This window comes from Sphingomonas albertensis, from assembly GCF_014358075.1.
GTDB classification, from domain to species: domain Bacteria; phylum Pseudomonadota; class Alphaproteobacteria; order Sphingomonadales; family Sphingomonadaceae; genus Sphingomonas; species Sphingomonas albertensis.
In genome coordinates, this window is record NZ_JACONT010000002.1 from 1 (window position 1) to 230,686 (window position 230,686).

General features: G+C 66.3%; 180 protein-coding genes and 1 riboswitch (1 of these 181 cut by a window edge). Of the genes, 90 read left to right on the plus strand and 90 right to left on the minus strand.

Annotation, left to right across the window (positions count from 1 at the left end; all coding sequences use genetic code 11):
* Positions 1-8: 8 nt before the first annotated feature.
* The 4 genes from H8S47_RS01245 to H8S47_RS01260 all read right to left on the minus strand — a co-directional run bounded on the left by H8S47_RS01245 (position 9) and on the right by H8S47_RS01260 (position 5,626).
* Positions 9-1,091 (minus strand): acyl-CoA dehydrogenase family protein, encoded by a 1,083-nt coding sequence (locus H8S47_RS01245; RefSeq protein WP_187502134.1) that lies wholly within the window; start codon positions 1,089-1,091, stop codon positions 9-11.
* A 4-nt stretch (positions 1,092-1,095) separates the two neighbouring features.
* Positions 1,096-2,292, minus strand: coding sequence for an acyl-CoA dehydrogenase family protein (locus H8S47_RS01250; RefSeq protein ID WP_187502287.1), 1,197 nt, complete (start codon positions 2,290-2,292; stop codon positions 1,096-1,098).
* A 258-nt stretch (positions 2,293-2,550) separates the two neighbouring features.
* Positions 2,551-4,188 (minus strand): alginate export family protein, encoded by a 1,638-nt coding sequence (locus H8S47_RS01255; RefSeq protein ID WP_235982540.1) that lies wholly within the window; start codon positions 4,186-4,188, stop codon positions 2,551-2,553.
* Between the two features lie 58 nt (positions 4,189-4,246).
* Positions 4,247-5,626 carry a dicarboxylate/amino acid:cation symporter gene (locus H8S47_RS01260; protein ID WP_268932953.1) on the minus strand — a complete coding sequence of 460 codons (1,380 nt, stop codon included), beginning with the start codon at positions 5,624-5,626 and terminating at the stop codon, positions 4,247-4,249.
* 206 nt (positions 5,627-5,832) lie between these two features.
* On the opposite strand from H8S47_RS01260, the gene H8S47_RS01265 reads away from it, so the two are divergent.
* Positions 5,833-7,617, plus strand: a complete 1,785-nt coding sequence (locus H8S47_RS01265; RefSeq protein ID WP_214654879.1) for a sensor histidine kinase — start codon at positions 5,833-5,835, stop codon at positions 7,615-7,617.
* Positions 7,614-8,939, plus strand: coding sequence for a sigma-54-dependent transcriptional regulator (locus H8S47_RS01270; protein WP_187502136.1), 1,326 nt, complete (start codon positions 7,614-7,616; stop codon positions 8,937-8,939). Before H8S47_RS01265 ends, H8S47_RS01270 begins: the two co-directional genes overlap by 4 nt.
* 133 nt (positions 8,940-9,072) lie before the next feature.
* Here the strand turns inward: H8S47_RS01270 and H8S47_RS01275 are convergent, their stop codons facing one another.
* The 14 genes from H8S47_RS01275 to rpiA all read right to left on the minus strand — a co-directional run bounded on the left by H8S47_RS01275 (position 9,073) and on the right by rpiA (position 23,810).
* The gene (locus H8S47_RS01275) at positions 9,073-10,131 is read right to left on the minus strand and encodes an AbrB family transcriptional regulator (RefSeq protein WP_187502137.1); all 1,059 of its coding nucleotides are present in this window, start codon (positions 10,129-10,131) and stop codon (positions 9,073-9,075) included.
* On the minus strand, positions 10,128-10,790 hold the full coding sequence (locus H8S47_RS01280; protein WP_187502138.1) for a spermidine synthase: 663 nt from the start codon (positions 10,788-10,790) through the stop codon (positions 10,128-10,130). The genes H8S47_RS01275 and H8S47_RS01280 overlap by 4 nt, the downstream gene beginning before the upstream one ends.
* Positions 10,787-12,085, minus strand: a complete 1,299-nt coding sequence (locus H8S47_RS01285) for an Hsp70 family protein (protein WP_187502139.1) — start codon at positions 12,083-12,085, stop codon at positions 10,787-10,789. The genes H8S47_RS01280 and H8S47_RS01285 overlap by 4 nt, the downstream gene beginning before the upstream one ends.
* A gap of 298 nt (positions 12,086-12,383) precedes the next feature.
* A complete protein-coding gene (locus H8S47_RS01290; protein WP_187502140.1) occupies positions 12,384-12,854 on the minus strand; it encodes a YaiI/YqxD family protein in 471 nt (156 codons plus the stop codon).
* 161 nt (positions 12,855-13,015) lie between these two features.
* Entirely contained in the window at positions 13,016-14,782 is a 1,767-nt protein-coding gene (locus H8S47_RS01295; protein WP_187502141.1) for a DEAD/DEAH box helicase, read from the minus strand.
* Positions 14,783-14,839: 57 nt separating this feature from the next.
* Complete coding sequence (locus H8S47_RS01300; protein WP_268932954.1) at positions 14,840-16,012, minus strand: BaiN/RdsA family NAD(P)/FAD-dependent oxidoreductase; 1,173 nt, start codon at positions 16,010-16,012, stop codon at positions 14,840-14,842.
* Positions 16,013-16,534: 522 nt separating this feature from the next.
* A complete protein-coding gene (locus H8S47_RS01305) occupies positions 16,535-16,717 on the minus strand; it encodes a hypothetical protein (RefSeq protein ID WP_055881387.1) in 183 nt (60 codons plus the stop codon).
* Positions 16,717-17,184 (minus strand): GreA/GreB family elongation factor, encoded by a 468-nt coding sequence (locus H8S47_RS01310; RefSeq protein ID WP_187502142.1) that lies wholly within the window; start codon positions 17,182-17,184, stop codon positions 16,717-16,719. The genes H8S47_RS01305 and H8S47_RS01310 overlap by 1 nt, the downstream gene beginning before the upstream one ends.
* 4 nt (positions 17,185-17,188) lie before the next feature.
* Complete coding sequence (locus H8S47_RS01315) at positions 17,189-17,932, minus strand: HAD-IIB family hydrolase (protein WP_187502143.1); 744 nt, start codon at positions 17,930-17,932, stop codon at positions 17,189-17,191.
* Positions 17,929-18,744, minus strand: coding sequence for an HAD family hydrolase (locus tag H8S47_RS01320; protein WP_187502144.1), 816 nt, complete (start codon positions 18,742-18,744; stop codon positions 17,929-17,931). Before H8S47_RS01320 ends, H8S47_RS01315 begins: the two co-directional genes overlap by 4 nt.
* The gene (gene gnd, locus H8S47_RS01325) at positions 18,741-19,724 is read right to left on the minus strand and encodes a phosphogluconate dehydrogenase (NAD(+)-dependent, decarboxylating) (protein ID WP_187502145.1); all 984 of its coding nucleotides are present in this window, start codon (positions 19,722-19,724) and stop codon (positions 18,741-18,743) included. The genes H8S47_RS01320 and gnd overlap by 4 nt, the downstream gene beginning before the upstream one ends.
* Positions 19,725-19,852: 128 nt before the next feature.
* Positions 19,853-20,977, minus strand: coding sequence for a transaldolase (gene tal / locus H8S47_RS01330; RefSeq protein WP_187502146.1), 1,125 nt, complete (start codon positions 20,975-20,977; stop codon positions 19,853-19,855).
* Positions 20,977-23,067, minus strand: a complete 2,091-nt coding sequence (tkt, locus tag H8S47_RS01335; RefSeq protein WP_187502147.1) for a transketolase — start codon at positions 23,065-23,067, stop codon at positions 20,977-20,979. Before tkt ends, tal begins: the two co-directional genes overlap by 1 nt.
* A gap of 68 nt (positions 23,068-23,135) precedes the next feature.
* Positions 23,136-23,810 (minus strand): ribose-5-phosphate isomerase RpiA, encoded by a 675-nt coding sequence (rpiA, locus tag H8S47_RS01340; protein WP_187502148.1) that lies wholly within the window; start codon positions 23,808-23,810, stop codon positions 23,136-23,138.
* 518 nt (positions 23,811-24,328) lie between these two features.
* Between rpiA and H8S47_RS01345 the strand changes: the two genes are divergently transcribed.
* From H8S47_RS01345 to H8S47_RS01355, 3 genes are read left to right on the plus strand one after another with little or no spacing between them, the layout of a single operon-like run.
* Positions 24,329-25,549, plus strand: coding sequence for an efflux RND transporter periplasmic adaptor subunit (locus H8S47_RS01345; RefSeq protein WP_187502291.1), 1,221 nt, complete (start codon positions 24,329-24,331; stop codon positions 25,547-25,549).
* 6 nt (positions 25,550-25,555) lie between these two features.
* The gene (locus tag H8S47_RS01350) at positions 25,556-28,834 is read left to right on the plus strand and encodes an efflux RND transporter permease subunit (protein ID WP_187502149.1); all 3,279 of its coding nucleotides are present in this window, start codon (positions 25,556-25,558) and stop codon (positions 28,832-28,834) included.
* Positions 28,831-30,420, plus strand: a complete 1,590-nt coding sequence (locus H8S47_RS01355; protein ID WP_187502150.1) for an efflux transporter outer membrane subunit — start codon at positions 28,831-28,833, stop codon at positions 30,418-30,420. The genes H8S47_RS01350 and H8S47_RS01355 overlap by 4 nt, the downstream gene beginning before the upstream one ends.
* A 245-nt stretch (positions 30,421-30,665) precedes the next feature.
* Here the strand turns inward: H8S47_RS01355 and H8S47_RS01360 are convergent, their stop codons facing one another.
* Together H8S47_RS01360 and H8S47_RS01365 are read right to left on the minus strand one after the other, a co-directional pair.
* Positions 30,666-31,247: a transcriptional regulator gene (locus H8S47_RS01360; protein ID WP_187502151.1), complete on the minus strand. Its 582-nt coding sequence runs from the start codon at positions 31,245-31,247 to the stop codon at positions 30,666-30,668.
* Positions 31,248-31,252: 5 nt separating this feature from the next.
* A complete protein-coding gene (locus tag H8S47_RS01365) occupies positions 31,253-32,392 on the minus strand; it encodes a Gfo/Idh/MocA family protein (RefSeq protein WP_187502152.1) in 1,140 nt (379 codons plus the stop codon).
* Between the two features lie 203 nt (positions 32,393-32,595).
* Between H8S47_RS01365 and H8S47_RS01370 the strand changes: the two genes are divergently transcribed.
* From H8S47_RS01370 to H8S47_RS01385, 4 genes are all read left to right on the plus strand, one after another.
* Entirely contained in the window at positions 32,596-35,262 is a 2,667-nt protein-coding gene (locus tag H8S47_RS01370; RefSeq protein WP_187502153.1) for an EAL domain-containing protein, read from the plus strand.
* Between the two features lie 484 nt (positions 35,263-35,746).
* The gene (locus H8S47_RS01375) at positions 35,747-36,472 is read left to right on the plus strand and encodes a haloacid dehalogenase type II (protein ID WP_187502154.1); all 726 of its coding nucleotides are present in this window, start codon (positions 35,747-35,749) and stop codon (positions 36,470-36,472) included.
* A gap of 117 nt (positions 36,473-36,589) precedes the next feature.
* Positions 36,590-38,719 (plus strand): hybrid sensor histidine kinase/response regulator, encoded by a 2,130-nt coding sequence (locus H8S47_RS01380; protein ID WP_214654881.1) that lies wholly within the window; start codon positions 36,590-36,592, stop codon positions 38,717-38,719.
* A 684-nt stretch (positions 38,720-39,403) separates the two neighbouring features.
* Positions 39,404-41,290, plus strand: a complete 1,887-nt coding sequence (locus tag H8S47_RS01385) for a ribonucleoside-diphosphate reductase subunit alpha (protein WP_398457256.1) — start codon at positions 39,404-39,406, stop codon at positions 41,288-41,290.
* A 139-nt stretch (positions 41,291-41,429) separates the two neighbouring features.
* Here the strand turns inward: H8S47_RS01385 and H8S47_RS01390 are convergent, their stop codons facing one another.
* A complete protein-coding gene (locus H8S47_RS01390; protein ID WP_187502156.1) occupies positions 41,430-41,690 on the minus strand; it encodes a DUF2171 domain-containing protein in 261 nt (86 codons plus the stop codon).
* Between the two features lie 71 nt (positions 41,691-41,761).
* On the opposite strand from H8S47_RS01390, the gene H8S47_RS01395 reads away from it, so the two are divergent.
* The 3 genes from H8S47_RS01395 to H8S47_RS01405 all read left to right on the plus strand — a co-directional run bounded on the left by H8S47_RS01395 (position 41,762) and on the right by H8S47_RS01405 (position 44,552).
* Positions 41,762-41,965 (plus strand): hypothetical protein, encoded by a 204-nt coding sequence (locus H8S47_RS01395; protein WP_187502157.1) that lies wholly within the window; start codon positions 41,762-41,764, stop codon positions 41,963-41,965.
* A gap of 62 nt (positions 41,966-42,027) precedes the next feature.
* Positions 42,028-43,080 carry a ribonucleotide-diphosphate reductase subunit beta gene (locus tag H8S47_RS01400; protein ID WP_187502158.1) on the plus strand — a complete coding sequence of 351 codons (1,053 nt, stop codon included), beginning with the start codon at positions 42,028-42,030 and terminating at the stop codon, positions 43,078-43,080.
* Between the two features lie 5 nt (positions 43,081-43,085).
* A complete protein-coding gene (locus H8S47_RS01405) occupies positions 43,086-44,552 on the plus strand; it encodes a P-loop ATPase, Sll1717 family (protein ID WP_187502159.1) in 1,467 nt (488 codons plus the stop codon).
* Between the two features lie 61 nt (positions 44,553-44,613).
* Here H8S47_RS01405 and H8S47_RS18710 read toward each other — a convergent pair whose 3' ends face one another.
* Positions 44,614-45,390: a thermonuclease family protein gene (locus tag H8S47_RS18710; protein WP_328805386.1), complete on the minus strand. Its 777-nt coding sequence runs from the start codon at positions 45,388-45,390 to the stop codon at positions 44,614-44,616.
* Positions 45,391-46,081: 691 nt separating this feature from the next.
* Complete coding sequence (locus H8S47_RS01415; RefSeq protein WP_187502160.1) at positions 46,082-46,747, minus strand: outer membrane protein; 666 nt, start codon at positions 46,745-46,747, stop codon at positions 46,082-46,084.
* Between the two features lie 299 nt (positions 46,748-47,046).
* Here H8S47_RS01415 and H8S47_RS01420 point away from each other — a divergent pair, with 299 nt between their 5' ends.
* Positions 47,047-47,253 (plus strand): hypothetical protein, encoded by a 207-nt coding sequence (locus H8S47_RS01420; protein ID WP_187502161.1) that lies wholly within the window; start codon positions 47,047-47,049, stop codon positions 47,251-47,253.
* Positions 47,254-47,286: 33 nt separating this feature from the next.
* Here the strand turns inward: H8S47_RS01420 and H8S47_RS01425 are convergent, their stop codons facing one another.
* Both H8S47_RS01425 and H8S47_RS01430 read right to left on the minus strand, forming a co-directional pair.
* On the minus strand, positions 47,287-47,631 hold the full coding sequence (locus H8S47_RS01425; RefSeq protein ID WP_128455202.1) for a DNA primase: 345 nt from the start codon (positions 47,629-47,631) through the stop codon (positions 47,287-47,289).
* Between the two features lie 79 nt (positions 47,632-47,710).
* Positions 47,711-48,970: a multidrug effflux MFS transporter gene (locus tag H8S47_RS01430; protein ID WP_187502162.1), complete on the minus strand. Its 1,260-nt coding sequence runs from the start codon at positions 48,968-48,970 to the stop codon at positions 47,711-47,713.
* Positions 48,971-49,126: 156 nt separating this feature from the next.
* Between H8S47_RS01430 and H8S47_RS01435 the strand changes: the two genes are divergently transcribed.
* The 4 genes from H8S47_RS01435 (at position 49,127) to H8S47_RS01450 (ending at position 55,760) form a co-directional block, all read left to right on the plus strand.
* Positions 49,127-49,615, plus strand: coding sequence for a hypothetical protein (locus H8S47_RS01435; protein ID WP_187502163.1), 489 nt, complete (start codon positions 49,127-49,129; stop codon positions 49,613-49,615).
* A 229-nt stretch (positions 49,616-49,844) separates the two neighbouring features.
* Entirely contained in the window at positions 49,845-50,801 is a 957-nt protein-coding gene (locus tag H8S47_RS01440; protein ID WP_056055084.1) for an isopenicillin N synthase family dioxygenase, read from the plus strand.
* 405 nt (positions 50,802-51,206) lie between these two features.
* Positions 51,207-53,981 carry a DNA polymerase I gene (polA, locus tag H8S47_RS01445; protein ID WP_187502164.1) on the plus strand — a complete coding sequence of 925 codons (2,775 nt, stop codon included), beginning with the start codon at positions 51,207-51,209 and terminating at the stop codon, positions 53,979-53,981.
* Positions 53,982-54,242: 261 nt separating this feature from the next.
* Complete coding sequence (locus H8S47_RS01450; RefSeq protein WP_187502165.1) at positions 54,243-55,760, plus strand: lipopolysaccharide biosynthesis protein; 1,518 nt, start codon at positions 54,243-54,245, stop codon at positions 55,758-55,760.
* 4 nt (positions 55,761-55,764) lie between these two features.
* On the opposite strand, the gene H8S47_RS01455 is transcribed toward H8S47_RS01450, so the two are convergent.
* Positions 55,765-56,793, minus strand: a complete 1,029-nt coding sequence (locus H8S47_RS01455; RefSeq protein ID WP_187502166.1) for a polyprenyl synthetase family protein — start codon at positions 56,791-56,793, stop codon at positions 55,765-55,767.
* 149 nt (positions 56,794-56,942) lie between these two features.
* On the opposite strand from H8S47_RS01455, the gene H8S47_RS01460 reads away from it, so the two are divergent.
* The 11 genes from H8S47_RS01460 (at position 56,943) to H8S47_RS01510 (ending at position 68,828) form a co-directional block, all read left to right on the plus strand.
* The gene (locus H8S47_RS01460; RefSeq protein ID WP_187502167.1) at positions 56,943-57,230 is read left to right on the plus strand and encodes a chorismate mutase; all 288 of its coding nucleotides are present in this window, start codon (positions 56,943-56,945) and stop codon (positions 57,228-57,230) included.
* A gap of 345 nt (positions 57,231-57,575) precedes the next feature.
* Positions 57,576-58,289, plus strand: coding sequence for an AcvB/VirJ family lysyl-phosphatidylglycerol hydrolase (locus H8S47_RS01465; RefSeq protein WP_187502168.1), 714 nt, complete (start codon positions 57,576-57,578; stop codon positions 58,287-58,289).
* A 10-nt stretch (positions 58,290-58,299) separates the two neighbouring features.
* Entirely contained in the window at positions 58,300-58,716 is a 417-nt protein-coding gene (locus H8S47_RS01470; RefSeq protein WP_187502169.1) for a DUF2147 domain-containing protein, read from the plus strand.
* A complete protein-coding gene (gene mprF / locus H8S47_RS01475; RefSeq protein WP_328805389.1) occupies positions 58,686-61,295 on the plus strand; it encodes a bifunctional lysylphosphatidylglycerol flippase/synthetase MprF in 2,610 nt (869 codons plus the stop codon). The genes H8S47_RS01470 and mprF overlap by 31 nt, the downstream gene beginning before the upstream one ends.
* Before the next feature lie 19 nt (positions 61,296-61,314).
* A complete protein-coding gene (locus tag H8S47_RS01480) occupies positions 61,315-61,974 on the plus strand; it encodes a nucleoside/nucleotide kinase family protein (protein WP_187502170.1) in 660 nt (219 codons plus the stop codon).
* A gap of 203 nt (positions 61,975-62,177) precedes the next feature.
* Positions 62,178-62,630 carry a MarR family winged helix-turn-helix transcriptional regulator gene (locus H8S47_RS01485; RefSeq protein WP_187502171.1) on the plus strand — a complete coding sequence of 151 codons (453 nt, stop codon included), beginning with the start codon at positions 62,178-62,180 and terminating at the stop codon, positions 62,628-62,630.
* A gap of 10 nt (positions 62,631-62,640) precedes the next feature.
* Entirely contained in the window at positions 62,641-64,695 is a 2,055-nt protein-coding gene (locus tag H8S47_RS01490; RefSeq protein ID WP_187502172.1) for an FUSC family protein, read from the plus strand.
* On the plus strand, positions 64,692-64,898 hold the full coding sequence (locus tag H8S47_RS01495; protein WP_107963792.1) for a DUF1656 domain-containing protein: 207 nt from the start codon (positions 64,692-64,694) through the stop codon (positions 64,896-64,898). The genes H8S47_RS01490 and H8S47_RS01495 overlap by 4 nt, the downstream gene beginning before the upstream one ends.
* Positions 64,895-65,794 carry an efflux RND transporter periplasmic adaptor subunit gene (locus H8S47_RS01500; RefSeq protein ID WP_107963793.1) on the plus strand — a complete coding sequence of 300 codons (900 nt, stop codon included), beginning with the start codon at positions 64,895-64,897 and terminating at the stop codon, positions 65,792-65,794. Before H8S47_RS01495 ends, H8S47_RS01500 begins: the two co-directional genes overlap by 4 nt.
* Before the next feature lie 146 nt (positions 65,795-65,940).
* A complete protein-coding gene (locus H8S47_RS01505) occupies positions 65,941-67,332 on the plus strand; it encodes a TolC family protein (protein ID WP_328805401.1) in 1,392 nt (463 codons plus the stop codon).
* Positions 67,329-68,828, plus strand: coding sequence for a DHA2 family efflux MFS transporter permease subunit (locus tag H8S47_RS01510; RefSeq protein ID WP_187502174.1), 1,500 nt, complete (start codon positions 67,329-67,331; stop codon positions 68,826-68,828). Before H8S47_RS01505 ends, H8S47_RS01510 begins: the two co-directional genes overlap by 4 nt.
* 139 nt (positions 68,829-68,967) lie before the next feature.
* On the opposite strand, the gene mdoH is transcribed toward H8S47_RS01510, so the two are convergent.
* The 21 genes from mdoH to H8S47_RS01615 all read right to left on the minus strand — a co-directional run bounded on the left by mdoH (position 68,968) and on the right by H8S47_RS01615 (position 105,790).
* On the minus strand, positions 68,968-70,776 hold the full coding sequence (gene mdoH, locus H8S47_RS01515; RefSeq protein ID WP_235982541.1) for a glucans biosynthesis glucosyltransferase MdoH: 1,809 nt from the start codon (positions 70,774-70,776) through the stop codon (positions 68,968-68,970).
* Positions 70,776-72,269: an OpgD/OpgG family glucan biosynthesis protein gene (locus H8S47_RS01520; protein ID WP_187502175.1), complete on the minus strand. Its 1,494-nt coding sequence runs from the start codon at positions 72,267-72,269 to the stop codon at positions 70,776-70,778. Before H8S47_RS01520 ends, mdoH begins: the two co-directional genes overlap by 1 nt.
* A gap of 87 nt (positions 72,270-72,356) precedes the next feature.
* Positions 72,357-72,602, minus strand: coding sequence for a hypothetical protein (locus tag H8S47_RS01525; RefSeq protein ID WP_187502176.1), 246 nt, complete (start codon positions 72,600-72,602; stop codon positions 72,357-72,359).
* 301 nt (positions 72,603-72,903) lie between these two features.
* The gene (locus H8S47_RS01530; protein ID WP_187502177.1) at positions 72,904-73,593 is read right to left on the minus strand and encodes a response regulator transcription factor; all 690 of its coding nucleotides are present in this window, start codon (positions 73,591-73,593) and stop codon (positions 72,904-72,906) included.
* Complete coding sequence (locus H8S47_RS01535) at positions 73,590-76,250, minus strand: sensor histidine kinase (protein ID WP_187502178.1); 2,661 nt, start codon at positions 76,248-76,250, stop codon at positions 73,590-73,592. The genes H8S47_RS01530 and H8S47_RS01535 overlap by 4 nt, the downstream gene beginning before the upstream one ends.
* The gene (kdpC, locus tag H8S47_RS01540) at positions 76,247-76,828 is read right to left on the minus strand and encodes a potassium-transporting ATPase subunit KdpC (RefSeq protein WP_187502179.1); all 582 of its coding nucleotides are present in this window, start codon (positions 76,826-76,828) and stop codon (positions 76,247-76,249) included. The genes H8S47_RS01535 and kdpC overlap by 4 nt, the downstream gene beginning before the upstream one ends.
* Before the next feature lie 70 nt (positions 76,829-76,898).
* Positions 76,899-78,929, minus strand: coding sequence for a potassium-transporting ATPase subunit KdpB (gene kdpB / locus H8S47_RS01545; RefSeq protein WP_187502180.1), 2,031 nt, complete (start codon positions 78,927-78,929; stop codon positions 76,899-76,901).
* A 10-nt stretch (positions 78,930-78,939) separates the two neighbouring features.
* A complete protein-coding gene (kdpA, locus tag H8S47_RS01550; protein WP_187502181.1) occupies positions 78,940-80,643 on the minus strand; it encodes a potassium-transporting ATPase subunit KdpA in 1,704 nt (567 codons plus the stop codon).
* Between the two features lie 12 nt (positions 80,644-80,655).
* Positions 80,656-80,745 (minus strand): K(+)-transporting ATPase subunit F, encoded by a 90-nt coding sequence (gene kdpF, locus H8S47_RS01555; RefSeq protein WP_055875324.1) that lies wholly within the window; start codon positions 80,743-80,745, stop codon positions 80,656-80,658.
* Positions 80,746-80,852: 107 nt separating this feature from the next.
* Positions 80,853-81,713, minus strand: a complete 861-nt coding sequence (locus tag H8S47_RS01560) for a TorF family putative porin (protein ID WP_187502182.1) — start codon at positions 81,711-81,713, stop codon at positions 80,853-80,855.
* Positions 81,714-81,843: 130 nt separating this feature from the next.
* Positions 81,844-82,965 carry a Na+/H+ antiporter NhaA gene (nhaA, locus tag H8S47_RS01565; protein ID WP_328805390.1) on the minus strand — a complete coding sequence of 374 codons (1,122 nt, stop codon included), beginning with the start codon at positions 82,963-82,965 and terminating at the stop codon, positions 81,844-81,846.
* Complete coding sequence (locus tag H8S47_RS01570) at positions 82,962-84,356, minus strand: FAD/NAD(P)-binding protein (protein ID WP_187502184.1); 1,395 nt, start codon at positions 84,354-84,356, stop codon at positions 82,962-82,964. Before H8S47_RS01570 ends, nhaA begins: the two co-directional genes overlap by 4 nt.
* A gap of 466 nt (positions 84,357-84,822) precedes the next feature.
* Positions 84,823-86,817, minus strand: coding sequence for an alpha-L-fucosidase (locus H8S47_RS01575; protein ID WP_187502185.1), 1,995 nt, complete (start codon positions 86,815-86,817; stop codon positions 84,823-84,825).
* Positions 86,814-89,123 (minus strand): GH92 family glycosyl hydrolase, encoded by a 2,310-nt coding sequence (locus H8S47_RS01580; protein ID WP_187502186.1) that lies wholly within the window; start codon positions 89,121-89,123, stop codon positions 86,814-86,816. The genes H8S47_RS01575 and H8S47_RS01580 overlap by 4 nt, the downstream gene beginning before the upstream one ends.
* On the minus strand, positions 89,120-90,553 hold the full coding sequence (locus H8S47_RS01585) for a glycoside hydrolase family 125 protein (RefSeq protein WP_187502187.1): 1,434 nt from the start codon (positions 90,551-90,553) through the stop codon (positions 89,120-89,122). Before H8S47_RS01585 ends, H8S47_RS01580 begins: the two co-directional genes overlap by 4 nt.
* Positions 90,550-93,108: a glycoside hydrolase family 3 protein gene (locus H8S47_RS01590; RefSeq protein WP_187502188.1), complete on the minus strand. Its 2,559-nt coding sequence runs from the start codon at positions 93,106-93,108 to the stop codon at positions 90,550-90,552. Before H8S47_RS01590 ends, H8S47_RS01585 begins: the two co-directional genes overlap by 4 nt.
* Positions 93,105-95,798, minus strand: coding sequence for a beta-mannosidase (locus H8S47_RS01595; RefSeq protein WP_214654882.1), 2,694 nt, complete (start codon positions 95,796-95,798; stop codon positions 93,105-93,107). Before H8S47_RS01595 ends, H8S47_RS01590 begins: the two co-directional genes overlap by 4 nt.
* Positions 95,795-98,401, minus strand: coding sequence for a beta-mannosidase (locus H8S47_RS01600; protein ID WP_187502189.1), 2,607 nt, complete (start codon positions 98,399-98,401; stop codon positions 95,795-95,797). Before H8S47_RS01600 ends, H8S47_RS01595 begins: the two co-directional genes overlap by 4 nt.
* The gene (locus tag H8S47_RS01605; RefSeq protein WP_187502190.1) at positions 98,401-100,701 is read right to left on the minus strand and encodes a beta-N-acetylhexosaminidase; all 2,301 of its coding nucleotides are present in this window, start codon (positions 100,699-100,701) and stop codon (positions 98,401-98,403) included. Before H8S47_RS01605 ends, H8S47_RS01600 begins: the two co-directional genes overlap by 1 nt.
* Complete coding sequence (locus tag H8S47_RS01610) at positions 100,698-102,899, minus strand: glycoside hydrolase family 2 protein (RefSeq protein WP_187502191.1); 2,202 nt, start codon at positions 102,897-102,899, stop codon at positions 100,698-100,700. The genes H8S47_RS01605 and H8S47_RS01610 overlap by 4 nt, the downstream gene beginning before the upstream one ends.
* Positions 102,900-102,982: 83 nt before the next feature.
* On the minus strand, positions 102,983-105,790 hold the full coding sequence (locus H8S47_RS01615; protein ID WP_187502192.1) for a TonB-dependent receptor: 2,808 nt from the start codon (positions 105,788-105,790) through the stop codon (positions 102,983-102,985).
* A gap of 371 nt (positions 105,791-106,161) precedes the next feature.
* On the opposite strand from H8S47_RS01615, the gene H8S47_RS01620 reads away from it, so the two are divergent.
* The 6 genes from H8S47_RS01620 (at position 106,162) to nagE (ending at position 114,327) form a co-directional block, all read left to right on the plus strand.
* Entirely contained in the window at positions 106,162-106,938 is a 777-nt protein-coding gene (locus H8S47_RS01620) for a copper homeostasis protein CutC (protein WP_187502193.1), read from the plus strand.
* Positions 106,939-107,025: 87 nt separating this feature from the next.
* The gene (locus H8S47_RS01625) at positions 107,026-107,763 is read left to right on the plus strand and encodes a GntR family transcriptional regulator (RefSeq protein WP_132737137.1); all 738 of its coding nucleotides are present in this window, start codon (positions 107,026-107,028) and stop codon (positions 107,761-107,763) included.
* Between the two features lie 79 nt (positions 107,764-107,842).
* Complete coding sequence (locus H8S47_RS01630) at positions 107,843-108,850, plus strand: SIS domain-containing protein (protein WP_187502297.1); 1,008 nt, start codon at positions 107,843-107,845, stop codon at positions 108,848-108,850.
* Positions 108,847-109,998 carry an N-acetylglucosamine-6-phosphate deacetylase gene (gene nagA / locus H8S47_RS01635; RefSeq protein ID WP_187502194.1) on the plus strand — a complete coding sequence of 384 codons (1,152 nt, stop codon included), beginning with the start codon at positions 108,847-108,849 and terminating at the stop codon, positions 109,996-109,998. The genes H8S47_RS01630 and nagA overlap by 4 nt, the downstream gene beginning before the upstream one ends.
* A 4-nt stretch (positions 109,999-110,002) precedes the next feature.
* Entirely contained in the window at positions 110,003-112,609 is a 2,607-nt protein-coding gene (ptsP, locus tag H8S47_RS01640) for a phosphoenolpyruvate--protein phosphotransferase (RefSeq protein WP_187502195.1), read from the plus strand.
* Positions 112,606-114,327 (plus strand): N-acetylglucosamine-specific PTS transporter subunit IIBC, encoded by a 1,722-nt coding sequence (gene nagE, locus H8S47_RS01645; protein ID WP_187502196.1) that lies wholly within the window; start codon positions 112,606-112,608, stop codon positions 114,325-114,327. Before ptsP ends, nagE begins: the two co-directional genes overlap by 4 nt.
* A gap of 60 nt (positions 114,328-114,387) precedes the next feature.
* On the opposite strand, the gene H8S47_RS01650 is transcribed toward nagE, so the two are convergent.
* Positions 114,388-115,068 (minus strand): type 1 glutamine amidotransferase domain-containing protein, encoded by a 681-nt coding sequence (locus H8S47_RS01650; protein WP_187502197.1) that lies wholly within the window; start codon positions 115,066-115,068, stop codon positions 114,388-114,390.
* Between the two features lie 274 nt (positions 115,069-115,342).
* Here H8S47_RS01650 and H8S47_RS01655 point away from each other — a divergent pair, with 274 nt between their 5' ends.
* Both H8S47_RS01655 and H8S47_RS01660 read left to right on the plus strand, forming a co-directional pair.
* A complete protein-coding gene (locus H8S47_RS01655; RefSeq protein ID WP_187502198.1) occupies positions 115,343-115,951 on the plus strand; it encodes a TetR/AcrR family transcriptional regulator in 609 nt (202 codons plus the stop codon).
* 151 nt (positions 115,952-116,102) lie between these two features.
* Positions 116,103-117,350 carry a multidrug effflux MFS transporter gene (locus tag H8S47_RS01660; protein ID WP_398457228.1) on the plus strand — a complete coding sequence of 416 codons (1,248 nt, stop codon included), beginning with the start codon at positions 116,103-116,105 and terminating at the stop codon, positions 117,348-117,350.
* Positions 117,351-117,356: 6 nt separating this feature from the next.
* Here the strand turns inward: H8S47_RS01660 and H8S47_RS01665 are convergent, their stop codons facing one another.
* The 4 genes from H8S47_RS01665 to H8S47_RS01680 all read right to left on the minus strand — a co-directional run bounded on the left by H8S47_RS01665 (position 117,357) and on the right by H8S47_RS01680 (position 121,405).
* Positions 117,357-118,763 carry an amino acid permease gene (locus H8S47_RS01665; RefSeq protein ID WP_187502199.1) on the minus strand — a complete coding sequence of 469 codons (1,407 nt, stop codon included), beginning with the start codon at positions 118,761-118,763 and terminating at the stop codon, positions 117,357-117,359.
* A gap of 24 nt (positions 118,764-118,787) precedes the next feature.
* Positions 118,788-119,441, minus strand: coding sequence for a GntR family transcriptional regulator (locus tag H8S47_RS01670; protein ID WP_187502200.1), 654 nt, complete (start codon positions 119,439-119,441; stop codon positions 118,788-118,790).
* Between the two features lie 63 nt (positions 119,442-119,504).
* Entirely contained in the window at positions 119,505-120,503 is a 999-nt protein-coding gene (locus tag H8S47_RS01675; RefSeq protein ID WP_187502201.1) for a 4-hydroxyproline epimerase, read from the minus strand.
* Complete coding sequence (locus H8S47_RS01680) at positions 120,503-121,405, minus strand: dihydrodipicolinate synthase family protein (protein WP_187502202.1); 903 nt, start codon at positions 121,403-121,405, stop codon at positions 120,503-120,505. Before H8S47_RS01680 ends, H8S47_RS01675 begins: the two co-directional genes overlap by 1 nt.
* 77 nt (positions 121,406-121,482) lie before the next feature.
* Here H8S47_RS01680 and H8S47_RS01685 point away from each other — a divergent pair, with 77 nt between their 5' ends.
* Entirely contained in the window at positions 121,483-122,730 is a 1,248-nt protein-coding gene (locus H8S47_RS01685; RefSeq protein ID WP_235982542.1) for an NAD(P)/FAD-dependent oxidoreductase, read from the plus strand.
* Positions 122,727-123,899: a M24 family metallopeptidase gene (locus tag H8S47_RS01690; protein ID WP_187502204.1), complete on the plus strand. Its 1,173-nt coding sequence runs from the start codon at positions 122,727-122,729 to the stop codon at positions 123,897-123,899. The genes H8S47_RS01685 and H8S47_RS01690 overlap by 4 nt, the downstream gene beginning before the upstream one ends.
* Positions 123,900-123,952: 53 nt before the next feature.
* Here H8S47_RS01690 and H8S47_RS01695 read toward each other — a convergent pair whose 3' ends face one another.
* The 3 genes from H8S47_RS01695 to H8S47_RS01705 form a co-directional block, all read right to left on the minus strand.
* Positions 123,953-125,716 carry a DUF885 domain-containing protein gene (locus H8S47_RS01695; RefSeq protein ID WP_187502205.1) on the minus strand — a complete coding sequence of 588 codons (1,764 nt, stop codon included), beginning with the start codon at positions 125,714-125,716 and terminating at the stop codon, positions 123,953-123,955.
* Positions 125,717-125,718: 2 nt separating this feature from the next.
* On the minus strand, positions 125,719-126,750 hold the full coding sequence (locus H8S47_RS01700) for an Ldh family oxidoreductase (protein ID WP_187502206.1): 1,032 nt from the start codon (positions 126,748-126,750) through the stop codon (positions 125,719-125,721).
* Between the two features lie 145 nt (positions 126,751-126,895).
* Positions 126,896-129,262: a glycoside hydrolase family 127 protein gene (locus H8S47_RS01705; protein ID WP_187502207.1), complete on the minus strand. Its 2,367-nt coding sequence runs from the start codon at positions 129,260-129,262 to the stop codon at positions 126,896-126,898.
* Positions 129,263-129,355: 93 nt separating this feature from the next.
* Here H8S47_RS01705 and H8S47_RS01710 point away from each other — a divergent pair, with 93 nt between their 5' ends.
* A complete protein-coding gene (locus tag H8S47_RS01710; protein ID WP_187502208.1) occupies positions 129,356-132,082 on the plus strand; it encodes a DUF5695 domain-containing protein in 2,727 nt (908 codons plus the stop codon).
* 144 nt (positions 132,083-132,226) lie between these two features.
* On the opposite strand, the gene H8S47_RS01715 is transcribed toward H8S47_RS01710, so the two are convergent.
* The 5 genes from H8S47_RS01715 to H8S47_RS01735 all read right to left on the minus strand — a co-directional run bounded on the left by H8S47_RS01715 (position 132,227) and on the right by H8S47_RS01735 (position 141,996).
* Positions 132,227-134,518 carry a DPP IV N-terminal domain-containing protein gene (locus H8S47_RS01715; protein WP_187502209.1) on the minus strand — a complete coding sequence of 764 codons (2,292 nt, stop codon included), beginning with the start codon at positions 134,516-134,518 and terminating at the stop codon, positions 132,227-132,229.
* A complete protein-coding gene (gene galA / locus H8S47_RS01720) occupies positions 134,515-136,986 on the minus strand; it encodes a beta-galactosidase GalA (RefSeq protein ID WP_187502210.1) in 2,472 nt (823 codons plus the stop codon). The genes H8S47_RS01715 and galA overlap by 4 nt, the downstream gene beginning before the upstream one ends.
* Positions 136,987-137,008: 22 nt before the next feature.
* Positions 137,009-139,912 (minus strand): TonB-dependent receptor domain-containing protein, encoded by a 2,904-nt coding sequence (locus tag H8S47_RS01725; RefSeq protein ID WP_187502211.1) that lies wholly within the window; start codon positions 139,910-139,912, stop codon positions 137,009-137,011.
* A 228-nt stretch (positions 139,913-140,140) separates the two neighbouring features.
* A complete protein-coding gene (locus H8S47_RS01730; protein WP_187502212.1) occupies positions 140,141-141,316 on the minus strand; it encodes an MFS transporter in 1,176 nt (391 codons plus the stop codon).
* Between the two features lie 62 nt (positions 141,317-141,378).
* Positions 141,379-141,996: a flavin reductase family protein gene (locus tag H8S47_RS01735; protein ID WP_187502213.1), complete on the minus strand. Its 618-nt coding sequence runs from the start codon at positions 141,994-141,996 to the stop codon at positions 141,379-141,381.
* A gap of 51 nt (positions 141,997-142,047) precedes the next feature.
* Between H8S47_RS01735 and H8S47_RS01740 the strand changes: the two genes are divergently transcribed.
* Genes H8S47_RS01740 through H8S47_RS01750 form a run of 3 tightly spaced genes read left to right on the plus strand, consistent with a single transcriptional unit; the run spans position 142,048 to position 144,852 of the window.
* The gene (locus H8S47_RS01740) at positions 142,048-142,818 is read left to right on the plus strand and encodes a cytochrome b/b6 domain-containing protein (protein WP_187502214.1); all 771 of its coding nucleotides are present in this window, start codon (positions 142,048-142,050) and stop codon (positions 142,816-142,818) included.
* Entirely contained in the window at positions 142,815-143,576 is a 762-nt protein-coding gene (locus H8S47_RS01745; RefSeq protein WP_187502215.1) for a molybdopterin-dependent oxidoreductase, read from the plus strand. Before H8S47_RS01740 ends, H8S47_RS01745 begins: the two co-directional genes overlap by 4 nt.
* A 49-nt stretch (positions 143,577-143,625) precedes the next feature.
* Complete coding sequence (locus H8S47_RS01750; protein ID WP_187502216.1) at positions 143,626-144,852, plus strand: SAM-dependent methyltransferase; 1,227 nt, start codon at positions 143,626-143,628, stop codon at positions 144,850-144,852.
* Between the two features lie 122 nt (positions 144,853-144,974).
* Here H8S47_RS01750 and H8S47_RS19085 read toward each other — a convergent pair whose 3' ends face one another.
* Positions 144,975-145,364, minus strand: a complete 390-nt coding sequence (locus tag H8S47_RS19085; RefSeq protein ID WP_214654883.1) for an EF-hand domain-containing protein — start codon at positions 145,362-145,364, stop codon at positions 144,975-144,977.
* 146 nt (positions 145,365-145,510) lie between these two features.
* On the opposite strand from H8S47_RS19085, the gene H8S47_RS01760 reads away from it, so the two are divergent.
* From H8S47_RS01760 to H8S47_RS01775, 4 genes are read left to right on the plus strand one after another with little or no spacing between them, the layout of a single operon-like run.
* Positions 145,511-146,728, plus strand: a complete 1,218-nt coding sequence (locus H8S47_RS01760; protein WP_187502217.1) for an argininosuccinate synthase — start codon at positions 145,511-145,513, stop codon at positions 146,726-146,728.
* Positions 146,729-146,766: 38 nt separating this feature from the next.
* Positions 146,767-148,461 carry a hypothetical protein gene (locus H8S47_RS01765; protein WP_187502218.1) on the plus strand — a complete coding sequence of 565 codons (1,695 nt, stop codon included), beginning with the start codon at positions 146,767-146,769 and terminating at the stop codon, positions 148,459-148,461.
* Positions 148,458-150,065, plus strand: a complete 1,608-nt coding sequence (locus tag H8S47_RS01770) for a hypothetical protein (protein WP_187502219.1) — start codon at positions 148,458-148,460, stop codon at positions 150,063-150,065. Before H8S47_RS01765 ends, H8S47_RS01770 begins: the two co-directional genes overlap by 4 nt.
* 9 nt (positions 150,066-150,074) lie before the next feature.
* Positions 150,075-151,679, plus strand: coding sequence for a hypothetical protein (locus tag H8S47_RS01775; RefSeq protein WP_235982543.1), 1,605 nt, complete (start codon positions 150,075-150,077; stop codon positions 151,677-151,679).
* On the opposite strand, the gene H8S47_RS01780 is transcribed toward H8S47_RS01775, so the two are convergent.
* From H8S47_RS01780 to H8S47_RS01795, 4 genes are all read right to left on the minus strand, one after another.
* Positions 151,627-152,787 carry a GNAT family N-acetyltransferase gene (locus H8S47_RS01780; protein ID WP_187502220.1) on the minus strand — a complete coding sequence of 387 codons (1,161 nt, stop codon included), beginning with the start codon at positions 152,785-152,787 and terminating at the stop codon, positions 151,627-151,629. The genes H8S47_RS01775 and H8S47_RS01780 overlap by 53 nt on opposite strands.
* A gap of 77 nt (positions 152,788-152,864) precedes the next feature.
* Complete coding sequence (locus H8S47_RS01785; protein WP_187502221.1) at positions 152,865-153,329, minus strand: RidA family protein; 465 nt, start codon at positions 153,327-153,329, stop codon at positions 152,865-152,867.
* A 203-nt stretch (positions 153,330-153,532) separates the two neighbouring features.
* Positions 153,533-154,159 carry an HAD family hydrolase gene (locus H8S47_RS01790; RefSeq protein WP_187502222.1) on the minus strand — a complete coding sequence of 209 codons (627 nt, stop codon included), beginning with the start codon at positions 154,157-154,159 and terminating at the stop codon, positions 153,533-153,535.
* Positions 154,156-154,425 carry a DUF3572 domain-containing protein gene (locus H8S47_RS01795; RefSeq protein ID WP_056490061.1) on the minus strand — a complete coding sequence of 90 codons (270 nt, stop codon included), beginning with the start codon at positions 154,423-154,425 and terminating at the stop codon, positions 154,156-154,158. Before H8S47_RS01795 ends, H8S47_RS01790 begins: the two co-directional genes overlap by 4 nt.
* Before the next feature lie 36 nt (positions 154,426-154,461).
* On the opposite strand from H8S47_RS01795, the gene H8S47_RS01800 reads away from it, so the two are divergent.
* Positions 154,462-154,824 (plus strand): response regulator, encoded by a 363-nt coding sequence (locus tag H8S47_RS01800; protein WP_187502223.1) that lies wholly within the window; start codon positions 154,462-154,464, stop codon positions 154,822-154,824.
* A gap of 346 nt (positions 154,825-155,170) precedes the next feature.
* On the opposite strand, the gene rpmG is transcribed toward H8S47_RS01800, so the two are convergent.
* On the minus strand, positions 155,171-155,338 hold the full coding sequence (rpmG, locus tag H8S47_RS01805) for a 50S ribosomal protein L33 (RefSeq protein ID WP_055881863.1): 168 nt from the start codon (positions 155,336-155,338) through the stop codon (positions 155,171-155,173).
* Positions 155,339-155,528: 190 nt separating this feature from the next.
* Between rpmG and H8S47_RS01810 the strand changes: the two genes are divergently transcribed.
* From H8S47_RS01810 to H8S47_RS01830, 5 genes are all read left to right on the plus strand, one after another.
* Positions 155,529-155,876 carry a hypothetical protein gene (locus H8S47_RS01810; RefSeq protein ID WP_187502224.1) on the plus strand — a complete coding sequence of 116 codons (348 nt, stop codon included), beginning with the start codon at positions 155,529-155,531 and terminating at the stop codon, positions 155,874-155,876.
* Between the two features lie 3 nt (positions 155,877-155,879).
* Complete coding sequence (locus tag H8S47_RS01815; RefSeq protein WP_187502225.1) at positions 155,880-156,446, plus strand: TMEM165/GDT1 family protein; 567 nt, start codon at positions 155,880-155,882, stop codon at positions 156,444-156,446.
* A gap of 61 nt (positions 156,447-156,507) precedes the next feature.
* Positions 156,508-157,005 carry a Dps family protein gene (locus H8S47_RS01820; RefSeq protein WP_187502226.1) on the plus strand — a complete coding sequence of 166 codons (498 nt, stop codon included), beginning with the start codon at positions 156,508-156,510 and terminating at the stop codon, positions 157,003-157,005.
* 69 nt (positions 157,006-157,074) lie between these two features.
* A complete protein-coding gene (locus H8S47_RS01825; protein WP_187502227.1) occupies positions 157,075-157,260 on the plus strand; it encodes a DUF1328 family protein in 186 nt (61 codons plus the stop codon).
* A 70-nt stretch (positions 157,261-157,330) separates the two neighbouring features.
* The gene (locus tag H8S47_RS01830; RefSeq protein WP_187502228.1) at positions 157,331-157,837 is read left to right on the plus strand and encodes a DUF6265 family protein; all 507 of its coding nucleotides are present in this window, start codon (positions 157,331-157,333) and stop codon (positions 157,835-157,837) included.
* On the opposite strand, the gene H8S47_RS19175 is transcribed toward H8S47_RS01830, so the two are convergent.
* Positions 157,819-157,992, minus strand: coding sequence for a pentapeptide repeat-containing protein (locus H8S47_RS19175; RefSeq protein WP_214654885.1), 174 nt, complete (start codon positions 157,990-157,992; stop codon positions 157,819-157,821). The two genes, H8S47_RS01830 and H8S47_RS19175, sit on opposite strands and share 19 nt — an antisense overlap.
* On the opposite strand from H8S47_RS19175, the gene H8S47_RS01840 reads away from it, so the two are divergent.
* Together H8S47_RS01840 and H8S47_RS01845 are read left to right on the plus strand one after the other, a co-directional pair.
* A complete protein-coding gene (locus tag H8S47_RS01840; RefSeq protein ID WP_187502229.1) occupies positions 157,987-159,579 on the plus strand; it encodes a cisplatin damage response ATP-dependent DNA ligase in 1,593 nt (530 codons plus the stop codon). The two genes, H8S47_RS19175 and H8S47_RS01840, sit on opposite strands and share 6 nt — an antisense overlap.
* Before the next feature lie 71 nt (positions 159,580-159,650).
* Positions 159,651-160,424, plus strand: coding sequence for an AcvB/VirJ family lysyl-phosphatidylglycerol hydrolase (locus H8S47_RS01845; RefSeq protein WP_187502230.1), 774 nt, complete (start codon positions 159,651-159,653; stop codon positions 160,422-160,424).
* A 251-nt stretch (positions 160,425-160,675) separates the two neighbouring features.
* On the opposite strand, the gene H8S47_RS01850 is transcribed toward H8S47_RS01845, so the two are convergent.
* A complete protein-coding gene (locus tag H8S47_RS01850) occupies positions 160,676-161,491 on the minus strand; it encodes a glutaminyl-peptide cyclotransferase (protein WP_187502231.1) in 816 nt (271 codons plus the stop codon).
* A gap of 48 nt (positions 161,492-161,539) precedes the next feature.
* Complete coding sequence (locus H8S47_RS19090) at positions 161,540-162,391, minus strand: cold-shock protein (RefSeq protein WP_187502232.1); 852 nt, start codon at positions 162,389-162,391, stop codon at positions 161,540-161,542.
* 304 nt (positions 162,392-162,695) lie between these two features.
* On the opposite strand from H8S47_RS19090, the gene H8S47_RS01860 reads away from it, so the two are divergent.
* The 5 genes from H8S47_RS01860 to rpoN all read left to right on the plus strand — a co-directional run bounded on the left by H8S47_RS01860 (position 162,696) and on the right by rpoN (position 167,102).
* Positions 162,696-163,316, plus strand: coding sequence for a ribonuclease D (locus tag H8S47_RS01860; protein WP_055881883.1), 621 nt, complete (start codon positions 162,696-162,698; stop codon positions 163,314-163,316).
* The gene (gene lptC, locus H8S47_RS01865; RefSeq protein WP_187502233.1) at positions 163,313-163,969 is read left to right on the plus strand and encodes an LPS export ABC transporter periplasmic protein LptC; all 657 of its coding nucleotides are present in this window, start codon (positions 163,313-163,315) and stop codon (positions 163,967-163,969) included. The genes H8S47_RS01860 and lptC overlap by 4 nt, the downstream gene beginning before the upstream one ends.
* Positions 163,970-163,974: 5 nt before the next feature.
* Positions 163,975-164,538, plus strand: a complete 564-nt coding sequence (locus tag H8S47_RS01870) for an LptA/OstA family protein (protein ID WP_187502234.1) — start codon at positions 163,975-163,977, stop codon at positions 164,536-164,538.
* Between the two features lie 128 nt (positions 164,539-164,666).
* The gene (lptB, locus tag H8S47_RS01875) at positions 164,667-165,449 is read left to right on the plus strand and encodes an LPS export ABC transporter ATP-binding protein (protein WP_187502235.1); all 783 of its coding nucleotides are present in this window, start codon (positions 164,667-164,669) and stop codon (positions 165,447-165,449) included.
* A gap of 153 nt (positions 165,450-165,602) precedes the next feature.
* Positions 165,603-167,102, plus strand: coding sequence for an RNA polymerase factor sigma-54 (gene rpoN / locus H8S47_RS01880; protein WP_187502236.1), 1,500 nt, complete (start codon positions 165,603-165,605; stop codon positions 167,100-167,102).
* A gap of 120 nt (positions 167,103-167,222) precedes the next feature.
* Here the strand turns inward: rpoN and H8S47_RS01885 are convergent, their stop codons facing one another.
* From H8S47_RS01885 to H8S47_RS01895, 3 genes are all read right to left on the minus strand, one after another.
* On the minus strand, positions 167,223-168,905 hold the full coding sequence (locus H8S47_RS01885) for a S10 family peptidase (RefSeq protein WP_187502237.1): 1,683 nt from the start codon (positions 168,903-168,905) through the stop codon (positions 167,223-167,225).
* 20 nt (positions 168,906-168,925) lie between these two features.
* A complete protein-coding gene (locus tag H8S47_RS01890; RefSeq protein ID WP_187502238.1) occupies positions 168,926-169,924 on the minus strand; it encodes a ligase-associated DNA damage response exonuclease in 999 nt (332 codons plus the stop codon).
* A gap of 90 nt (positions 169,925-170,014) precedes the next feature.
* Positions 170,015-170,620 carry a hypothetical protein gene (locus H8S47_RS01895; RefSeq protein WP_187502239.1) on the minus strand — a complete coding sequence of 202 codons (606 nt, stop codon included), beginning with the start codon at positions 170,618-170,620 and terminating at the stop codon, positions 170,015-170,017.
* An 83-nt stretch (positions 170,621-170,703) separates the two neighbouring features.
* Between H8S47_RS01895 and H8S47_RS01900 the strand changes: the two genes are divergently transcribed.
* The 3 genes from H8S47_RS01900 (at position 170,704) to H8S47_RS01910 (ending at position 175,779) form a co-directional block, all read left to right on the plus strand.
* A complete protein-coding gene (locus H8S47_RS01900) occupies positions 170,704-173,136 on the plus strand; it encodes a ligase-associated DNA damage response DEXH box helicase (RefSeq protein ID WP_235982545.1) in 2,433 nt (810 codons plus the stop codon).
* A gap of 365 nt (positions 173,137-173,501) precedes the next feature.
* Positions 173,502-174,308: a retroviral-like aspartic protease family protein gene (locus H8S47_RS01905; RefSeq protein WP_235982546.1), complete on the plus strand. Its 807-nt coding sequence runs from the start codon at positions 173,502-173,504 to the stop codon at positions 174,306-174,308.
* Between the two features lie 73 nt (positions 174,309-174,381).
* Positions 174,382-175,779, plus strand: coding sequence for a M20/M25/M40 family metallo-hydrolase (locus H8S47_RS01910; RefSeq protein ID WP_187502241.1), 1,398 nt, complete (start codon positions 174,382-174,384; stop codon positions 175,777-175,779).
* 160 nt (positions 175,780-175,939) lie between these two features.
* Here the strand turns inward: H8S47_RS01910 and H8S47_RS01915 are convergent, their stop codons facing one another.
* Complete coding sequence (locus tag H8S47_RS01915; RefSeq protein ID WP_187502302.1) at positions 175,940-177,856, minus strand: potassium transporter Kup; 1,917 nt, start codon at positions 177,854-177,856, stop codon at positions 175,940-175,942.
* A 214-nt stretch (positions 177,857-178,070) separates the two neighbouring features.
* Here H8S47_RS01915 and pdeM point away from each other — a divergent pair, with 214 nt between their 5' ends.
* Positions 178,071-178,733 carry a ligase-associated DNA damage response endonuclease PdeM gene (gene pdeM / locus H8S47_RS01920; RefSeq protein WP_187502242.1) on the plus strand — a complete coding sequence of 221 codons (663 nt, stop codon included), beginning with the start codon at positions 178,071-178,073 and terminating at the stop codon, positions 178,731-178,733.
* Between the two features lie 162 nt (positions 178,734-178,895).
* On the opposite strand, the gene msrA is transcribed toward pdeM, so the two are convergent.
* The 4 genes from msrA to pabB form a co-directional block, all read right to left on the minus strand.
* Positions 178,896-179,555, minus strand: a complete 660-nt coding sequence (msrA, locus tag H8S47_RS01925) for a peptide-methionine (S)-S-oxide reductase MsrA (protein WP_187502243.1) — start codon at positions 179,553-179,555, stop codon at positions 178,896-178,898.
* Between the two features lie 79 nt (positions 179,556-179,634).
* Positions 179,635-179,781 (minus strand): hypothetical protein, encoded by a 147-nt coding sequence (locus H8S47_RS01930; RefSeq protein WP_187502244.1) that lies wholly within the window; start codon positions 179,779-179,781, stop codon positions 179,635-179,637.
* 347 nt (positions 179,782-180,128) lie between these two features.
* Complete coding sequence (locus H8S47_RS01935) at positions 180,129-181,328, minus strand: pyridoxal phosphate-dependent aminotransferase (RefSeq protein ID WP_187502245.1); 1,200 nt, start codon at positions 181,326-181,328, stop codon at positions 180,129-180,131.
* A gap of 50 nt (positions 181,329-181,378) precedes the next feature.
* Entirely contained in the window at positions 181,379-183,139 is a 1,761-nt protein-coding gene (gene pabB / locus H8S47_RS01940) for an aminodeoxychorismate synthase component I (RefSeq protein ID WP_187502246.1), read from the minus strand.
* 80 nt (positions 183,140-183,219) lie between these two features.
* On the opposite strand from pabB, the gene H8S47_RS01945 reads away from it, so the two are divergent.
* On the plus strand, positions 183,220-183,888 hold the full coding sequence (locus H8S47_RS01945; RefSeq protein ID WP_187502247.1) for an MBL fold metallo-hydrolase: 669 nt from the start codon (positions 183,220-183,222) through the stop codon (positions 183,886-183,888).
* 249 nt (positions 183,889-184,137) lie between these two features.
* Here the strand turns inward: H8S47_RS01945 and H8S47_RS01950 are convergent, their stop codons facing one another.
* A complete protein-coding gene (locus tag H8S47_RS01950) occupies positions 184,138-185,763 on the minus strand; it encodes a M28 family metallopeptidase (protein WP_187502248.1) in 1,626 nt (541 codons plus the stop codon).
* On the minus strand, positions 185,760-186,203 hold the full coding sequence (locus H8S47_RS01955) for an MAPEG family protein (protein WP_187502249.1): 444 nt from the start codon (positions 186,201-186,203) through the stop codon (positions 185,760-185,762). The genes H8S47_RS01950 and H8S47_RS01955 overlap by 4 nt, the downstream gene beginning before the upstream one ends.
* A 225-nt stretch (positions 186,204-186,428) precedes the next feature.
* Between H8S47_RS01955 and rpmF the strand changes: the two genes are divergently transcribed.
* From rpmF to H8S47_RS01980, 5 genes are all read left to right on the plus strand, one after another.
* Positions 186,429-186,608: a 50S ribosomal protein L32 gene (gene rpmF, locus H8S47_RS01960; RefSeq protein WP_128455117.1), complete on the plus strand. Its 180-nt coding sequence runs from the start codon at positions 186,429-186,431 to the stop codon at positions 186,606-186,608.
* A gap of 35 nt (positions 186,609-186,643) precedes the next feature.
* Complete coding sequence (gene plsX, locus H8S47_RS01965; RefSeq protein ID WP_131587388.1) at positions 186,644-187,672, plus strand: phosphate acyltransferase PlsX; 1,029 nt, start codon at positions 186,644-186,646, stop codon at positions 187,670-187,672.
* On the plus strand, positions 187,669-188,637 hold the full coding sequence (locus tag H8S47_RS01970; RefSeq protein ID WP_187502250.1) for a beta-ketoacyl-ACP synthase III: 969 nt from the start codon (positions 187,669-187,671) through the stop codon (positions 188,635-188,637). Before plsX ends, H8S47_RS01970 begins: the two co-directional genes overlap by 4 nt.
* 94 nt (positions 188,638-188,731) lie before the next feature.
* Positions 188,732-189,031, plus strand: a complete 300-nt coding sequence (locus H8S47_RS01975; RefSeq protein WP_128455114.1) for an integration host factor subunit alpha — start codon at positions 188,732-188,734, stop codon at positions 189,029-189,031.
* 4 nt (positions 189,032-189,035) lie between these two features.
* The gene (locus H8S47_RS01980) at positions 189,036-189,464 is read left to right on the plus strand and encodes a MerR family transcriptional regulator (RefSeq protein WP_187502251.1); all 429 of its coding nucleotides are present in this window, start codon (positions 189,036-189,038) and stop codon (positions 189,462-189,464) included.
* Positions 189,465-189,538: 74 nt separating this feature from the next.
* On the opposite strand, the gene H8S47_RS01985 is transcribed toward H8S47_RS01980, so the two are convergent.
* On the minus strand, positions 189,539-190,054 hold the full coding sequence (locus H8S47_RS01985; protein ID WP_328805398.1) for a Ros/MucR family transcriptional regulator: 516 nt from the start codon (positions 190,052-190,054) through the stop codon (positions 189,539-189,541).
* A gap of 781 nt (positions 190,055-190,835) precedes the next feature.
* Complete coding sequence (locus H8S47_RS01990; protein ID WP_187502252.1) at positions 190,836-191,261, minus strand: organic hydroperoxide resistance protein; 426 nt, start codon at positions 191,259-191,261, stop codon at positions 190,836-190,838.
* A 119-nt stretch (positions 191,262-191,380) separates the two neighbouring features.
* On the opposite strand from H8S47_RS01990, the gene H8S47_RS01995 reads away from it, so the two are divergent.
* From H8S47_RS01995 to H8S47_RS02020, 6 genes are all read left to right on the plus strand, one after another.
* Entirely contained in the window at positions 191,381-191,830 is a 450-nt protein-coding gene (locus tag H8S47_RS01995; RefSeq protein ID WP_328805399.1) for a MarR family winged helix-turn-helix transcriptional regulator, read from the plus strand.
* Positions 191,831-191,937: 107 nt separating this feature from the next.
* Positions 191,938-193,518: a sensor histidine kinase gene (locus H8S47_RS02000; protein WP_235982547.1), complete on the plus strand. Its 1,581-nt coding sequence runs from the start codon at positions 191,938-191,940 to the stop codon at positions 193,516-193,518.
* Positions 193,515-194,099, plus strand: a complete 585-nt coding sequence (locus H8S47_RS02005; protein WP_187502254.1) for a response regulator transcription factor — start codon at positions 193,515-193,517, stop codon at positions 194,097-194,099. Before H8S47_RS02000 ends, H8S47_RS02005 begins: the two co-directional genes overlap by 4 nt.
* A gap of 116 nt (positions 194,100-194,215) precedes the next feature.
* The gene (locus H8S47_RS02010; RefSeq protein ID WP_328805402.1) at positions 194,216-194,677 is read left to right on the plus strand and encodes a hypothetical protein; all 462 of its coding nucleotides are present in this window, start codon (positions 194,216-194,218) and stop codon (positions 194,675-194,677) included.
* Positions 194,678-194,758: 81 nt separating this feature from the next.
* Positions 194,759-194,985: riboswitch (cobalamin riboswitch) on the plus strand.
* Positions 194,986-195,087: 102 nt separating this feature from the next.
* On the plus strand, positions 195,088-197,268 hold the full coding sequence (locus H8S47_RS02015; protein ID WP_235982548.1) for a TonB-dependent receptor: 2,181 nt from the start codon (positions 195,088-195,090) through the stop codon (positions 197,266-197,268).
* Positions 197,255-198,718 (plus strand): hypothetical protein, encoded by a 1,464-nt coding sequence (locus H8S47_RS02020; RefSeq protein ID WP_187502256.1) that lies wholly within the window; start codon positions 197,255-197,257, stop codon positions 198,716-198,718. Before H8S47_RS02015 ends, H8S47_RS02020 begins: the two co-directional genes overlap by 14 nt.
* Before the next feature lie 18 nt (positions 198,719-198,736).
* On the opposite strand, the gene H8S47_RS02025 is transcribed toward H8S47_RS02020, so the two are convergent.
* Positions 198,737-199,714, minus strand: a complete 978-nt coding sequence (locus tag H8S47_RS02025; protein ID WP_187502257.1) for an NAD-dependent epimerase/dehydratase family protein — start codon at positions 199,712-199,714, stop codon at positions 198,737-198,739.
* Positions 199,715-199,716: 2 nt separating this feature from the next.
* Positions 199,717-201,018 (minus strand): UDP-glucose dehydrogenase family protein, encoded by a 1,302-nt coding sequence (locus H8S47_RS02030; protein ID WP_187502258.1) that lies wholly within the window; start codon positions 201,016-201,018, stop codon positions 199,717-199,719.
* A 253-nt stretch (positions 201,019-201,271) separates the two neighbouring features.
* Between H8S47_RS02030 and H8S47_RS02035 the strand changes: the two genes are divergently transcribed.
* The 3 genes from H8S47_RS02035 to H8S47_RS02045 all read left to right on the plus strand — a co-directional run bounded on the left by H8S47_RS02035 (position 201,272) and on the right by H8S47_RS02045 (position 210,135).
* On the plus strand, positions 201,272-206,398 hold the full coding sequence (locus H8S47_RS02035) for a hypothetical protein (RefSeq protein ID WP_187502259.1): 5,127 nt from the start codon (positions 201,272-201,274) through the stop codon (positions 206,396-206,398).
* Positions 206,399-206,611: 213 nt separating this feature from the next.
* Entirely contained in the window at positions 206,612-208,747 is a 2,136-nt protein-coding gene (locus H8S47_RS02040) for a type I secretion system permease/ATPase (protein ID WP_187502260.1), read from the plus strand.
* The gene (locus tag H8S47_RS02045; protein WP_187502261.1) at positions 208,744-210,135 is read left to right on the plus strand and encodes an HlyD family type I secretion periplasmic adaptor subunit; all 1,392 of its coding nucleotides are present in this window, start codon (positions 208,744-208,746) and stop codon (positions 210,133-210,135) included. The genes H8S47_RS02040 and H8S47_RS02045 overlap by 4 nt, the downstream gene beginning before the upstream one ends.
* Before the next feature lie 11 nt (positions 210,136-210,146).
* Here H8S47_RS02045 and H8S47_RS02050 read toward each other — a convergent pair whose 3' ends face one another.
* Positions 210,147-210,701 (minus strand): lysozyme inhibitor LprI family protein, encoded by a 555-nt coding sequence (locus H8S47_RS02050; protein WP_187502262.1) that lies wholly within the window; start codon positions 210,699-210,701, stop codon positions 210,147-210,149.
* Positions 210,702-210,950: 249 nt separating this feature from the next.
* Between H8S47_RS02050 and H8S47_RS02055 the strand changes: the two genes are divergently transcribed.
* On the plus strand, positions 210,951-211,121 hold the full coding sequence (locus H8S47_RS02055; protein WP_187502263.1) for a hypothetical protein: 171 nt from the start codon (positions 210,951-210,953) through the stop codon (positions 211,119-211,121).
* Positions 211,122-211,274: 153 nt separating this feature from the next.
* Positions 211,275-211,490 (plus strand): hypothetical protein, encoded by a 216-nt coding sequence (locus tag H8S47_RS02060; RefSeq protein WP_187502264.1) that lies wholly within the window; start codon positions 211,275-211,277, stop codon positions 211,488-211,490.
* A 21-nt stretch (positions 211,491-211,511) separates the two neighbouring features.
* Here H8S47_RS02060 and H8S47_RS02065 read toward each other — a convergent pair whose 3' ends face one another.
* On the minus strand, positions 211,512-212,837 hold the full coding sequence (locus tag H8S47_RS02065) for a hypothetical protein (protein WP_187502265.1): 1,326 nt from the start codon (positions 212,835-212,837) through the stop codon (positions 211,512-211,514).
* Positions 212,837-214,018, minus strand: coding sequence for an acyltransferase family protein (locus tag H8S47_RS02070; protein ID WP_187502266.1), 1,182 nt, complete (start codon positions 214,016-214,018; stop codon positions 212,837-212,839). Before H8S47_RS02070 ends, H8S47_RS02065 begins: the two co-directional genes overlap by 1 nt.
* A gap of 274 nt (positions 214,019-214,292) precedes the next feature.
* Here H8S47_RS02070 and H8S47_RS02075 point away from each other — a divergent pair, with 274 nt between their 5' ends.
* The 5 genes from H8S47_RS02075 (at position 214,293) to H8S47_RS02095 (ending at position 219,242) form a co-directional block, all read left to right on the plus strand.
* Positions 214,293-215,621 carry a lipopolysaccharide biosynthesis protein gene (locus H8S47_RS02075; RefSeq protein WP_187502267.1) on the plus strand — a complete coding sequence of 443 codons (1,329 nt, stop codon included), beginning with the start codon at positions 214,293-214,295 and terminating at the stop codon, positions 215,619-215,621.
* Positions 215,618-216,202 (plus strand): serine O-acetyltransferase, encoded by a 585-nt coding sequence (locus tag H8S47_RS02080; RefSeq protein WP_187502268.1) that lies wholly within the window; start codon positions 215,618-215,620, stop codon positions 216,200-216,202. Before H8S47_RS02075 ends, H8S47_RS02080 begins: the two co-directional genes overlap by 4 nt.
* A complete protein-coding gene (locus H8S47_RS02085; RefSeq protein ID WP_187502269.1) occupies positions 216,199-217,437 on the plus strand; it encodes a glycosyltransferase in 1,239 nt (412 codons plus the stop codon). The genes H8S47_RS02080 and H8S47_RS02085 overlap by 4 nt, the downstream gene beginning before the upstream one ends.
* Positions 217,434-218,660 carry an acyltransferase family protein gene (locus H8S47_RS02090; RefSeq protein WP_187502270.1) on the plus strand — a complete coding sequence of 409 codons (1,227 nt, stop codon included), beginning with the start codon at positions 217,434-217,436 and terminating at the stop codon, positions 218,658-218,660. The genes H8S47_RS02085 and H8S47_RS02090 overlap by 4 nt, the downstream gene beginning before the upstream one ends.
* Positions 218,661-218,774: 114 nt before the next feature.
* Entirely contained in the window at positions 218,775-219,242 is a 468-nt protein-coding gene (locus H8S47_RS02095) for a hypothetical protein (protein ID WP_187502271.1), read from the plus strand.
* Positions 219,243-219,302: 60 nt separating this feature from the next.
* Here H8S47_RS02095 and H8S47_RS02100 read toward each other — a convergent pair whose 3' ends face one another.
* Together H8S47_RS02100 and H8S47_RS02105 are read right to left on the minus strand one after the other, a co-directional pair.
* Positions 219,303-220,595, minus strand: a complete 1,293-nt coding sequence (locus H8S47_RS02100) for a glycosyl hydrolase family 17 protein (protein WP_187502272.1) — start codon at positions 220,593-220,595, stop codon at positions 219,303-219,305.
* Between the two features lie 160 nt (positions 220,596-220,755).
* Positions 220,756-222,144 (minus strand): exopolysaccharide biosynthesis polyprenyl glycosylphosphotransferase, encoded by a 1,389-nt coding sequence (locus H8S47_RS02105; protein WP_187502273.1) that lies wholly within the window; start codon positions 222,142-222,144, stop codon positions 220,756-220,758.
* 243 nt (positions 222,145-222,387) lie between these two features.
* Between H8S47_RS02105 and H8S47_RS02110 the strand changes: the two genes are divergently transcribed.
* Complete coding sequence (locus H8S47_RS02110; RefSeq protein ID WP_187502274.1) at positions 222,388-223,452, plus strand: glycosyltransferase family 4 protein; 1,065 nt, start codon at positions 222,388-222,390, stop codon at positions 223,450-223,452.
* 37 nt (positions 223,453-223,489) lie between these two features.
* Here H8S47_RS02110 and H8S47_RS02115 read toward each other — a convergent pair whose 3' ends face one another.
* The gene (locus H8S47_RS02115; protein ID WP_187502275.1) at positions 223,490-224,698 is read right to left on the minus strand and encodes a glycosyltransferase family 4 protein; all 1,209 of its coding nucleotides are present in this window, start codon (positions 224,696-224,698) and stop codon (positions 223,490-223,492) included.
* Positions 224,699-224,842: 144 nt separating this feature from the next.
* Here H8S47_RS02115 and H8S47_RS19095 point away from each other — a divergent pair, with 144 nt between their 5' ends.
* Together H8S47_RS19095 and H8S47_RS02125 are read left to right on the plus strand one after the other, a co-directional pair.
* Entirely contained in the window at positions 224,843-225,613 is a 771-nt protein-coding gene (locus H8S47_RS19095; protein WP_328805400.1) for a serine O-acetyltransferase, read from the plus strand.
* Between the two features lie 43 nt (positions 225,614-225,656).
* Positions 225,657-226,868 carry a glycosyltransferase family 4 protein gene (locus tag H8S47_RS02125; protein ID WP_187502276.1) on the plus strand — a complete coding sequence of 404 codons (1,212 nt, stop codon included), beginning with the start codon at positions 225,657-225,659 and terminating at the stop codon, positions 226,866-226,868.
* 42 nt (positions 226,869-226,910) lie between these two features.
* Here the strand turns inward: H8S47_RS02125 and H8S47_RS02130 are convergent, their stop codons facing one another.
* On the minus strand, positions 226,911-228,365 hold the full coding sequence (locus H8S47_RS02130; RefSeq protein WP_187502277.1) for a glycoside hydrolase family protein: 1,455 nt from the start codon (positions 228,363-228,365) through the stop codon (positions 226,911-226,913).
* A 171-nt stretch (positions 228,366-228,536) separates the two neighbouring features.
* Between H8S47_RS02130 and H8S47_RS02135 the strand changes: the two genes are divergently transcribed.
* Positions 228,537-229,823, plus strand: coding sequence for a porin family protein (locus H8S47_RS02135; protein ID WP_187502278.1), 1,287 nt, complete (start codon positions 228,537-228,539; stop codon positions 229,821-229,823).
* A 19-nt stretch (positions 229,824-229,842) separates the two neighbouring features.
* A protein-coding gene (locus H8S47_RS02140; protein ID WP_187502279.1) for a polysaccharide biosynthesis/export family protein crosses the window boundary here: on the plus strand, positions 229,843-230,686 show its 5' portion. Its footprint extends 14 nt past the window's final position; only the first 844 of its 858 coding nucleotides appear in the window; its start codon is at positions 229,843-229,845; its stop codon lies off the right edge, out of view.

A 230,686-nucleotide genomic window follows, 5' to 3' on the forward strand; every position in this document is an offset into this window, starting at 1 on the left:
GGCGGCGCTCAGCCCAGCGCGATGTAGCGTTGCAGGTGATAGTCCTCGTCGCCCAGCTGGTGGTCGATCATCACCAAGCGCTTGGCGTAATGCGAGACGGCGTATTCCCACGTCATGCCAATGCCGCCGTGGAGCTGGATCGACTCCTCGGCGACGAGCGCGCCCGTCCGCCCGATCGTGTATTTGGCCGCAGCCAGCGCCCGTTCGCGGGCCTTCGCGTCGTCGCCGTCGAAGGCCGACGCAGCGTTGATCACCGCCGACTGCGCCTGTTCGATCTCGAGCAGAACGGTCGCCATGCGGTGCTGGAGCGCCTGGAACTTGCCGATCGGCACACCGAACTGCTTCCGGTCGCGGAGATAGCCGAGCGTGGCTTCCTTGACGAACTCCATCGCGCCCACTGCTTCGGCCGACAGCGCAAGCAGCCCCGCCCCTACCGCCGCGTCCACGATCGCCTGCCCCTGCCCGTCGCCGCCAAGCAGCGCCTCAGCCTCCAGCGTCACGCCATCGAACGTCACATCGCCGGCCGCGCCGCCCTCGACGGTGTTGTAGCTTCGCACCGACACGCCCGCCGTGTCCGCGGGCACGACCAGCACCAGCGGATCGCCGTCCTGCTCGACCACCACGACGAACACCGACGCCGCACCGGCCTGCGGCACGACCGCCTTCGTCCCGCTGAGCGTCCAGCCATCACCGCTCTTCGTCGCGGTCACCGGCGTGGCGCCGTCATCGAGTGCGAAAGCGGCGATCGTCTCGCCTGACACGATCCCGGACAGCATTTCGTCCTGTCCGCCGGCCTTCGCCAACGCCCGCCCGGCCATCAGCGCACCGAGGAACGGCTCGACCACCAGCGCACGACCGAGCGCCTCGAACACCACCATGATGTCGAACCCGCTGCCGCCGAAACCACCCGCCGCCTCGTCGAACAAGGCCGAGACGATCCCCAACTCGTTCAACTGCGTCCAGACCGCCGGGTCGTACCCTGCCTCGCCATACGCCCCCGCATTGCGCGTATCGATCGCATAGCCATCGCGGAGCGCCCGAACGAGCGTGTCGGCGAGCATGCGGCGGTCGTCGGTGTGTTCGAAGTTCATGTGATCAGAGACCCAGAATGGCTTTGGAGATGATGTTCTTCTGGATCTCGTTCGACCCGCCGAAGATCGACAGTTTCCGATTGTTGAAATAGCTCGGCGCCGCCATCGCCGCGTCCTCGGGCCCGACATCCTCGCCGTTCCACCCGGCTTCCAGAGCCTCGGGTATGTACGGCGCCGCGTACGATCCGTACGCGCGGCGGGTCAGCGAGGTAATCTCCTGGCGGATCTCGGTGCCCTTGATCTTGAGCATCGAACTCTCCGCGCCCGGCGCACCGCCGCCCGCGACCGCCGCCAGTACGCGAAGGTTGGTCGTCTGCATGTTGGCCAGATCGATCTCGACCCGCGCCATCCGCGCCGCGAACAACGGATCGTCAGCGAGTGCACGCCCGCCCTTCTTCTGCATCTGCGCGACTTCCTTCAGCCGCTCGAACGACGCGATCGAGAAGCCGACGCCGGCGATATTGGTGCGCTCATAGGTCAGCAGGTACTTGGCGTAGGTCCAGCCCTGGTTTTCCTCGCCGACGAGGTTGGCGACCGGCACCTCGACATCAGTGAAGAACACCTCGTTCACCTCCTGCTCGCCGTCGATCAGCGTGATCGGGCGGACTTCGATGCCGGGCGACTTCATATCGATCAGCAGGAATGAGATGCCCTCCTGCTTCTTCGCCGCCGGATCGGTGCGGACGAGGCAGAAGATCATGTCGGCATGCTGGCCGAGCGTCGTCCAGGTCTTCTGGCCGTTGACGACATAGACGTCGCCCTTCCGGACAGCCGTCGTCTTCAGCCCGGCGAGATCGGACCCCGCGCCCGGCTCCGAATAGCCCTGGCACCACCAGTCGGAGCCATCGAGGATGCGTGGCAACCAGTGCTTCTTCTGCTCCTCGGAGCCGTATTTGATCAGCACCGGACCGAGCATGTTGACGCCGAACGGCACCACGCGGGGCGCATGCGCGAGCGCGGACTCGTTATCGAAGATGAAGCGCTGGATCACGCTCCAGCCCGGACCGCCCCACTCCTCGGGCCAGTGGTTCGCCAGCCAGCCGCGCTCGTTCAGGATCGCGTGCCATTCCTCCATGTCCGATTTGCGCAGGCGCTTGCCTTCGCGGACCAGCGTCGAAAGCCGCGCGGGGAGTTTGTCGCGAAAGAACGCGCGAACTTCGTCGCGGAACGATTCTTCGTCGGGCGTGAAGCTGAGATCCATGGCCATGTGCTCCTGATGTTGGAGTCCATGTGCCACAGTCGATCGTAGAATTGAAGGACCGGTATGGTCGAAAGCGGAGAAAACGCTGGATGGAACGACGCAGGTTAATCCAGCCGGTATCGTCTGCCTTGATCCTCCCCTGGCAGGGGAGGTGGCTGGCTCTTGCCAGACGGAGGGGTGTCACGCTCTCGATAACGCGCTACCCCTCCGTCAGCCCTGCGGGCTGCCACCTCCCCTCAAAGGGGAGGATCAGAATGATCAGAACCGGTAGCTGATCCACCCAGCCAGGAAGTCGGAGTTCTTATACCCCGCGTTCGTCAGCGCCGGCCCCGCAATCAGATGCTCGTAGCGCCCGGTGAACGACAGCCGCGAGCTGATCGGATACACCGCCTGGAACCGGATCGTGTCGGCGATCTTCTTGCCCCCGAAATTCTGCGTGCCGGCGAACGCGGACCCGTTCGCACGGTACACCGCGTCGCTCGTCGTATCGCGCCACGATAGCTGGTATTCCGCCGTCAACCGCAGCTTGCCGAGCGTGGTGAAACTGAAGTTCGGCGCGACCGCGATCAGATTGGTCGGCGTCGCGAACAGCTGGTAGCTGTAGTAGATGTTGTTGCCGAACGGCGCGAGCGAGTTGCGCAGCGTGCCGGTGCCATAGGCGCCGCCGCCGCTCGCATAATCCGCATGGAAGCCGACGCGCGGCGCATTCTTGCCCTTGCCGAGCCGATAGGTCTGCCCCGCCAGCAACAGCCACGCCTTGATCGAGCGGTTGTCGTAACTGCCGCCCTGATAGTTGATCGTCCAGTCGAGGTTGACCGGCCCCGCATCGCCCCAGATGTGCAGGCCATAGAAGTTGCGCACCTCGCGCGCCGTGCCGGTGCCCCACGTCGCCGAGCGATCGCGCAGCCGCCAGAGGAAGGGATCGACGTACAGCTTCGATCCGCCGAACAGCGATTCGGGCACGACGACGCCGGTCGAGATGCCCGTGAACCGCCGATCGCTCTCGGCATTGTCGTCCTGTGTTCCGCCATTGCCATACGCGGTCGGCTTGAAATCGAACACGTCGGCGCGGACTCCGGCCGTTCGCGCCCAGGCGCGGAAGCCGTTGAACCCGAAATACAGCGTGTTGTTGTCGCGCGGCACGACCAGCAGGTTCGGCCCGTCGGCGAACGTCTGGCGACCATAGCGCACGCCCAGATCGACATCGGCGACCGTCCCGGTCACGTCAACGAACGCCTGCTGCACTGCCAGCTTGTTGCGCAGATTGGGCAACGCGGTGCCGAGATTCTGCCCCTCCAGCGTGCCGTGCGCCAATTCCCCGTAGAACCGGAAATGCTCGCCGACATGCAGATCGGCACCGCCGAACAGACGCAGAATATCCTGCCGCTGCGCTTCGGCATCGCGCAGATTGGGGTTGGTGGTCTGGTTGACGCGCAACCGCGCCTCACCCGACAGCGTCAGATACACCTCGCCGTCCGCGGCGATCGGGATGAACTTCAGCTGGTCGACGATGTCCTTGCGCTTGGCCGGATCGCGCAGCTTCGACCAATCCTCCGCCCAGCGCGACTGGTTGTAGCCACCCGCGGTCGTCCCGTCGCCGATCGCGGCGTTGGGATAGCTCTCGGCGATCGGCGACGACGCAGCGCTGGCCGACTGGTCCTTCGAAACGGGATTGCGCCGCGCCCTCAGCTGGCGCGGGGCCGTTGCGGGCGCGCCTGCGGAGACGCCATCGGAGAGAGGGACGGGATCGGCCGCGGGCTCTGCCGCCACGGGATCGGTTGCCGGCGCGGTCTGTACTCCCGCCGCCTGGGCTATAGCCGTCTGGGCCATAGCGGTGGACGCGAGCAAGGAGGAGGCGAGCGCACACAGCGCTCCACCGATGGACGGACGGATCATAAAAGCACCTCGAACTGCTGGGGTGGCTGCCCGCTGCCGGGCGACTGCCACCCTCATTTTAGACGATTGCGGGCCCGGCCATCGTGGGGGCCGTCGTGGGGGCAGTCATCGGCGCGGACGTCTGCGCCGGCGCCGGCTCGGGCAGCTTGCCCGACAAGGCGGCGTCGAGCTTGTCGCGGTCGAGGGCACCTTCCCAGCGCGCCACGACGATCGTTGCGACCGCGTTGCCGATGAAGTTGGTCAGGCTGCGGCACTCGCTCATGAAGCGATCGACACCGAGGATCAGCGCCATGCCGGCGATCGGCACGGTCGGCACGATCGACAGCGTGGCCGCCAGCGTGATGAAGCCCGCGCCGGTAACGCCCGCCGCACCCTTCGACGAGATCATCGCCACGACCAGCAGCAACAATTCCTGACCGAGCGTCAGGTGCGTGTTGGTCGCCTGCGCGATGAACAGCGCCGCCAGCGTCATGTAGATGTTGGTGCCGTCGAGGTTGAACGAGTAGCCGGTCGGCACGACCAGCCCGACGACCGACTTCTCGCAGCCTGCCGCTTCCATCTTCTGGATCAGGTTCGGCAATGCCGCTTCCGACGACGAGGTGCCGAGCACCAGCAGCAGTTCGGCCTTCAGATACTTGATCAGCTTGAAGATCGAGAAGCCGGTGAGCCGTGCGACCGTGCCGAGGATGACGACCACGAACAGCGCCGCAGTCAGGTAGAAGGTCGCGACCAGCGCGCCGAGATTGGCGAGGCTGCCGATCCCGTATTTGCCGATCGTGAAGGCGATCGCACCGAACGCGCCGAGCGGGGCTGCGCGCATCAGGATGCCGACCAGCTTGAAGACGATCAGGCTGAGGCGCTCGAGGAAGTTCAGGACCGGCTTGGCAGGCTCGCCGACGAGGCTCAGCGAGATGCCGAACAGGATCGCGATCAGCAGGATCTGGAGGATGTTACCATCGGTGAACGCGCTGACCATCGTGTCCGGAATGATGCTCATCAGGAACCCGGTGATCGTCGTCTCGTGCGCCTTCACGGTGTAATCCGCGATGCCCTTCGTATCGAGCGTGGCGGCGTCGATGTTCATCCCCGCGCCCGGCTGGACCACGTTGGCGACGATCAGCCCGACGATCAGCGCCAGCGTCGAGAAGAACAGGAAGTAGGCGAACGCCTTGCCCGCGACGCGACCGACCGAACCCAGTTCCTTCATGCCCGCGATGCCGGTGACGAGCGTCAGGAAGATCACCGGTGCGATGATCATCTTCACCAGCTTGATGAACGCATCGCCGAGCGGCTTCAGCGCCGCGCCGTAGGTCGGATAGAAATGCCCGAGCGCCGCGCCGAGCGCGATCGCGATCAGCACCTGGATATACAGCTGGCCGCTCCAGCGCTTGCGCGCGGGCGTTTCCGCGACACCATATGTCTGGGATGGTAGGGTCAACATCGCCTCCTGAAAACCTCGTCCACTGCCTCGGGACGTTTATGGCCACGGTAATGCCGGGCCGAACCTGGGACTACAAGACCACTGCTCATTCGGCATAAAACTTTGTTTTTGCGTACTTTGTCGGCATACCGGGTTTTCAGATGTGCGAAAAATGTCGTGTTTCGGTGATGGCGAACCCGGTTCGTGTGTGATAATCCGCACAAATGGCGCGGCTTAGATCCCCCCTGTTCATCACCGCGCTGACGGTGTTGCTGGCATTCGCCGCGCTCGGCGTGATCGTCGCCGGAGTCGCCTCGATCTATGGTCCGCGCGCCGTCGCCGACGTCACCGCCAGCGTCCGGATGCGCGCGGTGCAGCAGACGCGGAGCAACCTCCGCCTGCTCGAAGCCGAGTTGCAGACCTATCGCCTGCTCCCGGTCATGCTCGGCGAATATCCCGCGGTGCGCGCGGCGCTCGCTTCTGGACGAGTCGACCCGGCGCTCAACGAAAAGCTGGCGATGCTAGCGGAGCGGACCGGCGCGCCGGTGATCTACGCGCTCGACACGCAGGGGATGACGATCGCCGCGTCGAACGCCGCGCAGCCTGACAGCTTCCTCGGCCACGACTATCGGTTCCGCGAGTATTTCACCAAGGCGATGGCATCGGGCGCGACCGAGTTCTTCGCGCTCGGGAGCGTCAGCGGGCGCCCCGGCCTGTATCTCTCGCGACGCATCGACCGTGACGGACGACCGCTCGGCGTGGTCGTGGTCAAGGTCGAGTTCGGCAAGATCGCCCGTGCGTGGATTCAGGACCACATGGCGACCTTCGTCACCGACGCCGACGGCATCATCCTGATTTCCAGCGACCCGGCGCTGCAATTCCGCACCACGCGGCCGCTTGCGCCCGCGCGCCGCGCCGCGCTGATCGCCACCCGCCAGTTCGGAAACTCGCCACTCGCGCATGCACCGCTCCTGCTCGACGAGGATCGCGCGCGTCTTTCGGACGGAACGCCGGCGGTGACGGTGTCGCTGCCGGTGCCGATCTCGGGCTGGCGGCTGGTGCACATGGAGCCGCTCGACGCCGCGCTGCGCACCGCCGCCGCCCGAACGCGCTGGGCGACCGCGATCGCGGCGCTGGTGACGATCGCGGCGATGCTGGCTGCGTGGTGGCTCTACGAACGCCGCAAGCGCAACGCGGGCGCGCGGGCGGAACTCGAGGCGGAGGTCGCACGCCGCACCGCCGAGCTTCGGGCTACCGCCGATCGCCTCCAGATCGAGGTGGAACAGCGCGAGGCGTCCGACCAGCGTTTCCGCCAGGCGCGCGAGGAGCTCGCGCATGCCAACCGCGTCGGTTCGATCGGCACGATCACCGCCAGCGTCGCGCACGAGATCAACCAGCCGGTCGCCGCGATCCGCACCTTCGCCGACAACGCCGCCGCCTTCCTCGCCCGCGGCGCGCCCGATCGGGCGGCGGCCAACCTCGAAGCGATCGTCGACCTCACCGGCCGGATCGGCACCATAACCGCGGGGCTCAGGCGCTATGCGCGGCGCGGCGCAGGCTCGATCGGCCCGGTCGCGCTCGACGAGGCGATCGACGGCGTCCGCCTGCTGATCGGCGACCGCTTCCGCGCGAAGGGCGTGACGCTCGACCTCCCCACCGGCCCCGAGGCGCGGCTGACGGTCATCGCCGGCCGCGTCCGCCTGGAGCAGGTCCTCGTCAACCTCCTCCAGAACGCGCTCGACGCGGTCGCCGACTGGCGCGATGCGCGCGTCAGCGTCACCGTCGGTCGGAAAGGCCGCGACGTCGTGCTGACCGTCGCCGACAACGGCCCCGGCATCGACGCGGCGATCGCCGACCACCTCTTCACCCCGTTCGCGACCAGCAAGAAGGACGGCCTCGGGCTAGGCCTCGGCATCGCGCGCGACATCATGACCGAGTTCGGCGGCACGCTCGACCTCGTCCCAGCACCCGAAGGCGCCATTTTCCGTATGATCCTGGTGAAGGCATGAGTGAGCAAGCGGTATTGCTCGTCGACGACGACGACGTGTTGCGTGGCGCGCTGGAGCAATCGTTCGAACTCGCGGGGATCGCGGTGATCGCCGAGCGTGACCCAACCGTCGCGCTGGCCCGCGTGACCGCCGGGTTCGATGGCGCGGTGGTGTCCGATATCCGCATGCCGAAGATGGACGGTCTCGAGCTCTTCCGCCGGATCGCCGCGATCGACCACGAGATCCCGGTGCTGCTGATGACCGGCCACGGCGATGTCGCGATGGCGGTCGCCGCGCTCAAGAACGGCGCGTTCGACTTCATCCCGAAACCGTTTGCGACCGATCACCTGATCGCGGGCGCCCGGCGTGCGCTCGAAATGCGCCGCCTGGTCCTCGACAACCGCCGTCTTCGCGCCGCCGCCGAGGAAACGATCGGCGCCGAACCGCTGATCGGCGAGACCCCGGTGATGGTCCGCCTCCGCGAGACGATCCGCCAGATCGCGCAAGCCGACATCGACGTGCTGGTCGAAGGCGAGACCGGCACCGGCAAGGAACTCGTCGCGGTCCTCCTCCACCGGTGGAGCAACCGCAGGTCGCGCCCGTTCGTCGCGGTCAACTGCGCCGCACTCCCCGAGGCGGTCGCGGAGATCGAACTGTTCGGCCACGACGGCGACTCCCGCCTCCCCCGCACCGGCCGGATCGAAGCCTCGAACCGCGGCACGCTGTTCCTCGACGAGATCGAGAGCACGCTCCCCGCATTCCAGGCGAAACTCCTCCGCGTGCTCGAGGAACGCGAGGTGATGCCGGTCGGCGGCGACCTGCCGCGCGCGCTCGACCTCCGCGTGATCGCCGCCGCCAAACCCGGCCTCGAACAGGCAGTCGACGAAGGCCGCTTCCGCGCCGACCTCCTCTTCCGCCTCGACGCGGTACGCCTCCGTATCCCGCCGCTGCGGGAACGCCGCGACGACGTACCGCTGTTGTTCGGCCACTTGCTCCACCAGGCGGCAGAACGATTCGGCCGCGAGGTCCCGACGATCGACACCGCGACGCTAGCCTATCTCGGCCAGCACGACTGGCCCGGCAACGTCCGCGAACTCGACAACCTCGCCAAACGCCTCGTCCTCCGCGTCGAGGCCGACGAGCCGGTCGAAGAGGACAGCGAAATTCCCCTCCCCGCCCGCGTCGACAAGTTCGAGGAAGCCACGATCCGCGCGACCCTCCAACAGGTCAACGGCGATGTGCGCTCGGCGCTGGCCGCACTCGGCATCCCACGAAAGACGTTCTACGATAAGCTGAAGCGCCACGAGATCGATGTGGAAGCCTACCGCCCGACCAAGGGCTGATCCTCAATCCTCCCCCGCCAGGGGGAGGTGGCGCGGAGCGACGGAGGGGGAGGACGCGGAACAGTGGTTTCCCTTTCCTCCCCCTCCGTCTGGCAAGTGCCAGCCACCTCCCCCTTGCAGGGGAGGATCAGATTCAGGTCGGGATTACCGGCGGCGGCACCCCGCCCTGCCGCGTGGCCACGAACTTCGCGAGCGGCGGCCCGATCAGCAACACCCCCAGGAACCGCAGCACCTGAAGTGCCATCACGAACGGCACATCCACCGGACTCGACGCAGCGATGATCGCGACCGAATCCATCCCTCCCGGGCTGGTCGCCAGATACGCGGTAACCGGATCAATCCCCCACCACCGCGTCAACACCGCCGCGATTCCCCCGCAGAACGCAATCAGTAACGCCACCGAAAGCAAAATCCGCGGCATCGCCTTGCCCGCGACCCGCAACGTATCACGCGTGAACGACAGCCCGATCCGCCACCCCACCACCGCATAGCTGATAGCGAGCAGCCACTGCGGCAAGACCGGTTGCGCAACGCCGGTAACATTGAGCGCCGCCCCCGCGATCAGCGACCCGAGCAGGGCGCCGGCAGGAAGCTTCAACGCGACACCCACGCCAGCCCCGACACCGGCAATCGCGATCGTCCGCAGCACGGCGACCGGGTCTACGGGTGCGAACCACGCCCCCGCGACATGATGCCCACTCCCACCACCGACCATTACCGCCGCCAGCACCGACGCGACCACCGCCACGCTCCCGACCCGCGTGTACGTCATCACCGCGACCAGCCGCGAGTCCGCGCCGTACGCCTGCGCCATCAACACCATCGCGCTCGCAGCACCAGGCGTCGACCCCCACACCGCGACGGTGCCCGGCAACACCTGCCACCGGCTCAGCAAATACCCGAGCACGCTGCTCGCCGCGAGCGTGACGAAATTGACCATCAGGAACACCGGCCAGTGATCCGCCACCGTCGCGACGATCCCGGTCGTGATCGACCCCGCGATCAGCGTCCCGACCGCCGCCTGTGCGCCGCGAAACGCAGACGTCGGCACGCTCAGCGACCATCCCCGCACCGCCAGTACGACCGCAGCTACCATCGGCCCGAGCAGCAACCCCGCAGGCAGCCCGACGACCTCCAGCAGACCCGCAATCACCGCCGACAGCGCGATCAAGACGGCCCAGCGCCAAATCATGCCCTGGTAGCGAACCAGATCGTGTGCCGCGCGCCGCCCTTCCGCGTCGCCCGCGCGATCACTTCGTCGACTGCGAACCCCGCTTCGGCAAGTCGGGTAACGAACGGCTTGCTCGGCGCCGACGACCATACGGCAAGCACCCCGCCCGGCCGCAATGCTGCCCGCGCCTGGGAAAGCCCCCGCGCGCCATAAAGCCGGTCGTTGCCCGGCCGCGAAATCCCGTCCGGGCCGTTATCGACGTCGAGCAGGATCGCGTCCCAATCGCCCTCCGCAATCGCCGCAGCGACGTCGCCCTCGAAGATCCGGGTCCGCGGATCGGTCAGGCTGTCCCCGTGCAGCGCCGCCATCGGCCCTCGCGCCCACTCGATCACCGCCGGCACGATCTCCGCGACCGCCACCTCCGCGTCAGGGCCAAGCCGGGCGAGCGCCGCACGGAGCGTGAATCCCATCCCGAGCCCGCCGATCAGCATCCGCACGCCGGGCCGGTCGCCGATCCGATCACACGCCTGCTCCGCCAGCGCCTCTTCCGATCCGCTAAGCCGACTGTTCATCAACTCGTTAGCGCCGAGCATGATCGAGAACTCGGCACCACGCTGGAGCAACCTAAGCTCACCCCCGCCCGGCACCTGCGCCGTACCGAGAAGCACGCGCGGGATCATGCGGACCACGCCGCGATATCGTCCTGCTCGCCGATCAAGGCCAGCCCGTGCGCGATCGACGTCAGCTCGCCCCCGCTCATGATCGCCGCCTCGCCGAATCGCTCGACGAAGATACGGCGGATGCGCGGGATCAGTGACGATCCGCCGGTCAGGAACACCCGGTCGATCTCGCCACCGCCGACATTGGCGACCTGCAACGCACGGTCGACCGCCGCCTCAATCCGCACGACGTCATCGGCGATCCAGCCCTCGAACTGCGCCCGCGTCACGTCCGCCTCGATCTCCAGCCCCGCGCCCGCAAAGTGGAAATGCGCGTCCTCGCCACTCGACAGCGCACGCTTGAGCGACCCGACCGCATCATACAGCGGATAGCCAAGTTCGTTCTCGATCACCGCGATCATCCGCCCGATCGCATCCGGGTCCAGTGCCGTCTTCTGCAGCCGCTCCAGCTCGTTCATCGTCTTGCGGTTGCGCATCAGCGCGAGGCGCGACCAATCGGCGAAGTCGGCGAAATACGCGCGCGGAATCTCCAGTTCCTTGCCGAACGACTTGTACGCGCCGCCCTTGCCCAGCATCGGCAGCACCAGCCGGTCGAGGATCCGGTAATCGAACCGATCCCCGGCGATCCCGACACCCGCGTGACCAAGCGGCGTACACCGACGCGCAGCCCCCGGCTCGGCGACGCGCACCACCGAAAAGTCGCTCGTACCCCCGCCGAAATCCGCCACCAGGATCGTCGCCGGCTCGGTCAGCCGCGTCGCGTAACTGTACGCCGCGCCAAGCGGTTCGTAGACGTAGTGGATCTCCGCGCCGAAGCCCTTGAACATCGCGTCGTAACGGGTGCGGGCGAGCGCCTCGTCGGGCCGCGCACCGGCATATTCCACCGGCCGCCCGACGACGATCCGGTGCGGCCGCGTATCGAGCTTGCCGCCCGCGTGGGAAATCAGCTTTTGGAGGAACAGCTGGCCCATCTCCTCGAAGCGATAGCGCTTGTCGAACACAGACGCCTGCTCGAACGTCTTCATCGCCGCAACCGACTTGAACGACTGGATGAACCGGCTGTCGAGCGGATATTCCATATATTCCGCGATCGCCCACGGCCCCGCATCCGACGCGAGCCCCTTGCCGCTGTCGTCCTGCCAGAAACACAGCGCCGAGCGGAACACCGGGCTCGTCTCGGCTGGCGCCGCGAAGGTCACCAGTTCGGGCGTGCCGTCTTTGGTCCCGAGCGCCACGACGCTGTTGGTCGTGCCGAAATCCAGCCCCAGCGCGGGGCCGCCAGCGTTCGTGTGCATCGCATGTTCTCCGTGAACGCGCGCCTATGGCGATACGGGGTGCGCCATGGCAACCCCGCGCGGGCAAAGTGCGACAACGGACGCGACCATAATCAGCAGCCCCAGCCGCCTGGTCTGAGGGATCAGGACGGATCGACATTAATCCCACTGCGTCCGTACGACCCTTCTCTCCCCTTCCTGAAAGGGAGGGGTCGGGGGTGGGTCGGGTTCCGGATCATGGAACGGTTGCGGCCAGAGCTGGCCTACCCACCCCCAGCCCCTCCCTTTCAGGGAGGGGAGAGAGTAATGGCGAGCCACCCTAAAGGCGCTTCAACCGCACCAGCGCCGCATCGAGCGCGGAAAGAAAGCTCGACCGGTCGCTCTTCGAAAACGGCGCGGGGCCCCCAACGATGTCGCCGCCCGCACGCAGGTCAGCCATGATCGCGCGGGTGGCGATCGCGCCGCCGATCGAGCTGGTGGTGAACGGCTTGCCGGTGTTGGCGAGCACGGTCGCGCCGGCTTTCACGCAGCGATCGGCTAGGAGGATGTCGGCGGTGATCACCACCGACTTCGCATCGGCCTGTTCGGCGATCCAGTCATCGGCCGCGTCGAACCCGTCGCTGACGACGACGCGCGAGATCAGCGGGTGGACGGGGATGCGGAAATGGCTGTTGGCGACGATCGTCACGGGCACTTCGTGACGCCACGCGACCTTGTAGATCTCGTCCTTCACCGGGCACGCGTCGGCGTCGACGAGGATCCGGATCGTGCTGGAAGATACGTTCGTCATCGTGCACGTCCCAAACCGCCCCACCCGCTCCCGTCATCCTGACGAAAGTCAGGATCCAGGATCAAGCAGGGCGGCGTTCGTTACTCTGGATCCTGACTTTCGTCAGGATGACGGAGTCCTGGGGCATGCGCCATTCCCTCGCGAGAATGGCGCGAGGGCCCTCAGCTCCGCTCGCGATTCCCACGATAGGGCGGCTTCCGCGCAGGAGCCGGGCCGCCACGCGGGGCCGCGCGGTGCAGCGTCGAGCGCGGGCCGCTCGCGTTGCTGCGACCGCCACCGCCATCATGCCGCGCACCGCTCTCAGGCGCACCCTGCATCGCTTCGATCGCGACGCCGCTCTCCTCTTCGCCGGCCTGCGCCGTACGCTGGATCGCAGCCGAGAACCGCGACGCGACCGCGCGCGGGATCTCGAAGGCCGTCTCGTTCGGCCCGATGCGGATCGCGCCGATCTCGGACTTGGTGATATGCCCACGACGGCAGATCAACGGCAGGATCCAGCGCGGATCGGCGTTCTGGCGACGACCGATGTCCATCCGGAACCAGACGGTGTCCTCGAAGCCCGCGCGCGGACCCTGCGAACGCTCGTCCTGCGTCGGCTGCTTGCTCTGGTCGATCAGATCCTCGGCCTGCGGCATCGTTGCGCGGTGCATGTGCACCAGCGCCGCGGCGATATCCTCCGGGGTCTTCTCGGCCATCAGGCGGACGGCGAGTGCGCGATCCTCCTCCTCGACCTCGACCGGCTGCAACAACATGCCGATCAGCCGCTCGTGGTCGTTCTTGCGGATGTCCTCGGCGGTCGGGGCGTTGACCCACTCCGCGTTGATCTTCGCACCACGGAGCATCATCTCGACGCGACGGCGACGCGGGAACGGCACGATCAGGACGGCGGTGCCCTTCTTGCCCGCGCGACCGGTACGACCCGAGCGATGCTGGAGCGTCTCGGCGTCACGCGGCAGCTCGACGTGGACGACCAGTGACAGCGTCGGCAGATCGATACCGCGAGCCGCAACGTCGGTCGCGACGCAGACGCGTGCACGACGATCGCGCAGAGCCTGAAGCGCCGCATTACGCTCGTTCTGCGAATGCTCGCCCGACAGCGCGACGGCCGCAAAGCCACGCTCGACCAGGCTGGCATGCAGATGGCGCACGTTATCGCGAGTCGCGCAGAACAGCATCGCCGTCTCCGCCTCGTGGAAGCGCAGCAGGTTGATCACCGCATGCTCGATCTCGGACGGCGAGACCGTGACGGCCTGGTACGAGATGTCGCCATGACCGCGGTCCTCGCCGACGGTCGAAATCCGCAGCGCGTCCTTCTGGTAGCGCTTGGCGAGCGCGACGATCGGCCGCGGCATCGTCGCCGAGAACAACAGCGTACGGCGCTGCTCGGGCGACGCGTCGAGGATCTGCTCGAGGTCCTCGCGGAAACCCATGTCGAGCATCTCGTCGGCCTCGTCGAGCACGGCGACCTTCAAGGCCGACAGGTCGAGCGCGCCACGCTCGAGGTGATCGCGCAGACGCCCCGGCGTACCGACGACGATATGCGCGCCGTGTGCGAGGCTGCGACGCTCCTTCGAGGCGTCCATCCCGCCGACGCAGGTCGAAATCCGCGCGCCGGCCTTGGCGTAGAGCCACATCAGCTCGCGGCTGACCTGGAGCGCAAGCTCGCGAGTCGGCGCAATGCAGAGCACGAGCGGCTTGTGCGGCGCGGGCAGGCGCTGAACACCGTCCTCGCCGGCTTCACCGAGCAGTTCGCCGGCCATCGCCAGGCCGAACGCGACGGTCTTGCCCGAGCCGGTCTGCGCCGACACGACGAGATCGCGACCGATCGCATTGTCCTCGATCACATGAGCCTGGACGGGGGTGAGCGCGGTATAGCCGCGCGCTTCGAGCGCCTCGGAGAGAAGCGACGGAATATTTGTAAAAGGCATGTACGTCCTAATTGGTGGCCGGCTTGACGCTACGGCAAAGCACTGGCGTGGTGGTCCCTACAGGACTTGGCCCGCGGCCCACCCGCTCGCCCATGCCCATTGGAAGTTGTAGCCGCCGAGCCACCCTGTGACATCGACCGCTTCGCCGACCGCATACAACATTGGTACGCGTTTGGCTTGCATTGTTTGCGAAGATAGTTCCGCAGTGCTGATTCCGCCCGCGGTGACCTCGGCCTTGGCATAGCCTTCCGAGCCGTTTGGCGTGAATTGCCAATGACTTAGCGCGCGTTCGGCGTCCTGGAGCTTACGATCGGTGAGCGTGGAAATCTCGCTCGTCATCCCCAATCGCTCGCTCAAAGTCTCCGCGAGTCGGTCCGGCAGCGTGCTGCCGAGCAGTTTTCGGAGAGTCGCGCGCGGCGTGGTACGCTTGGCGGCGGGCAGCCAGCCGGACTCGCGATCGGGGAGGAAATCGATCCCGATCGGCTGGCCGTTGCGCCAATAGGACGACACTTGGAGGATCGCCGGACCGGACAGACCGCGGTGTGTAAACAGCGCGGCCTCGCGGAAAGCAGTCTTGCCGGCGGTGGCGACGACGTCGGCAGCGACTCCAGAGAGTTCGCGAAACAGGATCTCGTCGCCACCGAGCGTCAGCGGCACGAGCGCGGGGCGTGGCTCGACGACCTTCAACCCGAACTGCCGCGCGAGATCATAGGCGAACCCGGTCGCGCCCATCTTTGGGATCGACGGGCCTCCGGTGGCGATGACCAGCGCAGGCGCAGTGACCGTGCGACCGTCGAGCGACACGCGATACTGCCCGTCGCCGTGCTCGACCCCTGTGACCGCGCGACCAAGCGACAGGTCTACCCGCCCCTTGTCGCATTCGTCGAGCAGCATCTCCACGATCTGTTTCGCGGAACCATCGCAGAACAGCTGCCCGAGCGTCTTCTCATGCCAGGCGATCCCGTAGGACTCGACGAGCGCGATGAAGTCCTGCGCGGTGTACCGGCCGAGCGCGGACTTCGCGAAATGCGGGTTGGCGGAGATGTAGCGGTCGGCGGCGGTGTGGACGTTGGTGAAATTGCACCGTCCTCCGCCGGAAATCAGGATCTTCTTGCCCGCTTGGTCCGCGTGATCGACGAGCAGAATCTTCCGCCCGCGCTGGCCGGCGACCGCGGCGCACATGAGGCCGGCCGCGCCGGCGCCGAGGATGATCGCGTCGTATTCGGACAAGTGTAGCTCCGTGCGGCTTATTTGGACGAGCCGCTAGTCAAGACTGTTTCCCCGCGAAGGCGGGGACCCAGACTGGGCTCCCGCCTTCGCGGGAGAACAATTAAGGGGTGGCCGCTGTAGCGCGTTTAAGATCAGCCACATAGGTGGTGACCTGCTCGCACGTCCACCAATGCCGCGCACGGAAGTCGCCCCACCCCGGCGAAGGCCGGGGCCCAGTTGGGGGCGGGCAGTGGCGCAGTTGCCCCTCGTTACAGCGACCTTTCCAACTGGGCCCCGGCCTCCGCCGGGGTGGTGCAATTCGGGCGGGGGTGGCGCCTTTCGCCGTGGCGCCATCCGGAGTGGCGCCAAATGGAAAGCCACAGCCTCCGACGGTTTAGCTGAACACGTTAACGCCCCCCCTTCTACTCCCTCTCCCCTCCGGGGAGAGGGCCGGGGTGAGGGGTAGCCAAGCAGTGCATCGCGCCCGGAACAGCCCCTCACCCAACCCTCTCCCCGGAGGGGAGAGGGCTAAGCACCCACAACCTACCGCAGCTTCGCAATATTCAGCGAGTCCTCCTTCGCCCGCACCTTCACCGACTCCTCGCTCCGGGTCAGCGCCTTCGCAATAGCCTTCAGCGCCATGCCCTTCTTCGCAAGCGTGTGCAGCTTCTGGATCTCGTCCTGCGTCCACGCCTGACGGTGCCGTTCGAATTTCGCTTCAGCCATCAGCCGTCATCCTTGTCGATCGCCAGAACCTCGATCGCGTCCGCCTTGTCCGCAAACGCGACCGTCTCGCCAACCGCCGCGCCCATCAGCGCGCGCGCCAACGGTGCCGAGAACGCCAGCCGGTCCTCGCCAGGCTCGGCCTCATCACCACCGACGATCGCGATCACGCGCTCAACCCCGTTCATCCGAACACGGACGCGAGAACCGATTCCGACTTCATCATCCTCGGGCGAAGGCGCGAGTTCGGCAGTGGTCTGACGCGTGTGCCAATAGCGCAGGTCGCGCAACAGCAACTTCCGCGCTTCCTCGTCGGTCTCCGCCGCAACAGCAGCCTCGATCTCGGTCACGCGCTCGCCGAGCAACCGCAGCCCCCGCGCCGTGACCAGATTAGGCCCCGGCGCGATCGGCTGTTCGAACTTGGGTTCGAGATGTTCCTCGTCACTCTCGCGACGGAAGGCGACGCTCATGCGCCTACTTCAGGCACGCGACGATTCCGGCGATCGCCGCCAGTGTGCCATCGACGTTCTTCACCTTCACGACATCCAGCCCAAGCTGCTCCGCCGGATAATCATTCCCGCCCGGGAAGATCGCGTCGCCGATGAACATCATCTTGTCGAGCGCGATGCCGCTCGCCTCGTTGAGCTTCTTCAGCCCATACGCCTTGTCGACACCCTCGCGCGTGATGTCGATCGAAGTCGCGCCGCCCATGTTGATCGACAGCCCCGGCAGGCGCTTGCGCAGATCGGCCTGGATGACCTTGCGCTTGGCGAAATCCGGATCCCAGCTGTGCTTGGCATCGATCGGCGCTTCCTGGCCTAGCGCGGAAAACGTGATCTGGCTCCCGCGATCCTCGATCCGCTCACCCCAGGTCTTCTCCGGCACGAACCCGGTGGCTTCCAGGGATCCGTCGAACGCCTTCAGGATCTTCTGCTTCTCGTCGTCCTCGAACAGCTCGGCATACACCGCGCGCCATTCGCCATCGAACCGGTACAGCTTGGTCCCCGTCGTCGGCATCAGCCACAGCTTGGTGCGATCCGCACGCTCGGGCAACCGCGAAGCCACCTGCTTTTCGAACTGCGGCCAGTCGCCACCCGAGATCACCGCGACATGCGCGACGTCGAGCAGGTTCGCCAGCGCCTCGCCCATCGGCTCCTGCAGGGGCTGCTTGCTCTCGGCCAGCGTTCCATCGAGGTCGAAGGCAACCAACTCTTTCATGCGGAAACTCCAGTAAGGATAAAATTGTCGATCGCGTGCGCGACACCGTCGGCATCGTTTGCGCTGGTAATCTGGTGGACGACGTCGCGGACGTTCTGCGGCGCGTTGCCCATCGCGATCGCCAGCTTGGCGCGCTTGAGCATCGCGATGTCGTTGGCCTGATCGCCGATCGCGGCGGTCTGCGTCAAGCTGATGCCGAACGCATCCGCCAGTTCCTCGATCCCGCTGCCCTTGTTCCCGGCCACGGGCGTGATGTCGAGATAATAGGTCTGCGACTGGACGATCGTCGCCTGCGTATCGAACTTCGCCGCGACCTTTGCGTGCAGGTCGCGCAACAGATCCTCATCGTCGCTGACGAACGTCACCTTATCGGCCTTGGCGAGCAGGTCGGTGAAGTCGGAGACGATCACCGGGTCCTGCGCGGAGGCCTTCTTCTCGCTCCCGACATGCCCACCCTGGTCGGTGCTGGCATACCAGACGTCGTCCGCGAAGAACCACGTATCGACCGGCGCGTCACCGATGATCTCCATCGCGCCGCGCACAACGTCGACGTCGATCATGTGGTGCTCGATCACGGTGCCGTCGCGCTTGAACACGATCCCGCCGTTGAACGCACCCATCGGCTCGTCGATGCCGAGCAGGTCCGCGATCGGCATCATCCCCGACCGCGGCCGCGCGCTGATGATCGTGAAGCCAAGACCCGCCGCCTTCAGGCGCTTGACCGCATCGACAGTCGCGGGCGTCACCTTCTTCTCCTTGTCGACGAGCGTGCCGTCGACATCGGAGACCAGCAACTTGATACCTGAACTCACTGGGGCATCTCGACATGACCGCCAAAGCCATAGCGCATCGCCGACAACAGCTTGTCGCCGAACGTGTGGTCCACCCGGCTGCGATAGCGCGCATACAGCGCCGCGCTCAGCACGTTGGCCGGCACCTTCTCCTCCATCGCCGCATCGATCGTCCACTGGCCTTCGCCCGAGTCCGCGACGCTGCCGCTGAACCCTTCGAGCGTGCCGTCCTTCGCCAGCGCGATCGCCGACAGGTCGAGCAGCCACGACGAGATCACGCTGCCGCGACGCCACACTTCGGCGACGTCGGTCAGGTTGATGTCGAAGCGCTCGTCCTCGACGACATGCTCGCCGGACTTGCCCTTGAGGATGTCGAAGCCCTCGGCATAGGCCTGCATCAGGCCGTATTCGATGCCGTTATGGACCATCTTGACGAAGTGGCCGGCGCCCGAGGGACCCGCGTGGATATAGCCCTTCTCGGCACGCGGATCGGCCTGGCCCTGGATGCGGCCCGGCGTGCGGACGATCGTTCCCATGCCCGGCGCCAACGTCTCGAAGATCGGATCGAGCAGGTCGACCGTTTCCTTATCGCCGCCGATCATCATGCAATAGCCGCGCTCGAGACCCCACACGCCACCGGACGTGCCGACGTCGACATAGTGGATGCCCTTCTCGGCCAGTTCCTTCGCGCGGCGTACGTCGTCCTTGTAGAAGCTGTTGCCGCCGTCGATGATGATATCGCCCGAATTCGACTTCGCGGCGATCGCCTGGACGGTGCTCTCGGTCGGCTCACCCGCCGGGACCATCACCCACCAGATCGCCGGGGTGTCGAGCTTTGCGTGCATGTCGTCGAGCGAATCCGCCCCGATCGCGCCGTCTGCGGCCAGCTTCTTGACGGCTTCGGCATCGCGGTCGAACGCGACGACTTCGTGGCCGTTCTTCATCAACCGGCGCGCGATGTTGCCGCCCATCCGGCCGAGGCCGATCAGTCCGATCTTCATAGATAATTCCTTACTTACCCCCTCCCCCTCCGGGGAGAGGGTTGGGGTGAGGGGTAGTTGGCGAGGACAGCGCCCGCGGCGCCCCTCACCCCGGCCCTCTCCCCGAAGGGGAGAGGGTGCAGAAAGACTTACGCCGTTGCGGGCTGCTTCTTGGCGATCGAGCCGAGCAGGTCGTCGAACGCCTTCACGAACGACGCAACGCCCTCCTCGACCAGCTTGCCGGTCACGCCGTTGAGGTCGAGACCCAGACGCTCGGCTTCGGCGAGCGTATGCTTCGCGCCCTCGACATCCTGCGTGATCGTCTCCGCCGCAGTGCCGTGGTCGCGGAACGCGTCCATCGTCTTCGGCGGCATCGTGTTGACGGTGTCCTTGCCGATCAGCGTGTCGATATACAGCGTGTCGGGATAGCTCGGATCCTTCACACCGGTCGACGCCCACAGCAGCCGCTGCGGCTGCGCACCCTTGGCGGCGAGCGCCTGCCAGCGATCCGACTTCAGGAAGTCGAGATACCATTGATACGCCATCTTCGCGTTGGCGATCGCGACCTTGCCGCGGACCGCCCTCAGCGCCTCGGCCTCGGCATCGCCCTTCTCCAGACGCGCATCGATCTCCTTGTCGATCGACGAATCGATCCGGCTCACGAAGAAGCTGGCGACGCTGGCGATCTTGTCGATCGGCTGCCCCTGCTTGACGCGCTCTTCGAGCCCTGCGGCATACGCCTCGGCAACGCGAATGTACGCGTCGAGCGCGAACAGCAGCGTGACGTTGACGTTGATCCCGCTCGCGATCGTCGACGAGATCGCCGGGCCGCCCGCGAGCGTCCCCGGGATCTTGATCATCAGGTTCGGTCGATCAACCGCCGCCCACAGCTTCTTGGCCTCGGCGATCGTCGCGTCGGTATCGTCCGAGATGTACGGCGACACCTCCAGGCTGACATAGCCGTCCTTCGCGTCGAGCTTGTCGTACACCGGCTTCAACGTCTCCGCCGCAGCCTTGATGTCCTGGATCGCAAGATGCTCGTAACGGTCGATCGTCGCCGCGCCGGGGTTCTCCTCGTCGTACTTCGCGAGCGTCGAGTCATAGGCGTCGCCGTGACCCATCGCCTTTTCGAAGATCGACGGGTTCGACGTGACGCCGGTGAGGCCGTCCTCGTCGACCAGCTTCTGGAGACCACCGGCCTCCAGGAACTTCCGGTCGACGAAATCGAGCCATACCGCCTGGCCGAAGCCTTCGAGATCGTTGAGCGCACCCATCACTTGGTCTCCATCACTTGGCGGGCGACCTTGACGACATTGTCGACGGTGAACCCAAACTTGTCCTGCAACTTGGCGAGCGGTGCCGAAGCCCCGAAGGTCGACATCGTCACGGTCGCGCCGTCGAGCCCGACATAACGGTCCCAACCGATCGACCCAGCCATCTCGACCGCAACGCGCGCTCTCACTTCACGGGGCAACACGCTTTCCTTGTACGCGGCGTCCTGCAACTCGTAACGATACCAGCTCGGCATCGACACGACCCGGCTCTTGACGCCGTCCGCCGTCAGCTTCTCGTGCGCGTCGACCGCGAGCGACACTTCGCTGCCGCTCGCGATCAGGATCACGTCGGGCGTGCCGTCACTGTCGGCCAGCACGTAGCCGCCCTTTTCGAGCCCGTCGGCGCTCGCATACTTCGTCCGGTCGAGCGTCGGCAGCGCCTGGCGCGACATGATCAATGCAGCCGGCGTGCTGGCGTCCTTGAGGACCGCCTTCCAGGCCGCGACGACCTCGTTCGCGTCGCTCGGACGGATCGTGTCGAGGCCGGGGATCGCGCGCAGCGTCGCGAGATGCTCGATCGGCTGGTGCGTCGGGCCGTCCTCGCCAACCCCGATCGAGTCGTGCGTGAACACCCAGATCGCGCCGACTTCCATGATCGCCGACAGGCGCACCGGCGCGCGCATGTAATCGACGAACACCAGGAAGGTGGAGCCGTAGGAGCGCAGGTGCGACAGCGCCATGCCGTTGACGATCGCGCCCATGCCATGTTCGCGAATGCCGAAATGGAAGTTCCGGCCGGCGTAGTTGTCGCCCTCGAACGACGGCTGGCCCTTGATGTCGGTCTTGGTCGACGGCGCGAGGTCGGCGGACCCGCCGATCAGCCACGGCACCTTCGCCGCGATCGCATTGAGCACCTTGCCGCCGGAGTCGCGGCTGGCAACACCCTTGGCATCCGCCTCGAAGGTCGGGATGTCGGCATCCCAGCCCTCGGGCAGCTCGTCCTTGAGCAACAGGTCCAGCTCGGCGGACAGCTCGGGATAGGCAGTACGATACTTGTCGGTCAGCGCGACCCACTCGTCGCGCAGCTTGGCGCCACGCTCGGCGATCGCACCGTTGAAATGCTCGATCACGCCGTCGGGCACGTAGAACGACTTGTCCTCGGGCCAGCCGTAAGCCTGCTTGGTGAGGCGGATATTCTCTTCGCCGAGCGGCTCGCCGTGGGCCTTCTCGCTGCCCGCCTTGGGGCTGCCGTAACCGATCACCGAATGCACGACGATGAAGGTCGGCTTGTCGGTGGTCGCCTTGAACGTCTCGATCGCGCGGGTCAGTGCGGCGGTGTCGTTGGCGTCGTCGACGTGGATGACGTTCCAGCCATACGCATCGAAGCGCAGGCCAACATCCTCGTCGAACGCGAGATCGGTCGCGCCCTCGATCGAGATGTGGTTGCTGTCATAAATCCAGCAGAGGTTGCTGAGCTTGAGGTGACCGGCGAGGCTCGCGGCCTCGGCCGAGACGCCCTCCATCATGTCGCCGTCGCCGCACAGCGTGTAGACGTCATGGTCGAACAGCGTGAAGCCATCCTTGTTGTAGCGCGCCGCAAGCCAGCGCTCGGCGATCGCCATGCCGACCGAGTTGCCGCAGCCCTGGCCGAGCGGACCCGTGGTGGTCTCGACGCCGGTGGTGTGGCGATATTCGGGGTGGCCGGGGGTCTTCGACGACAGCTGACGGAACTGCTTGATGTCCTCGAGGCTGACCGCCTCCTTGCCGCTCTTCTCGCCATCCGCGCCGATCTCTTCGATCTTGGCGAGGTGGATCAGCGAATAGAGCAGCATCGACGCATGGCCGACCGACAGCACGAAGCGGTCGCGGTTGGGCCAGTCGGCATGCTTGGGATCGTAGCGCAGGAACTTCGACCAGAGCGTGTAGCCGACCGGTGCCAGCGCCATCGGCGTGCCGGGATGGCCCGAATTGGCCTTCTGCACCGCGTCCATCGACAGCGTGCGGATGGTATCGATCGCGAGACGCTCGGGGGAGCCGTCCTCGTGCAGATTGGGGTCCGCCTTGGGGGCGGCGGTTGCGGTATCGGTCATGGAAAAGCCTCGCTCTAGACTGTGACCGAACGCCGCGCATCCGATCTGGTTGCCAAGATAGGGAGCCTTTAGGCGGATGCACCCGTCCGTTCCAGTCGCGTAACGACGCCGTTCGTTGCAATATACGCCGCGTCGACCTCGTCGAGGAACAGCCCGTGACCGAGAATGCCGGGGATTGCGGAGAGGGCGGTGGCGGTTGCGTGGGGGTCTTCGAGGGTTGGAAAATGGCAGTCGACGACGAGATTGCCTTGATCCGTCCGGTAGTTGTCGCGGATGACGGGGGCGGCACCCATGTCGGTCAGCACGCGCATGACATAGCCGATGGCGAACGGCAGCACCTCGACCGGCAGCTTCGCCGCGCCGATCCGCTTCACCCGCTTGGAGCCATCCGCGATCACGACCATCCGTGCCGAGCTTGCGGCGACGATCTTCTCCCGGAGCATTGCCCCGCCGGCGCCCTTGATCGCGAAGCACCGCGAGTCGATCTCGTCCGCGCCGTCGATCGTGAGGTCGACATGGGCGATGGTGGCGAAGTGGAGGACTTCGATGCCGACCTCGCGCGCGATTTTGCCGGACGCTTCGGAGGTGACGACCGCGCGGATCGCCAAGCCCTCCGCGACACGCTCGCCCAGCGCCCGGATCGCGAACGCCGCAGTCGAGCCGGTGCCAAGTCCGACGAGCATCCCGGCCTGAACTTCTTGCACGGCAGCGACTGCCGCCGCCTTCTTGTCGTCATCGATCATCGCAATCGCCCCGAAAACATCCGTCCGTCATCCTGACGAACGTCAGGACCCAGAGCCACAAACGATCCCCTCACGGCTCTGGGTCCTGACGTTCGTCAGGATGACGGAGGGCGCGAAATCGGTCCAAACCTACCACCACCCCGGCGGAGGCCGGGGCCCAATTGGGGGACGTCTCTAACGAAGCGCAGTCCCTCGTTACTGCGACCTTTCCAATTGGGCCCCGGCCTTCGCCGGGGTGGTGTCTGTGAGTGATGAGGGTGGTGAACGTGATTGAGGACGGATGCCCCTTCCTTGTTCTCCCGCGAAGGCGGGAGTCCAGTCTGGGTCCCCGCCTTCGCGGGGAAACAACCTTGTGCAGCTTGCCGGACGCCCCCGGCAATACCCCCAACCAGTCAAACAGGTTACTCTTTCTACCCTATTTCGCACACCCGCTTTTCAACTGACATACTTCTGGTACATCCTCGTGGTTTAGCCAAACCAACACCTGCCCCACCGATCGCGAGCGGATACCAAACTTGATAGCCACACGATTTTCGACGCGGCAGCGCGCCATCCTGCTCGTACCCGCGCTGGCGCTCGCTGCCTGTTCGGGCGGCGGCGAAAAGGCGCAAGGCAAGGGCAAGGGCGGCCAGCCCGGCCAGGGCACGCCCACCGTCGGCTATGTCGTCGTCCAGCCGACCAGCGTCGCGATGACCACCGAGCTCAGCGGCCGCACCACCGCATTCGAAAGCTCGGACGTCCGGCCCCAGGTCACCGGCATCATCCGCCGCCGCTTCTTCACCGAGGGTACGCTCGTCAAGAAGGGCCAGCCGCTCTACGAGATCGACCCGCGCCTCTATCGCGCCGCCGCCAACGAAGCGCAGGCCAACCTCCAAAGCGCGCGCGCCAACCAGCAGGCGCAGAATATTCTCGCCCAGCGCTACAAGCCGCTCGCCGAGATGGAGGCGATCAGCAAGCAGGATTACACCAACGCGCTCGCCACCTCGCGCCAGGCCACCGCCTCGGTCGCGCAGACCCGCGCCGCGCTCGAAACCGCGCAGATCAACCTCAAGTTCACGACCGTCCCCGCGCCGATCACCGGGCGTATCGGCCGTTCGCTGTTCACGGTCGGCGCGCTCGTGTCCGCCACGCAGACCGATCCGCTCGCGCAGATCCAGCGACTCGATCCGATGTTCGTCGATATCCAGCAATCCTCCGGCGACCTGCTCGCGCTGAGGCGCTCGCTCGGCCGGAACGGCATCGTCGCGACCCGCGCCGAAGTCCGCCTCACGCTCGAGGACGGCAGCGAATATGGCGCGACCGGCTCGGTCGAGTTCGCCGAAGCGCTGGTCAACACCGAAACCGGCACCGTGACGCTGCGCGCGCGCTTCCCCAATCCGCAGGGGCTGCTGCTGCCCGGCATGTTCGTCCAGGCCAAGTTCGCGCAGGCGATCAACCAGCGCGCGTTCCTCGTGCCGCAGGCGGGCGTGTCGCGCGACGCGAAGGGCAATGCGACGGTCTATGTCGTCGATGCGAACAACAAGGCGGTGCAGAAGAACATCAGGGCGGACCGCACACAGGGCGCGTTCTGGGTGGTGACCGGCGGGCTCAACCCCGGCGACCGGATCATTACCCAGGGGCTGTCGAAGATCGCCCCGAACCAGGGCGTGAAGCCGGTCCCTGAAACCGCCGCGCAAAAGATCGAAGCGCCCAAGGGTGACACCTCAGGCGGCCAATCCAGCCAGAAAAAGGCCGGCTAAGCCCTTATGTTGTCCCGTGTCTTCATCGATCGCCCGATCTTCGCCTGGGTGCTCGCGATCATCGTGATGCTTGGCGGCATCGGTGCGATCATGGCGCTGCCGATCGCGCAATATCCCGACGTCGCGCCACCGCAGGTCTCGATCCGCGCCAGCTTCCCCGGCGCCAACGCCCAGACGATCCAGAACAGCGTCACGCAGGTCGTCGAGCAATCGCTGACCGGCATCGACGGCCTGATCTATTTCAGCTCGTCCTCGTCGTCGCGCGGCTCGGTGACGATCACCGTGACGTTCGAAAAGGGCACCGATCCCGACATCGCGCAGGTCCAGGTCCAGAACCAGGTCCAGCAGACGCTGTCGCGCCTCCCCACCCAGGTCCAGCAACAGGGCCTCGTGGTGCGGAAATCGAACCCGGACAACCTCCTGATCGTCGGCGTCTATGACGAGACCGACAAGCTGACCAACCAGGACGTCTCCGACTATCTCGTCTCGAACCTCCAGGATCCGCTCGGCCGCATTCCCGGCATCGGCGACAGCAACGTGTTCGGCGCGCAATATGCGATGCGGATCTGGCTGAATCCGAACAAGCTCGCGAGCTTCCAGCTGATCCCGAGCGACGTGACGACCGCGATCCAGGCGCAGAACACCGAAGTCGCCGCCGGCGAACTCGGCGGGCAACCCCAGCCTGACACGCAGATGCTGAACGCGACCGTCACCGCGCAGTCGCGTCTCCAGACGCCCGAGCAGTTCGCCAACATCATCCTGAAGACCACCAACGACGGCGCCACCGTGAAGCTGCGCGATGTCGCCCGGATCGAGCTGGGGGCCGAGAACTACAACGCGCGCAGCCGCATCAACGCGCATCCCGGTGCCGGCATCGCGGTGCTGCTCGCGCCGGGCGCCGACGCGCTCAAGACCGCCGAGCTGGTCAAGGCCTATGTCGCCGACGCGTCGAAGCGCTTCCCGCCCGGCCTGAAATACGCCTATGCCAACGACACGACGAACTTCATCAAGCTGTCGATCGACGAGGTCGTCGAGACGCTGATCGAGGCGGTCATCCTCGTCGTCATCGTGATGTTCGTGTTCCTGCAAAGCTGGCGTGCGACGCTGATCCCGACGATCGCGGTGCCCGTCGTGCTGCTCGGCACGTTCGGCATCTTCTATCTCGCCGGATTCTCGATCAACACATTGACGCTGTTCGGGCTCGTGCTCGCGATCGGGCTTCTCGTGGACGATGCGATCGTCGTCGTCGAGAATGTCGAGCGCCTGATGGAAGAGAATCCCGAGATGACGCCTCGGGAGGCGACGATCGAATCGATGAACGAGATCACCGTCGCACTGGTCGCGATCGCGCTCGTGCTGTCGGCGGTGTTCCTGCCGATGGCGTTCTTCGGCGGCTCGACCGGCGTGATCTACCGCCAGTTCTCGCTGACGATGGTGTCGGCGATGGTGCTGTCGGTGCTGGTCGCGCTGATCCTCTCGCCTGCGCTCACCGCGACTCTGCTCAAGCAGAAGAAGAAGGACGCGGAGGGCAACCACGAGAAGAGCTGGGGCGAACGCAAATTCCCGAAGGTGTCGCATTTCTTCACGCGCGCCGGCGACACGTTCAATTCGACCTTCGAGAAGGGTACGCAGAAATTCACCCGCGGCGTGCAGTCGGTGATCGACCGCAAATGGCTGTTCCTGCTGATCTACGCGGGGACCGTGGCCTTGCTGGCCGTGCTGTTCCTGCGCCTGCCGACGGGCTTCCTGCCGACCGAGGACCAGGGCACCGGGATCGTTCAGTTCCAGCTTCCCGCCGGCGCCACGCAAGGCCGCACCTTCGCGCTGCAGAAGCAGATCGAACAATATTACCTGACCAACGAGAAGGCGAACGTCGGGACGATGTTCACCGTCAGCGGTGGCGGCGGCGGCGGCGCGAGCGGCCAGAACACCGGCCAGGGCTTCATCTCGTTCGCGCCCTGGGACGAGCGCAAGGGCAAGGAAAACACCGCCGATGCGATCACCGGGCGCGCCTCGCAGGCATTTGCCGGCTTCCGCGACGCGCAGGTCTATTCGCTGGTGCCGCCCGCGATCCGCGGCCTCGGTTCGTCCAACGGCTTCACCATGGAGCTGCAGAATAGCGGCAGCCTTACGCAGACCGAATTCAACGCCGCGCGCGACAAGCTGCTCGCGCTCGCCCGCGCCGATCCGTCGCTGACCGCGATCCGGCTCACCGAACTGCCCGACGTCGCGACGCTGCGCGTCGATGCGGATCAGCAGAAGCTGTCGGCGCTCGGGCTTACGCAGGCGAACGTGAACTCGACGCTGTCGACCGCCTGGGGCGGGCAATATGTGAACGACTTCATCGACCGCGGCCGCGTGAAGCGCGTCTATGTCCAGGGCGACGCGCAGTTCCGCGCGCAGCCGTCCGATCTCAGCCAGTGGTTCGTGCGCGGTTCGAACGGCCAGATGGCGCCGTTCTCGTCCTTCGCCAAGACCAGCTGGGGCCAGGCGCCGACGACGCTGTCGCGCTTCAACGGCATCTCCTCCTACGAGATCCAAGGGGCTGGTGCGCCGGGCGTCAGCTCGGGCGACGCGATGACCAGGATTGCCGAGCTCGCCGGCCAGATCCCAGGCACCTCGATCGCGTGGGCGGGGCTGTCGTATCAGGAACGCCTGTCCTCGGGGCAGGCGCCGATCCTCTACGGCCTGTCGCTGCTCGTCGTCTTCCTGTGTCTCGCCGCGCTGTATGAGAGTTGGACGATCCCGATCGCGGTGCTGCTCGTCATCCCGCTCGGCCTCGTCGGCGCGATCCTCGCGGTGACGCTGCGCGGGCTCATCAACGACGTGTATCTCCAGATCGGCCTGCTGACCACGATGGGTCTGGCCGCCAAGAACGCGATCCTGATGATCGAATTCGCCGAGCAGGAGGAGAAGAAGGGCAAACGCGTCATCGAGGCGGCGATGTCCGCGGCCAAGATCCGTCTTCGCCCGATCCTGATGACCTCGTTCGCGTTCATCCTCGGCGTGTTGCCGCTGGCGCTGTCAACCGGCGCGGGCGCGAACAGCCGCATCGCGATCGGCACGGCGGTGGTCGGCGGCATGCTGACCGCGACGATCCTCGCGATCTTCTACATCCCCTTGTTCTTCGTCCTCGTCCGCCGCGGCGCGCGCGACGGCATCGCCAAGCTGCGCGGTCGCCCGACCGGTCATCAGGGTGGCGAGCATGACGGAAACGACGGCGATCACAATGAACCGTTGGGCCCGCCCGAACCACAGGGCCCCCACCGGCCGGAGCCCGCATGATGCGCTCGCTAGTCCTGATCCTCGCCGCGTCGACCGCGCTCGCCGGTTGCTCGCTCGCGCCCAAATACGCGCGGACGGAGCTTCCCGTGCCGCCGTCACTCCCGGTCGGCGATGCGTATCTGCGCCAGTCCGAGGCGACGCTGCCCGCGATCACCTACCGCGACGTGTTCCGCGACCCGCGGCTGCAGCAGATCATCGTCCAGGCACTGGCGAACAACCGCGACCTCCGCGTCGCAGCGGCCAACATCGCCGCGACCCGCGCGCAATACCGCATCCAGCGTGCCGACCTGTTGCCGCAGATCGATGCGAGCGGCCGCTACACCTATTCGGGTGGCGGCAATGGCACGCGCAATACCGTCACAAGTGGCACGGGTGGCAACACCGGCACGGGTACCGGCGGAACCGGTACGGGCACCGGTGGGACGGGCACCGGCACGGGTGGCGTCGGAACGGGCACCGGCTCGACCGGATCGGTGGTCAGTTCGTCCAGCTCGAACAGTGCCTTCTCGGTCGATCTCGGCACCACCGCGTTCGAACTCGATCTCTTCGGCCGCATCCGCTCGCTGACCGGCGCCGCACTCGATCGCTATTTCTCGACCGAGGCCGCCGCTCGCGCGACCCGCCTGACGCTGGTCGGCGACATAGCCGACGCCTGGCTCACCTATGCCTCCGACCGCAGCCTGCTCAAGATCGCACAGGATACCGTCGCCAGTTCGCAGCGCAGCGTAACGTTGACCAACGCGCGGCTGCGCGGCGGCGTCGCCCCGCGCACCGATCTCCGCCAGGCGCAGCAGATCCTATTCACCGCGCAATCCGACCTCGCGCAGCAACGCACCGCGCTCGCGCAGGACGTCAACGCGCTGCAACTGCTCGTCGGTGCGCCGGTCGATGCCACGCTCCTGCCCGAGTCAATCGAGCAGGCGCTGCCGACCGTCGCCACGCTGCCGGCAGGGCTCGACAGCAGCATCCTCCTGCGGCGTCCGGACGTCGTGCAATCCGAGTATGAACTGCGCGCCACCAACGCCGAGATCGGCGCGGCACGTGCGGAACTGTTCCCGCGGATCTCGCTGACCGGAATCCTCGGGTTCGCGAGCACGTCGCTGACCTCGCTGTTCAGCGGCGGCGCGTTCAACTATTCGGTCGCGCCCTCGGTTAGCTACCCGATCTTCCGCGCCGGTGCCGGGATCGCCGGGGTCGCCTATTCGAAGGCGCAACGCGACGCCGCGCTCGCCACTTACGAGAAGACGATCCAGACCGCGTTCCAGGAGACCGCCGACGCGCTCGCGCGCCAAGGTACGATCGCCGACCAGCTGAAGGCGAACCAGAACTTCTCGGCCGCGGCGCAGGACACGTACCGCCTCACCGACGCGCGCTACCGCGGCGGGATCGACACGTTCCTGAGTTCGCTCGATGCGCAACGCTCGCTCTACACCGCGCAACGCAATCTGGTCGCCACGCAGCTGGTCGGCGCGAGCAACCGCGTGACGTTATACCGCGTGCTGGGCGGGGACTCGACGCTAGAAGCGACTGCAAACGGGCCGCAACCGGTGACGCAGAGCGGCGCGCCGCGCGCGGAGACGGACTGAGGCAGCGGGGGGCATCGCTCCACCGCCAGGCACTCGCTCCCTTGTTCTCCCGCGAAGGCGGGAGCCCAGTCTGGGTCCCCGCCTTCGCGGGGAAACAGGGTTTGGACGTATTGCGGCTTCGGTCTCAACTAAGACATCCACCCCGGCGGAGGCTGGGGCCTAAGTGGAAAGGTCGTAGTAACAAAGCGCTACCCGTAGTCACGCACCGCTCCCAACTGGACCCCGGCCTTCGCCGGGGTGGAGCCTCAGCCGGGTCCGCGCTCGGTATTGGCAGCCAGCACTCCTTTCGCCCGCCTCTGCGCCTCGACCCGTACCTCCCGCCACTGCGCCAACTCAGCCTCCGCATCCGCAAGCGCCCGGTGATCCGGCACGCGCCCGTTCCGCCGCTGCGACACTTCGCCGACCACCTCCCGCGCCAGCGCCTCCCGCACCGCCGCCGGCTCCACACCCGCGAGGCACGCCCGCGCCGCCTCCAATTGCGCCGCGTCTGTGTCGCGCAGCCGAAGCACCCGCTTCGGCTGCCCGCCCGCGCGCAACAGCGTGCTCAGCCATTTCCCATCCCAGGACGGCGCGCTGGCCAGCAGGTCATGCCCCGCCAGCACCTCGACCATTCGCGCGGCAACGAGCCGGTGGTCCTCGCCCTCTTCCTCCAACACCCGCCGCTCGATCCCGTGGATCGCCTGCGCTGCCGCGTCCCAGTCGGTCCACTCGGGCGCAGGCTTGATCAGATGGCTCTCCGACGCACCATCCTCGAACACCCACGCCACCTCGATCGGATAACTCTTCTTACCCAGCGACGACGCTTCAAAATCGAGGAAGGCGAGCATGCCGCTCAGCCGGTCGGGCTGGCGGCGTGAACGAGCTTGGGTTCCTTGATCGGCGACAGGGTCTGCTCCTGCTCCGCCGAAATTCGCCGCGAGCGCACGAACGGCGGCAGCGTCACCGGCCCGCGCGTCTTCAGCGCCTCCAGCACGCCCTCGATCACACGCAGATCGGCCAGTCCCTCCTCCGCATCGGGCTCGGGGTCGCGATCCTCGAGGATGCAGTCGGAGAAATAGCGCATCTCGCCGCCGAACTGGTCGGTCGGCTTGAAGCTCTCATGGCTCTTCTTCTCGCCGATCGTCACACGCTGCTCCATCGCGTCGCCGAAGCCGTAGGCCGGGTCCATGTGGATGCTGCCCTCGGTGCCCGAAATCGTCAGGCTGTCGACGTTGTTGGCCGCATAGGAAACGGTGAACTGCGCAAGCCGGTTGCCGGGAAACCGCAACGTCACTGCGAACGTGTCGTCGAGGTCGCCAAGCCCCAATTCGGGATGCCGCGTCGCAACGGCCGAAACCACTTCGGTCGGCTCCGCCCCGAACAGATATCGGGTCGCGTTGATCGGGTACGGCGCCATGTCGAACAGCGGCCCGGCCTGCACGCCGTTCTTCACGCGGTGATTGGCCGGATCGACCTTCTGCGTGAAGCAAGAGGTGAACGCGATCAGCTCGCCGAGTTCACCAGCCCGGATGCGCCGGATCGCATCGAGCGTCGACGGCTCGAAATGCAGCCGGTACGCGGTCATCAGCTTGGCCGACGATGCGCGCTCGGCATCGCGGATCGCCTCGGCCTTCTCGACCGAAATCTCGAGCGGCTTCTCGGACAGCACGTGGATGCCCGCCTTCAGCGCGGGGATCGCGAACTCGGCGTGCCGCCAGTTCGGCGTTCCGAGATAGACCGCATCGATCAACCCTGAAGCAAGAAGCTCGTCGAACTGGTCGTAGCGATAGGTCGCCTCGACGCCATAGTCTTTACCCAGCGCCCGAGCCTTGACCGGATCGTCGGTGACCAGCGCGGTGATCTCGGAATTGCCGGTATGCGCGACGCCGGGCATCATCGATGCCTGCGAGATGTCGCCGAGTCCGACGATCGCGTAGCGGACCTTCTTCTTGCCCAGTCCGAGGGCGGAGGTGATGTTGGAAACGACGCTCATGGGGAATGCCTCGCAAAAGGGGTTCGGACCCTCAACGCGACAGCACGCATAGCTATCCCCAGAACTGAACTTCCCGTTTACGCTTAAAAAACCACTTCGGGTCGATTGGTGGACGACCGGGCATCACGACCGCGTTCGCTCCAGCCCTGGAGCCGGCGTCGCCGCACATGCCCGGATCGTCTCGAATCCGCAGGATACCCCCGATGTACGCGCCGCTTCCCACCGCCGATCGCCGTGCGCACAGCCGCCCGCACGGCCTTGCCCTGCGCGGTCTGTTCGGGCTGAGCGAGGACGACCGCGATCAGGTTACCGATCTGTTCGTGCTGAAGCTCGCCCAGGTCGCCGCGGTCTGGCCGTTCACGCTGGCGATCCAGGGCATCGCCTGCGCGTTGCTGATCGGCCTGGCCGCATTCGGCGCAGATAATGCTCAGGTCGATACGCAGGTCAGCCTCATCGGGATCGCCGCGCAGTCCGCGATCCTCCTGGCGGCCTCGCTATCGATCTTCGCGACCGTCCGCCTGCCGGCGCTCGTCACGCTCGCGCCGTACAAGCGCAACCGGATCGTGACGCTCTGCGCCGCGGCGATGGCGGCGATGCTGACCGCGCTGCTATGGGTCATCACATCGGCGCCCGATGGCCCGATCCGGTTCACCGACGCGGTCGCGGTCGCGGGGACGATCGGCATCACCGCGGTCAGCCTCCACCCGGTCCGCGCCGCGTCGCTCGGTTTCGGCGGCGGGCTGGTGCTGACGCTGGCGGTCCTCGCCGGGCCCGGCATCCCGGTGGCGATCGCCTTGCTGTTCCTCGGCTGCCTGATCGCGGCAACGCTGCGCCTCGCGCGGATCGACCACGCGCGCGAGCTCGAACGCGCGGCGGCCTCGAACGCAGGCTGCGTCGCGGTCAAGATGATCGCGGAGTTCGAACAGTACGGCGCCGGCTGGTTCTGGGAAGCTGACCGCCAGGGCCGCGTGACCTATCTTTCGGCAAAGGTCGCGCGCGATCTCGTCCCCTCCGGCAGCGCGATCGGCCAGTCGCTCACCGACCTGTTCCAGATGGACAGCGACACGCCGGGCACCGAGCGCACGCTGGCCTTCCACATCTCGTCGCGGACCTCGTTCTCGGACTATTCGGTCTGCGCGGCGGAGTCGGACAGCGACCGCTGGTGGTCGATCTCGGGCCGCCCGGTTGTCGACGACCTCGGCCGGTTCCAGGGGTTCATCGGCTCGGGCAGCGATCTGACCGAACAGCGCAAGTCTGAGGCGGAGATCACCCGGCTGGCGCTGTTCGACGGCCTCACCGGGCTCGCCAACCGCCAGCGGATGCGGATCTCGCTCGAAAAGACGCTCGCGCAGAACACCGGGCCGTACCGCGCGACCTCGCTGTTCCTGATGGACCTCGACCGGTTCAAGGCGGTCAACGATACGCTGGGTCACCAGGCCGGCGACGCGCTGCTGCAGCAGGTCGCGCAACGGCTGCAGCGCGGGGTCGGCGGCACCGGGTTGGTCGGGCGGCTCGGCGGCGACGAGTTCAAGGTCGTGCTGCCCGGCATCGACAATCGCGACACGCTCGCCGATCTCGCGCGCGACCTGATCGCGTCGCTGTCGCAGCCTTATTTCATCAGCGGCACCGCGGTCACGATCGGCTGTTCGATCGGCATCGCCATCGCGCCCGACGACGGCGAGGATTCCGAGACGCTGGTCCGCAACGCCGATCTCGCGCTGTACGCCGCCAAGGGCGACGGCCGCGGCGTCCACCGGTTCTTCGCGGACGAGATGCTGGCAGGCGCGCGGACGCGCAAGCTGCTCGAGGACGACCTGCGCGTCGCCGTGTCGGAAGGCGCGTTCCATCTCTGCTATCAGCCGGTCGTCAGCACGGACTCGGTCCGGATCGTCGGCTACGAGGCGCTGATCCGCTGGAACCATCCGACGCGAGGGCTGGTCTCGCCCGCCGACTTCATACCGGTCGCCGAGGAATGCGGGCTGATCGAGGCGATCGGCGAATGGGTCCTGCGTACCGCGTGCAGCGAGGCAGTGCGCTGGCCCGACACGATCCGCGTTGCCGTCAACGTCTCGCCGATCCAGTTCGCCAACCCGGTCCTCCCCGCACTCGTCACCAGCGCGCTCGCCCAGTCGGGGATCGCCGCCGGCCGGCTCGAACTGGAGATCACCGAGGGCGTGTTCCTCGACGAGACGCGCTCGTCCGAACAGATGTTCAAGGCGCTCAAGGGCGTCGGCGTCCGGCTCGCGCTCGACGATTTCGGCACCGGCTATTCGTCGCTCGGCTATCTGCGCAACGCACCGTTCGACAAGATCAAGATCGACCAGTCGTTCGTGAAGGGCGCCGCCGAACCCGGCAACCGCAACGCCGCGATCATCAAGGCGATCGTCACGCTCGCCGACACGCTCGGCATGGAGACGACCGCCGAGGGCGTCGAGGTGCAGGACGAGATCGATCTGTTGCGCGATCTCGGCTGCAGCCACATCCAGGGCTATGTCTATGGCCGTCCGGTCCGCGCGGAAGAGGCGCTGCGGCAATTGGGCGTCGAGAACGGTGCGGCGACCGCGAGCGGCTTCAAGGTCAGCCGCGCCCGCCGCCACAAGATGCTCCGCTCCGCCCGCATTCTGCTCGACGGCATCCACGGCGACGTCCGGATCCGCGACATCTCGACCTCGGGCGCGATGCTCGACGGCCTGAAGTTCGACGGCAATCCCGACGGCATCGAGATCCAGATCGAACTCCTCGAAAACCAGATGACCCCCGCCCGGGTCCGCTGGGCGCATGGCGGCAAGGCGGGGATCGAGTTCCACGAGGCGTTCAATCTGGAACGGTTGAACCCCGGCCAGGCAGCTCGCATCCGCCGGGTGGGGTGACGGAGTATTGAGGGTGAGTGGCGTGTCAGGTTAGCCTCTTTCCCGTCACCCCAGTTTCTCCCGTCACCCCAGCGAAAGCTGGGGTCTCGTGCGGCAAGCTCACGCGCGACAACCGAAAGACCCCAGCTTTCGCTGGGGTGACGAGCTATCTTACGTGAACGACTTGTCTTGGCCGACGGATCGGCGGCAGCGGACTGCGGTGAGCGCCGAGGTCGCAAACCCCACCAACCACCCCGGCGAAGGCCGGGGCCCAATTGGAAAGGTCGAGGTAAGCGCGCGCAGCATACGCCAATGCACCGCCCCCAATTGGGCCCCGGCCTCCGCCGGGGTGGTAGCCTCCGCTGGGGTGGTAGCTTCCGCCGGGGTGGTAGCTTCCGCCGGGGTGGTAGCTTCCGCCGGGGTGGTAGCTAGCCCGAAGTAGTACATAGGGACGCACTTACACCCCCGCTCGGAACCAACCGCCCCCCAATACCGTCTCTCCCCCATGCCCCAGCGCACTCGCATCAAGGCCCTGGCCTTCGACGTATTCGGCACCGTGGTCGATTGGCGCTCCGGCATAGCCCGCGGCGCCGGGCCCGTTCTTGCGCGGCTCGGTCGCAGCGACATCGATCCGCATGCCTTCGCCGACGGCTGGCGCAGACGCTATCAGCCCGCGCTGGAAGAAGTTCGCAGCGGACGGCGGCCGTTCGTGATCCTCGACACGCTCCACCGCGAGGCGCTCGAAGACCTGCTCCGCCACCATGCCATCGATCCCGCGACACTCGACGAAGACACGCTCGTCGACCTCATCCACGCCTGGCACCGCCTCGATCCCTGGCCGGACTCGGTCGACGGCCTCACCCGCCTCAAGACTCGCTACCCAATCGTCACGCTCAGCAACGGCAACATTGCGCTGATGCTCGACATGGCCCGCCGCGCACACCTACCCTGGGACGCGATCCTCGGCGCCGAAGTCAGCCGCATCTACAAGCCGCTTCCCGAATCCTACCTTGCCACCGCGCGCATGCTCGCGGTCGAGCCTGCCGAACTCTGCCTCGTCGCAGCCCACCACAGCGACCTCGCCGCCGCCCGCGCCGCCGGTTTGCAGACCGCCTATGTCGATCGCCCGCTGGAATATGGCGGCCGCCCCGCGCCGGATGCCGACGACGGGCAGGACTGGGAGTTCAGCGTCGACAGCCTGACCCGACTTGCCGACGAGCTGTGCCGATGACCCGCCGACCCGTGGCAGCCGTCGTTGTGCGAGCGGTGGATTATCGTGGGCCGAGCCGGTATCGACCCGATATCGGAGTATACTCCGGTCCGGTGTGCGACCCGGCAGGACTCTGAGATGACGACAGACGCGAAGACCCCGGCGGGACAACCGACCGCCGTAGCCGACTTTCTCACCGGTGGCGGCGAGATGGCGGCGATGATCCGCACGCATGACTGGGCGTCGTCGCCGCTCGGCCCGATCGAGCAATGGCCGCAATCGCTACGCTCGATCGTGTCGCTCATGCTCGCCTCGGAATTCGCGATGTGCGTCGCCTGGGGCCCCGAACTCGGCTTCCTCTACAACGATCATTACGCGCGGATCCTCTACGACAAGCATCCGGCCGCGCTCGGCGGTCGGCTCGATGTCATATGGTCGGAACTCTGGTCGGACATTGGCCCGCTGGTTGATCGCGCACTCGCCGGCAAGGCGTCGTTCTTCGAGAACCTGCCGCTGGTCACCAATCGCAAGGGCTATGACGAGCAGACCTGGTTCACCTTCTCCTATTCCCCCGTCCGCGATGAGAGCGGCGCGGTCGCCGGCATGTTCTGCTCGACCTACGAAAGCACCGAGCGGGTCCTGATCGAACGCGCACTTCGTGACGAGCGTGAGCGGATGGGCCAGATGTTCGCGCAGGCGCCGACCTTCATGGCGATGTTGCGCGGGCCCGAGCACCGCTTCGAACTCACCAATCCGGGCTATGACAAGCTGGTCGGCCACCGCCCCGTGCTCGGCCGCACCGTCGCCGAGGCCCTGCCCGATGCGGTCGAACAGGGTTTTCTCGAATTGCTCGACCATGTCTACGCGACCGGCGAGCCGTTCACCGCGTCCGGCATGCTCTATGCGGTACAGGCCGCACCGGGCGGCCCGGTCGACGATCGCTATCTCGATTTCGTCTACCAGCCGATCCGCGATGCGAACGGCGCGGTCGTCGGGATCTTCGTCGAGGGCGCCGACGTCACCGACCGCAAGATGCTGGAGCGCGACCTGCAGGCGCTCAACGCCGACCTCGAACAGCGCGTCCGCGATCGCACGCAGGAACTGGTCGAGGCGCAGGAGGCGCTGCGCCAGGCGCAGAAGATGGAGGCGGTCGGCCAGCTCACCGGCGGCATCGCGCACGATTTCAACAATCTGCTGCAAGGCATCACCGGCAGCCTCGAGATCGTCCAGCGCCGCGTCGCGCAAGGGCGCGTCGGCGAACTCGATCGCTTCATCACCGGCGCCACCACCGCCGCCAACCGCGCGGCCTCGCTCACCCACCGCCTGCTCGCCTTCTCGCGCCGCCAGCCGCTCGATCCGCGCCCGGTCAAGGCCAACCCGCTGGTCGCTTCGCTGGAGGATTTGCTCCGCCGTACGATCGGCGAACGGATAGAGTTCGAGATGGTGCTCGGCGCCGGCCTGTGGACGACGCTGTGCGATCCCAACCAGCTCGAAAATTCGCTGCTCAACCTCGTCATCAACGCGCGCGATGCGATGCCGCACGGTGGCAAGCTGACGATCGAGACGTGCAATGCGCATCTCGACGATCACTTCGCCGCCAGCCAGCGCGACGTGCGGCCCGGCCATTATGTCTGCGTCTGCGTGTCCGACACCGGCACCGGCATGTCCGCCGACACCATATCGAAGGCGTTCGAACCGTTCTTCACCACCAAGCCGATCGGCCAGGGCACCGGGCTGGGCCTGTCGATGATCTACGGCTTCGCGCGCCAGTCGGAGGGCTATGCGAAGATCTACAGCGAAGTCGGCCAGGGCACGACGGTCAAGCTGTACCTCCCCCGCCATTACGGCGAAGCGGAGCAGGACGAGCCGCTTCCCGGACTGACGCAGGACCACGTCACCGACGCGGGCGAGATCGTGCTGGTGGTCGAGGACGATGCCGTCGTCCGGTCGCTGATCGTCGAGGTGCTGGGCGAACTGGGGTATCAGGCGGTCGAGGCGCATGACGGCCCGACCGGCCTCGAACGGCTGCGGACGATGGAGCGGATCGACCTGCTCGTCACCGACATCGGCCTGCCGGGGTTGAACGGCCGCCAGGTCGCCGACGCCGGCCGCGCGATGCGTCCCGGGCTGCGCGTGCTGTTCATGACCGGCTACGCGGAAAACGCGGCGCTAGCGGCGGGCTTCCTGGAGCCGGGCATGTCGATGGTCACCAAGCCTTTCGCGATGGAGGCCCTCGCGACTCAGATCCGGACGATCATCGAGGGGTAGGAAGCCACCTCTCCCTCCGTCACCCCCGGCGAAGCCGTAGCTGGATGAAACGCCAACCAGATTTTCGATCCTCCCCCGCCAGGGGGAGGTGGCGCCTTTAGGCGACGGAGGGGGAGGACACGGAACGAAGGTGGCGCTTACCTCCCCCTCCGTCTGGCGAGTGCCAGCCACCTCCCCCTGGCGGGGGAGGATCGTTAGGGACTTACCCCATATCAAGCGCCCCGCCCTCGCTCACACTCGCTCACACTCGCTCACACTCGCTCACGACTGAAGCAACATTTGCCACTTCGACCACCGAAATAATTTTTCGTTCCCGCCCCGTTCCCTTGCACATCGCGAACCCCGCAGAAGTCCACGCGTCGCGAATCCTCGCTCGCCCAGCCCCGCGACGAACGCGACGAACCGAGCCCTCCACACACCCCGCACCCCCTTGCGTCTCTTCGCGCTTTGGCACAATCTCTTGGGGTTGCGTTCGGGGGCGGACCCAATCGCTGGTAGAACAACCCTCGCATAGCCATATGCGATATGACCGTAAGCGCGCCTTCCACCGCCGCGATGGTCACTTTTTGTTCTCCCGTTAGGGGCCGTCCGATGGTAGCATGGCGACATAACGCCGATTCGAACGAATACAGAACACTAGGAGCGGTTTCGATGGATTTCAGAGACAGCAGCCGGGATAGCGACATGACCACAGATACGATCGAACAGACCACTGCCACCATCGAAGCCGAGGCTCCGAAGGCGCCGCGCCAGGCGCAGGACAGCCATTCCGTGCGCGCGCAGATCTACCCGGTCGAGGTCGATCACAGCCGCGACGCGCTCCTCACCGAATTCGGCAAGGACACGCTCAAGGATCGCTACCTCCTGCCCGGCGAAAGCTACCAGGACCTGTTCGTCCGCGTCGCCTCCGCCTATGCCGATGACGCCGGTCACGCACAGCGCCTGTACGACGCGATCTCGAAGCTCTGGTTCATGCCCGCCACCCCCGTTCTCTCGAACGGCGGCACCGGTCGCGGCCTGCCGATCTCGTGCTACCTCAACTCGGTCCCCGACAGCCTCGGCGGCATCGTCGACACCTGGAACGAGAATGTCTGGCTCGCCTCGCGCGGCGGCGGCATCGGCACCTATTGGGGCAACGTCCGCGGCATCGGCGAGCCGGTCGGCCTCAACGGCAAGACCAGCGGCATCATCCCGTTCGTCCGCGTCATGGATTCGCTGACGCTCGCGATCAGCCAGGGCTCGCTGCGTCGCGGGTCGGCCGCGGTCTATCTCGACGTCTCGCACCCCGAGATCGAGGAATTCCTCGAAATCCGCAAACCCTCGGGCGATTTCAACCGCAAGGCGCTGAACCTCCACCACGGCGTGTTGATCACCGACGACTTCATGGAAGCCGTCCGCAACGGCGACGAATGGCACCTGCGTTCGCCGAAGGACCAGGCGATCCGCGCCACCGTCGACGCCCGCTCGCTGTTCCAGAAGCTCGTCGAGACCCGCCTCCAGACCGGCGAGCCGTACATCGTCTTCGCCGATCACGTGAACAAGGCGATGCCGAAGCATCACCGTGAGCTCGGCCTCAAGGTCTCGACCTCGAACCTCTGCTCGGAGATCACGCTCCCGACCGGCAAGGATCACCTCGGCAACGAGCGGACCGCGGTGTGCTGCCTGTCGTCGCTGAACCTCGAGACATGGGACCAGTGGAAGGACGAGAAGGGCCTGATCGAGGACGTCATGCGCTTCCTCGACAACGTGCTGCAGGATTACATCGACCGCCACGAACCCGGCATGGAACGCGCCGCCTACAGCGCGGGCCGCGAGCGCTCGGTCGGTCTCGGTGTGATGGGCTTCCACTCGTTCCTCCAGGCGCGCGGCATTCCGTTCGAAGGCGCGATGGCGAAGTCGTGGAACCTGCGCATGTTCAAGCACATCAGCAGCCAGGCCAACGAAGCCTCGATGCAACTCGCGATCGAGCGTGGCCCCTGCCCCGATGCCGCCGACGTCGGCGCGATGGAGCGCTTCAGCTGCAAGATGGCGGTCGCCCCGACCGCGTCGATCTCGATCATCTGCGGCGGGACATCGGCGTGCATCGAGCCGATCCCGGCGAACATCTACACGCACAAGACGCTGTCGGGCAGCTTCTCGATCAAGAACCCGTATCTCGAAAAGCTGCTCAGCGAGAAGTCAAAGAACAGCGACGCGGTCTGGAACTCGATCCTCGAGCAGGGCGGCTCGGTCCAGCATCTCGACTTCCTCTCGACCGAGGAAAAGGACTGCTACAAGACGAGCTTCGAGATCGACCAGCGCTGGCTGCTCGAACTCGCCGCGGATCGCACCCCGTACATCGACCAGGCGCAGTCGCTGAACCTGTTCATCCCGGCGGACGTCGAGAAATGGGACCTGCTCATGCTCCACTTCCGCGCGTGGGAGCTCGGCATCAAGTCGCTCTATTACCTCCGCTCGAAATCGGTCCAGCGCGCGGGCTTTGCCGGCGGGGTCGAGGCCGACAACACCATCGACCTGCGCCAGATCGACGTCGGGTCGAAGGATTACGATGAGTGCCTTGCCTGCCAGTAAGGCGCCCCGGCGCTCAAGCGTGACCCTGGCCCGTGAAACACGGACCGGGGGGCGCCTGACGCAAAAAACCCCGGCCCGCGCGAAGCGGACCGGGGTTCGGGCAGTCTCGACGGCGCGTACGACACGCGCCGCTAAGAGTTCAGGCCTCTTCTTCGAACGTCACCGCCACGTCGGCGTTGGCGGAAAGCCGGACCTTGCCGTCCTCGATATCCGCAACCAGCCCGAGCGAGATGAAGTGATGATGCCCTTCATGGCGGCCCTTGCCCTCGACGACCTGGGCGCCCGAGTCCTTCTTGGTCAGCTTGATGCGGTTGCCTTCGACCTTGTCGACGGTGCCGACATGGACGCCGTCCGCGCCGATGACTTCGGCATGTTCCTGGATCTGGGTTGCATCGACCATGGTCGTTCTCCTGTGGTGGGTTCCCCGATACGGGGCTCGGCATCTCAACGCATGTCATGCGAGATCGCCGCATGACATATGGTTCAGCTATCATGTTCGTGGTCGCGGGCGTGCTCGGAATCGTCGGCACCGCGATGCTACTCCGTCTGCGCAGCCCGAGCGTCACCGAGCAACAGACCTACGCGTTCCGCATGATCGGCATCATGCTCACCTCGGGCGCGATCGTCCTCGCCATGTCCGCCGCCGCGATGTGGCAATGGAGCACCGAGACATGAAACACGCGACCTGATCCCACCAGTTTCCCGATATAAAACCAATTCCCCGAAAGGCTTACCCCATGTCCCTCCTTCACGCCTCCAAGCAGTACAAGCCGTTCGAATACCCCTGGGCGTTCGAGTTCTGGAAGCGCCAGCAGCAGCTCCACTGGCTCCCCGAGGAAGTGCCCCTGGGCGAGGATTGCCGCGATTGGGCGCAGAAGCTCAGCGATCACGAGCGCAACCTGCTGACGCAGATCTTCCGCTTCTTCACGCAGGCCGATGTCGAGGTGCAGGATTGCTACCACGAGAAATACGGCCGCGTGTTCAAGCCGACCGAGATCAAGATGATGCTGACCTCGTTCAGCAACATGGAGACGGTCCACATCGCCGCCTACAGCCATCTGCTCGACACCATCGGCATGCCGGAGAGCGAGTACGGCGCCTTCCTCGAATATGCCGAGATGAAGGAAAAGCATGATTACATGCAGAAGTTCACCGTCGACAATGACGAGGACATCGCCCGCACACTCGCCATGTTCGGGGGCTTCACCGAGGGCGTCCAGCTGTTCGCCTCGTTCGCGATGCTGATGAACTTCCCGCGCTTCAACAAGATGAAGGGCATGGGCCAGATCGTCACCTGGTCGATCCGCGACGAGTCCTTGCACTGCGAGGGCATCATCAAGATGTTCCACACCTTCTGTCAGGAGCGCCAGTGCCTGACCAAGGCGGTCAAGGACGACATCGCCGACGTCTGCCAGACGACGATCCGCCTCGAGGACAATTTCATCGACCTCGCCTTCGAGATGGGCCCGGTCAACGGCATGACCCCCAAGGAGATCAAGAAGTACATCCGCTTCATCGCCGACTGGCGCATGACGCAGCTCGGCCTGAAGCCGATCTACATGATCGACGAGCACCCGCTACCCTGGCTCGCCCCAATGCTCAACGGCGTCGAGCACGCCAACTTCTTCGAACAGCGCGCAACAGAGTATTCGAAGGCCGCGACCAAGGGCCAGTGGAACGACGTCTGGGACAGCTTCGACAAGCGCCAGACCGCGAAGAAAGGTCCTGCTGCGAACGTGGACCTGAGTGAAGTTCGGGATATGTTCAGCGACTCGGTTGCGGCGGAGTAAAATCGATGAACGTGCTACCCAAGCCGCTGCAAAATTTACATTCCATTGGCGAGGTTAACGCTGAGGAAGATGCTGTTCTTCAGTATTTCCTCGCAACTGATGCGACGTCAAAGGTAGCACAAAATCGCGTTTACCTTGTTTTGGGCAGAAAGGGCGCGGGTAAAACAGCACTTGTTCGGCATTTCACGAAGGACGATGCCGACCCACTTTCTAAGCCTTTAAATCTTAGATCGTATGCTTGGAACGTTCATGCCGCGGTTCAAGATAAACGAAGTAGTGACATTGAAGCGTATGTCGCTTCGTGGCGGTACGTCATTGCCACTCAAGCCGCATCTGCAATACTTGAACAATATCCGCAGGAAATAGGCGACGCCGCACGAAAGCTAAGATCCTTTTTTGAAGAAAATTATGGCAATATCAAGGTCGATCTTGCTAATGTTTTTTCAATTAAGCGCCTCAAGTTTTCCGCTGCAACGATCGAACCTAAGCTAGCCGGCAATAGCCTAGGTTCACTGAGCTTATCGAAAGAGGCATCAGAGCTCGGATATGTAATTGATGCCGTATCCGACGAGATACTTAATCTTGTCCAAGAAGTTATGGGGCGCAGGAAATCTCCGAAGATAACGTTGCATTTCGACGAACTTGATTCCGGCATCGAAAAACTTGAACGAGATCGTGAACTGATGATCGCCGGACTCGTGCTGGCGGCCCAATCTGTCAGAAGATCTCTCGGCGGCCAAAGCGCCTCCATCCAGCCTTTTGTTTATCTTCGAGAGGATATCTGGCAGGCCTTTGCATTTTCAGATCGTAATAAGATTACTTACGGGGCATCGCAAAGGCTTTCTTGGAGCAAAGACACTCTTCTTGATTTGGTAAATGTGAGAATAAAGAGCCTTGCTAAATCTGACTACAGTTTTTCAGATTTGATAGATGACCAGCAAATGCCGGGAAATCAACCAAAATGGGATTACATCGTCGGTCGTACACATGATCGCCCTCGTGATATCATCGCATATATAAATCTAGTTCTTGAACGAAAGAAGCCTGATTTTCTGATATCGAATGGCGATGTTTCAAGTGTCAGAGCAGCGTATTCATCGTATTTCAAAGGCGAACTTGAAGACGAGGTTAAGGCGCATTGGCCTAAGTGGGAGGAAGCGATCCGCGCAATCGGCGATATCGGATACCTCACATTTGAAAAGATTGCATTTAAAGAAAAATACGAAGCCCGGCGCTCCGAAGGCAACTCTATTTCAGACTATGAGCGAGCGCTTGAGATTCTCTATAATTATTCCGTGATAGCGTATCTTCGTCCAAGGCCGAGCGGCGGAACCGACTGGATTTGGAAGTATAAGCAGCCCGATCAAAACTTCGACAGTAAAGCCGAGCGATTTAAAGTTCACCTAGGACTACAGGAATTTGCCAATCTTCGAAGCGAACGCCGAGTAAGGCATCGCGTTTCTGCTACTTGAGGATATAAGACTTTTCGATCCGATCATCGACGAACAACGTAGATTGCTACGTTTGATATAATTAGCACCAAGGCGAGCGCTTGCCGCCGCCATAGTGGCGCGCGAGGCCGTGACGAACCAGTACCGCGCCCAACGAGACCCCGCCGCGCTCGACGATGCGGAGTTTTCGGCCGTAGCGGTCGACGTCTCGCTTGATCGGCGTCAGCGTGAACGGGCCGGCGTTCAGCATAGCCTGCATCTTCAGCGTCGCGGCCTTGCCCAGCCGCGCCTCGCGCGCGCAGCGGGGCGGGTGGGTTTCGGGGGTGTCGATGTCCGCGATGCGGATCTTGGTGCCGGCCATCCAGAAGGTGTCGCCATCGACCATGCAGTCGATCCGCTTGGCGTGGCCGCAGATCGTGAAGCGTGCCGATACGGGCTTGCCACCAGATAGCGCAGATGCGGCGGCGGTCGACGCCGCGCTGGCGATGCCCGCTGCGGTGGCTAGAGTGCCGGTAGCGGCGGTCGCGCCACCGGCGTTGGCCGCAGCGCCAGCGGCTGCCGCAGCGGAGGACGCCTCCGCCTTGCCACCGTCGTCGGCCCAACCCCAGCCGCCGGGCACGCGGAAATGCCCGGCGGGCCAGGCGATGCCGAACCCGGTCGGCCATTCGATCTTCAGTCCGGGCGGCACCAGCGCCGACCAGTCGATCTGGCGGATCACCGGCATCATCAGCCCGAGCAGCACGCCGTAGAACACCAGACGGAGTTGCAGCAGGACTCCGGGCACTGGACGGCGCGCCGCCCCACCGCGGCGCGTGGCGCCGGCGCGATCGCCGCCCAGCAACCGCATGAAATCAAACACATACTCCATCGTCCCCCGCGCGTACGCGCGCGCGCGAGGATGTCACCCTCGCCAGCCTCAGCGTTGCGGCGAGCGGAGTCGGAAACGAGGCGAACGCATCGTGAACATCGCTCACCCGACCCAAGCTGGCCGAGGACGGTTCCGCGCTGCCGACCCCATGCCGATGTTCGCCAGGTGCCGGATGAAGTTGCCGACCGTGAGACGCGGTAAACTTTCCGTCCCGAAACATCAGGCGCGCACACCGGAGGACCGTCAAACCGGTCGGTCAGTCTGCCAAATGCCCGGCAGATACAGAACTACCTGCTCACCCTCTGATACGCCAATCCAACGCGCGCGAGCCGGCTAGCAGGTCGATGCCGGGCAGTACCGGCCGGATACGGCGAACTCGTTGTCCTGCATGCGTCGGTCAGGCCCGGATCGGCCCGCGGCACCGCTCCCGCACATCCCGGCCGACGCGGTGCCGAAAATCGCACCCGTCATCGATCCCGCCACAAGCACCGCCATGCTCGCAGTCCCATGTTCGGGGCACCCTGCTCGGGACCCATGCCCGGAACCGTGCGAGGGCCCATACTTCCGACACGTCACCCACTCGACACGCCCCGGACGCCAGACGCACGAAGGGCGGGAAATGGCCCTAGCCACTCCCCGCCCCCGTTACGCATCCAGCTTGTACCTCTTGCGAGGCAAAGGCTTAGAAGTGCGTGATGATGCCGAGCATCGGACGGAAGCTCTGCGCGTCGCCGAAGGTGTTGACCTCCGCGCGGATGCGGAAGCCTGCGTTGCCGGTGATGCCCTTCAGGCCGATGCTCTGCGGACCGACTTCTGCGCCGATGCCGTAGGTGATCGCGCTGTAGTCACGACCGGTGTCGCCACCGTTGGTCGACCGTGCCGAGAACTTGTCGAAATTCACCCACTGGTAGCCGACCTTGCCGTAGATCAGGCCGCTGTCGCCAGCGCGGAAGCCGAAACGGCCTGCTGCGCCATATTCCCAATCGATGTTGCCTTCGATGCCCTTGATGACGTTGCCTTCAGCACCGACGAAAACCGGGCCGAGCGGAATGTTCACGCCGAGGACACCCTGAACCAGCGAGCCCGAAGGCTTGTAGCCGCGACGCAGCGAGTTGTCGGCGTTCAGCGCCTGCGGGATGCCGTGGCCGCGCTCGTTGTCGAACTGCTCCCAACCGCCCATGACGCCGAAGTACGGCTCGATGCCGAATGCCTTCGAGCCGTCCGGAGCCGCTGCCTCGCCGGGCTGCGCGCTGTTGTCGGTGGGGGCCGGTGCCGACATGTCCTGCGCGAAGGCGGGAACTGCGACCGTTGCAGCGGCGAGGGCGATTGCCAGGGAAAGCTTACGCATGTGAATTTGACCTTATACCGTGTGTTGCGTGGATCCCCGACTGCACGGTGCGTCGGTTTGGTCCAGGCAAGTCGAAACAGGCCGGCGGGCACATGGTTGCACAAAAAATGTCACATTCAGGGAACTGTTCCGGGGTGTTGCGTTACAGCAACGGTTCCTGTCATTTGGATGAACGAACCATGTCAATCATGGCGGCCAGACTGTCAAAATACAGCGGAAAAGTGGCAAAAAGCAGTCCGGACCCGCGTTAAGCCTATCCGATCACGGAGCGGCAAGACTCTGTGTGCAACGCAGCATAAATGGGATTTTCGCGTCTTTTTCGCAGCCGCTGGGCAGCTCTGTTCTGGTCGGCAGGGATCCTGTGGACCGCCTATGACGTAGCAGCCGATGCCCCGGAACCGCCGACCAACGCGCCGTCGGGAGCGGCCACCGCGCAACCGACCGACGCAACCGGCGCGGCCTTTGACGCCCGCGATCTCGCCGTGCTGGCGAACGCGGGCGGATAGCGACGCGCCCACCGTGGGCGCGTCGCGTACGGATCAAGGCTTCAGCGCAACGTCGTCGGCATCGTCCAGGTCTTCGTCGTCATCGATGCTGCCATCGTCGAGTTCGTCCTGCACGTCGTCCTCGTCCATGTCGTCTTCGTCCATAGTGACGGAGGCGTCGGTCTCGCCGACCTCTTCGGAGTCCATCTTGGTCTCGTCGATCGACTCGTCGTCCGTGTCGTCTTCGCCCAGATCGGGTTCGAGGTCGGTCAGGATGATGCCGTCGCTCGGCCCGTTGCGCGTGGCCTCGAGGATCTCGGCGCGCTGGCTCTCGTCATAGCCCTCTTCGTCATAACCGTCGTCGCCCGAACCGGCACTCGGCACCTGATGTCCGCCCATGGTCACACTCCCTCGTTCCAGGACGCCCGCGTGTTGCGAGCCTACCGGATGCGAACGGTGGACGTGCGCGGTGGTTCCTTCAAGCACGCGCGGGCGCGGTGGACGCAGGCCGGAACAAGCGCCCTCGCTCGGTGACCAGGATCGCCAGCAGCGCCGCCAACCCTGCGCCGAGGAACCCCGCGACCAGCGGCACGGTCGTGCCGTCGAACGCCTGCCCGATCAGCGCGCCGATCACCGCGCCGACCGTGACGCTCAGGAACCCCTGCACGCTCGACGCAGTGCCGGCGATGCGGCCCATATTCTCCATCGCCATCGCCGAGAAGTTCGACGTCGCCAGCCCGAAACAGCCGAGCGTCAGCGCCTGGAAGACCGCAAAGCTGACCAGCGTCTCGAACCCGATCTCGATCGCGAACAGGTGGACCAGCGATACCAGGATCAGCAGCGACAGCGCGCCGTGGCTGATCAGCCGTGTCCCCAGCCGCATCACGATCCGCGAGTTGAGCAGGTTGCACGCCGCCATCGTCACCGACGTCGTCGCGAAGATCAGCGCGAGCAGCGTCGGCTTGTGGAACACGTCCGCCATGATCTGCTGGATCGAATTGAGATAGCCGTACAGCGCGCCCATCAACGCGGTCGAGGCGAGCGTGTAGCCCAGCGAATTACGGTCGACGAGCGTCTGCCGCCAGTCGCTCAGGATCCGTCCCGGCGTGATCGGCAGGACGTTCTCGGGCGCGAGCGTCTCCGGCATCCGCAGATAGAACCAGACGAGCACGCCCAGCGTCAGCACCGCGACCGTCCAGAAGATCGCACGCCAATCGCCGAACTGGAGCACCGTCCAGCCGAACGTCGGCGCCAGGATCGGCACAATCATGAACACCATGAACGCGATCGACATCACCCGCGCCATCGCCCGCCCGTGATAGCAGTCACGCACCAGCGCGATCGTCGCGACGCGCGCGGCGGCGATCACCGCGCCACCGAATACCCGCGCCACCAGCAGCAACGTGAAACTTCCCGCGGTGGCGCAGGCGACGTTGGCGATGATGTAGAGCACTAGTGACCAGAGCAGCACCGTCCGCCGCCCGAACCGATCCGCAAGCGGCCCGTGGACGAGCTGCGCGACGCCGAAGCCGATCACGAACGCGGTCACCACGAACTGGCGGCTGTTCTCCGACACGACGCCGAGCGAGTCGCCGATCGCGGGCAGCGCGGGCAGCATCGAGTCGATGCCGAGCGCGGTCAGCGACATCAGCGAGGCGACGAGCGCGACGAATTCGACGAAGCCGATCGGCGCGCCACGCATCGCCGGCGCGTCGGATTGGGGATCCTGGGTGTTCATGATGCGAGCGCCTTTACCCGCTCGGGCGGTCGCGCGAAACCCGCTAACCGTCGCAACGCGACCCGGCCGCACACGTCCGTAACGGGGCTTGCGGGATTGCCGGATAGGACCACGCACCCTATCTGTATTGCAACCACAATACACCTGGAGATCGATATGATCCGCTCGCTGATCCTTGCCACCGCCGGCCTGCTCGCCCTGTCCGCCTGCGACCGGTCGAACGAAGGCGCGTCGGTGTCGATCAACGCCGATGGCGACAACGTCCTCGGCGCGATCAACGGCGAGACTGGCGAGATGAAGATCGACGTCCCCGGCTTCCAGGGCTCGGTGAAGCTGCCGAAGATCAAGATCGATACCGGCAATTTCGATCTCAACGGCGTGCGACTGTACCCGGGATCGTCGATCAAGACGCTGAACATCGTCGGCGACGATAAGGCCGGCGGCCTCCGCGTGGCCTTCGCCAGCCCTGCGACCCCGACGATCGTCCGCGACTGGTTCGCACGGCGGCTCGGCAAGGTTGGTTACCAAGTGCATTCCGAGGGCCCCAACCTGATCGGCACGACCGATGAAAACAAACCCTTCCGCCTCGAACTCGCCCCCGACGGCAAGGACAAGGCGACCGGCACGATCGTCATCAGCGGCTAGTCTACAATCCTTCCCCGCCAGGGGGAGGTGGCTGGCACTTGCCAGACGGAGGGGGAGGAAGGTGCAACGCCTGCTCCGTGCCCTCCCCCTCCGTCAGGCTAGTGCCAGCCACCTCCCCCTGGCGGGGGAGGATCATTGGACACTCAAAATCTAACTCACCCTAACCCAGGCATTTGGCACCGCCTCGCCAATCCCCTATATCGGGCATCCCCCAATCCGGACACAAACCATGCTCGACACCCCCGCCGCTCAGGTCCCGACGCTCAGCCTCGCCACGCAGGACACCGACCCCGATGGGTTCGCCGCCGCATTCGGCGAATCGTTCGAACGGTACGGCTTCGCGATCGTCGCCGATCACGGCATCCCCGCCGACCTCATTGAGCGCGCCTGGGCCGAGACCAAGCTGTTGTTCGATCTCCCCGAGGACGAGAAGCGCGGCTATCACATCCCCGGCGGCGGCGGCGCGCGCGGCTACACGCCGTTCAAGACCGAGATCGCCAAGGATGCCAAGGTCGTCGACCTCAAGGAATTCTGGCACGTCGGCCGCGAACTCCCCGAGGGTCATCGCTATGCGGACACGATGGCGCCGAACGTCTGGCCCACCCGCCCCGAGGGGTTCAAGCCGGTCTTCCTCGAACTCTTCGCCGCGTTCGACCGCGCCGGCGACAAGCTCCTGTCCGCGATCGCGCGCCACCTGAAGCTCAAGCCCGACTGGTTCGATCCTGCGGTGAAGGACGGCAACAGCATCCTTCGTCTGCTGCACTACCCGCCGATCCCCGCCGATGCGGAAGGCGTTCGCGCCGGCGCGCATGAGGACATCAACCTCATCACGCTGCTGCTTGGGGCCGAGGAAGCCGGGCTAGAGTTGCTAGACCGCGCCAACGGCCGCTGGCTGTCGATCAAGCCCCCCGAGGGCGCGATGGTCGTCAACGTCGGCGACATGCTCCAGCGGCTGACCAACAACGTGCTGCCGTCGACCACGCACCGCGTCGTCAACCCGCCCCCCGAGCGCCGCGGCCATTCGCGCTATTCGATGCCGTTCTTCCTGCACCCCGCGCCGGACTTCCTGATCGAGACGCTGCCGGGCACGATCACGCCGGACAACGCGAACCGCTATCCGAACCCGATCACCGCGCACGACTATCTGTACGAGCGACTGGTCGAGATCGGCCTGATCAAGAAGTAAGGGGCGCGAACGATCCTCCCCCGCCAGGGGGAGGTGGCTGGCCCTTGCCAGACGGAGGGGGAGGAGAAGGGTAACCGATGTTCCGTAACCTCCCCCTCCGTCACCTGCGGTGCCACCTCCCCCTGGCGAGGGAGGATTGAGATAACGGAGACGCCCGAAACCTCCGCTACCCCTTCCTCCTCCACCCCGGCGAAGGCCGGGGCCCAATTGGGGGACGACGTTAACGAAGCGCAGCGCGTATTTACGACCACCTTTCCAATTGGGCCCCGGCCTTCGCCGGGGTGGTGTTCTGCGCGGGACCGCTAAAAGCCAGCCAAACACCCCACCGCTTTTCTCCCCACCTGATACCCAACAGCCACGCATCGCCCATTGGTCCGCGCCCGCGCATCCGCTAGACCGCGCGCGATGCCCCATCTCTATCTCGTCGACGGCTCCGGCTATATCTTCCGCGCCTATCACCGGCTGCCGCCGCTCACCAACAAGCATGGCGAGCCGGTCGGCGCGGTGTACGGCTATACGACGATGCTGTGGAAGCTCGCGGACGAGGTCCACGCGGCCGACGGTCCGACCCACATGGCGGTCATCCTCGACAAATCGTCGAAGACCTTCCGCAACGATCTCTACGACAAGTACAAGGCGCAGCGCCCTCCCCCACCCGAGGACCTCGTCCCCCAGTTCCCGATGATCCGCGACGCCACGCGGGCGTTCAGCCTCCCCTGCATCGAGACCGAGGGACTCGAAGCCGACGACATCATCGCGTGTTACTCGAAGGCCGCGCTCGCGCAGGGCTGGGAAGTCACGATCGTCAGTTCCGACAAGGATCTGATGCAGCTGATCGAGCCCGGGCTCGACATGTACGACACGATGAACAACCGCCGGCTCGGCGCGGAGCACGTCGCGGAGAAATTCCACGGCGTCACCCCGGCGCAGCTCGGCGACGTGCTCGCGCTGATGGGCGACAGCGTCGACAACGTCCCCGGCGTCCCCGGTGTCGGCCCGAAGACTGCGGCAAAACTGATCTTAGAACACGGCGATCTCGAATCCGTGCTCGCCGCCGCCGACGGCATGAAGAAGGGCAAGCTCCGCGACAATCTGATCGAGCATGCCGACATGGCGCGGCTGTCGAAAGTGCTCGTCTCGCTGAAATGCGATGTCGCGCTGCCCGAACCGTTGGAGGATCTCGAACTCAAGGGCATTCCCGACGCCCCCCTGCGCGCGTTCCTGGAACATCACGGCTTCAAGTCGCTGCTCGCCAAGCTGTCCGCCGTCGCCGACGCGCCAGTCGCCGAATCGACCGTCGTCGCGGACATGGATGAGGACGAGCCCTGCAAGCACGACGATTACGAAACCGTCGTCGACGAAGCCGCGCTCGATCGCTGGATCACCGTGGCCAAGCACCAAGGCTGGATCGCGATCGACACCGAGACGACCGGCATCGACGCGACGCGTGCCGATCTCGTCGGGATCAGCATGGCGCTGCATCCGAACCTCGCCTGCTACGTACCTATTGCGCATGGCGGAACGGATTTGCTCGCGGAAAACCCGGTCCAGCTCGATCGCGCGCTCGTGCTCGCGAAACTGAAGCCGTTGCTGGAGGATCCGAGCGTCCTGAAGATCGGCCACAATCTCAAATACGACATGATCGTCTTGGATCGCGCCTACGCGTCCACCGGCGGCGTGCAGATCGCGCCGTTCGACGACACGATCGTGATGAGCTTCGATCTCGACGCCGGGCTGCACGGCCACGGCATGGACGAACTCGCGGCCACGCATCTCTCGCACAGCTGCATCGCGTTCAAGGACGTCGTCGGCACCGGCAAGACGCAGCGGACCTTCAACGAAATCGATCTCAAGGCCGCCACGCGCTACGCAGCCGAGGACGCCGACGTGACGCTCCGCCTGTGGCGCCGGTTCAAGCGCCGCCTGCCCGCGGAAGGCTCGACCCGCGTCTACGAGATGGTCGACCGCCCGCTCGTCCCCGTCATTGCGCAGATGGAAATGCACGGGATCAAGGTCGATGCCGCGAAACTGTCGAAACTCTCGACCGAGTTCGCCGGCCAGATGGCGAGCCTCGAAACCGAAATCCACGCGCTCGCCGGCGGTCCCTTCACGATCGGCAGCCCCAAGCAATTGGGCGACGTGCTGTTCGAGAAGATGGGCATCAAGGGCGGTCGCAAAGGCAAGTCCGGCGTCTATTCGACCGACGTCACCGAACTCGAGCGGATCGCCGCCGACAAGGACTCGCCCGGCGCGGTGATCGCGCGGAAGGTTCTCGACTGGCGCCAGCTGTCGAAGCTGAAATCGACCTACACCGACGCGTTGCAGGCGCAGATCAACCCCGCGACGGGCCGTGTCCACACGTCCTACTCGCTGACCGGTGCGCAGACCGGACGGCTGTCCTCGACCGATCCGAACCTCCAGAACATCCCGATCCGCACCGAGATCGGCCGCCAGATCCGCGATGCGTTCGTGGCCGAGCCCGGCAACGTCATCCTCGCCGCCGATTACTCGCAGATCGAGCTGCGGCTCGCCGCGCACATGGCCAACGTCCCCGCGCTCAAAGCCGCGTTCGCGAACGGCGACGACATCCACAGCCTCACCGCGCAGGAACTGTTCGGCGAGGTAAACCGCGACACCCGCGGCCGCGCGAAGACGATCAACTTCGCGATCCTCTACGGCATCTCGCGCTGGGGCCTGGCCGGGCGTTTGGACGTCTCGGCGGACGAGGCGCAAGCGATGATCGACCGCTATTTCGATCGCTTCCCCGGCATCTCCAACTACATCGTCGAGACCACCGAAAGCGTGCGCGCGAGCGGCTTCACCACCACGCTGTTCGGGCGCAAAACGCACTTCCCGCGCATCCGCTCGAAGATCCAGCACGAACGCCAAGGCGCCGAACGCGCCGCGATCAACGCGCCGATCCAAGGCACGAGCGCCGACATCATCAAGCGCGCGATGGTCCGGATGGGACCGGCGTTGCTCGAAGCGGGTCTGCCCAATGTCCGCATGCTCCTTCAGGTCCATGACGAACTCGTGTTCGAATTACCGGAAGGTGACGTCGCCGCGGCCAAGCCGGTGATCGAGCGCGTGATGGCGACGGCGGCACTGCCCGCGGTGACGCTCGACGTCCCCCTCGGCATTGAGATCGGAACGGGCCTTAGCTGGGGCGCGGCGCACTAGGAGAGATGGCTATGCATTACCGAGAGAAATTGCAGCTGTGGGTCCGAGAAGCGCTTGGCGATCTTGGCGGCGGCCAAGGGCTTATCCTTGACGTTGCCAAACACGTTTGGGCGAACCACGAAACCGATCTCAAAAATTCCGATGATGCATTCTACTCTTGGCAGTACGACATCCGCTGGGCTGCGAACCAGCTGCGGCGCACAGGTAAGTTGGGCCTTAGAACTGCAGGTTCGAAAAGCATTTGGGTTTTGAAACAGTAGAGTGGCAAATTCCTCTCAGGATATCGACACGCTCGCCAAGGGTGGTCGGACCAACATCGCCGGCTTCGTCCTCCGCTTAGCCGCGCGCATCCCCTTCCTGTTCATCGCCGGCCGCATCTACGGACCTGACCTCGTCGGCCGGTTCGCCATCGCGGTCGTGGTCGTCGAACTCGCGGCACTTCTGGCCACGCTAGGCCTGAAGCGCGGCCTCGCCCAGGCGCTCAGCAGCGCCGACCGTCCTCATGCCAACGTGGTCTGGGACGCGATGGCGGTCGCCTTCGTCGCCTCGCTGATCGCCAGCGCGGTCCTCTGTACGTTCCCGCAGATCATGTATCCGAACAGCGCGATCACCGGGCTCGACCGGTTCCTGCCGCTGATCATCGTCGCGATCGCCTGGTCCGACGTCAGCCTCGCCGCGCTCGCCTACCGCCTAAACGTGAAGGCCGCGGTGACGGCGCGCGCGGTGGTCGAGCCGTGGACGATCTCGATCGCCGCCTGGGCGTTCTCCTATTTCACGATCCGCGACGGCCTGGTCCTCAGCTACGTCGCGTCGATGACCGCAGCGCTGATCGCCAGCCTCGTGCCGTTCCTGCGCAGCTACGGCGTGCCGCGCGGCTGGAAACCCCAGCTCCGCCCCCTCTATGCGCTCGCCCGCGCCAACATACCGCTCGCCGGTGCGGACATCCTCGAATGGGGCAGCCGCAACGTCGACCGCTTCATCCTCGGCGTGATGTTCGAGCCGAAGATCGTCGGCATTTATTACATGGCGCAACAGGTCGCGAGCCTGCCGCAGAAGCTCAAGACCAGCTTCGACCCGATCCTCGGCCCCGTCATCACGCACAGCCTAGCGATCAACGACCGCGCGGCGATCGCCAACCAGGTGCGCCAGGTCGCGTTCTGGATCATGGCGGCGCAAGGCGGCCTCGCGCTGATGGGCTCGATCCCGGGTGAAGCGGTGATGGGCGTGGTCGGGCCGCAGTTCGTCGCCGGCACCGCCGCGCTCGCGTTCCTGCTGACCGCCGAAGTGCTCGCCTCGACCGGCGCCGTCAGCGAATCGGCGCTGGTCTACATCGCCCGCCACCGTAACCTGATGATCTCCGCGGCGATGCTCGCGTTCCAGGTCGGCCTCAGCTTCGCGCTGATATTCACGATCCGCGCGCTGGGCTATCCGGTCAATTACCAGGCGGCAGGCCCGGCGATCGCACTGATGCTGTCGGTGGGCGTGACCTCGATCATCAAGGCGAAGCTGCTCGGCCATCTCCTCGGGGCGAAGGTCTCGCCGTGGCGCTGGCCGCTGGTCTGGGCAGCCGGCGCCGCGATCGTCGTCGGTGGCGCGTTCACCGCATTGCCCAAGCGCTACGAATGGGTCGAACTCGCGGTCGGCGAACCCGCGATCGCCGCGACCTATCTCTACATCCTGTGGAAATACGCGTTCGGCCCCGCGGACCGCGCGCTGTTCGGCAAGAAGCCGGAAGCCGTCGAGGCTACGCTACCGCAGACCGGATCAGCGGTCCTCTAGATCGTCAGTACGCGCGGGCGACCGCGAACTCGACCGCCTCGACCATCGCGTCCTTGGCGTCCCCATTCGCGAAGCCGCCGATCGAGTCGATCGCGCGCTGGCCGTAATGGCGGGCCCTCGCGAACGTGTCGTCGATCGCGCGGGTCGAGCGGATCAGGCGGACCGCGTGTTGCAGGTCGGCATCGCTGTCGCGGCGTCCTTCGACCGCATCCTTCCAGAACGCGCGATCCTCGGCCGAGCCGCGTGCGTAAGCCAGGATCACCGGGAGCGTCATTTTCCCCTCGCGGAAGTCGTCGCCCGCGTCCTTGCCCATCGTGTCCGCGTCCGAGACATAGTCGATCGCATCGTCGACCAGCTGGAACGCGATCCCGAGGTTGCGACCATACGCGTCGAGCGCGGCCTCTTCCGCCTCGGGGCGCTCGGCGACGACAGCCGAAATCCGGCAGGCGGCGGCGAACAGCGCCGCGGTCTTCGCGCCGATGATGTCGAGATAGCGCTCCTCGCCGAGATCGACGCGCCGCGCCGCGGTGAGCTGGTTCACCTCGCCCTCGGCGATCACCGCGCTGGTCGAGGACAGGATCTTGAGCGCCTTGAGACTGCCCGCCTCGACCATCAGTTCGAAGCTACGGCTGAACAGGAAATCGCCGACAAGCACGCTGGCAGGGTTGCCCCAAATGATGTTGGCGGTCCGCTTGCCCCGGCGCAGGTCGGAGCCGTCGACGACGTCGTCGTGGAGCAGCGTCGCGGTGTGGATGAACTCGACCGCGGCGGCGAGCAGGTGATGCTGCGTACCGCTATAAGCGATCAGTTGCGCGCTCGCGAGCGTCAGCATCGGCCGCATCCGCTTGCCGCCGCCCGCGATCAGGTGACCGGCGAGTTCGGGGATCAGCGGTATCTCGGACTGCATCCGGCCGCGGATGACCGCATTGACCTGGTCCATATCGCCCGTGACGAGCTTGACCATCGGGTCCAGCGAGGGCTGTGACTCGGGATTGGGACGAAGGGTGTCGAGGCGGTGGACGGTAGCGCTCATCTGCCCGAGCCTCTGCCGCCTATGCCCCTGCAAAGCAACCCTTGCCGACCCTCGGCGTGCCCCGGCTTGCCCCAGTCTGCCGTGCGACACCTTGCCGATCCGGCCGCGGCCCCGCAAAAGGCGCGCCGAACCAAGGAAAGGGTAGGTAGGTGGCTGACGACCTGTTGACCGGATACCGCCAGAGCATCGACAATATCGATGCGGCGCTGATCCACATGCTCGCCGAGCGCTTCAAGGTGACCCAGGCGGTCGGCCGGCACAAGGCGACGCACGGCCTGCCGGCGGCCGATCCCGGCCGCGAGGAACGCCAGATCGCCCGATTGCGGCATCTGGCGGCGGAGGCACAGCTCGACCCGGAATTTTCGGAGAAATTCCTGCGCTTCATCATCAACGAGGTGATCCGGCATCATGAGCGGCTGGCGCACGAGCCGGGTTAAGGGGCGAGCCTCGCACCCAGGCATATAGAATACCCCACGGGCGAAACTTGCCGCTCGGGCGAAGCTTACGCCCCTGCCGAAACTTACCTCGCCGGCGAAGCTTACCACCCCGGCCAAAGCTACCACCCTGGCGAAGGCCGGGGTCCAATTGGGAGACGGCGATAACGAAGCGCCGCGCACCGTTACGACCACCTTGCCAATTGGGCCCCGGCCTTCGCCGGGGTGGTAGGTTTTGGCTGGCCATTCCGGTGCGTCGGCAGAATGCGATGCACCTTATCCGTCCATGACGAAAACGTCATCCTTGCTCCATTTGTCGATCATTCAAAGGCGTGCAATCGGTTGCGAATGATATGGCTCTACCGATTCCTGCTCGCGCTGGTGCTGGTCGCGATCACCGCGACCGGTTTCATGGGCTGGCTCGGCTATTTCGGGGGGCCGCTGTTCACCGACGTCCCCGCCATCACGAGGCCGGCAAAGCCCCGGCGCCCATTCGCCGCGGTGCTGCTGACCGGTGATCTCGGCTACCGGATCGGCATGGCGCCGCAGATCGCGCGGCGGCTCGCGGCGGACGGCGTGCCGGTGGTCGCGGTCAATACGCTAACCTATCTGCGCAAGACGCGGACGCGTGCGGACATCACGATGCTGATCGCCCGCGCCGAACAGCGTGCGCTGCGGTTCGGGCAGACCGACCGGGTCGTGCTGATAGGCCAGTCGTTCGGTGCGGACATGCTGCATGTCGGTCTGGTCGACCTCTCCCCCGAACTGCGCGCGAAGGTGACCAAGGTCGCGCTGATCGTTCCCGAGAACACCGTCCAGTTCCGCGCCTCCCCGAGCGAAGTGTTCGATTACTGGACGCCGACCACCGATGCGGTGCCGACCGCCCGCCGCCTCACCTGGGCGCCGCTGCTGTGCGTGCAGGGCGTCGACGAGAGTGAAAGCCTGTGTCCGTTGCTGACTCAGGCCAATGCACAGCGGGTCGCTCTTCCCGGCGGACACCCGCTTCACCGCGACGCCGATGCGCTCTACGACGTGCTATCGCGGTTCGTATTCGCGGATTGAGGATCGACCGATGGTTGCTGCACTGATGGCGCTCGCGATGGCCGCGGGCAGCCCCGCTCCCGCTTCCCCCGCTCCGGCTTTCCCGGTGGAAGGCGTCTGGCATAACCCGAAGAACAGCGTGGCGGTGAAGACCGGTGCCTGCCCCGACAAGACCGGCGGCAGCAAACTGTGCGGCTGGGTCGTCCGCGCCGACGAAGAAGCGCAAGGCGACGCGCGCGATGGCGGCACCCCCAAGCTGATCGGCACGGCGTTGCTGCGCGAATACCGCCCAAGCGGTCGCAACCGATGGTCCGGGCAGATCTTCGTACCCGACATGGGCCGCACTTTCGGATCGACGCTGACGCTGGTCGACGCGGACACGATCGACGTGAAGGGGTGCCTGATCGGCGGCTTCCTGTGCAAGACGCAGACGTGGCGACGCGGTTGACGCGCGTGACCCGGATCCGCGACTGGGCCCGGATCCGCGACTGGATCGCGCATCGCCGCGGCACGCTGATTGCGCTCGCCGTGCTGGTGGTAGCGGTGCTCGGCTTCGCGGCGATCCACAAGCTTACCGCGGAGATCCGCCTGTCGGAGGTCCGCGCGGCGTTCGCGGCGCTCGGCTGGCCCGAATTGTCCGCGTCGATCGCGCTGACGGTCGTCAGCTACATCGCGCTCACCTTCTACGACACGATCGCGCTCCGGGTGATCGGCCACCCGCTGCCGTGGCGCACCGCGGCGGTCGCCTCGTTCACCAGCTACACGATCAGCCACAATCTCGGCCTCGCGATGCTGACCGGCGGCTCGGCGCGCTACCGCGTCTACAGTCGCGCGGGCCTCGACGAAGCCGCGGTCGCGCGCGTCGTCCTGATCGCCGGCGTGACGTTCTGGGCGGGCGTGATCACCGTCGCCTGCCTGTCGATGGCACTGCATCCAGGCATGTTGCCGGTCGTCCGCTGGACCATGCCGCCGCTGCTGGAGCGGTCGATCGGCATCGCGATCCCGCTGGCGATGCTGGCGATCGTCCTGCGCTATCGCCGCGGCGGGGCGATCGGGTTGTTCGGCTGGCGCCTGCCCTTGCCCGATGCACGGCAGGCGCTGGCGCTCGTGCTGGTCTCGACGGTCGACCTCGCCGCGGCGAGCGCGGCGCTGTTCGTGCTGTTGCCGGGTGCCTCGCCAGACCTCTATCCGGTGCTGTTCCTCGGCTATGCGGTGGCAATCGTGGTCGCGCTGATCAGCCATGTGCCGGGCGGGCTCGGCGTGTTCGAGGCGGTGATCATCGCGACCATGCCGCAGAACAACGCGACCATCCTCGCCGCGCTGCTCGCCTATCGCATCATCTATTACGTCGCGCCGCTGATCCTGGCGGCGGTGTTGCTGGCGTTCCACGAGGGCCGGCAATGGCGCCGTCGCGACCGCACCGCCGGACAGGAGCGACGCGGCACCGATCCGCTGGCGATCGCGCTGCCGCTGGCGCCGTTGCTGCTGGGCGTGCTGGTCTTCATGTGCGGCGCGATGCTGCTCGTCTCGGGCGCGCTGCCCGCCGCGCCGGGCCGGATGGACGTGCTGGCGAGCGTCCTGCCGCTGCCGATCAGCGAGATGGCGCATGTCGCGGCGAGCCTCGTCGGCGTGATGCTGCTGTTCGTCGCGCTCGGGCTGTACCGGCGGCTCGACGGTGCGTTCTGGGCAGCGCGGCTGCTGCTGGTCACGGGGACGCTGCTGTCGATCGCCAAGGGCCTCGATTACGAGGAGGCGACCGTGCTCGTGCTCACCGCCGCCGCGCTGCAATGGACGCGGGCGGCCTTCTATCGCCGAACGCGGCTGACCGCGGAGCCGCTGTCGCCCGAATGGCTGGTCGGCGTCGGCGCCGCGATAGGCCTGTCGGTGCTGATCGGGTTCTTCGCGTACCGCCATGTCGGCTATTCGAGCGATCTGTGGTGGCGGTTCGAGACCGACGCGAACGCCTCGCGTTTCCTCCGCACCAGTCTTGCGGTCGGGCTGTTGCTGATCGGCGCGGCGATCTGGCGGCTGTTCGCGGCCGCACCCGTGCCGATGGTCCACGACGAACTGCCGCGCGACGTCGCCGAGGCGGCGCTCGCGCATGCCGACCGCACCGACGCGATGCTGGCCTTTACCGGCGACAAGCGGTTCCTGGTGTCGGACAGCGGCGACGCGTTCCTGATGTATCAGGTGAAGGGCGCGAGCTGGATCGTGATCGGCGATCCGATCGGTCCGGCGGAGGCGTGGTCCGAGCTCCTCTGGGCGATCCGCGCCCGCGCCGATGCCGCGCAGGGCCGGCTGCTGCTGTACCAGATAGGCCTCAGGATCGTGCCGATCGCGATCGAGATGGGGCTGAAGCTCGTCAAATACGGCGAAGAGGCGACAGTCGAGCTGGAAGGCTTCACGCTCGACACGCCGGACATGCGCAGCGTGCGCAAGGCTAGCCGCGTCGCCGAGCGCGCCGGCGCCGAGTTCGCGGTCGTGCCCGCCGCCGAGATGCCCGCGATCATGCCCGAATTGCACGCGATCTCCGACTGGTGGCTGGCCGACAAGAACCATGCCGAGAAGCGGTTCAGCGTCGGCCGGTTCGAGCCGGGGTATATGGCGAAGTTCGACTGCGCGGTGGTGCGGATCGAAGGGCGCATCGTCGCCTTCGCCAATGTCTGGGGCACGCCGAACAAGCAGGAGCTGTCGGTCGACCTGATGCGCCACGCCGAGTCGATGCCGCAGGGTGGCATGGACTTTCTGTTCACGCGGCTGATGCTGTGGGGCCACGAACACGGCTATCGCACTTTCTCGCTGGGGATGGCGCCGTTGTCGGGGATCGACGCGCGGCGGCTGTCGCCGACCTGGTCGAAGGTCGCCGCGTTCCTTTTCCGCCATGGCGAGCGGTTCTATGGGTTCGCCGGCCTGCGCGCCTACAAGGAGAAGTTCCGCCCGAACTGGACGCCGCGCTACATCGCCTCGCCAGGCGGCACGTCGCTGCTGCGCGGGCTGATCGATTTGCAGGCTTTGGTGAGCCGGTAAGGCTTGCTAGGGCTCGCAAATGAGCTTCCTCCTGGCAATCGAAGGCGCCGACGGCGCGGGCAAGGCCACTGCTTCGGCATTGGTCGTCGAGCAGTTGCGCGTCGCCGGTCGCACCGCCGACGTCGTGTCGTTCCCGCGCTATACCGAGACGGTCGGCGGCTGGGCGCTTGGCGCGATGCTGGCCGGGACGCTGCCGCGCGGCACGTCGCCCAAGGCGGCGGCGGTGCTGTACGCGCTCGACCGGATGGAGTCGCGCGATCACCTGCTGGCGACGATGGCAGCGAACGAAATCGTGGTGTTCGATCGCTACATCGCCTCGAACATGGCGTATCAGGCGGCGCAGGTCCCGGCGGACGAGGCGGACGCGATGATGGCGTGGATCGCCGACCTGGAGACGGGGTCGTTCGCGCTGCCCAAGCCCGACCTGTCGGTCTATCTGGACACGCCGGCAGAGATCGCGCGCGGGCTGATCCTGAAGAAGCGTAAGCGGTCCTACACCGACGATGCGTTCGACGCGTACGAGGCGGATACCGGGCTGCAGGACCGGGTCAGGACCAACTACACCGCGATGGCGAAGGCTGGGTTGCTCGGACGGTGGGCGACCGTTTCGACCGTGAAGGACGCCGCGTCGCGGGCGCCCGCCGAGATAGCCGACGAGATCGTCGCGCTGCTCGACTGAGCCGCGCCGTCCGATCAGTCGCTCCGCCGCCCCCCCGTCATCCTGACGAAAGTCAGGACCCAATGTAATGGAACGCAGCCCTGCTTTGCTCTGGGTCCTGACTTTCGTCAGGATGACGTAGGCGGGCGCGCGCCTTTTTAACTTTTTTGTCATCTACGGATTCCGCATTGCAGCATAAGTAAACGCCATTACTTAGCACGCTAATGACTTCCTCCCGTGCCGCTCTCGAATCCTCCTACGCCCGCACCCTGCTGCCGCTCGCCCGTCTGTGGCGTCAGGCAGCGGATCGGGCGCTCAGCGACATGTGCGTGTCCGCATCGTCGGGATGGGCGCTGGTCCAGGTCGGCCGGCTCGGCGACGACGTGCGCCAGACCGATCTCGCCACCCAGCTCGACGTGACGCAGGCCTCGCTCGTCCGCTCGATCGACCAGATGACCGCCGCCGGCCTCGTCGAGCGCCGCCGCGATCCGGCCGATGCGCGTGTCAGCCGGATCCGCCTGACCGAGCGCGGCCGCACGCTCGTCACCACGATCGAGGCGAAGTTCACCACCCTGCGCCACGAAATGCTCGAAGGCGTCACCGACGACGACCTCGCCACCGCCCTGCGCGTGGCGGAGCAACTCGGCGCGCGGTTCATGGCGGATCGCGCGCGATGAGCCCGACCCGATGATCCTCGCCCGGTTCGGCGCGAAGGAAGCGCTCTTCTCGGTCAAATGCCTGATCGCCGCGTTCCTCGCCTACTACATCGCGCTCAGGATCGGCCTGACGCGCCCCTATTGGGCGGTGACGACATCCTATATCGTCGCGCAACCGCTGGCCGGCGCGGTGCTGTCGAAGGCGGTGTTCCGCGTCGCGGGCACGGTGCTCGGCGCGATCGCCGCTGTCGTGCTGGTGCCGAACCTCGTCAACGCGCCCGAACTGCTGTCGCTGGGTCTCGCGCTCTGGCTCGGCGTGTGCCTGTACATCTCGCTGCTGGACAGGACGCCGCGCGCGTACGTGTTCCTGCTGGCCGGCTATACCGCGAGCATCATCGGCTTCCCGTCGGTGGCGGCACCGGGCGCGATCTTCACGACCGCGGCGTTGCGCGTGCAGGAGATCACGATCGGGATCCTCTGCGGCAGCCTGATCCACGGCTTCGTCTTCCCGCAGACGGTGACCGCGGCGCTGCTCGGACGGATCGACGCGATCCTGGCGGACGCCGAACGCTGGTCGCGCGATTCGCTCGCCGGTGCCTCCGATGCCAAGCTCGACCGCGACCGGCGGCGGCTCGCGCTCGACATCAACGAGCTGCATCAGCTTTCCATCCACCTGCCGTTCGACACCGCGCGGCTTCTTCCCCGCGTGCGGACGCTGCGTGCGCTCCAGGCGGAACTGTCGATGCTGTTGCCGCTGGCGAGCGCGGTAGACGACCGGATCGTCGAGCTGACCCGCGGCGCCGATGCCCCCCGCCCCGAGGCGCTCGCGCTGATCGAGGACGTGCGCGAATGGCTCCGCGATCCACCCGCAGTCGAGCGACGGGGCGCGACCGCCGATGCGCTGATCGCCCGCGCAAAGGCACTCGAGCCGCCGGTCGGCACCACGCTTATCTGGCGCGACGCGCTTCGCCTGAGCCTGCTCGCGCGCCTCGGCGAACTGGTCGACGCGCACCGCAACGCGCGCGACCTGCGCGATCAGATGCGCTCGCCGTCGCGAACCGCGATCACCCCGGCGGTCGCTCGGTTGCTGGCCCGGACGGCCCGCCGACCGCTCCACCGCGATCGCGGCATCGCGCTGCGGGCGGCGGCGGGTACCGTCACGACGATCCTGCTCGGGTGCGCGTTCTGGATCGGCACCGGCTGGAGCGACGGCGCGGGCGCGGTGCTGATCGCGGGCGTGTGCTGCGCGCTGTTCGGCAACAGCGACGATCCCGCACCAGCGATCATGGCGTTCTTCTATGGCACGATCATCGGCCTCGTCGTCTCTGCCGTGTACGCCTTCACGATCCTGCCGCGCGTGACCGATTTCGTGACGCTGGCTGCGGTACTCGCGCCGCCGATGCTGATCGGAGGCGTGTTCCTCGCGCGCCCGTCGACCTTGCTGGTGACTCTCGGCGCCCTGCTCGGCGGGCTCAACACGGTCGGGCTGAACGACCGCTATGGCGGCGGCTTCGACGCGTTCCTCAACGGCGGCATCTCGCAGCTGGTGGGCACGTTGTTCGCGGTCGTCACCGTCGGCCTGTTCCAGACGATCGGCGCGGACACCAGCGCGCGGCGGCTGATCCGCGCGGGCTGGCGCGAGCTGGCAAACCGCAGCGATTCGCCCGGCCGCCCCGACGCGGCGGGCTGGATCGCGCGGATGCTCGACCGGATCGGCCTGCTCGCACCCAGACTCGCAGCGCAAGGCGAGGATCCGGGCAAGCCGCTGCTCGATGCGTTGACCGATCTGCGCGTCGGCGTCTCGGTCGGCGAACTGCGACAGATGCGGCTGGACGGCACGGCCGACGAGGCGATGATGATCACGCCCGTGCTGCGCGGCATCGGCGCGCATTACCGCGCGCTGCGTCCCAATCAGCCTGCACCGCCCGAACCCGACCTGCTTGCCGGTATCGATGCGGCGATGACCGGGTTCGCCACGAGCACGCCTGATCGGCACCGCATCGGCGTGCTAGCGCTGACCTCGCTGCGCCGTAACCTGTTCCCGCAAGCGCCAGCCTATGGGTACGTGTCCGGAGTGGCGGCATGACCGGCGAGATCTCGATCGGCGGCGTATACCTGCCGAGCATACTGCTGCTCGCGGTCGCCGCCGTGCTTCTCACCGGCATCGCCACGCGGCTGCTCGCGTTCGCCGGTGCCTACCGCCTGGTGACGTATCGGCCGCTCGTCGACCTCGCACTGTTCTTCCTCATCCTCGGGCTGCTTGCCCTGCTCACCGGACCTTCCGCATGAACCCCCGCCTCAAGTCCCTGCTCGCCCCGCTTGGCCGCTCCGCCGTCACGATCGTCATCGTCGCGCTCGCGGTGCTGGTCGCGCTGTGGCTGTGGAAGCGGTACGAGACCGATCCGTGGACGCGCGACGGGCATATCCGCGCCGATATCGTCCGCGTGACGCCAGACGTCGCGGGCCTCGTCACGCAGGTCGCGGTGCACGACAACCAGGCGGTGAAGCCCGGCGACGTGCTGTTCGTGGTCGATCGCCCGCGCTTCCAGCTGACGCTGGCGCAGTCCGATGCATCGATCGCGAGCGCACGCGCGACGCTGTTGCAGGCGCGCCGCGAAGCGCAGCGGGATCTGGCGCTCGGCGATCTGGTCGCGAAGGAGACGCACGAGCAGAACGTCGCGCGCGTCGCCACAGCGTCCGCCGCACTCGCCCAGGCGCAGAGCGCACGCTCCACCGCGGCGCTAAACCTCGCGCGGACGACGGTACGCGCGACGGTGCACGGGATCGTCACCAACCTCGATCTCCACCCCGGCGACTATATCGCGACCGGAACGCAAGCGATGGCGCTCGTCGACACCGACTCGCTACGCGTCGAGGGCTATTTCGAGGAAACCAAGCTCGGCAGCATTCATCTCGGCGACCCGGTGATCGTCCACCTGATGGGCGAGCCACAAGCGCTGCACGGCCGCGTCGACAGCATCGCCGCGGGGATCAACGACAGCGAGCGGACGAACACGACGAACCTGCTGCCCAACGTCAACCCGACCTTCAATTGGGTGCGGCTGGCGCAGCGTATTCCGGTGCGGGTCAAGCTGACCAGCGTGCCGAAAGGGACGCAGCTGATCGTGGGCCGCACCGCAACGGTGACGGTCCAGCCCCGCGTTGCACCGGGGACGACGTCGTGATGCTCCCCATCATCCGCCCCACCCTCTTCCGTCATCCTGACGAAAGTCAGGACCCAGGGTTACAAGCGATGTCCTGCGTGGCTCTGGATCCTGACTTTCGTCAGGATGACGGAGTTGGGCAACGCGAGCGTAAAGGTCGCCGCGGTATCGCCGCGAGTATCCTCGCCCTCGCCCTCGCCGCGTGCACCACCGCCGGCCCGAACTACGCGCTCCCCGCGTCCGCCGTCGTCAACCGCCCCTCCGCCCAGGGCGCGTTCGACAGCGGCCACGAGAAGGCGTTCGCCGACACCCCCCTCCCCGACCATTGGTGGCAACTCTACGGCGACCCCCGCCTCGACGCGTTCGTCACCGAAGCGCTCGCCGCCAACACCGATCTGCGCGCCGCCGATGCGAACCTGCGCCGGGCCGACGCGGTCGTCGCCGAAGTCGCAGCTGGCCGCACGCTGTCGACCGTCCTCGGCGGCGGCACCTCGCTCGACCGCCCGTACACGACCGGCGGCAACCTTCCCGGCACGCTCGACTACAACCTCGGCATCACGCTAGCCTATCCGCTCGACCTGTCGGGCCGGATCCGCCGCGCGATCGAGGCGGCCCAAGGCGATGCCAAGGCCGTCGCCGCCGCGCGCGACAACGTCCGCGTGACCGTCGCCGCGGAGACCGCGCGCAGCTACGCCACCGCCTGCACCGCCAACATGGTGCTAGCCGCGAACAACCGCATCCTCGCGCTGCAACGCCAGACGCTGAACGTGACGCAGCGCCTGCAACGCGGCGGCCGCGGCACTGCGTTCGACGTGACGCGCGCGAGGACCGCGGTCGACCAGAGCGAAGCGCTGATCCCGTCGCAGGTCGCGACACGCACCGCCGCGCTCTACCGTCTTGCCACGCTGATGGGCCGCACGCCCGCCGACTATCCCAAGGACGTCGCGACCTGTGCGAAGCCACCCGCGCTCACCCGCCCGCTGCCGATCGGCGACGGGACCGCGTTGATCCTGCGCCGCCCCGATATCCGCCAGGCCGAACGCACGCTTGCCGCCGCGACCGCGCGGATCGGCGTAGCGACCGCCAACCTCTATCCGCAGGTCAGCCTCGGCGGCTCGGCCGGGTTCACCGGCCCCGTCTCGTCACTCGGCTCGACCAACGCATTCCATCTCGGGCTTGGGCCGCTGATCAGCTGGAGCTTCCCCAACCGCCCGGTCATCCGCGCGCAGATCGCGCAAGCCGGTGCCAGCGCGGATCAGGCACTGGCGCAGTTCGATTCGACTACACTCGAGGCGCTCCGCCAGACCGAGACCGCGCTCTCCGCCTATGCGCGCGAAGGCGACCGCAACGCAGCCCTGCGCCGCGCCCAGTCCAGCGCCGCGCGCGCCGCGGACCAAGCCGGCACGCTCTACCGCTTCGGCCGCACCGACTTCCTCTCGCTGCTGACCGCACAGGCCGCGCTGACCACCGCGCAGGCCAACCTCGCCACGTCCGACGCGCTGTTGGTCGATCGCCAGGTCGACGTCTTCAAGGCGCTCGGCGGGGGGTGGCAGGCATGAGGCTCCGACGGCGCGGGCTCGCCTCGATCAACAGCGAGATCCGCGACGGCATCATGCCCGCCGCCGACACCATCGCGCGCGTCGCCAAGGACCCCGACGCGTTGCCGCACACGCCGAGCAACTACCGCGTCACCGCGCTGATCATCGCCTGCGCGCTGTTCATGGAGCAGATGGACTCGACCGTGCTCGCGACCGCGCTGCCGACGATGGCGCGCGATTTCGGCGTCCCCGCGACCAGCATGAGTTCGGCGCTGACCTCATACCTGCTGGCGCTCGCGATCTTCATCCCCGCTAGCGGGCGCCTCGCGGACCGGTTCGGATCGCGCACGATCTTCCGCGCGGCGATCCTCATTTTCGTCGGCGGATCGATGCTGTGCGGCCAGGCGACCAGCCTGCCGTTCATGATGTTCGCGCGCTTCCTGCAAGGGCTCGGCGGCGCGATGATGATCCCGATCGGCCGCCTCGTCCTGCTCCGCAGCGTCGCCAAGGAGGATATGGTCCAGGCGATGTCGTGGCTGATCATGCCCGCGCTGATCGGTCCGATCCTGGGTCCCCCGGTCGGCGGCGCGATCGTCACCTATCTCGACTGGCGCTGGATCTTCTACTTCAACGTGCCGATCGGCCTGCTCGGGGTGGTGCTGGTGACGCGCTTCATCGGCGAGGTGCGCGAGGACAAGCCGGCGCGCTTCGACGTGCCCGGCTTCATCCTGTCGGGCGTGTCGCTCGGCTGCCTGTTGTTCGGGTTCGAGATGACCAGCCGCACCGGCGAACTGTCGCGTGCCGTCGTGCTGATCGCGGTCGGGCTGGTCGCGGGTGTGGCCTACATCCGCCACGCAAAACACCGCAGCGACCCGATCCTCGATTTGTCGCTGATGCGCATCCCCACCTTCCGCCTGTCGGTGATCGGCGGATCGCTGACGCGCATCACGCAGGGCGCGCAGCCGTTCCTGCTGCCGATGATGCTCCAGCTTGGGTTCGGGATGACCGCGGCGGCGAGCGGTGCGATCACGATCGCCGGCGCGATCGGCTCGTTGATGATGAAAAGCCTCGCGCCGCGCGTGCTCAGGCGCTTCGGGTTCCGCAACAGCCTGATCGTCGGCGGACTCTGCGCGAGTTCGGGCTACGCGGTCGCCGGACTGTTCCGCCCCGACTGGCCGATCCCCGTCATCTTCGCCGTGCTGATGATCTCGGGGTTCTTCATGTCGTTCCAGTTCTCGGCGTACAACACGATCGCGTATGACGAGATCCCGTCGTCGCGGATGAGCAGCGCGACCAGCTTTTACGCGACGTTCCAGCAACTGATGCTGTCGCTCGGGATCTGCGTCGGCGCGGCGTCGCTGCATGTCGGGATGCTGGGGACGGGCGCGACCCGGCCAGCGCTGACGGACTTCACGCTGGCGTTCCTGGTGGTGACCGCAGTGTCCGCCTCAGCGACGATCTGGAACCGCCGGTTCGCGGTGGATGCCGGGTCGCAGCTGAGCGGGCACCGGGCGTAGTCAGACGCAACATACTCCCCTCCCTGAAAGGGAGGGGTTAGGGGTGGGTAGGCCAGCTCGCGACGCAACCGATCGGCGATACGGAACCCGACCCACCCCCGGCCCCTCCCTTTCAGGGAGGGGGGAAGAACGGTCGGCGCTAGACCTGCGTTGCCGGCAGCGAAGGCCGCGAGAGGACGGACACATGCTCGCCGGGTTCGACGAACATCCCATGCGACTCCGCCCACTTCCCCGCCTTCTCGCTCGCCGTCAGCATTGTCAGGAACGGGCTCAGCAACAGCCCCAAGGTCACCGGCGTAAGCCACGCCGCGGTGATCGGCGCGAACGGCGTCACCAGCAACAGCGCCACCCCCACCCCGACATGCCAGCGATAGCGCGGCATCACATCCGCCAGCGACAACTCATGCGCATCGCGGTTTTGCGGTGCCCAGCCCGACTTCCGCCCCATCAATATCCCGGCGAGGTCAATCGTCTGCGTCAGCGCGATCACCGGCGCGGACAGCATCGAGAACGGCACGTCGATCAGCACCGACCGCACGATCCCGCGCCGCCCGCCGAACCCCTCGCGACGCTCCGCATTCGAGAACGCCCAGATCACGCTCAGCAGCTTAGGCCCGAACAACAGCAGCAGTGTGACCACCAGCACCTGTAGCGAGGTCTGCGCCTCGACGATGTTGCGCTCGCCGATCAGCGCCTGCACCACGCTCGTCGCGATCATCAGCAGCCACACCGGCGAGGTGATGAACGCCGACGCACCCATCAGCAATTGCAGCCGGCTGACCCAGTGGAACCCCGACGAGGTCAGCAAGCTCAGATGCTGGATATTCCCCTGCGCCCAGCGCCGATCGCGCACCGCCGCGTCGATCAGCGTCGGCGGATATTCCTCGAACGTCTCCTCGGTCATCAGCATGTGCACGCGCCAGCCGCGCCGCCGGAGCAGCGCCGCCTCGACCATGTCGTGACTCATGATGACGCCGCCGAACGGCGCGCGGCCGGGCAGGTCGGGCAAGCCGCAACTGGCCGCGAACGCCTCGATCCGGATCATCGCGTTGTGGCCCCAGAAGGTCGCCTCGGAGCCCGACCACCAGACTAGCCCCGCAGTCGAGATCGGACCGTACAACCGACTCGCGAACTGCATCCAGCGCTGGAAGAACGTCACGCCATTGATCACCGCGGGCACGGTCTGGAGCAGCGCCACCGCCGGCCGGCGTTCGAGCACCTGCGCCATGCCGATGATCGTGTTGCCGCCCATCAGGCTGTCCGCGTCGAGCATCAGCATGTAGCGATAGCCGCCGCCGAACCGCCGGATCCACTCGGCGACATTACCCGGCTTGCGGCCGACGTTGACGGTCCGGCGCCGGTAATAGAGCGCGCAGTCGAGCGTCGGCGCGAGCCTCTGCCACGCGGCCACCTCGGCCGCCTCCGCCGCTTCGCCGGAGTCGCTCAGGATGAAGATATCGAACCGGTCGGCGACGCCGCCGGCCGCGATCGCGCGCGCCATCCAGGCGATCCGCTCGAACACCGCGTCGATGTCTTCGTTGTGGACCGGCATCAGGATCGCGGTGCGGCCCTCGAGCGGTTCGGATTGGCGCGGCGTCGGCACGAAGCCCGGATGGCCGCCGGTCATCAGCAGTACGAAGCCGATCGCCGCGTTCATGAAACCGAACGCGATCCACGCGAACAACGGGAAGAACAGCGCCAGCAGCACCGCATCCCACAGGCTCAGCCCGTCGGCGAGCAGCGACTCCTGCACCGCGGACGATGCCGCGGTGGCGAGCAGCCCGGTCATCAGGATGAGGATGATCCGGCGCGCGAGCATATCGTCGTTCGAAACGACCATGCCCGGCCCCGGCTCGGGCGCGGACCAGGGCGGCGGCGGCCCGTCGAAACGCTGCGGGAGCATCTCGATCGGCGACTCGCCCGGCATCATGGCGGGAAGGTCGGGCATCAGAAGATCGGCGTCAGCACGGTTTCGCTGAGCGCGCGACCGCCGCGCGTGAGGAACAACCTGACGTCGGCCGGGCCCTGCGCATCGGGCGCGACGTCGGCGGTCACGCGCCAGCGGTTCTTCTGGCCGACCACCGGATACGCCGCGTTGGCGAGCACTTTCCCGCGGACGACATCGATCTTGGCGGTCACGCCGCTCTGTCGGTCGAGCCCGGCAAGACCGTCGCCGACGAAATCGACCACGAGCTTTCGCGCGCCCTTGACCGGTTCGGCGCCCGGTCGGCCGGCGACGCCCTGCCAGCAATCGACGACATGCGCGGTCGCGGCGATGGCGGTCGGATCGGTCGATTTCCACGACAGCGTGTAATCGAACTGCAACCGCTGCCCTGCCTTTGCAGGCGCGGCCGGGGTCCAGAACGAGACGACGTTATCCACCGTCTCGCTGTTGGTCGGGAACGCGTAGAGCATCACCGCGCCCTTGCCCCAATCGCCCTGCGGCTGGATCCACAGGTTTGGCCGGCGATCGTAGAACGCGCCGTCATCCTGATAGTGATCGAAATTCCGGTCGCGCTGGATCAGCCCGAACCCCTTCGGCGCCTGATCCGCGAAGCTGTCCAGCGTATCGTGCGGCGGATTGTTGAGCGGCCGCCAGATGCGTTCCCCGGCGCCGGTGAGCAGCGCGAGACCGTCGGAATCGTGGATCTCGGGCCGCCAGTCGACCGCAGCGGCGCGATTGCCTTCGCCGTACCAGAACATGCTGGTCGCAGGCGCGACGCCGAGCCGTTCGATGTCGCGGCGGAGGTTCAGGACGGACGAGACCTGCTGTTCGACGCCCGCGCCCGCGACATGCCGCGACTGGAAGCGGTACGCGCCGGTGACGCTGGCGCCATCCATCAGCGCGTAGATCGTGTAGGCGTCGGTGCCGGTCCGTTCGATCCAGAATTCGGTGAAGTTGGGAAATTCCTCGCGACCGGGCAGCCCGGTGTTGATCGCGAGCCCGCGCGCGGACAGGCCGTATTGGTCCTGCGAGCCGGCGGTACGGAAATAGGACGCGCCCTGGAACGCCATCCAGTCGCTGGTCCCGCCCGGCGCCATCGCGCGGAAACCGGCGATGCCGAGCGCGGCGGCATGGCCTTCTTCGGCCTCGAACAGGTCGCGCGAGAACTCTACGCGGTGCGCCTGCCCGCCCTCGACGACGTTGATCGCGACCGGCATCGGCGCATAGCGACCGAGCGGGAACAGCCGGATGCCGCCGGCGAGCGTCTTGTCCGCGCGAAAGCGGATGCTGCCGACCTTGTCGTAATCGATCGCGGCGGCGGCCGCGACCTTGGCCGGGGCGGCATATGGCCTAGTGGCGAGCGTCGCGGCGCGCTGCTGGAGCGCGTCCCAAGAGAACGGCTCGGCCTTGCCAGACGCGGCACGCATCGCGGCGGCGGCCTGAGGGAGGACCCCCAACAGACCCAGCGCGGTAATCACTTCGCGTCGACCGATCATGCAGAGCGCTCCCTCGTCATCATGCTGCAATGCGGTAGCATAAGGACATCGCGCGCGCGCGTCGACAGGTCCCGCCCCCGGCGCAGCCTATCGCGCCACGCGTCGCCAGCGGGCGCTGACCTTAACCCGGTCGTGGATGTGGTGGCCGACGATCACCAGCATCGCGCCACCACTCGCGCAGAGGAAGCCGATCGTGGCGAGCAGGAATGCGAGTACGCTGGTCGATGGCTTGAGACCGGCCAGCGTGTGGATTGCGATGGCGGCGAGCGCGAGCGACAGGAAGCCGCTCGCGCGGAGGTTGAGGTCGGTGCGGAGGCGGCGGGCGTCGGTCATGCGACGCTTCAGCTATCGTTTGCCGAATAAGCGTTCGAGATCGATTTCGCGGGTGAGCCATAGTGTTCGCGTAGTGCGCAACCCCGTCATCCCGGCGAAAGCCGGGACCTCGCGCGGCAGGTGCGACCTGCTGCGGGGAGACCCCAGCTTTCGCTGAGGTGACGGTTGGGTTGGGTAGCGTGACGGGTGGTTGCGCAAGATAACGAGCATACCGCCCGCTTCCTTGTTCTCCCGCGAAGGCGGGAGCCCAGTCTGGATCCCCGCCTTCGCGGGGAAACAAGCTTTCTGCCTATGGAAACGTTCAGGCGTCGACCAGCAACCGGTATCCGATCCCGAGCTCGTTCGCGATAACCGTGCCGACTCCCCCCGTCCCCTCCAGCTTCTGCCGCAGGTTCCGCACCACGATACGCAGATACTCGATCCGGCGATCGTGATCGGTCGGCCACGCCGCCTCCAATATCCGCTGGTGCGTAACCACCCGCCCAGGGTGCGCCGCTAACGCCGACAACACGTCGTACTCCTTCCGCGTCAGATGCGCCTCCTCGTTCCCCCGCCGGACCAACCGGTGCTCGAAATCGATCTCCACCCCATGCGCGCGCAACACCGTCGGCCGCGAGGTCGCCTCGCCACGGCCCCGCAACGCCACCCGCAACCGTGCGAGCAACTCCTCGGTATCGAACGGCTTGGTCACATAATCCTCCGCGCCAAGATCGAGCGCGGCCACCTTCTGGTCGGTCGCCTCGCGCGCGGACACGACGAGAATGATCGGATCGCCGAGCTTCTTCAGCAGCGGTACCAGCTCCAGCCCGTCGCGGTCAGGCAACCCCAGGTCGAGCAGCACCGCGGTCAACGGCCGGCTCGCCGCGATCCGCAAAGCCTCGCGCGCGTCGACCGCCTCCTCGACGCCGTACCCTGCCCGCTCCAGCGTGTTCTTCAACAACCGCCGGATATGCAGTTCGTCATCGACGATCAGGACCGTCTGCGCGCTCATAGATTCGCTCCATCGGTGTCGCGGACGAGCAGGGCCACGGGGAAGCACAGGCTGAACTGCGCGCCCGTCAGGTCTTCGCGGTTGCTGGCTTCGACGCTCATCCCCATCGCTTCGGCGAACGCCTTCACGATCGCAAGCCCGAGTCCGGTTCCGCCGATCGCACGGTCGGAGCCTTCGAGGCGGCGGAACGTCTCGAACACCTCCTTCTCGCGGCCGGGCGGCAAACCCGGCCCCTGATCGATCACCGACAGCCGGAGCATGCCGAACCGGTGCTCGGCACGCACGATGATCGGCGTGCCGGGATCGGCATAGCGCCCGGCATTGTCGAGCAGGTTGAGCAGGCAGTGGTGGAGCAATTGCGGATCGACGCGAACCAGAGGCAAGTTCGGCGCGACGTCGAGTTCGATCGCATGACCTTCAAGCACGCGCTTCGTGTCGTGCACCGCGCCCGCAACGGCGTCGGTCAGGTCGGTCGGCTCCAGTCGCAACCGGAGCGCGCCAGCCTCGACCCGCGCCATGTCGAGCAGATTGCCGACGAACCGGTTGAGCCGCGCCGCCTCGCTCTCGATCGTCGCGATCAGCTCCGGCGTGACGCCGCGGTGCAGTTCCGCCGCCGCCGCCATCACCGAGGTCAGCGGCGTACGCAAATCGTGGCTGACCGACGACAGCAGCGCGGCGCGCAACCGATCGCGCTCGCGCACCGCGTCGACATCGCGCATCTCCACCTCGAGCCGCGCGCGTTCGAGCACCAGCGACGCCTGATCGACCAAGCTCATCAGCAGCGGCAGCTGGTCCGACCGCACCGGATCGCCGCCCGCCTCACGCGCCAGCCCGAGCACCGCCAGCGTCCGCTCGCCCGAGCGCAACGGCTGGAAGAACCACTCCGACGCCGCCAGCGTGCCCGACCCGCGTCCGGCGGGCGCGCCGGTATCATAGGCCCATTGCGCGGCGGCCATCTCCATCGTCTCTAGCCGGTAGTCCGCGCCATTCGCGGCCTGCACCGCGAGGCCAGGATCCTCGGCGACGAGGATAACGGCACGCACGCCGAACAACCGGCCGACCTCCTCGCAGATCGCGCGCGCCAGTGCGACCGGCTCGTTCAGCGAGGTCAATTGCCGCAGGAAGCCGGCGAGCGCGGCGTTGGTGCGCGCGCTGGCGGCGGCGATATCGGCCTGCGCACGGACCCGAGACGTCAGCTGGCTCGTCACGAAGGCGATGCCAAGCAGGACGAGGATCGAGATCACGTTCTCGGGATTGTTGATCGTCAGCGTGCCGGTCGGCGGCAGGAAGAAGAAGTTGTACGCGATCGACGAGGCGATCCCGGCGAACAGCCCGGTGCGCAGCCCGAACAGGCTCGCCGCGGCCATCACCGGCAGCAGATACAGCAGCGCGACGTTGCCGAGGTTGAGGATGTGGAACAGCGCGCTCGCGACGCCGGTGACGCTCGCCACCATCGCGGTCGTCCAGGCATAGCCCGCCTTGCTGCCCCAATCGCCGATGCGCTTTCCACAGGTCGGCGCCGCGGTGCCCGCCTCCATCGGCAGGACGTGGACCGCGATCCCCGGCGTCTCGCGAACGATCCGGTCGACGACCGAGCCGTGGCGCAGTTCGAACCAGCGCGAGCGGGCCGACTTGCCGACCACCAGTTGCGTCGCGCGCGCCTCGGTGGTGAAGGTCTTCAAGCCATCGACGACCGAGGTCGCGGGGACGGTCGCGACGTCGCCGCCGAGCTGCGTCGCGAGGTTGAAGACCGCGGCAAGCTGGCGGTGCTCGGCCTCGCCGAACGTCTGCGCGCGCGGCGTCTCGATATACACCGCGGTCCACGGCGCGTGCATCGCGTCGGCGATCCGCTTGGTGGCGCGGACGAGGCCCAATGCGCCGGGCAGCTCGCTGATCGCCACGACGATCCGCTCGCCGCCCGCCCAGGTGCCGCCGACACCGAGCGCGCGGACGTGTTCAAGCATCTGGGCGTCGACGGCTTGCGCGGCACGGCGCAGCGCGAGTTCACGCAGCGCCGACAGGTTCGACTTGGAGAAGAAATGCGAGAGGGCGCGGGTGGCCTCTTGGGGCAAGTAGACCTTGCCCGCCTTCAGCCGCTCGATCAGTTCGTCGGGCGGGATGTCGACGACTTCGATCTCGGCGGCCTCGACGATGCTGTCGGGGACGGTCTCGCGGACGCGGACGCGCGTGAACGAGGCGACGACGTCGTTGAGGCTTTCGATGTGCTGGATATTGATCGTCGAATAGACGTCGATGCCCGCGGCGAGCAGTTCCTCGACGTCCTGGTAGCGCTTCGGGTGGCGGCTGCCGGGGGCATTGGTGTGGGCGAGTTCGTCGACGAGGACCAGCGTGGGGGCGCGTTCGAGGATCGCGTCGAGGTCCATTTCGTCGAGCGTGCGGCCTTCGTAGGGGATCGCCTTCCGCGCGACGATCTCGTGGCCTCGCGTGAGCGCTTCGGTTTCGACGCGGCCGTGCGTCTCGACCACGCCGATGACGATATCGACGCCGGCGCGACGACGCTCGGCGCCTTCGGAGAGCATCTCGTAGGTTTTGCCGACACCCGGAGCGGCGCCGAGGAAGATCTTCAGACGGCCGCGACCCTCCTGCGACGCCTGTCGCAGAAGGGCCTCGGGCGATGGTCGTCCGTCGTCGTTCAACGCGCGCCCGTCGCATCCAGCGCGCGGTTAAGTGCGAGGACGTTGACGCGCGGCTCGCCGAGGATGCCGAGCAGCGGGCCGTCGACGTTGGCCGTAACGAGTGCGCGGACCTTGTCGGCGGGCAACCCGCGGATACGTGCGACGCGAGCGACCTGCGCGTAGGCCGAGGCTGGCGACAGATCGGGATCGAGACCCGAACCCGATGCGGTAGCGAGATCGGCGGCCAGCGGCCCGGTCACGCCTTCCGCGCGGCGCTTGGCGACGTCAGCCTTGGTGCGATCGACAAGCGCCTGGCTGGTCGGCCCGAGGTTCGATCCCGACGAGGCGAGACCGTCATAACCTTTGCCAGCCGCCGAGGGGCGCGTCTGGAAATAGCGGTCGGTGGTGAAGGCCTGGCCGACGACGGTCGAGCCGATCGCCTTGCCGTTGGCCATGACGAGGCTGCCGTTGGCTTGCGCGGGGAAGATGGCCTGTCCGATCCCGGTCATGGCGAGGGGATAGACGATCCCGAGCAGCAGCGCGAACAGGATCGTCATGACGAACGCAGGGCGAAGAGCGGAGGTAAAATCGGATGTCATTTTGCAACTCCTTGTGTCCCCGCGAAGGCGGGGACCCAGTCTGGGCTCCCGCCTTCGCGGGAGAACAATTTCACGCTAATCCCAGCGCACCGACGAGGATGTCGATGAGCTTGATACCGACGAACGGCGCGATCAGGCCGCCCAGTCCGTACACCGCGAGATTTCGCGCCAGCAGCGGCCCCGCTGCCATAGGCTTGTACGCCACGCCCTTCAGCGCGAGCGGCACCAGCATCGGGATAATGATCGCGTTGAAGATGATCGCCGACAGAATCGCACTCTCCGGCGAGCCCAGCCGCATCACGTTGAGCACGCCCAGCCCCGGATAGAGCGCGACGAACATCGCCGGGATGATCGCGAAATACTTCGCCACGTCGTTCGCCACCGAGAAGGTCGTCAGCGCACCGCGCGTCATCAGCAGCTGCTTCCCGAGGCCGACGATCTCGATCAGCTTGGTCGGATCGCTGTCGAGGTCGACCATGTTGCCCGCCTCGCGCGCCGCCTGCGTGCCGGTGTTCATCGCCACGCCGACATCGGCCTGCGCCAAAGCCGGTGCGTCGTTGGTACCGTCGCCGCACATCGCGACCAGACGTCCGCCCTGCTGTTCCTTTCGGATCAGCTCGAGCTTGTCCTCCGGCGTCGCCTGCGCGAGGAAATCGTCGACGCCGGCTTCGGCAGCGATCGCAGCGGCGGTGAGCGGGTTGTCGCCGGTGATCATCACCGTGCGGATGCCCATCGCGCGCAGCTCGCCGAAGCGCTCGCGGATGCCAGCCTTCACGACGTCCTTGAGGAAGATCGCGCCGAGCAAGCGGCCATCGCGCGCCACGGCGAGCGGTGTGCCGCCAGCGCGCGCGATCTCGTCTGTAATCCGGCGCAGTTCGGTGGCGGCGGCGGTCGCCCCCGCCCCCGGATTGGCCTTGAGGATCGAATCGACCGCGCCCTTCTGGATCAGCGCGCCGTTCACTTTCACCCCCGAGATGCGGGTCTGCGCGGTGAACGGAATGACCTCCGCATCGTCCGGCAACGCACTCGTCGTCACGCCGAACTTGTCGCGCGCCAGCAACACGATCGAGCGGCCCTCGGGCGTTTCGTCGGCGAGGCTGGCGAGCAACGCTGCCTCGGCCAAGTCCTCGTCACGCGTGCCGCCGACCGAGCGGAATTCGCTCGCCTGACGATCGCCGATCGTGATCGTGCCGGTCTTGTCGAGCAGCAACACGTCGATATCGCCCGCCGCCTCGACCGCACGCCCCGACTTCGCCAGCACGTTGAAGCGTACCAGGCGGTCCATCCCCGCAATACCGATCGCCGACAGCAGCGCCGCGATCGTGGTCGGGATCAGCGTGATCAACAGCGCCGCCAGGATCGCGACCGGCACGCGGCCGCCCGCATAGCTGGCGAACCCCGGGATCGTCCCGACTGCGATCAGGAAGATGATCGTCAAGCCGACGAGCAGCAGCGTCAGCGCGATCTCGTTCGGCGTCTTTTGCCGCTCGGCGCCCTCGACCAACGCGATCATGCGGTCGAGAAAGCCTTCGCCGGGGTTGGCGGTGATCTTCACGCGGATCTCGTCGGAGATGACGCGCGTGCCCGCGGTGACGGCGGACCGATCGCCGCCCGCTTCGCGGATCACCGGCGCGCTCTCGCCGGTGATCGCGGCTTCGTTGACCGAGGCGACGCCCCAGACGACTTCGCCGTCCGCCGGGATCAGGTCGCCCATCGTCACCAGCACGATGTCGCCCGAACGGAGCATGCTGGCGGGGACGGACTCGACCTGGTCGCCCTTCATGCGGCGTGCGGTCAGCTCGGCCTTGGTCGCGCGCAATGACGCGGCTTGCGCCTTGCCGCGCCCTTCAGCGAGCGCTTCGGCGAAGGTGCCGAACAGCACGGTCAGCCACAGCCAGATCACCAGCTGTATCTTGAAGCCGACCGACAACCCGTCGCCACCGACGTTGACGAGGATCGTCAACAAAGTGGCGACGACGGCGGTGACGAACATCACCGGGTTGCGGATCAGCTGCCGGGGATCGAGTTTCCGGAAAGCGTCGCCGATCGCCGGGATGATCAAGTCGGCCGTGAACAGCGACTTGGTGGGGGTGCGTGCCATTTCGGCTCCGTCAGAAGGTTTTGCCGCTGATCATCGCGAGATGATCGGCGATGGGACCGAGCGCGAGGCTCGGCAGGAAGGTCAGGCCACCGACGATCAGGATGATCCCGACCAGCAGGCCGACCCACAGCGCACCCGTCGTCGGGAACGAACCTGAGCTCTCCGGCGTGTATTTCTTGGCCGCGAGACCACCGGCGATGGCGAGCATCGGCACGATGATGAAGAAGCGCCCGAGCCACATCGCCACCCCCAGCAAGCCGTTGTAATACGGCGTATTGGCGGTGAGCCCGGCGAACGCCGACCCGTTGTTCCCGACCGCGCTGGTGAACACGTAGAGGATCTCGCTAAACCCGTGCGGCCCCTTGTTGAGCGGCCCCGCAAGCCCGGCCGGCAGCACGGCGCTGAGCGCGGTGAAGCCGAGGATGACGAGCGGCAGGATCGCGATCGCCAGCACCGCCAGCTTCACTTCGCGGCTCTCGATCTTCTTGCCGACATATTCGGGCGTGCGGCCGACCATGAGGCCTGCGACGAACACCGCGAGGATGGCGAACAGCAGGAAGCCGTAGATGCCTGCACCGACGCCGCCGATGACGACCTCGCCAAGCTGCATGTTGAGCAGCGGAATCATGCCGCCCAGCGCTGTGAAGCTGTCGTGCATCGCGTTGACCGCACCGCACGATGCCGCCGTCGTGACGACCGAGAACAGCGCGGACGCGGCGATCCCGAAGCGGACCTCCTTGCCCTCCATGTTGCCGCCCGCGACGCCGATCTGGTGGAGGATCGGGTTACCCGCGGCTTCTTGGGCATAGGTCACCGTGACGCCCGCGATGAACAGCAGCACCATCGCCGAGAGGATCGCCCAGCCTTGCCGGGTGTTGCCGACCGCCTTGCCGAACGTCCAGGTCAGCCCGAAGCCGATCACGAAGATCGACAGCATCTGGATCAGGTTGGTGAGCGCGGTCGGGTTCTCGAACGGATGCGCCGAGTTCGCGTTGAAGAAGCCGCCACCATTGGTGCCGAGCATCTTGATCGCCTCCTGGCTCGCCACCGGGCCGAGCAGCAACGACTGCTTCGCGCCCTCCAGCGTCTGGATGTCGACGACACCCGCGAGCGTCTGCGGCACGCCGCTGGCGATCAGGAACAGCGCGTAGACGATCGAGATCGGCAGCAGCAGGTACAATGTGACGCGCGTCGCATCCGCCCAGAAATTGCCGATCGTCGTTGCCGAGCGCCGCGCGAACCCGCGGAACAGCGCGAACGCCAGCGCGATGCCGGTCGCCGCCGAGAGGAAATTATGGATCGTCAGGCCGAACATCTGGCTGAAGTTCGACATGGTGGATTCACCACCATAGCTCTGCCAGTTGGTGTTGGTCGTGAAGCTGACCGCGGTGTTGAACGCGAGGTGCGGCGCGAGGCCAGCGAGGCCTTGCGGGTTACCCGGCAGCACGCCTTGCAGGCGCAGCACCGCGTACGTGAGCGCCATCAACGTCGCGTTGAATAGGAGCATGTGCAGCGCGTACCGGCGCCAGCCCTGCTCCGCCTTCGGATCGATGCCAGCAAGCTTGTAGAAGCCGGTCTCGACCGGGCCGAGGACGACGTGGATCGGCGTGCGGCGGCCTTCGTACAGCGCGAACAGCCACAGGCCGACGGGTTTGGTCAACGCCAGCAATATGCCGACGAAGCCGAGGATCAGGATCCATCCCTGGAATGTCATGGGAGTGCGCTCCTAAAAGCGTTCGGGACGGATCAGCACCGCCACGAGGTAAAACAGCAGCCCGAGCGCGACGATCGCGGCGAGCCAGAGGTCGAGGGTCATGGCTGCGTCCTCACGCGTTGTCGCACAGGCGGACATAGGCGAGCGTCGCCGCCACCAGCCCGATCATGATCGTTATCCAGAGTAGGTCCTGCATGGCTCGGGTCCTTTCAGAACGCGGCGGTGAGGGAGGCGACGATCGTGCCGTCGGCGATCGATCCGGTACCGTCCTGCCCGCGGGAGAAGCTCGGCTGGAGATACGCTGCACTGCGACGCGTGATGTCGGTGTCGATGTAGCTCACATTTAGCGTCAGATTTTTATACGTAGTGTCCGCACCCAGCGACCAATCCCAGTAGCTGCCGGTCGGCGCCGCGCTGGTGGCATTCGGGCCGAGCCCGTCATTGCCCCAGCTATGGCCGATATGCGCCTTGGCGGTGATCGGCGTTCCTGCGATCGCGAATGCGCCGTCGCCGGTGAGGTACAGGTTGTCCTTCTTGTCGCCGGGGTTGGTGTAGACGCCAGCCGCCGCATCGGCGCCGGTGCGATACCATTTGCCGAGTGCCTGCTGCTTCGGCGCATAGAACGCACTCGCGGTCAGCGTCGCTGGGCCGGTGGTGCCGCTGAGCTTCACATAGGGCTCGGCATAATCGGTCTTCGACGCGCCGCCCGGATACATGTACCAGGTCAGCCCGACGTCGAGCGTGGCGTTGTCGGCGAGCTTGTGCTTGTAGCCGCCGATCAGGTCGAGCTCCATGTTCGAGCCACCGAACGTGCCCCAGCCCGACAGGTTCGAGCCCCAGGCGCCGACATACACGCCGCTCTGGTGCGCGATCGTCAGCCCGCCCTGGATCGCGCCGTCCTTGTCCGACTGCGACACGCCGCGCAGGCGGTAGTCGGTGGCCAGCGTCACCGAACCGGAGATAGTGACGGGAGACGGCGGCGCGGTATCCTGCGCGAACGCGGGCGTGGCGAGACCGGTCAGGATACCGCCTGTTAGAACTAGGCCGGCGACGAAACGAAGACTGTGCATTGCTATCCCCATGCGCGGTCCCTGCCGGAAGAGTGGCGGGCCGCGAGGATTGGCAATTAGGCGCCGGCGACGTAGCAATTCGAGATCGATTGCCGGGCCGGCGCGTATGTTTCGCGTAGTATTGTCGGAATTACGCCCGGCGCAGGAGCATCCAGCCCGCCAGACCCGACAGGATCGAGCCCGCGAAAACGCCGATCTTGACCGAATCCATCGCGTGCGGCGAGCCTGCAAAGGCCAGGCCGCCGATGAACAGGCTCATCGTGAAGCCGATCCCGCACAGCACCGCCATGCCGTACACCTGCGCCCAGTTCGCGTTCTTGGGTGCCTCGGCCAGCCGGAACGTCACGAGCCCGCGGATCGTCGCGAAGATGCCGATCTGCTTGCCGAGGAACAGCCCGAGCAGGATCCCGACCGGCAACGGCGAAATCACGTCCGCCGCCACCATCCCCCCGAACGCGATGCCAGCATTGGCGAACCCGAACGCCGGCACGATCAGAAAACTCGACCAGGGCTGGAGGGCGTGTTCGAGGCGTTTGAGCGGCGGTTGCCCCTCCCCCGTCCGCAGCGGGATCGTGAACGCGACCGCCACGCCGGCGAGCGTCGCATGGACGCCCGACAGTAATACACCGTACCAGATGCCGACGCCGATCAGCAGGTACGGCACCAGCGACCGCACCCCCGACAGGTTCAGGACGACCAGCACGCCGAGCCCCACGCCCGCGCCAAGCAACGGCAGCAGCGCGATCTGGCCGGTATAGAACACCGCGATGACGAGGATCGCGAGCAGGTCGTCGATCACCGCGATCGCCGTCAGCAATATCTTCAACGAGGTCGGCACGCGCGATCCGAGCAAGGCCAGGATGCCGAGCGCGAACGCGATGTCGGTCGCCGCCGGGATCGCCCAGCCGCGCAGATTGGCGGGCGTGCCCATGTTGACGAGCAGATAGAGGCACGCCGGCACCACCATGCCCGCAAGCGCCGCCGCGCCGGGCAGGATGCGCTCTCCCCAGGTCGAGAGATGCCCCGAGACGAACTCGCTCTTCACCTCCAGCCCGATCAGCAGGAAGAACAGCGCCATCGCGCCATCGTCGATCCAGTGATGGACGCTCATCACACCGACTTCGTGATGCAGCGTCGCGAAATAGGCCGGAGCGAGCGGTGAATTGGCGACGAGCAGCGCCGCGATCGTCGCGGCGAGCAGCACGATGGCGCCCGCCGCATCGCCCGCGAAAAAGCGCCGGACCGCGCTCACAGCCCTTCCCCGCCGACCCATTGCGCGTTCGACAGCCGGCGTGCGAGATCCCAACTCTGGACGCGGATATCGGGAACGGCGACCACTTCCCACAGCCCGCCGCGGGTCATCGGGCCGATGCAGTGGATGCGGTCGTCGGGCGTGCCGTCCGCCCGGATCGCCCGCGACTGCGCATCGACGTCGACGCCGAGCCGCAGCGGATCGGGTCGGATCAGCCCGGCGGCGAGCAGATGCTTCACGAGCGGTTCTTCGGAGCGCAACAGATCGCCCTGCGGCCCGGTGCAGTTCACGATCCGCGCGGCGCGTGTAACGACGGTGGCGGTTTCGCCGCGTGGTCGCCAGGTCAGATTTGCGTGCTGACCGTCGGCCTCGGCGGAGACGATCTTGCCCGCCGCAAAGGTCAGCCGCCCGCTCGCGACGAGCGCCTCGACGCGATCGGCGACGGCCGGTGCGAGGCGGTGGCGATGGACGTCCCAATAGGGTCGCAAGTGCCGGAGGAAACGGCCGCGCAATTCCTGCGACGCCGCCGACCAGAGCATCTGCGTGACCGGCCGCAATTCATCTACCGCGGCCCGCCAGCCGCCCTCTTCGGTCCGCGCACGAACGTGACGGACGAGATCGGTCAGCCCGCCCTGCGGCTTGTCCGAAACGCCGCGGTGCGCAGGCGCACCATCGACATGCCGCCGCGGCGACAGCCCGCGCCGCGAGGTGGCGAGGATGTGGCCTGCAAATCCCTGCGCATCGAGCAAAAGCGCTGCGTCGATCGCGGTCAGCCCGGTACCGACCAGCACGACGGTATCGTCCGCGCCAAGTCCCTCGGCGAGATCGGCCGCCCACGGGTCCGCGCAATACACACCCGCCGGCAGCGCGTCCGGCTTCAACCCCGGCGGGGTGTGCGGCGGCAGGTTGCCGAGCGCGAGCACTGCGGTGTCGGCGGCGATCTTACGCCCGTCCGCCATCGTCAGCGAAACGACGTCACCCTCGACCGGCTCGATTGCACAGACTTCGCCCTCGACATGCACCAGCCGGCCGTCTGACTCCGCGATCGCTGCGTCGAGCAGTTCGCGGAGGTAAGCGCCATACGTCGTGCGCGGAACGAAGGTCTTGCGGTCGCCCTTGCCGTGCGCTTCGAGCCAGCGGACGAAGTGATCGGGATCGTCCGGCAACGCGCTCATGTTGCCCGCGCGGACGTTGAGCAAGTGGTCCGGATGCGCCGCGCTATAGGCGACACCGCGCGCGAGCTGCCGGTCGCGCCGCTCGATCAGCGTCACGCGGGGCCCCTCGTGCCGCATCAGATTGACCGCGAACAACGCGCCGGAAAAGCCGCCGCCGACCACGACGACATGATCCTCGGGCCCGGCGATCCGCGCTATGGTTGCTGATTGTTCCATCTGTACGCTCACCCGCAGTGTCGCGGAGGCCATGCCCGATCGGAGCCGGCTAGCCCAGCCCTTGCCGATGGGACGGCTACCACCCTTCAAGCCCGTCATCCCGAAAGCCCGTCATCCCGACGAAAGTCAGGACCCAGAGCCACAAGCGTGCCGACCGTTACTCTGGGTCCTGACTTTGGTCAGGATGACGGGGCTAGGGAGAAACCACTAGGCCCACGTCATGCCGAGCTTGTTCCGGCATCCACCGTTCCGCTGGATCAACGCTGTCGGGCTCGCGGAACGGTGGACCCCGGAACAGGTCCGGGGTGACGGCGGGAGGTGTCTCTCGATCGAGTATGCCACCCCGGTGAAGGCCGGGGCCCAATAGGCAAGGTCGACATGACGAAGCACAGCCCGCCGTTATCACCGTCCCCCTGTTGGACCCCGGCCTTCGCCGGGGTGGGGCCTATCTTTAGTCGCCCCCACCCTACGGCCGGAACGCTCCGATCCCGGCGATCGCCATCTTAGGCTGCGCGGTCGCGACCGTCGTGAACCCCAGCATCAGGTACCGGGCCTGCCGCGGCTTCGCAAAAGTGATGCGCTGCGTGGCGCGCGCATAGGCGATGTTACCGAACTCGCCCTCCCCCGCCGGCGCCCAGGTCTTGCCGTCCTCGCTCGTCTCGACGCGGTAGCGGCCCGGCGGTCCCGCATCGGGCAACGCCTGCCGGGTCGGCGTCAGGCTGAACCCGGCGACCTGATCCACCTTGCCCATGTCGATCATCAGCATGACCACGCTCGTCGGCGTCGGCGCCGGCGTAGTCCAGACGGTCGCGAGATCGTCGTCGAGCACCGCCTCCGCACCGGGCAATCCGGGCTTGACCACCCCGGCCAGTGACGTCTCGCCCGCGAAATCCGGCTTGCCCGATTTCATCGCCAGACTGTGCTGGATCGCGCTGACGATCGTCCACCCGGTCTTGGCGATGATCTTGTTGCCCGTCGCCTGCGATGCCGCGACCGCGACCGGCGCGACGCTGAGGAACAGCGACAGCTCGGTGATCGCCGGGCAGGCCGGCGCCTCGACGATCCGCAACCGCAAGCGCCGTGCCGTCACCGGCTCGGGCAGGCGGATGATCCGCTGCGCACCGATACACTCGTGCACCGCGACCTCGCGCCACGCGCCCTTCGCGTCCGCCACATCGATCGCGAACTTCGTCACGCGTACGCCCAGGTCGATCGCCTCGCGGATCCGGATCAGGTCGAAGCGGCGCCCCGGCGGCAGGTCGAGCACCAGCGACGGCGTCTTCACCGCATCCGGCGTGCTCCAATAGGTCTCGCGGTTGCCGTCGAGAACGTTGGCCGCGGCGAACTGGCGCCCACGCACCGACGAGGCCGTCGCCACCGCCCCCTTCGCCAGATCGGTCCTGAAGCTGCCACGCAACGCATCGCCGAACGACTTCAGCGACGCGAGATCGGGCTCGGCAATCAGCCCACGGCGATCGGGCGGCAGGTTGAGCATCATGTTGGTGCCACGCCCGACCGACTCGTCGTGGAACTGCATCAGCCGCTGCGGCGACTTCACTTGGAGATCCTCGTCGGCATGATAGAACCAGCCCGGCCGGATCGACGTGTTGGTTTCCGCCGGCCACCAGAGCGGCGCCCCGCGCACGCCGGAATTGCCCTCGGACTGCACATAGGGATGGTTCGGCATCGTCGGCCAGCACGGATCGCCCGCGCGCCCGTCCTCGTTGCCGACCCAGCGGATATCCGCGCCAAGCGGATCGAAGGTGCACGCCATCGGCTGCAATTTGTGGACCAGCGTGATGATCGACGGCCAGTTGTAATATTTCGGCGCATCGATCTTCCGCGCCTCGCGCTCGCCGCCATAATAGCCGTCGCCGCCATTCGCGCCGTCGAACCACACTTCGAACAGCTCGCCGTAATTGGTGCAGAGATCAGTCAGCTGCGCACGAAAATATTCGACGTAGGCGGGCGTGCCATAGTCCGCCCGATTGCGATCCCAGGGCGACAGATACAGGCCGTAGGAAATCCCGCCACGACGGCACGCATCGCCCAGTTCGCGGACGATGTCGCCCTTGCCGCCCTTGTACGGGCTGTTGCGGATGCAATGCTCGGTGAGTTTGGTCGGCCAGAGGCAGAAGCCGTCATGATGCTTGGCGGTCAGGACGAGGCCGGTCAGCCCCGCGCTTTTCGCCGCCGCGACGATCTGGTTCGGATCGAACGCGGTCGGGTCGAACAGCTTGGGATCCTCGTCGCCATACCCCCATTCCTTGTCGGTCCAGGTGTTGAGCGTGAAGTGCACGAAGCCATAGCGTTCGCGCTTGTGCCACGCGAGCTGGCGGACGGTCGGCGTCGCACCCCAAGGGACGGGTGCACCGACCGGGGCCGCGGCGTTCACGCGGCCGGCAGCAGCGGTAGCGAGCGTACCGGCGATCAACGCGCGGCGGTTGAGATCCAAGGTCATCGCGAAACTCCGGTGGTTGCTGGCGGCCGATCGGCAGGCGCGCGGCCAAAATCACGGTTGGGGGTGGCGCCCATTTCGAACACGAGCCGACCGCCGCGCACGATATCGGCATGCGCGATCCAGCTCTTCGTCCAGGGCCGGCCGTTCCACGTCACCGACTGCACATACGGCCGATCCGCCGCATTCCCGCGCGCCTCGACGACGAGAGTCTTGCCATTACCGACGCGCATCTCCGCCCGGTCGAACAGCGGCGAGCCCAGCACATAATTCGCGCTCACCGGATCGACCGGGTACAGCCCGAGTGCGCTCAGCACGAACCACGCGCTCATCTGCCCGCAATCGTCGTTGCCGATGATGCCGTCGGGATCGTCCTTGTACATCTCGGTCAGCAACCGGCGAACCATCGCCTGCGTCTTCCACGCCGCGCCGCAATACGCATACATATACGCGACGTGATGGCTCGGCTCGTTGCCATGCGCATATTGCCCGACCAGCCCGGAGATGTCGGGCGGCGCATCCTTCGGCAGGATCGACGGCGCGTTGAACAGCCCGTCGAGCTTGGCCTCGAACTGCGCGTCGCCGCCCATCGCCGCGATCAGGCCGTAGACGTCGTGCTGGTTGAGGAACGTCGCCTGCCAGCCATTGCTCTCGGTATAATCGCGCCACTTCGACGAGTGGCCGAGCGCGATCGGATCGTACGGCGTCGTCCATGTCCCGTTCGCGAGCTTCGGCCGCGCGAACCCGATCGATGCATCGAACACGTTGCGCCAATTCCCGCTCCGCTTGCGCAACCGCGCGGCATCCGCACTCGCGCCCGCCGCATCGGCCAGATGCGCCGACGCGTAATCGTCATAGGCATATTCGAGCGTGCGCGAGACGGACTCGAACACCGTGTCCGCGGGGATGTAGCCCATCGTGTCGTACGGCCTGATCCCGAGGCTGTTGTCGAGATTCGGCATCGCGAAATCGAACGAGCGGCGCCGCACGTTCGGCCACGCCGCGGCATAGTTCGCGGGCACGCCCTTCGCGCGCGCCTCGGCCATCACCGACACCGAATGCCAGCCGATCATGCACCCCGTCTCGACGCCCTGCAAAGGCCAGACCGGCGGCCCGTAAGGGCTCTGCTGCGTCTGCCGGATCAGGTCGCCGACCAGCTCCGCGGTCCGCTCGGGCTCGATCAGCGTGAGCAGCGGATGCAGCGCGCGATACGTGTCCCACATCGAATAGGAACTATACGCACGGTCCTTGCCGGTCACCGTGTGCACCTGCCGGTCGAGCCCGACATAGCGCCCATCGACATCCGAGAAGAGCGTCGGCGCGAGCTGTGCGTGGTACAGCGCGCTCGCCATGATCGTGCGCTGTGCGGGCGTGCCCCCCTCGACGCGGACGGACTCGAGCGCAGGTGCCCAGCGCTTGGTCGCATCGGCACGATAGCGATCGAAATCCCAATGCCGCGCCTCGGCCGCAAGGTTCGCGCGCGCGCCGGCAACGTCGACCGCGGAGATTCCCGTGCGGATCACGATCGGCGCAGCGCCAGCGTCGTCGTAATGCAGCACCGCCTTGACGCGCTTGCCCGCAACGCCCTTCGCGCCCGCCGCCTGCGCGACGTCGCCATCGCCATAGAACACGATCCGGTCGGGCTTGCGCGACAACTGCATCGCGAAGTGGATCCGCCGCCCCTTCGCCCAGCGGAACACCCGGCGGCTGCCGGTCAGCATGCCGGTCTCGTCGATGTTCAACGACGCATCGTCGATCAGCACGCCCTTGTCGGTCTTGTCGAGCACCAGATGCGACAGGTTCACGAGGATATGCCCCGCGCCCGCCGGAAAGACATGCCGCTGGATGCCGGTCCGCTCGGTCACGGTCAGCTCCGCGCGGACACCCGATTCCAGCGTCACGCGGTAATAGCCGGGCTCGGCGTGTTCGGCCGAGAAGCGCTGGCGATACCCCGCATCGGGATCGGCCAAAGTACCGGGCTCCAACTGCACCGGCCCACGCGTCGGCACCACCAGCACGTCGAGCATGTCGCCGATCCCGGTACCCGAGAGATGCGTATGGCTGAACCCCATGATCGACGTATCGGTGCGATGATAGCCCGAGCACGCATCCCAGCGCTCGACATCGGTATCGGGACTGAGCTGCACCATCCCGAACGGCAACGTCGCACCCGGATAGGTATGGCCGTGCCCGCCCGTGCCGACGAACAGATCGGGCGCCGTGGTGGTGCGCGGCGTAGCGGCAAACGTTGCGCGCGCGGTCAGCGCAAGCGCGCCGCTACCGGCAAGAAGCATACGGCGGGAGATCATGCGCGGACTCCGAGAAGGGCGGGGCGTTTGGCGGCGATGTCGACGATCAGCTCGCCGAACAACCCATTCGCCCAGGCGAACCAGGCACGGGTAAATTTCGCGCCGTCGTCCTGGTTGAAGGATTCATGCATGAACCCGGTACCGCCATGCGTCGTCTTCAACGCGGCGAGCGACCGCGCGACGGTCGCATCATCGCCGGTCTCAAGTGCGTTCAGCGCGTGCATCACGATCGACATCGGCCAGATTTCGCGCAGGCCGGTATGCGGACTGCCGATCCCTTCCGCTGCCTTGCCGGTGAAGAAATACGCGTTGTCCTTGCTCCACACGCGTGCCGCGGTGCGGTGCCAGAGCGGATCGCCGGCCTTCACCGCGCCGAGATAGGCGAGCCCCGACAGGCTCGGCACATTGGCGTCATCCATGAAGATCGCGTTGCCGTAACCATCGACCTCATACGCCCAGACCTGCTGACCGTCCGCGCCTTTGGTCAGCCCATGCAGCCGCAACGCCGCCTCGACCTCGTCGGCCAGCGCACTCGCATCCGCCGCCAGCGCCGCATCGGGCCGAGCACGCGTCGCGAGTTCCGCCAACTGGCGGAGGGCGCGGACCGCGAAGATGTTCGACGGGATCAGGAACGGGAGCACGCACGCATCGTCCGAAGGCCGGAACCCGCAATGGATCAGCCCAACGGCGCGCGACGGTGGCCCATAGCCGTCGAGCGGCATGCTCTCGCCGACGATCGGCGACGACCGGCGGAAGCGATACGGCCCCGGCCCGTCCTTGCGCTGCTGCTCGCGGAACGTCCGGATCGACGCGCGCGCGCCATCCGCCCACAGCGCGTCGAACGGCACGGTGTCGCCGGTCGCCTGCCAATAGGCATGCGCGATCCACATCGGGTAGCAGAGCGAATCTATCTCCCATTTCCGCTCGCCGACGCCGGGCTTCATCACCGTGTCGTCGGTCAGCGACCAGCTCAGATTGGTCTTCGCCGAGGGATCATGCATGAACGCGTTGGCATACGGATCGATCAGGATGCACCGCGCCTGCCGCGCGATCAGCCCGCGGAACAGCGTCCGCAACGCCGGGTCGCGCTTCGCCAGCGGGAGGTACGGATGGACCTGCGCCGAGCTATCGCGCAGCCACATGCAGTCGATGTCGCCGGTGATCACGAACGCATCGGGCTTGCCGTCGACCGCGCCCATGAACACCGTCGTGTCGAGCGTATTCGGGTAGCAATTGCCGAACATCCAAGCGAGTTCGGGATCGGTGATCTTCGCTGACACGCGCGCGATCTCCGCCTCGACCGCGCGACTGGTGTAGCGGCGATCGCCAAGCTTCGGGCGCTTGCTGACGAACGACGGTGCGGCTGCGCGCAGCGGTCCGGCGAGGCCGAGCGCCGCAGCGCCCGCTAAAAGCATCCGGCGGTCGATCATTTCGGCAAATCCTTGCTTCCCGTCACGGTGAAGACGGTATCGACACCCGGCCCGTCGCCCGGCTGGCCGCCACCGATATGCAGCCGGTATTCGCCCGGCACGACGCGGCGATTGCCCGCCGCATCGACGCTGCTCATGCCCCGTGGATCGATCGTAAATGCCACTCGCGCCGTCTGGCCTGGCTTCACTGTCTGGCGCCTGAACCCGACGAGCTGGCGCTGGAGGACGGGATCGTTGAACCGCGGCTTCACCGCCGGCTCGGGCGGCACGAGATACGCCTGCACCACCTCGTCGCCCGCAACCTTGCCGGTGTTGCGCACCGGCACCTCGACGGTGAAGCTCTCGCCCGCCGCGATGGTGCTGCGCGTGAGTTTCGGCGCGGCATAAGCGAACTGCGTATAGCTCAGCCCGTGCCCGAAGCCCCAGAGCGGCGTGCCCGTGAAGTAGCGATAGGTCCGCTCGCGCATGTTGTAATCGATGAACGCAGGCAGATCGCGCGTCTTCGCGTAGAACGTCACAGGCAGCCGCCCGCCCGGATTGCTCCTGCCAGCCAGCGTATCGGCGATCGCCTGCCCGCCAGCCTGCCCCGGATACCAGCCGACCAGGATCGCGTCGGCATGCGCCTTAGCCCAGGTCATTGCGACCGCGCTGCCGGTCATCAGCACGACCACCAGCGGCTTGCCGGTCGCCTTGGCCGCTTCGAGCAACCGCACCTGCGCAGCGGGCAGCCCGATATCCGTCCGATCGCCGCCCGAGAACCCGGCCACCTCGATCTGCAACGCCTCGCCCTCGACCGCGGGCGACAGCCCGACGAACGCGACGATCGCGTCGGCATCCTTCGCCGCCGCAACCGCTTCCGCAACCTGGGCATCGGCAGGCGCGGTCCAGGTCAGCCGCAGCCCTTGGTCCTCACCGCTATGCGCAAGCTCGACGCGGATCGCATGAGCGCCCGCGGTCAGCGTTACCGGTGCCTCGACAGCCTTACCGCTGCCGTCATCGTCGGCGATCAGCTTGTCGTCGATCCACAACCGCGAAGGGTCGTGCCCCTTGCAGTCGAAACAGCGCGGCACGTCGAGCCGGAACACATAATCGCCCGCCGCGCGTGCGGTGATCGTCCCGGTCCAGCGCACCGAGAACGCGGTCGGATCAATCCCCGGCGCGGGCGCAGTGCGATCCCAGTCGAAGTCGATCGTCCGGTCGGCGCGCACCACGGGAGTCCCCGCGAAATCGCTCCCCCGGAAATATTCGCCGCGCAGCGACAGCGCAGTGTCGGGCACCGGGACCGGCACGCCCTCGGCAATGCTCGACCCTTGCGCATATCGCATGCCGCCAAACGCCGTCCGCAGCGCCGCCAACGGCGTCACCGGCGCCGCCGCGGTACCGTGATAATTCGCCTCCAGCACATCGACGCTGTCGGCATTCGGCCCGATCACCGCGATCTTCGCCGACGGTTTCAGCGGCAGCACGCCGTTGTTCTGGACCAGCACCATCGCTTTCCGCGCCGCATCCAGCGCCAGCGCGCGGTGCGCAGGCGTATCGAACTCGGTCGGCTTGATCTTGTCCCACGGGCTCGTCGCGCCGAACGCCCCGCCGAGCATCCGCCGCACCGCGAACGTCCGCGTCAAACTGGTGTCGAGCGTCGCCTCGGGCACCAGCCCGCGCCGCACCGCGTGGCCGAGCGCCGCGTAGGTCTTGCCGCAATTGAAATCCATCCCCGCGGAAATCGCCGCCGCCGATCCGCTCGCATTATCGGGCCGGTAATAATGGTAGTTCGCGATGTTCCCGACCGCGTCGCAGTCGGACACGATCAGCCCCTTGAAGCCCCATTGCTTCCGCACCGTCTCGGTCAGCAACGGCTCCGACGCGCAAACCGGCACGCCGTGGATCGAATTATACGCGCACATTGTCGACAGCGCCTTGCCCTCCGTCAGCGCCATTCGGAACGCAGGGAGGAAGGTCGCCTCGCGATCATGCGGCGAGATATCGACATCGAACCCGTCGCGCCCCGCTTCGGGACCGCTATGCGCAGCCAAATGCTTCGGCGTCGCGATGACCTTCGGGTGTGCCAAATCCGGCCCCTGCAACCCGCCGATGAACGCGACGCCAAGCCGCCCCGTCAGATACGGGTCCTCGCCGTACGTTTCCTGCCCGCGCCCCCAGCGTGGATCGCGAAAGATGTTGATGTTGGGCGACCAGATCGTCAGCCCCTGATAGCGCGTCCGGTCGCCCGCCGGCAGCGCGTTCGACTTCGCCCGCGCCTCGGTCGACACGACATCGCCGACCCGCCTGAGCAGCGCCTCGTCCCACGTCGCGGCCAAGCCGATCGCCTGCGGAAACACCGTCGCCACGCCGTTGCGCGCGAGCCCGTGCAGCCCCTCGTTCCAATAGTCATAAGCGGGCAGCTGCAACCGCGGGATCGCCGGCGCGACGCTCTGCAACTGCGCCGCCTTCTCGTCGAGCGTCATGCTGCGGACGGCCGGATCGACCGTCTGCGCGAGCGCGGACGTGGCGAGCAGGGCAGCGAGCGGGGAAGCGAAGAGCGCATTGCGGATCATGATGTGGCCTTGGTCGGGACGGTCGCGCCGAACAGGCTGCGGACCGAGAGGGCATGTTGAAGCGTCGCGAGCGATGCATCGGAGCAGACCGAGATCGTCACGGTGTCGCCGGCGGCGAGGTCGAAGGCATTGTCGGACAGCGTCGCGTCGCAATCGCCGAAGTCGATCCAGACGCCCCGCGCGAGCGACCTGGCCGAAACGGTCAGCGTATAGCCGCCGGGGCTCGCGACGATGGTCGCGTTCAGCGCGGGATCGGCCAGCGCGACGTCTTTCGCCTTGGCAAAATAGACGAACTGCCGCGCGACGACCGTGCCATCCACGGTCACGTCCGCCACCGCGAAAGTCCGCGACGGATCCGCCTTGCCGAGCAGGTCGGCATCGGCGAAATTACCCAGCGGCATCGCGGCGAGCGGCGCCGCATCGACCGCCCCGCCGCGTTCCGACAGCAGCGTTCCATCGCGGTCGAGCACGCGCAGCCGCCAGCGCGCCGGGAACGCCTCGCGCTTGTCGGAGATCAGCGTGACGACGGTATTGCCCTTGATATGCTGCGCGCCGATCGTGACCGGCGCGTAGAAACGCCGGGCGCGGTAATGGCTCGCCTTCCAGCGATTGTGGAAGTCGATGCTGCCCCAGGCCTGCCCGGCCCATATCGAATTGACCAGTCCGGGCCAGCTGTCGTTGAGCGTCCAGTACAGCGTGCCCATGTTCTGCGGACGCGATGCGCGCTGGTGGATCACCGCCATCTCCAGGCCTTCCGCCTGGAGCAGTTGCGACAGATAGATATAGTCGACGAACGATGTCGGCTCGCCGTAATCGGCGCGGATATAGCCGAGGATACGGCCATTGCCCTTGCCGCTGTCATACGCGCTACCGACGATCTGGACCGGCATGTCCTCCGGGCGACGCGCTCCCAGCATTTCGCGTGTGGTGCGCAGCCCCGGCATCGACTGCAGCCCGAATTCGGACATGAAGCGGTTTTCGGTGGTCAGGTACTCCTCGAGCGGAGCGCGTGCCCAGACATCCCAGTAATGCACGTCGCCATCGGTCTTCACCTCGGAGATGCCGTCATAATCGGTGGTCGGCGAACCGCCCCAATAAGGCGTGCTCGGCGACAGCGTGTTGACGACCGCGCGCAGATCCTTGTCGAACAATCGGCGGAGATGCGCGCCGAACGCCTCCTGCCCGTCCGGCCCGAGCGCGCGCGCGAACGCCTTGCGGTCGCTCCAGTTATCCCACCCGGTCTGGACCTCGTTATTGCCGTTCCAGATCACCAGCGAGGGGTGATCGCGAAGCCGCCGGACCTGGTCGATCGCCTCCAGCCGCGTGCTCTCGCGCAGCGCGGCGTCGTTGGCGGGCAGCGCGTTGCCGAACATGAAATCCTGCCACAGCATCAGCCCCAGCCGGTCGGCCTTGGCGAACACCGCATCGTCGGGATAATAGCCGCCGCCCCAGATCCGCAGCATGTTCATGTTCGCCGCGACCGCCGCCTCCAGCACCGCATCGGTGCGCGCCGCGGGGACGCGCGACGCGATGCTGTCGGCGGGCTCGAAATTGGCGCCCTTGGCGAAGATCGGCACGCCGTTGATCACGAACGCCATGCCGCGCCCCCAGCGATCGGTATCGCGGCGCAGTTCGACGGTGCGCAGGCCGATATCGTGCGTCGCGGTGCCGAGCATGCGCCCCGCCTCGGTGACCGTCGCGGTGACCGCGTACAGATCGGGCTTGCCGTACCCGACCGGCCACCAGCGTCGCGGGCGTTCGATCCGGACCGGCAGCACGACCGGGTTCACCCCAGCGAACAGAGTCACGCGCCGGTCGAGCCGTTGCGTCGTGCCATCGGGGCCGGCGATATCCACGCGGACGTCGACGGTGCGTGGCGTCGCGGCGTCGATCTCCACCGCCGCATCGAGCACCGCGACGCTGTCGTCGAGATGCACCTGCGCGACATGGAAATCGCTCAGGCGGAGACCGTCATACGCCTCGATCCGGACCGGCTTGCCGACGCCGATCGTGACGATCCGCGGCGCGAAGTCCCAACCATAATGATAGGCCGCCTTGCGCACGTAATTCGCGGTCTGGCGGCCCTTGGGCTCGTCGCCGAACGCCGTGTCATAGGCGCCCGGCAACGGCACCTTCTCGGCCAGCGCGCGTGGCAGGAGCTTGCGGATCGGCGATTCGAAATCGATCTCGATGACGTTGCGACCAGGCTTCAGCAGCGGCTTGGCCGCGACCCGCCAGTTGCGGAACATGTTGTCGGCGCGGAGCACGGCCGTCCCGTTGACGCGGACGATCGCGAACGTGTCGAGCCCGTCGAAGGCGAGATCGACATTCGCGCGCGCCAGCGTCGCCGGATCCAGCGTGAAGACGGTCCGATACTGCCAGTCGGACAGCCCGACCCATTGCGCGGCACGCTCGCCCTCGCCGACCCACGGATCGGCGAGCAAATGTACGGCAAGCAGGTCGGTCTGCACCGATCCCGGCACGCGTGCGGGCAACCAGCGCGTCGCCGCCTTGTGCGCGGCCGCGTTGGCATCGCCCGGTGCGAGGCGAACCTCCCATCCGGTGTCCAGCACGCGCGTGATCGGCCCCGTCGCTGGCCGCGCCGCAGGCCCCGCCGCGGGTTCCGCCAGCGCCGGGGCCGCCATCGCCAGGCCGATCACGACCAGCAGGATTCGACCGACGCGGATCACTTGGGAACGACTTGCCCGGCCAGTGTCCGGATCGTCAGCGCACGTTTCAGCGCCGCCGTCGACGTTTTGGACGCTACAGTCACCGTAACGCTCTCCCCCGGCAGCAGATCGAACGCATTGTCCGATGGCGTCGCCTCGACCTTGCCGAAGTCGAGCCACACCGCGCGCGCTAGCTTGGTCGCGGTCAGTGTCAGACGATTGGTCTCCCAGGTCGCGGTCAATCCTGGATCGGGCAGCGTCATCGTCTTGGGGGCCGCCGACAGCAGCGTGCGCGACGTCACGCGGCCATCGACGAGCAACTCCGCCACCGCGATCGTGCGCGCTGGGTCGCCGCCCGCGAACAGCGTCGCATCGGGCAGCGTCGCGACCGCCGTTGCGGACAACGGCGACAACGTCGCCGGCGTCTCGGTCGTCGCGAGAACCTTCCCATCGACATCGAGCGCCCGCATCCGCCACACCGCCTCGGTTGGCGTCGTCGCGTCGGAGATCAGGCTGACCTTGGTCGACCCGTCCTTGCGCTCGGCGGCGATCGCCAGCGGCGCGTAGAAATGCCGTGCGCGGAATTGCAGCGCCTTCCAGCGACCGTAATAATCGATGCTGGCCCATGACGCGCCCGGCCAGACGTCGTTGATCTGCCAGAACAGCGACCCCATCGTGACCGGCCGGCACGCGCGGTGGTGCAGCGCGGCGAGTTCGATCCCCTCCGCCTGCATCACCTGGCTGAGATACACGAACTCGGCGAAGTCGCGCGGCTCGCGGTATTTCTCGCGGATGTAGAACAGCAGCCGATCGTTGCCCTCGCCCTTGAGGAACTTCTGATGCGCCTTCATCACCGGCGAGGTCGGCGAGAAGTCCGCGTCGGTCGCAAACGTCCGGATCGTCTTCATCTCGGGCATCGATTGCAGGCCGTATTCGGACATGAAGCGCGGACAGCTGTCGAGATACGCCTCGACCGGTTTCTTGCCGCCCCACACGTCCCAGTAATGCCGGTCGCCATCGCTATCGATGTCGGGCTTGTCCTCGTAATTGCTGCTCGGCGAGCCCGGCCAGTACACCGCATCCGGATCGCGGCGTTCGGCGGCGTCGCGCAGCACGCGATCGAAGATCACCGCCATGCCGACGCCGATCCGCTCCTGCTCGTCCGCGCCGACCGCCTTCTTGTACGCGATCCGGTCGGACCAGTTCGCCCAGCCGCTGAGCACTTCATTGTTGCCCGCCCACATCACGATCGAGGGATGCGCCTGGAGCCGGTCGACCTGTTCCTCCGCCTCGATCCGCACCGTCTCGCGAAAATCGCGGTCGGGGGGCGTGATCGAGCCGCCGAACATGAAGTCCTGCCACACCATCAGCCCCATCTGGTCGGCGATGTCGTAGAACACGTCGTCGAGATAATAGCCGCCGCCCCAGACGCGGATCATGTTCATGTTGGCATCGCGCGCGCCGGCCATGACGGTGCGGATCTGGCTCTCGGGCACACGCGCGGGGAACATGTCGAACGGGATCAGGTTCGCGCCCTTGGCGAACACGGGGATGCCGTTGACGACGAACGCGAACCCGCGGCCCTGCGCATCCTTCTCGCGGCGAAGTTCGACGGTGCGCAGGCCGGTGCGGCGCTGCGCGGTGTCGATCGTCGCGGTACCGTCGGTCAGCGTCGCCTTGACGGTGTAGAGCGGTTGCGCACCGTATCCGGCCGGGAACCACCGTTGCGGATTGGCGATGCTCACCGGCACCGCGACATGGCTCGCGCCCGCCGCGACCGTGACGGTGCGCGCCGCCTGCGTCACCTGACCGTCGGGCCCGGTCACCGCGACCTGCACCGTCACGGGACGCTCCTCGCCCGCGACCACATCGAGTTCCGCGGACAACCGCGCTTCGGACTTGGTCAGCGCTTCCTGCGTCACGCGAAACGCCTCGATCCGCGCGTCGTCCCACGCCTCGATCCGGGCCGGGCGCCAGATGCCCTGCGTGACGATCCGCGGACCCCAGTCCCAGCCATATTGGTATTTCGGCTTGCGGATGTAGGGCGAGGTCTGCTTGCCCATCGGCTCGTCGCCATAGATCGAATCATATTCGCCGGGCAGCGGATGCGCGGTCTTCAGCACCATCGGCTGCAACGTGCGGATCGGCGAGCGGAAGGTGACCAGCAGGTCGTTCGCCCCCGGCTTCAGCACCGCCTTGACCGGTACGCGCCAGCGCCGATGCGCATTGTCTGCGGCGAGCAGCTTGGTTCCGTTCAACCGCACCTCGGCAAACGTATCGAGCCCGTCGAACACGAGATCGACATGGTCGCGCGCCAGCTGTTCGGCGGTCATCCGCAACGTCGTGCGATACTGCCAGTCGGTCAGCCCGACCCACTGGATCTTCGCCTCGTTCAGGCCCTTGTACGGATCGGGGACGATCTTCGCCGCCATCAGGTCGGTCTGCGCACTGCCCGGCACGGTCGCGCGGAGCCAGCGTGCCGCCTTGGGATGCGCCTTGGCCGCAGCCGTGTCGGCCGGATCGATCCGCATCGACCAGCCGCTGTCGAGCACGACGCTGGTACGTGGTGCGGCCGAGACGGGGGTAGCGGCGCTCGCGAGCAGGAGAAGTACAGTCCAACGCATCAGTTCGTCTCCGTCAGCTGCATCGATTCCACCGCGTAGATCGGTGACTCGAGCGACTGGGTAAATTGCAGGCAAAGGTCGGCGTCGCCCTTCCCCTCGGGAAGTTTGCCGCGGAACGTCATGCGATTGGGGCTGGTCGCCGGATCGGGCAGCGGGAAGGTCGCGGCGATCGTCCCCTTGCAGCCGCCCGCGCGCACGACGAGTTCGCCGTAGGTCGTCACCGCATAATGCGGCACCAGCTTGCTCGCATCGTGCGCCAGCCCGTAATGCCGGGCGAGCCGCGCGACGTCGACGCTGAAGCCGCGCGCCACGTCGAGCGGCGCGGCCGGGTACATCGTGCACGAATCGAAGATGTTGATGTTGTACACCGGTGCCAGCGCGGTCGCCTCCGCGGTCAGCGGTACGCGCAGATTGAGCGATCCGCCCGGACACGCGACCATCTCCGAATTCGACCGGCGCAACAGCGCGGCACGGCTCGTCTCGAACAGTCGCGGCACCGCGGTCGGGCGCCCGTCGCCGGTAAAGGCGGCCGCGCGAGCGACCACGCCCGACTTGAGCGACAGCGGCGACCCATAGGCCTTCGACCGCGCGGTCGGCGCCGTGCCGTCGAGCGTGTAGCGGATCGTGCCATAGCCCGCCTGCGTCGCCAGCGTGACCGGCACCTTGCGCGCCCGCAGCGCATCGCCCCGCGTGCCCTGGACCGCGAAGTCGACCGCGAACGCACTGTCCGCCGCCGCGATTCCGGCCCGCGCATACCGCCCCATCTGAGGCTCCAGCCGCGCGACGAAGCCCGCATAATCCTGCGTGCTCTTCGGCGACCATGTCCGCTCGGCCAGCGCCGACAGCCGCGGGAACGTCGCGTGCTGCAGCTGTTCGGGCGTCACGAAATATTCGCTGAACGCGTTGATCTGTGCGCCCATCACATGCTGCGCCTTGTCGGGCGCAAGGCCCTTCGGCTCGGGCTCGTATTTGTAGAGATCGGCAAGCGTGACGATCGCATCGCCGCCCGAGATCCGCCCCGCCGGCTCGTCGCTCCGATTGCTCTGCAGGCTGTCGAGATACAGCGTGGGCGCGGGGCTGAGCACCACGTCATGGCCCTGATTGGCGGCCTCGACCGCGCCCTTCTCGCCACGCCACGACATCACCGACGCCGACGGCGGCAAACCGCCCTCCAGGATCTCGTCCCAGCCGATCATGCGGCGGCCGTGCTTCGCTAGATACTCGCCGAGCTGGTCGATCATCCAGCTCTGCATCTGCATCTCGGTCTTCAGCCCGAGCGCCTTCATCTTGGCCTGCACCGCGGGCGACCGCTCCCACTGGTCCTTCACCGCCTCGTCACCACCGAGATGGATGAACTGCGACGGAAACACGTCCATCAGCTCGTCGAGGACATGCTTGATGAAGGTCATGCTGCGATCTTCGGGGCTGAACAGCCACGGGTTCACGCCCCAGTCGTGGCTGACCGCGGGGCGATCGCCGAGTACGCCGACCTCCGCCGGATAGGACGCCACCGCCGCCTGCGCATGACCCGGCAGGTCGATCTCCGGGACCACCGTGATCGCGCGATCCTTCGCATAGGCGACCAGCGCCTTCAGCTCGGCCTGCGTGTAGAAGCCACCGACCTTGGGCCCCGGCGCACCACCGCTCGACGGTGGCGTCCGCCAGGCGCCGATCCGCGTCAGATCGGGATAGCGCTTGATCTCCATCCGCCAGCCCTGATCGTCGGTCAGGTGCAGATGCAGCACGTTCATCTTCTGCGCCGCGAGCTGATCGACCATGGCGTACAAAGTCGGGATCGGCACGAAATGCCGCGCCGGATCGATCATGAGGCCCCGCCATTTGAAGCGCGGCGCATCGCGGATCGTCATCGCCGCCAGCGTGACCGGCTTGCCGATCGCCGCATCGGGGCTGAGCAACTGCGCCAGCGTCATCGCGCCGTGGACGAAGCCGGCATCGCCGCTCGCCGCGATCGTTACGCCGTTCGTGTCGACGGTCAGCACATAGGCTTCGTCGCCCGCAACGCCTGCATCCCGCACGAACCGGATCGGCCCAGTGCCCGCGTCGCCCGCCAGCGTCAGGCCGCGCACGACCTTCACCTGCTGCACCAGCAACCGCGCCGCCGTCTTCGCTCCCGCGTCCCCAGCGACGATCCCCGCCCCTTCGCCGATCGTCAGCGTGCCGGTCCCGGCTTCGACCGAGGCCGGCGCAGGAATCAATGGGGCGATCAGCTGGGGCCCCTCGGCCAGCGCTGCGGTGGAGGTCATCAACAGCGCGAATGCGAGCGGGCGGAAACGGATCATGAAGGAGCCTTCGGCAATTGCGCAGGATCGGGCGGATAGGCAGCCGACCCCGCCTTGAACGGTTCATAGTCGCGGACGACGCCGCCGGCGCGTGCGCCCTCCGCGGTCAGGATATCGACCGTCACCGTGACGGGCGAAAGACGCCCCGCCCACGACGCGGAAACCTTCGCCGTGCCACCCGGCGCGATCACCGGCAGCGCCTCCTCACCCTCGCCGAGCAGCACGCGATCGCCGCCCATCGCGCGCCAGTGGAGGCGCGCACCGATCAGCGGATAGGACGGCAACGCATCCTTTGCCGGTCCGGCGACGGTCGCGGTAAAGCCGGTCGGGATTTCCCCCGCCATCGTCAGGTCGACGGTCGCCGACACCGCGCGATTGGCGGCTTCCCACGCGAAATAGCTCGGCCGGCGCTGGCGATCGGGATCGACCAGTCCGTGATCGACATAGCCGTCCGCAAGCCCCGCGAAGAGGTTCTTGTTCGAGCGGTAATCCGAATAGCTCCAGAAGATCGCACCACCGACCCAGAGCCGCGTCGCGAACGCCGCGAGCTGGTCCTTGAGGTTTTCGGTACGCGCCACGTCGGCGCTCGCGCTGTCCTTCGAGAACGGTCCGGGCCAGCCGAATTCGGAGATCACCAGCATTCGGTCGGGATAGGCTTTGCCGAACGCGTCGAGCCACGGACCGACGCCCGACGCCGCGCCGCTCCAGGTGCCGAAATAGGCGTTGGCCATCACGAAATCGGCCTCGACCAAAGCCGGCACGCGAACCGGCCGGATCGCGATCTCGGAATCGGCGAAGGTCACGAACCGGCCGGGATCGATCGCGTTGATATGCGCCTTCATCGCCTTCACGAACGCGAGCCCCTGCGGCGTCGCGGCCTCGCTCTCGTTCATGATGCTCCAGGCGAGCACGCTCGGATGATTGCCGCTCTCGGCGATCATCTCGGCCATCATCCCCTTGGCGCGGACCAGCAGCCGCGGGTCGCCCAACTGCGCCGCGGTCATCTGCCAGATCGGGATTTCGGGGATCAGCAGCATCCCTGCGCGGTCGGCGGCATCGAACACGCTCTGCGGCTGCGGATAATGCACCGGCCGCGTCAGCGTGACGTGCAACGCGGCGAGATCGCGCATGTCGTGCAGGATCGTCCCGCGCGTTTCAGCGGCACCCTCCCACGGTGAATCCTCGTGCCGCGTCACGCCGGTGAGGCGCACCGCGACGTCGTTGACGTACAGCCGCCGGTCACGGAGCGCGAGCGTGCGCAGGCCGATTGTATCCTCGTGCCGGTCGAGCACCACACCCTTCTCGTCGCGCAGTTCGGCGACGATCCGGTACAGCTTCCCCGCACCGATCTGCCACAGTTGCGGCTTGGCGATCGTCAGCGCAGCGTCGGGCGTCGCCGCCGAAGACGCGGCCACCGCCACGCTCCTGGACGCCCGCGCAACCTCGCGGCCGTCCGGGTCGATCGCGATCGTCGTCAGTCCGTAGGTATGCGTCTTCGCGTCGACATTCTCGATCGCGACACCGCTGGTGACGGTCGCGCTATCGGCGCGCAAAACCTGGCGGATCCGCTGGCGGCGGATCAGCCCGCCCTCGGCGATCCGCAGCGACACGTCGCGCGTGATCCCGCCGCTATGCCACCAGTCGTACCAGACGTTCCCCGAACCCTGGAGACGCATCGCATAGCCGGGAATCGTCGCAAACCCCGGCCGATCGTCGGCAGACACGACGATCCGGTTCGCGCCCGGCTTCAACACCTTCGAGACGTCGATATCGAACGCGGTATGCCCGCCCTCGTGGGTACCGACGAGCGTCCCGTTCACCCACACCCGCGCGGCGTAGAACACCGCGTCGAAATGCAGTTCGAGATGCTTGCCGACGATCGCCTCGGGCACCACCAGCGTCCGCGCATACCAGCCGACGCCCTCGGCGCCCGCACCGCGCGACAGCGGCCAGCTATGCGGAACAACGACGCTTTCGGCTCCCGCCGGATCGGCTTTCAGCCACGCTGGATTCAACGACGCCGGGTCGGCCGGCGCATCCTTCGCGAGCCAGAAACTCCACCCCGCATCGAGGTCGATCCGCTCCGCCGCGGCGGGCAGCGGCACCAATAGCGGCATCAGCATCAAGACGGCCGAGGCGAACCCGGCACCCCACTGCCCGATCCGCTGCAACCCTGTCCTGATCCGTCCCGATATCATGCGTGGCGGTGTGCTTCCGTCAAAGAGGGCGCCAACGAGGGCGCCGAAGAGGAAGGCGCGCCGGGCCCGGCGCGCCCCGTGGTTTACATCCTGAACGATACCGACGCGACGAACGTGCGGCCGTTCTTGTAGAACGCCGTCGGCCGATCGCGCGTGCCGCTATACTGGGTGTAGGTCGAGTCGAGCAGGTTCTGCGCGTTGACCGTCAGCGTGACCGCCTTGGTCAGGTTGAAGCCGGCCGAGAAATCGAGCTGGCTGTAGGGCGCGACCATGTCGATCGAGTTCAGGCGGCCGATCGCGCGGAAATACGACGACCGGTAGTTATAGCTCAGGCGCGCCTGGAACGGCCCGTTCTCGTAATACGGGATCACGTTGACGGTGTGCTTCGACAGATAGGGCAGGTTCAGCCCCTCGTCGGTCGAGCTCTCGGCGTAGGAGTAGTTCGCCTGCAGGCCGAAGCCGTGCCAGATCTCACCCTGTGCCGACACCAGCGCACCGTTCACGTTCGCGTTGCCGCCGTTGAGCGGCTGCGACACGAGATAGGATGCGTTGCTCTGCGTCAGCTCGTTGAAGAACGTCTGGCGGCTGAGGCCGTTGAGGATGTAGTCCTTCACCTCGCGACGGAACAGTTCGAGCGACAACAGCGTCCCCTCGCGCGGATAATATTCCGCCGACAGTTCGTAGTTGGTCGACTGGTACGGCTTCAGGTTCGGATTGCCGCCGCTCGCATCCAGCGTGATGTCGTTGCGACCGACCGATCCGCCGAGCTGTTCGTAACGCGGGCGCGCGATCACCTTGGCGACGCTGCCGCGGAAGATCAGATGCGTACCCGCTTCGTAAGCGACGTTCAGGCTAGGCAGGAACTTCAGATAGTCGTTCTCGACCTGCTGCGGCACGATCGTCGGCAGGCTGCCGTCGGTGCCGGAGACCTGGTTGGCATAGTTCGACACGTTCTTGGTATAGACTAGGCGCCCACCGATGTTGCCGCGGAAGCCGCTCTGGTCGAAGTTCAGCTGGACGTAGTTCGCCGCGACCGTCTCGTCGACGATGTACGACGCGGTCGGCTTAGCGACAGGGATGTTGATCGAGTTCGCCAGGATGTCGATCACGGTCTGCTGCGACAGGTTGATGTACTTGGTCGCGTTGCCGGTGCCGCCAGTGCCATCGAACGTGCCGTTCGGCGTCGTCATCGTGTCGACGCCCAGGCTCGCCAGCGTGTAGTTCGAGGTCGAGTAGTTATTGAAGCCGCTCGCGTTCAGGCGATTGCGGTGATCGGTGAACTTGCCGCCGATGCGGATTTCCTTGAACGGCCCCGCCTCGAACGGAATGACCGCGTCATAGCCCGCGTAGTAATCGCGATCGATCGTCTTGGAGAAATCGATGCCGCCCGCGCGCGCCGCATTCAGCTGCGTGCCGTTGACGATGACGGGGGCGCCGTCGATCGTCTGGAGCTGCGGGCTGTTGCTGCGACGATAGTTGGCAGGATTGGTCAGGTCGCCAACGTAATCGACGTTCGCGCTGTCCGAGGTGAAGCCGTAGCTGTACGGAAGGTCGGTCCGCACATCGAGCAGATATTCGGGATTGCGCCCGCCGATCGCCTTGCTCCAGCCGCCGGTCGCCGACACGGTCGAACCGCCGGGACCTTCCCACTCGGCAACGAAGTTGAGGTTGTCGGTCGTCAGCTTGGTCTTGCGGATCAGCAGATCGAGCTGCGCACTCTGGCTGTTCGCCGAGGCCGCGCCGAAGCTGGCATTGGTGACGACGCCGTTCGCAACCGTCGCCGACTGGAGAACGTCGCCGCTCCACGCGCCGGGGATGACGTACATCGACTGGCTGCTGTTGTTGTAGTTGCCGTCGATGTGCAGGCCGTTGAGCGTCAGCGTGATGTCGTCGGTCGGCTTGGCCTGGACCGTGCCGACATAGCTGATGCGCTTACGCTGCTGCGTGAAATACGCGTAGTTGATGCCGAACGGCGACACCGCATTGGCAAGATCCTGGCGCGTGCCGCCGGTGATCGTCGCATTCGGGTTCTTCAGGACAGGCTGTCCGCCCGCGTCGAGCACCAGCGCGTTGTTCGCATCCTTCTGGAAGAAGCGGTCGCCGGCATTCTCGAAGCCGAAGAATTCCACGCCGGCGCGGGTCAGGCTCTGCTTGTCGTAGGTGACCGCGCCCAGCACGCCGAACGTGCCGCCTTCGTTGTGCCAGCTGTACAGGCCCGACGCGCGGACGTTACCCTTGTCGGCGCGGTCGTTGTACGAATAGCCGCCCGACGCGAAGATCGAGTTGGCCGGCGTGTCGAGCGGACGGCGCGTGCGGACGATGACCGTGCCGCCGATGCTGCCTTCCTCGATGCGCGGCTCGGGCGACTTGTAGACTTCGAGGCGCTCGACGAGTTCGGGTGCGAGCAGCGAATAGTTGAAGGTGCGGCTGGTCGGATCGTTGTCGTTGCCGCCCCAGTCGGCCGAGGCGACCGCGTGGCCGTCGAGCAGCATGCGGTTGAGCGCCGGGTCGGTACCGTGGATCGCGACCTTCTCGCCCTCGCCGAAGCGACGATCGATGCTGACGCCGGGAACATGCGAGAGGGATTCGGCGACGTTGCGGTCGGGGAACTTGCCGATCGCCTCCGCACTGATGACGTCGACGATCGCGTTGGCCTGACGCTTAACCGCAATCGCGCTCCGCAAACTCCCGCGAATCCCGGTGACGACGATGTCTTCACCTGTTTCGTCGGCGACGGGAGCGGTCGGCGTTGCAGCTTGCGGTGCTGCGGCGGCCGATGGCGTAGCGACGGGGTCTGCCGACGGCGTGACGACCTGCGCGAACGCGCTTGGCGTTACGGCGACGAGGACGACTGCGCTCGAAGCCAACAAAATCTGCTTACGGAAATTCATTGTCAAAGCCCCTTCCCTTTGGCGCTGCAGCGCCACCCTGACGCACGCCGCGCCCCTTTGATCACCCGCCGCTTGGTACTGTTTTGGTTACTATGTGAGCGACTTGGCAGGACAACCGTATAACCAATTCGCTTGCGGAATCCATCGGAAATTACAATTTGGTTACCATCGGATGCGAGGCCGAATGACAGGACTTCCTGATGTATCTCAGCACCTTAGCGGCCCATTACGCCGAAAATGGCCCTTAATTCTCTTGTCGACGCTCCAGGCCGCTAATACCATTTCTTGCCGACCCCGGTGCTTTTGGGGATTGAAGCACGTGATTCGATCGGCCAAACGTAATAATATTACTGTTCGCTGAAGGCCGCCTGATGACCCTCGAAATCTGTGTCGACGATATCGCGGGGCTCGACGCAGCCGTCGCGGGCGGCGGCGACCGGATCGAGTTGTGCGCCGCCCTGGCGCTCGGTGGGCTGACCCCCTCGCCCTCGCTGATCGCCGCCGCGACGACCATCCCGATCCCCGTCCATCTGCTCGCCAGACCCCGCGAAGGTGGCTTCCACTATACCGCGCGCGAGGCGGCCATGATCGCCGCGGACATCACCGCCGCCAGCGACTCAGGCCTGGCCGGCGTCGTGATCGGCGCGAGCCGCAAGGATCATAGCCTCGACACCGACCTACTCGCGGAGCTTGTCGCGCATGGCCGCACCTTGGGCAGGGCACGTGGTACGCCATTGTCGCTGACCCTGCACCGCGCGATCGACCTGTGTGACGACATGCCGGCCGCCCTCGACGCCGCGATCGCGCTCGGGTTCGATCGCGTCCTGACGTCCGGTGGCCAACCCAAGGCGATCGACGGGCTTGCCATGCTGGCCACGCTGCATCGTCGCGCCGCTGGCCGCATCGTCATTCTCGCCGGCAGCGGCGTTGATGCCGACAACGTCTCCGAAATCCTCGCGACGGGCATCGGCGAAGTGCATGCGTCCTGCGGCAGTCTCGTCGTGTCCAGCGACGAGGACGGCACGTCGGCAACGGCTGCGCGGGAGCGCCAATTCGGCTTTGCTCCGGCCGCGCGCCGCCATACCGATGTGACGCGCGTACGAAATCTCAAGGCCGTACTTTGCAACACAGTCGGTCAAGTCGCTTGAACAATACCAATACATAACGTATCCAAGATCGGTTGCCGGGTCATTCTCGTTTCGAGGCCCGCTCCGGCATCATCGAAAGTCGCCTTCATGTCCTTTTCAACGAGCATTGGCAGGTTCCGGGATGGCAATCCCGCGCCGTTGTACGTCCAGCTTCAGCAGTTGATCCGCGATGCGATCAACCGCAACGTGCTGGCCAAGGACGACGCGCTCCCGGCCGAACGCGATCTTGCGATAGAATACGACGTGTCGCGCATCACCGTGCGGAAAGCGATCGGCGGGCTGGTCGAGGAAGGCCTGCTCACCCGCCGCCGCGGCGCGGGGACGTTCGTCGCCACCCGCGTCGAAAAGAGCTTCTCGAAGCTGTCGTCCTTTTCGGAGGACATGCAGTCGCGCGGTCGCACGCCGAGCAGCGCGTGGGTCAGCCGCACGATCGGCATGGTGACGCCGGAGGAATCGCTGTCGCTCGGGCTGTCGCCAGGCTCGGCGGTGTACCGGTTCCAGCGCATCCGCTACGCCGACGACACGCCGATGGCGCTCGAATACTCGACGATCGCCGGCTACTGCCTGCCGACGATCGATGCCGTCCAGGACTCGTTGTACGAAGCGCTCGAAACGGCGGGCAACCGTCCGGTCCGCGCGCTGCAACGCCTGCGCGCGGTCCATTTCAGCCCGGAGCATGCCAAGATGCTCGGTGTCGATGCAGGCCATGCCGGCCTGTTCATCGAACGCCGCGGCTTCCTGCGCGATGGCCGGGCCGCCGAATTCACCCAATCCTATTACCGTGGCGACGCGTACGACCTCGTCGCCGAACTCAACGACATCTGACGCCGGCGCACGGGCGCCGGCCGGGGGGCATACCGTGACCGAGACTATCACCGCGACCACCGCGTCGCCGCAGACGCTGATGTACAGCGAAGCCGCTGAAGCCGCCGACGCCGTTGCGCGGTTGCTCGCCGCCAACCGCGACGCGCTGACGGCACTTGGCGAGCGCCTCCGCGCCGCGCCGCCGGCCGTGGTCGTGACGTGCGCGCGCGGGTCTTCGGATCATGCCGCGACCTATGGCAAATACCTGATCGAGACGCTGCTCGGCGTGCCCGTCGCCTCGGCCGCGCCGTCGGTATCGTCGGTCTATGCCGGACCGATGGCGCCCGGCACCGCGCTGGTGATCGCAGTGTCGCAGAGCGGCCGCAGCCCCGATCTGCTCGCCACCGTGTCCGCCTATCAGACCGCCGGCGCGCATGTCGTCGCGTTCGTCAACGACGAGTCGTCGCCGCTCGCCGAGATGGCCGACACGATGATCGCGCTGAAGGCCGGGCCGGAGCGCTCGGTCGCGGCGACCAAATCCTATATCTGCGCGCTCGCGGCGTTCGCAGCCCTGACCGCGGCCTGGTCGCGGAACGACGCGCTGACCAAGGCGATCGACACGCTTCCCGACATGCTCACGCTCGCATTCGGTGCGAACTGGACGTCGGTGGTCGATGCGCTCGCCGACGCCAACAACCTGTTCGTGATCGGCCGTGGCTATGGCTACGGCATCGCGCAGGAAGCGGCGTTGAAGCTCAAGGAGACCTGCGCGCTCCATGCAGAGGCGTTCAGCGCCGCCGAAGTCCGCCACGGGCCGATGGCGATCGTCAACGACGGCTTCCCGCTGATCGCGTTCGCCACCTCCGACGCCGCTGGCGATGGCGTGCGCGAAGCTGCCGCCGAGTTTGCGGCACGTGGCGCGCGCGTCTGCCTCGCCGATGCGAAGGCGAATGGCGACACCGTCCCCGCCGCCTACACCGCGCATCCCGCGATCGAACCGATCCTCATGATCCAGAGCTTCTACCGCATGGCCAATGCCCTCTCGCTGCGTCGCGGGCTAAACCCCGACGCGCCGCTTCACCTCTGCAAGGTGACGAAGACGGTATGAGCGAGTCTCAGTTTCACGTCGTCAACGGCACCGTCGTCACGCCCGACGGCCTGCTGAACGGCGCAACGATCCGCGTCGTCGGTGACCGGATCGCCTTGATAACCCCGCTCGAGCGGGTCGCGTCCGAGGCGATCGACCTCGACGGCGGCTGGCTCGTCCCCGGGTTCATCGACACGCAGGTCAACGGCGGCGGCGGCGTCCTGCTCAACGACCAGCCGACCGTCGAGGGCATTGCCGCGATCGGTGCCGCGCATGTCCCCTATGGCACGACCGCATTCATGCCGACGCTGATCAGCGACACGCCCGAGGTGATCGAGGCGACGCTCGACGCGATGGACGCGGCGATCCTCGCCGGTGTTCCCGGTGTGGTCGGTGCGCACATCGAAGGCCCGTGGATCAATCCCTCGCGCAAGGGCATTCACGATCCGGCCAAGTTCCGGCTGCTCGACGATGCCATGATCGAACTGCTGATCCGTCCGCGCAAGGGCCGCGTGATGGTGACGCTGGCCCCCGAGCTGACCGACGCGGCGTCGATCGCGCGGCTGGTCGCAGGCGGCGTGATCGTCAGCGCGGGCCATACCGACGCCGACTATGAGACGATCATCGATGCGGTCGGCGCGGGCCTCAGCGGGATCACGCATCTGTTCAACGCGATGTCGCCGCTGCTCCACCGCGCGCCGGGCGTAGTCGGCGCCGCGCTCGACGATCGCCACGTCTATTGCGGACTGATCGCCGATGGATTGCACGTCCACGACGCCGCGCTTCGTCTCGCGCTCAACGCACGACCAAATGACCGGCTGATGCTGGTCAGCGACGCGATGCCGTCGGTCGGCGCGGTCGACAAGGATTTTCGCCTGCAGGGGCGCCTGATCCATGTCGAGGACGGCAAATGTTTCGGCGAGGACGGCACGCTGGCCGGCTCCGATCTCGACATGGCGGGCGCGGTTCGCAATTTCGTCGCGCGGACTCATACCGACGTCGCCACCGCGGCGGCGATGGCGGCGACCAACCCCGCCGCCTTCCTCGGCCTCGGCCATGAGCGCGGTGCGCTCGCCCCCGGCTTGCGCGCCGACTGGGTCGCCCTCACCGCCGACCTGATGCCCGCGGGCACCTGGATCGGCGGCCAACTGGTCGCGGGCAGGACGTAACGCCATGAATCCGATCATCCTGACGTCGCCCCTCCAGGGCTGGGCATCGTCTCTCGAGGCGGTTCCCGACCCGGTCTTCGCCGAACGGATGATGGGCGACGGGATCGCCGTCGATCCGACCGGCAATTGCCTCCATGCGCCGTGCGACGCGGTCGTGCTGAGCGTCCATGCCAGCGGCCACGCGATCACGCTACGCACCCCCGAGGGTGCCGAGATCCTGATGCATATCGGGCTCGACACGGTGGCACTCGGCGGCCGCGGGTTCACGCCCTGCGTGGCCGAGGGCGCGAGCGTCCAGCGGCTCGACCCGCTGATCCGCTTCGACCTCGACCTGCTGGTCTGCGAGGCGCGCGCGGTCATCACGCCGGTGATCGTCACCAACCCCGAACGCTTCACGATCGTCCGCCGCGAGACCGACAAACTGGTCGGTGTCGGCGAAGCGATGATGACGCTCGAACCCCGCGTCGATGCAGCCGACATGGCCGTGGTCGAAGGCGACACCGTCCGCCGCACGATCGTCGTGCCGCTGGTCCACGGCATCCATGCACGCCCCGCCGCCCGCATCGGCGAGACCGCGCGGAAGTTCGCGTCCGAGGTCAAAATCTCCAAGGACGAGCGTGACGGCAACGTCCGCAGTCCCGTCGCGCTAATGGCGCTGGGGTTAAAACTCGGCGACGAGATCACGCTCGCAGCCACCGGTCCAGACGCCGCCGATGCGCTCGCTGCGATCGGCGACCTGATCCTTGGCGGCATGGGCGAGAAGGCCGGGTCTGGTGCCCCCACGCCCCCGACAGCAGCACCGTCCACTTCCGTGTTCCCCCGCGAAGGCGGGGGCCCAGGAACCACGAACGATGGCGCTGCTGGGTCCTGGCCCCCCGCCTCCGCGGGGGAACGGGGCGCTGCAAGCGCGAAGGTTCTGACCCTCCCCGCCGATGGCCGCCTCCCCGGCGTCACCGCCTCCCCCGGAATCGCGATCGGCCAGGCCGGACTCTTCCGCCTCGCCGAGATCGCCGTGACCCGCGAAGGCTCCGGCGCGACCGCCGAACGGACCGCACTCGACGCCGCACTCGCCACGGTCACAGACCGCCTCGCCACCAAATCCGCCACCGCCATCGGCGCCGAACGCGCGATCCTCACCGCGCATACCGCCCTGCTCGACGACCCGACCCTGACCGACGCCGCACACGCCGCGATCGCGCAAGGCGACAGCGCCGCCTACGCGTGGCGCACCGCGATCCGCGCCCAAGCCGATGCGCTCAAAGCGACCGGCGACGCGCGCCTCGCGGAGCGCGCCGACGACATGCTCGATCTCGAACGCCAGGTCCTGCGCGCCCTCGCCGGCGAAGACCTCGACGAACGCCTCACCTTCCCACCCGGTACAATCCTGCTGGCCGACGACCTGCTCCCCTCGCACCTGCTCGGCCTCGACACCGCGTCGATCGTCGGCTTCTGCGTCGAGCGCGGCGGACCGACCTCGCACGTCGCGATCCTCGCCGCGACGATCGGGCTCCCCGCCCTCGTCGCGGTAGGTCCTGCGCTCGCCGAGATCACCGCGGGAACGCCGCTGATCCTCGACGCCGGCGCAGGCCTGCTCCACGTCGCGCCCGATGCCGAAACGCAGGCGACCGCGCAAACCGCGTTCGACGCGCAGACCGAACGCCGCCGCGCCGCGCTCGCCAACGCCGCGCGCGAATGCCGCACGCAGGACGGCGTCCGCATCGAAGCCTTCGCCAATCTCGGCTCGGCCGACGATGCCGACGCGGCCGTCCGCAACGGCGCCGAGGGCTGCGGCCTGCTCCGCACCGAATTCCTGTTCCTCGAACGCGACAGCGCGCCCAGCGTCGACGAACAGACCGCCGACTACCAGCGCATCGCCGACACGCTCGACGGTCGCCCGCTGATCGTCCGCCTGCTCGACATCGGCGGCGACAAGCCCGCGCCCTACCTCCCGATCGCCGCGGAAGAGAACCCGGCGCTAGGCTTGCGCGGCATCCGCGTCGGGCTCGCGCACCCCGAGATGCTCGACGCCCAGCTGCGCGCGATCCTCACGGTCCGCCCCGCCGGCCAGTGCCGCATCATGGTCCCGATGATCGCAAGCCTCGCCGAACTCCGCGCCGTCCGCGCCGCGCTAGACGCCGCTGCCGCCGCGATCGGGCACACAGAGCACGTCGCGCTCGGCATCATGATCGAGACCCCCGCCGCCGCGATCACCGCCGACCTGCTCGCCAGCGAGGCCGATTTCCTGTCGATCGGCACCAACGACCTGACGCAATACGCACTGGCCATGGACCGCGGCAATCCGGCGGTCGCCAGCGACCTCGACGGGCTCCACCCCGCCGTGCTGCGCCTGATCGCACGTACCTGCGAAGGTGGCGCGGTCCACGGCAAATGGACCGGCGTGTGTGGGGGCCTTGCCTCCGATCCGCTCGCGGTGCCGATCCTGATCGGCCTCGGCGTCACCGAACTCTCGTCGGCGCCCGCGCTCGTCCCCGAGATCAAGGCGGTGGTCGCGACGCTCACGATCGACGCCTGTCGCGCCCATGCCGCGGCGGCGATGAACTGTATTTCAGCCGCGGACGTGCGAACGCTCGCCCGGAGTTTCCGCCCATGAAGTCCGTGCTCGAAGCCCTCCAGCCGCTCGGCCGCGCGCTCATGCTGCCGATCGCGGTGCTCCCCGTCGCCGGGCTTTTGCTCCGTCTTGGCCAGCCCGACCTGCTCGACATCGCGGTGCTCAGCGCGGCCGGCGACGCGATCTTCTCGCACCTCGGCCTGCTCTTCGCGATCGGCGTCGCCACCGGTTTCGCCCGCGACGGCAACGGTGCTGCGTGTCTAGCCGGCGTGGTCTGCTACCTCGTCACCACCCAAGGCGCGCAAGCCTTGATGACCGTCCCCGCCGACGCGTTGAAAGGCCTGACCGGCGACACGATCGCACTCGCCACCGCCGCGTGGAAGGCCAAGGCGATCGCCCGCCTCGACGTACCGATCGGTATCCTCTCCGGGCTAATCGGCGGCAGTTTCTACAACCGCTTCTCGGCGATCGCGCTCCCCGAATATCTCGCCTTCTTCGGTGGACGCCGGTTCGTCCCGATCGTCAGCGGCGTCGCGGGCCTCGTGCTCGGCATCGTCGTCGGCCTCGGCTTCGGCGCGCTCAGCACCGGCATCGACGGCCTCAGCTACGGAATCAGCGGCGCCGGCGGGTTCGGCCTGTTCGCGTTCGGCCTGCTCAACCGCCTGCTGCTCGTCACCGGGCTGCACCATCTGCTCAACAACATCGTCTGGTTCGTCGCCGGCGATTACCAGGGCACCACGGGAGACCTCCGACGCTTCTTCGCAGGCGATCCGACTGCGGGCAGTTTCATGGCCGGGTTCTTCCCGGTGATGATGTTCGGCCTGCCCGCCGCGTGTCTGGCGATGTACCACGCCGCGCTGCCCGAACGCCGGAAAGCAGTCGGCGGCATGCTGCTCAGCCTCGCGCTCACCTCGATGCTGACCGGCGTGACCGAGCCGATCGAGTTCAGCTTCATGTTCCTCGCACCCGTGCTCTACGCGATCCACGCGGTGCTGACCGGCGTGTCGATGGCGTTGATGGATGCACTCGGCGTGAAACTCGGCTTCGGCTTTTCCGCCGGGCTGTTCGATTACGTGCTGAACTACGGCAAGGCGACCAAGCCGCTGCTGCTGCTCCCGATCGGCCTCGCCTACGCCGCGATTTATTACGTCCTGTTCCGCACCGTCATCAAACGCCTCGACCTCCCGACGCCGGGCCGCGAGCGCGACGCTCCAGTGGCAGCGGCAACGGTCGCCAAGAGCGAACGCGGTGCAGCGTTTGCCGAAGCGCTCGGCGGCGCCGCCAACCTCACCAGCGTCGGCGCCTGCACGACCCGGTTGCGGCTGATCGTCGTGAACCAGAAACGCGTCGACGAGGCCCGTCTCAAGGCGCTCGGCGCACGCGGCCTGATCCGCCCGTCCGCCAACGCGCTCCAGATCGTCCTCGGTCCGATCGCGGACTCGGTCGCGGTCGAGATTCGCGACGCGATCGCAGCGCCGAGCGAGGCGACACCCGCCGCCCCCCCAACCGCAGAGCCGGCACCGGTCGCAACCAACGACATCCGGCTCACCCCCGCCACCGTCGCCGCACTCGGCGGCGCGGACAACCTGGAGGCGGCAAGCCAGCACGGCACCCGGCTGCGGATTCGCCTGAAGGATGTCGACCGCGCCTCGACACCCGCGCTGGAAGCACTGGGCATCCACGCGATCGCCCGCCCGGCGCCAGGCCTGCTCCACCTGCTGCTGGCCGGGGACGCCGACGCGGCGATCATCGCGGTCTGACCGCGCGCCCTGTCGGCATCCCCGATCCGCGGGATGCCGACAGGATCTACCGCGGGGCGATCAGGCGGCCAGCGCGTCCAGCAGCGCCCGTGCGGCGGCGGCGGACGAGCCGGGGTTCTGCCCGGTGATGAGCAACCCGTCCCGCACCACATACGATCCCCAGTCGGGGCCGCGCGAATAGACGCCACCCTTGGCCGTCAGTTCGTCCTCGACGAGGAACGGCACCACGTCGGTCAAGCCGACCGCGTCTTCTTCCGAATTGGCGAACCCCGTCACTTTCTTGCCCTCGACCAGCGGCCGTCCGTCGGCGGTCTTCACGTGACGCAGGACGCCCGGCGCGTGGCAGACGAGCGCTACCGGCTTGCTGGCCGCCAGCGTGGTTTCGATGAGGTCGATCGAAATGGCGTCCTCGGCCAGGTCCCAGAGCGGACCGTGCCCACCGGGGTAGAACACGGTGTCGAAGTCGGTCGCCGAGACGTCCGCGAGTTTCACGGTGCTCGCCAACGCCGCCTTGGCCTCGCCATCCGCCTCGAAACGGCGCGTATCGTCGGTCTGGCTGTCGGGCTCGTTGCTCTTGGGATCAAGCGGCGGCTGCCCGCCCTTGGGCGAAGCCAACGTGATCTCCGCGCCGGCGTCCTTGAAGATGTAATAGGGCGCGGCGAGCTCCTCGAGCCAGAAGCCCGTCTTGCGGCCGGTGTCGCCGAGCGTGTCGTGCGACGTGAGTATCATCAGGATCTTCATGCGATGTCCTTCCATATCTTGGAGCGGCCAAGAACCGGGCAAACCAGGGAAACGGTCGCGAATGCCTCCGCCAACGTTGGGTCGATGGGAGCAGCGTCGCCTCGCCGAGTAACGCCGATGGATGACACTTAGGCATCACTAGACCGGTCGTCTAGTGAAAATATTGGGCGTTGTGGTCTGCACATCCACAGCATGAGGGCGCCATCACCGACAGCCGCTACCTACATGCCTAACATCACTAGACGATCGGTCTACGCATTGATAAGGAAAGGTCATGCCGCCAGCAGCACCCGAACCCGATTCTCGGTCGACGATCCTGGCGACGGGCCAGCGGATCATGAGCCGCAAGGGCTTCTCCGCCGTCGGCCTCACCGAGATCCTGAAGGACGCGGGCGTCCCGAAGGGATCCTTCTACCATTATTTCGCCTCGAAGGACGCGTTCGGCGAGGCCATGCTCTTGGCCTATTTCGAGGACTATCACGGTGACATGGACGTGCTGTTCGCCAGACCGGGCCTGACTGCGGCGGAGCGGCTGATGCTGTATTTCGCGGCGTGGCGAGAGACCCAGGGAGCGTTCGACTGCCAAGGACGCTGCCTGGCCGTAAAGCTCGGTGCCGAAGTCGCCGATCTATCCGAGCCGATGCGCCTAGCCCTGAAGGCCGGGACGACCGGCATCGTAACGCGCATGACCCAGGCGATCGAGGCCGGCGTGGCGGACCGCTCGCTCTGCGTTACCGAGCCCCCGGCCGAACTCGCCGCATCGCTCTATCACCTGTGGCTCGGCGCCAGCGTGATGGTCAAGATCGTCCGCACGCAGGCACCGTTCGAGACCGCGCTCAGGGCGACTCGTCAGTTACTAGGCATGACGCTCCCGCTTCGGTAGGCGCGCGCTGCCTCGGCAACGGTCGAGCGATGGGCTGCGGTGGCGATCGACCCGCGCACCGGACCCGCCAGCCGGAACCCCTACCCGGAACCTATGCTCGCGATACGTCATTCACATGGCCTTCCCGACATTTGCGACCTAGGCCCACCCGATGACCGACAAAACTCCCGCCCCCTCGATGAAACCCGGCGAATTCGTCGCCTTCGTCGCGGCGTTGATGGCGGTCAACGCGCTCGGCGTCGACCTGATGCTGCCGGCGCTCGCGGATATCGGCCATCAGCTCGGCATCGCCACCGCCAACCACCGGCAATGGATCATCACCGCGTACATGCTCGGGTTCGGCGCCGGCCAGCTCGTCTACGGTCCATTGGCGGATCGGTACGGGCGTAAGCCGATCCTGCTGCTCACGCTCGCCGGTTTCGTCGCAGCCAGCATCTTCGCCGCCGGATCGCAGACCTTCGCCGCATTGCTCGGCGCGCGGGTTCTCCAGGGGCTGATGTCAGCCTCCACGCGCGTGCTCGCGGTCGCGATCGTTCGCGACCGCTATTCGGGGCGCCAGATGGCGCGCACGCTATCGGTCGCGCAGATGATCTTCTTCCTCGTGCCGATCATGGCCCCCAGCCTCGGGCAGGTCTTGCTGGCGATCGGTCCGTGGCGCTTCATCTTTTATGCCCTGGCCGGATTTGCGGCGCTGGTGCTCGCATGGTCCGCCAGCCGGCTCGGCGAAACGCTGCCGGTCGATCGCCGGACGCCCTTGTCGCTTGGTGCGCTTCGCCATGCCTATACGCTGACGCTGACGAACCGGTTCTCGGCGGGCTATGCGGTCGCCGCCTCGATGACCTTCGGCGGCATCATCGCCTTCGTATCGTCGGCCCAGCAGATCTTCGTCGACCAGTTTCATGCCGGCGAGCGCTTCACCATCCTGTTCGCGGTCTGCGCCTTTTCGATGGGGTGCGCATCGTTCGCCAACAGCCGGCTGGTCGAGCGCCTGGGGACGCGACTGATCTCGCAAGCCGCGGTACTCGCGCTGATCGGCCTGTCGGTGCTGCATATCGGCGTGATCGCGACGGGGCTGGAATCGCTCTGGACCTACATGCTGTTCCAGGCGCTGAGCATGACCTGCATCGGCCTGTGCGGTTCGAATTTCGGCGCGATGGCGATGGAGCCGGTAGGCCACATTGCGGGGACCGCCTCGTCGATCCAGGGTTTCATCACCAGCGTCGGCGCGGTTATCGTCGGATCGCTGATCGGGCAATCCTATAACGGAACCACCTATCCCCTGGCGATCGGCTATCTCGCGATCGGCCTGGGCGTCCTGGCGGTCGTGTACGCCGTCGAAGGCGGTAAACTCTTCCGCGCACGCAACGCCGGGGGTGAAACGCCCGCGTCCCAGACCTGAGTATCCTTACGCCTCGGCAAGCCCCACGGCACTCTTCCGCCGACCATAAGCGAAGTAGAGCGCCAGCCCGGCGGCATTCCAGATCACGAAGCGCACGAGCGTCGACGTCGGCAGGCTCGCGAGCAGGTACAGGCAGCCGAGCACCGTCACCGTACCGACGACGTACGCCGCGGGGCAGCGGAACAGGCGGGGCAGCTGCGGCGCGGTGCGGCGCAGGACCACCAGGCACACGCCGACCGAGATGAACGCGATCAACGTGCCCGCATTGGCGAGTTCGGCGATCTCGTCGAGCCGGAAGAAGCCCGCGACCGCCGCGATCGACAGGCCCGTCAGCAGCGTGATCAGCGTCGGCGATCCGGTCCGCTTGCTTACCTTCGCGAGGCGCCGTGGCAACAGGCCGTCGCGCGCCATCACGAAGAAGATCCGGCTCTGCCCATACATCATCACCAGGATCACCGACGGCAGCGCGATCACCGCCGCCAGCGCGATCACCTGCGCCGCAAACGGCTGGCTCAACTGGCGCAACACCAGCGCGAGCGGCTCGGGCGAATTGGCGAGCTGCGTGAACGGCAGCGCGCCGATCGCGCTGACCGCCACCGCCATGTAGATCACCGTGCAGACCAGCATCGACCCGACGATCCCGATCGTCAGGTCGCGCTTGGGATTCTTGGTCTCCTCCGCCGACGTCGCCACCGCGTCGAAGCCGTAGAAGGCGAAGAACACGATCGCCGCCGCCGCCATCACGCCGCGCTTGTGCCCGCCGATCTCGGTCGAGCCGAAGCCGTACGGCATGAACGGGTGGAGGTTGTCGGCCTTGAACGCGGGCGCGGCGTAGATCACGAAGACCGTCAGCGCGACCAGCTTGATCAGCACCAGCACGATGTTGAGCGTCGCGCTCTGCCGCGTGCCGAGGATCAGCATCCCCATCACCGCGAGCGACACAAGCACTGCGGGCATGTTGACGAGGCCACCCCCATGCGGGCCGACCAGCAATGCATGCGGCAAATGGATCCCCGCCGCCTCGATCCAGCCGACCAGATAGCCCGACCAGCCGACCGCGACGGTCGAGCACGCCAGCGAATATTCGAGGATCAGGCTCCAGCCGACCACCCAGGCGATACCCTCGCCAAGGGCCGTATAGCTGAAGGTATAGGCGCTGCCCGCTGCCGGGATCAGCGTCGCGAGTTCGGTATAGGCGAGCGCTGCGCACGCGCAGATCACGCCGCAGATCACGAAGGCGAGGATCACCCCCGGCCCTGCCCGCTCGGCACCGACGCCGACCAAGGTATAGATCCCGGTGCCGACGATCGCCCCCACCCCGAGCGCGATCAGATGCGGCCAGCTCAGCGTCTTGGCGAGGCTGTGTTCCTGGCCATGGGCAGACGATTCGAACGATTTACGCGGTCCAAACATTGCCCATCCCCGGTGATATGATCGTTATTCGCGCGCTGATGCGAACTGGAAGCGCAGATCGGTCAGCGTCGATTGAATATGGCTGGTCAGCAGCGTCAGCATGCGATCGTCGTCGCGCGCGAGCCACGCGCCGAGCATCTGGCGGTGCTCCAGATGTGCGCGGTCCTCGCGCCCCGCCGGCCGCAGATGCGCGACGACGTAGCGCTCGGCGAGGATCGCCAGCCGCTCGACCATCTGCGTGGTCAGCAGGCGGCGGCCCGGCCGGACCAGCGCGGTGTGGAACACGCGGTTGCGGATCGCGACTTCGGCGAGCCGCTCGCTCGCCGCACTGTCGAGTTCCTCGAAGGCGAGGATCGCGGTCGCCCTATCCGCGTCGTTGGCGACGGTCGAGGCATAGGCCGCGGCCTGCGGCTCGATGCTCAGGCGGAGCGCGAAGATGTCGTCCGCTTCGTCCGCCGACATCGGCTGGACCGAATAGCCGCGGTTGGCGTGGCTGGTCAGCAGGCCCTCCTGCTCCAACCGCGCCAGTGCCTCGCGCAGAGGGATCTTGCTGACCCCCAGTTCGGTCGCGAGCGCATCCTGTCGGATCGCGCTATGCCCGGCGAGCTTGCCCGTGACGATCTGTTCGCGAACGATCTCGAACACCTGCTCGGACAGCGTGCGGACGACGATACTCATAGACGGTTGGCTCCCGGGGCAGAATTGCTGCACCGGCATAGCCCACACTTCATGAGAAATGGCTCATGAAACTTGAAATCCGTTCCAGAAACGATCGTCGCGATCGATCCAGATCGTATTGAACCCGGTAGCGATCGCCGATCCTTCGATCGACGGGATGATCGCAGGGGTATCGCCCAGCGTCGTGCCGGCTTCGACGCGGCCGATGAAGCGGCTGCCGATATAGCTCTCGTGGACGAAGCGGTCGCCAACCGCGAGCCGGCCCTTGTCCGCAAGATGCGCGAGCCGTGCCGACGTACCGGTGCCACACGGACTGCGATCGATCGCCTTGTCGCCATAGAACACCGCGTTGCGACCATCGGCGCCGTCTCCGCGTGGCACATCCGCCCACAGCACGTGGCTGACGCCGCGGATCGTCGGGTCGAGCGGATGGACCGGCTCGAACTGTGCCCGCACCGCCTCGCGAACGCGGCCGCTGAGCGCGATGATCTCTGCGGCACCGAGGTCGTCGAGCCCGGTATAGCGCCCCTGCGGCTCGACGATCGCGTAGTAATTGCCGCCATAGGCGACGTCGATGCTGAGCGGACCGATCCCCTCGACATCAACCTCGATCCCACGGGCCGCGACATACGCTGGCACGTTGGTGATCCGTACCGACGTTACCTTCGCGCCGTCAGTCTCGTACGCCACGTCGATCACACCCGCGGGCACCTCGATCCGCAATTGGCCCGATACGGCCGGCTGGATCAGCCCGTGTTCGAGCCCGAACGTCACCATCCCGATCGTGCCGTGCCCGCACATCGGCAGGCAGCCACTCGTCTCGATGAACAGGATGCCGATATCGGTGTCGTCGCGCGTCGGCGGGTAGAGGAACCCGCCCGACATCATGTCGTGCCCGCGCGGTTCGAAGCAAAGCCCGGTGCGGATCCAGTCGAACCGGGTCAGGAAGTCCTGCCGCCGCTCCGACATCGACGCGCCCTTCAGCAACGGCGCCCCGCCCGCGACGAGGCGGACCGGATTGCCGGCGGTGTGGCCGTCGATGCAGAAGAAGGTGTGCCGCATCAGTTCGAGAGAGTTGGGCGCGTCGCCGCAGCCTTCTCGACCATCGCGATCACCTCGGCACGGCGTTCGCCGATCAGCGGATAGCGTGGCGGCAGGACGCGCTCGGAGCCACGCCCCATGACCTGCTCGGCCAGCTTGATCGACTGGACCAGGTCATGCTCGGCATCGAGATGAAGCAGCGGCATGAACCAGCGATAGATCTCCATCGCCTTGGCATGATCGCCGCGCGCGAACGCATTGACCAGCTCGACCGATTCCCGCGGGAATGCATTGGTAAGCCCCGAGACCCAGCCCTGCGCACCCAGGTACAGCCCTTCGAGCGCGACGTCGTCGAGCCCGGCGAACAGCACGTAGCGATCGCCAAACGCGGTCTTTACGTCGGTGAAGCGCCGCGTGTCGGGCGCGGACTCCTTCACCGCGACGATGTTCGCGACGTCGACCAATGCGGCGAGCACGTCGTTGTCGATCAGCGTGCGATAGGCCGGCGGGTTGTTATACAGCATGATCGGCAGGCCGACCGCGGTCGCCACGCCCTTGAAATGCGCGACGAGTTCATGCGGCTTCGGCACATAGACCATCGGCGGCAACAGCATCAGACCATCCGCACCGACCTTCTCCGCCGCCTGCGCATACCGCACCGCACGGCGCGTGTCGTACTCCGATACACCGGTGATGACCGGCACGCGGCCGTCGACCGCCTCGACGATCGCGGTCAGTACCTCGACCTTTTCCTCATACTCGAACGAGTTGTTCTCGCCGACCGTGCCGAGCGCGATCACTCCGGTCACGCCGTCGCGGATCAGGTCGTCGACGACACGTTGCGTATCGGCGAGATCGACCGTCATATCCTCGCGGATCTGAGTCGTTACGGCCGGAAATACACCCTTCCACTCGACAGACATTCGGTATCGACCTTCCTGCGTTTCAATATATATACCGTATACGAAATCGATTGATGCGGTGCAACAGGAGAAATGGGTTGGAAACGGTCAAGCCCACGATCGGGATAGTCGGCGGCGGCGTGGTCGGCTTGTGCTGCGCCGTCGCTCTGCTCGATCGCGGATATGGCGTGAGTGTGTTCGAACGCGACGCCGATTACAACGCCGCATCCTGGGGCAATGCCGGCCACATCGCAGTCGAGCAGGTCGAGCCGCTTGCGTCGCCAAGCGTGCTTAAATCCGTGCCGAATCGCCTGTTCAGCGCGGGCGGGGTGCTCGGGTTGCCACCGTCGATGGCGCGACGCTGGCTGCCGTTTGCCGCACGGCTGGTCGCGGCGTCGACACCGGCGAGGTTCGCGGCGGGAACGGCTGCGCTGACGCCGTTGTTGGCCGGCGCGATGCCAGCGTGGCGCGATCTGGTCGCGGCGATCGACGCACCGGGTCTGTTGCGCGAGGAGGGCCATATCCTGGTCTGGGATTCGGCCGCGAGCGCAAAGACCGGCCGGCAGCGCTGGTCGCGAACAGCGATCGGAACGGCGCGGATCGTCGATGCCGAGCCCGAACTGCTGCGCCGGCTAGGCTTTCTCGCCGATCCGGTCGGCGGTGCGATCCGCTTTACCGGCAGCGGCCAGATCGCCGATCTCCGCCAGCTCGCGACGACACTCGAAGCCGCGGTCGAGGCGCGCGGCGGGCGGATCGTCCACGGAGGCGTGCACCTGATCGACGGCGGCGGACGGATCGTCGTAGCCGGGCACGATGTCGATCAGGTGCTGGTGACCGCCGGGGTCCGGTCCCGCGATCTGCTCGAACCGCTCGGCTACCGCGTGCCGATGATTGCCGAGCGCGGCTATCATATCCGCGCGCGCGCCGATGGCTGGCCCGCCGACCTGCCCCCGATCGTGTTCGAGGACTGCTCGATGATCGTCACGCGCTATGCCGATTGCGTCCAGGCGGCGAGTTTCGTCGAACTCGGCGATCCCGACGGCCCGCCCGATCCGCGCAAATGGGACCGGCTGGAGCATCACGTCCGATCGCTCGGCCTGCCGATCGAGGGGCCGTTCGAACGCTGGATGGGCGCGCGGCCGACGCTGCCCGACTATCTCCCCGCGATCGGCCGCTCGACGCGCCACGCCAATCTGGCCTATGCGTTTGGCCATCAACATCTCGGGCTGACGCTCGCGCCGGTGACGGCGACGCTCGTCGCGGCGATGCTCGCGGGCGAGACCCCCGCCATACCGCTCGCGCCGTTCGACCTCGACCGCTTTGGTAGAAAAGGACCTCACGCATGACCATCGGCGGATCTTCGATAGCCGACGAACTCGCGACCATCGTCCCCTGGGAGGACCGTGCGCCGCGGATTACGCTGGCCGAGCGCACCGCGCGGCTCGATAAGGCGCGCGCGCTGACCGAGGCGGCGGGCGCCGACGCGCTGCTGATCGGTGCGGGGGCGAGCCTGCGCTATTTCGCGGGCATCCCGTGGGGCGCGACCGAGCGCCTCGTCGCGCTGTTGCTCCCGGTAAAGGGCCAGCCCATCCTGATCTGCCCGCGCTTCGAACAGGGCTCGCTGGAGGCGGCGGTCGAGATCGACGCCGACCTCCGCCTCTGGGAGGAGGACGAGAGTCCGTATGCGCTGGTGGCCGTTGCCGTACGGAAGCTGCTGCTCGACCCGCAGCTTCCGTACGGCATGGCGACCGGACTTGCCGCCACGGGTCTCGAACTCGGCGATGGCGCTTCGGTGATCGACGCTTGCCGGATGATAAAGAGCCCGGCGGAGATCGCGCTGCTACGCCAAGCCAAGGCGATGACGCTCGAAGTCCAGCGCCGTGCGGCGCGCATCCTCCACCCCGGCATCGCGGCCAGCGCGGTGATCCGCTTCATCGACGAAGCACACCGCGCGATCGGCTCCTCGGGCTCGTATTTCTGCGCCGTCCAGTTCGGCCGCGCGACCGCCTTTCCGCACGGCCTCCCCGGCGACCAGCTGCTCGAGGAGGATCAGCTCGTGCTGATCGACACCGGCTGCCAGGTCGAGGGCTATCATTCCGACATCACGCGGACCTACGCGTTCGGCCAGGTCGGCGACGAGGCCCGCGCGACCTGGGACATCGAACACGAAGCGCAAGCTGCCGCGTTTGCCGCAGTCCAGCCCGGCATACCCTGCGAAACGATCGACGCCGCCGCCCGCGTCGTTCTGGAAAAGGCCGGGCTGGGACCCGACTACCGCCTCCCCGGCCTGCCGCACCGCACCGGCCACGGCATCGGCCTGTCGATCCACGAACCCGCCTATCTGGTCCGCGGCGACCGCACGCCACTGGCGCCCGGCATGTGCTTCTCGAACGAGCCGATGATCGTCGTCCCCGACCGCTTCGGCATCCGCCTGGAGGATCACTTCCACGTCACCGAAACAGGCGCCGCCTGGTTCACCGAACCTCAACCCTCGATCGACCGCCCGTTCGGCTAGTCGTTTGCACCATCCTCCCCCGCCAGGGGGAGGATCGTTTAAGTTCGCCCGCCTCATTCCTCGTCAGGATAAGGCCCCTTGCCGCCTGCCGCGATCAGCTGGTCGGTCCGCGCCTCGATCACAGGCACCGGCACCGATCCCATCTCGAGCATCGCGTCGTGGAACGCGCGGATGTTGAACTTCGCGCCAAGCCTTTCCTGCGCCTTCTTCCGCGCGGTCTGGAACGCGATCTGCCCCATGTAATAGGACAGCGCCTGCCCCGGCCACGCGATGTAGCGATCGACCTCGGTCTCGATCTCGTGGTTCGACAGCGCGGTATTGTCGTGCAGATAGTCCTGCGCCTGCTTCCGGCTCCAGCCCTTCGCATGGATGCCGGTATCGACCACCAGCCGCGCCGCCCGCCATGCCTGATAGCTCAGCATCCCGAACAGGTCGTACGGCGTCTCGTACATCCCCATGTCCTCACCGAGCGTCTCGCAATACAGCGCCCAGCCCTCGCCATAGACAGACAGATACGTGTCGCGCCGGAACGCGGGCAGGCTCTTGTTCTCGGACGCGAGCGGCATCTGGAATGCATGCCCCGGCGCGCTCTCGTGCAGCGTCAGCGCGACCTGCGAATAGAACGGCCGTGACGGCAGGTCGTAGGTGTTGACCAGATAGATCCCCGGCCCGCCGCGCCCGCCGGTGTAGAACGGCGCGATGTCCGCCGGCACGGGCTTGATCGCGAACCGGCTGCGCGGCAGGTGGCCGAACCACGACGATGCCTTGCCGTCGAACGTCTTGGCGATCCACGCCGCGCGATACAGCAGCTCGTTTGGCGCCTTGGGATAGAATTGCGGATCGGTGCGCAGGTGGTTGAAGAACGCCTGCAAATCACCCTGGAACTTCACGCTGCGCATCACGCCGTCCATCCGCCCGCGGATCTTGGCGATCTCGGCGAGCCCGAGCGCGTGGATCTGCTCGGGCGTGATATCCTGCGTCGTGTATTCGCGAATTTTCGACAGGTAATAGGCCTTGCCGTCGGGCAGGTCGTACGCCGCCAGCCCCTCGCGGGCGTGCGGGATATACTCGGTGCGCAGGAACTTCAGCAGCGTCGCATAGGCCGGTGCGACCGCCTGCGAGATCGCCGCCGTCCCTTCCGCCCTGAGCGCGGCCTGCTCGGCGGCGGGGATCGTCGACGGGAAGCTCTTGAACGGTTCGTAGAACGGCGAGTCCTGCGGCGTCTTCGCCTCCGCGACCTGCGCGACCCCGTTGTCGCGCCCCGTCAAAGTCACGCGCGACGGCGTGAACCCACGTGCCAGTCCCGCCCGCATGTTGCCGGTCTGCTGGTCGAAATAGCGCGGGATCTGGCGCATGACGGCGATATAGTCGCGATAGTCCTTCACCGACTTGAAATTGCCGCGCGCACTCTCCGCGACATCGCCCCAGAAGCTCGTATCCGCAGTCAGCGGCTTCTCGTAATCGCGATAGCGTTGCTCGGCGAGCAGTGCGTCGATCTGCTGCGCATAGACGGCGTAGTTGATGCGGTTGGCGGGCGACAGGCTGGCCGGCGCGATCGCCGCGAGTTGCCGCGATACGTCGGTCCAGCGCGCGAGCCGCTCGGTCTGCGCCTTGGGGCCGACATCCGGCAACCGCGGTGCGGCGGTCGGATTGTCCTCGCCCTGCGCGAACTGGAGTTGTCGCCACTCATATTCCGACGTGTAGAGCGCCTTGAACCGCGAATCCGCCGACTTTGCCGCCGCCGCCTTCGGAGCCCTAGGAGGCACCGCCCCCACCGCCGTCGAACCCAGCGCGAGCAACAGGATCAAAGCCTTCATCGTCATTCTCCTGGAACCAGCGCCATGATGTCGCGGTACAGGGCTGCGGGTATAACCACACCCTCGGTCACACTCCGCGCCCGCGCCGCGTACCGCCGCTGCGACGGCAGGCGAGCGCCCTGCGCCTCGATCGCTCCGAACATCGCTTCCGCCCGCGCAAGGTGCTCGGCGACCGCATCGCCGAGAAACCCGACGGGATCGATCGCGATGATCAGTTCACCCCCGATCGGCGACCCACCCCGTCCGGCATCGGCCTCAAGCGATCCCCGGCTGGTCATGTCGCCGATCAGCGGCCCCGCGAGCAGTTCGACCATCGCCGCCAACGCCGAGCCCTTATGCCCGCCGAACGTCCGCATCGCGCCGCTCAACACCGCCGCCGCGTCGGTCGTCGGCTGGCCATCCGCATCATAGCCCCAGTCGTCGGGCACAGGCTTCCCCGCGCGCCGATGCAGTTCGATCTCGCCGCGCGCGACCGCACTGGTCGCGAAGTCGAACACGAACGGAGGCCCGCCAGCGCGCGGCCAGCCGAACGCGATCGGGTTGGTCCCGAACACCGGCTGCGTTCCCCCCGCCGGCGCGACCCAGGCGTGGCTGGGCGTCACCACCAGCGCGACCAGCCCCTCCTCCGCCAGCGCCTCGACCTCGGGCCAAAGCGCGGCGAAATGCACGACATTGTTCAACGCCAGCGCAGCGATTCCATACGCGCGCGCCTTCTCCGCCAACCGCTGCCGCCCCCGCTCGAACGCAAGCTGCGCGAACCCGCCGCCGCCATCGACCCGCACGAGCGCGCGCGCCGGTTCGCTCACCACCGGCTCGGCATCGACCGCAACGACACCCTTGGCGATACTGTTCGCCGCGACCAGCAGCCGGTAGATCCCGTGGCTCGCACAGCCGTCACGCTCCCCCGCGACCATCGTTTCCGCCACCGCCTCGGCATGCGCGCGCGACAGGCCGGCGCCGAGCAGTACGCGTCGGGCAAGGGTGCGGACCTCGTCGAGCGTCAGGCGAACGCCGTCCACATGCGCGTCGGTCATGCAAAGGCTCCGCGGTCGAATCCACATTCGGCGGGCAAGACCTGTTTCCCCGCGAAGGCGGGGATCCAGACTGGGCTCCCGCCTTCGCGGGAGAACAAGGAAGGGAGGGCTGCCGCCGGATTGCGCGCCAGCGCTGACACCCCGCTCACGCGACCCCATCCGGCTTGGCAGCCACCATTCGCACCCCGAACACCGGCCCGGCGGACGAGCGGTCATGCGGCACGAACCGCACCTTCACGCTCGTCTTGCCCTTGGTCAGCCCGATCGGCAGCGGATAGTCGACATCGAAGAACTTGCCCGGCTGGTCCGCCTCGAGATGCTGCGTCGCGACCTTCACGTTATCGATGAGAATATCGAAATCGCGCGCGCGCTCGTCGCCCCAATAAGTCGCCTGCAACACCAGCGGCCCGGCGCGCGTCTTCATCGCGAACTCGAAATACCCGCCCGACCGCGCATCGCGCCCGTTCCGCCCGCGATAGCTGACCGGATAGGAAATCTCCGACGTCAGCGCATGATCGCGCTCCGGCTGCATCTCGCCGAGATGCATCACGTCGACCGACCGCGCGGCGATATCCTTCAGCCGCGCCTGCTCGGTCAGGAACGCCGCCTCCTCGGTCTTCCACGCCGCCTCGCTGAAGCGCTTGAAATACACCGCGCTGCGTCGGTCATGCTGGCTGTAGAACGGCACGAAATTCAGGTCCGCCGGACGGATGATGCCCTTCGTAGCGTAGGTAGCGCGATCGGTCGGCGTGAACGCCGCGAGCAAATCCGCGCCGACCATCGCCGGATCCGCCTGCTCCCATTTCGCCTCGGTCGGCCCGAGATCGGCGGCCATCACCATCGGCCCGCGCAGCACGGCGACCGTGTCGACGTCGCCCGGCGCACTCTCCAGCCGCAGGTCGAGCGGCACGCTGATCGCGACGACATCGCCCGCCTTCCAGCGCCGCTCGACGATCGCATAGCCCTTCGCCAGCACCGGTTCGACCGCCGCGCCGTTGACCGTCACCGTCGCGCGCCCGGCAGCCCAGCCCGGCACGCGCAGTGCGATCGGAAAGCGTCCCGGCCTGGCCAGCTTGGTCAGCGTCAGCCGCGACTCCGGCTCGAACGGATAGCGCGTGTCGAGCGTCAGCACCGCGCCGCGCGCCTGCCACCGCGCCTCCGCCGGGATGTAGAGATTGACCAGCAGCGTGCCGTCGCCCTCCCAGAAGATCGCCTCGCCGTGCTTGGCATGGCTCTCCATCCCGCTGCCGACGCAGCACCAGAACGCATCGTCCTTCGGCGTCGAATACTCGCGCACGGAACCCGTCATCAGCGGCGTCATATAGCTGAACCCCGCCGTCTTCGGGTTCTGCGCCGCCATCACGTGGTTCAGATGCGCACGCTCGTAATAATCGAACAGCGCGCCGTCCGGCTGCCAGCCGTACAGATGCTGCGTCAGCTTGAGCATGTTGTAGCTGTTGCAATGCTCGCACGTCTGCTCGGTGATGTGGTTCGCGATCGTATCGGGCCCGGAGAAATACTCGCGGTCGGCATTGCCGCCGATCACATAGCTGTGATGCTGCGTGACGGTCTTCCAGAAGAACCGCGCGGCGTTGGCGGGCGCGGGCTTGCCGTTCAGTTCATGGATCCGCGCGAGCCCGATCAGCTTCGGCACCTGCGTATTGGCATGGAAGTTCGCCAGCTTGTCCTCGCCCGCGACCATCGGATCGAGCATCTTCCGATCGTACAGCCGCTCCGCGACATCGAGCCATTGCTTGTTCCCGGTCCGCGCGGACAGCTCGGCATAGCTCTCGTTCAGCCCACCATATTCGCACCCGAGCAGCGTCTGCATCTGCGCATCGTCGAGCGCCGCGAACACTTTTGCGAAGTAGGTCGCGAGCCCGGTCGCGACGGTCAGCGCCTGCGTGTTGCCCCATGCGGCATGCACGTCGAGCAGACCCGCGAACACCTTGTGCACGGTATAGAGCGGCGACCACGAGCCGTTGAGATCGAACCCGCCCGACTTGATCTCGCCGCGCATCACCTCGGGGAATATCTCCTCGCCGTCGACGATCGTCCCGTCCTTCCGCTTGCGCCCGAGCGCGCCGACATAGCCCGTCCCGCGCTTCGCCTGCGCCCGCGCCAGTTCTGCAACGATATAATCCGCGCGAGTACGGCACTCCGCATCGCCGGTCTGCGCGTGCATCAGCACAAGCGCGGTCAGGTAATGGCCGAGCGTATGCCCGGCGATCGTGTCGCTCTCCCACCCGCCATAGATCGGTGCCTTCGCAGGCAGGCCCGCATAGACCATGAAGTTGTGCAGCAACCGGTCCGCGCTCAACCGCAGCAGATACGCGCGATTGACCTCGACCGCGCTGGCATAGGCGGACGGCAACAACCGCACTGCCGACAGGGGCAAGGGTTTCGCGCGGGTCGGCAGCGTTCCGGCGCCCTTGCCAAACGCCTGTTCGCCCACCGACAACAGCACCAACGCCGTCGTCCCCATCAATACATCCCGGCGGCTTGCGAACATCTTTATCTCCATTCGGATATCGTATACTATACGTCCGACCAAGCAGCGCAAGTGACACTTTATCCTAACCTTTGACCCCGAGCGAGCAACGCCATGACAGCCTTCCGCCTCCTGACGCTGCTCCTGGCAACGACCGCGACGCTGCCCGGCGATGCGCAGACTAAGCCCGCCAAGCCCAGTTACCGCCCGATCGCGCAGACAGCGATTCGCACCCCCGCTTTCCGCCTCGCGCTCCGTAGCGACACGCAGACTCTCGCCCGGCTGTCGCCCGCCGCCGAGCCCGGCTTCGACTTCGTCCCCGGCGCCCGCGAGGCCGAGCGCGCGGGCGACGGCTATGTGCATATCGGCGACATCCACCTCCGCGCGCGACAATCCGGTGGCGCCTGGACCGACTTTGCCTCCGCGCAGCACCGCAAGGCGATTCGCCGTCTCCCCGCGACCGGCGCGACGCTCGCCGCCGCCGACATCACTGCCTCGCTCGGGATCACCAGTCCCTTGCGCGTCGAGCGTCGCTGGATCGACGACCACGGCGTCCTCGCGCTCCGCTTCACGCTGACCAACACGACGACCGCCCCCGTCGAGATCGGCGCGCTCGGGCTGCCGATGGTGTTCGACAACATCATCACCGACCGCAGCCTCGAACAGGCGCATGCGCAGGCGAGCTTCGTCGACCCCTATATCGGCCGCGACGCGGGCTATCTCCAGGTCACTCGCCTCAACGGCGCGGGTCCGGCGCTCCTCGTCCTCCCTGAAAAGGGCACGCCGCTCGAAGCCTACCGCCCGGTCCTCGAAGCCGCGAAGGCTCCCAAAGGCGACATTTTCACCGATCGCAGCAAGCGCGGCCAGACCTCCGAAGGGTTCTACGACTGGGCCGTCGCCAGCAAGGCCTTCGCCGAGAAGGAATGGGCAAAGGCGGGCGAGCAGTGGAACACGCCTACCAGCTTCACGCTTGCGCCCGGCGCGGCGCGCACGATCGGCGTCCGCTTCGTCACCGCCCCGTCGATCGCGGCCATCGAGGACACGCTTGTCGCCAACCACCGTCCGGTCGCGGTCGGCATCCCCGGCTACGTCGTCCCGACCGATCAGGATGCGTCGCTGTTCCTCAAGACGCCGCTACCGATCGCCAAGATCGAAAGCCTCCCCGCTGGTGCGCTCACCGCAACGCCGACCGCAAGCGCGAAAGGCTGGGCCCGCTACACCGTGCGCAGCAAAGGCTGGGGCCGCGCGACGCTCGCGATCACCTATGCCGACGGCAGCGTCCAGACGGTCAGCTATTACATCACCAAACCGCTCGACCAGACGATGGCCGACCTCGGCCGCTTCTCGACCACCCAGCAATGGTACGAGAACAAGGCCGACCCGTTCGGCCGCAATCCCGCGATCCTCGCCTACGACCGCGAGGCCAGCAAAGTCGTCACGCAGGACCCGCGCGTCTGGATCTCGGGCATGAGCGACGAAGGCGGCGCGGGCAGCTGGGTCGCGGCGATTTCAAAACAGCTCGACAACCCCGACCCCGCCGAGATCGCCAAGCTGCAACGCCTCGTCGACGAGACGATCCAGGGCGACCTGCAAGTCCCCGATGGGCCCCACGCCGGCGCGGTGCGGAAGAGCCTGTTCTACTACGATCCCGCCGCACATGCCGGCTATTACGACCCGACCGTCGACTGGAAGACATGGACGTCCTGGTCGAAGAAGGACGCGGGCGATCTCGGCCGCGCGTACAACTACCCGCACGTCGCGATCGGCCACTGGGTGCTGTACCGCGTCGCGCGCAATCACCCCGGCCTCGTCACCGCGCATCCGTGGCGCTGGTATCTCGACCACGCCTACCAGACCACAACCGCGATGATGCGCGACGCGCCCTATTACACGCAGTTCGGGCTGATGGAGGGCGACGTGTTCGTCGATATCCTCAAGGACCTGAAGCGCGAAGGCCTGACCGCCGAAGCGACCGAGATGGAGCGCCTGATGAAACGGCGCGCCGATCACTGGCGGACGCTGCGCTACCCGTTTGGCAGCGAGATGGCCTGGGATTCGACCGGCCAACCCGAAGTCTACGCCTGGATGCGCTATTTCGGCTATCAGCCGCAGGCCGACGTCACGCGGCAGGTGATCCTTGCCTACGACCCGACGATCCCGAGCTGGGGCTATAACGGCAATGCGCGCCGCTATTGGGACTTCCTCTATGGCGGCAAATATCCGCGGATCGAACGCCAGCTCCACCACTACGGCTCGACGCTCAACGCCGTCCCGCTGTTCGACGCCTACCGCGCCGACCCGACCGACCTGCGGCTGCTCCGCATCGCGTACGGCGGCATGATGGGCGGGATCGCCAACATCGACCGTGACGGCTTCTCCTCCGCCGCGTTCCACTCCGCGCCCGACATGATGCGATGGGACCCGTATAGCGGCGACTACGGCATGGGCTTCTACGGCCACGCGATCACCGCCGCGAGCTATCTGGTGAACGACCCGACCTTCGGCTGGCTCGGTTTCGGCGGCACTGTCGACCAAGCGGCGGGCGTGGTCAGTATCACCCCGAAGGACGGCGCCCGCACGCGGCTCTTCATCGCCCCCGCCGGATTGTGGATCACGCTGGAGGCAGGGAAGATCGCGCGTGCGACGTATGTGCCGGCGACAGGGGCGATCACGCTGACGCTTGATGCGGCGGCGAAGATCAATCCAGCCGCACGCGTGTTCGTCGAGACGACGACCAAGACCGGTCGGTCTTACACGATGGCAGGAGCCCAGTTCGAACGCGGCGGCTACACCGTCCCACTGGGATCGGCACCAATCAGTCTTAGCCTGTCACCTCAATAGTCAGAACACCACCCCGGCGGAGGCCGGGGCCCAATTGGAAAGGTCACCGTGACGAAGGACCGTCCATAGTCAGCGACGTCCCCCAATTGGGCCCCGGCCTTCGCCGGGGTGGAGCGCTCACGAGCTAGGTGCGTCAGCCCCCCTTCACTTCACCCCATTCCAATTCGGCACAGCTTCCCCCGCCAGCTCTCGCACGAAAAACCCGAACTGCCGCCGCGCGACATAGTCGATCGGCCCGGTCGAGCGCCCGACGCTATGCTCGCCACCCGGCACCGCCAACAACTCGAAATCCTTGCCCGCGCGGATCAGCGCATCCGCGACCTGCATCGTCGAGGCGGGGTCGACATTGCTGTCCTGGTCGCCGACGATCATCAGCAGCTTGCCCGTCAGTTGCGCGGCGTGATCGACGCCCGAGGCGGCGGCATAGCTCGCATCGACCGGCCAGCCGAGCCACTGTTCGTTCCAACTGATCTTGTCCATCCGGTTGTCGTAACACCCCGCATAGGCCACCCCGACCTTGTAGAAATCGCCGTGGAACAGCAGCGCGTTTAGCGTGCTCTGCCCACCCGCCGATGCGCCGTAGATGCCGACCCGGCCGATATCGTAGGACGGATCCTTCGCCGCCATCGCACGGTGCCACGCGATCCGGTCCGGAAAGCCCGAGTCCGCGAGGTTCTTCCACGCGACGTCGTGGAATGCCTTGGAGCGGTTCGCCGTCCCCATCCCGTCGATCTGCACGACGATGAAGCCGAGATCGGCCTGCTCCTGCATCCCGATCGCCTTGTCGCCACCGGAATGGAAACCGAACGGCCAATATTGCTTGGGCACGAAGCTGTCGTGCGGCCCCGCATAGATGTTCTCGATCACCGGATAGCGCTTGCTCGGGTCATAGTCGTGCGGGCGGACGACGACGCCCCAGATGTCGGTCCTGCCGTCGCGCGCCTTCGCGACGAACACCTCGGGCCGCCGGAACCCCGCCGCGCGCAACGCACTGTCGTCGCCCCTGGTGATCGTCGCCACCAGCGCGCCGTCGCTCGACCGGTGGAGTTCGCTGACGGTCGGCAGGTCGACCCGCGAATAGGTGTCGACATACAGCGACCCATCGGGCGAGAACCGCACGTCGTGATCCGCCTTTGCCGGCGTCAGTGCGGTCGGGTGCCGCCCGTCGAAATCGATCCGGTAGACGTGGCGGAAATACGGGTCTTCGCCTGTGTTCATACCACTCGCCGCAAACACAATCTGTCGCTTGGCATCGTCGACGGCGATGACGTCGCGCACCACCCAGTTTCCGGTCGTGATCCGGTTCTTTACGGCGCCGGTGCGGCCGTCGATCAGGTACAGATGGTTCCAGCCATCGCGCTCGGACGCCCAGACGATCTCGCGACCGTCCGCGCCGACCTCATGCGCATAGCGACGATCGGCATAGACAAACGTCTTCGCATCCTCGGTCACCGCGGCGTGCGCGACGCCGGTCTCCGCATCGACCGCGACGATCCGCGCCTGGCCGAAACCGCGCCGGACATAATCGAATGCCACACTCCGTCCGTCACTCCGCCAGCGTGGCGCGGAGAGTTCGTACGCATTGGGGAACAGCGCGTCGTCGATCACCGTCTGCCGCCGCGAGGCGAGGTCGAACAGCACTGGTCGCTCCTGATCGATCGCATCGCCAGGCTTGGGATAGAGCTGGCTTTGCAGCTTCGGCTGGAGTTGGTCGCGCGGCGACGACTCCACACGCAGCACTCTTCGTTGATACCCCGGACGAACGCGGTAGATCATGATGTGCCGACTATTCGGCGACCAGCGCAGCGTCTCGGGATCGTAGAAATTGCCCGCGCTGCCATCGACGCTGATCGGAACGATCGCCGTATCGCCGGTCTTGCGCACGACGAGGTTGTCGCCCTGTACGAACGCGGTCCAATTCCCATCGGGCGAAGCCTTCGGACTATTGTCCGCCGGCACCGATATATCGCGCACCACGCCGAAGCCGCGCGGCCGGCTGCGATCGACCGCCGCCTCGCAGCGATACACGACGATCCCGCACTGCCACCGCGTCTCGTCCAGCGAGAACGCAATGGCCTTCCCGTCCTCCGCATAATCGAACTCGGCGAACGGCAGGTGCATCGGATCGACCGCCTCGTGCCGCGCATTGCCGAGCGCCGCCGCAAGCTTGGCCGTGTCGAATGCGGGCGACTTGGCGAGCGTCTTCGCATCCACCGTCTCGAATACAAACCCGCCCGCGACCGTCTTCCGATACGAGAAGCGCCGCCCGTCCGGTGTCCAGTGCGCCGGCCAAGCGACCTCCCGCGTCAGATCCTGCCAAGCCCGGCGCAGTCCGATCGATCGCCGGAACGCGGCTTCGTCGGGCGCGGCCTGCGCCGCCGCCGAAGCGCACAACAGGATCAGCGCGAGCGCCCGCGACGAACGACGTACAGTCATGGGATATCCTTGGTCAGACCGATGAGCGGCAGCATCGCCGGCGCGAGGCCGTCGCCACGCGCCTCCAGCCGGATCGGCCCGCCCTTCGCACCCGCCTGCACCAGCGCCATGCACAGCCCGTTGAATGCCGAGCGCGACGTCGCATGATCGGGCTCCAGACTCCGCGGATCGCCGTTGCCGACGCCGAGCAGTGTCGCATCGCCCGTCAGCGTGAACGACACGCGATTGGACGCGGTAGGCATTTCGCACCGTTTCGCATCGAGGATAGCAACCCGCACCACCGCGACCTCACCCGGCGCCAATTGCCGCCGATCGCTCGACAGGCCGATCCGTGCCGCCGCCCCGGTCGTCTCGCGCACCGCGTGCATTACGCGCTTGCCGCCGCGATACCCGTACGCCTCGATCCGTCCTGGCGCATACGCCACCTGCCATTCGAGATGTGTGTTCTTCACCACCGCCTGCCGTCCGAGACTCCGTCCGTTCAAGACCAGCTCGACCGCCTCGCAATTGCTGTGCACCCACACCGAGACCGGCTGGCCCTCGCGCCCCACCCAGTTCCAGTGCGGGAACAGGTGCAGCACCGGCTCCCTGCTCCACCACGCGCGATAATAATGATAATTGTCCTTCGGGAATCCGCACAGGTCCATCTGGCCGAAGTTCGAGACATTCTCGGGCCAGCGTTCGAACGGCGTAGGCTCGCCGCGATAGTCGAACCCGGTCCATACGAATCCCCCGCTCAGGAACGGCCGCGCGTCGTAGAAACTCCACCATTTTTCCGCGGTCGTCGCCCATTTGGGAAATTCGCGGTCGTACGCGGGCACGAAGCCGGCCTTGTCGTCACGCGCATATTCGCCGCGGGTCATCACCGTGCTGCCCGTCTCGGTGCCGATTATCGGCATGGCGGGATGCGCGGCGTGGTACGGATCGATCGCGTCGAGGTAGTAATTGCACCCCATCACGTCGAGCACGCGCGACGCCCCCTCGCCGAACTTGCCGTTGAAAGCCTCCGTCACCGGCCGCGTCCCGTCGAGTTCGTACACTTTGCGCTTCATCGTCTCGGCGATCCGCGCGCCGGTCTCGGTGCCGCGGTGGATCTCCTCGTTGCCGATGCTCCACAGGATGATGCTCGGATGGTTGCGCCCCTGCCGCACCATCCGCTCGAGCTGCCCCAGCCCCTCGGCATTGCTCGACATCTGCCGCGTCTCGTCGATCATCAGGATGCCCATCCGATCGCACGCGTCGAGGATCGCGGGCGACGGCGAATGATGCGTCGAGCGATAGGCGTTGCTGCCCATCGCCTTCAGTTGCTCGAGCCGCCAGACGTGCAGGCTGTCGGGCACCGCGAAGCCGACCCCGGCGTGATCCTGATGGTTGCAGGTGCCCTTGATCTTGACCGGCTTGCCGTTGAGGAAAAACCCGCGGTTCGCATCGAAGCGGATCGTGCGGATCCCGAAGCTGCACGTGTCGCAGTCCACCACCACGCCATCGACCAAGATCTCGCTGACCAGCATGTAAAGATGCGGCGTTTCGAGCGACCAGAGCGCAGGCGCGACAATACGCGTCTCCTGCATCGCGGTCGTCTCGCCCCACGCCGGCAAGCCGAGCGGGTCCGCGAACAGCACCGCGACCGTCTTCCCGTCCGGACCGATCACCGTCGATCGAACCCGCGCCTCACACGCACGGCCATCATTCGCGATCTCGGTCGCAACCCGGACCGTGGCACCGCCGGCCTCAACGGAACAGCGCACGGTCGCACCCCATCGGCGGATGTGCGTCGGCGCAGTCTTCATGAGCCGCACGTCACGGTAGAGCCCCGCCCCCTCGTACGACCACGCCTCGCCGAGGCTCACGTCGCAGCGGATGACGAGCACATTGTCCTCGCCCGGTTTTGCGAAGTCGGTGACGTCGATCTCGAACGGCGCATAGCCACTTTCGTTCGATCCCACGACGAAGCCGTTGAGGATCACGACGCAATCGCGCGCCACCCCGTCGAACTGGAGCAGCAACCGCCGCCCCGCATCCGCCGTGTCGAGCCGGATCACGCGCCGATACCAGCCCACACTGGTCGCCGGCCACATCCGCCCGACCGGCTTGAACCCCTGGAACGCACCCGTGCGGTCCGCCTCGCTCCCCGCCGGTCCGAACTGCGCGAACGGCAGGTCGACCGCCCAGTCGTGCGGCAGCGTCACTGACTCCCAAGCGCTGTCGTCGAATTTCGCTTCGGCAACCGGCGTGCCGACATCGCCCGACTTGGCGTAGGTATCGTGCGAACGGCCGTAGCCGAAATCTTTCGCCGGATCGCTCGCGTGCCCCAGATGAAACCGCCACCCGGTCCCGAGCGAGACGATCTCGCGCGGGCCGACCGAGGGAGACGTCCCCACCGCACCGATCGGAACCGCAGGGACGATCGCGGCAAGCGCGGTCACGCCGCCCGTCTTCAAAACGTCGCGGCGGACCAAGCTCGTCATACCATTACCCCAGTCGTCGCCGTCAGAAGTTCACCGTGGCGCCAACGAACATCGTCCGTCCCAGCGTATCGTACACGCCCGGATAGGTGTTGCCGTTGCCGAACGACGACAGGATACCCGCTGCGATCGCCGGTGGATCCTTGTCGAACAGGTTGTTGACGCCCGCCCGCAACTGGAGCCTCTCGCCGACTGCAACGGTGCCCGCAAGATCGATGTAATTATACGCGGAGATCTTCTTGTTGATGACGCTCGGCGTGCCAGCAAGGAAGCTGTTGTCGGACAGCGACGACAGCGTGACCGCATCGGTATGGCGCCAAGAGACCGATACCGATGCACCCTCCGGCATTTGCCAGGTCGTCCGCATCGCATGCCGCCATGTCGGGTTGGGCTGGCCGCAGGTATAGCCGTACAGCCCCCTGCAATCGTAGCTGCCCAGACCCGCCAAGGGTTCGGCGGCCTGTTCGATCAGGCGCGTGCCGACCAGGTTCAGGTTGATCTTGCCGAGCGCGCCGATGCCGAACGTGTAGTCCGCGGTAATGTCGACCCCTGAGGTCGTCAGCGATCCGGTATTGTACGTCGTCGAGACGATATAGCCGTTGGTCCCGAAGATCGCGCCCGAGCGCGGATCGCGCGTGAACAGCCCACAATAGAACGGATCGCCACCCGCAACGCACTGGCTGATCGCGAGCGATGGATCGACCGAGCTGATATAGTCCTTCACCTTCACGTGGAAATAATCGACGGTCAGCGTGAAGTTGCGCAGCATCCGCGGGGTCAGCACGATACCCGCCGTATAGGTGTCCGCCTTTTCGGGTTTCAGTGCGACGTTCCCGCCGAACTGTGCCGAACACGTATCGGACGGACATTCGATGATGCTGCCATATTGCGCCTGCGTCACCCCGGTCAGCCGGCAGACGTCGAACGACGCGGTCGGCGATGCGCCGGAGCACGGGTCCTGCGCGGCGACGTTGCCGATCGACCGCGATCCGAACAGCTCGCCGATATTGGGCGCACGGATCGCGCGGTTGTAGCTGAAGCGAAGACGCGCATCCTCGGACGGCGCCCAGCTCGCTTCGCCCTTGTAGGTCCAGACGTTGTACTTCGACTTCAGTCCGGTCGATTGCTGGTCGTTGCGATACGCCGAATAGCGAAGGCCGCCATTGATGGTCAGCGCATGCGCGAACGGCAGGTTCTGGAGGACCGGAATTTCGATCTCGCCATACGCTTCGTTGACGGTGATGCGGCCGTCGGAGTCGGTCGCGCCCCCCTGTTCGGCTACCGCGTCCGCGGTGTAGTTCAGCGTCTCGCGGCGACGCTCCGCACCCAACGCGATGTTGACGCCGCGCTTCGCCCAGGGGCTTGTGATGCCGAACGTGCCGAGGTCGCCGTTGACGTTCGCGGAGATCACCGTGAGCGCATTGCGCGACGCGGTGTTGCTTTCCGAAAACAGATAGGCGGCCTGCGTGTCGGTGATCGCGTTGGGCTGGAACACGTTGACCGGTATGCAGGCCGGATCGCTGCCGTCGATCACCGATCGACAGGTCACCACACCGTTCACGTTGACCACGTCGAGCGCGCGCTGCGCCTTCACGTTGTCGACGTTGTTCATGTACGTCTCGTTGAACTTCACCAACGAATGCAGGTAGTTCACGTCGTACTGGAAACCGTGGCCGAGATCGCCGCGCACACCGGCGGAGTAGCGGTAATCCTGATGGCGGAGGTCGTCGCGTCGCGACTGCCCGTCGCCGAGCCGGTAGCCGATCAGCGTGTCCTGCGTCGCCGATGTCCCGCCGCTCGCGCCGCATAACGACTGTTGTTGCGCCGCGCTCATCAGCGGGTTGTCGCAGGGCACGGTGAAGCTCGTTCCCAGAAACAGCGCGGACGGCGCGACCTGCGAGAAGGTGTGATCCTTCATGTACATGAAGCTGCCATAGACTTCGGCGATCGGCGCGATCTCGAACTTGGCGAACGCACCGCCGATGTAGCGATCGTCGGACCGCTGGAGGTAGTTGGTCGGCGAGTAATTGTAGGCGTAGGCCGACGTGTAGGGCACCCAGTTCTGCGTGCCGTTCATGTTGTTGGTCAGCGTCTTGCCGGCGTTGGGCCCACCCAGTGGCGCAAACGTGCCATAGGTCGAGTTGCTCGAGCCGCCGCAGACCAAACCGGTCCCGGCGTCGTCAGCCTGGTTCAGCGCGCACGCGGACACGTCGCGATTGGCCTGAAGGACGGGCTCGGTGTGACGATAGCCACCATAGACGGTGACGTTCCCGCGACCGTCGGCGAAGTTCTTGCCATAGGCGGCGTTGATATCCTGCTTGCCGCCATCGGCTACGCGGCGCGTTGCATTCGCATACCCCGCCGCCGAGACGATATCGCGCACCCCGCTATTGTCGTTGGTATGAACGCCGAGACCCGATTGGACGTCAATGCGAAGGCCATCGAGATGATCCTTCAGCACGAAATTGACGACACCCGCCACCGCGTCGGACCCGTACACCGCCGACGCGCCGCCGGTCACCACGTCGACCCGGTCGATCAGTGCCGACGGCACGAAGTTCAGATCGATCGCCTGTTGCGGCAGCAGACGCTGACCGTTGAGCAGGATCAGCGTCCGGTTGGAGCCTAAGTTGCGCAGGTTGATGTTGGCGGTGCCGTCCGATCCGTTCGAGACGTTCTCGTTCGCATCGGCGGTGAACTGCGGCAGGCGGTTGAGCACGCTCTCGACGTTGACCGCGCCCTGATATTTGATCTCTTGGTCCGTCACCGATGTGATCGGGCTGTTGCTCTGCAGATCGGGGCGGCGAATGCGCGTGCCGGTGACGACGATCGCGCCGTCGGCGTTCGAATCAGCGCTCACCTCCGGTCCCGACACAGGCTCCGGCGCAACCTGTGCGTAAGCACCCGACGACAGCAGTAGCGCGACCATTGCTCCCACACGCGACTGCCGCCGCAAATTTTCAACATAAAATGTCATGGGTGCCCGCGCTCCTGTTTCGATGTTGCGCGCAATCCATCACGCCACCGAAACTAAGTCAAATATAATATACGATATCCCAAATCTGTTTGTGGTTGAGGGTTTGCCGGGCGACAATTCCACGGGGCGGGCGGCAGTGCGTGATCCGCTCGACGCTGCAGTGCCGCTAGCCGCACATACTCACGATCCCAGGGACGGAGCCTTTCGCGAGTCCAACTTCCAGGACAATGCCCAGATCGCGAAGCCGCCGAGAGCCAGCGCGGTGCCGACCCATCCGGTCGAAGGCAGGCCATAGCCTCCCGCGATTGCCAGGCCGCCAAGCCATGGCCCTATCGCGTTGGCCGTGTTGAACGCGGAGTGGTTGAGCGCCGCCGCCAGCGTCTGCGCCTCCTCCGCGACGTCCATGAGACGGGTCTGGAGGATCGTCGACAGCCCGCCCCCGCACCCGATGAGCAGCACCACGGGCAGCATCGCCCAGAGATGTGGCGTGGCCGGTGCGTAGAGGGCGAGCGCCCCTGCCCCGAACAGCAGGGTTATTCCCGCCGCAGGCATCAACGCGACGTCCGCGGCCTTTGCGCAGACCAATGTGCCGATCGTCATGCCAACGCCGAACAGCGCGAAGGCGACCGGCGTGAACGCGGACGATACGCCCGTCACCTCGGTCAGCGTCGAGGCGAGATAGGTATAGACGCAGAAGATCCCGCCGAACCCGACCGCCCCGATCGCGAGCGTCAGCCAGACCTGCCCGTTACGCAGCGCCGCTAGTTCGCCGAGCGGGCTGGCATCCTTAGCAGGCTGCAGGACCGGCGCGAATCTGACCAGCATCGCCACCGTCGCCGCGGCGATGATCGCGACGATCCCAAAGCCCCAGCGCCAGCCGAACCACTGGCCGATGCCATTCGCCAGCGGCACGCCCGCGATCGTCGCGATCGTCAGCCCGAGCATCATCCGCGACACCGCCCGCGACCGCTTCTCGCGCGGCACCATCGATGCAGCGACCAGCGATCCCACGCCGAAATACGCGCCGTGCGGCAAGCCACTCAAGAACCGGGCGAGCAGCATCAGATGATAGGTTGGAGCGAGCGCGGACAGCCCGTTGGCGATCCCGAGGAACGTCATCAACCCGATCAGCAACACCCGCCGCTCGATCTTTGCCGCCAACACCGCGATCGTCGGCGCCCCCACGACAACGCCGAGCGCATAGGCGCTGATGACATGCCCCGCCGTCGGCTCGTCGATCCCCAGCCCGCGCGCGAACTGTGGCAAAAGGCTCATCGCGGCGAACTCGGTGGTTCCGATCGCGAACCCGCCAACGGCGAGCGCGAGCAACGCCATGCGCGTATCGACAGGTTTCATGGGGGATCGCTTTCGTGAGTCGGTGAGGGCGCAAAATGCTGCGCCGCAGCATCAACCCTCTATCAGCCCGGCCGGCGCATCTTGAACAAGGAATCCTCCGTGATCGTAAAGTAATCCGCGGGGCCGCCGCCGCGCAGGATCGGGTTCGCGCGGGCCGTCTGGTACACGCCGTCTTCCAGCATTGACGAGTCGATGTGGATCGCGACAGCCTCGCCGAGCACCAGCCACTGGTCGAGTTCGCGGCCTTCCTTCGTCTCGAGTCGGATCAGTTGCGTCAGCTTGCATTCGAACTGCGCGCGGCTGGCGGCGACGCGCGCCGGCTTCACCTTGGCCGACTGCGCCATCTCAAGCCCGGCCAGCGCGAACTCGTCGACATCGGCGGCAACGTTCGCGGCGGTCGTGTTCATCGCCTCGCTCAGATCGCGGGACACCAGATTCCAGACGAACTCGCCGGTCGCCTCGATATTGGCGACGCTGTCCTTCCACCCCATCGACGAAAAGCCGATGATCGGCGGGGTGTAGTTGAACAGGTTGAAGAAGCTGTACGGTGCGAGGTTCGCCACGCCCTCGGCGGAGACGGTGCTGACCCAGCCGATCGGTCGCGGCGCGACGATCGCGTTGAGGGGATCGTGCGGCAGGCGGTGACCGTTCGCGGGTTCGTAAGAATGCCATTCGATCATGCGCTTATCCCTGCTAGGATCGGGTTCGACTGGCTATAGCGAAGGCCGCGCATGAACGATCCCATTGCCTACTCCGATTCCGTCCGCGGTTCCGTCCCTGGTTCCGTGGTAGTCGTCAAACGCCACAAGCTGGCGACGCGCATCTGGCACTGGGTGACGGTGGTGACGATGTTCATCATGATCGGCAGCGGGATCGGCATCCTGAAGGCGCATCCGCGACTGTATTGGGGCAAATACGGCGCGAATTTCGACGCCGCATGGACGACGCTCGACCAGTGGCCGAGCTGGTTGGTGACGTTGCTCAACCTGCTGACGATCCCGGCAAGCTACAACTTGGCCATTTCGCGGCGCTGGCACCTGTTGTTCGCGCTGGTGCTGAGCTTCGCGCTGCTCGGATTCATGATCGTTAGCCTGATCAACCGCCATTTCCAGCGCGACCTCCGCGTCCGCGCCGCCGAGCTGTCGCCGCGGGAAGTCGCGCATGACGTGAAGGAACATCTCGCCTTCCGCTTCCATGATCCCAAGCGGCCGGGCGCGTACAATACCCTCCAGAAGCTGTCGTATGTGGCGACGATCTTCGTGCTGATCCCGATGATGATCCTGACCGGGCTCGCCATGTCGCCGAACATGGACGCCGCATGGCCGTGGTTGCTGGACATTTTCGGTGGGCGGCAATCGGCGCGCTCGATCCACTTCATCGCGGCGACCGGGCTGGTCCTTTTCATCATCGCCCATCTCGCGCTGGTCATTCTCGCCGGTGCCTGGAACGAGGTTCGCTCGATGATCACGGGACGCTGGGCAGTGCCGGAGGACGCCGCATGAGTTCGCTGATTACCCGTCGATCACTCGTTGTCGGTGCGACCGTCGGCGCGGGTGCGTTGCTGACCGGGTGCGACAAGATCGCCGCGAACCCCGAGGCGCGTAAAATCCTGTTCATGGGCGAGGACATGAATCGCGGGCTGCAACGCGCGCTGACCAACCGCAACGCGCTCGCACCAGAGTTCAGCCCTGCGCAAATGTCGCCGATCTTCCGATCGAACGGCACGCGCGATCCGGGTACGCCCGGATACACCGCAATGGTCGCGAACAACTTCGCGGACTATCGGCTGAAGGTCGGCGGGCTGGTCGACCGGCCTTTGTCGGTCACCCTGCCGCAGCTCCGCCAGATGCCATCGCGCACGCAAATCACGCGGCACGATTGCGTCGAGGGCTGGAGCGCGATCGGTAAATGGCATGGGCCGAAGCTTGGCGCACTGCTCAGCGCCGCCGGGTTGCAGAGCACCGCACGCTACATCGTCTTCACCTGCGCGGACCTGTATCGGGGCACGCCCTATTACGAGTCCATCGACCTGATCGACGCGTTCCATCCCCAGACGATCCTGGCCTGGGCGCTCAACGACCGCGTACTCGACGTTGCACACGGCGCGCCCGTCAGACTGCGGGTGGAGCGACAGCTTGGCTACAAGCACGCGAAATACGTCATGGCGATCGATGCGGTGGCCAGCCTCGCCGGAATCGGCAAGGGCAAGGGCGGCTATTGGGAAGATAACGTGGATTATGATTGGTACGCGGGAATCTAAGCCGCCGCGGGGGTAGCGCAATTCCGTACCAGTCATTAGCTAAAGCGACATGGCTCTTTTCGATCGTTTCCTGGCCCGGCAGGTTAAAACCGGTGAACTCACGCTCATTCACGCGGACGGCACGACGAAGCATTTCGGCAAGCCCGACCCGGCCTATAACCCGGTCACGATCCGGCTGACCCAGTCCGGCGTGGCGGGCGCGATCGTCCGCCACCCGGCGCTCGGCGCAGCCGAGGCGTTCATGGACGGGCGCCTCGCGATCGACCGCGGCGACATCCGCGATCTGGTCAATCTGCTCAAGGGCAACAGTCCGTGGGAGCGTGGCGGCGGGCTCAATCCCTCGCTACCGATCAAACTGCTCGATAAAGTTGTCCACCGCGTCGACCGCGTGAACATGGCGCGCCGATCGAAGAAGAACGTCGCGCATCACTACGACCTTTCGGACCGGCTGTACGACCTGTTCCTCGATGCGGACCGGCAATATTCCTGCGCGTACTTCACTGACGCGGGCAGCAGCCTGGAGCAGGCGCAGAACGACAAGAAGGCGCACATCGCCGCCAAGCTCGCGATCCAGCCGGGGATGCGCGTGCTCGACATCGGCTGCGGCTGGGGTGGCATGGCGCTGTACCTGCACGCGAAGACCGGTGCCGAAGTGCTGGGCGTGACGCTGAGCGAGGAGCAGTTGAAGGTTGCGCGGCGTCGCGCCGAGGAAGCCGGGGTCGCCGACAAGGTGAAGTTCGAGCTGATCGACTATCGCGCGCTGACCGGGACATTCGACCGGATCGTCTCGGTCGGGATGTTCGAGCATGTTGGCCCGGCGCACTACAAGGCGTTCTTCCGCAAATGCCGCGACCTGCTGACGGACGACGGCGTGATGCTGCTCCACACGATCGGCCGGATGGGCGGTCCGGGCGTCACCGACACGTTCACGACCAAGTACATCTTCCCGGGCGGCTATAATCCGGCGCTGTCGGAGATCGTGAAGGGGTATGAGGGGCTGAAGTTCTTCCCGACCGATATCGAGGTGCTGCGCGTTCATTATGCGCTGACGATCGACCTCTGGTACGATCGGACGGTGGCTGCAAAGGACGCGATCGTCGCGCTGTACGACGAGCGGTTCTACCGGATGTGGACATTCTATCTGGCGGGCGCCGCGGCGGCGTTCCGGACCGGGGGGATGGTCAATTACCAGATCCAGCTGTCGAAAAGCCGGATGACGTTGCCGCTGACGCGCGATTATATGCTCGAGGGCGAGCGGGCCTTGCGCGAAGGCTGACCTGCCCCCCTCCCTGGAAGGGAGGGGCTGGGGGTGGGTTAGCTAATTGGAATGGGCCGCGCCGCAAAACGGGCCGACCCACCCCTAACCCCTCCCTTCCAGGGAGGGGAACCCGGTGTGGCTCAGCGCGGCCCCTGCACTTCAGCTTTGGCAGCGGCGCGCTCGTCGCCGCCGATCTTGCCGTCCTTGTTCGCGTCGTACTTTGCGAAGGTCGCTGCGAGCAGCGCCTGCGCTTCGGCCTGCGTGACCTTGCCGTCCTTGTTCTTGTCCGCGCTGGTGAACCAGAGGTCGGCGAGGCGCTTGGCATGCACCGGATCCGGACGGCCCGGCCCGACCTTCATGTTGCCGATCCGCGCCTGCACTTCCGCGCGGGTCAGGACACCGTCGTTGTTGGTGTCCGACGCGGCGAATTCGGTCTTGAACTTGGCCGAGGCGGACGCGCGGGTCTCCTGCGCGAGCGCCGGGGTCGCAAGACCGGCAATAGCGAGAACGGTAAGGCTTTGGCGTAGCACGGTGGGATAACTCCAGAGGATTTGCGGCGCGAATAGACCGGTTCGGTTGTACGCGCCATGAACGCCATAGTTGCAGGCCCCGGTTGCATGGACGCCCCCTAGCGCATAGGGGCGCGGGCATTGGATATTGCCCGAAGGATTCTGCCGTGACCGATCAGATCAACCGCGTCGTGCTCGCCTATTCCGGTGGCCTGGACACGAGCGTGATCCTGAAATGGCTCCAGCAGACGTATAACTGCGAGGTCGTGACCTTCACCGCCGATCTCGGCCAGGGCGAAGAGCTCGAACCGGCGCGCGCCAAGGCCGAGATGATGGGGGTCAAGCCCGAGCATATCTTCGTCGACGACCTGCGCGAGGAGTTCGTCCGCGATTACGTCTTCCCGATGATGCGCTCGAACGCGCTGTACGAGGGGCTGTACCTGCTCGGCACGTCGATCGCCCGGCCGCTGATTGCCAAGCGCCAGATCGAGATCGCCAAGCTGGTCGGTGCCGACGCGGTCAGCCACGGCGCGACCGGCAAGGGCAACGACCAGGTCCGCTTCGAGCTAGGCTATTACGCGCTGTCGCCCGACATCAAGGTCATCGCACCATGGCGCGAATGGGATTTGACCAGCCGCACCAAGCTGATCGAGTTCGCCGAGCAGCATCAGATCCCGGTCAGCAAGGACAAGCGCGGCGAGTCGCCGTTCTCGACCGACGCGAACATGCTCCACACCTCGTCCGAGGGTAAGGTGCTCGAGAACCCGTGGGACGAGGTCCCCGACTACGTCTATTCGCGCACGGTGAACCCCGAGGACGCGCCCGACGCGCCGGAATACATCACGATCGATTTCGAGCGTGGCGACGGCGTCGCGATCAACGGCGAGGGCATGTCGCCCGCCACGTTGCTGTCGACGCTCAACGACTATGGCCGCCGCCACGGCATCGGCCGGCTCGATCTCGTCGAGAATCGTTTCGTGGGCATGAAGAGCCGCGGCATGTACGAGACGCCGGGCGGCACGATCTATCAACTCGCACACCGCGGCATCGAGCAGCTGACGCTCGACCGCGGCGCCGCGCATCTGAAGGACGAGCTGGCGCCGCGCTATGCCGAGCTGCTGTACAACGGCTTCTGGTTCAGCCCCGAGCGCGAGATGCTGCAGGCGGCGATCAACCATAGCCAGGAGAAGGTATCGGGCACCGTCCGACTGAAGCTCTACAAGGGCGGCGTCTACGTGGTCGGCCGCAAATCGCCGAACTCGCTCTATTCGGAAAAGGTCGTGACGTTCGAGGATGACCAGGGTGCCTATGATCAGCGCGATGCCGAGGGTTTCATCAAGCTCAACGCACTGCGGTTGCGGTTGCTTGCCAAGCGCGACCGGTAACTACGATCGGTTAACCATGCGGCGCTACAGTCGCATGGGTGGACCGCGAACGCCTCGACCTGATCTCCGATCTCACGATCGCCGTCCTGTTGGCGTTTGTCCTGGGTATGGCGTGGAGCATCGGTGACTGGTCCTCGCTGTCGGCGCTACGGTTGCCCGATACCGACGACGTCATGCGTCTCCAGCAGGTACGCGACTGGCTCGGCGGGCAATCGTGGAGCGATCTGACGCAATATCGGCTAGGTGCTGGCGTGCAGATGCACTGGTCACGCATCGCCGATCTGGGCCCTGCCCTGCTGATCACCACCGCGACGCCGCTGCTTGGAACGCAGCGCGCCGAGGTTTTCGCCGTAACCCTCTGGCCGATCCTGCTGTTCGCCGCCGCATTGCTGTTGGTGGGTCGGATCACGCGCCGCCTCGATCCCGATGCGGCACACACGGCGATGGTCGTTGCGGCGATCGCATACCCGGCAACGACGATCTTCGTGCCCGGTCGCATCGACCATCACGGCCTGCAACTGGTCCTGCTGCTCGGCGCGACGCTGGTCGCGATCGGAAAGCCGACATTCCGCAACGGCGCGATCACCGGGGCACTTGCCGCGACCAGCTTCGTCATCGGCATGGAGACGATGCCGTTCTTCGCGGTGCTCGGTGCCGCGGCGCTGCTCGGCTGGGCATGTGAGGGACGCGGGGGCGGCGCGCGGATCCTTGGTCTGGGTGTCGGGACGCTGACCGGGCTCGGTATCGGCATTGCGGGATTGGCCAGTCGACAATGGCGCTATCCTGCCTGCGACGGATTCACCCAGCAGGCCGCGACCGGCCTGGCGATCATGGCAATCGTTCCGTTGGCGGTCGCGGTGCTGGGACGGCATATAATATCGGTCCGAGTTAGGCTGGCAATCGCCGCCACCCTGTCTCTCGGAGCGCTCGGCGTCGTCCGGCTGCAGTCTCCCGCGTGTGGATCGCCCTATGGGCAGGTTCCTATACTGTTGCGCCGATTGTGGCTCGATCACGTCGGAGAGGCGCAATCGATCGTTGCGGCTCCGTTCGGCGTGGCGTTCGGGTATCTCGGAGTCATGCTCGCGGGGGTCGCGGCCTCGGCATGGCTGCTGCGCCGGCGACCCGGTCGCCACGCGGCCCTGCTGCTCGCGCTTCAGTGTACCGCCGTCGCGATCGCCGCGGTGCAGCTTCGCGGTGCCTATACCGGTGCGATGCTCGGCGCGCCCGCGCTGGCCATCATGATCGGCGCGGCACGGCGGCGCGGTATTCTCACGCTGGTGCCGGCATGGGTTCTCTCGACCGGCATGCTCTACCCTATCGCGGCCGAGGCATTCGTGCCGTCGCCGCGAAAGCCCGCTCCAAGCGCGTCGAGCTGCACCTCGCCTCAAGCGATAGCTGCGCTCGACCATCTTTCGCCCGGCATGGTGATGGCACAGATCGACGTCGCCCCGTGGGGTATCGCCGCCACCCCGCATGCCTTCGTGGCCGGCCCCTATCACCGCAACACCGCAGGAAATGTCGCAATGTACCGGTTCTTTCTCGGCCGCAGCGGCCAGGCGCGAGCGATCGCAGATCGATGGAAGGTCCGTTACGTGGTCTATTGCGACGGTGATTTCGACAGCATCCGGCCCGCTCCTGACAGCATGGCGCAGGATCTGGCGTCGCGCAGGATTCCAGCATGGCTGAAGCCGCTGGACCCTACCGGCAACAGGATATTCGAGGTCGTCCCGTGACCGGCACGATCGCACGACCCGACGTGGGGCACGACATCCGTTCCACCACGTTCTCCGGCGCAGCACGGCAAGGCTGGTGGACGACGCGCGGGTTCGCGGTACTCGCGGTACTCGCCGCACTGATTCCCATGCTGTGGCCGGCGATCCCACCGCTGACCGACGTGCCCGGCCACATCGGTCGCTACCGGATCCTCGCGGACGCAGGCACCGGTCCGCTCGCACAGCATTACGACGTACGCTGGGCGCTGATCGGCAACCTCGGCGTCGACCTGCTCGTTATGGCCTTGCATCCTCTGCTCGATGTCGAGCCCGCGGCTCGGCTGGTGATTGGCTTGATCCCGGCGATGACCGTCGCAGCGATGCTGTGGGTCGCCTATGAAGCGCACGGCCGCATCCCGGCGATGGCGGGCTTCGCGCTGCCACTCGCCTATAGCTACCCGTTCCAACTTGGGTTCGTGAATTTCTGCCTCGGCGCGGCGATGGCGCTGGCAGGGCTTGCCCTGTGGATTCGGCTGGCGAGGACGCATCCGATCTGGGTGCGCATGGTAATGCTCACGCCGTATGCTGGGCTGACCTGGCTATGCCATAGCTTCGGTTGGGCAATGCTCGGGTTGTTCGTGATCGGCGCGGAATGGTCGCTGCGTATGCGGCGCGGCGAACCCTGGATCGAGGCGGCCTTCGCCGCCGGCCTGATGGCGTTGCCTATGGCGTGGCCACTCCTGATCATGATCGGCAGTGGCGGCGATCGGCTGGCGGGTGATACCGGCAAGTGGTTTCGCTGGAGTGCCAAAGCGCAATGGCTCGTGTCGATGCTGCGTGAACGGTGGAAAGCGTATGACATCGCCGGCGTCGTACTGATCGTCTGCGCAGTGTGGACCGCGATCCGCTCACCAAGCATGCGGTTCATAGGCGTGCTTGGCATTCCGGCGCTGTCCGGTCTGATAACTTTCGTGATGCTACCGCTGATGTTCCAGGGCGGGGCCGGAGTCGATATGCGGATGCTGCCCTACGCGGCGGCGCTTGCGGTGCTGGCAATACGCATCGAGCCGGATCACGATGCGCTTGCGCGGCGGGCCGCGGCGATCGGCGCCGCGTTTTTCGCTGTCAGGATAGCTACGACGACGATCGCGTTCATCCTATTCAGTCAAGGCCAGTCCCGCGCGCTGGAAGCGCTGAACGCCATCCCGCGCGCTGCTGCCGTCCTGGTATTGGTGAACGAGCCGAACATGACATCTTGGTTCAACCCCCGCCTCACGCACATAGCCGGTCTGGCGGTGGCGCGGCGTGAGGCTTTCGACAACGAACAATGGGCGCTCGCGGGTCAGCAACTGATCCACCCGCGCCATCCCGATGCCGCACCATTCGATCGCGATCCGTCGCAGATCGTCCACCCACCGGGAACCGAGGACCAGACCATCGACTTCGACAAAGCGATACGCGCCTTCGATCGCTGCACGTTCCAACGGGTTTGGACGATCGGCTTCCCGGTCGGACGGGCACAGTCGGCCGACCTCGTCCCGATCTGGTCCGATGGACGATCCGCGGTCTATTCCGTCGCATTCGATCATGCAGGGTGCTTGTCGAAGGGCCCCCTGCGGCGCTAGGCGTCGACGATGGCGCGGGGGCAGAACACGGAACTTCACTGGTGGCAGACGCGCGGCTTTGTCGTCGCGGTGGCGCTCGCGTCGATCATACCGTTGCTGTGGCCGGAGATCCCGCCGCTGGTCGACCTGCCTGGCCATATGGGCCGCTACCGCGTCCAGCTGGCGATCGGCGAGAATCCGTGGCTTTCTCAGTGGTATAACTTCCGCTGGCAGATGATCGGCAACCTCGGCATCGACCTGTTGATCGAGCCGCTCGCGCCGATCTTCGGGTTGCAGTTGGCGGTGAAGCTGATCGTCATGGCGATCCCCGCGTTGACCGTCACCGGGCTGTTGTGGATCGCGCGCGAGGTGCATGGGCGAATCCCGGCGACCGCGTTGTTCGCGCTCCCACTCGCCTACAGCTATCCGTTCCAGTTCGGTTTCGTGAATTTCGCGCTGGCGATGGCGCTCGCGCTCAACCTGTTCGCGCTGTGGCTGCGGATGGGGCGGCTCGGGCGGACCAAGCTGCGTACTGCGATCTTCATCCCCGTGTCGTGCCTGTTGTGGCTGTGCCATACGTTCGGCTGGGGCGTGCTGGGCGTGCTCGCCTTCTCTGCCGAGCTGATCCGCCAGCACGACATCCGCCGCGACAGCGATCCCAAGAGCTGGGCGCATGGCTGGTTCAGGGCCTGCATCCAGGCGGGACTCAACTGCCTGCCGCTCGCACTGCCGATGGTGATGATGGTGGTGTGGCGCTCGGGCGATCATGTCGGCGGCAAGACGCAGGACTGGTTCAACTGGCGCTGGAAGATGAACTGGATCACGATGGTCCTGCGCGATCGGTGGATGGCGTTCGACATCGCGTCGGTGACGGTCCTGTTTGTGATCCTGTTCCGCGGCGTGCGCGACCAGACGATCGAATATTCGCGCAACCTGGGGCTGTCGGCGCTGTTCCTCGCAGGCGTGTACGTGCTGTTGCCGCGGATCGTGTTCGGGTCCGCCTATGCGGACATGCGGCTCGCGCCGTTCGTGCTGGCGATCGCGGTGATCGCGCTGCGGCCGCAGCATGGGTTGTCGCTGCGGGGCGCCGCCGTGCTGGCGGTGCTGGGGTTCGCGTTCTTCAGCGTGCGGCTGGCGGGGACGACGGTCAGCTATCTGATGTACGACCGCAGCTACGACCAGGCGATCGCGGCGATCGATACGGTGCCAGAGCGGTCTCGCGTGGTGTCGTTCGTCGGGCGGCGGTGTCGCGACGACTGGGCGTATTCGCGGCTCGAGCATGTGCCGGCGCTGCTGCTGGAGCGGCGGCTGGCGTTTACCAACGATCAATGGTCGATGGCCGGCGCGCAGCTGCTGACGACGAACTACGCGGCGGCGCGCGGGTTCGCGCATGATCCGTCGGAGATCGTCAGCGACATCAAGTGCCGTGGCCAGTTCTGGCGGCCGATCTCGATGGCGCTGGAGAAATTCCCGCGCGATGCGTTCGATTACGTGTGGCTGATCCACCCGCCGAAGTTCGATTCCACGCTGGTTCGCGACCTGACGCTGATCCGCCGCGACGAAACGAGCTTGCTCTACCGCGTCAACCGGGGGCCTTTGGTCCAGCCGGCGGCTCGCCCCGCCGGAACGGAGTAAGCTCGCCGAGATACTCCTGCTGCTCCGCGACGGCTTCGCGTTCACGGACGAGATAGTCGGCGATCGCGCGACGGAAGCTCGGGTCGGGGATGTAATGCGCGGAATAGGTCGCGACGGGCGCATAGCCGCGCGCGAGCTTGTGTTCGCCTTGCGCACCCGCCTCGACGGTCTGCAGCCCGCGCGAGATGGCGGCGTCGATCGCCTGGTAATAGCAGAGTTCGAAATGGAGGAACGGCACCTCCTCGGTCGCGCCCCAATAGCGGCCGTAGAGCGTGTCCTCGCCGATCAGGTTGAGCGCGCCGGCGATGGGAATGCCGTCCCGCTCGGCGAGGATCAGCAGGATCTGGTCGCCCATTGTCTCGCCGATCTGGTCGAAGAACGGGCGCGTCAGATAGGGCTGACCCCATTTGCGGGCGCCGGTGTCCTGATAGAACACCCAGAACGCATCCCAGTGCGCGGGCGTGATCTCGGCGCCGGTGAGGTGGCGGATCGTCAGCCCTTCGACCGCGGCGGCGCGCTCCTTGCGGATCGCCTTGCGCTTGCGGCTGGCCAGCACAGCGAGGAAGTCGTCGAAGCTGGCGTACCCGTCGTTCTTCCAGTGGAACTGCGTGCCCTGGCGGATCAGCCAGCCGGCGGACTCGAACAGCGCCACTTCGTCGGGATCGATGAAGGTCGCGTGCGCGGAGGATAGCCCGCTCTGGTCGGTCACCGCCTCCAGCGCGGCGATCAGCGCGGGGGCGTGGTCGCGGTCCTTCAGCAGCAGACGCGGGCCCGGCACCGGGCTGAACGGCGCGGCGATCTGGAGCTTGGGGTAATATTGCCCCCCTGCCCGCTCCCACGCGTCGGCCCAGCCCTGGTCGAAGACGTATTCACCCTGGCTGTGGCTCTTGGCATAGGCGGGGGCGATCGCAGCGGGCTTGCCGTCGGGGCCGTCGACCACCACCGGCAACGCCTGCCAGCCCGAGCGGCCACCGACGCTTTTCGACGCTTCGAGCGCGGAGAGGAAGGCGTGGCAGACGAACGGGTTGGCAGTGCCAGAGCACGCGTCCCAATCCTCGGCCGCTATCGAGGTGACGCCTTGGGCGATGCGAGCGGTGACGGCGTTCATTGCCGCCTAGGTAGAGACGCGAGGGTGCGCCTCCAAGGGCCACAATTGGGAGACGCGCTGGCGCGCCCCCAAGAAGCTCAGGCGGAAACCTGCACGATCGCGTCGATCTCGACCGCGGCACCGAGCGGGAGGACCGCCACGCCGACCGCCGAACGCGCATGCTTGCCGATGTCGCCGAACAGCGCGACCATCAGTTCGGACGCGCCGTTGGCGACCTTCGCCTGGTCGGTGAAGTCGCCGGTCGAGTTGACGAACACACCGAGCTTTACGATCCGCTCGACGCGACCGAGGGTGCCGAGCGCGGCCTTCATCTGCGCGACGAGCATAAGCCCGCACAGCTTGGCGGCTTCCTGCGCGGATTCGAGCGAGACGTCGTCTCCCACGCGGCCCTTGACGAGCTGACCGTCCTTGAACGGCAACTGGCCCGATATGTGGAGCATGCCGTTCGCCAGCACGGTCGGGACATAGGCGGCGACGGGCGCGGCAGCCTGCGGGAGGGTGAGGCCCAGCTCTTCGAGCTTGCGGTCGATACGATCGGTCATGGGAGAGGTATCACCACAGCGGTGGGGGATGGGTCAAGTGGCGGGCGCGCCCTTCCCTCCTTCCCCCCTCCCTGGAAGGGGGGGGGGCGGGGGTGGGTAGGCTTCCGCATTACGAGGACCGTTGCGGCCAAAGCCAGCCTACCTCCCCCAACCCCTCCCTTTCAGGGATGGGGGACCGGTGTGTTCGTGGTGAACCGAGCGGCTCACCCCTCCGCCGGCAATCCAGCCTCAAACCGCGCGGAAATCCAATCCGCGGCCTCGCGCCAGTCGTCGATCCGCGCGTGCGCCTCAGGCGCCTTTGGCACACTCACCGCCAGCGTCGGCTCGGAGACCATGTGCAACCGGTGCACCCCCGGCGCGTGCTTGGCGACCGACTCGTGGTGCACCGCAAGGTCATCGACGAACACCGTCACCGGCGAACCATATTCCTCGACCAGCCGCGACACCGGCGTGCCCTTGCCACCCTGGTTGCACTCGACCCGGTGCTCGATCCCGAACTTCGCCAGCTGCTCGATCCGCGGCTGACGGCATTCGTCCTGGAGGTTGGTGAGGATGACGATGTCCGCCACCCGCGCCAACCGCTCCAGCGCCTCGAGCGCATGCGGCACCAGCGTCTGGCGGTGCATTTCGCCGGGGAAGAACTCGCCGAGCATCGCCCACATGTCCTCGCGCGACGGTGGCGGGCCACCGTCACGCCGCGTCATCGCAGTCGAGAAATCGCCGTGCTGGATCTGGAAGTCGATGTCGTGGCGCTCGTCGAGCCAGACGCCGAAATGCTTGACCATGTGCAGCAGCACTTCGTCGCAATCGCTGATCAGCAACGGCCTCATGCTTCCAGCTCCATACGGGCGCGGACCAGCGCCTCGGGCTTCACACCGAGCGATTCGGCGCAGGCGATCAGGTCCGGCTCGTGGTTTTCGAGGAACCCCAGCGCCGCGGACAACACCGTAGGATCGCTTGCCCTTGCGCGGAGATCGTGCGGCTCGAGGCCGGTCACCGACAGCAGCCGCATCGCGCGGTCGGGCTCGACCAGAGTCCATACCAGCGCGCGCAGTGCGAGCGCTTCGGCGTCTTCGTTTGAATCGCGGTCGCGCATTGCCTATCGTGTCCTCTTTCCGGATAAGGTGCGGCGGTGACAAAGAAGGTGCTCGTTGTCGAGGACAACGAACTGAACCTCAAACTATTCTGCGATCTGCTGCGCGCGCACCAGTTCGCCGTCGAACCCGTGCGCGATGGACGCGAAGCCGTTGCTAGAGCACGCGATTTCGTACCCGACCTGATCATCATGGACATCCAGATGCCGCATGTCACCGGCTATGAGATCATCCTCGAACTGAAGGCGGACGAGGAGTTGAAGGCGATCCCGGTGATGGCGGTGACCGCGTACGCCGGGCGCGAGGACGAGGAGCGGATCCGGGCTGCGGGCGCGGACTCGTATGTGTCCAAGCCGATCAGTCTGGCGCGGTTCATGGACGCGGTCGGGGCGCTGATCTGAGACGGGGGGGGCGCGCCTCTCGCCACGGCCCGGCATGCCACATCGACCCATAATCCGGGGCCTTCCCTACTCCCGTTCGTGCTGAGTAGAGACCGGTAGCTCCGCAAGGAGCGTATCGAGGGCTCGTATCGAAGCATGGGTTCCACCCGCCAACCTGTCCTTCGATACGCCCTCTCGATACGCCGCCTACGGCGACTACTCGACGGCTACTCAGGACGAACGGGAGAGGGGGCAAGCGAAGGTGGAGGACGAACGGAAGGGAATCAAACGCCAAAAGCCGCGGATATCGCTATCCGCGGCTTTTCGGATCGTCGCAATCAGACGGCGGTTCGCACCGCCTGCCGGATTACTTGATCTTGGCTTCCTTGAACTCGACATGCTTGCGCACGACGGGATCGTACTTCGAGAAGGAGAGCTTCTCCGTCTTGGTACGGGGATTCTTCTTGGTGACGTAGAAGAAGCCGGTGTCAGCGGTGCTGAGCAGCTTGATCTTTACGGTGGTCGGCTTGGCCATGAGCCCAATTCCTATGGCTTGAAAATGCGAAAGCGGCGAACTGACGCCGCCGCTCCATCAAGGGCGGCGCATGGCGGACGCGTGCGACGAAGTCAAGCTTTACGCCCTTCGAGGAGGCCAACATCCCGCATTTAACCCGCTATTCACTACCCAAGGCGCTATATATCCGCAGAGAACAGGAGCGGGGATCATGGGGCAGGCGCTGAGACTCACCGAGATCGATCGAATCGACGCCATGATCGCGGTGAAGGCCGATCTCGCCGCGCGAATCGCCGCGATCGACGTCCGGGCGCCCTATTCCCGCCCCTGCGACATCGCCACGGAGATCGATGCGATCCGCGTGATCGCGCACAGCAACGGGCTCAATCCCGCGGTCACCGTCGCGCATTTTGTCGATTCGGCGCTGTCCCGCGGCGAACACGGCGCGCTGGTGCATGGCTGGCTGGCGATCCTGCGCGATGCGGTCGGGTGCGAGCGGCAGGACGTCCAGGCGTGCCACGTGTTCGCCGCCGCCTGTTCGGTGCGTCTTGCGGGATAATCCATGGACGCCTTGATGGCGGCACTCGTCGCGGCCGCGCTGGCGCAGGTCGGCGATCGAACGGCGTGGCTCGCGGCGATCCTGTCGGACCGGTACGCCAAGCCGGGAATGGTGATCGCGATGGCGGCGCTGGCGTTGCTCGCGGCGAGTGGCTTGGCGGCGGCGCTCGGCGCGGTGATCGGGCCGAAGCTCGCCCCCAATGCCCAACAGCTGATGCTGGCACTCGCGCTGCTGTTGCAGGCCGGCGGATCCTTCTTCCCGGCAAAAGTACCCGAGCGGCTCGATCGCTGGAAGATCGGCGCGATCGCCACCACCGCTCTAGGCCTGTTCATTCTGGCCTTCGGCGACGGTGTGCAGTTCATCGTCCTGACGCTCGCCTCACGGACGCCCGTCCCCGCGCTCGCCGCGATCGGCGCGACGATCGGCTCGCTGGTCGTGATCGTCCCAGCTGCGCTGATGGGCGAGGCCGCGTGGCTGAAACTGCCGCTCAAGCCGCTGCGCATCGCGATCGGGATCGTATTCCTGATCTTCGGTATCGTTCTCGCGCTCGGCGCCTTGCGATTGGTCTAGCCGCCGGGAGCAATTCGGCGTTCGGATCGTTTACGCAACGACTTTCCAACCGGAGTTAGACATGGCCGACATCAACCCCGCCCTCGACACGCCCACCGAACTGCCGAGCAACAGCACCAAGTCGGTCGCCGACGCGCTGAACGCCGCGCTCGCCGATTGCTACGCGCTGTATCTCAAGACCAAGAACTTCCACTGGCACATGTCGGGGCCGCATTTCCGCGATTACCACCTGCTGCTCGACGACCAGTCCGCGCAGATCATCGGCGTGACCGACGCGATCGCCGAGCGCGTCCGCAAGACCGGCAACACCACACTGCGCTCGATCGGCGATATCTCGCGCCGCCAGACGATCGCCGACAACGACATGGCGTTCGTCGGCCCGACCGAGATGCTCGCCGAACTGCGCGAGGACAATCTAAAGCTCGTCGAGCAGTTCCGCATCGTCAAGGACGCCGCCGACGCCGCCAAGGACAACGCGACAAGCGGGATCGTCGACGAATGGACCGACCATGCCGAAGAGCGCGCATGGTTCCTGTTCGAGGCCAGTCGCAAGGCCTGATCGTTACAGCCGAGGAACAATCCGGTCGCCGGGCCGGTTGAGAGACCTTACCGAAAACTGGAGGCCGCCATGCTGAAGCTCGCAATCACCTTTCTCGTCATCGGCGCCGTTCTTGCGTTGCTCGGCTTCGGTGGCATCGGCGGCGCGTTCATCGGGATCGCCAAGATCCTGTTCTTCATCGCGATCGCGCTGTTCGTGATCTTCCTCGTGCTCGGCCTGCTCACGGGCAAGGGGATAAAGAACGCGATCGACTGACGCGCTTACCGCTCGCGACTCGCCAAGCGGCGCCAATCATGTAGCCTCTGCCGGAAACGGTGGAGGCTATATGCATTTCTGGATCCCGATCCTCGCGCTCGCCGCCTTGCCGGCCTCGTCCCTCGGCGGCGTTCCGGACGAGACGCGGTCCGCCGCCCCCGGAGTCGCACCGCCGGCCGCGAGCATCGAATCGCTCGCATGGCTGGAGGGAAGCTGGCACGGGCCCGGTCTCGGCGGTGATGCCACAGAGGTTTATGCAGCGCCCGAAGCCGGTCAGATCACAGGACATTTTACACAGACGCAGAAGGGTAAGGTCGCCTTTTACGAACTGATCCAGATCGTCCCCGTCGGCAGATCGCTGGCCTATCGCCTGCGTCATTTCAACGCCGACCTGACCGGTTGGGAAGATAGGACGGGTAAACCGGAGAGCTTCCCGCTCGTCGCGATGGAGAAGGATGCGGTCCATTTCGATGGGCTGACGATGCGCCGACTCGGGCCCAACCGCATCGACGTCTGGGTACGGATCGACGGCAAGGCGCCGCGCGAGGTTCTTTTCAGCTACACGCGCACCCGGTGAAGATGGGCCCGGTGAAGATCGGCGCGGTGAAGATCGGCGCGGCGAAGATCGGCGCGGCGAAGATCGGCGCGGCGAAGATCGGCGCGGTGAAGATCGGCGCGGTGAAGGGGTGCGGGGAGCGGCGGCGGCTTCCCGTGCGTTGAACGACGATGCACGCTTTCGCCGCCCTGCTCGACTCGCTCACCTACACCCGGTCGCGCAACGCGAAGCTGAAGCTGATCGCGGATTATTTGCGCGCGACGCCTGACCCGGACCGCGGCTGGGCGATGGCGGCACTGACCGGCGATCTCGATCTCAAGGGCGTGAAGTCGGCGGTGATCCGCGGCTTGATCGAGGAACGCGTCGATCCGGTGCTGTTCCGGATGAGCCGCGATTATGTCGGCGATACCGCGGAGACGGTGGCGCTGCTCTGGCCAGAGCCGACGATTCCGGTCGATCCGACGCCGCTGTCGATCACCGACGTCGTCGAGCGGCTCGCAGTGTTGTCGCGTGCCGATGCCCCCGGTGCACTCGCCGATATGCTCGATCGGTCGGACGCCGAGGAGCGGTTCGCGCTACTCAAGATGGCGACGGGCGCACTCAGGATCGGCGTGTCTGCGCGGCTGGCGAAGACCGCGCTGGCCGACGCGTTTGGGCTCGACGTCGATGCGGTGGAGGAGGTCTGGCACGGGCTCGACGCGCCCTATCCAAGCCTGTTCGCGTGGGCGGAGGGCACGGGCGCGCAGCCGACCCCCGCCGATGTCCCCGTGTTCCGGCCGTTCATGCTCGCCCACGGGTTGGAAGACCTGCGCGTCGATCTCACCGACTATGCCGCCGAGTGGAAATGGGACGGGATCCGCGTCCAGATCGTCCATGTCGCAGGCGAAACGCGCCTCTACAGTCGCACCGGCGACGACGTGACGGGCAGCTTTCCGGAGATCGCCGCAGCGTTCCGGACGCCGGGCACGGTCGACGGCGAGTTGCTGGTGAAGGGCGAGCATCAGGGCGGCACGTTGGAAGACGGCGGCGGTGCGGCCAGCTTCAACGCACTCCAGCAGAGGCTCGGGCGCAAGACCGTGTCGGCGAAGATGCTGGCCGAGTATCCCGCGTTCGTCCGGCTCTACGACCTTCTGCTCGATGGTCAGGAAGATCTGCGGACGCTGCCCTGGACCGAGCGGCGCAAGCGGCTCGAGGCATTCGTGCCGCAACTCGATCCCGAGCGCTTCGATTTGAGCGCGGTGATCGAGGCGGAGGACTTCACCGCGCTGGAAGCGATCCGCGCCACCTCGCGCGATGCCGCCATCGAAGGCGTGATGCTCAAGCGCCGCGACTCGCCCTATATCGGCGGACGACGCGCGGGGCTCTGGTACAAATGGAAGCGCGATCCGCTGACCGCCGATTGCGTGATGATGTACGCGCAACGCGGCTCCGGCCGGCGCTCGTCCTATTATTCGGACTATACCTTCGGCTGCTGGACCGAGGACGGCGAACTGCTGCCGGTCGGCAAGGCCTATTCCGGGATCACCGACGAAGAGCTGAAAATGCTCGACAGCTTCGTGCGCAACCATACGCAGAACCGTTTCGGCCCGGTGCGCGAGGTGGAGAAGACGCTGGTGCTCGAGATCGCGTTCGATTCGCTGCATGATTCGAAGCGGCACAAATCGGGCGTGGCGATGCGCTTTCCGCGGATCGCGCGGATCCGGACGGACAAGCCCGCGGCGGAAGCGGACCGGATCGAGACGCTCAAGCGGATGATTACGTAATCCGCGCGTCATCGGAGCGGGCGGCATAGCAGGGTATCGCCGCCGATCTTGGCGAGCGTGAGGATGGTGCGGTGAACAGAACGAAACATCCCCGCACAGCGGCGGCACGGCGGTGGCGGCGTGGCGCGTGGGTGAGCGGCATCCTGTCCGCGATCGTCGTGCTGTTCGTTTATCTTGCGGGCTATTTCGACCGCGATCCGATGCATGTGTATCCCGCCATCGGCGTCCACGCGTCGGGCGCGCCGCCGATCGCCGTGGTCAATTTCTCGGGCGACATGGGGCTGCGGTTCCTGCTCGGCGCGTCGACCTCGCGTGGGTTGACCGAGCATGGGATTCCGGTCGTCGGGATCACCACGCCGGCCCTGTTCGCGCGACATCGGACGCGGGGTGAGCTCGATGCGATCGTCGCGGACGGGGTTCGCGCGGCGCTGGCGCGGACCGGGGCGAAGCGGGTCGTGGTGATGGGCCAGTCCTACGGCGCGGACATCGTCCAGACCGGGCTGGCGGACCTGCCGGCGTCGCTACGGCTGCGTGTCGCGGGGATCGTGTTGATCCTGCCGGGGGACACGGTGTTCTACCGCGCGGATCCGTCGGGGCTGCTCTACGATCACGGGACGCCCGACAGCATGGGGGTGACGACGGGCAACCGGCTCGATTGGGCGCCGCTAACGTGCATTTATGGGGTCGAGGAAACCGACAGCCTGTGCCCGTTGCTGAGCGTGGCCGGCGTGCGGAAGGTCGGGATGCCTGGGGGGCATAACATCCGTCATGATCCGGATGGGCTGCTGGGGCATGTGCTGGCGGCGATCGAGGCGGTGGCGCCGGGTGCGGGGCGCGGGTCCTGAGGGAGCGTTAGCTTGTGCCTCAGTACCCGGAGACTGACCGCGGAAGCGCCCCTCACGGGAATCCCCCAGCTTTCGTTGGGGTGACGGGACAGGCGGGGTGAAGGAAGAGGTGCGGGGACGGGATTAGGATGTGGCAGGTTGGCACGTCCCGGATCCCCTCCTTGTTCTCCCGCGAAGGCGGGAGTCCAGTCTGGGCCCCCGCCTTCGCGGGAGAACAAGGACGTGGGTTGTGCGGAGCGCTAGGCAGCGGTTTAGCGCGGCGTGTTGATCTTTATCTCGAACAGCGTGGGCCAGTATTTGCCCGTCACGAAGAGCCGGTCGGCCTTGGCGTCCCAGGCGATGCCGTTGAGGACAGCCTCGGGGTCGGTCGCGGCGATTTCGGCGACCAGCAGGCGTAGGTCGATGATCGCGGTCACCTTGCCCGTGGCGGGATCGATGCGGACCAGGAAGCCGGTGTGCCAGACATTGGCGAGCACCGCGCCGTGGACATATTCGAGCTCGTTGATGTCGCGCAAGGGCCGGCCGTCGATCGTCACCGCGACCCGGCTGCGTTCCGCGAGCGTCAGCGGGTCGCGCAGGATCAGGCTGTCGCTGCCGTCGGACTGGATGAAGCCGCGGGAGTCACTGGTCAGCCCCCAGCCCTCGCCGGTGTAGCGGTTCTGCCCCTTGGCCTTGAGCGTGCGGACGTCCCAGCGGTGCGCGATGCCGTCGTGCCAGGTGAGGCTGACGAGCTGGTCCTTCCACAGCGCGAGGCCCTCGCCGAACTGCGCGGGATCGATTCGCGCCCTGGCGAGGATCTTGCCGTCCTTGAGCGACACGCGGCGCACGTCGGATTGCCGCTCCTGCCCGGTGCTCTCGTATAGCGCGCCGTCGTGCCAGAGGAGGCCTTCGGTGAACGCAGTGCGGTCGTGCGGATAACGCGCGACGATCGTTGCCGAGAACACCGGCACGCGGGTCGGCTCGCGCGGAGCTGCAACAGCACCCTGCCCAGCCTGCGCCACCGACGACAGCGAAGACGATGAAACGAGAACGGCCGGTCCCGCCAAAGCGAAACCGGCCGCAATCATTATCCTACCGAACACGGTACGATCAGCGTTCTGAGTCAGTCAGCTGGATCAGCCGCCTGCGCTCAGGTTCACCGCTGCGTACTTGCCGCGACGATCGACTTCAAGCTCGAACTCGAGCTTGTCGCCCTCGTTCAGCGTCGCCATGCCGGCGCGTTCCACGGCCGAGATGTGGACGAATGCGTCAGGCTGTCCGTCGTCGCGCTGGATGAAGCCGAAGCCCTTCATCGCGTTGAAGAACTTGACCGTACCGGTCGCCTTCTCGCCGGTAAGCTGACGCTGTGCGCCACCTGCACCACCGTCACGGTCGCCACCACGGGGCGCGCCCGGGCCGGCGTCACGGTCACGCGGCGGGCCGCGATCGGTGACGGCCATCGGCTCGCCGTCGATCTTCAGGTCAGTCGCCGAGATACGACCACCGCGGTCGACGAGCGTGAAGCCGAGCGGCTGACCCTCGGCGAGCGCGACCATGCCGGCCTGCTCGACTGCGCTGATGTGGACGAACACGTCCTCGCCGCCGTCATCGCGAACGACGAAGCCGAAGCCCTTCTGTGCGTTGAAGAACTTTACGACGCCGGTGCCTTCGCCGACGACCTGGGGAGGCATGCCGCGACCACCGCCGCCGCCGCCACCGCCCGAGAAGCCGCCGCCACCGCCGCCGCCGCGGTAACCACCGCCGCCGCCGCCGCCACCGAAGCTGCTGCCGCCGCCGTAGCTGCTGCCACCGCCGCCACCGTAGCTCGAGCCACCGCCGCCGCCGTAGCTGCTGCCGCCGCCGAACCGGTCGCCGCCGCCACCAAAGCTGCTGCCGCCGCCGAACTCGTTGTCGCCGCCGCCGAAGCTGTCGCGCTTATCGCGGCCACGCCCGCCACGGTTCCCGCGGCCACCTTTATCGAAACCCATAAGCTCTGTTCGTCTTCCCGGTTCGCCCGCAAATTTCTCAAAACCCTTGTGCCGGACGACGAACGCAGGTTTTCCAGCGCGAAACCTTTTGCGCCTTGAGGGGACCCTTAGCGCAAAATACAAGCCGTCGCGAATAGATTCTGATCCGAGGACGCCTGATTTGGATCGATACTGACACAGGTGTCGCTCGCGAGCCACGACTCGTCGCAACGGCGTCACGCAAGCCATCTTATCGCCCGATTCGACGCCGCAGCCCAATATAGGGCCATTGAGCGTTGCGCCGCGGACCGCTACGGCCACCGTCATGACAGTTTATCTTCACGAAGGCGACATCCCCGCCGATCTGTTCGCGGCCGGCGCCGCGATCGCCGTCGATACCGAGACGATGGGGCTCATCACCCCGCGCGACCGGCTGTGCCTGGTCCAGTTGTCCGATGGCGGCCCGGACGAGCATCTCGTCCGCTTCGCCGCGGGTGCGGGCTATGATGCGCCCAATTTGAAGGCGCTGCTGGCCGACCCGGCACGCGTGAAACTCTATCATTTCGGCCGATTCGATATCGCCGCGGTCCAGCATTACCTCGGCGTCGTCGCGGCGCCGGTCTATTGCACCAAGATCGCGTCGCGGCTGGTGCGGACCTACACCGATCGCCACGGCCTGAAGGAGCTGGTCCGCGAACTGCTCGGCCAGGATATCTCGAAGCAGCAGCAATCGTCAGACTGGGGCAGCCCCGAACTGTCCGACGCGCAGAAGGATTACGCGGCGTCCGACGTGCGCTTTCTCCACCGACTGCGCACCGAACTCGACAAGCGCCTGATTCGCGAGGGCCGGATGGAACTCGCGCAGGCCTGCTTCGACTTCCTGCCGACTCGCGCCGCACTCGATCTTGCCGGCTGGCCCGAGATCGATATCTTCGCCCACGCATGACCCAGATACCGGCGCCCTCCCCGACTGCTCGCCGTGCGCGCACCGCACGGCAGGATTGGGCCGCGCCCGGTGGCAGTCACGATCGCTTCGTGGCGATCGCCCGCGTCGCGCTGCCGACCGCGATCGGCGTGCTGGCGGCGTTCCTGGTGATGGCGCCGCTGACCGCGGGCGGCGACGTGTCGTTCCTGCTCGACAAGAACAAGGTCGACGTCGCGCAGGAGCGGATGAAGATCCAGGCGGCACGCTATCGCGGTGAGGACAGCAAGGGCCATTCCTTCACGCTCGACGCGAAGTCTGCGATCCAGAAGAGCTCGGCCGAGCCGATCGTCCAGCTCAACCAGCTCGCGGCACAAATCCAGCTCACCGACGGCCCCGCCAACATCAAGGCGAACACCGGCCGCTACGACATGGACACCGAGAAGGTGCAGCTGTTCGGTCCGCTCAACGCCACCGCGGCGGGCGGCTACGACCTGAAGACCACCAACGCGACGATCGACATGAAGGCACGCACGCTCGAAAGCGGTGGTGCTGCGACGGGCACCGTCCAGCAGGGGACCTTCAGCGCCAACAAGCTGCGCGCCAACCTTGAGGAGCGCACTGTTACGCTTGACGGCAATGCCCGCTTGCGGATCATCCCCAGAGGGCCGAAATAGCCGCCATGCGCGCTTCCCCTATCTTCGCCGGCCGGATCCTCATCGGGATAACCGCCGTCCTGCTATCCACGACCGCGGTCGCGCAGCAGTCGCACAATTCCAACGCCCCGATCGATTTCGGCGCGGATCACATCGAGCTTCAGGACAAGGCGAACCGCGCCATCCTGTCGGGCAACGTCGCGGTCAAGCAGGCCGAGATGACGCTCAATTCGGCGCGAATGACGGTCGCCTATACCGGCCAGGTGATCGGCGGAAACCCGCAGGTCTCGCGGCTCGACGCGTCGGGCGGCGTGATCGTCAAGCGCCCCGACCAGACGGCGCGCAGCCAGTATGCGATCTACGATCTCAACCGCCGCGTCATCACGATGCTCGGCGCGGTCACGCTGACGCAGGCGGGCAACACCGTAAACGGCGGGCGCCTGACGATGAACCTCGACACCGGACGTTCGGTGATCGACGGATCGTCGGTCGCCGGGGGCAGCGCCGCGGGATCGGCCGCGAGCGGTGGCACCGTAACGCAGACCGGCGGCCGCGTGACCGGCACCTTCTCGGTCCCCAAGCGCAACTGACGCGCGAGCTTACCGCAGGGGCTTCCCTCCGGCGGCGCGCTCATGCATGTTTCCTGCCAAACCCCCGAGGTTCGGCGACACCTTCAACGCCGAGGTTCGGCGACTGACTTTTGCGAGGGCCTGATCCCATGGACGCCACCACGCTGCCCCCGATCGAGGACGTAGAGCCGATTTCCGAGCCGCCGGTGAGCAACGGGCTGCAGGTCGTCTCGATCGCGAAGTCTTACGACAAGCGCGTCGTGCTGACCGACGTGTCGGTGTCGGTCGGACGCGGCGAAGTGGTCGGGCTGCTCGGCCCGAACGGCGCGGGCAAGACGACCTGCTTCTATTCGGTGATGGGCTTGGTGAAGCCTGATTCGGGCCGCATCATGCTCGACGGCGAGGACATCACGAAGCTGCCGATGTACCGGCGCGCGATCCTCGGCCTCGGCTACCTGCCGCAGGAAACGTCGATCTTCCGCGGGCTGACGATCGAAAAGAACATCCTGACCGTGCTCGAACTGTCCGAGCCGGACAAGGCGGCGCGCCAGCGGAAGCTCGACACGCTGCTCGAGGAATTCGGGCTGACCCGGCTCCGTGCGGCCCCGGCGATGGCGCTGTCGGGCGGCGAGCGGCGGCGTGCGGAAATCGCTCGCGCGCTCGCGGCGGATCCGTCGATCATGCTGCTCGACGAGCCGTTCGCGGGCATCGATCCGATCTCGATCGCCGACATCCGCGATCTGGTGAAGGACCTCAAGCGCCGCGACATCGGCGTGCTGATCACCGACCACAACGTCCGCGAGACGCTGGAAATCGTCGACCGCGCCTACATCATCTACGACGGCCGGGTGCTGTTCTCCGGCTCGCCCGCGGAACTGGTTGCGGATGCCAACGTCCGGCGGCTGTACCTCGGCGAAGGCTTCTCGCTTTAAGCCTATGGACAGGCTGGCGCATCCATTCCTCCCCGGCACGGGGAGGGGGACCAGCGGAGCTGGTGGAGGGGGCGCCCCGCAAACGCAGCGTCTGACGCGAGCCCCCTCCGTCGACGCTTCGCGCCGCCACCTCCCCTTGCAGGGGAGGATCTAGTGAGCCTCGCCCCTCGCCTGGACATCCGCCAGTCGCAGTCGCTGGTGATGACCCCGCAGCTCCAGCAAGCGATCAAGCTGCTGGCGCTGTCGAACCTCGAGATCGAGGGGTTCATCGCCGAGGAAGTCGAACGCAATCCTCTCCTCGAAGCCAGCGCCGCCGAGGACAGTGACGCCCCCGACCGCGAGCCCGCCCCCGAAGTCCGCGACGAACGCGTCGCCGCCGACGAACTCGTCGCGGGCACGGGTAGCGGCGACGAACCGACGCTCGACGTCGACTACGCCACCGAAAGCCATCAGCAGGACAGCGTCGCCGACGGCGGCAGCGGGATGGACGGCGCGCTCTCGATGACCGGCGCGAGCGCGGGCGGTGTGGGCGGCGAGGACGGCCCCGATCTCGACGCGTTCGCGGATACCAGCCTCAGCCTCGCGGATCATCTGCTCGCGCAGGCGGGGCCAGCGATCCCCCGCGAGGACGCGTTCATCGCCGCGCACCTGATCGATCAGATCGACGAGGCGGGCTATCTCACCGTGTCGCTGCTCGACATCGCCAACCGGCTCGGCGTGCCGCTGGTCCGCGTCGAGGCCGTGCTGGCAACGATCCAGACCTTCGACCCGACCGGCATCGGCGCGCGCGATCTTGCCGAATGCCTGACGCTGCAGGCGAAGGAAGCGGACCGCTACGATCCGTGCATGGCGCGGTTGATCGACAATCTCGACCTGCTCGCGCGCGGCGAACTGACCCGGTTGAAGCGGATTTGCGACGTCGACGACGAGGACATGGCCGACATGATCCGCGAACTGCGCGGCTATGATCCGAAGCCCGGCTGTCGCTATGGCGGCGAGCCCGCGCAGTCGGTGACGCCGGACCTGTTCGTGGCGCGTACGAAGGCAGGCTGGGCGATCGAGATCAACGCATCGACGTTGCCACGCGTTCTGGTCAATCGCAGCTATTACACCGAGCTGTCGGGCGGGCAGCAGGACAAGGCGTCGAAGGCGTGGCTGTCGGACTGCCTCGCCAGCGCGAACTGGCTGGTCAAGGCACTCGACCAGCGCCAGCGGACGATCATCAAGGTCGCGACCGAGATCGTGAAGCAGCAGGAGGCGTTCTTCCTGAAGGGCGTCGCGCACTTGCGGCCGCTGACGCTGCGCCAGGTGGCGGACGCGATCGAGATGCACGAATCGACCGTCAGCCGCGTGACGAGCAACAAATACGTGTCCTGCGCGCGCGGGCTGTACGAGCTGAAATACTTCTTCACGAGCGCGATCCAGTCGGCGGACGGCGGCGAGGCGGTGTCGGCGCAGGCAGTGAAGTCGGCGATCCGCGCGCTGATCGATACGGAAGGCGCGAAGATCCTGTCCGATGACACGCTGGTCGAGTTGCTGAACGCGAAGGGCTTCGACATCGCGCGCCGGACCGTCGCCAAGTACCGCGAAGCACTGGGGATCGGGAGCTCGGTGCAGCGGCGGCGTGCAAAAGCGCTGGAGGGCGTTCGGTAATTGCTTGCCCTTCCCTGGAAGGGAGGGGTTGGGGTGGGTCGGGTTCCGCCTGATCGCACGGTCGTGGCTTGAGCGGGCCTACCCACCGCCAGCCCCTCCCTTCCAGGAAGGGAAGCAAGATTAGTTCGGCACCTGCCCCGAACCCTCCGCACCCGACACGCTAGCCCCACCCGGTGGCGTAGCACTTCGCGCCTCGCCCACCGCCTGATCATACCAGGACGCCAGGTCCGCCTTCATCTGGTGCAGCGCCTCGGGGTTGAGATACGTCATGTGCCCTGCGGGATAATAGCGAAACGCCAAATTCCGCTGCCGTGACGGGTCGAGCATCATGTGCCCGAGATCGTTCTCCGTCCCGAAGAACGGCGTCGCCATGTCGTAATAGCCGTTCATCGACAGGACGTTCAGATACGGATTCTCGCGCATCGCCGCGGCGAGGTCGACCGCGGTGTTGGGGTTGTTCTGCGACTGCCCGCCACGCCCCGGCGCGTCATGCTTCCAGTTCCACGTCCAGCCAGGCGCATCGCGCGCGCTCAGCCGGTACGGCATCTCGGTCTTGTAGCCGAGCGTGTGCGTCACGTAATCGTTGAACGTCGCGATGAACGCGCCGGCGATCGCGGTGTCCGACGCGTCGGTCTCGGGTCGCTCCCCCGCCGCATCGCTGTCGACGCCGGTATAGCGCGAATCGAACCGGCCGAGCGTCAGCCGCTGGTCGCGCAACAGCTCCTTCTGGAACCGCGCGAGGTCGATGCGCAGGTTGGCGCGCTTGATGAAGTCGGGCGAGATCCCGATCAGCTGGCTCATCCGGTTGGCGACCGCATCGCGTTCCGCGTCCGAGATCGTCTGCCCCTTCGACAGCGCCGCCGCGTACGGCCCGGTCGCGAACGCACGCGCCTCGGCGACGATCGTGGCGACGTCGGCGGGGCGGTTCTGCAGGCGGTTGTGGTACCACGCGCTCGCCGCATAGCTCGGCAGGTAGTTGAGGTAGATCTCGTCGAGCCCCGGCTGGCGGTAGCCATAGTTCATGATCGACGACAGCAGCACGACGCCGTTCAGCGCCATCCCGCGATCCTGCAACTGATACGCCAGCGCCCCCGAGCGGGTGGTGCCATAGCTCTCGCCGAACAGGAACTTCGGACTGTTCCAGCGGCCGTATTTGGTGGCGTAGCGCAATATGCCCTTGGCGAACGCGTCGGCATCCTCGTCGACGCCGTAGAAGGCGGACGGCTTGGTATCGCCCAACGGCCGCGAATAGCCGGTGCCGACCGCGTCGATGAACACCATGTCGGTCTTGTCGAGCAACGTGTCGGGGTTGGGTCCGAAGTCGTACGGCGCGGGCTTGATATATTCGGGATTGGCGGTGCGCAGCCGGACCGGCGCGAACGAGCCCATGTGCAGCCAGAAACTGGGCGACCCCGGCCCGCCATTGTAGAAGAACGTCACCGGGCGCTTGGTGCCGGGCTTCACGCCGTCGAGCGTGTAGCCGGTGTAGAACAGGCTGGCGGTCGGCTTGCCCTCGGTATCGCGCAGCGTCAGCGTACCGACGGTCGCGGTATAGCCCAGCGACTTGCCGCCGACCGTGACACGCCCCTTCGACTTGACCTCCTGCTCGGCGACCGGCGCGTTGGCGTAATCCGCCTCCGCCTCGGCCTTCATCCGATCGGCGTTGCTCTCCGACTTGTCCTTCTTTGGCGCATCCTGCGCGATGGCGGTGGTGGAAAGCGCGAGCAGCAACAGAGCGGAGAATTTGGTCGAACGGGCCACGGAATATCCTTGCGACAGGGGCAATGTCCTATCCTGCCGCATGGTCCGCAAAGCGCAAGGGCTCAGTCGTCCTCATCCTCGAACCCGACCAGCGCCAGCGCGCGCGCCTTGATCTGGCGGGTCATGCACCAGTGGACCAGCGCATCCTCGCGCCCGTGCGTGACCCACACCTCTTGCGGTGCGATCTCGGTCAGCGTCGTGGTGAGTTCGTCCCAGTCGGCATGATCGCTGAGAATCAGCGGCAGCTCGACGTTCTTCTGCCGCGCGCGACCCCGGACACGCATCCAGCCGCTAGCCATCGCGGTGATCGGATCGGGCAGCCGCCGCGACCAGCGATCGTTGAGCGCACCCGGCGGGCACATCACGACGTGTCCCGCCATGTCCGCCTTCTTCGCATCGGCGACGGGGAGCAGTTCGCCAAGCCGCACGCCGTGCTCGGCATAGAGGTCGCACAGGCGTTGCAGCGCGCCGTGGATGTAGATCGGTGCCTCGTGCCCGCGCTCGCGCAGTTCGGCGATCACGCGTTGCGCCTTGCCGAGCGCATAGGCGCCGACGACGACGCAGCGGTCCGGGTTGGCGTGCAGCGCGGCGATCAGCTTGTCGATCTCGTCACCGGTGTCGGGGTGGCGGAACACGGGCAGGCCGAACGTCGCCTCGGTGATGAAGACGTCGCATTTGACGGGTTCGAACGGCGTGCAGGTCGGGTCCGCGCGGCGCTTGTAGTCGCCCGAGACGACGATCCGCTCGCCGCGATAGTCGAGCACGATCTGCGCGGAGCCGAGGACGTGGCCGGCGGGGACGAAGCCGATGTCGACCTCTCCCATGCGGATCGTCTCACCGTAAGCGACGGGGTTGCCAGCCTGCGGGCCATAGCGCGCGTCCATGATCGCCAGCGTTTCGGGCGTAGCCCACACCGCCTCGTGGCCACCACGCGCGTGATCGGCGTGGCCGTGCGTGACGAGTGCCTTCGCGGTCGGGATCGACGGGTCGATCCACGCGTCGATCGGCTTGACGAGGATGCCGTGCGGATGCGGTTCGAGCCAGTCGCCGAGTTTTGCCATGCGGGAGTAACGCGTGACGTCGGGGTGCGGTGCCGTCGGCTGCGTATGCACGGCCTTACGTCGTCCTCCCCCCGCCGGAGAGGGGATCGGTCAGCGCCGTCCGCCGACCTTTATCGTCGCGAGGATCGCGTCCATCCGTGCCGCGGCTACCGCCTGCGGCGGCGCATTGCGGCCCGCGGGCGCCGCCGCCTTCACCGCATAGGTGACGCGGTCGATCGCGTAGCAGGCGCCGTTGATGACGCTGCGGAAGTTGGTCGCGTTGACCTGCTGGCTCATGCCCGCGTCGCCATTGGTATAGACCGTCCAGCGATGGCCGCCGAGCATGCGGTTCGGCAGGCGCTTCGCATGGCCCGAGACCAGCCCCTCGGTGCCGCAGGTCGCGACCACGCCCGCGCTCCGGCTGAAGCCGACCTGGATCATCTCGGTCACCTGCCCCTGGCCATCGGTCGGTTTGGCGACCTGCCAGAAGCGGACGATGCCGACGCCGCGGCCGACCGGCGTGCCATCCCACATCTGGCGCCAGCCGCTGTTCAGCAGCGCACGACCGGCGAAGTTGCGCGTCGGCATCAGACTGGACGGATGCGAGAGGCGGACCATCCCGCCCCCGCCGACGAACGACTTGTCGGCGGCAGTGGCATTGGCGAACGGGAGCAGTGCGAGCAACGGCAGGGGCAGGAGATAACGGAAAAGCGACACCGATCGTCTTTCACAACAGAGCTTTAGCCAAAGTGGCGAGCGTTCCGCACGCGGTCCATAGCGGTGCGGCGCGACGCCCCCATATGGCGATGATGCGTGAACAGGCCGTGAGCGACCTCCCCATCCCCTTGGAAAACTGGTTCGCGTCGCGCGGTTGGCGACCGCGGCGGCATCAGCGCGAGATGCTGGCGGAAGGCCGCGCGAGGCATCATGCCCTGCTGGTGGCGGCGACCGGCGCGGGGAAGACGCTCGCCGGGTTCCTGCCGACGCTCGCCGAACTGATCGAGGCGCCGACGAATGGGCTTCACACGCTCTACGTCTCGCCGTTGAAGGCGCTCGCGGTCGACGTGCAGCGCAACCTGCTGACGCCGATCGACGAGATGGGGGTCGATATCCGCGTCGAGACGCGGACCGGAGATACGCCGTCGGATCGCAAAGCGCGGCAGCGGATCAAGCCACCACAGATCCTGCTGACCACGCCCGAATCGCTGTCGCTCCTGCTGAGCTATCCGGACAGCATCACGATGTTCGAGAACCTCCGCACGATCGTCGTCGACGAGGTCCATGCCTTCGCGACCGGCAAGCGCGGCGACCTGTTGTCGCTGTGCATGGCGCGGCTTCAGAAGATTTCGCCGGGGATGCGCCGCGTGGCGCTCTCGGCGACGGTCGCCGATGCGGACGGCTATCGTGCGTGGCTCGCGCCCGATGGCGATATCGACCAGGTCGCGATGGTGCGCGGCGAACCCGGTGCGGATCCCAACATCGCGATCCTGCTGCCCGAGGGCCGCGTGCCGTGGTCCGGGCATTCAGGCCGCTATGCCGCCGCGCAGGTGATGGCCGAGATCGAGGCACACGAGACCTCGATCGTGTTCTGCAACACGCGCAGCCTGGCGGAACTGATCTTCCAGGATCTGTGGAAGGTGAATTCGGGAAACCTGCCGATCGGCGTCCATCACGGAAGCTTGGCCAAGGAGGCGCGTCGAAAGGTCGAGAACGCGATGGCCGAGGGAAAATTGCGCGCGCTGGTCGCGACGTCTAGCCTCGATCTCGGGGTCGACTGGGGCAACGTCGATTGCGTGATCCAGATGGGCGCACCGAAGGGGTCGTCGCGGCTGCTGCAGCGGATCGGCCGCGCCAACCACCGGCTCGACGAATCATCGCAGGCGATCGTCGTGCCGGGCAACCGGTTCGAATATCTGGAGGCACGGGCGGCGCTGGACGCGGTCGAGGCGGGCGAACTCGATGCGGATATCTTCCGCGTCGGTGCGCTCGATGTGCTGGCGCAGCACGTGATGGCGTGCGCCTGCGCGGCCCCGTTCCACGAAGCTGCGTTGCTCGACGAGATTCGCTCAGCCCTCCCCTATTCCGCGCTACCGACCGAGACGTTCGAGCGCGTGCTGCACTTCATCAGCGACGGCGGCTATTCGCTGAAGGCCTATGATCGGTTCAAGCGGCTGACCAAGGACGCGGACGGGACGTGGCGCGTCAGCCATCCCAAATTCATCGGCCAACACCGGCTGAATGCAGGCATCATCGTCGAGGCGACGATGCTCAACGTGCGGTTCGGCAACGGTCGTGTGCTCGGCCGCGTCGAGGAGGCGTTCGCGGCGCAGTTGAGCCACGGCGACACGTTCTTCTTCGCAGGACTGAGCCTTGAGGTGATGAAGATCGACCTCGAGGACCTCGTCGTGCGTGCGACGTCGAAGCCCGCGCGGATCCCGACCTATGGCGGCAGCCGGATGCCGCTGTCGACCAACCTCGCCGACCGTGTCCGCGGGTTCCTGGCGCATCCGGGCGAATGGGCGCGCTTCCCCGACGACGTGCGCGAATGGCTGGAGATGCAGGCGTATCGATCGGTGATGCCCGAGCCCGGCCAGCTGCTGGTCGAGACGTTCCCGCGTGAGGGGCGGCACTACATGGTCGCGTACAGTTTCGAGGGGTGGAATGCGCACCAATCGCTCGGCATGCTGATCACGCGGCGGATGGAGACGCAGGGGCTGAAACCGCTCGGCTTCGTAGCCAATGACTATGCGCTGGCGGTGTACGGGCTAGAGAAGATCACCGATCCTGCGTCGCTGTTCTCGGCGGATATCCTCGAGCACGAGTTCGTCGAATGGGTGCAGCAATCGCACCTGTTGAAGCGGGCGTTTCGCGAGGTGGCGGTGATCGGCGGGCTGGTCGAGCGCCAGCATCCGGGCAAGCGCAAGACCGGCAAGCAGGTGACGTTCTCGACCGACCTGATCTACGACGTGCTGCGCAAGTACGAGCCGACGCATTTGTTGCTTGAGGCGGCGTGGGCGGACGCGCGGGCGCGCATGACCGATGTCGGGCGACTGGCGTCGCTGCTCGATCGCGCCGCGGCAACGATGGTGCATGTCGACCTGGAACGGGTAACCCCGCTCGCGGTGCCCGTGCTGACGCTGATCGGGCGAGAGAAGATTTCGACGAACAGTTCCGACGATGCGCTGCTGATCGAAGCGGAGGCGATGATCGCGGATGCGATGCGGCCGGATTGAGGGGCGGCGGCCGCGCCCCTTTAAAGCACCACCCCGGCGAAGGCCGGGGCCCAATTGGAAAGGCAGTCGTAACGAAGCGCTGCCCTCCATTAGCAACGTGCCCCAATTGGGCCCCGGCCTTCGCCGGGGTGGTGGCCTTTCAGCGGGGCGTTCTTCCCTAACAACCACAGTTGCGCGCACCATAGAATGAGCGCAGCATTTGCAGCATGCACAGGTGGCTGGCCCCTCTATTGCTAGGCATCGCCGCCCGGGCCGGGGCTCAGGACGCAGCGTTCCCGAGGCCAAATGCTGCACCCCCGACCAGTGCAGCATCCGCAGCAGACCCCGACCCCGCGACGCTCCTGTTCGGCGACGACGAAACCCGCATGACGGTGCCGGTAACGATCGCCGGCGCCGGCCCCTTCCCCTTCGTCGTCGACACCGGCGCACAGCGTACCGTCATCTCGCGCGAACTTGCCGCCACGCTCGGCCTCGCTCCCGGCCGGACCGTGCGCGTCACCGGCATGACCGGGTCGGACAGCATCGGCACCGTCGTCATTCCCTCGCTGAAGGTCAGCGTGATCGGCAGCGCGCCGATCGAGGCGCCCGCGATCAGCGCGATCAACCTCGGCGCGCGCGGCCTGCTCGGGATCGACACGTTGCAGGATCACGCGGTGACGATCGACTTCGACACCAAGACGATGACCGTCACCCCCTCGCGCAGACGACAGCGCCGCGAACGCACAGGTCCCGACGAGATCATCATCAGAGCGCGAAGCCTGTTCGGGCAACTCGTCGTCACCGATGCGTACTGCAACGGCATCCGCATCCGCCTGATCCTCGACACCGGCACATCGGTTAGCATGGCCAATAGTGCGCTTCGCCGACGGGTCACGCGCAAACTCGGCAGCGCGGCGCGCTCGCAACCGGTGTCGCTGACCGGCGTCACCGGCGAAACCGTGGTCGCCGACTACACCACGATCGACCGGGTCTCGATCGGCAACCTGACGCTCGGCGACCTGCCCGTCGCATTCACCGCCGTCGACGCGCCACCGTTCCGCCAGTTCGGCTTGTCCGAGCGGCCGGCGATGCTGCTCGGGATGGACGTGCTGCAACTGTTCCGCCGCGTCGACATCGACTTCGCCAACCGCGAGGTCCGGCTCGCCTTGCCCCGCGGCACACGCAGGCGCTGAGAGCCGCGGGGCCGAGGTTGCGTCGGCGCGCGTTCGCTGCAACTCTCCCGATCGAAACGAAAAGGGGACGACGATGCGCGCGACTGGCTGGCTGCTTACGGCGGCGATTCTGACGACACCGATCTCGGCGCAGGCGCAGACGCGGCCCGACCAGAAGGCATTCCTCGGGCTCTACAAGGAACTGGTCGAGACCAACACGACGCTGTCCGCCGGCAGCTGCACGCAGGCCGCGGCACAGATCGGCGCGCGGCTGAAGACGGCAGGCTATGCCGACGCGGACATCACCTATTTCTCGGTGCCCGAGCATCCCAAGGATGGCGGGCTGGTCGCGGTGCTGAAGGGCTCGGACGCGGCGCTCAAGCCGATGCTGCTGCTCGCGCATCTCGACGTGGTCGAGGCCAAGCGCGAGGATTGGGTGCGCGATCCGTTCAAGCTGATCGAGGAAGGCGGCTATTATTACGCGCGCGGCACCGTCGACGACAAGGCGCAGGCGGCGATCTGGTCCGACGCGATGATCCGCTTCAAGACCGGCGGGTACCAGCCCAAGCGGACGATCAAGCTTGCGCTGACCTGCGGCGAAGAGACGACGTTCGCCTGGAACGGCGCGCAATATTTGGCGAAGGCGAAGCCGGACTTGATCGCGGCGGAGTTCGCGCTGAACGAGGGTGGCGGCGGGCGGCTCGACGACACTGGCAAGCGCCAGTTGCTCGCGATCCAGGTCGGCGAGAAGGCGGCGCAGAACTATACGTTCCTGACCACCAACCCGGGCGGGCACAGCTCGCAGCCGACGCCCGAGAACGCGATCTACGAGCTCGCCGACGCGGTGAAGGCGGTGCAGGGGTATGAGTTTCCGGTGCAGTTCACCGATACGACCAAGGCGTTCTTCGCGGCCAGCGCGAAGGCGATGCCGGGCGAGATGGGGAGCGCGATCACGCGGTTGCTCGCCAATCCGGAGGACAAGGCGGCGGATGCGATCGTCAGCCGTGACAAGGCGATGCATTCGACCTTGCGGACTACCTGCGTGGCGACGTTGCTGAACGCGGGTCATGCGGAGAATGCTTTGCCGCAGCGCGCGACCGCGAACATCAACTGCCGGATCTTTCCGGGGGAGACGGTAAAAGGCACGCTGGCCAAGCTGAAGGAACTGGCGGGGGCGAAGGTGACGGTGACGGCGAACCAGCCGGTGCGCCCGACCGCGATTCCGCCGACGCTCGATCCGAAGATCATGGGGCCGGTGACCAAGGTGGCGGCGAAGCACTTCCCGGGTATCCCGATCCTGCCGATGATGTCGACTGGTGCGACGGACGGCATCTTCTTCGAGGCGATCGGGATTCCGGTGTACGGCGTACCCGGCGTGTTCATCGACAAGGACATGGGCGGCATCCACGGGCTCAACGAACGGATCCGCGTTACGTCGCTCTACGACGGCCGCGACTACCTGTTCGACCTCGTGAAGACGTTCGCAGGTTGAGTGTCACGTCCCTCTCCCCTCCGGGGAGAGGGAGGGAGGAGCCGCAGGCGACGGAAGGGTGAGGGGCGTGAGGCTCGCGACGGTCCTCTACGACGCCCCCTCTCCCTTCCCACGGCAAGCGCCGCGGGCCCCTTCCCTCTCCCCGGAGGGGCGAGGGAGTTTAGACGGTGACCTGTTCGCCTAGCTCGAGCACCTTGCCCGGCGGAATCTTCAGGAAATCCGTCGGGTCGCTCGCGTTGCGCTGGAGGAACATGAAGATCCGGTCCTGCCACGGCGGCATGCCCTTCTCTGCATCGGGCTTCAGCGTATTCCGCCCGATGAAGAACGAGGTGCGCATCGGGTCGAGCCCGAGCTGCTCGGTCTTGTTCCCGACGCCGAGATCGCGCGGCACGTCGGGGGATTCCATGAAGCCGTAGGTCAGCACGACGATCGAGAAATTCTCGTCTACCCGCTCGACCTTCGCCCGCTGCGCTTCCTCCACGAACGGCCGGTCCGCCGTCCGGATACTCACGATCAGATTGCGCTCGTGGAGCACCTTGTTGTGCTTCAGATTATGCAGAAGCGCGCCAGGCGTCGCATGCGGGTTCGCGGTCAGGAACACCGCGGTGCCCGAAACGCGCTCCGGTGGGCGCTTCTCCAACGCCGCGGCGAGGTCGCTCAGCGGGATGCTCTGCCGCTTCTCGAACGCGCTGACGATCTTCTTGCCGCGCACCCAGGTGAAGATGACCAGCCCGATCGATGCGGCGATGACCAGCGGCACCCAGCCGCCCTCGATCACGCGGAGGATGTTCGCACCGAAGAAGATCAGGTCGAGCGTCAGGAACGGCAGGATCGCCGCCAGCGCCAGCGGCCGCGACCAGTTCCAGCGATGGCGGACGACGATGTACGCGAGCAAGGTGGTGACGACCATCGTACCGGTCACCGCGATGCCGTACGCCGCCGCCATCGCCGACGACGTCTTGAACTGGATCACCAGCACCAGCACGCCGATCAATAACAGCCAGTTGATCGCCGGCAAATAGATCTGGCCGGCGAACACCGCCGAGGTCTGGCGGATGCGCAGGCGCGGGAGCAGGCCGAGCTGGATCGCCTGCTGCGTCAACGAGAACGCGCCGGTGATGACTGCCTGGCTGGCGATCACCGTCGCGAAGCCGGCGAGGATGATCAGCGCCGGGCGCAGCGATTCGGGGGCCATCAGGAAGAACCAGTCCTGATTGACGAACGGAACGCCGCGCGCCGCCGCGTCCTCGAGGCTGGCGAGTGCGAACGCGCCCTGCCCCAGATAGTTGAGCGCGAGCGCCGGGAAGACGAGGAAGAACCAGCCGATGCGGATCGGCAGCTTGCCGAAATGGCCCATGTCCGCGGTCAGCGCTTCGGCGCCGGTCACGGTCAGGAACACCGCGCCTAACACGAACAGTCCAGTGACGCCGTGCGTCGCAAGGAACGAGACGCCGTAGGTCGGCAGGAACACGCGGACGATCGAGGGTTCGTCGGCGATGTGCCAGATGCCGAGCGCACCGATCGCGACGAACCAGACGATGCAGACCGGGCCGAACAGTTTCGACACCTGCGCAGTCCCGCGCGCCTGGATCATGAACAGCGCGATCAGGATGCCGATCGTCAGCATGCGGACGACACCTTCGTTGAAGATGTGCGCCGCGCTCGGGATCGTCCGCAGGCCCTCCATCGCGGACAGCACCGACAGCGCAGGCGTAATGATCGCATCGCCGTAGAACAGCGACGCGCCTGCCGCGCCGAGCACGATCGCCACCTTGGACCGCATGCCGAGCGCGCGACGGGCGAGCGCGGCCAGCGCCAGTACGCCGCCCTCGCCCTGATTGTCGGCGCGCATCAGGAAGATGACGTATTTGACGGTGACGACGAGGAACAGCGACCAGAGCGCGAGGCTGAGTACGCCAAGGATCTCGCTCGGATCGATGCCGCCCGCGGACGTCTGGCCGAGTGCCTCACGGAATGCGTAGAGCGGACTGGTCCCGATATCGCCGAACACCACGCCGATCGCGCCGACCGTCAGCGCGGCCAGCGCCGGATGCGGATGCAGATGCGCCGCCGACATATCGGCAGGCGCGCAGACCTGCGCCGCCACGCCGCCGGCGGGCGGTTGATGGACTGCGGCAGTTTGCGGTGTTCCGGCTTCGGACGACATGGCGCGAAAAGCGCTCCTCATGAAGGGACGGCGCGCTTTACGCCGATTGCGGACATGCGCAAGTCCTGCCCGTCGTGGCGGATGCCGGCTTGATTCGCTGCGGCGGGGGCTGCATGGCGAGCGGATGGTTCCCTTTTCGTTCGGCGGACATGCGCTTCTGGCGTTGCCACAAGGCGCACTGTTCTGGCCGGAGCGGCGCGCGCTGCTGGTCGCCGACCTGCATTTCGAGAAGGCGAGCTGGTTCGCGGGTCGGGGGCAGATGCTGCCGCCCTATGATTCGATCGCGACCTTGGCCGATCTCACTGCGCTGGTCATGGCGACGGGTGCGCGCGAAGTCTGGTGCCTGGGCGACAGCTTCCACGACAGCGACGGCTGCGCGCGGTTGCCGCAGCGGGCGCAGGACATGCTGCGGACGATGACGGATACCACGCGCTGGACCTGGATCACGGGCAATCACGATCCGGCGATCCTCGATCGGTGTGGCGGGGAAGTCGTGGACGAGGTCGTCGTCGACGGGCTGATGCTGCGGCACGAGGCGGACAGGGCGGAAACGCGGCCGGAACTGTCGGGGCATTTCCATCCGAAGCTGCGATTGCGGGTGCGGGGGAAATCGGTCGCGCGGCGGTGTTTCGTAGCGACGGCGACGAAACTGATATTGCCAGCGTTCGGGTCGCTGACCGGCGGGCTAGACGTCGACCATCCGGAGATCGTCCGCGCGGTGGGCGTTGGCGCAGAGGCGATGGTGCCGGTGGCGGACCGGATGCTGCGGTTTCCGGTGGCTGCCTAAACCTTGTCGCTGGTCAGGTAGATAGGTCACCACCCCGGCGAAGGCCGGGGCCCAATTGGAAAGGTCGAAGTAACGGCGGACAAGCCTTCGTTATATGCCGTTCCCAATTGGGCCCCGGCCTTCGCCGGGGTGGTGGTGATACTGCGCCCGAAGCGCAGTGCCTCAGTTCGAGATCGTCGGAAACGCGGCCCTGAACGCGGCCACCTTCGGCTTGTCCCACATCACGATGTACGGATGCGTCGGGTTCCGGTCGTAGAAATTCTGGTGATACGCCTCGGCGGGATAGAACGCGCCGGTCTCCAGCTTCGTCACGATCGGCCCGGAGAACGCGTGCGTCGCGCTGAGTTGCGCGATGTAGGCACGCGCTACCTGAGCCTGAGCCGGCGACTGCGGGAAGATCGCCGAGCGATAGCTCGGGCCGCTGTCCGGGCCCTGACGATTTAAGGTCGTCGGATCATGCGCGATCGAGAAATAGACTCGGAGCAACGTTCCGTAGCTGACGATTCGTGGGTCGTAGGCAATCTTGATCGCCTCGGCATGGCGAGTCGTCTCGACCGACACCTGATCGTAGGTCGCGGTGGTCTTGGTACCGCCGGCATAACCGGTCGTGACCGCCTTCACGCCCTTCACATGCTCGAACACTGCTTCCATCGTCCAGAAACAGCCGCCGGCAAGCACCGCGGTCTGGATACCGGGTGTCGCGGGAAGATCGGTCTTGACGGCGGGGATGACGACGGCGCGGGCGCCCTGCGCGGTACCGGTGGACATGAACGCACCGGCGATACCGACAGCGGCGAGCGTGGCGAGGAGCGGCTTTTTCATGTGTCTCTACATGGGGTTGCCGCGATCGTTCGCCAAGACGCGCGTAAGATTAGCGCGTGGCAGGCGCGCTGTGTTCAGATTAGCGCGTGGCGGGCGCGCTGTGTTCGAAATGGCTGGCGAAGGTCTGGCGCGCCTCGGCGGGCTGAAGCGCGAGCAAGCCGATCGCACCCAGCACGAAACCGCCGCTGAACTGCCAGAAGAAACTCGACTTTACGATACTGCGCATGATGCGATCCCAATGAAACCAAGTGACGACACCGATCGGAGGGGCCGATGTCAGCTACGTACCGGCATGTCGTAGAGATGCCGGCAAACCACAATGTCCTTTTTAGAAACTCTCGATTAACGCGCCGTGGCCGATGCGTTCATCGTGCAGCAGGGATCGCCCGACAGGATTGCCGGGAGATGTCGCCGCGTGTCTCGAATGTTGCGCGAACCTTACGATCCTCCCCCCGTCAGGGGGAGGTGTCGCCGAAGGTGACGGAGGGGGAGGACACGGAACAGGGGTTACCCTCTCCTCCCCCTCCGTCTGGCAAGCGCCAGCCCCCCCCCCGGGCGGGGGAGGATCGTTTGCTACTTCAGCGCGGCGCAGGCCGTCTGGATGCGCGTGCAGGCCTCGCGGAGCAGCGCGTCGGATGTCGCGTAGCTGATCCGGAACGCGGGGCTGAGGCCGAACGCGGCGCCCTGCACCACCGCCACCTTGGCGTCGTCGAGCAGATAGCCGACCATCGCCTCGTCGGTGTCGATCAGGCGGCCGTTCGGCGTCGTCTTGCCGATCAGCTCGGCGAACGACGGATAGACGTAGAACGCACCCTCCGGCGTCGGGCAGTGCATGCCGTCGATCTCGTTAAGCATCGCCGCGACCAGATCGCGACGGCCTTGGAACGCGGTGTTGCGCTCGGCGAGGAACGACTGGTCGCCGTTCAGCGCCGCCACCGCCGCCGCCTGCGCGATCGAGCAGGGGTTCGAGGTCGACTGCGACTGGAGCTTGGCCATCGCCTTGATCAGCCACGCTGCGCCGCCAGCGTAGCCGATCCGCCAGCCGGTCATCGCATAGGCCTTCGAGCAACCGTTGACGGTCAGCGTGCGCTCGAACAGCTCGGGGCAGGCCTCGGCGATCGTAGCGAACTTGAAGCCGTCATAGACGATGTGCTCGTACATATCGTCGGCGAAGATCCACACGTGCGGGTGCTTCGCGAGCACCGCGCCGAGCGCCTTCAGCTCGTCGATCGTGTAGCCGGCCCCCGTCGGGTTCGACGGCGAGTTGAGGATCACCCACTTGGTCTTCGGCGTGATCGCGGCATCGAGCGCGGCGGGATCGAGCTTGTAGCCGACCTCGGGACCCGCCTTGACGATGACGGGGATGCCGCCCGCGAACTGCACGACGTCGGGATAGCTGACCCAGTAGGGCGCGGGGATGACGACCTCGTCACCCGGATCGATCGTCGCGACCATCGCGTTGAACAAGGTGTGCTTGCCGCCGACGTTCACGCTGATCTGGTCGGTGGTGTAGGTGAGGTTGTTGTCGCGTGCGAACTTGGCGACGATCGCCTGCTTCAGCTCGATCGTGCCGTCGACGTTGGTGTACTTGGTCTTGCCGTCGCGGATCGCCTGGATCGCGGCTTCTTTCACGAAGTCCGGCGTGTCGAAATCAGGTTCACCCGCACCGAGGCCGATCACGTCGACGCCTGCGCGCTTCAGTTCGAGAACGCGCGAAGTGATCGCGAGCGTCGGCGAGGGGCTGATGCGGCCGAGCGCGGCGGATGCGTGCATGATGTAACCTTTGCGGTTGTCCGCGAGCGTCGCCGCGGAATTCGCGGGCGCTATACGCGCCGATCGGTCGAATTCGCAACCGTAACGATAGCGGGAATGAGCCCGCGGACTGCATTTCCGATGAAGAACCCGGCGGTCAGGTCGGCTCGGGTCAACGGCGCCTCGATCGCGTGGCCCGATTCGAGGAGGTCGGCTCGCAATATCCCGGGGAGCAGGCCATGCCGTAGCGGCGGCGTGACGAGTGCTTCGCCGCGCTGGACAAACAAGGAGGTGAAGCTGCCTTCGGTGAGGAAGCCGTCGGCGTCCTCGAACAGCACCTCGAACGTCCCCGCGGCTTTCCGCGCGTCGTCGTAGAAAGCGCGGGCGCTTGTCTTGTGGCGGAGGCGGAAGTCGGTCGCGGCGACGGGCAGCGGGACGATCGCGACCGTGGCTTGGGCAGGCGAGTGCGGGAGTGGCGCCGCCTCGATCGCGATCGCGCCCGATGGGCTGAGCAACAGGCGGATGCGGCGGGGTCCGCGCAACCGGAAGGTGGCGGCCTGGAGTTCGTTGCGCGCGGTGTGGCGGTCGAAGGTGAAGCCCAAGGCCTGGGCGCTCGCCTTCATCCGCGCGAGATGCGCTTCGAGACGGGTCAGGCCGGCCTCGGGGTCGAACGCCATCGTCTCGATCAGGTCGAAGCGGCGCTGGCCGGCGGTGACGAACGCGCCCTTGGCATGGCACTCGTCCCATTCGGCGTCGCCCACGCTGTCGGCGACGATGCCCGAGCCGAGACTCATCGTCGCCGCGCCGTCCTGGATCGCCAATGTGCGGATCGCGACGTTGAAGATAGCATCGCCGTTCGCGTCGAAGCGACCGACCGCGCCGGTGTAGATGCCGCGAACGCGCGCGTGCTCGACCTCGGCGATGACCTCCATCGCGCGTTGCTTCGGCGCGCCGGTGATCGATCCGCACGGGAACAGCGCGGTCAGGACGTCGACTGCGTCGCACGTGGGTTTCAGCGTCGCGGTGACGGTCGAGGTCATCTGGTGGACGGTCGGATAGGTCTCGACGGTGAACAAATCGGGGACCGCGACGTGGGTGGCGACGCGCGACAGGTCGTTGCGCATCAGATCGACGATCATGAGGTTTTCGGCGCGCTGCTTCGGGTCGGCCGCGAGCGCTTCGGCGAGCGCGCGGTCGGCGTCGGGGGTGTCGCCTCGCGGCGCTGTGCCCTTCATCGGGCGGCAGGTGAGCGTGCCGCCGTCGAGCGCGAAGAAGAGTTCGGGGGAGAGCGACAGGAAGCGCGTCTCGCCAGTGTCGATCAGCGCACCGTATCCCGCCTTCGCCTGGCTCCGCAGCCGGGCGTAGAGCGCGAGCGGGTCGCCAACGAACGGCACGGTGGCGGCGAAGGTGAGGTTGGCCTGGTAGATGTCGCCCGCCGCGATCAGGTCGAGCACGCGCGACAGGCTGGCGTCGTAGGCGGCGCGGTCGATCAGCGGCTGGGGCGCACCGGTCCACGCGCCGGCGGGGTCGGGGAGCAACGCGGCGACGTCGTCGGGCGCTATCGTCTGGTAGTCGGCGAACAGGCCGAACCAGAGCAGCGGGCCTTCGGTGCGGACGTCGACGGGCCTCGAGGCGAGTGCGGCGCCGGCTTCGTAGGTAAGATAACCGGCGGCGTGCAGCCCTTCCGCTCGGGCATGTCTTAACGCGTCGAGCGCCGGGCGGACCTCGGCGAGCGTATCGGCGCGGACGATCCGGACGGGGTCGCGGTACAATCGCGCTGGAGCGCCCCCCTCACGAACATCATCGAGCAACACGTAGGGCGCGGTCCACATCGCCTTCCCTGTTGCACGGACGACGGGGTAAACCGCAAGCGGCGATTGCTCCAACCGACCCGCTATCCTATTTCGGCGGCATGACAGATCCAGCCACTCCGCCCCTGCGCGCCGCGATCGTGCCGGTCACGCCGATCCAGCAGAACTGCACGATCCTCTGGTGCACGACGACGATGAAGGCCGCGGTGATCGATCCCGGCGGCGACCTGCCGCGGATCATGGCGGCGGTCGAACAGGCGGGGGTCACGGTCGAGAAGATCCTGCTCACGCATGGGCATATCGACCATGCCGGCGGTGCGAAGCGGCTGTCGAACGATCTCGGCGTGCCGATCGAAGGACCGCACGAGGCGGATCGCTTCTGGTTGCAGCGGCTCGATCAGGATGGGCCGAAATATGGGATTTCCGGCGTGAATTTCGAGCCGGACCGGTGGCTCGTCGAGGGCGACACGGTGTCGGTCGGGGATCTGGTGCTCGATGTGTACGAGACGCCGGGGCATACCGAGGGGCATGTGATCTTCCATCATGCGCCTTCGAAGTTCGCGCAGGTTGGGGACGTGTTATTCCAGGGCTCGATCGGGCGATCGGACATGCCTGGGGGGAATCATCAGGTGCTGGTGAAGTCGATCGTCGAGAAACTCTGGCCGCTGGGGAGCGACACGAGCTTCATCCCGGGGCATGGCCCGGCGAGCACGTTCGCGCATGAGCGGGCGACGAATATGTTCGTGAGCGATCGGGCGTTGGCGGCGTAATCACCCCCCTACCGTTCCCCCGCGGATGCGGGGGCCCAGGCTAAACCAAGGGCAGTACGCTTGGCCCCTGGCCGCCCGCCTTCGCGGGGAAACACGAAGAAGGACGTGCTACCTTCCCAACGCCCCACCCCGGCGAAGGCCGGGGCCCAGTTGGGAGACGGCGCCGATTGAGGGTAGCGCTCCGTTACTGCAACCTTTCCAATTGGGCCCCGGCCTCCGCCGGGGTGGTTGCCGGCGTGAGGGCTGGTTTTACTTCCGCTCCCCCGCGCTTTCAGCCCGGACCGACTTGAACTCCGACCCAGCGCGCCATTCCGGCCACAAACGGCTGTTCGCCAGCTTCGTCCCGATCGTCTTGAACAGGTCCACGTCCTGCGCCGCGCCGCGCAGGTCCCAGTCGGCGCCCCACGCGTCGCACGTCTGGTGGTAGCATTTCATATAGCCGTCGAGCCAAGCCTGCCCCGCGGTCCGACCGCCCTTTACCAGATCGGGCGCGCCGCTGATCGCCATCAGCAGCAAGGTCGGCACGCCGCGCCGTGCGACCGAGAAATGATCGGCGCGGTAGAACAGCCCCCGTTCGGGAAGGGCTTCGGGGGTTACGACGCGGCCTTGGGCCTTTGCAGCGTCGCCCAGCATGTCCTCGAGGCTGTTCTGGCCGGCGCCGACCAGCATGACGTCTTTGGCAGGGCCTGCCGTCTGGAGGATGTCGAGCGTCAGATTGGCGACCGTCTGAGCCGCCGGATAGACCGGGTTCACCGCATAGGTTTCCGAACCGAGCAACCCGCGCTCCTCGCCACTCCACAGCGCGAAGACGAGGCTGCGGTCGGTGCGGGGCGCCTTGGCGAAATTGCGCGCGAGTTCGAGGACGCCGGCCACGCCGAGCCCGTCATCGTTCGCGCCCGGGCGGATCGTACGGCCCTGCGCGTCGGGGGCGCCGATCCCGTAGGCGTCCCAGTGCGCGCCGAACATCACGATCTCGTCCGCGTGCTTGGTGCCCGGGAGCTTCGCCAGCACGTTCTGGCTCACGGCGGTGTCGTGCTTCACCGGCAGGTCCGTCGTGAACGCCTGCTTCAGCGCGACCGGGCGGAAGTCGCTCCGCCGCGCCGCTTTCCGCAACGCCGCCAAGTCGAGGCCCGAGGCTGCGAACAACCGGGTCGCCGCACCACCTTCCAGCCAGCCCTGCAGCATTACCCGCGACTCGGGATCCTTCCGGACGATGTCGTAATTCTCGCCGGCCGGCGCCGTCACCGTATTCCAGCCGTAACCCGCCCCCGCCGTATCGTGAACGATCAGCGCCGCGACCGCACCTCGCCTTGCGGCTTCCTCGTATTTGTACGTCCAGCGGCCGTAATAGGTCATCCGGCGGTCGCCGAACTTGCCCTTCGAATCGTCGCCTGCGACGGCTTCGAAATCGGGATCGTTGACCAGGAACACCGCGACCTTGCCCTTGAGATCGAGCCCCTTGAAGTCGTCCCAGCCGCGCTCGGGCGCACTGACGCCGTAGCCGACGAACACCATCGGCGCGTTCGCGATCGCGACGCGGTCGACGCCGCGGACCGTGCTCAGATAGACGTCTCGGCCCTGCACCAGCGCGGCATCGCCGGCGCGGACGGTGCCGGAACCCATGCGCGTGTGGACGAGCGGCACGGCTTGCGTCCAGCTGCCGTTCGGGCCGCCGGGTTGCGCCTTCATCGCCTTGAACTGCGCGATCAGCCAGGCGATCGTCTTGGTCTCACCCCGCGTCCCCGGCGCCCGCCCCTCGAACGCGTCGGAGGCCAGCGTCTTCACATCCGCCGACAATCGCTCGGGCGAGACCTGCGCCACGGTGGGGGATGCAGCCAACAGCGCCGCAGCGGGAAGGAAGCGAAACGCGCTCATGCCCGGCCACCCGACGGCACGACCTGGAACGTCTTCGCGGCCGGCACCGTATTCGCCTGATACGCGATCGCCAGCGCCCAGCAGGCAAGCACCGCCATCAACGCCCAGGTCGCCAACGCACCACCCGCCCGCGGCAAACTCGACGTCGCCCGGTCCATCCCGAACGCGTGCGCGACGCGGGCGATCACGAACACGACGCCCGCGATCCACAGCCACATCGTCGATCCGCCGGCGAGTTCGATCAGCCCCAGCAGGATCAGGATGAACGGCGCATATTCGGTGAAATTCGCATGCGCGCGCATCCGCCCCTGCAACAGCGCATTGCCGTTATCGCCCAGCAGCACCTTGTCCTTCACCCGGATCGGCACGATTCGGAAGGCGAGCCACAGATTGACGACGGCCGCAGCCGCTGCGATCGTCAGTGTCACGGGTAAAATCACGGCGTTGCCCCTTGTTGGATGTCGCGGGAGGTCCTGCCACTCGCGACCAATGGTTGCAACGCGGGGGCGAAAGCTTGCAACGCGGGACGAAATCGCTATAGCGCCACGCTTCGCGAGCGTCAGGCCGCATGGGTTGCTTCAGGCGGCCGGCATTCATGTCGGTTGCCGAGTTCCGTGTCCGGGCGTACTCAGAGCCCCGACCTTTAGATTGAACAAGGTGCCGAAATGGCCGTCCCCAAAAGAAAAACCTCGCCCTCCAAGCGCGGCATGCGCCGTGGCCACGACTCGCTCACGATCGCGTCTTTCCAGGAATGCCCGAACTGCGGCGAACTGAAGCGCCCGCACAACCTCTGCGGCTCATGCGGCCATTACAATGGTCGTGAAATCCTCTCGGTCGAGGGTTGAGGTCGCAAGCCTCTAACTTGAACGAAGGATAGCGAATGCCCGACAGCGGCTGGATCGCGGTCGATGCGATGGGTGGCGATGACGGGCTGGCAGTAATGCTCGCCGGTGTCGCCCTCGCGCGTCATCAATTCGAGGGCATGCGCTTCCTGCTGGTCGGCGACGAAGCTGCGATTCGCGAGGGGCTCAAGGCTCATCCGAACCTGTCGCAGCATTCGGAGATCGTCCACGCGCCGGAAGTCGTCGGGTCGAGCGAAAAGCCGACTCAGGCGATTCGTCGCGCCAAGAAGACCTCGATGGGCATCGCGATCGACCTGGTGAAACAGGGTCGCGCCGCCGCCGCGGTGTCGTCGGGCAATACCGGCGCACTGATGGCGATGGCGAAGCTGTCGTTGCGGATGCTGCCCGGGATCGACCGGCCGGCACTCGCGGCGCGTCTGCCGACGCTCGGCGATACCGACATGGTGATGCTCGACCTCGGCGCGAACACCGAGTGCGACGCGCGCAACCTCGTCCAGTTCGCGATCATGGGCGCCGCCTATGCGCGCACCGCACTCGACATCCCGCATCCTCGTGTGGCGCTGCTCAACATCGGCAGCGAAGACATGAAGGGCACGGACGAGATCCGCGATGCGGCCGCGCAATTGCGGGCGACGCCAGCGGTCGACATGCAGTTCAACGGCTTCATCGAGGGCGACCGACTGTCGCGCGGTGAAGTCGACGTGGTCGTGTGCGACGGCTTCTCGGGCAACATCGCGCTGAAGACCGCCGAGGGCACCGCGCGATTCGTCGCCGACCTGCTCAAGCGCGCGTTCCGGAGCTCGGTGCGCTCGAAGCTCGGCTTCCTGATCTCGCGGCCCGCGACCGAGTTGCTGCGCGATCATCTCGATCCGAACAATCACAACGGTGCGGTGTTTCTTGGGCTAAACGGCATCGTCGTGAAGAGTCACGGCGGCGCGACCGATCGCGGCGTCGCGACCGCGATCGGCAATGCCGCCAAGATGGTCCGCAACGATCTGATCCGGCGGATCGCCGACGATCTTGGCAGCGTGGAGAAGGCGGCATGATCCGTTCGGTCGTCATCGGCACCGGCTCGGCCCTGCCCGCTCGTCGCGTTTCCAACGCCGAGCTCGCGGAACAGGTCGACACCAGCGACGAGTGGATCGTCGAGCGCACCGGCATCCGCTTCCGCCACATCGCCGGCGAAGGCGAGACGACCGCGACTCTCGCCGCAGACGCGTGCCGCACTGCTTTGACCGCCGCCGGTATCGACGCACAGGACATCGACCTGATCGTGCTCGCGACCGCGACCCCCGACCAGACCTTCCCCGCCAGCGCCACCAAGGTCCAGGCGATGCTCGGCATCGACGACTGTGTCGCGTTCGACGTCGCCGCGGTCTGCTCGGGCTTCCTGTACGCGGTGCAGGTCGTGGACAGCATGATCCGCAGCGGCGTCGCCAAGCGCGCGCTGGTGATCGGGGCCGAGACGTTCAGCCGCATCCTGGACTGGGAAGACCGGACGACCTGCGTGCTGTTCGGCGACGGCGCCGGTGCTATCGTGCTCGAAGCGCAGGACACCGCCGACGAAGGCGGCCGCGGCATTCTCACGACCAAGCTGCACGCCGATGGCCGTCACAACGAACTGCTCTATGTAGACGGCGGCGTCTCGACGACCGGTACCGTCGGCAAGCTTCGCATGAAGGGCCGTGAGGTGTTCCGCCACGCGGTCACCAATCTGGCCTCGGTGATGACCGAGTCGCTGGCGATGGCCGGGCTCGAGGCGGATCAGGTCGACTGGGTCGTGCCGCATCAGGCGAACGCCCGCATCCTCGACGCGACCGCGCGGAAGCTGGGCCTGGTGCCCGCAAAAGTCGTCGTTACCGTCGACCAGCACGCCAACACGTCGGCTGCATCGGTGCCGCTCGCGCTCGACGTTGCGGTCCGCGACGGGCGCATCCAGCAGGGCCAGATCGTCGTTCTCGAGGCGATGGGTGGCGGGTTTACCTGGGGTGCCGCGGTTATCCGCTTCTAATCCCTTCGAAAGATATCGATTCGCTTGTAGAACAAATCCCTTCCGATCGCCTTCGTGCCTGTGTAGGAGAAGCGCCGAGTCTGGGAGCTTGCGAATGACTATGACTGGCACTTTGACGCGGGCCGATCTGGCCGAGTCGCTTCACCGGGAAGTGGGACTGTCGCGTGCGGATTCGTCCAAGATCGTCGAACAGATCCTCGCAGAAATGTGTGGCGCTCTGTCGCACGGTGAGAACGTGAAGATTTCGGGGTTCGGGACGTTCGTGCTCCGCGACAAGGGTGAGCGCGTCGGGCGCAACCCAAAGACCGGCATCGAGGTGCCGATCGCACCGCGTCGCGTCCTCACCTTCCGCGCGAGCCAGATGATGCGTGAGCGCATCGTCGGTGCCGGCTGAATTCATGCCTGGCGACGCCGACGACGGCGCGCCCTCGACCGGCGGGACGGGCTCGACAGTTGAGGTGGGCTCGACGCCTAGCACCAAGACCGAGGCGGCGTTTCGCACGATCGGCGAACTGGCCGCCGATACCGGGCTGCCGCAGCATATCCTGCGCTATTGGGAAACGCGGTTCCCGCAGCTCCGTCCGCTCCAGCGCGCCGGCAATCGTCGCTATTACCGTGCCGAGGACGTGGCGCTGGTCCGGCGGATCGACACGCTGCTGAACCGCGAGGGCTATACCGTGCGCGGCGTGCAGCAATTGCTGTCCGGCGAGAAATCCGCACCGGCCGCAAGCGCTTCGGCTACCCCGGTACAGGTGGAGTCACCGATCCCCGCATTGAAGGCGATCCGGGCGCTGCTGGCGCAGGCGCTGATCGAGGACGCCGCCTGAGCGCGTTCTCCGACGGACGTTCTTAAGGGCTATCGGAGAAAACGGGGGAAGGCTCGGCCCTCCCCCGCATAGTCTCAGGCGTCGCTGCCGAGCGTCTTCTTGGCGGCATCGAGTGCTGCCTTGCCGGTCTTGCGCACTGTCTTGGCCGCGCCGTCGGTGGCCTTTTCGACGGTCGAGCCGGCCTTGCGACCCAGACCGATCGACTTTGCCATTGCGCGACGTGCTTCCGAATAGGTCGCGGCGACCATCGGATAGTCGGGCTTCAGGTTGAAGCGTTCGCGGTACTGCTCCGGGGTCAGACCGTTGGTCGAAAGATGACGACGCAACGTCTTGTACTTCTTGCCGTCCAGCATCGAGATAATGTGGTCCGGCGACGCGAGCGACTTGCGCACCGAAACCGCCGGCTCGGATGCAGGAGCCACAGCAGCTTCGGGCTCGACTTCGCCGTTACCGGAGAGCTTTGCGACAGCGGCATGCATCGCCACGAGAAAGGCCGGCACGTCGTCGGCCGCAGTACGGGTGTTGGGGTTTGCCAGCCATGCTGCCGTCAGTTCGGCAGCAAGCTCGACCGTGTTAATCGTATCCGTCACGCTATTTCCTTGAATTCATCATGTATCCCCCGGCGGACGCCTACAACCTTTGTTCGCGAATGAACACTGTATGTTTGCGGGTAATTGCGATCCAATACTCGGACCGAACTGGATAGAATGCGTTTCGCCGCTTCTGGGACAATCGCGGCTCGAACATTATCGACCAGGCCTTGATGTTCCGGGTCTATCGATATCCACCAATCCGCAATGAAGGACGGCGCCGGATGGACAAGACCTTGGCCACGCAAATCGTTCCAGAACGCCGACACTATCTTTGCCGGCATCGCCGCGTCATTCGCCGGAATATTATCGGGCGAGGTGACAGGCGCTATCAACGCCGAAGCGATGTCGGGAGCGCTATTCGCGACGGCAGGTCTATCCTGACAGACCGGATCTCCCTGGTCTTGTCGTCATAATCGCAACGATGCGCCCTTCTTTGGAGACTAGCGCTGCATGCCGATCCAATCGCAGAGATAACCTCCGCGCGCGATGCCGGAATGACCGATCGATCAATTTCGATCCCGCCGAGGCCGAAACCGGCGGGCGGCCGAATAGCGCGGTGATGCCATGAAGTAGCGACCTAGCCGTTGATCGTCGGACGCATAACTCGGCAGGCGCCCGAACTATCCGCACTTTATCGAAGACACGGCCAAACGGGCGTGGGACGCGTCGGGAAGAGGGCAGTCTAGTCTGATTGCCCCCTTCCCCATCGTTCGCACGCCCGGGTCGTCAGCCCGGGTCGTCAGCCCGGATCGTCTAGCACCGGATCGTCTAGCAAATGTCAGGCTAGCGTCAGGCCTACATCGACGTTGCCGCGCGTCGCGTTCGAATACGGGCAAATCTGATGCGCCGCATCCACCAGCTTTTCCGCCTGATCGCGCTCGATACCCGGCAGCGAGACGGTAAGATCGGCGGTGATGCCGAAGCCACCGGCCGAACGCGGCCCGATGCCGACCTTTGCAGTGACCGAGACATCGTCGGGGATCTTCATCTTCAGCTGCTGGCCAGCGACCTTCAGTGCGCCGATGAAGCATGCGGAATAGCCTGCCGCGAATAACTGCTCGGGATTGCTGCCGTTGCCGCCGGCGCCGCCGAGTTCCTTCGGGGTCGAAAGCGCTACGTCGAAACGGCCGTCCTGCGAGCGCGCATGACCGTCGCGACCGCCGGTTGCGGTGGCTTCGGTGGTGTATTTGACGTCGACCGACATGATGTATCTCCGTGTTTGTTATCGCGATAAGGGATTTAGGGAGTCTCGATGCCGGCGTCCAGTATAATTTGTCGCGATAATCATTTTTGTGCTAATCGATGCCGATAAGGAGTCCTGCCGTGTCCGATCCGCTGCCGCTAGACGATCAGCTCTGTTTCTCGCTCTACGCCGCGACCATCGCGATAAACCGCGCGTACAAGCCGGTGCTCGATCGGCTGGGGATCACCTACCCGCAGTTTCTCGTCCTCCAGACGCTGAACGAAGCGGAGGACGGTTGCTCGATCGGGGCGATCGCAGACCGGCTGGCGCTCGAGCCGAGCACCATCACGCCATTGGCGAAGCGGCTGGAGGCCGCCGGGCTGGTGACGCGGGTGCGCAACCCTGCTGACGAACGCCAGGTCCGGGTGCGCCTGACCGACGCCGGTAAGGCCCGCTGGGCGGAGACCGGATGTTTGGGGCCGCTGATCGTGGAGCGCTCGGGGATGACGCCCGACCGTCTGGCGGCGCTCAATACCGAAGTTGCCGCGCTCCGCCGCGCGCTGGCTGACAGCCGACCAGCCCCGTCCTGACCGTTCCCGTGGTCAGGGCCCCGCGTTCAGGGACCCGCGTTCAGGGACCCGCGTTCAGGGAATTGCCCGGATAGGCGACAGCGGCTCGATCGTGCAAACAGCCGACGATGACTCCGCGCGCGCCCGTCCCTGCCCCGTTTCGCGTATCCCTTCCCGATCTGCCATGGTTGCTCGGCTATGCGGTGGCGTTCTGGGTGGCGCACCATATCGCCTCGGAATGGGGCGGTCGGGGCTTCTATTCGCTGCTCTATCCGGCGGCGGGTTTCCGCATGGCGCTGCTATGGCGGCGCGGTCCCCGGCTACTTCCGGGGTTGGTGATCGCCGAAATTCTGGTGCAGTGCACGACGGGCGTGATCGATCTCCGTTCTCCAGAATGGGCAATCCACCTGACCGGAGTTATCAGGCCGCCGCTAGCTTATGGCCTGGTCGTCCTGCTCGTTCGCCATGTCGCGGGCCGTGCCCATACGAGCATGAGCGTAGCGCCGATGCCGCTTGGGCTTGCGTCGGTCGGCGCACCGATTGCCGCGGCCCTGGCCGCGTTGCCATGGTCGTTGCTGCGCCCCGACCTGACCGGCGTTTCCGGGCTGCGCGACGTGGTGACGTCGCTGACCGGATTCGTGGTCGGCGACCTGCTAGGAGTCCTGCTGCTCACGCCGCCGCTGCTCTGGCTCGCCGAATTCCTGTCCGGCACCGCATCGCGGCCGGAAAAACCACGGACATCCGCGGTAATCGAGGCCGTCGGTGTTCTAGCCACCTCGATAGGAACCGAGATCCTGCTCGCGAAAATCGGCCTCGGGACGCCCCATACGCCCGTGCTGCTGGCGGTAGCGTGGATCGGCCTGCGATCCGGCCGCACCGCGAGCTGGCTTGCCATCGCCGTCGTCGCCGCGATCGTGCTGCCGCGCACCGCAATGCCGATGCGGATGGACGAACGGCTGGCCCTGCATATGAGCCTCGCCTCGATCATGGTCGTTGGGTATCTCGCCGGCAGCTTCGCCGATGCGCAAGCCAGAGCGCGCGGCGATCTCGAACGCCGGGATCGCCTGCTGTTCCAGGCCGAGCGATTGAAGACGTTGCGCGCTATGTCGGTGGCGGTCATCCACGAGATCAGCCAACCTTTGTCCACACTGGCGATCGAGGCCAAGCACCTGCATGAGATCACCGTATCGGCCGACCCAGAAATCGCCACGACCGCGGCGTTGATCGATCGCAAGGCAGCCGCGCTCTCCACTCTGGTCCGTCGATTGCGGCGCTTCGGGGGAAGAGCGGTCGACGAACCGACGCCGTTACCGCTAGCGGCGCTGATCGATACCGTCGCGGCATTGGCGCATCCCGAAGCGAAATCCCGGGGCGTGACGCTCACGATCGAGACGGTCGACCCGGACCTCGTCGTACTCGCCCAGGAAGTGGAACTGGCGCAGGCGATCGTCAACCTCGTGCGCAATGCGGTCCAGGCCCGCGGCAACGGCCAAGTGTCGCTTGGCGTGACAAGCGAGGACGGCAAAGCCCGTATCGTCGTGACGAACCGATCTCGCCCCGATCGCAGTCCACAGCCGGGCATGGGTATCGGCGTCCTGGTGGCCCGCGCGATCGTCGAGGCGCATGGCGGCAGCCTTACCAGGACAAGCGATGACACCGGCGAAACCCGCGCGACGATCCTCCTCCCGTTGCTGGGTGAAACCGAATGACCGATCCTACCCGCGGACTCGTCTATGTCGTCGATGACGATCGGGATCTCGGCGCTGCCGTCGCCCGGTTGCTCGGTCGCCACGGCCATGTCGCCGAGCCGTTCCTCGATCCTGTGCCACTGCTGGCGGTATACGGGCAGGCACCGGCACATTGCATCGTCACCGACGTGATGATGGGCGACATCGACGGGTTCGACTTTGCCGATCGGGTTCGCGCCGTCGACCCGACCGTCGCGATCGTCTTCATGACCGCATGGCCGACGACCGCCAACGCGGTCGATGCGGTACGGCGCTATGGTGGCCTCGACTATCTCGAAAAACCGATCGACGAGGATCGGCTGCTGGCCGCGGTGTGCGAAGGCGTCGCTTGGTCGAAGACGCAGCGATCGGCGCTTGCACGCACCGCGGCGCTGACACCGCGCCAGCGCCAAGTGTTCGATCTGCTGGTCAAGGGCCACAATAACCAGGCGATCGCCGCCGCACTCGCCATCAGTCCCAAGACGGTGGAGGACCACCGGGCCGCGATCGTCGCCAAGACCGGTACCAACGGCATCGCCCAATTGATCGCACTCGCCCGGTAACGCGCACCGAGCTCCGTATATTTCCCGGATTGGGAGCACCGCAACTTCGAGATACCGATCGCCGATGATGACGTCATGAGATCGGGTATACATTGCCAGCCTTGAAAGAACTGTCCGTGCCCTGCCGGATGAACGTCAATGGCAAGTGGTCGAACGGATGTATCCATGACGTATCGGATCGGGGACTTCTCGTCTCCAGCGCGGCGCCCCCGGCTATTGGCACATATGTCGATATCCGGCGCGGGGCTCTCGTGATCATCGGACGTGTCGTCTGGAGCGGTGGCAGTCGCTTCGGCGTACGGACCCAGGACCCGGTCAGCGTCGCCGCGCTCCTGAACGAGTCCCCGCCCGCGCGCGGCCCGGCAAACGCCGATCGGCGAAGCCACATCCGGGAAGACTTCAGCAGGCATGTAAACCAGCGGGCCGATCGCAGCAGACGCCACTCGTCGGCTTTGCAGTTCATATGCCTGACGATCATCGGCATGGGGATGGCGTGCTTTGCGGCAATGCTCTGTTATCGGGCGCTCACCACCCCGCTTGGCGCCGTAGCCGAGCTGCTCGGCGGGCCCGTGACGTGAGCGACATACGCTAAGTATCGGCGAAAGAAGGTCATATAAAGAATTCTTTATATGACGCTTGACCGTCTTCCGGGAAGCTGGGACACGGGGCGCGTCGAGGTTCTTCGGTCGCGCAATCGTCCCGAAGCTAAGACGGGAAGCCGGTGCGGATCTCCTTCTAGGAACCAGGTCCCAGGCCGGCGCTGCCCCCGCAACTGTAAGCGGCGAGCGACGGTCGACGAGTGTCACTGGCGGTAGGACCCGCCGGGAAGGCCAGACCGGCGTCATGACCCGCGAGCCAGGATACCTGCCTCCGACGCGATAACGTCCACCGGCGGGGATTCCGGGCTGGCTGCTTGCATGCACGCGGCCGGACAATCCGAACGCGGCCTGTTTCGCGTCCATCCGTCTTCTTCGCCCTTCACCGGGGTATGAAGACCATGAGCATCACGATCGGCGCACGCCGCAAACGCCACTACGCCTGCATCGCCGCCGGTTTCGCGATCGGGCTGCCGTCGGCGGCCAATGCGCAAACCGCCGAATCCACATCCGAGGACATTCTCGTTACCGGTCGCCCCGAAGCGGACCTGACGGTGCCCAACGGAACGGCAAGTCGGCTCAACCTGTCGCCGCTGGAGACGCCGGCGACGCTGTCGGTCATCGACGGCGCCACGATCCGCGCGCAGGGCGACATGGCGATCGCCGATGCGGAAAGCCGCGCGCCGGGCATCACCAGCGTCGGCAATCTCGGCAATGGCGGCACTGCACTCGCGGCACGGGGGTTCAGCGGCCAGGGGTCCGTGCTCCAGCTGATCGACGGCGTCCGGCTGTTTCCCGCCGCTGGGACGCTTACGTTCCCGACCGACCCGTGGATGGTCGAGCGGATCGACATCCTCAACGGGCCTGCCTCGGTGTTATACGGTCAAGGCGCGCTCGGCGGCGCGGTCAACGTGCTGATGCGCAAGCCGAATGCCCGGCGCACCGAAATCGATGGCGAGATCGGCTATGGCTCGCAAGACACCTTCCATGTCGCCGCAGGCGCCGGGGGACCGGCAGGCGAACACCTGTCCTACCGCATCGACGGCAGCTATCGCCGCTCCGACGGGTATGTCGACCGAGGGCAATCGCGCAGTTACGCACTGTCCGCAACGCTGCGCTGGGCACCGACCGCTACGCTCGCCGTCACGGTTCGCGACGATTACGGCAGCCAGAACCCGATGCGTTATTTCGGCACGCCGTTGATCGACGGCCGGCTCAACGACGGCAACCGACGCCTCAACTACAACACGCGCGACGGCTATGTCCGCTTTCGCGACAACCGCACCAGCCTCCAGGTCGACTGGACACCATCGACGGCGCTGACCGTCAGCAACCAAGCGTATCGGCTGACGTCGAAACGGTCCTGGCTCAACCTGGAAAGCTATTGCTGGGTCGCAACCGATGGCGCCTGCCCGAACGGCAACGGTGACGGCGCAGCCACGCCCGGCCGCATCTACCGCACCGACATGACGGGTATCGTCCACGACCAGACGCAATGGGGCGATCAGGGTAGCGTGACGTTCAGGACGCCGATCGCGGATGGCCTGTCCAATGACCTTGTCGTTGGGTTCGACGTTAACCTGATCAAGCTGACCTATTCGCATAATTTTGGGGCCGCGCCGCAGGTGTCGCAGGTCGATCCGTACGACTTCGATCCGGGCGTCATCGTCGACACGCAGGGGATCGCGCCGCGCTATCGGACGCGGACGACCGAATATGCGGTGTTTGCCGAGGATCGGCTGAAGCTGGGCGAGCATGTCTCGATCGTCGGCGGGATTCGCTACGAACGCGACAAGATTGAGCGCTGGACGATCGACGGCCCCACCGAGGCGTTCGCGCTCGACAAGCGCCTGCACAACACGACGTGGCGTGTCGGCAGCGTCTACCAGCCGATCCCCACCGTCTCGCTCTATGCGCAGTATGCGACCGGGGTCGATCCACTGGGCACGCTGACCACCTATTCGACCGGGCAAGCCCAGTTCAGCAACGCCGTGGGCAATCAGGTCGAGGTCGGTGCTAAGGCGGTATTCCTCGACGGCCGCGGCACCGCGACCCTGGCGGCGTACCGCATCGTCAAGACGGGGCTGCTGGCGCAACTTACGCCGACCAGCCCGATCGAGCAGGTCGGGCAGCGATCCGCCAAGGGGATCGAGGCCGCGGTCTCGATCGATCTGCCAAGGGGTTTCGGGATCGACGCGAACGGCAGCGTTCTAAACGCCCGGTTCGACGACTTCATGTCGGGGACCGCGAACTACGCCGGCAACACCCCGCCCGATGTACCCGAGACGATGGCGAACCTGTGGCTGCGCTGGAGCGCGACGCCGACCGTCCAGGCCCGCGCCGGGCTGCGCTACGTCGGCCGCAGATTCTCCGACAATGCCAACGCCTTCCGCATCCCGGGATATGCGACGGTCGACACCACGCTGTCCTATGCGGTGACCCCGCGCGTCGCGGTCGACCTTCACGTCTATAACCTGTTCGACGCGGCCTATGCGATCAACAGCTACGGCGTACAGCAATGGGTGCTGGGCCGTCCTCGTGCGGTGGACGTCTCGCTCCGTGCCGGTTTCTAGCCGCCGCCCCGTATCGCTCGCCAAGCTCGGCCGGCGCTGGCTCTATCTCGTGCACCGCTGGATAGGGATTGCGAGCTGCCTGCTGTTCGCGATGTGGTTTTCGTCGGGGCTCGTGATGATCTACGTCCCCTATCCCTCGCTCAAGCCAGCCGAGCAAATGGCCCGCGCGGAGCCGATCGACTGGCGGGCGGTGGACGTGCCGCCGCCGCTCGATGCCGGGCGATGGCCACGAGAGCTACTGCTCGAAATGCGCGACGATGTGCCGGTCTGGCGGATCGAGACATGGGAGGGCGAGCGGAGCACGATCGCTGCGCACCGGGGGGCCACGCTTGCCGAGGTCGATGCGGGCTATGCCGCGCGCATCGCTCGCCGCTTCGGGCAGGCGCCCGTAGTCGACACCGAACGATTGGCGCGCGACCAGTGGACCGTGGCCGGCGGGTTCGACCAGCATCGCCCTTTGTGGAAGGTAACGCTGGCAGGTCCGCAGGGGAGCGAACTCTACGTGTCCTCCTCGACAGGCAGCGTGGTGCAGGCGACGACCCGGCGCGAGCGGCTTTGGAACTGGCTCGGGTCGGTGCCGCACTGGCTGTACCCGACCGTTCTGCGGCAGGATAACGCGGCATGGCGCCAGGTCGTGATGTGGGTTTCGGGGCCGTGCATCGCCGCCGCCGTCGCGGGGATGTGGATCGGAATCCTCCGGACGCGGCTCGGCCGGCACCGGTTCAGCGGTGGCCGCGCGTCACCCTATCGCGGCTGGATGCTGTGGCATCATCTGGCCGGACTGGTCGGCGGCGGCTTCCTGATCGCGTGGATCGTCAGCGGTTGGCTCTCGGTCGATCCGGGGCACCTGTTCCGCAGCGTCCCGCCGGCCGAAGCCGCGGTTCGGGCCTATGTCGCGTCGGATCAGGTCCCCGCTGTGCAGTTCGATCGGCTCGCCACTGCAGGCGCGGGCGCCGTCCGCGCGCGTCTGACCGATTATGCGAACACGCCGCTCCTCGTCCTCGACTATGCAGATGGCAGACGGACCTCGCTGAGTGCAGCCTCGCTCGCGCCGGTACGTCCTACCACCCGCGCCATCGTCGCCGCCGCGCGCCGCCTTCAGGCAGGCGCGTCGCTGATCGCGCTCGACCGGCTGACGACGCCCGACGCCTATTGGTATCAGGTCGGCGACATGCCGCGCCTGCCGATCCTGCGCCTGCGCTTCGACGACGCGGCCTCGACCTGGCTGTATGTCGACCCTGCGACCGGCGAGATACTCGCGACGGTCGACCGTTGGCGCCGCATCTATCGCTGGGCGTTCGACCTACTCCACAAATGGGACCTGAACGTCCTGACGCAGCATCGCCCGATCTGGGATCTGCTGTTGTGGCTGGGATCGATCGCAGGATTGGTGACGTCGATCAGCGGCGTCTGGTTGGGATGGAAGAGGCTGAAACGGCGACGGCCGTGAGCAGCGTGCGTCCCGGCTTCAGATCTTGTAGTAGTCGCGGTACCATTTGGCGAAGCGGGTCAGGCCCTCTTCGAGCATCACCTCAGGCTTGTAGCCGGTCAGGGCCTTGAGCTTCGACACGTCCGCATAGGTCGCGGTAACGTCGCCCGGCTGCATCGGCTTCATGATCTTCACCGCTTCGCGCCCGATCGCGGTTTCCAGCGTGGAGATCATCTCCATCAGGCCGACCGGGTGGCTGTCGCCGATGTTGAGCACGCGGTGCTCGCGCAAGGCCGGTGGATGATCGAGCGCGCCGACGATACCGGTCACGATATCGTCGATATAGGTGAAGTCGCGGGCCATCTTGCCCTCGCCGTAGACCTCGATCGGCTGCCCGGCCAAGATCTTGTCGGTGAAGGAGAAATAGGCCATGTCCGGCCGACCCCAGGGGCCATAGACGGTAAAGAAACGCAGGCCGGTCTGCGGGAAGCCGTAGAGCGTCGCATAGGACTGGCTCATCAGCTCGCAGGCGCGCTTGGTCGCCGCATATAGCGACACCGGCATGACCGACGGTTCGTCCTCGCTAAACCCCCGCCCGCCCATCGGCTTGTCACCATAGACCGAGCTGGACGAGGCATAGACCAGATGCTCGAACTGCGGCTGGTGGCGGCACGCCTCCATCACCGCGAGATGCCCCGCAAGGTTCGACTTCTCGTACGCGAACGGGTTTTCGATGCTGTACCGAACCCCCGCCTGCGCCGCGAGATGCACCACCCGGGTCACGCCGTTGTCGGATACCAGACGCGCCACGCCCTCGACATCCGACACGTCCATCCGGTGGAACGCGAAGTTCCGATTTCCCTCAAAGGTCACCAGCCGCGCCTCTTTCAGCCGCGGATCATAGTAATCGTTGACGTTGTCGATGCCAATCACCGTCTCGCCGCGATCGAGCAGACGGTGTGCCGTCGCATGACCGATAAAGCCTGCGACACCGGTAACGAGAACGGGCGCGGCCACGGTCAGCGGCCCACCGCGATGTAGGTGAAGCCGGCATTCTCGACGATGTCGCGCGGATAGATGTTGCGGAGATCGATCAGGATAGGCTCCGACAGCAACGACTTGACGCGCTTCAGATCGAGCGCGCGAAACGCGTCCCATTCGGTGACGATGACGAGCGCATCGGCGCCTTCCATCGTCGCATAGGTGTCGTCCTTGAAGTCGACGTTCTGAAGCAGCTTGGCGGCCTGCTCCATGCCCTCGGGATCATAGGCCTGCACGCGCGCGCCAGCATCCTGCAGCAACTGGATCACCGCGATCGCGGGGCTGTCGCGCATGTCGTCGGTGTTCGGCTTGAACGTCAGGCCCAGCACCGCGACCGTCTTGCCGCGCACTTCGTCGCCCATCGCCGCGATGACCTTGCGGCCCATCGCACGCTTGCGGTTCTCGTTGACTGCGACGACCGCCTCGACGATCCGCTGCGGCGCTTCGTAATCCTGGCTGGTCTTGAGCAGAGCCAGCGTATCCTTGGGGAAGCACGAGCCGCCATAGCCCGGGCCCGCATTGAGGAACTTCGCGCCGATCCTGTTGTCGAGCCCGATGCCGCGCGCGACCTCCTGGACGTCGGCCCCGACCTTTTCGCAGAGATCGGCGATCTCGTTGATGAAGGTGATCTTGGTCGCGAGGAACGCGTTGCCGGCGTATTTGGTCAGTTCGGCGCCGCGGCGCGACATCTCGATCACCGGCGAGCGGTTCAGGCTCAGCGGGCGATAGATTTCGCGCATCACGGCCATCGCGCGCTCGTCATGGCCACCGATGACGACGCGGTCGGGCCGCTTGAAGTCGTCGATCGCGGCGCCTTCGCGCAGGAATTCGGGGTTGGAGACGACGGCGAATTCCGCATCCGGGTTGTTCTCGCGCAGGATCCGCTCAACTTCGTCGCCGGTGCCGACCGGGACGGTCGACTTGGTGATGACGACGGTGAAGCCGCTGACCGCGGTCGCGACTTCGGCAGCGGCGGCAAAGACATAGCCGAGATCAGCATGGCCATCGCCACGCCGCGAGGGGGTGCCGACTGCGATGAAGACGGCTTCGGCGCCCTTGACGCCCTCGGTCAGGTCGGTCGTGAAGGCGATGCGACCGCCGCGAACGTTGGTTTCGACCAGCGCCTGAAGGCCCGGCTCGAAGATCGGAATCCGACCCGCATGTAGCGCGTCGATCTTGCTGGCATCCTTGTCGACGCAAATGACGTCATGACCGAAGTCGGCGAAGCAGGCTCCCGACACGAGGCCGACATACCCAGTTCCAATTACTGCGATCCGCATGGTCGTTTACTCACATCTTGCGAAGCCCGCGCACGCGCAGGCCGTCTATGCTGCATGGCAGCGTGTGGACCGTGCTGGTGCCGCGTTTCGGCCATTTTAGCAAGGGGTCCACAGGGTTCCGTCGTCCGCACGGCGCCGTTCGCCGCGTTGCTGCAGCGCGATACAATTTTGTAAATATAAGACGGTTAACGGAAATTTAACGGCCTTGCTTAGGGTTGGTTGCAGAACTTTCTGCGATTGCACGAGTGACGTCATGGAGATGCAAACCGTGCCCAACACCCCCGCTTCCGCCACCTCGTTCCTGTCGACGCTGGGCGTTAACGCTCACTCCGGCAACGCTAATAATGCGTACGGCAATGCCAGCATGACGATCAGCAGCCTGAACTATCTGGGTATCGGCACGGTGCGCGATACGTTGCCGGGATCGGGAATCGGTAACGCAGTCGTTAACGCAATGGCGGCCGCGGGCGTCAAATTCGACTTCGTGACGTCGTCGGGCCTGCCCGCGACCGGGGCGTCGGGGCTGGCCAACTATGTCGCGTCGCTCGAGGACTTCCAGACCCGGCATGCCGGCAGCATCGTCGCGATCGAGGGGCTGAACGAGGTCAACACGCAGGAGTTCAGCTATAACGGCAGCGGCTCGCTGACCGCGGCGGTCGAGTATCAGAAGGCGTTGTATACCGCGGTCAAGGGTAATGCCGGGCTGTCGGGCGTGTCGGTCATCAACCTGTCGGTCGCCCTCGAAAGCCCGTCCGCCTATGCGGCGATCGGCGATCTCGGCGCCTATTCCGATTACGCCAACGCGCACGCCTATACCGCATCGGGCGGACTGTCCGACACGGTGATGGAGGCATCGATGGCGCGCGCCGCCGCAGCGTCCAAGGGCGACAAGATCGTCATCACCGAGACCGGCTACACCACGCTGTCGAGCGATCCCGGCCTCGGTGTCAACGAAAGCGCGCAGGCCAAGCTGACCGTCAACGCATTGCTCACCGCGTTCGAGAACGGATCGAGCCAGACGTTCCTGTACGAACTGTTCGACAGCAGCCTCAACCCGGACGGCGCGGAGAAGGAGTTCCATTTCGGCCTGTTCAACGCCGACGGCACGCCCAAGCAGGCGGCGACCGCGGTCCACAACCTGACCAGCCTGCTCTCCTATGTCGATGCGGGGACCGGCACCGCGGCGTCGGCCGCGACCGCCTATTCGCTGGACGGCATGCCGGCCGACGGCCATTCGCTGACGCTGACCAAGACCAACGGCGCCTACGACATCCTGCTGTGGCGCGATGCCAATCTGTGGAACACCACCACCCAGTCCGAAAACGCGCTGGCGACGAAGACCGTCACGATCGATCTCGGCGGCATGCAGAAGACGGTATACGTCTACGATCCGCTGCGGGGCAGCGCGCCGATCGCGAGCTATACCAACGTCAGCCAGATCACGCTGGCGGTCGGCGATCGCGCGCTGGTCGTCGAGGTGGGGTCGAAGTCCGCCTACACCGAAACCGCCACCGCAGTTCCTGCTGCGCTGAGCACGACCGCGGACGGGCTGGTCGCGCAGATCGATAAGCTGGCGGGATCGACCGGGTTGAAGACGATCGCGCTGACCGACAGCGCGGTGCTGAACGTCGCCTCGGTATCGACGATGCGGTACATGATCGCCAATTACGGCGACGTACTGGCGAAGATCGACGGCGGCTATTCGTTCAAGGTCACCGAGACCGGCGTCGGCTGGAAGGAAGAACAGGCGTTCGACGCCAAGGGCATCCTCGTCTCGACCGCCGACTATGGCTATCTCGGCGGCGTCATTTCGAACATCCATACCGAATATGCGACCGGCGTGATCAGCGACCAGAGCTATACGATGGGCAAGCTGTCGGCGACGATCGTCGACGATCCGAAGCTCGGGCGGACCGTCACCAGCTACGACATCGCGACCGGCAAGCCGGCGTCGATGACGGTCGCCGGCAAGGACGGCAGCAATGCCGCGACGATCTACAAGAACGGTATCGTGTCGACCTACACGCTGACGGCGGCAGACGGCTCGAAGGTCACCGACACCTACGACGCCGCCGGCAAGCGCGTCAGCGAGGTCCAGGTCGATACCAAGAACGTCTGGACAACGCTGCAATATGACGCGAGCGGTGACGTCTCGCGCAAGTTCGTGCAGCGGCCCGACGGCAGCAGCGAGAGCTATGCGTACAAGTTGACCGGCCTCGCCTATGTCACCGAGCACCAGGTGGTGAACACCAAGGGCGTGGTGACGCTGGTCGAGCGACTGCGCGCCGACGGCACGCCGGTCACCACCGCGCAGACCTTCGCCGACGGCGGTAAGATCTCCAGCACGTTCGGCAGCAACGGCCAGTTGCTGACCAAGGTGACGAACGCGGCGGACGGCACGCGCACTTCGCTGACCTACGATGCGACCACCAGCAAGCTGGCGTCGAGCGTGGTGCAGACCGCAGCCGGAGCGACCACGACGATCACCTATGTCGCAGGCGTGATGAGCGACCGGACGCTGGTCCGCGCCGATGGCAGCCGCACCTCGGAGACGTTCGACGCGACCGGGTTGAAGACGCGGCAGGTCGATGTCGACACCGCCAAGACCTATACCACGCAGGTCTTCGACGCGACGACCGGCAAGCCGCAGCGTACCTATGTGCAATATACCGACGGGCGCAGCATCGTCACCAGCTACAACGTCACCGGCAAATCCTATGTGACCGAGGTCCAGACCACCGACAAGGCGGGCAAGGTCGTCTCGGTCGTGCGGCGTCATGCCGACAATACGCTCGACTATACCGACTCGTACGCGGCCGACGGCAAGCGCACGACGACGAGCTATGACGCGACCGGCCACCGGCTCAACCAGACCATCACCGCGGTCGGCGGCGGGCGCGTGATCACCACCTACGACCCGACCACCGGCGGGCTGAAGAGCCTGCTCGAACTGGCGGCCAACGGCACGATCATCCGCAGCCAGACCTATAGCGGCGGCGGCCTGGTGAACGAGGACGTCGTCAACGAGCAGGGCAAGGTCACCTATACCTACAACAGCGCCGGCGCGAAGATCTCGCAGCTGCAGACCGACTCCGATGGCACGAAGACCACGACCTTGTTCGACGCGAGCTCGGGCGCGGTCACCAAGGTGTATGTCGCCAATCCCGACGGCAGCGGCGAAACCCGCGCCTACGGCCTGACCGGCCTCGCCTGGACCACCGAGATCCAGGTGACGGACGCCACCGGCAAGATGGTGTCGCTGACCCGCAGCGCCGCCGACGGCCGGCTGGTCTCGACCGAGATCGTCCAGGGCAGCTCGAAGATCACGACGGCGTATGATTCGCAGGGCCGTCGCCAGACCGAGACGACGGTGACGGGAGACGTCGCCAAGGACGGTACGCGGACGGTGCTGACCTATGATCCGGCGACCGCGACATTGCTGTCGCGCGTCGTCCAGTCGGCGGTCGGCGGGACGGTTACCACCAGCTTCAAGGCCGGCATCGTCGCCCAGATGGTCTCGGTGCTGCCCGACGGCAGCCGCTCGACCGTGACGTATGACGCCGCGGGCAAGAAGACCAACGAAGTGACAGTCGATACCGCGGGCACCTGGACCACGTCGGTCCTCGACGGCACGGGTGCCGTGTCGAAGCGCTATATCAAGAACGCCGACGGCAGCGGCGAGACGCAGTCGTTCGGCATCACCGGTCAGGCCTGGACCACCGAGCGCAGCGTGTTCGACGCCAAGGGCAAGGTCACGCTGGTCGTGCGCAGTCATGCCGATGGCAGCCTGGCGTATCAAGAAACCAACGCCGCCGACGGCGCGCGTCTCCTCCAGACCTACGACGCGGCAGGCAAGCTCAGCCAGTCGGTGGCGATCGCCGCGACCGGCGAAACGCATACCCAGCAGTTTGATGCGACCACCGGGCTGATCACGCGCGACATCGGCCAGTTGGTCAACGGCGATGTCGCCACCTCGCTGTACGAGAATGGCAAACTCGCCAGCCGACGGACCCAGGTCGCGGCCGGCGGCAAGATCGTCGAGGCCTACAACGCCGACGGATCGCGCACCGCAGACACCTACACCGCCGCCGGGATCCGCACGACCGCGGTGATCGTCGATGCCGCGGGCAGCTGGAACACGACGCTGTACGACGCGACCACCGGCAAGCTGACGAGCAACTTCATAGAGCGCGCCGACGGCACCGCCGAGAACACGCTGTATAACGTCACCGGCAAATCCTACGTCACGCAGACCCAGCTGGTCGACGGCAAGGGCGTGGTCGTCTCGGTCGTGCGCAAGCACGGCGACGGGACGCTCGATTATACCGAGACGCGCGATCCCGACGGCACCAGCCTGCTGACCTATTACGACGCCAAGGGCCGGAAGACGAAGGCCGCGACGATCGGCAGCGACAGCACGCAGACCAGCGAATACGACGCCGAAACCGGCGCGCTGGTGACCCGGATCGACGAGTCGAACGGGATCAAGCACAGCCGCGGCTTCGACACCGCGGGCCGGTTGATCAAGGACGTTACCGTCGATGCGCAGGGGCAGTGGACGACGCTGCTGTACGATCAGGCCGGCACCGTCACGCGCAAATATGTGACCGCGCCGGACGGCTCGGCCGTGAACACCGTCTATATGCCGACCGGCTCCGACTATGCGGTCGGCGTGGTCAAGACCGATACGACCGGCAAGACGATCTCGGTCGATCGCACCCGCACCGACGGCAGCCGCGCCTATGCCGAGGTGAACGATGCGACTGGGCGGACGCAGCAATATTTCGATATCGCCGGCCGCGAGCAGAGCAAGGTCGTGACCGATGCGGCCGGGCGTACGACGATGAACTTCGATACCGCGAAGGATCAACTCTCCTCCAGCAAGACCGAGCTTGCCGGCGGTGGCAGCGTCGTTCGCAGCTACACCGCGGGCGTGATGACGGGTCGTACGACGACCACCGCCGCGGGTGTCGCGACGACCGAGAGCTTTACGACCGCGGGCCATGCGATCGCCGATGTCCGGAGTGCGGCGAGCGGCTATGACGCGATCCTGGTCGGCGGCGCGGGCGGGGTCACCGGCTCGGTGGCGGACGAACTGCTGCTGGTCGATCGTAGCGGTGCGACCGTTGCCGGCGGTGGCGGCGACGATCGTTTCCTCGTCACGCTGGGTACGTCGGCGACGATCGCGGACTTCGGGGCGGGCCACGATCTGCTCGATCTCTCGGCGTTCGCGAAGTCGGGATACCAGCCGATGATGGAGATATCGGGCAGCGACCTGACCGTGAAATACGATCAGGGTGCGACGATCACGCTGACCGGGGCGGCGGCGCACCGACTGGTGCAGACCTCGGCAAACAGCGGCGTTTACGCATTCGGCTGACGCTTTGCGGCGCGCGTACCGGTTTAAGCGGTGAAGCGCGCTGCATCGCAACATCCGCTTAGGATTTTGGCCGTAACGTTAACCACACCGAATCGGTTTTGTGGAAGATGTTATGACCCCAGTCCGTGTTCCCGCCGCCCGTGTTCCCGCCGCCCGTGTGCAAACCGCCCGTGCTTCGGCCGCCCGTCCTTCGGCCACCGATCGGCCCGGCGCATGAAGCATCAGGTGATCCAGGACGATAGCGGCCTGGTGGCGCTGACCGCGCTGCTGGCGATCCACCGCATCGCGGTCGATGCCGATCAGCTGCGCCACGGTCTGGGCCATTTCCATTCGCTCGACGCCGATGCGCTCGTGCGGCTGGCGGGCGGCATCGATGGCGTGCGCGCCAAGTCGCGGACGGCGCGTCCCGAGGATCTCGCCCGCCTGCCGCTGCCGGCGCTGGCGGACGGGCCCGAGGGCTGGTTCCTGATCGGCCGGATGCAGGGCGACGAGGTGCTGATCCAGCGCGCGCACCAGCCGGTCGCCAAGGTCGACCTGGCGACTCTGCAGACGCTCTGGTCGGGCACGCTCGTGCTGGTCACGACGCGCGAGAGCGCGGCGCTGGCGACCAAGGGGTTCGACTTTTCCTGGTTCATCCCGCAGATCGTCCGCTATCGGCGGCTGATCGGCGAAGTGCTGCTGATCACGCTCGCGCTCAACCTGCTCGGGCTCGCCGCGCCTTTGTTCTTCCAGAGCGTGGTGGACAAGGTGCTGGTCCACGGCACGCTGTCGACGCTGTCGGTGCTGACGATCGGCTTCGTCGCGGTGTCGTTCTGGGAAACCGCGTTCGGCTGGCTGCGCACCCGGCTCTATTCGGAAACGAGTCAGAAGATCGACGTCGAGCTGGGCGCGCGGCTGTTCCGCCACCTGCTGCGCTTGCCGCTGAGCTATTTCGAATCGCGCCGCGTCGGCGATACCGCGATGCGCGTCCGCCAGCTCGAGACGATCCGCGAATTCCTCACCAACGCGTCGCTGACGGTGCTGATCGACCCGGTGTTCGCGGTCGTCTTCCTCGCGGTGATGGCGCTGTATTCGATCAAGCTGTTCTTCGTCGCGGTACTCGCGATTCCCGCCTATCTCGCGGTCGCCCTGCTCGTGACCGGCCCGCTGCGCAGCCGGCTCGACGAGAAGTTCGAGCGCGGTGCGGCCAACAACGCGCTGCTGGTCGAGAGCATCGCGGGCATCCAGACGGTCAAGGCCGCCGCGGTCGAGCCGCAGTGGCAGGACGCCTGGGAGCGCCGCCTCGCAGGCTATTCGGCCGCCAACCAGCGCGTCATCGATCTCGGCAATACCGGCAACAACGCGATCCAGCTGATCTCCAAGCTCAACATGGCGGCGATCCTGTATTTCGGCGCGCAGGCGGTGATCGCGCACGATTTGACCGTCGGCGGGCTGGTCGCGTTCAACATGTTCGCGCAGCGTGTCTCAGGGCCTGTGATCCGCATGGCGCAGCTGTGGCAGGAGTTCCAGCAGGTCCGGATCGCGGTCGAGCGGCTCGGCGACGTGCTCAACCACCGCGTCGAGCCGGGCGCCGGCAGCCAGACCGCGCTGCCCGCGATCCGCGGCAGCGTGACGTTCGAGAATGTCCGCTTCCGCTACGCCGACGACGGTCCATGGACACTCGACGACATCGACCTGGTCGTCCCCGCCGGCTCGACGCTGGGCATCGTCGGCTCGTCGGGCTCGGGCAAGTCGACGCTGACCAAGCTGCTCCAGCGTCTCTACGTCCCCGCCAACGGCCGTGTGCTGGTCGACGGGGTCGACGTCGCGCAGATCGATCCGGCGTGGCTGCGGCGACAGATCGGCGTCGTGCTGCAGGAGAACGTGCTGTTCAACCGCACGGTGCGCGAGAACATCGCGCTCGCCAATCCCGCGCTGCCGATCGACAAGGTGATGGCCGCCGCCGAGATGGCGGGCGCGCACGAGTTCATCACGCGGATGCCGCAGGGCTATGACACGATGATCGAGGAGCGCGGCGCCAACCTGTCGGGTGGCCAGCGTCAGCGGCTCGCGATCGCCCGCGCGCTCGTCACGCAGCCGCGCATCCTCATCTTCGACGAGGCGACCTCCGCGCTCGATGCCGAGAGCGAGGAGATCATCCAGACCAACCTCAAGCAGATGGCGGTCGGCCGCACCGTCATCATCATCGCCCACCGCCTGTCCGCGATCCGCCAGTGCGACCGCATCGTCGCGCTCGAGAAGGGGCGTCTGGTCGAACAGGGTTCGCACGACGAACTGCTCAGCCACGATGGCCGCTACGCCGACCTCTACCGACGCCAGATGGGCGTCCTGTACGGAATCGCTTCATGACCGCGCTCACCCATCATCTGTCGCTCGTCCGTCGCGCCTGGATCGAGGATCGCGCGACCCGCCGCGACCGCCGCATCCCGCTCGAGACCGCGTTCCTGCCCGCCGCGCTCGAGGTGATCGAGCGCCCGGTGTCGCCGACCGCGCGGATCACCGCATGGCTGTTGCTCGGCGGGATGGCGGCGACCGCGCTGTGGCTGACGCTCGGCCATGTCGACATCGTCGCGACCGCGGAAGGACGGACGATCCCCGCCGACAGCGTCAAGCTGGTCCAGTCGGTCAGCGGCGGGCTAGTCCGCAAGATCTGGGTGCATGACGGCGATGTCGTCAAGCGCGGCCAGCCACTGGTCGATCTCGATCCGACCTTGTCCTCCGCCGACGAAGCGCAGGCGCGCCAAGCGCTGCTGACCGCCGAGATCGACGTCGCGCGCAATGCCGCGATCGTCGACGGGCTGAGCGGGGGGCGCGGCGTGTTCGTCGCGCCCCCCGGCACGCCCGCCGACGTACTCGACACGCAACGCCGGCTGGTCGCAGCCCAACTCGGCAGCGCGCGCGCGGCCGATGCCGGGCTTGCCGCCGCGCGTCGCTCCGCGCTCGCCGATGCGGCGGGCGCGGGGGATCAGATGCGCGCGCTCGACGCCAACCGGCCGCTGATGGAGCGCCAGGTCAAGGCGGTCGAGACGCTGGCGGCGCGCGGCTATGCCAGTGGCCTGCGCGTGCTCGACATGCAGCGCCAGCGGCACAGCGAGATGGGCAGCCGCGATGTCGCCGCGCAACAGCGCACGCGTGGGCTGTCGGAGGCGCAGCGGTTCGGCGAGGAGCTCAACCATTCGCGCGAACAGGCGCGCCAGACTGCGCTTGGCGATCTCGCCAAGGCGCAGTCGGATGCGATGCAGCGCCGCCAGGATCTCGCCAAGGCCAGCCAGCAGAGCCGGATGCAGCGACTGGTCGCGCCGGTCGACGGCACCGTCCAGCAATTGGCGATCCACACCGTCGGCGGCGTGGTCGAGCCGGTCCGCGCGCTGATGGTGGTGGTGCCCGACGGCAAGCTGACCGTCGAGGCCAAGCTGCTCAACCGCGACGCCGGCTTCGTCCACGCCGGCCAGCCGGTCGCGCTCAAGCTCGAGGCGTATCCGTTCACGCGGTTCGGCACCGTGCCGGGCCGGATCGTCTCGGTCAGTCGCGACGCGGTGCAGGACGAGAAGGGGCCGTCCTATTACATGGCAAGGATCGCGATGGACCAGCGCACGGTCACCGCTGACGGGCGCAAGATGACCCTGACCCCCGGCCTCGCGGTCACCGCCGACATCCGCACCGGCCGCCGGCGCCTGCTCGACTATATGCTCGACCCGGTATCGCGCGACGTCTCCGAAGCGGCCCGCGAACGGTAGGGCAAAGGGGCCTACCCTGCTGAGCGGTCAACCTTCCAAGTCGCGAGCCACGCGAGGCGGTCGCTCGTCATGTTCATGAGGCATACGAAGCTTCCAAGCATGACGTAACTGATACCGTCCGATACGTTGCAAGCGTCGTTCCTTCGGACGATCCAGCGACGTTCGGACGCGACGACGCGCCTGCGGTCCGCTGGGCCGAGCGATCGCAACAGCGTCCGGTAGGAAGCGTTGAGCGCAACGTTCGTCTTCGAGAGCTGTTCCCGTAGGCAGTGATTCTCGACATAGCCGTAGGGAAGCCCGTAGATTTCCTCGATCCAGAGGCGGCCTTCGGTCACGTAACTATCCAGCGCCGCTTGCGTCCAACACCGCCCCTTGAGATCGTCCGAGGACACGCCCTTGGGAAGCACGACGTCGAAGGCCGAAGACCAGTGCCGCCGCAGGTTCGGATCACCGGAGGGCTGCGCGGTTGCTCCGCTCGCGATCGCCATGATCGCCGTGATCGCTATCGACTGGGAAACTTTGGCGCGGGGGGCCCCTTTCGATACGCGGTCGACGGTCGACTTCATCTCGGCGTCCTCCGGAATATCAAGCGTATGCCTGTTTTCGGACTGTAGCGATCGCGCAGTGCGGATCGCACCTTATACTTGCGCGTCACGACCTGTCGCTCATGAAATCTGGGCATGACCATTGTCGGCGCTCGATCGGTTGATCGGACGGACCGATCGCTTCGTCCGATGGGAGGTTTCGGGGTGCATCATCTAGGACAGCGCTCCGTACCTTGGTCTCGTACTTTACAAGCGACCTGGGGAGCTGCCGTGTCCGAGCTGTTGGAACTGATCGATTATGAGGCATTGGTGCTCGCCAAACTCGAGGATGCGGCGCAATCTTCGTCGCGGCGCGAGCGGTGCGCGCATCTAGACCAGGCGGCGGTGTTCGCCGCGCAAGGTGAAGCCGCCCGGTATGCTGGAAACGGCTCCCGCTCCTGAACGATGGCGCGTGAACGAGGGCGCGGGATGTCGGGGCACCGGGACGTGCCACCGACGCTTCGGGAACTGTAAAATCTACCCCAGCCGGTGATCGTTTCTCGTCACGCGCGCCCCTCTTCCAGCGATTAGGGAGCGTGGGAAGGAGAAACCGCGATGATAGCTGCCGAAGATGGTCCTGCACCCGGCGCAGACCAGGTCTGCGAGAATAGCGCCTATCGGGCGGCCCGCGCAGAGTGGCATCGCAACCGCGCTGCGATCGCGACGGACGGCAGCATCAGGCTGCTCCACGAGAAGTTCGCGGCCCTGTACAGCGCTGGTACCGAACCGATCAGGCGGTGTAGCGGCGGATCGGCACGGACTTCCGGATGATCGTGATTTCGACGCGCGAACTCAGGACGTGACCAATACTCGCTCGTCCGCCCCTTCCGGCTTGCGGACTCGGCGGCGCCATCCACCGGTTTCGGTCATGAACGCATCGCTGAACGCGTAGCCCATCATCAGCGTGGCGAACGCCGGGCCATAGCATTGCACCGTGATCGCGTAGACGTTCAGCATCATCAGCAACAGCAGCTTGGTACGGTCCACCGTCCTGAAGCACGAGACGAACACGCCGGCGACGATGACCAGGAACGGTATCCCGAGCATCAGATAGGTCGTCATGTAGAAGTTATCGACCGGCACGTTGTACTGGGCCATGTCCGAGAACTTCATCGGATAGGCGAAGCAGCCGAGGCCGCAGCCGATCAGGAGCCCCGCCGGGAAAATCTGCTGAAGGTAGGTGAAGGGCAACTGCCAGCTGTTGTCGATCCGGTCCTGCAAGCTCATCAGCTTGGACGAAACGTCCTGCAACTCCGCGCCAGCCAGGGTGAAGACCAGCACGAACGGCACCAGCACGGTCAGGAACGAGAATTTGGCGAGAAGGCGATCGACGTCGAGGCGGTTCTTTGCCGGGATCAGTACGTCGACCACCACCAGATGCAGCGTGAACATCGCCAGCGTCAGCAGCGCGGTGCGGTTGGTCGAGACCTGGATCGCCCAGAACATCAACGGGAGAATCAGGAGATTCATCCATTTGGGCACCCAGCGATAGACCATCATGTACGGGAACAGCACCATGAACGCGGCCATCGTGCTGTCGCCCGCGAAGCCGCCGTACCGCACCTTGCCGTCGATCCACCACACGCGCGAGATGTTGCGCAGGCCGTTGAAGCTGTCGATGTCCGCGCCGACCCAGGGATAGTCGATATGCGGCGCGAAGATCAGGCCGATGATCGACAGCGCCGACATGATCGCGAGGCAGACCCGCACCGCGGGCAGTCGCACGACGCTGCGTCCGCAACAGATGAACCCGACGAAGATCGGCATGAACGACTTGACCGACGACGCGAACATCGCCGGCGTCCAGGACATGAAGATGATCGACACGGCGGCCGCTGAAATCGTGCTCAACGTCGCGATGATCGCGAAGGACGAGCGCTTCTGGATCGCATAATGCCAGATGAAATAGGCAAACGCGACCATCGCCAGCAGATCCGGCACGAACCACAGGGGCGACAGATGCGCCAGCTGCAGGAGATACCGCAGCATCCCCGTCAACGCGTCGCGGATGGCGAACATGCAAAGCACCGCGGCGGCGCAGGTCAGCGCCAGATCGTTCTTGCCGACCGTGCCCGCGGCATCGTCCGTCACGTCGGAACTATACCATATACTAGCCATCAGCGAGATTCCGGTTCTGCGGTGACGATGACGCCGGCACGGCCCGACGCGGGTTGGCCGTCACCCATACCGGTACTGCCGAAGCGGCTCCAGCGTCGGTTGAGAAAGGCGAGCATCGGCTTTTCGATCACGCGGTGGACGATCACCGCGCCGATCAGCGCACCGACGATCGCGATCGGCAGGAGCAGCACGGGCGCACGCTCGAACAAACCGAGCTTCTGGGTGATCGCCTCGGCGACCTTGATCGCGATCGGGTGCGACAGATACAGCGCGTAGGAGGCATCGCCGCCGGCGACCAGCAGCCGGGTCAGGCCGGACGGCGCGACATGCTGCCCGCCGACCGGTTCGAGCCCGAGCACCGCGGCGGCCATGATCAGCGTCGCAGGAATGCCGCCGGTCACGATCCGCCCGATCGTGTCGTACGCGCCGGTCTGATAGCCGATCACCGCGAGCACCAGCGCGAGCGGCAGCATCGCGAACGCGATCGGGCGGGGAATGCGGACGCCCTTGAGGAACAGGTGCGCGAGCACCATCCCCGCGAGGAACTCGCCGGTCAGCGGATAGCCCCAGAAATGCAGCATCCGCCAATCGAGCGGTGCGAGATGCGCGACCGCCATCAGCCCGAGGATCGCGGCGAAGATGATCGCCAGCCCCGCGGTGCGGCGAAACGGCAGCGCGACCGCGAACACGACGTAGAACATCATCTCGTAATTCAGCGTCCAGCCGAGCGTGAACACCGGAAAGCAATACTCGCCGCAGACCGGGCCGGGCAGGAACAGGTAGGAGAACAGCATGTTCGTCGCTCCCGGCCGCGGCGCACCGGTCGCGATCAGCACGACCAGCGCAAGCGTCGTGAACAGCCAGTAGAGCGGCGCGATCCGGATCAGCCGGCGGCGCAGGAAATCGGCGGCGGCACCGGCATCCCCGAACCGGTCGTGCATCATGTAATACATCACGAAGCCCGAGATGACGAAGAAGACGTCGACTCCGAGCCCCCAATCGAACGGGATGAAGCCCCATTTGCCCGCGCGCGCGCCGATATGCTCGACGAGAGCATGCTGGCTGTGACCGCACAGCACGAGGAACGCCGCGAGGAACCGCAGGATCTGGAGGCTGTCTATCCGGCCGAGACGCATCGGGAACACCTTCGTTTTGGGCAGGAAGATCGTGGCGCGGGACATCGCGCCCCGGACATGCTCACTGCGGAATGCACTATAGAAGGTCAATTGCGGAAAAGTATGCCGCAGTGCAGCACGACCCGAAATGACGCAGCGAGCATGCGACGCGCCGACCGGATTTGGCGACGTGCCGGGGGATACGGCCCCCTCCCGCGATCACCGCGGGTGGACGTATAGGACCGAAATCGCCTACTGGCATGCTGTAGTGCAGTATGACCCGGCAGTCGGCCGGCGATCGGATCTGCGCCGACGCCCTAGCGGAGACGCTGCCTTCATCATGTCTGTGTTACTGACACGATTGATCCGCGGCGGCGCGCCGAACATGGCTCTGCGCGGCTCGACGCTCTTTCTGCGATTCGCGCTGTCCTTCTATATCGTCAGCCAACTCGGACTCGCATCGGCGGGTGTTTACGGCCTGGCGATCGGCGCAATCGGCATCGTCCCCGCGACGGTCGGCTGGGGGCTGAACTATTTCGTGTCGCGCGAAGTGGTGGGCCATACGCCTGCGACCGCCGCGCCGCTGATCCGCGATCGCCTGATCATCACCTTCGCGTCACTGCTGGCCGGCACGCTGATCGCGGTGCCCGTGCTGATCTGGCAGACCGGCGAGATCACGCAGACCCAGGTCCTGATCCTGATCCTGCTGTGGCTGGAGACGCTCGCACTCGACATCTACATGCCGATGATCGGGCTGGAGCTGGCGCTGTTCGCCAACGTCCTGGTGTTCGTCCGCTCGGCGCTGTGGATCCCGATCGTCGTCGGAATCGGCTTTGCGGTGCCGGCGCTGAAGACGCTCGACATGATCTTCATCGGCTGGATTCTCAGCCACCTGCTCGCGATCGGCATGCTGTTCGTCTATTTGCGCCGCTGGCCGATGAAGGCGGGCTTGCGCGAAGAGAAGAAGCTGAGCGTGCTGGTCAATCGCGCGCGCCGTGCCTGGTACATCTATTTCAGCGACCTCGGCATCGTCGGCCTGGGCTATGCCGACCGCTTCATCCTGAACGCGCTGCTCGGGCTGGTCGCGACGGGTATCTACAGCTTCTATTTCTCGATCACCAACGCGCTGCAGACATTGATCTCGACCGCCGTGGTGCAGCTTGCGCTGCCGCGAATGGTGCGCGCGTTCCGCGGTGGCGATCCCGCCGAGTGGCAGGCCGAGCTGCGCCGCCAGATGATCAAGACGTTGACCTTCGCCGCGGTGTTCAGCGTCGGCATTTTCCTGGCGACCGAGTTGATCTTCTACTTCGCGCCGCCGGGCCGCTTCCCGGTGTTCCGCGTGCTGCTCGCGATCATGCTGCTGGCGGCGACGATCCGTTCGGGCTCGGACCTGCTCAACGTGTCGATCACCAGCATGGGGCGCGACCGCATGTACGCGGTCAACAACGTCGCCGGCGTGATCGTCGCGATCGCGTTCGGCACGGGGTTCATGTATTTCTTCGGGCTGATCGGTGCCGGCCTGTCGGCGGCGGCGACCGCCAGCACGCTGTTCATCGTTCGTTTGGTGTACCTGCGCCATGTCCTGAGCAAGATGAAGCAGTCCGATCTTTCGCCCGATCCACACATGGCAACGGCGAACGATCCGGAAACGGGGATGCCGCAGCGATGACCGATACTCCTGCGCCGTCGGCATGGCGCACCTGCGCCGATCATGTCCGCGGTGACCTGATCCGCGTTGCAAAGGTCGGCAGCCGGCGCCCGGGCGGCGCGTTTTTCGTCTATGCGTGGCTGTTCCTCCCCGGCTTCCGCTTCATCCTGGCACACCGGATTCAGCGATTGCTGGCATCGATCCCGGCGGTCGGCCGGATCGTGGCGCGACTATATTGGGCGCGGACCTGTCGGCGATCCGGATCGGAGATCGCCGCGATCGCGAACGTCGGCCCCGGCTGTTACATGCCGCATCCCTATGCGATCGTGCTCGGCGACTGCACGGTGGGGCGCAACGTCGTGATCCTGCAATGCGTCACGATCGGCAAGCGCGGCGACGAGGCGCCGCGTGGGCCGATCATCGGCGACGATGTCGAGATCGGCGCGGGCGCGACCATTCTCGGACCGATCACGATCGGCCACGGCGCCAAGATCGGTGCCAATTCGGTCGTGTTGAAGGACGTGCCGGCAGGCGCCATCGCCGCCGGAACGCCCGCGCGGATCCTGGGCGCGGCCAGCCCTTCGAACGTCGGCGCGCAATGACCCCGCTTGCGGCGTCAGACCGTCCGGCGCTGCGCGTCTTCTATATCGGTGCCGGCGATCCCGTCGCCCCGCGATCGGGGATGGACGTCGTCGCCCGCGCCCATATCGGCGAGCTCGCGGCGTCGTCCGCGGTCGCGCTGACCGGCGTGTTCGCGACGCTGCCGGCCGATACGCCGTCTCCTGCGTTCGGCGGAGTCACGGGCTATCGTGCGGATACCAAGACGCCGTCCAAGGCCCGCAAGCTGGCGCACCTGATTTCGGGCAAGCTGCTGATGAGCATCGGCTTCGTCTCGACACCGGCGCGACGGGCGATCCGCACGGGGTTGGCGGCCGGACCCGACCTGATCGTGGTCGATCATATCCAGGCGCTGGCGAACGTGTCGATGTGGCGGCTGGTGCTCGGACGGACGCCGTTCGTGTTCATCGCGCACAACGTCACGCCGGACACGCTGGTCGACGGTGCGCGGTTGCGGAAATCGCGCCTGTCCGCGCTGTTCCTGCGCATCGAGGCGGTCCAGGCATGGCTGATCGAGGCGTTGCTGTTGCGACGTGCGGCGCGGACCGTGTTCATCTCCGACAGCGATGCGCGCCACTACCGAGGACTGACGGGGGCGAAGGGCGTCGCGCTATGCCCGGTGATCGAACGGAGCGCTCAGGCTTCGGACTGCCTGCCGGTGCCGCAGGACATCGAGCGCGATCAACGCCGCGTGCTGTTCATCGGCAGCCCCGGCTTTCCGCCCAATCGCGCCGCGATCGACTGGATCACGCGCGCGCTCGCGCCTGCGCTGCTGGCGCTGGACACGCCGGCGATCGTGACGTTCATCGGCAAGGGTACGCGCGAGCATATCGGCCCGCCTGCCGCGAACGTCGAAACGCTGGGCTTCGTCGCCGACGACGAGATGGAGCGGCTGCTCGGCACCTGCCTGTGCATGCTGAGCCCGGTCGTCCATGGCAGCGGATTGAAGATCAAGATGCTCGAGGCGTTCGCTGCGGGTGCGCCCGTGATGGCGACACCGCTGTCGCTGCAGGGATTCGAGTTCATGGGCGTGGAGGCGCTGCTCGACCTCGACCGGCCCGAAGCCGCCGCTCGCCATATCCTCGCGTTCGCGCAGGACCCCGCGGCGGTCGAGGCGGCGCGGACGCAGGTGCGTGAGCGCTGGGCCGCGCATAGCCAACGCCGCGAGGGCGCGCTGGTCGACACGCTGATCGATGCACGCGCGGCGCGGACCCGATGATGGCCCCGATGATGGCGGCGACGACGAACCCTGGCGACGAACGAGGAGCGGGCATCGTGACCGAGACGCAGACGCACGCAGGACCGACCGGTTCACAGGCTGCCAAGGTCAAAGTGCTCGATCCCAACCTGTCGATCTATCTCGACCTGTTGCGACTGGTCGCGGCGTTCGAGGTGGTGCTCGGCCATGCGCGGCATTTCGTGATGCCGGGGCTGCCCGGGTTCATCTCCGGCCATACCGGCGAGGCGGTCGCGGTGTTCTTCGTGCTGTCGGGGTTCGTCATCGCCTTCGTCGCGGAAGAGAAGGAGCACAGCCTTCGCGCCTATGCGACCGCGCGCCTCTCCCGGCTATATTCGGTGTGCCTGATTGCGCTGCTGGTCGGCTTTGCGTGCGACATGATCACCAACCGCTTCGGCGTGGTACCGTTGAGCACCCATGGCTTCTACGATCCCGCCTATCTAGCCAATCTGCCGTTCGCGCTGACCTTCACCAACGAACTCTGGTTCAGCCACCGCGTATTCGGCAGCAACGAGCCCTATTGGTCGCTCGGATTCGAGGCCGCCTATTACGTCATCTTTGCGGCGTTCTTCTACCTCGGCCGCGTGCGCGGCGCGGTGATCGGCGTCCTGCTGATGATCGCCTTCGGGCCCAAGGTGGTCGCGTACATGCCGATCTGGCTGTTCGGCCTGGTCGCCTATCGCCACATCCGAGCGGGCCGGGTGACGATGTCGAAATGGCTGGCGCTGGCCGCCTTCGTCGCAACGATCCCGGGCTATTTCCTGGTCAAGCGGACGATGGAGCATTGGGCTTGGCCGATGTACGAGCCAGCCAGCGTGGCGCAACTGGCCAAGAGCTTCGTCTATTTCGCGCTGGTCGGCGTGGTCATCACCATCAATATAATCGCGTTCCGCCGCGCCGCGGAAGGCCGCACGGTTTTCCCGGCGGGGTTCGCCCGCGCGATCCGCTGGTTGGCGGGCGCGAGCTTCACGCTCTACCTCATCCACCAGCCGTTCCTGATCATGCTGACGTCGCTGTTCCCCGGTCTGCGCACCCACCTGCTCGGCGGGCCCGTCGCGATCGGCGGCGCGGTCGTGCTGGCCCTGCTGATCGCCGAGGTGTCGGAGCGCCGCAAACGCGTGTTCCAGCGGATCGTCGGCGGCCTGCTTGGAGCTACGCCCCGTGGATCTACGCCCCGCGGCGGGCAACCGAAGTCGGTCGGATAGCGGCAACTAATATTAGTTAACAATCTGGTAACGATGAAATAATAGGATTTCGTCAATCCATGCCCCCTAGATCGGCCGATGGGTCAGGGGTCTGCCCCATTTAGGGAACGCATGGTGGCAACTGCTCATAATTTAGTTTCGTTTGCCGATACGGTCGAGCGCCGCGGCGAAACGCGCGTGTCGCTGGCGCGCACGGGCACGTTGCGCCTTGCCGACGAGTTGCCCTCGCGTGAAATTCGCATCGCCGATCTCAATCGCGACGGTTGTCGGATCGAGTCGCTCCTGCCGCTGGCGATCGACCAGGCGGTGACGATCGGCATTCCCGGCGTCGGCCTGAACAGCGCGCGGATCACGTGGGTTGGCCGGTCCGATTATGGCTGCCAATTCGACGTCGCGCTGCCCGCGGGAAGCGTGACCGCGGCGATGACCGACAACGTCCATGATCTCGGCCAGACCCATGCCGCATTCCGCGCGCCGGCGACGTTCAAATGGGCACCGCGTGGTCGGCTGATGCTGCTCGGTGCGCTGAGCCTCGCCGGCTGGACGGCGATCACGATCGTCGCGGCACGCCTGCTGGCCTGATCCCCGGATCGAGGGTGCGCCCGATCGGCAAGCCTGCCGGACGCACCGTCGACCAGAGCGTCACATCATTCGATAGCGGATCGGCGTGCCTTTACCGGCCAGCGATACCACCACCGGTCGCGATCCGATCGGGATCGTCGTGTCGCGTGGCCCATCGGGCGCGCAGACCGTGCGATAGGGTACGGGTGCGCCGCCGAGCACCAGTTGTGCCTTCTGCGAAGAGCGGTCGGTCCAGGCGATCAGCTTGCGTGACTGGCCGTCGTCCATCCTGACCACGGTAAGCCCGGGTTGCGGCTGATCGACCCGCCAGCTCTTGGCGCGCGCGATCAGGTGCGTGACGTCGCGGACCATGCAGGCGGCCGGCTTGGGCTTATAATCATAGGTGAACAGCCCGAAATTGTCCTCGATGTCGTCGGGGCGCTTACCCTGATCCTTCAACTGATAGATCCAGACGCCGCGCATCCAGGGCGTGGCCGCGGACCAGAGCAGGAACTGCGCGATGTTGTCGCCCGAATCGTTGCGCGCGATGTCGCAGGATCCGCCACGGGTCGTCGGCCAGCCGATCTCGGTGACGTAGATCGGCATCGCCCGCCCACCGCGGGTCGGCATCGCGCCATGCAACGCCTGCATCTTGTCGATCGCCTCATCCGCCGTGCGGTTTTCGGGGCGTTCGCAATGATTGTAGTAATGCACCGACAGGCCGTCGGCACCCCGCAAGCCGCCGCCCCCCGCGACCGAGCGAACCCATTGCCAGCCATCGTCCGTGCCCGCCGCCCCGGCGAGGATCGTGGCGCCAGGCTGGGTCGCGCGGATCGCCGCGGTGGCCTGCGCCGCCAGTCGGGCATAAGCGTCGCCCCCGCGAGGGTCGCCGGGTCCGGCGCGTCCGATGAGCTTGCCCATCGCGGGGGCGGCATTTAGGTTCCACTCGTTCCAGATTTCGTAGATCGGGCGCCGCGCGGCTGTCTGCTGTGCGGCATCGCGGGCGAACCCGGCAAAGGCTGCACGGCCGGCATCGGTCACGGGAACGCCGTCGCCGCCGATCGCGGGATTGGGATGGTCGAGGATGAACAGCGGGCGCGCGCGCGTCGCGGCGAGGAACGCGGCCTGACCGGGACGCATGGTGCCCGGGGCGTTCATTCCCGCCCCCTTGAAGCCCGCCCAGGTCAGATCATCGCGGAACGACGAGGCGCCGACGGTCTCCATCGCCTGCGCGGTGCGCGCGGGATCATAGCCATAGTCGCCGCCGATACCGAAATGCACGCCGACCCCGACGATCAGCGGGACCGGTCGAGGGCTCAATGGCCCGTCGGGCAGCACCTTGAGCTGACCGGGCGTCGCCGTCATCGGCGCCATCGAGGCGAGTGCGATGGCGCCCCCGACCAGGCCGGAAACCGCGACTACGGTTCGGGCAAGGATTTTCCAGGATGGGCGCGGCGACGTCTGGGATCGCATGGACGGCATAGACTTCTCCTCGACCCCCGGATTTTGCGTTTAGCTCCCCCGGAATACGGGCTCAATAGGCGTTGCTGTGGACCAGCACGTTCATGGTCCGGAACAGGATCGTCACGTCGCGCATAAGGCTCCAGTCGTGGAGATATTCGAGATCTGCCTGAAGCCGGTTCTTGAGATCGACGTCGCGGTGCGTCGCGCCACGAAAGCCACGAACCTGCGCCAGGCCGGTAATGCCGGGCTTCAGCGCGTGGCGATGCCAGTATTCGCGATCGATTTCCCAGAACAGCTGGTTCCCTGCGAGCGATCCCAGCGCATGCGGGCGCGGGCCGACCAGACTCATGTCGCCGAGCAGCACGTTGATGAACTGGGGGATCTCGTCGAGGCTGGTCTTGCGGATGAACGCACCGACGCGGGTGATCCGCTTGTCGTCGCGCTGGGTCGAGGTAGACCCGCGTGAATCCGAATTCTCCACTCGCATCGAGCGGAATTTCAGGATGTGGAAGATGCGGTTGCCGCGCCCGATCCGCTCCTGGCGGAACAGCACGGGACCGGGCGAGTCGAGCTTGACCGCGAGCGCGATCAGGATGAGCGCGGGCGAGATCGCGATCAGCACGACCAGCGTCACGATGATATCGAGCGCACGCTTCTTGGCCATGTCGGTATAACTCAGCGGCCCACGCGCCACGAGCAGCGTCTGCCGGCCCTTGAAGTTCTGCAACCCGAGCACGCCGAGCTTGCCGAAGCCGGGCGACAGGATTTCGCCGTCGACATTGGCGCCACGCAGCAGCAGCGACCAGTCGAGCTGGCGATCCGCCGGGCATTGCACGACGACGCGCTCATATTTGCTGACCATCTGGCCAAAGCGGTTGAGCATGTGCGGGTTGCCCATGTCTGGCTCGATCCCGGCCTCCGCCGCGAAGATCGTGTCGCAGACCTGGCGCTCGTTCCATTCGGCACGCGGGACATCGTCGACGATCAGCAATTCTGCCACCAACTTGGGCGCAGCCGTGCGACGCACGACGATAACGATGGCCATCCTGAACCCGGCCATCAGGATCATCGTGCCGCCGAAACCGATCGCGAACGCGACCCGCGAAATCTCGTTGCCGGCCTGAACGAAGAAGATCAGCGTCAGCAGCGCGAAGCCGGTGATCGCCAACGGCACGATCGCGCGCAGGATCGATTCCGACCCGCTGGTGATCGCGGGCCGCGAATACGCCTTATTGTTGAAGGCGATCAGGAGGTAGATCGGCAGGACCGGATAGGCCAGGTCGATCCCGCTCAGCGACAACCAATTGTCGCCGCGGACGAAACTGCCTATCGCGAAGCCGATCGAGATCGCCAGCAGATCCGTAAAGATCAGCAGGCAATACAGCCGCAATCGCAAATTGCGTCGGTGGAGTGCACCGGCCAACGAAATCTCGCCGACATGCTCCATGGCTACTTCCATCGCGTGACTAAATCCCTAGAAAATCGGCCACTGGTCAACCGACCGGTTTTCGCTGCGACGCAACAATGATAGCGGTTGGCCCGTTGTGGATCAATCGCTCGTTATAGCCGGACTGGACCTCATAAAAGCTGAACGAGGTCACCGAATCAGCCTAAGCGACGCACCATGACGTCGCGCGGCCAACCGGCAACCAGATGGCGTCGCGCCGTGCTTATCGACGGACAGAATTGGAAAATATAGACAATGATTGGGGTTAACGGTCGCTTCCTGGGTCGCTCGGTCACTGGCGTCGAACGATTTGCCCGCATGCTGCTGAACGAGGTGCATGACCGCGTGGCACAGGGCGCAGAGCCGCCACGCTGGACGATATTGCTCCCGCCGGGCGTTGCCGCTCCCGCTGAATGGCCCCATTTTTCAGCCCGGACGATTGGTAAAGGTGGCGGCCATGCTTGGGAGCAATTCCACCTGCCCCGAGCAGCACACGGCTCGACGTTATTGAACCTCTGCAATTCCGGACCGGTGCTGCCGCGACGATCGCTGACCGTCGTTCACGACGCGCTCGTCTACGACCTTCCCGGCAATTTTTCGCGGCCGTATCGGACCATGCACCGCACCCTGGGGCGCCTGATCGCGCGTCGCTCGCGGATCGCGACCGTGTCCGGCTTTTCGCGCGATCGGCTCGCCGCGGTGCTCGGCCTCGACCCCACGACGATCCCGGTCATCCCCAATGCGGCGGACCATGTCGATGCGATCGTGCCGGACACGACGATCGTCGACCAGCTCGGTCTGACGCCGGGCCGCTTCATGCTGTTCGTCGGGTCGTTCGCGCCGAACAAGAACCTGCCCCGCGCGCTGGAGGCGTTCGCGCGAGTCGCGCAACCCGACGACCGACTGGTGCTGGTCGGCGCGGCGGTCAAATCCTTCGCGCAGAACGGCATGGATACGGTACCGCCCGGCGTGATCCTGCCCGGCCGGATCAGCGACGCCGCGCTGATGGGGCTGTACCGCGGTGCGCGCGCGCTCGTCTTCCCCAGCCTGTACGAAGGGTTCGGGATTCCCCCGCTGGAGATGATGCGCTTCGGTCGGCCGGTGCTGGCGGGCGACATCCCGCCGGTGCGCGAAGTGTGCGGGGACGCGGCGCTGTACGTCGATCCGATGTCGGTCGATTCGATCGCCGCGGGGATGGAGCGGATGCTGCGCGACGACACGCTGGTCGAAACCCTCGCCGCACGTACCCTCTCACGCGCGAATGCCTATACCTGGGCGGCAAGTGCCGACGATCTGATCGCGGCGCTCGCGACGGTCTGAAACGATACCTACCGGCCGGTCGGTACGGCGCGTCCGATCAGGTGGCCGTGCCGCCGGCATCGCCTGAATAGAGCGCGATATAGCGCCCGGCGACCGCGCCCTCTGAGAATTGCTCGAGCAAGGCCGGGTCGGCGGACCGCCGTGCGCGCCATGCGACCGGATCGGCCAGCGCACGACGGATCTGCGTGGCCAGCGCCTCCGGATCGTCCTTGGCGTACATCTCGGCGAGCGGCGCCATCGGGCCGATCTCGGGCGTGCCGCCGGCGTCCGAATACAGCGTCGGCGTACCGCGCGCGAGGCTCTCGATCATCGTGCGCGGCAGCGGTTCGGGCCAAGTCGAACCAATGATCAGCACGTCGATGCTGTCATAGAAGGCGTCGGCCTTGACGAACCCCATCCAGTCGATCCGCGGATCGGGATAGCGTGCCTTGAGCCCCTCGATATAGTCGGTCTGGCCGCCGCCCGCGATCCGCAGTCGCCAGTCGCCCTCGACGCCGGTGATCGCGGTCAGCACGACCTCGATGCCCTTCTCAGGTTCGACCCGGCCGATCACGCCGAACACCAGTCCGGGGGCATCCTCGCGTCCTGGCCGTTCCGGGCTCGACACCACCGAGGTGACGTCGGCGATGTTGAAGATCACCCGGCTCGGCGTATCGCGGAAGAAGCCGTGGCGCTCGTGCGTTTCGATCACGTAGCGGCTGTTCGAGGCGACGGCGTCGACCAGCGGCGTATTGTGCTTCTTGCGGTCGGTCAGCAGACGGCAATCGCCGCACCGCTCGACGCAATCCTTGCGGTCGCGGTACAGCGCCGCGCGCGCGCACATCAGGCTGTAGTCGCGCAGCGTATGGACGATCCGGATGTCGTTCGCGCGCGCCCAGTGCCAGATCTCGGTCGAGAAGCCCTGCAGATTGTTGGTGTGCAGGACGTCGGGCTTGATGCGCTTGGCGAGCGCGATCAGGTCGCGAGTCGCGCGGCGATTGCGCCGGTCGCGCAGATGCCACAGCAGCCGCGCCGGCTTCGACGGGCGATGATCGGGGCGGAACGGCCAATAGAGGTTGCGCAGCGGCAAGCGGTGGACCGTCACCAGCCCGTCCTGCTCCTCGAGGGTCGCGTTGCCGTCGTGCAGCGATGCGACGTGAACGTCGTGCCCCCGCGCCGCCACGGCTCGGCCGAGCAGCGCGACCGAACGCTCCGCTCCGCCGACGGAGGACGGGGGGTACAACGTATTTACGATCAGAATGCGCATGCTACCCTTCGGATCGTTCCATGCGGCCACGCCGCCATGCATACAGCAATGATGCCGCTGATTGAAATTGCCTGCGGACCGTTGCCGTCCCGGTCGATCGTCGCCGAATTCGCACCATGATCCACCGAGAATGACACGCCATCGATGTTCACTTCGCACGTGCGGTATCGCGTCGCTACCACTTCCTGCAACAACGAAGTGCCCCGACACGGCGAAAAACGGCCACCGCTTGCTCGATTCTTACAAAAAACGGTACAAGTTCATCGGCATGGCCTTGCGGGGCTCGGTGATTGCCGCAATGCATCAAAATCTCCACCGCCTGGGAATGCTGGCGAGCAACAAGGGTATCGTCCGTTCATGACAACCGAGGGCAATGGCGGGGCAGCCGGTTTCCGGGCCGCGGTCCGGCGAGATCTGGCGCTGTTCGCGCATCATGAATCGACCCCCCTCACCCCGGCGTTCGCGGTGCGGATGGTGCTGTTGACGCAAGGATTCCAGTTCGTGCTGGCGCGACGGATCCAGGATGCGCTGGCGCGTATTCCGGTCGTCGGCCGGCCGCTGCGGCGCATCTGGTGGTGGTGGACCTGTCGCAAATTCGGGTCGGAGATCGCAATCGGCTGTACCGTGGCGGCCGGGCTCTATATTCCCCATCCGTACGGAATCGTCGTGGGCGTCTGCACGATCGAAGAGAATGTCGTTATTTTGCAGAATGTAACGATCGGCTCTAGACATTCGCACAGTCCAGGGCATGCCCGAATAGGACGCGGAGCCTATCTGTCGGCAGGCGCCGCGATCATCGGAGCGGTCACAATCGGAGAGGGAGCCATGATCGGCGCCAATGCAGTCGTGTTGCGCGACGTGCCCGACGGCGCGGTCGCGGTGGGCGTGCCGGCCCGGATCGTCGGCGCGTCATGACCCGTCACATCGTTGCGCCGCGGCCCCGCGAAGGGAGGACGCGATGCGCATTCTGAGCATCTCCGCATTCTATCCGCCCTATGTGATCGGCGGCGCGGAACTGTGCGCGCACAGCCTGACCTATTGGTTCGCGGCCAATGGTCACGAAGCCGCGGTGCTGACTGCGGCGCCAATGGTCGAGCATGAAAGCTGGGCCACGCCGCAGGACGGCTACACGCTGTACCGCGTCAACACACCGCACATCTATCCGGTGTTCAGGGCTAGCCAGGCGCCCGGCTGGAAAAAGCCGATCTGGCATGCCCAGGATCATTACGACCCGCGCAACGAGGCGATGTTCGAGAAGGTCATCGACGACTTCAAGCCGGACTTCATCCACATCCACTGGATTTCGGGCCTCGGCTATAATGGCCTGAAGGTCATTGGCCGCCACGACATCCCGACCGCGATCACGTTGCACGATCTCGCTTATGCCTGCCTGCGGACGACGATGTTCCGCGGCAGCGACGAATGCGTCGAGCAATGCACCAATTGTCGCCTGAGTTCGAAGGTGAAGATGGGCTTCCTGCGCGAGATCCCGCGGCTGGGCTTCATCTCGCCGTCGCAGTCCAACCTCGACACGATCTCGTCGCTGCTGCCGATCGAGGACTATCCGCGCTTCCACATCCTCAATCCGAACCACTACCCAGCCCCGCGCGTGACGCATGCGCCGGCCGGCAAGGTCAGGCTGTTGTTCGTCGGTCGGCTGGAGAAGACCAAGGGGATCAATTTCGTCCTCGAACTGCTCGACCAGCTATCGGCTACCTACGACTTCCATCTCACCGTGCTCGGCAAGGGGCCGGAGGATCACGCCTTGCGCGGGACCTATGGCGAGCGTCCGTGGCTGACGATGAAGGGCCATGTCCCGCAACAGATCGTCGCCGACATCATGGCCGAAAGCGACCTGCTGGTGGTGCCGTCGCTGTGGGCGGAAAACTCGCCGGGCGTCGTGTTCCAGGCGCTGGTCAACGCGTTGCCGGTCATGGGCAGCGACAAGGGTGGCCTGCCCGAACTGATCGAGCCCGGCGTCAACGGCATGCTGGTGCCCCCCGGCGACGCGGAGCAATGGCGCGCGGCGATCGTCGATGTGCTCGACCGCCCCGAACAGCTGCTCGTGCTACGCGAGCAGGCGGCAAAGCAGACCGAGCGCTATGACTATGACGGGCTGGCCAAGCAGATGATCGGCGCCTTCGAACAGATCGCAGCGAGCAAGCGCTAGCGTCGATCGAATTGCGGGGGGCCGCTCGGACTTGAGGGCCCCTCATAGCAGGCGGGCGTTGACTCCCAGGCGGCTGACGTTGGGCACGTCGATGACGACGGGCATCTCGCCGACCGTGACGCTGCGATCGGCAGAGACTGCGCCCGATGCCTGGCACAGCGTGCGGCTGGTATACGCGGCCGTGCCGCCGACCGTGACCCGCCCCTGACGGCCCGACACCGCACTCCACGCGACGATCGCCAGGCCGCGCGGCGTCGTCACCCTGATCACCGTCAGGCCGCCATCGACGGTCTGCACCGCCATCGCCTTGGCCTCGGCGATGAGCGCGCTGGCGTCGGCGAACGCGCATTGCGCGGCCTTGGCAGCATAATTGGCGTCGTAGAGCCCGAAATTATGCTGGATGTTGGTGGGGTCGGATCCTGAATCCTTGGTTTCGTAATACCAGCTGCCCGCCACCCAAGGCAGCGCGGCGGTGTGCAGCAGGAACTGCGGGACGTTGGTCGCCACCTTCGCGGTGCTCACCGAACAGGACGCGGTGCCCGAGGGCCAGCCCCATTCGGTCACGTAGACCGGCAGGTCGCGCCCGCCATTCGCGCTGGCGACCTTGTCATGCAGCGTACCCAGGCGGCCGATCGCCTCGGTCGCGGTGCGGTTCGCGGTGCTGGCGCAGTGATTGTAGATATGCGCCGACACGCCATCGGCCTGCGCGGCACCACCGCGCGCCAGTACGTCGAGCGTCCACTGCCACCCCGGATCGTCTCCAGCCGCGCCGACCAGCACCTTGGCACCAGGCGCCACCTGCTTGATCGCGCTGGTCGTACGCGCGGCGAGCGGCGCGTAATAGAGCGAGGCGCGATAGTCCGAGGCGTCGCCGGGACCGACCAGCACCGGCTTGTCGCGAACGGCGTTGCGGTTCCACTCGTTCCAGATCTCGTACAGCGCGTCGCGACCGCCCGTCGCCGCCACCGCATGCTGCGCATAGATCGTGAACGCAGCCTGCCCGACATCCCCGACCGGCGGCGAGGCACCGGGTATCCACGGATTGCCGTTGTTGAGGATATAAAGCGGGCGGGCGCTGCTCTTGCCGAGGAACGTCACCAGCGGCGTCGGCAGATGTGCACCATCGACGTCCCAGTCGGGAGCCAGCGCGTTCCAGAAGAGATCCTCGCGAAACGCACGGATGCCAGAGTCGGCGAAGCGTTGCGCAACGCTGTCGGGATCGTAGCCAGCCAGGGCCGCATAGGAGAAATGGGTCGCCGCACCGACGATATAGGGCGTGGTCCGGACGGGAAGATCGGCACCTGCAAAGACGATCGCGGTCGCCCCGGATTCGATCGGCAGCGCGCTGGCGTCGCCCGCGCTCGGAGTCGGCGCAGGAGTCGGCGTGGGGGTCGGCGCTGCTACGGGAACGGTCACGACCGCTTCGGTAGACGGATCGGAGCCACCGCCACACGACGCCAGCAACACACTCAGCAGCGGCACAAAACGGCGAGCCATATCTTTCCCTTTTTGATGGCTACGCGCTAATTCCCAAGATTTTAGATGCGGTTAATAGTCCGGACAGAATTAAACGTTTATGCGGCGGTGCAGCGTGACCTGAAAGGATGGTCACGACCGCATCGACCCGGGCGTCTTGACGTCGTGAATATGAGAAGGCACGCAGACTCCATGTTCGGTCGCCCCCCTGCTCGTCGGTCCATGCTGCGTTGCGGCAAAGAAAATGCCAGACTCCTGGGCAATGCCACGCTGTTCGGCGTCGTTGCGCAGACGCTTGGCGTGACGGTGCTCGCGATGCCGAATCCGGCGGTCGCGCAGACCGAACGCCTGGGCGTACCGTTGATCCCGATCCCGCTGTTGGGCACCTCCGGCGTCAACCAGCCGGGGCTGAGCGTGACGCCGACGGCGGAGGTCGCGTATGACGACAACATCTTCCGTACCAGCGACGATCGCGCGGCACCGGTCGACGACATCATCGTCACGCCCGCGCTCCGGGCATCGTATCAGCGTCAGCTTGGGCAGAACGATCTGCGCGTCGACGGCGACCTCGGGTATAGTTTCTATACGCAGAACACCGATCGCAGCCGGGTGCGCGCCGATATCAGGGGCAGCGGGACGATCCGGATCGCCGGCATTTGCCAGATCCAGCCCGACCTGCGCTTGACCCGCCAGCAGGCCGATTACGGCGACATCAACGGCCCGATCGACAATTTCCAGACCTTCTCGACCTTGGCGGTGAAGGCCAGCTGCCCGCGCGCGGTCGGCTTCTTTCCGCTCGCCGAACTGTCGCGCCGGACGACCCGCAACGACACGCTGTTCAACTTTGCCGACCAGACGCTCGTGTCGGCGGCCGGCGGCATCGGCTATGCGCGTCCCAGCCTGGGACAGGCGGCGCTCTTCTATCGCTATTCGCGCGCCGATCGCCCGACCATCGGCGTCGTCAACCGGATCGACGAGGCCGGCGTGACGTTCAACCGCGCGGTCGTCAGCCGCGTCGAGATGTCGGTCGATCTGCATTACCTGCAGGCGAGCAGCAAGGGCGCCAATGTCCGTCCGTATCGCGGTGCGGGCTGGGATATCGACCTGGTGTTCCGCCCTATCCCGCGGATCCTGTTCAAGGGCGAGGCCGGACGACGGATCGTCAACGACTCGCTCGTGCCGGCCGGGTTCACCGTGCAGACCGATTATGCGCTCAGCACCGAATGGCGGTTTGCCGAGCGGACGCTCCTGCGCGGTGGCGCAGTTCTCGGGCGGCGCCAGTTTCGTGGCGATCCCCTTGTAATCGCAGCACCTTTTTCGAGCGACCGCTTTTCAAGCCTGACTTTGGGCCTGACCCGTGCCATGGGCGAGCGGCTCAATCTGACTCTGGACGCGCAGCGCACGTCGCGCCGCACCAATACCGGACTCAACAACTATGATGCCGACCGCGTTGCGGCAGGCGTATCGTACAGGTTCTGATCTAATGACGAGGCACATCATGACAGGTAGCTGGCACTCCGTACGCCTGGCTGGCGCATTTGCGCTGTCGGCGGTTCTGCTCGCCCAGACTGTGCACGCCCAGACCGCCGAGCCCGCTCCGGCGCAGACGGCCCCCGGTTCGACCTCGCCCGGTGCGACCTCGCCGGGTGCCACCGGGACGGCGGCCAGTTCCTACGTTCTCGGCGCGAACGACGAGATCGCGGTGACCGTCTTCGGGCAGGAAGCGATGTCGTCGAAGACGCGTATCCGCGCCGACGGCACGATCACCGCACCGTATCTCGGCGTCGTCCAGGCGGCGGGCAAGACGACGGCGCAGCTCGGCACCGAATTGTCGCAGGCCTATGTGCGCGGCGGCTATCTCAGCAAGCCGTCGATCAACGTCGAGATCACGGCGTACAGCAGCAAGACGGCGACCGTGCTGGGTGCGGTCCCCAATTCGGGGCTCTACCCGATCGATCGCCCCTATACCGTCTCGGCGATGGTCGCGCGCGCCGGCGGACCGCGGATTGATGGTGCCAACGCGGTGATCCTGACCCCGGCCGGTGGCCAGCCACAGCGCATCTCGCTCGCCGACCTCAGCGGCGGCGCATCGCGGATGGTGCAGCCCGGCGACACGCTGTTCGTCCCGACCGCCGAGACGATCTACGTGTACGGCGAAGTGAACAAGGGCGGTGCGTTCCCGGTCCAGCCGGGCATGACGTTCCGTCAGGCACTGGCGCTCGCAGGGGGCCCGACGCTGGCCGGCTCGGTCAAGCGGATCGAAGTGCGGCGCGGCGGGCAGAAGCTCGACAAGCCGGACCTCGACATGCCGGTCCAGCCCGAAGATGTGCTGGTCATCAAGG

Bases quoted from the DNA above. Each gene is read 5' to 3' on its own strand.
- H8S47_RS01245 (WP_187502134.1), bottom strand. From the start codon at position 1,091: ATGAACTTCGAACACACCGACGACCGCCGCATGCTCGCCGACACGCTC.
- H8S47_RS01250 (WP_187502287.1), bottom strand. From the start codon at position 2,292: ATGGATCTCAGCTTCACGCCCGACGAAGAATCGTTCCGCGACGAAGTT.
- H8S47_RS01255 (WP_235982540.1), bottom strand. From the start codon at position 4,188: ATGATCCGTCCGTCCATCGGTGGAGCGCTGTGTGCGCTCGCCTCCTCC.
- H8S47_RS01265 (WP_214654879.1), top strand. From the start codon at position 5,833: ATGGCGCGGCTTAGATCCCCCCTGTTCATCACCGCGCTGACGGTGTTG.
- H8S47_RS01270 (WP_187502136.1), top strand. From the start codon at position 7,614: ATGAGTGAGCAAGCGGTATTGCTCGTCGACGACGACGACGTGTTGCGT.
- H8S47_RS01275 (WP_187502137.1), bottom strand. From the start codon at position 10,131: ATGATTTGGCGCTGGGCCGTCTTGATCGCGCTGTCGGCGGTGATTGCG.
- H8S47_RS01280 (WP_187502138.1), bottom strand. From the start codon at position 10,790: ATGATCCCGCGCGTGCTTCTCGGTACGGCGCAGGTGCCGGGCGGGGGT.
- H8S47_RS01285 (WP_187502139.1), bottom strand. From the start codon at position 12,085: ATGCACACGAACGCTGGCGGCCCCGCGCTGGGGCTGGATTTCGGCACG.
- H8S47_RS01290 (WP_187502140.1), bottom strand. From the start codon at position 12,854: ATGACGAACGTATCTTCCAGCACGATCCGGATCCTCGTCGACGCCGAC.
- H8S47_RS01295 (WP_187502141.1), bottom strand. From the start codon at position 14,782: ATGCCTTTTACAAATATTCCGTCGCTTCTCTCCGAGGCGCTCGAAGCG.
- H8S47_RS01305 (WP_055881387.1), bottom strand. From the start codon at position 16,717: ATGGCTGAAGCGAAATTCGAACGGCACCGTCAGGCGTGGACGCAGGAC.
- H8S47_RS01310 (WP_187502142.1), bottom strand. From the start codon at position 17,184: ATGAGCGTCGCCTTCCGTCGCGAGAGTGACGAGGAACATCTCGAACCC.
- H8S47_RS01315 (WP_187502143.1), bottom strand. From the start codon at position 17,932: ATGAAAGAGTTGGTTGCCTTCGACCTCGATGGAACGCTGGCCGAGAGC.
- gnd (WP_187502145.1), bottom strand. From the start codon at position 19,724: ATGAAGATCGGACTGATCGGCCTCGGCCGGATGGGCGGCAACATCGCG.
- tal (WP_187502146.1), bottom strand. From the start codon at position 20,977: ATGGGTGCGCTCAACGATCTCGAAGGCTTCGGCCAGGCGGTATGGCTC.
- tkt (WP_187502147.1), bottom strand. From the start codon at position 23,067: ATGACCGATACCGCAACCGCCGCCCCCAAGGCGGACCCCAATCTGCAC.
- rpiA (WP_187502148.1), bottom strand. From the start codon at position 23,810: ATGATCGATGACGACAAGAAGGCGGCGGCAGTCGCTGCCGTGCAAGAA.
- H8S47_RS01350 (WP_187502149.1), top strand. From the start codon at position 25,556: ATGTTGTCCCGTGTCTTCATCGATCGCCCGATCTTCGCCTGGGTGCTC.
- H8S47_RS01355 (WP_187502150.1), top strand. From the start codon at position 28,831: ATGATGCGCTCGCTAGTCCTGATCCTCGCCGCGTCGACCGCGCTCGCC.
- H8S47_RS01360 (WP_187502151.1), bottom strand. From the start codon at position 31,247: ATGCTCGCCTTCCTCGATTTTGAAGCGTCGTCGCTGGGTAAGAAGAGT.
- H8S47_RS01365 (WP_187502152.1), bottom strand. From the start codon at position 32,392: ATGAGCGTCGTTTCCAACATCACCTCCGCCCTCGGACTGGGCAAGAAG.
- H8S47_RS01370 (WP_187502153.1), top strand. From the start codon at position 32,596: ATGTACGCGCCGCTTCCCACCGCCGATCGCCGTGCGCACAGCCGCCCG.
- H8S47_RS01375 (WP_187502154.1), top strand. From the start codon at position 35,747: ATGCCCCAGCGCACTCGCATCAAGGCCCTGGCCTTCGACGTATTCGGC.
- H8S47_RS01380 (WP_214654881.1), top strand. From the start codon at position 36,590: ATGACGACAGACGCGAAGACCCCGGCGGGACAACCGACCGCCGTAGCC.
- H8S47_RS01385 (WP_398457256.1), top strand. From the start codon at position 39,404: ATGACCACAGATACGATCGAACAGACCACTGCCACCATCGAAGCCGAG.
- H8S47_RS01390 (WP_187502156.1), bottom strand. From the start codon at position 41,690: ATGGTCGATGCAACCCAGATCCAGGAACATGCCGAAGTCATCGGCGCG.
- H8S47_RS01395 (WP_187502157.1), top strand. From the start codon at position 41,762: ATGACATATGGTTCAGCTATCATGTTCGTGGTCGCGGGCGTGCTCGGA.
- H8S47_RS01400 (WP_187502158.1), top strand. From the start codon at position 42,028: ATGTCCCTCCTTCACGCCTCCAAGCAGTACAAGCCGTTCGAATACCCC.
- H8S47_RS01405 (WP_187502159.1), top strand. From the start codon at position 43,086: ATGAACGTGCTACCCAAGCCGCTGCAAAATTTACATTCCATTGGCGAG.
- H8S47_RS01415 (WP_187502160.1), bottom strand. From the start codon at position 46,747: ATGCGTAAGCTTTCCCTGGCAATCGCCCTCGCCGCTGCAACGGTCGCA.
- H8S47_RS01420 (WP_187502161.1), top strand. From the start codon at position 47,047: ATGGGATTTTCGCGTCTTTTTCGCAGCCGCTGGGCAGCTCTGTTCTGG.
- H8S47_RS01425 (WP_128455202.1), bottom strand. From the start codon at position 47,631: ATGGGCGGACATCAGGTGCCGAGTGCCGGTTCGGGCGACGACGGTTAT.
- H8S47_RS01430 (WP_187502162.1), bottom strand. From the start codon at position 48,970: ATGAACACCCAGGATCCCCAATCCGACGCGCCGGCGATGCGTGGCGCG.
- H8S47_RS01435 (WP_187502163.1), top strand. From the start codon at position 49,127: ATGATCCGCTCGCTGATCCTTGCCACCGCCGGCCTGCTCGCCCTGTCC.
- H8S47_RS01440 (WP_056055084.1), top strand. From the start codon at position 49,845: ATGCTCGACACCCCCGCCGCTCAGGTCCCGACGCTCAGCCTCGCCACG.
- polA (WP_187502164.1), top strand. From the start codon at position 51,207: ATGCCCCATCTCTATCTCGTCGACGGCTCCGGCTATATCTTCCGCGCC.
- H8S47_RS01455 (WP_187502166.1), bottom strand. From the start codon at position 56,793: ATGAGCGCTACCGTCCACCGCCTCGACACCCTTCGTCCCAATCCCGAG.
- H8S47_RS01465 (WP_187502168.1), top strand. From the start codon at position 57,576: ATGATATGGCTCTACCGATTCCTGCTCGCGCTGGTGCTGGTCGCGATC.
- H8S47_RS01470 (WP_187502169.1), top strand. From the start codon at position 58,300: ATGGTTGCTGCACTGATGGCGCTCGCGATGGCCGCGGGCAGCCCCGCT.
- H8S47_RS01480 (WP_187502170.1), top strand. From the start codon at position 61,315: ATGAGCTTCCTCCTGGCAATCGAAGGCGCCGACGGCGCGGGCAAGGCC.
- H8S47_RS01485 (WP_187502171.1), top strand. From the start codon at position 62,178: ATGACTTCCTCCCGTGCCGCTCTCGAATCCTCCTACGCCCGCACCCTG.
- H8S47_RS01490 (WP_187502172.1), top strand. From the start codon at position 62,641: ATGATCCTCGCCCGGTTCGGCGCGAAGGAAGCGCTCTTCTCGGTCAAA.
- H8S47_RS01495 (WP_107963792.1), top strand. From the start codon at position 64,692: ATGACCGGCGAGATCTCGATCGGCGGCGTATACCTGCCGAGCATACTG.
- H8S47_RS01500 (WP_107963793.1), top strand. From the start codon at position 64,895: ATGAACCCCCGCCTCAAGTCCCTGCTCGCCCCGCTTGGCCGCTCCGCC.
- H8S47_RS01510 (WP_187502174.1), top strand. From the start codon at position 67,329: ATGAGGCTCCGACGGCGCGGGCTCGCCTCGATCAACAGCGAGATCCGC.
- mdoH (WP_235982541.1), bottom strand. From the start codon at position 70,776: ATGCCCGACCTTCCCGCCATGATGCCGGGCGAGTCGCCGATCGAGATG.
- H8S47_RS01520 (WP_187502175.1), bottom strand. From the start codon at position 72,269: ATGATCGGTCGACGCGAAGTGATTACCGCGCTGGGTCTGTTGGGGGTC.
- H8S47_RS01525 (WP_187502176.1), bottom strand. From the start codon at position 72,602: ATGACCGACGCCCGCCGCCTCCGCACCGACCTCAACCTCCGCGCGAGC.
- H8S47_RS01530 (WP_187502177.1), bottom strand. From the start codon at position 73,593: ATGAGCGCGCAGACGGTCCTGATCGTCGATGACGAACTGCATATCCGG.
- kdpC (WP_187502179.1), bottom strand. From the start codon at position 76,828: ATGACATCCGATTTTACCTCCGCTCTTCGCCCTGCGTTCGTCATGACG.
- kdpB (WP_187502180.1), bottom strand. From the start codon at position 78,929: ATGGCACGCACCCCCACCAAGTCGCTGTTCACGGCCGACTTGATCATC.
- kdpA (WP_187502181.1), bottom strand. From the start codon at position 80,643: ATGACATTCCAGGGATGGATCCTGATCCTCGGCTTCGTCGGCATATTG.
- kdpF (WP_055875324.1), bottom strand. From the start codon at position 80,745: ATGACCCTCGACCTCTGGCTCGCCGCGATCGTCGCGCTCGGGCTGCTG.
- H8S47_RS01560 (WP_187502182.1), bottom strand. From the start codon at position 81,713: ATGCACAGTCTTCGTTTCGTCGCCGGCCTAGTTCTAACAGGCGGTATC.
- H8S47_RS01570 (WP_187502184.1), bottom strand. From the start codon at position 84,356: ATGGAACAATCAGCAACCATAGCGCGGATCGCCGGGCCCGAGGATCAT.
- H8S47_RS01575 (WP_187502185.1), bottom strand. From the start codon at position 86,817: ATGACCTTGGATCTCAACCGCCGCGCGTTGATCGCCGGTACGCTCGCT.
- H8S47_RS01580 (WP_187502186.1), bottom strand. From the start codon at position 89,123: ATGATCTCCCGCCGTATGCTTCTTGCCGGTAGCGGCGCGCTTGCGCTG.
- H8S47_RS01585 (WP_187502187.1), bottom strand. From the start codon at position 90,553: ATGATCGACCGCCGGATGCTTTTAGCGGGCGCTGCGGCGCTCGGCCTC.
- H8S47_RS01590 (WP_187502188.1), bottom strand. From the start codon at position 93,108: ATGATCCGCAATGCGCTCTTCGCTTCCCCGCTCGCTGCCCTGCTCGCC.
- H8S47_RS01600 (WP_187502189.1), bottom strand. From the start codon at position 98,401: ATGCGTTGGACTGTACTTCTCCTGCTCGCGAGCGCCGCTACCCCCGTC.
- H8S47_RS01605 (WP_187502190.1), bottom strand. From the start codon at position 100,701: ATGATCCGTTTCCGCCCGCTCGCATTCGCGCTGTTGATGACCTCCACC.
- H8S47_RS01610 (WP_187502191.1), bottom strand. From the start codon at position 102,899: ATGATATCGGGACGGATCAGGACAGGGTTGCAGCGGATCGGGCAGTGG.
- H8S47_RS01615 (WP_187502192.1), bottom strand. From the start codon at position 105,790: ATGAATTTCCGTAAGCAGATTTTGTTGGCTTCGAGCGCAGTCGTCCTC.
- H8S47_RS01620 (WP_187502193.1), top strand. From the start codon at position 106,162: ATGACCCTCGAAATCTGTGTCGACGATATCGCGGGGCTCGACGCAGCC.
- H8S47_RS01625 (WP_132737137.1), top strand. From the start codon at position 107,026: ATGTCCTTTTCAACGAGCATTGGCAGGTTCCGGGATGGCAATCCCGCG.
- H8S47_RS01630 (WP_187502297.1), top strand. From the start codon at position 107,843: ATGTACAGCGAAGCCGCTGAAGCCGCCGACGCCGTTGCGCGGTTGCTC.
- nagA (WP_187502194.1), top strand. From the start codon at position 108,847: ATGAGCGAGTCTCAGTTTCACGTCGTCAACGGCACCGTCGTCACGCCC.
- ptsP (WP_187502195.1), top strand. From the start codon at position 110,003: ATGAATCCGATCATCCTGACGTCGCCCCTCCAGGGCTGGGCATCGTCT.
- nagE (WP_187502196.1), top strand. From the start codon at position 112,606: ATGAAGTCCGTGCTCGAAGCCCTCCAGCCGCTCGGCCGCGCGCTCATG.
- H8S47_RS01650 (WP_187502197.1), bottom strand. From the start codon at position 115,068: ATGAAGATCCTGATGATACTCACGTCGCACGACACGCTCGGCGACACC.
- H8S47_RS01655 (WP_187502198.1), top strand. From the start codon at position 115,343: ATGCCGCCAGCAGCACCCGAACCCGATTCTCGGTCGACGATCCTGGCG.
- H8S47_RS01660 (WP_398457228.1), top strand. From the start codon at position 116,103: ATGACCGACAAAACTCCCGCCCCCTCGATGAAACCCGGCGAATTCGTC.
- H8S47_RS01665 (WP_187502199.1), bottom strand. From the start codon at position 118,763: ATGTTTGGACCGCGTAAATCGTTCGAATCGTCTGCCCATGGCCAGGAA.
- H8S47_RS01670 (WP_187502200.1), bottom strand. From the start codon at position 119,441: ATGAGTATCGTCGTCCGCACGCTGTCCGAGCAGGTGTTCGAGATCGTT.
- H8S47_RS01675 (WP_187502201.1), bottom strand. From the start codon at position 120,503: ATGCGGCACACCTTCTTCTGCATCGACGGCCACACCGCCGGCAATCCG.
- H8S47_RS01680 (WP_187502202.1), bottom strand. From the start codon at position 121,405: ATGTCTGTCGAGTGGAAGGGTGTATTTCCGGCCGTAACGACTCAGATC.
- H8S47_RS01690 (WP_187502204.1), top strand. From the start codon at position 122,727: ATGACCATCGGCGGATCTTCGATAGCCGACGAACTCGCGACCATCGTC.
- H8S47_RS01695 (WP_187502205.1), bottom strand. From the start codon at position 125,716: ATGAAGGCTTTGATCCTGTTGCTCGCGCTGGGTTCGACGGCGGTGGGG.
- H8S47_RS01700 (WP_187502206.1), bottom strand. From the start codon at position 126,750: ATGACCGACGCGCATGTGGACGGCGTTCGCCTGACGCTCGACGAGGTC.
- H8S47_RS01705 (WP_187502207.1), bottom strand. From the start codon at position 129,262: ATGTTCGCAAGCCGCCGGGATGTATTGATGGGGACGACGGCGTTGGTG.
- H8S47_RS01710 (WP_187502208.1), top strand. From the start codon at position 129,356: ATGACAGCCTTCCGCCTCCTGACGCTGCTCCTGGCAACGACCGCGACG.
- H8S47_RS01715 (WP_187502209.1), bottom strand. From the start codon at position 134,518: ATGACTGTACGTCGTTCGTCGCGGGCGCTCGCGCTGATCCTGTTGTGC.
- galA (WP_187502210.1), bottom strand. From the start codon at position 136,986: ATGACGAGCTTGGTCCGCCGCGACGTTTTGAAGACGGGCGGCGTGACC.
- H8S47_RS01725 (WP_187502211.1), bottom strand. From the start codon at position 139,912: ATGGTCGCGCTACTGCTGTCGTCGGGTGCTTACGCACAGGTTGCGCCG.
- H8S47_RS01730 (WP_187502212.1), bottom strand. From the start codon at position 141,316: ATGAAACCTGTCGATACGCGCATGGCGTTGCTCGCGCTCGCCGTTGGC.
- H8S47_RS01735 (WP_187502213.1), bottom strand. From the start codon at position 141,996: ATGATCGAATGGCATTCTTACGAACCCGCGAACGGTCACCGCCTGCCG.
- H8S47_RS01740 (WP_187502214.1), top strand. From the start codon at position 142,048: ATGAACGATCCCATTGCCTACTCCGATTCCGTCCGCGGTTCCGTCCCT.
- H8S47_RS01745 (WP_187502215.1), top strand. From the start codon at position 142,815: ATGAGTTCGCTGATTACCCGTCGATCACTCGTTGTCGGTGCGACCGTC.
- H8S47_RS01750 (WP_187502216.1), top strand. From the start codon at position 143,626: ATGGCTCTTTTCGATCGTTTCCTGGCCCGGCAGGTTAAAACCGGTGAA.
- H8S47_RS01775 (WP_235982543.1), top strand. From the start codon at position 150,075: ATGGCGCGGGGGCAGAACACGGAACTTCACTGGTGGCAGACGCGCGGC.
- H8S47_RS01780 (WP_187502220.1), bottom strand. From the start codon at position 152,787: ATGAACGCCGTCACCGCTCGCATCGCCCAAGGCGTCACCTCGATAGCG.
- H8S47_RS01785 (WP_187502221.1), bottom strand. From the start codon at position 153,329: ATGACCGATCGTATCGACCGCAAGCTCGAAGAGCTGGGCCTCACCCTC.
- H8S47_RS01790 (WP_187502222.1), bottom strand. From the start codon at position 154,159: ATGAGGCCGTTGCTGATCAGCGATTGCGACGAAGTGCTGCTGCACATG.
- H8S47_RS01795 (WP_056490061.1), bottom strand. From the start codon at position 154,425: ATGCGCGACCGCGATTCAAACGAAGACGCCGAAGCGCTCGCACTGCGC.
- rpmG (WP_055881863.1), bottom strand. From the start codon at position 155,338: ATGGCCAAGCCGACCACCGTAAAGATCAAGCTGCTCAGCACCGCTGAC.
- H8S47_RS01810 (WP_187502224.1), top strand. From the start codon at position 155,529: ATGGGGCAGGCGCTGAGACTCACCGAGATCGATCGAATCGACGCCATG.
- H8S47_RS01815 (WP_187502225.1), top strand. From the start codon at position 155,880: ATGGACGCCTTGATGGCGGCACTCGTCGCGGCCGCGCTGGCGCAGGTC.
- H8S47_RS01820 (WP_187502226.1), top strand. From the start codon at position 156,508: ATGGCCGACATCAACCCCGCCCTCGACACGCCCACCGAACTGCCGAGC.
- H8S47_RS01825 (WP_187502227.1), top strand. From the start codon at position 157,075: ATGCTGAAGCTCGCAATCACCTTTCTCGTCATCGGCGCCGTTCTTGCG.
- H8S47_RS01830 (WP_187502228.1), top strand. From the start codon at position 157,331: ATGCATTTCTGGATCCCGATCCTCGCGCTCGCCGCCTTGCCGGCCTCG.
- H8S47_RS01840 (WP_187502229.1), top strand. From the start codon at position 157,987: ATGCACGCTTTCGCCGCCCTGCTCGACTCGCTCACCTACACCCGGTCG.
- H8S47_RS01850 (WP_187502231.1), bottom strand. From the start codon at position 161,491: ATGATTGCGGCCGGTTTCGCTTTGGCGGGACCGGCCGTTCTCGTTTCA.
- H8S47_RS19090 (WP_187502232.1), bottom strand. From the start codon at position 162,391: ATGGGTTTCGATAAAGGTGGCCGCGGGAACCGTGGCGGGCGTGGCCGC.
- H8S47_RS01860 (WP_055881883.1), top strand. From the start codon at position 162,696: ATGACAGTTTATCTTCACGAAGGCGACATCCCCGCCGATCTGTTCGCG.
- lptC (WP_187502233.1), top strand. From the start codon at position 163,313: ATGACCCAGATACCGGCGCCCTCCCCGACTGCTCGCCGTGCGCGCACC.
- H8S47_RS01870 (WP_187502234.1), top strand. From the start codon at position 163,975: ATGCGCGCTTCCCCTATCTTCGCCGGCCGGATCCTCATCGGGATAACC.
- lptB (WP_187502235.1), top strand. From the start codon at position 164,667: ATGGACGCCACCACGCTGCCCCCGATCGAGGACGTAGAGCCGATTTCC.
- H8S47_RS01885 (WP_187502237.1), bottom strand. From the start codon at position 168,905: ATGCGGCAGGATAGGACATTGCCCCTGTCGCAAGGATATTCCGTGGCC.
- H8S47_RS01890 (WP_187502238.1), bottom strand. From the start codon at position 169,924: ATGGCAAAACTCGGCGACTGGCTCGAACCGCATCCGCACGGCATCCTC.
- H8S47_RS01900 (WP_235982545.1), top strand. From the start codon at position 170,704: ATGGCGATGATGCGTGAACAGGCCGTGAGCGACCTCCCCATCCCCTTG.
- H8S47_RS01905 (WP_235982546.1), top strand. From the start codon at position 173,502: ATGACGGTGCCGGTAACGATCGCCGGCGCCGGCCCCTTCCCCTTCGTC.
- H8S47_RS01910 (WP_187502241.1), top strand. From the start codon at position 174,382: ATGCGCGCGACTGGCTGGCTGCTTACGGCGGCGATTCTGACGACACCG.
- H8S47_RS01915 (WP_187502302.1), bottom strand. From the start codon at position 177,856: ATGTCGGCGGCGCATCTGCATCCGCATCCGGCGCTGGCCGCGCTGACG.
- pdeM (WP_187502242.1), top strand. From the start codon at position 178,071: ATGGTTCCCTTTTCGTTCGGCGGACATGCGCTTCTGGCGTTGCCACAA.
- msrA (WP_187502243.1), bottom strand. From the start codon at position 179,555: ATGAAAAAGCCGCTCCTCGCCACGCTCGCCGCTGTCGGTATCGCCGGT.
- H8S47_RS01930 (WP_187502244.1), bottom strand. From the start codon at position 179,781: ATGCGCAGTATCGTAAAGTCGAGTTTCTTCTGGCAGTTCAGCGGCGGT.
- H8S47_RS01935 (WP_187502245.1), bottom strand. From the start codon at position 181,328: ATGCACGCATCCGCCGCGCTCGGCCGCATCAGCCCCTCGCCGACGCTC.
- pabB (WP_187502246.1), bottom strand. From the start codon at position 183,139: ATGTGGACCGCGCCCTACGTGTTGCTCGATGATGTTCGTGAGGGGGGC.
- H8S47_RS01945 (WP_187502247.1), top strand. From the start codon at position 183,220: ATGACAGATCCAGCCACTCCGCCCCTGCGCGCCGCGATCGTGCCGGTC.
- H8S47_RS01950 (WP_187502248.1), bottom strand. From the start codon at position 185,763: ATGAGCGCGTTTCGCTTCCTTCCCGCTGCGGCGCTGTTGGCTGCATCC.
- rpmF (WP_128455117.1), top strand. From the start codon at position 186,429: ATGGCCGTCCCCAAAAGAAAAACCTCGCCCTCCAAGCGCGGCATGCGC.
- plsX (WP_131587388.1), top strand. From the start codon at position 186,644: ATGCCCGACAGCGGCTGGATCGCGGTCGATGCGATGGGTGGCGATGAC.
- H8S47_RS01970 (WP_187502250.1), top strand. From the start codon at position 187,669: ATGATCCGTTCGGTCGTCATCGGCACCGGCTCGGCCCTGCCCGCTCGT.
- H8S47_RS01975 (WP_128455114.1), top strand. From the start codon at position 188,732: ATGACTATGACTGGCACTTTGACGCGGGCCGATCTGGCCGAGTCGCTT.
- H8S47_RS01980 (WP_187502251.1), top strand. From the start codon at position 189,036: ATGCCTGGCGACGCCGACGACGGCGCGCCCTCGACCGGCGGGACGGGC.
- H8S47_RS01990 (WP_187502252.1), bottom strand. From the start codon at position 191,261: ATGTCGGTCGACGTCAAATACACCACCGAAGCCACCGCAACCGGCGGT.
- H8S47_RS02000 (WP_235982547.1), top strand. From the start codon at position 191,938: ATGACTCCGCGCGCGCCCGTCCCTGCCCCGTTTCGCGTATCCCTTCCC.
- H8S47_RS02005 (WP_187502254.1), top strand. From the start codon at position 193,515: ATGACCGATCCTACCCGCGGACTCGTCTATGTCGTCGATGACGATCGG.
- H8S47_RS02015 (WP_235982548.1), top strand. From the start codon at position 195,088: ATGAAGACCATGAGCATCACGATCGGCGCACGCCGCAAACGCCACTAC.
- H8S47_RS02030 (WP_187502258.1), bottom strand. From the start codon at position 201,018: ATGCGGATCGCAGTAATTGGAACTGGGTATGTCGGCCTCGTGTCGGGA.
- H8S47_RS02035 (WP_187502259.1), top strand. From the start codon at position 201,272: ATGGAGATGCAAACCGTGCCCAACACCCCCGCTTCCGCCACCTCGTTC.
- H8S47_RS02040 (WP_187502260.1), top strand. From the start codon at position 206,612: ATGAAGCATCAGGTGATCCAGGACGATAGCGGCCTGGTGGCGCTGACC.
- H8S47_RS02045 (WP_187502261.1), top strand. From the start codon at position 208,744: ATGACCGCGCTCACCCATCATCTGTCGCTCGTCCGTCGCGCCTGGATC.
- H8S47_RS02050 (WP_187502262.1), bottom strand. From the start codon at position 210,701: ATGAAGTCGACCGTCGACCGCGTATCGAAAGGGGCCCCCCGCGCCAAA.
- H8S47_RS02060 (WP_187502264.1), top strand. From the start codon at position 211,275: ATGATAGCTGCCGAAGATGGTCCTGCACCCGGCGCAGACCAGGTCTGC.
- H8S47_RS02065 (WP_187502265.1), bottom strand. From the start codon at position 212,837: ATGGCTAGTATATGGTATAGTTCCGACGTGACGGACGATGCCGCGGGC.
- H8S47_RS02070 (WP_187502266.1), bottom strand. From the start codon at position 214,018: ATGTCCCGCGCCACGATCTTCCTGCCCAAAACGAAGGTGTTCCCGATG.
- H8S47_RS02075 (WP_187502267.1), top strand. From the start codon at position 214,293: ATGTCTGTGTTACTGACACGATTGATCCGCGGCGGCGCGCCGAACATG.
- H8S47_RS02080 (WP_187502268.1), top strand. From the start codon at position 215,618: ATGACCGATACTCCTGCGCCGTCGGCATGGCGCACCTGCGCCGATCAT.
- H8S47_RS02085 (WP_187502269.1), top strand. From the start codon at position 216,199: ATGACCCCGCTTGCGGCGTCAGACCGTCCGGCGCTGCGCGTCTTCTAT.
- H8S47_RS02090 (WP_187502270.1), top strand. From the start codon at position 217,434: ATGATGGCCCCGATGATGGCGGCGACGACGAACCCTGGCGACGAACGA.
- H8S47_RS02100 (WP_187502272.1), bottom strand. From the start codon at position 220,595: ATGGCGCCGATGACGGCGACGCCCGGTCAGCTCAAGGTGCTGCCCGAC.
- H8S47_RS02105 (WP_187502273.1), bottom strand. From the start codon at position 222,144: ATGGAAGTAGCCATGGAGCATGTCGGCGAGATTTCGTTGGCCGGTGCA.
- H8S47_RS02110 (WP_187502274.1), top strand. From the start codon at position 222,388: ATGATTGGGGTTAACGGTCGCTTCCTGGGTCGCTCGGTCACTGGCGTC.
- H8S47_RS02115 (WP_187502275.1), bottom strand. From the start codon at position 224,698: ATGCGCATTCTGATCGTAAATACGTTGTACCCCCCGTCCTCCGTCGGC.
- H8S47_RS19095 (WP_328805400.1), top strand. From the start codon at position 224,843: ATGTTCACTTCGCACGTGCGGTATCGCGTCGCTACCACTTCCTGCAAC.
- H8S47_RS02125 (WP_187502276.1), top strand. From the start codon at position 225,657: ATGCGCATTCTGAGCATCTCCGCATTCTATCCGCCCTATGTGATCGGC.
- H8S47_RS02130 (WP_187502277.1), bottom strand. From the start codon at position 228,365: ATGGCTCGCCGTTTTGTGCCGCTGCTGAGTGTGTTGCTGGCGTCGTGT.
- H8S47_RS02135 (WP_187502278.1), top strand. From the start codon at position 228,537: ATGTTCGGTCGCCCCCCTGCTCGTCGGTCCATGCTGCGTTGCGGCAAA.